This window comes from Chitinimonas koreensis, assembly GCF_014353015.1.
Taxonomy (GTDB): Bacteria; Pseudomonadota; Gammaproteobacteria; order Burkholderiales; family Chitinimonadaceae; genus Chitinimonas; species Chitinimonas koreensis.
The window spans coordinates 4167057-4397742 of record NZ_CP060704.1; the positions used below are offsets into that span (position 1 = coordinate 4167057).

164 protein-coding genes, 2 tRNA genes, 3 rRNA genes and 8 pseudogenes (1 of these 177 running past the window's edge) are annotated in these 230686 nt (G+C 67.9%); 84 read left to right on the forward strand and 93 right to left on the reverse strand.

Features of this window, described 5'->3' with window-relative positions; genetic code table 11:
* On the forward strand, positions 1 to 946 hold the 3' portion of the coding sequence (locus H9L41_RS17550) for a DegV family protein (protein ID WP_028445255.1). Its footprint begins 2 nt before the window's first position; 946 of the gene's 948 nt are visible here — the last part of the coding sequence; only part of the start codon is in view: it crosses the left edge, with 1 base visible at position 1; the stop codon is at positions 944 to 946.
* Between the two features lie 107 nt (positions 947 to 1053).
* A complete protein-coding gene (locus H9L41_RS17555) occupies positions 1054 to 2577 on the forward strand; it encodes a fumarate hydratase (protein ID WP_028445256.1) in 1524 nt (507 codons plus the stop codon).
* Between the two features lie 363 nt (positions 2578 to 2940).
* Here H9L41_RS17555 and H9L41_RS17560 read toward each other — a convergent pair whose 3' ends face one another.
* From H9L41_RS17560 to H9L41_RS17580, 5 genes are all read right to left on the reverse strand, one after another.
* Positions 2941 to 3588, reverse strand: coding sequence for an alanyl-tRNA editing protein (locus tag H9L41_RS17560; protein ID WP_028445258.1), 648 nt, complete (start codon positions 3586 to 3588; stop codon positions 2941 to 2943).
* A 3-nt stretch (positions 3589 to 3591) separates the two neighbouring features.
* Positions 3592 to 3918 (reverse strand): AzlD domain-containing protein, encoded by a 327-nt coding sequence (locus H9L41_RS17565; protein WP_028445259.1) that lies wholly within the window; start codon positions 3916 to 3918, stop codon positions 3592 to 3594.
* Positions 3915 to 4661 (reverse strand): AzlC family ABC transporter permease, encoded by a 747-nt coding sequence (locus H9L41_RS17570; RefSeq protein ID WP_051318807.1) that lies wholly within the window; start codon positions 4659 to 4661, stop codon positions 3915 to 3917. The genes H9L41_RS17565 and H9L41_RS17570 overlap by 4 nt, the downstream gene beginning before the upstream one ends.
* Positions 4662 to 4896: 235 nt before the next feature.
* Positions 4897 to 5481: a hypothetical protein gene (locus H9L41_RS17575; protein ID WP_028445261.1), complete on the reverse strand. Its 585-nt coding sequence runs from the start codon at positions 5479 to 5481 to the stop codon at positions 4897 to 4899.
* 114 nt (positions 5482 to 5595) lie between these two features.
* On the reverse strand, positions 5596 to 6438 hold the full coding sequence (locus H9L41_RS17580; RefSeq protein WP_028445262.1) for an AraC family transcriptional regulator: 843 nt from the start codon (positions 6436 to 6438) through the stop codon (positions 5596 to 5598).
* Between the two features lie 93 nt (positions 6439 to 6531).
* Here H9L41_RS17580 and H9L41_RS17585 point away from each other — a divergent pair, with 93 nt between their 5' ends.
* The 3 genes from H9L41_RS17585 (at position 6532) to ubiA (ending at position 8804) form a co-directional block, all read left to right on the forward strand.
* The gene (locus tag H9L41_RS17585) at positions 6532 to 7218 is read left to right on the forward strand and encodes a substrate-binding periplasmic protein (protein ID WP_187523511.1); all 687 of its coding nucleotides are present in this window, start codon (positions 6532 to 6534) and stop codon (positions 7216 to 7218) included.
* 111 nt (positions 7219 to 7329) lie between these two features.
* Entirely contained in the window at positions 7330 to 7926 is a 597-nt protein-coding gene (locus H9L41_RS17590) for a chorismate--pyruvate lyase family protein (RefSeq protein WP_028445263.1), read from the forward strand.
* The gene (gene ubiA / locus H9L41_RS17595; protein WP_028445264.1) at positions 7923 to 8804 is read left to right on the forward strand and encodes a 4-hydroxybenzoate octaprenyltransferase; all 882 of its coding nucleotides are present in this window, start codon (positions 7923 to 7925) and stop codon (positions 8802 to 8804) included. The genes H9L41_RS17590 and ubiA overlap by 4 nt, the downstream gene beginning before the upstream one ends.
* Before the next feature lie 232 nt (positions 8805 to 9036).
* On the opposite strand, the gene cueR is transcribed toward ubiA, so the two are convergent.
* From cueR to pnuC, 4 genes are all read right to left on the reverse strand, one after another.
* Positions 9037 to 9429 carry a Cu(I)-responsive transcriptional regulator gene (gene cueR, locus H9L41_RS17600; RefSeq protein ID WP_028445265.1) on the reverse strand — a complete coding sequence of 131 codons (393 nt, stop codon included), beginning with the start codon at positions 9427 to 9429 and terminating at the stop codon, positions 9037 to 9039.
* The gene (locus tag H9L41_RS17605; RefSeq protein ID WP_028445266.1) at positions 9426 to 11903 is read right to left on the reverse strand and encodes a heavy metal translocating P-type ATPase; all 2478 of its coding nucleotides are present in this window, start codon (positions 11901 to 11903) and stop codon (positions 9426 to 9428) included. Before H9L41_RS17605 ends, cueR begins: the two co-directional genes overlap by 4 nt.
* A 274-nt stretch (positions 11904 to 12177) precedes the next feature.
* Entirely contained in the window at positions 12178 to 12360 is a 183-nt protein-coding gene (locus tag H9L41_RS17610; RefSeq protein ID WP_028445267.1) for a hypothetical protein, read from the reverse strand.
* Between the two features lie 209 nt (positions 12361 to 12569).
* Entirely contained in the window at positions 12570 to 13124 is a 555-nt protein-coding gene (gene pnuC / locus H9L41_RS17615; protein ID WP_028445268.1) for a nicotinamide riboside transporter PnuC, read from the reverse strand.
* A 274-nt stretch (positions 13125 to 13398) separates the two neighbouring features.
* Between pnuC and H9L41_RS17620 the strand changes: the two are divergent.
* Positions 13399 to 13904 (forward strand): annotated as a pseudogene (locus H9L41_RS17620) (O-acetyl-ADP-ribose deacetylase).
* A 27-nt stretch (positions 13905 to 13931) separates the two neighbouring features.
* On the opposite strand, the gene H9L41_RS17625 reads toward H9L41_RS17620, so the two are convergent.
* From H9L41_RS17625 to H9L41_RS17650, 6 genes are all read right to left on the reverse strand, one after another.
* Positions 13932 to 14594, reverse strand: coding sequence for a hypothetical protein (locus tag H9L41_RS17625; RefSeq protein WP_157461889.1), 663 nt, complete (start codon positions 14592 to 14594; stop codon positions 13932 to 13934).
* Between the two features lie 154 nt (positions 14595 to 14748).
* Positions 14749 to 16302, reverse strand: coding sequence for a DHA2 family efflux MFS transporter permease subunit (locus tag H9L41_RS17630; protein WP_028445270.1), 1554 nt, complete (start codon positions 16300 to 16302; stop codon positions 14749 to 14751).
* A 287-nt stretch (positions 16303 to 16589) separates the two neighbouring features.
* Positions 16590 to 17756, reverse strand: coding sequence for an HlyD family secretion protein (locus H9L41_RS17635; protein ID WP_051318809.1), 1167 nt, complete (start codon positions 17754 to 17756; stop codon positions 16590 to 16592).
* A gap of 32 nt (positions 17757 to 17788) precedes the next feature.
* Positions 17789 to 19255 (reverse strand): efflux transporter outer membrane subunit, encoded by a 1467-nt coding sequence (locus H9L41_RS17640; RefSeq protein WP_028445271.1) that lies wholly within the window; start codon positions 19253 to 19255, stop codon positions 17789 to 17791.
* Between the two features lie 127 nt (positions 19256 to 19382).
* The gene (locus H9L41_RS17645; protein WP_028445272.1) at positions 19383 to 19859 is read right to left on the reverse strand and encodes a MarR family winged helix-turn-helix transcriptional regulator; all 477 of its coding nucleotides are present in this window, start codon (positions 19857 to 19859) and stop codon (positions 19383 to 19385) included.
* Between the two features lie 358 nt (positions 19860 to 20217).
* Positions 20218 to 20730 carry a hypothetical protein gene (locus tag H9L41_RS17650; protein ID WP_034606349.1) on the reverse strand — a complete coding sequence of 171 codons (513 nt, stop codon included), beginning with the start codon at positions 20728 to 20730 and terminating at the stop codon, positions 20218 to 20220.
* 142 nt (positions 20731 to 20872) lie between these two features.
* Between H9L41_RS17650 and H9L41_RS17655 the strand changes: the two genes are divergently transcribed.
* From H9L41_RS17655 to H9L41_RS17665, 3 genes are all read left to right on the forward strand, one after another.
* Positions 20873 to 21409: a DUF4142 domain-containing protein gene (locus H9L41_RS17655; RefSeq protein ID WP_028445274.1), complete on the forward strand. Its 537-nt coding sequence runs from the start codon at positions 20873 to 20875 to the stop codon at positions 21407 to 21409.
* A gap of 443 nt (positions 21410 to 21852) precedes the next feature.
* Complete coding sequence (locus H9L41_RS17660) at positions 21853 to 22305, forward strand: PA2169 family four-helix-bundle protein (protein ID WP_028445275.1); 453 nt, start codon at positions 21853 to 21855, stop codon at positions 22303 to 22305.
* Positions 22306 to 22401: 96 nt separating this feature from the next.
* On the forward strand, positions 22402 to 22656 hold the full coding sequence (locus H9L41_RS17665; RefSeq protein WP_028445276.1) for a hypothetical protein: 255 nt from the start codon (positions 22402 to 22404) through the stop codon (positions 22654 to 22656).
* 262 nt (positions 22657 to 22918) lie between these two features.
* Here H9L41_RS17665 and H9L41_RS17670 read toward each other — a convergent pair whose 3' ends face one another.
* The 4 genes from H9L41_RS17670 to H9L41_RS17685 form a co-directional block, all read right to left on the reverse strand.
* A complete protein-coding gene (locus H9L41_RS17670; protein ID WP_084299950.1) occupies positions 22919 to 24355 on the reverse strand; it encodes a TAXI family TRAP transporter solute-binding subunit in 1437 nt (478 codons plus the stop codon).
* A gap of 281 nt (positions 24356 to 24636) precedes the next feature.
* A complete protein-coding gene (locus tag H9L41_RS17675) occupies positions 24637 to 25350 on the reverse strand; it encodes a LuxR family transcriptional regulator (RefSeq protein ID WP_028445278.1) in 714 nt (237 codons plus the stop codon).
* Positions 25351 to 25588: 238 nt separating this feature from the next.
* Positions 25589 to 26710, reverse strand: a complete 1122-nt coding sequence (locus H9L41_RS17680; RefSeq protein WP_028445279.1) for an Hpt domain-containing protein — start codon at positions 26708 to 26710, stop codon at positions 25589 to 25591.
* A 196-nt stretch (positions 26711 to 26906) separates the two neighbouring features.
* Positions 26907 to 27905, reverse strand: coding sequence for an alpha/beta hydrolase (locus tag H9L41_RS17685; protein ID WP_051318810.1), 999 nt, complete (start codon positions 27903 to 27905; stop codon positions 26907 to 26909).
* Positions 27906 to 28079: 174 nt separating this feature from the next.
* Between H9L41_RS17685 and H9L41_RS17690 the strand changes: the two genes are divergently transcribed.
* The 4 genes from H9L41_RS17690 to H9L41_RS17705 all read left to right on the forward strand — a co-directional run bounded on the left by H9L41_RS17690 (position 28080) and on the right by H9L41_RS17705 (position 32798).
* Complete coding sequence (locus H9L41_RS17690) at positions 28080 to 30230, forward strand: multicopper oxidase family protein (protein ID WP_084299954.1); 2151 nt, start codon at positions 28080 to 28082, stop codon at positions 30228 to 30230.
* A gap of 344 nt (positions 30231 to 30574) precedes the next feature.
* Positions 30575 to 30790 (forward strand): hypothetical protein, encoded by a 216-nt coding sequence (locus H9L41_RS17695; protein WP_187523512.1) that lies wholly within the window; start codon positions 30575 to 30577, stop codon positions 30788 to 30790.
* A gap of 80 nt (positions 30791 to 30870) precedes the next feature.
* Positions 30871 to 32505, forward strand: a complete 1635-nt coding sequence (locus H9L41_RS17700; protein ID WP_187523513.1) for an RCC1 domain-containing protein — start codon at positions 30871 to 30873, stop codon at positions 32503 to 32505.
* Between the two features lie 98 nt (positions 32506 to 32603).
* Complete coding sequence (locus tag H9L41_RS17705) at positions 32604 to 32798, forward strand: hypothetical protein (RefSeq protein ID WP_028445282.1); 195 nt, start codon at positions 32604 to 32606, stop codon at positions 32796 to 32798.
* Between the two features lie 43 nt (positions 32799 to 32841).
* Here the strand turns inward: H9L41_RS17705 and H9L41_RS17710 are convergent, their stop codons facing one another.
* From H9L41_RS17710 to H9L41_RS17720, 3 genes are read right to left on the reverse strand one after another with little or no spacing between them, the layout of a single operon-like run.
* Complete coding sequence (locus tag H9L41_RS17710; RefSeq protein ID WP_084299956.1) at positions 32842 to 34845, reverse strand: ATP-binding protein; 2004 nt, start codon at positions 34843 to 34845, stop codon at positions 32842 to 32844.
* A gap of 52 nt (positions 34846 to 34897) precedes the next feature.
* Positions 34898 to 35764: an HDOD domain-containing protein gene (locus H9L41_RS17715; protein WP_028445283.1), complete on the reverse strand. Its 867-nt coding sequence runs from the start codon at positions 35762 to 35764 to the stop codon at positions 34898 to 34900.
* Positions 35761 to 36579 (reverse strand): response regulator, encoded by an 819-nt coding sequence (locus H9L41_RS17720; protein ID WP_157461890.1) that lies wholly within the window; start codon positions 36577 to 36579, stop codon positions 35761 to 35763. Before H9L41_RS17720 ends, H9L41_RS17715 begins: the two co-directional genes overlap by 4 nt.
* A gap of 439 nt (positions 36580 to 37018) precedes the next feature.
* Here H9L41_RS17720 and H9L41_RS17725 point away from each other — a divergent pair, with 439 nt between their 5' ends.
* Positions 37019 to 38419 carry an FAD-binding oxidoreductase gene (locus H9L41_RS17725; RefSeq protein ID WP_028445284.1) on the forward strand — a complete coding sequence of 467 codons (1401 nt, stop codon included), beginning with the start codon at positions 37019 to 37021 and terminating at the stop codon, positions 38417 to 38419.
* 162 nt (positions 38420 to 38581) lie between these two features.
* Here the strand turns inward: H9L41_RS17725 and H9L41_RS17730 are convergent, their stop codons facing one another.
* Complete coding sequence (locus H9L41_RS17730) at positions 38582 to 39226, reverse strand: GNAT family N-acetyltransferase (RefSeq protein ID WP_084299958.1); 645 nt, start codon at positions 39224 to 39226, stop codon at positions 38582 to 38584.
* 101 nt (positions 39227 to 39327) lie between these two features.
* Here H9L41_RS17730 and H9L41_RS17735 point away from each other — a divergent pair, with 101 nt between their 5' ends.
* Together H9L41_RS17735 and H9L41_RS17740 are read left to right on the forward strand one after the other, a co-directional pair.
* A complete protein-coding gene (locus H9L41_RS17735) occupies positions 39328 to 40242 on the forward strand; it encodes a LysR family transcriptional regulator (protein WP_028445285.1) in 915 nt (304 codons plus the stop codon).
* A 465-nt stretch (positions 40243 to 40707) separates the two neighbouring features.
* Positions 40708 to 42347: pseudogene (locus H9L41_RS17740) on the forward strand (electron transfer flavoprotein-ubiquinone oxidoreductase).
* Positions 42348 to 42455: 108 nt separating this feature from the next.
* Here H9L41_RS17740 and H9L41_RS17745 read toward each other — a convergent pair.
* Together H9L41_RS17745 and H9L41_RS17750 are read right to left on the reverse strand one after the other, a co-directional pair.
* Positions 42456 to 43589, reverse strand: coding sequence for a beta propeller repeat protein (locus tag H9L41_RS17745; protein ID WP_051318812.1), 1134 nt, complete (start codon positions 43587 to 43589; stop codon positions 42456 to 42458).
* Positions 43590 to 44123: 534 nt separating this feature from the next.
* The gene (locus H9L41_RS17750) at positions 44124 to 46427 is read right to left on the reverse strand and encodes a glycogen debranching protein (RefSeq protein WP_028445287.1); all 2304 of its coding nucleotides are present in this window, start codon (positions 46425 to 46427) and stop codon (positions 44124 to 44126) included.
* Between the two features lie 326 nt (positions 46428 to 46753).
* Here H9L41_RS17750 and H9L41_RS17755 point away from each other — a divergent pair.
* Both H9L41_RS17755 and H9L41_RS17760 read left to right on the forward strand, forming a co-directional pair.
* Positions 46754 to 49038, forward strand: a pseudogene (locus H9L41_RS17755) (NADP-dependent malic enzyme).
* Positions 49039 to 49360: 322 nt separating this feature from the next.
* The gene (locus H9L41_RS17760; protein ID WP_028445289.1) at positions 49361 to 49615 is read left to right on the forward strand and encodes a PhaM family polyhydroxyalkanoate granule multifunctional regulatory protein; all 255 of its coding nucleotides are present in this window, start codon (positions 49361 to 49363) and stop codon (positions 49613 to 49615) included.
* 201 nt (positions 49616 to 49816) lie between these two features.
* Here the strand turns inward: H9L41_RS17760 and H9L41_RS17765 are convergent, their stop codons facing one another.
* The 16 genes from H9L41_RS17765 to putA all read right to left on the reverse strand — a co-directional run bounded on the left by H9L41_RS17765 (position 49817) and on the right by putA (position 87353).
* Positions 49817 to 51025 carry a multidrug effflux MFS transporter gene (locus tag H9L41_RS17765; RefSeq protein ID WP_169730149.1) on the reverse strand — a complete coding sequence of 403 codons (1209 nt, stop codon included), beginning with the start codon at positions 51023 to 51025 and terminating at the stop codon, positions 49817 to 49819.
* A gap of 212 nt (positions 51026 to 51237) precedes the next feature.
* Positions 51238 to 52212, reverse strand: a complete 975-nt coding sequence (locus tag H9L41_RS17770; protein ID WP_028445290.1) for a quinone oxidoreductase family protein — start codon at positions 52210 to 52212, stop codon at positions 51238 to 51240.
* 103 nt (positions 52213 to 52315) lie between these two features.
* Positions 52316 to 53710, reverse strand: coding sequence for a methyl-accepting chemotaxis protein (locus H9L41_RS17775; protein ID WP_051318814.1), 1395 nt, complete (start codon positions 53708 to 53710; stop codon positions 52316 to 52318).
* A 404-nt stretch (positions 53711 to 54114) separates the two neighbouring features.
* On the reverse strand, positions 54115 to 59208 hold the full coding sequence (locus H9L41_RS17780) for a calcium-binding protein (protein ID WP_187523514.1): 5094 nt from the start codon (positions 59206 to 59208) through the stop codon (positions 54115 to 54117).
* Positions 59181 to 64946, reverse strand: coding sequence for a Tle-like phospholipase domain-containing protein (locus H9L41_RS17785; protein ID WP_187523515.1), 5766 nt, complete (start codon positions 64944 to 64946; stop codon positions 59181 to 59183). Before H9L41_RS17785 ends, H9L41_RS17780 begins: the two co-directional genes overlap by 28 nt.
* Entirely contained in the window at positions 64946 to 65713 is a 768-nt protein-coding gene (locus H9L41_RS17790; RefSeq protein WP_157461893.1) for a hypothetical protein, read from the reverse strand. The genes H9L41_RS17785 and H9L41_RS17790 overlap by 1 nt, the downstream gene beginning before the upstream one ends.
* A 277-nt stretch (positions 65714 to 65990) precedes the next feature.
* Positions 65991 to 66860: a hypothetical protein gene (locus H9L41_RS17795; RefSeq protein WP_157461894.1), complete on the reverse strand. Its 870-nt coding sequence runs from the start codon at positions 66858 to 66860 to the stop codon at positions 65991 to 65993.
* A 465-nt stretch (positions 66861 to 67325) separates the two neighbouring features.
* A complete protein-coding gene (locus H9L41_RS17800; protein WP_034606351.1) occupies positions 67326 to 68519 on the reverse strand; it encodes a glycosyltransferase family 4 protein in 1194 nt (397 codons plus the stop codon).
* A gap of 169 nt (positions 68520 to 68688) precedes the next feature.
* On the reverse strand, positions 68689 to 70098 hold the full coding sequence (locus tag H9L41_RS17805; protein ID WP_028445291.1) for an HlyD family type I secretion periplasmic adaptor subunit: 1410 nt from the start codon (positions 70096 to 70098) through the stop codon (positions 68689 to 68691).
* A 5-nt stretch (positions 70099 to 70103) separates the two neighbouring features.
* Positions 70104 to 72191: a type I secretion system permease/ATPase gene (locus H9L41_RS17810; RefSeq protein ID WP_084299992.1), complete on the reverse strand. Its 2088-nt coding sequence runs from the start codon at positions 72189 to 72191 to the stop codon at positions 70104 to 70106.
* 159 nt (positions 72192 to 72350) lie between these two features.
* Entirely contained in the window at positions 72351 to 73688 is a 1338-nt protein-coding gene (locus H9L41_RS17815) for a calcium-binding protein (RefSeq protein WP_187523516.1), read from the reverse strand.
* 89 nt (positions 73689 to 73777) lie between these two features.
* A complete protein-coding gene (locus tag H9L41_RS17820; RefSeq protein WP_308419528.1) occupies positions 73778 to 76198 on the reverse strand; it encodes a beta strand repeat-containing protein in 2421 nt (806 codons plus the stop codon).
* Between the two features lie 14 nt (positions 76199 to 76212).
* Entirely contained in the window at positions 76213 to 76452 is a 240-nt protein-coding gene (locus tag H9L41_RS25105) for a hypothetical protein (protein WP_265584084.1), read from the reverse strand.
* Positions 76449 to 77387, reverse strand: a complete 939-nt coding sequence (locus H9L41_RS17825; RefSeq protein ID WP_187523518.1) for a calcium-binding protein — start codon at positions 77385 to 77387, stop codon at positions 76449 to 76451. The genes H9L41_RS25105 and H9L41_RS17825 overlap by 4 nt, the downstream gene beginning before the upstream one ends.
* 98 nt (positions 77388 to 77485) lie before the next feature.
* A complete protein-coding gene (locus tag H9L41_RS17830) occupies positions 77486 to 83842 on the reverse strand; it encodes a calcium-binding protein (protein WP_051318816.1) in 6357 nt (2118 codons plus the stop codon).
* 394 nt (positions 83843 to 84236) lie between these two features.
* Positions 84237 to 87353, reverse strand: coding sequence for a bifunctional proline dehydrogenase/L-glutamate gamma-semialdehyde dehydrogenase PutA (putA, locus tag H9L41_RS17835; RefSeq protein ID WP_028445294.1), 3117 nt, complete (start codon positions 87351 to 87353; stop codon positions 84237 to 84239).
* Positions 87354 to 87612: 259 nt separating this feature from the next.
* Here putA and H9L41_RS17840 point away from each other — a divergent pair, with 259 nt between their 5' ends.
* The 3 genes from H9L41_RS17840 to H9L41_RS17850 all read left to right on the forward strand — a co-directional run bounded on the left by H9L41_RS17840 (position 87613) and on the right by H9L41_RS17850 (position 90201).
* On the forward strand, positions 87613 to 88083 hold the full coding sequence (locus H9L41_RS17840) for an Lrp/AsnC ligand binding domain-containing protein (RefSeq protein ID WP_028445295.1): 471 nt from the start codon (positions 87613 to 87615) through the stop codon (positions 88081 to 88083).
* A gap of 266 nt (positions 88084 to 88349) precedes the next feature.
* The gene (locus H9L41_RS17845) at positions 88350 to 89921 is read left to right on the forward strand and encodes a methyl-accepting chemotaxis protein (RefSeq protein ID WP_051318817.1); all 1572 of its coding nucleotides are present in this window, start codon (positions 88350 to 88352) and stop codon (positions 89919 to 89921) included.
* Positions 89922 to 90006: 85 nt separating this feature from the next.
* Positions 90007 to 90201, forward strand: a complete 195-nt coding sequence (locus H9L41_RS17850; protein ID WP_028445296.1) for a hypothetical protein — start codon at positions 90007 to 90009, stop codon at positions 90199 to 90201.
* Positions 90202 to 90550: 349 nt separating this feature from the next.
* On the opposite strand, the gene H9L41_RS17855 is transcribed toward H9L41_RS17850, so the two are convergent.
* The 4 genes from H9L41_RS17855 to bioB form a co-directional block, all read right to left on the reverse strand.
* A complete protein-coding gene (locus H9L41_RS17855; RefSeq protein WP_084299966.1) occupies positions 90551 to 92146 on the reverse strand; it encodes a carbohydrate-binding module family 20 domain-containing protein in 1596 nt (531 codons plus the stop codon).
* Between the two features lie 332 nt (positions 92147 to 92478).
* Positions 92479 to 95586 (reverse strand): pullulanase-type alpha-1,6-glucosidase, encoded by a 3108-nt coding sequence (gene pulA / locus H9L41_RS17860; RefSeq protein ID WP_051318818.1) that lies wholly within the window; start codon positions 95584 to 95586, stop codon positions 92479 to 92481.
* 375 nt (positions 95587 to 95961) lie between these two features.
* Complete coding sequence (locus tag H9L41_RS17865; protein WP_187523519.1) at positions 95962 to 96732, reverse strand: BPSS1780 family membrane protein; 771 nt, start codon at positions 96730 to 96732, stop codon at positions 95962 to 95964.
* 335 nt (positions 96733 to 97067) lie between these two features.
* Positions 97068 to 98063, reverse strand: coding sequence for a biotin synthase BioB (bioB, locus tag H9L41_RS17870; RefSeq protein ID WP_051318820.1), 996 nt, complete (start codon positions 98061 to 98063; stop codon positions 97068 to 97070).
* Between the two features lie 496 nt (positions 98064 to 98559).
* Here bioB and H9L41_RS17875 point away from each other — a divergent pair, with 496 nt between their 5' ends.
* From H9L41_RS17875 to H9L41_RS17890, 4 genes are read left to right on the forward strand one after another with little or no spacing between them, the layout of a single operon-like run.
* A complete protein-coding gene (locus H9L41_RS17875) occupies positions 98560 to 99189 on the forward strand; it encodes a 2-dehydro-3-deoxy-6-phosphogalactonate aldolase (protein WP_028445299.1) in 630 nt (209 codons plus the stop codon).
* Complete coding sequence (gene dgoD / locus H9L41_RS17880; RefSeq protein WP_028445300.1) at positions 99186 to 100334, forward strand: galactonate dehydratase; 1149 nt, start codon at positions 99186 to 99188, stop codon at positions 100332 to 100334. The genes H9L41_RS17875 and dgoD overlap by 4 nt, the downstream gene beginning before the upstream one ends.
* 40 nt (positions 100335 to 100374) lie before the next feature.
* Positions 100375 to 101283: a 2-dehydro-3-deoxygalactonokinase gene (locus tag H9L41_RS17885; protein ID WP_028445301.1), complete on the forward strand. Its 909-nt coding sequence runs from the start codon at positions 100375 to 100377 to the stop codon at positions 101281 to 101283.
* 56 nt (positions 101284 to 101339) lie between these two features.
* A complete protein-coding gene (locus H9L41_RS17890; RefSeq protein WP_034606352.1) occupies positions 101340 to 102119 on the forward strand; it encodes an SDR family NAD(P)-dependent oxidoreductase in 780 nt (259 codons plus the stop codon).
* A gap of 118 nt (positions 102120 to 102237) precedes the next feature.
* Here H9L41_RS17890 and H9L41_RS17895 read toward each other — a convergent pair whose 3' ends face one another.
* From H9L41_RS17895 to H9L41_RS17935, 9 genes and pseudogenes are all read right to left on the reverse strand, one after another.
* Complete coding sequence (locus tag H9L41_RS17895; RefSeq protein ID WP_211236831.1) at positions 102238 to 104121, reverse strand: glycoside hydrolase family 35 protein; 1884 nt, start codon at positions 104119 to 104121, stop codon at positions 102238 to 102240.
* A 62-nt stretch (positions 104122 to 104183) separates the two neighbouring features.
* Positions 104184 to 106466 carry a beta-glucosidase gene (locus tag H9L41_RS17900; RefSeq protein ID WP_028445303.1) on the reverse strand — a complete coding sequence of 761 codons (2283 nt, stop codon included), beginning with the start codon at positions 106464 to 106466 and terminating at the stop codon, positions 104184 to 104186.
* A 13-nt stretch (positions 106467 to 106479) separates the two neighbouring features.
* Positions 106480 to 107847: a Gfo/Idh/MocA family protein gene (locus tag H9L41_RS17905; RefSeq protein WP_028445304.1), complete on the reverse strand. Its 1368-nt coding sequence runs from the start codon at positions 107845 to 107847 to the stop codon at positions 106480 to 106482.
* A 129-nt stretch (positions 107848 to 107976) separates the two neighbouring features.
* A complete protein-coding gene (locus H9L41_RS17910) occupies positions 107977 to 110979 on the reverse strand; it encodes a TonB-dependent receptor domain-containing protein (RefSeq protein ID WP_028445305.1) in 3003 nt (1000 codons plus the stop codon).
* A gap of 664 nt (positions 110980 to 111643) precedes the next feature.
* Entirely contained in the window at positions 111644 to 114697 is a 3054-nt protein-coding gene (locus H9L41_RS17915; protein ID WP_028445306.1) for a TonB-dependent receptor domain-containing protein, read from the reverse strand.
* A gap of 465 nt (positions 114698 to 115162) precedes the next feature.
* Positions 115163 to 116133: pseudogene (gene araH, locus H9L41_RS17920) on the reverse strand (L-arabinose ABC transporter permease AraH).
* Positions 116130 to 117659, reverse strand: a complete 1530-nt coding sequence (gene araG / locus H9L41_RS17925) for an L-arabinose ABC transporter ATP-binding protein AraG (RefSeq protein ID WP_308417301.1) — start codon at positions 117657 to 117659, stop codon at positions 116130 to 116132. Before araG ends, araH begins: the two are co-directional and overlap by 4 nt.
* Positions 117660 to 117865: 206 nt before the next feature.
* The gene (locus H9L41_RS17930) at positions 117866 to 118750 is read right to left on the reverse strand and encodes a substrate-binding domain-containing protein (RefSeq protein ID WP_308419531.1); all 885 of its coding nucleotides are present in this window, start codon (positions 118748 to 118750) and stop codon (positions 117866 to 117868) included.
* Between the two features lie 74 nt (positions 118751 to 118824).
* Positions 118825 to 122232: an NPCBM/NEW2 domain-containing protein gene (locus H9L41_RS17935; RefSeq protein WP_245589173.1), complete on the reverse strand. Its 3408-nt coding sequence runs from the start codon at positions 122230 to 122232 to the stop codon at positions 118825 to 118827.
* 419 nt (positions 122233 to 122651) lie between these two features.
* Here H9L41_RS17935 and H9L41_RS17940 point away from each other — a divergent pair, with 419 nt between their 5' ends.
* From H9L41_RS17940 to H9L41_RS26290, 11 genes and pseudogenes are all read left to right on the forward strand, one after another.
* Positions 122652 to 123863, forward strand: a complete 1212-nt coding sequence (locus H9L41_RS17940) for an SIS domain-containing protein (RefSeq protein WP_028445310.1) — start codon at positions 122652 to 122654, stop codon at positions 123861 to 123863.
* Positions 123850 to 124812, forward strand: coding sequence for an ROK family protein (locus H9L41_RS17945; RefSeq protein ID WP_028445311.1), 963 nt, complete (start codon positions 123850 to 123852; stop codon positions 124810 to 124812). The genes H9L41_RS17940 and H9L41_RS17945 overlap by 14 nt, the downstream gene beginning before the upstream one ends.
* A gap of 25 nt (positions 124813 to 124837) precedes the next feature.
* Positions 124838 to 126184, forward strand: a complete 1347-nt coding sequence (locus tag H9L41_RS17950; protein ID WP_028445312.1) for a D-tagatose-bisphosphate aldolase, class II, non-catalytic subunit — start codon at positions 124838 to 124840, stop codon at positions 126182 to 126184.
* A gap of 74 nt (positions 126185 to 126258) precedes the next feature.
* A complete protein-coding gene (locus H9L41_RS17955) occupies positions 126259 to 127026 on the forward strand; it encodes a DeoR family transcriptional regulator (protein WP_028445313.1) in 768 nt (255 codons plus the stop codon).
* Positions 127023 to 128156, forward strand: a complete 1134-nt coding sequence (locus H9L41_RS17960) for an N-acetylglucosamine-6-phosphate deacetylase (protein WP_028445314.1) — start codon at positions 127023 to 127025, stop codon at positions 128154 to 128156. The genes H9L41_RS17955 and H9L41_RS17960 overlap by 4 nt, the downstream gene beginning before the upstream one ends.
* Positions 128157 to 128283: 127 nt before the next feature.
* Complete coding sequence (locus H9L41_RS17965; protein WP_028445315.1) at positions 128284 to 129318, forward strand: histone deacetylase family protein; 1035 nt, start codon at positions 128284 to 128286, stop codon at positions 129316 to 129318.
* A gap of 12 nt (positions 129319 to 129330) precedes the next feature.
* Positions 129331 to 130452, forward strand: a complete 1122-nt coding sequence (locus H9L41_RS17970; RefSeq protein WP_028445316.1) for a polyamine ABC transporter substrate-binding protein — start codon at positions 129331 to 129333, stop codon at positions 130450 to 130452.
* A gap of 8 nt (positions 130453 to 130460) precedes the next feature.
* On the forward strand, positions 130461 to 131723 hold the full coding sequence (locus H9L41_RS17975; protein ID WP_051318822.1) for a M24 family metallopeptidase: 1263 nt from the start codon (positions 130461 to 130463) through the stop codon (positions 131721 to 131723).
* On the forward strand, positions 131720 to 133042 hold the full coding sequence (locus H9L41_RS17980) for a hypothetical protein (RefSeq protein WP_157461895.1): 1323 nt from the start codon (positions 131720 to 131722) through the stop codon (positions 133040 to 133042). Before H9L41_RS17975 ends, H9L41_RS17980 begins: the two co-directional genes overlap by 4 nt.
* Positions 133043 to 133082: 40 nt before the next feature.
* Positions 133083 to 133211: pseudogene (locus tag H9L41_RS26285) on the forward strand (double zinc ribbon domain-containing protein); the annotation flags it as partial.
* A 230-nt stretch (positions 133212 to 133441) separates the two neighbouring features.
* The gene (locus tag H9L41_RS26290) at positions 133442 to 133777 is read left to right on the forward strand and encodes a ComF family protein (protein ID WP_373282048.1); all 336 of its coding nucleotides are present in this window, start codon (positions 133442 to 133444) and stop codon (positions 133775 to 133777) included.
* A 182-nt stretch (positions 133778 to 133959) separates the two neighbouring features.
* Here H9L41_RS26290 and nadC read toward each other — a convergent pair whose 3' ends face one another.
* The 3 genes from nadC to H9L41_RS18000 all read right to left on the reverse strand — a co-directional run bounded on the left by nadC (position 133960) and on the right by H9L41_RS18000 (position 136789).
* Positions 133960 to 134805, reverse strand: coding sequence for a carboxylating nicotinate-nucleotide diphosphorylase (gene nadC, locus H9L41_RS17990; protein WP_028445319.1), 846 nt, complete (start codon positions 134803 to 134805; stop codon positions 133960 to 133962).
* Positions 134806 to 135239: 434 nt separating this feature from the next.
* Positions 135240 to 136274: a phosphate ABC transporter substrate-binding protein PstS gene (pstS, locus tag H9L41_RS17995; protein ID WP_169730151.1), complete on the reverse strand. Its 1035-nt coding sequence runs from the start codon at positions 136272 to 136274 to the stop codon at positions 135240 to 135242.
* Between the two features lie 146 nt (positions 136275 to 136420).
* Positions 136421 to 136789, reverse strand: coding sequence for an Mth938-like domain-containing protein (locus H9L41_RS18000; protein WP_028445321.1), 369 nt, complete (start codon positions 136787 to 136789; stop codon positions 136421 to 136423).
* A gap of 146 nt (positions 136790 to 136935) precedes the next feature.
* Between H9L41_RS18000 and H9L41_RS18005 the strand changes: the two are divergent.
* The 6 genes and pseudogenes from H9L41_RS18005 to H9L41_RS18030 all read left to right on the forward strand — a co-directional run bounded on the left by H9L41_RS18005 (position 136936) and on the right by H9L41_RS18030 (position 143047).
* Positions 136936 to 138161: pseudogene (locus tag H9L41_RS18005) on the forward strand (pyridoxal phosphate-dependent aminotransferase).
* A 105-nt stretch (positions 138162 to 138266) separates the two neighbouring features.
* Positions 138267 to 138632, forward strand: a complete 366-nt coding sequence (locus H9L41_RS18010) for a GNAT family N-acetyltransferase (RefSeq protein ID WP_265584067.1) — start codon at positions 138267 to 138269, stop codon at positions 138630 to 138632.
* Positions 138633 to 138642: 10 nt separating this feature from the next.
* Positions 138643 to 139968, forward strand: a complete 1326-nt coding sequence (locus tag H9L41_RS18015) for a homoserine dehydrogenase (protein ID WP_028445324.1) — start codon at positions 138643 to 138645, stop codon at positions 139966 to 139968.
* A 70-nt stretch (positions 139969 to 140038) separates the two neighbouring features.
* Complete coding sequence (locus tag H9L41_RS18020) at positions 140039 to 140587, forward strand: GNAT family N-acetyltransferase (protein WP_051318824.1); 549 nt, start codon at positions 140039 to 140041, stop codon at positions 140585 to 140587.
* Entirely contained in the window at positions 140584 to 141999 is a 1416-nt protein-coding gene (gene thrC / locus H9L41_RS18025) for a threonine synthase (protein WP_028445326.1), read from the forward strand. The genes H9L41_RS18020 and thrC overlap by 4 nt, the downstream gene beginning before the upstream one ends.
* Before the next feature lie 259 nt (positions 142000 to 142258).
* A complete protein-coding gene (locus H9L41_RS18030) occupies positions 142259 to 143047 on the forward strand; it encodes an SGNH/GDSL hydrolase family protein (protein WP_157461897.1) in 789 nt (262 codons plus the stop codon).
* Between the two features lie 335 nt (positions 143048 to 143382).
* Here H9L41_RS18030 and H9L41_RS18035 read toward each other — a convergent pair whose 3' ends face one another.
* The 3 genes from H9L41_RS18035 to H9L41_RS25110 are packed head-to-tail and all read right to left on the reverse strand — an operon-like array spanning position 143383 to position 147760.
* On the reverse strand, positions 143383 to 145578 hold the full coding sequence (locus tag H9L41_RS18035) for an FtsX-like permease family protein (RefSeq protein WP_187523520.1): 2196 nt from the start codon (positions 145576 to 145578) through the stop codon (positions 143383 to 143385).
* Positions 145557 to 145808, reverse strand: a complete 252-nt coding sequence (locus tag H9L41_RS18040) for a hypothetical protein (protein ID WP_187523521.1) — start codon at positions 145806 to 145808, stop codon at positions 145557 to 145559. The genes H9L41_RS18035 and H9L41_RS18040 overlap by 22 nt, the downstream gene beginning before the upstream one ends.
* Positions 145805 to 147760, reverse strand: coding sequence for an ATP-binding cassette domain-containing protein (locus H9L41_RS25110; protein WP_265583830.1), 1956 nt, complete (start codon positions 147758 to 147760; stop codon positions 145805 to 145807). The genes H9L41_RS18040 and H9L41_RS25110 overlap by 4 nt, the downstream gene beginning before the upstream one ends.
* 100 nt (positions 147761 to 147860) lie before the next feature.
* Here H9L41_RS25110 and H9L41_RS18055 point away from each other — a divergent pair, with 100 nt between their 5' ends.
* From H9L41_RS18055 to H9L41_RS18080, 6 genes are all read left to right on the forward strand, one after another.
* The gene (locus H9L41_RS18055; protein WP_169730152.1) at positions 147861 to 148427 is read left to right on the forward strand and encodes a response regulator; all 567 of its coding nucleotides are present in this window, start codon (positions 147861 to 147863) and stop codon (positions 148425 to 148427) included.
* A complete protein-coding gene (locus H9L41_RS18060; protein WP_028445331.1) occupies positions 148417 to 149589 on the forward strand; it encodes a sensor histidine kinase in 1173 nt (390 codons plus the stop codon). The genes H9L41_RS18055 and H9L41_RS18060 overlap by 11 nt, the downstream gene beginning before the upstream one ends.
* 516 nt (positions 149590 to 150105) lie before the next feature.
* Positions 150106 to 152217 (forward strand): TonB-dependent siderophore receptor, encoded by a 2112-nt coding sequence (locus tag H9L41_RS18065; RefSeq protein WP_028445332.1) that lies wholly within the window; start codon positions 150106 to 150108, stop codon positions 152215 to 152217.
* Between the two features lie 346 nt (positions 152218 to 152563).
* Positions 152564 to 152851: a hypothetical protein gene (locus H9L41_RS18070; RefSeq protein ID WP_034606355.1), complete on the forward strand. Its 288-nt coding sequence runs from the start codon at positions 152564 to 152566 to the stop codon at positions 152849 to 152851.
* A gap of 22 nt (positions 152852 to 152873) precedes the next feature.
* Positions 152874 to 154568 carry a PepSY-associated TM helix domain-containing protein gene (locus H9L41_RS18075; protein ID WP_028445334.1) on the forward strand — a complete coding sequence of 565 codons (1695 nt, stop codon included), beginning with the start codon at positions 152874 to 152876 and terminating at the stop codon, positions 154566 to 154568.
* Positions 154561 to 154899, forward strand: a complete 339-nt coding sequence (locus tag H9L41_RS18080; RefSeq protein ID WP_028445335.1) for a DUF3325 domain-containing protein — start codon at positions 154561 to 154563, stop codon at positions 154897 to 154899. Before H9L41_RS18075 ends, H9L41_RS18080 begins: the two co-directional genes overlap by 8 nt.
* A 93-nt stretch (positions 154900 to 154992) precedes the next feature.
* Here H9L41_RS18080 and H9L41_RS18085 read toward each other — a convergent pair whose 3' ends face one another.
* The 8 genes and pseudogenes from H9L41_RS18085 to ald all read right to left on the reverse strand — a co-directional run bounded on the left by H9L41_RS18085 (position 154993) and on the right by ald (position 164190).
* Positions 154993 to 155886: an ABC transporter permease subunit gene (locus H9L41_RS18085; RefSeq protein WP_051318826.1), complete on the reverse strand. Its 894-nt coding sequence runs from the start codon at positions 155884 to 155886 to the stop codon at positions 154993 to 154995.
* Positions 155883 to 156830: an ABC transporter permease subunit gene (locus H9L41_RS18090; protein ID WP_028445337.1), complete on the reverse strand. Its 948-nt coding sequence runs from the start codon at positions 156828 to 156830 to the stop codon at positions 155883 to 155885. The genes H9L41_RS18085 and H9L41_RS18090 overlap by 4 nt, the downstream gene beginning before the upstream one ends.
* On the reverse strand, positions 156827 to 157954 hold the full coding sequence (locus tag H9L41_RS18095; protein ID WP_051318827.1) for an ABC transporter ATP-binding protein: 1128 nt from the start codon (positions 157952 to 157954) through the stop codon (positions 156827 to 156829). The genes H9L41_RS18090 and H9L41_RS18095 overlap by 4 nt, the downstream gene beginning before the upstream one ends.
* Before the next feature lie 136 nt (positions 157955 to 158090).
* A complete protein-coding gene (locus tag H9L41_RS18100) occupies positions 158091 to 159185 on the reverse strand; it encodes a polyamine ABC transporter substrate-binding protein (protein WP_028445339.1) in 1095 nt (364 codons plus the stop codon).
* A gap of 120 nt (positions 159186 to 159305) precedes the next feature.
* Entirely contained in the window at positions 159306 to 160721 is a 1416-nt protein-coding gene (locus tag H9L41_RS18105; protein WP_028445340.1) for an aspartate aminotransferase family protein, read from the reverse strand.
* Positions 160722 to 160792: 71 nt separating this feature from the next.
* Positions 160793 to 162120 (reverse strand): annotated as a pseudogene (locus tag H9L41_RS18110) (glutamine synthetase family protein).
* Positions 162121 to 162269: 149 nt separating this feature from the next.
* The gene (locus H9L41_RS18115; protein ID WP_028445342.1) at positions 162270 to 163025 is read right to left on the reverse strand and encodes a gamma-glutamyl-gamma-aminobutyrate hydrolase family protein; all 756 of its coding nucleotides are present in this window, start codon (positions 163023 to 163025) and stop codon (positions 162270 to 162272) included.
* Between the two features lie 49 nt (positions 163026 to 163074).
* Entirely contained in the window at positions 163075 to 164190 is a 1116-nt protein-coding gene (gene ald, locus H9L41_RS18120) for an alanine dehydrogenase (RefSeq protein ID WP_028445343.1), read from the reverse strand.
* A gap of 305 nt (positions 164191 to 164495) precedes the next feature.
* Here ald and H9L41_RS18125 point away from each other — a divergent pair, with 305 nt between their 5' ends.
* Positions 164496 to 165065: a cupin domain-containing protein gene (locus H9L41_RS18125; protein WP_028445344.1), complete on the forward strand. Its 570-nt coding sequence runs from the start codon at positions 164496 to 164498 to the stop codon at positions 165063 to 165065.
* Positions 165066 to 165321: 256 nt separating this feature from the next.
* Entirely contained in the window at positions 165322 to 166812 is a 1491-nt protein-coding gene (locus H9L41_RS18130; protein ID WP_028445345.1) for an aldehyde dehydrogenase, read from the forward strand.
* Between the two features lie 127 nt (positions 166813 to 166939).
* Here H9L41_RS18130 and H9L41_RS18135 read toward each other — a convergent pair whose 3' ends face one another.
* On the reverse strand, positions 166940 to 168244 hold the full coding sequence (locus H9L41_RS18135; protein WP_157461898.1) for an erythromycin esterase family protein: 1305 nt from the start codon (positions 168242 to 168244) through the stop codon (positions 166940 to 166942).
* Positions 168245 to 168681: 437 nt separating this feature from the next.
* Here H9L41_RS18135 and H9L41_RS18140 point away from each other — a divergent pair, with 437 nt between their 5' ends.
* The 10 genes from H9L41_RS18140 (at position 168682) to eutC (ending at position 178987) form a co-directional block, all read left to right on the forward strand.
* A complete protein-coding gene (locus tag H9L41_RS18140; protein ID WP_187523523.1) occupies positions 168682 to 169554 on the forward strand; it encodes a helix-turn-helix transcriptional regulator in 873 nt (290 codons plus the stop codon).
* Between the two features lie 60 nt (positions 169555 to 169614).
* A complete protein-coding gene (locus tag H9L41_RS18145; protein ID WP_028445348.1) occupies positions 169615 to 171042 on the forward strand; it encodes a circularly permuted type 2 ATP-grasp protein in 1428 nt (475 codons plus the stop codon).
* Between the two features lie 2 nt (positions 171043 to 171044).
* Complete coding sequence (locus tag H9L41_RS18150) at positions 171045 to 171617, forward strand: GNAT family N-acetyltransferase (RefSeq protein ID WP_051318828.1); 573 nt, start codon at positions 171045 to 171047, stop codon at positions 171615 to 171617.
* Positions 171617 to 172558: an alpha-E domain-containing protein gene (locus H9L41_RS18155; protein WP_028445349.1), complete on the forward strand. Its 942-nt coding sequence runs from the start codon at positions 171617 to 171619 to the stop codon at positions 172556 to 172558. Before H9L41_RS18150 ends, H9L41_RS18155 begins: the two co-directional genes overlap by 1 nt.
* 19 nt (positions 172559 to 172577) lie before the next feature.
* Positions 172578 to 173093 carry an arsinothricin resistance N-acetyltransferase ArsN1 family B gene (locus H9L41_RS18160; protein ID WP_028445350.1) on the forward strand — a complete coding sequence of 172 codons (516 nt, stop codon included), beginning with the start codon at positions 172578 to 172580 and terminating at the stop codon, positions 173091 to 173093.
* Between the two features lie 350 nt (positions 173094 to 173443).
* The gene (locus tag H9L41_RS18165) at positions 173444 to 174238 is read left to right on the forward strand and encodes a transglutaminase family protein (protein WP_028445351.1); all 795 of its coding nucleotides are present in this window, start codon (positions 173444 to 173446) and stop codon (positions 174236 to 174238) included.
* Between the two features lie 106 nt (positions 174239 to 174344).
* Positions 174345 to 175190, forward strand: a complete 846-nt coding sequence (locus tag H9L41_RS18170; protein ID WP_265583831.1) for a proteasome-type protease — start codon at positions 174345 to 174347, stop codon at positions 175188 to 175190.
* A gap of 100 nt (positions 175191 to 175290) precedes the next feature.
* The gene (eat, locus tag H9L41_RS18175; protein ID WP_051318829.1) at positions 175291 to 176664 is read left to right on the forward strand and encodes an ethanolamine permease; all 1374 of its coding nucleotides are present in this window, start codon (positions 175291 to 175293) and stop codon (positions 176662 to 176664) included.
* Positions 176665 to 176819: 155 nt separating this feature from the next.
* Positions 176820 to 178217 carry an ethanolamine ammonia-lyase subunit EutB gene (locus H9L41_RS18180; RefSeq protein ID WP_028445353.1) on the forward strand — a complete coding sequence of 466 codons (1398 nt, stop codon included), beginning with the start codon at positions 176820 to 176822 and terminating at the stop codon, positions 178215 to 178217.
* The gene (eutC, locus tag H9L41_RS18185; protein WP_028445354.1) at positions 178211 to 178987 is read left to right on the forward strand and encodes an ethanolamine ammonia-lyase subunit EutC; all 777 of its coding nucleotides are present in this window, start codon (positions 178211 to 178213) and stop codon (positions 178985 to 178987) included. Before H9L41_RS18180 ends, eutC begins: the two co-directional genes overlap by 7 nt.
* A gap of 277 nt (positions 178988 to 179264) precedes the next feature.
* Here the strand turns inward: eutC and H9L41_RS18190 are convergent, their stop codons facing one another.
* From H9L41_RS18190 to tauA, 9 genes are all read right to left on the reverse strand, one after another.
* Entirely contained in the window at positions 179265 to 180023 is a 759-nt protein-coding gene (locus H9L41_RS18190) for a transporter substrate-binding domain-containing protein (protein ID WP_028445355.1), read from the reverse strand.
* 171 nt (positions 180024 to 180194) lie between these two features.
* Positions 180195 to 182282: a family 2A encapsulin nanocompartment cargo protein cysteine desulfurase gene (locus tag H9L41_RS18195; protein WP_187523525.1), complete on the reverse strand. Its 2088-nt coding sequence runs from the start codon at positions 182280 to 182282 to the stop codon at positions 180195 to 180197.
* Positions 182257 to 183186 carry a family 2A encapsulin nanocompartment shell protein gene (locus tag H9L41_RS18200; RefSeq protein WP_028445357.1) on the reverse strand — a complete coding sequence of 310 codons (930 nt, stop codon included), beginning with the start codon at positions 183184 to 183186 and terminating at the stop codon, positions 182257 to 182259. Before H9L41_RS18200 ends, H9L41_RS18195 begins: the two co-directional genes overlap by 26 nt.
* A gap of 63 nt (positions 183187 to 183249) precedes the next feature.
* Complete coding sequence (gene epsC, locus H9L41_RS18205; protein WP_084299974.1) at positions 183250 to 184248, reverse strand: serine O-acetyltransferase EpsC; 999 nt, start codon at positions 184246 to 184248, stop codon at positions 183250 to 183252.
* A gap of 109 nt (positions 184249 to 184357) precedes the next feature.
* Entirely contained in the window at positions 184358 to 184864 is a 507-nt protein-coding gene (locus H9L41_RS18210; protein WP_028445359.1) for a rhodanese-like domain-containing protein, read from the reverse strand.
* 295 nt (positions 184865 to 185159) lie between these two features.
* Positions 185160 to 185993: a taurine dioxygenase gene (gene tauD / locus H9L41_RS18215; RefSeq protein ID WP_034606358.1), complete on the reverse strand. Its 834-nt coding sequence runs from the start codon at positions 185991 to 185993 to the stop codon at positions 185160 to 185162.
* 453 nt (positions 185994 to 186446) lie between these two features.
* Positions 186447 to 187340 (reverse strand): taurine ABC transporter permease TauC, encoded by an 894-nt coding sequence (gene tauC, locus H9L41_RS18220; protein ID WP_084299976.1) that lies wholly within the window; start codon positions 187338 to 187340, stop codon positions 186447 to 186449.
* A gap of 39 nt (positions 187341 to 187379) precedes the next feature.
* A complete protein-coding gene (gene tauB / locus H9L41_RS18225) occupies positions 187380 to 188159 on the reverse strand; it encodes a taurine ABC transporter ATP-binding subunit (RefSeq protein WP_028445361.1) in 780 nt (259 codons plus the stop codon).
* Between the two features lie 19 nt (positions 188160 to 188178).
* Positions 188179 to 189168 carry a taurine ABC transporter substrate-binding protein gene (tauA, locus tag H9L41_RS18230; RefSeq protein WP_211236833.1) on the reverse strand — a complete coding sequence of 330 codons (990 nt, stop codon included), beginning with the start codon at positions 189166 to 189168 and terminating at the stop codon, positions 188179 to 188181.
* A gap of 401 nt (positions 189169 to 189569) precedes the next feature.
* Between tauA and H9L41_RS18235 the strand changes: the two genes are divergently transcribed.
* From H9L41_RS18235 to H9L41_RS18260, 6 genes are all read left to right on the forward strand, one after another.
* On the forward strand, positions 189570 to 191147 hold the full coding sequence (locus H9L41_RS18235; protein WP_034606360.1) for an ABC transporter substrate-binding protein: 1578 nt from the start codon (positions 189570 to 189572) through the stop codon (positions 191145 to 191147).
* A 193-nt stretch (positions 191148 to 191340) separates the two neighbouring features.
* Positions 191341 to 191847 (forward strand): hypothetical protein, encoded by a 507-nt coding sequence (locus H9L41_RS18240; protein ID WP_034606362.1) that lies wholly within the window; start codon positions 191341 to 191343, stop codon positions 191845 to 191847.
* Between the two features lie 134 nt (positions 191848 to 191981).
* Positions 191982 to 192173 (forward strand): antitoxin VbhA family protein, encoded by a 192-nt coding sequence (locus H9L41_RS18245; RefSeq protein ID WP_028445363.1) that lies wholly within the window; start codon positions 191982 to 191984, stop codon positions 192171 to 192173.
* Positions 192151 to 192753: a Fic/DOC family protein gene (locus H9L41_RS18250; RefSeq protein ID WP_028445364.1), complete on the forward strand. Its 603-nt coding sequence runs from the start codon at positions 192151 to 192153 to the stop codon at positions 192751 to 192753. The genes H9L41_RS18245 and H9L41_RS18250 overlap by 23 nt, the downstream gene beginning before the upstream one ends.
* 134 nt (positions 192754 to 192887) lie before the next feature.
* Complete coding sequence (locus H9L41_RS18255) at positions 192888 to 193343, forward strand: GNAT family N-acetyltransferase (RefSeq protein WP_028445365.1); 456 nt, start codon at positions 192888 to 192890, stop codon at positions 193341 to 193343.
* A gap of 184 nt (positions 193344 to 193527) precedes the next feature.
* A complete protein-coding gene (locus H9L41_RS18260) occupies positions 193528 to 193905 on the forward strand; it encodes a VOC family protein (protein WP_028445366.1) in 378 nt (125 codons plus the stop codon).
* Positions 193906 to 194280: 375 nt separating this feature from the next.
* Here H9L41_RS18260 and H9L41_RS18265 read toward each other — a convergent pair whose 3' ends face one another.
* From H9L41_RS18265 to H9L41_RS18275, 3 genes are all read right to left on the reverse strand, one after another.
* On the reverse strand, positions 194281 to 194829 hold the full coding sequence (locus tag H9L41_RS18265; protein ID WP_187523526.1) for a GNAT family N-acetyltransferase: 549 nt from the start codon (positions 194827 to 194829) through the stop codon (positions 194281 to 194283).
* A gap of 453 nt (positions 194830 to 195282) precedes the next feature.
* Positions 195283 to 195705, reverse strand: coding sequence for a hypothetical protein (locus H9L41_RS18270; protein ID WP_265583832.1), 423 nt, complete (start codon positions 195703 to 195705; stop codon positions 195283 to 195285).
* A 330-nt stretch (positions 195706 to 196035) separates the two neighbouring features.
* Entirely contained in the window at positions 196036 to 196818 is a 783-nt protein-coding gene (locus H9L41_RS18275; RefSeq protein ID WP_187523527.1) for a HEPN domain-containing protein, read from the reverse strand.
* 534 nt (positions 196819 to 197352) lie between these two features.
* Between H9L41_RS18275 and H9L41_RS18280 the strand changes: the two genes are divergently transcribed.
* Together H9L41_RS18280 and H9L41_RS18285 are read left to right on the forward strand one after the other, a co-directional pair.
* Complete coding sequence (locus H9L41_RS18280) at positions 197353 to 199485, forward strand: DEAD/DEAH box helicase (RefSeq protein WP_084300004.1); 2133 nt, start codon at positions 197353 to 197355, stop codon at positions 199483 to 199485.
* The gene (locus H9L41_RS18285) at positions 199482 to 200144 is read left to right on the forward strand and encodes a DUF2290 domain-containing protein (protein ID WP_084299984.1); all 663 of its coding nucleotides are present in this window, start codon (positions 199482 to 199484) and stop codon (positions 200142 to 200144) included. The genes H9L41_RS18280 and H9L41_RS18285 overlap by 4 nt, the downstream gene beginning before the upstream one ends.
* 270 nt (positions 200145 to 200414) lie before the next feature.
* Here H9L41_RS18285 and H9L41_RS18290 read toward each other — a convergent pair whose 3' ends face one another.
* Positions 200415 to 201881: an aminotransferase-like domain-containing protein gene (locus tag H9L41_RS18290; RefSeq protein ID WP_187523528.1), complete on the reverse strand. Its 1467-nt coding sequence runs from the start codon at positions 201879 to 201881 to the stop codon at positions 200415 to 200417.
* Positions 201882 to 202096: 215 nt separating this feature from the next.
* Here H9L41_RS18290 and H9L41_RS18295 point away from each other — a divergent pair, with 215 nt between their 5' ends.
* The 7 genes from H9L41_RS18295 to H9L41_RS18325 all read left to right on the forward strand — a co-directional run bounded on the left by H9L41_RS18295 (position 202097) and on the right by H9L41_RS18325 (position 209331).
* Positions 202097 to 202435 (forward strand): DUF2917 domain-containing protein, encoded by a 339-nt coding sequence (locus H9L41_RS18295; protein ID WP_028445368.1) that lies wholly within the window; start codon positions 202097 to 202099, stop codon positions 202433 to 202435.
* A 363-nt stretch (positions 202436 to 202798) separates the two neighbouring features.
* A complete protein-coding gene (locus H9L41_RS18300; RefSeq protein WP_028445369.1) occupies positions 202799 to 203482 on the forward strand; it encodes an RDD family protein in 684 nt (227 codons plus the stop codon).
* Positions 203479 to 204435: a stage II sporulation protein M gene (locus H9L41_RS18305; RefSeq protein ID WP_028445370.1), complete on the forward strand. Its 957-nt coding sequence runs from the start codon at positions 203479 to 203481 to the stop codon at positions 204433 to 204435. Before H9L41_RS18300 ends, H9L41_RS18305 begins: the two co-directional genes overlap by 4 nt.
* A complete protein-coding gene (locus tag H9L41_RS18310; protein ID WP_028445371.1) occupies positions 204425 to 205996 on the forward strand; it encodes a DUF4129 domain-containing protein in 1572 nt (523 codons plus the stop codon). Before H9L41_RS18305 ends, H9L41_RS18310 begins: the two co-directional genes overlap by 11 nt.
* Positions 205993 to 207135: a DUF4350 domain-containing protein gene (locus tag H9L41_RS18315; RefSeq protein WP_034606363.1), complete on the forward strand. Its 1143-nt coding sequence runs from the start codon at positions 205993 to 205995 to the stop codon at positions 207133 to 207135. Before H9L41_RS18310 ends, H9L41_RS18315 begins: the two co-directional genes overlap by 4 nt.
* Positions 207125 to 208108 carry an AAA family ATPase gene (locus H9L41_RS18320; RefSeq protein WP_028445372.1) on the forward strand — a complete coding sequence of 328 codons (984 nt, stop codon included), beginning with the start codon at positions 207125 to 207127 and terminating at the stop codon, positions 208106 to 208108. Before H9L41_RS18315 ends, H9L41_RS18320 begins: the two co-directional genes overlap by 11 nt.
* Positions 208105 to 209331 (forward strand): DUF58 domain-containing protein, encoded by a 1227-nt coding sequence (locus tag H9L41_RS18325; RefSeq protein WP_187523529.1) that lies wholly within the window; start codon positions 208105 to 208107, stop codon positions 209329 to 209331. The genes H9L41_RS18320 and H9L41_RS18325 overlap by 4 nt, the downstream gene beginning before the upstream one ends.
* 453 nt (positions 209332 to 209784) lie before the next feature.
* Here the strand turns inward: H9L41_RS18325 and H9L41_RS18330 are convergent, their stop codons facing one another.
* The 5 genes from H9L41_RS18330 to H9L41_RS18350 all read right to left on the reverse strand — a co-directional run bounded on the left by H9L41_RS18330 (position 209785) and on the right by H9L41_RS18350 (position 216206).
* The gene (locus H9L41_RS18330) at positions 209785 to 210477 is read right to left on the reverse strand and encodes a hypothetical protein (protein WP_157461900.1); all 693 of its coding nucleotides are present in this window, start codon (positions 210475 to 210477) and stop codon (positions 209785 to 209787) included.
* A gap of 5 nt (positions 210478 to 210482) precedes the next feature.
* A complete protein-coding gene (locus H9L41_RS18335; protein WP_028445374.1) occupies positions 210483 to 211232 on the reverse strand; it encodes a substrate-binding periplasmic protein in 750 nt (249 codons plus the stop codon).
* 139 nt (positions 211233 to 211371) lie between these two features.
* Positions 211372 to 212919: a SpoVR family protein gene (locus H9L41_RS18340; protein ID WP_187523908.1), complete on the reverse strand. Its 1548-nt coding sequence runs from the start codon at positions 212917 to 212919 to the stop codon at positions 211372 to 211374.
* Positions 212920 to 212926: 7 nt separating this feature from the next.
* Complete coding sequence (locus H9L41_RS18345) at positions 212927 to 214198, reverse strand: YeaH/YhbH family protein (protein WP_028445376.1); 1272 nt, start codon at positions 214196 to 214198, stop codon at positions 212927 to 212929.
* 85 nt (positions 214199 to 214283) lie between these two features.
* Positions 214284 to 216206, reverse strand: a complete 1923-nt coding sequence (locus H9L41_RS18350; RefSeq protein WP_028445377.1) for a PrkA family serine protein kinase — start codon at positions 216204 to 216206, stop codon at positions 214284 to 214286.
* A 231-nt stretch (positions 216207 to 216437) separates the two neighbouring features.
* On the opposite strand from H9L41_RS18350, the gene H9L41_RS18355 reads away from it, so the two are divergent.
* The gene (locus H9L41_RS18355; protein WP_265583833.1) at positions 216438 to 216995 is read left to right on the forward strand and encodes a LexA family protein; all 558 of its coding nucleotides are present in this window, start codon (positions 216438 to 216440) and stop codon (positions 216993 to 216995) included.
* A 392-nt stretch (positions 216996 to 217387) separates the two neighbouring features.
* Here the strand turns inward: H9L41_RS18355 and rrf are convergent.
* From rrf to H9L41_RS18385, 6 genes are all read right to left on the reverse strand, one after another.
* A 5S ribosomal RNA gene (gene rrf, locus H9L41_RS18360) occupies positions 217388 to 217501 on the reverse strand.
* A 145-nt stretch (positions 217502 to 217646) separates the two neighbouring features.
* Positions 217647 to 220525 (reverse strand): 23S ribosomal RNA (locus H9L41_RS18365).
* Between the two features lie 328 nt (positions 220526 to 220853).
* Positions 220854 to 220929, reverse strand: a tRNA-Ala gene (locus H9L41_RS18370).
* Positions 220930 to 220940: 11 nt separating this feature from the next.
* Positions 220941 to 221017, reverse strand: a tRNA-Ile gene (locus tag H9L41_RS18375).
* Between the two features lie 70 nt (positions 221018 to 221087).
* Positions 221088 to 222620 (reverse strand): 16S ribosomal RNA (locus tag H9L41_RS18380).
* Together the 16S, 23S and 5S rRNA genes with 2 tRNA genes alongside form the textbook arrangement of a ribosomal RNA operon.
* Before the next feature lie 422 nt (positions 222621 to 223042).
* Positions 223043 to 223234 (reverse strand): oxidoreductase-like domain-containing protein, encoded by a 192-nt coding sequence (locus H9L41_RS18385; RefSeq protein ID WP_028445176.1) that lies wholly within the window; start codon positions 223232 to 223234, stop codon positions 223043 to 223045.
* A 56-nt stretch (positions 223235 to 223290) separates the two neighbouring features.
* On the opposite strand from H9L41_RS18385, the gene dnaX reads away from it, so the two are divergent.
* The 8 genes and pseudogenes from dnaX (at position 223291) to H9L41_RS18425 (ending at position 230662) form a co-directional block, all read left to right on the forward strand.
* Positions 223291 to 225234 carry a DNA polymerase III subunit gamma/tau gene (dnaX, locus tag H9L41_RS18390; RefSeq protein ID WP_028445175.1) on the forward strand — a complete coding sequence of 648 codons (1944 nt, stop codon included), beginning with the start codon at positions 223291 to 223293 and terminating at the stop codon, positions 225232 to 225234.
* 34 nt (positions 225235 to 225268) lie between these two features.
* Positions 225269 to 225600: pseudogene (locus H9L41_RS18395) on the forward strand (YbaB/EbfC family nucleoid-associated protein).
* A gap of 172 nt (positions 225601 to 225772) precedes the next feature.
* Entirely contained in the window at positions 225773 to 226078 is a 306-nt protein-coding gene (locus H9L41_RS18400) for an Rv1443c family protein (protein ID WP_187523530.1), read from the forward strand.
* Positions 226075 to 226671: a recombination mediator RecR gene (recR, locus tag H9L41_RS18405; protein ID WP_028445172.1), complete on the forward strand. Its 597-nt coding sequence runs from the start codon at positions 226075 to 226077 to the stop codon at positions 226669 to 226671. The genes H9L41_RS18400 and recR overlap by 4 nt, the downstream gene beginning before the upstream one ends.
* Before the next feature lie 296 nt (positions 226672 to 226967).
* Positions 226968 to 227711, forward strand: a complete 744-nt coding sequence (gene minC / locus H9L41_RS18410; protein ID WP_028445171.1) for a septum site-determining protein MinC — start codon at positions 226968 to 226970, stop codon at positions 227709 to 227711.
* A gap of 29 nt (positions 227712 to 227740) precedes the next feature.
* Complete coding sequence (minD, locus tag H9L41_RS18415; protein ID WP_028445170.1) at positions 227741 to 228550, forward strand: septum site-determining protein MinD; 810 nt, start codon at positions 227741 to 227743, stop codon at positions 228548 to 228550.
* 3 nt (positions 228551 to 228553) lie between these two features.
* Positions 228554 to 228814 (forward strand): cell division topological specificity factor MinE, encoded by a 261-nt coding sequence (gene minE, locus H9L41_RS18420; protein ID WP_028445169.1) that lies wholly within the window; start codon positions 228554 to 228556, stop codon positions 228812 to 228814.
* A gap of 81 nt (positions 228815 to 228895) precedes the next feature.
* The gene (locus H9L41_RS18425) at positions 228896 to 230662 is read left to right on the forward strand and encodes a Sel1-like repeat-containing protein kinase family protein (RefSeq protein WP_051318783.1); all 1767 of its coding nucleotides are present in this window, start codon (positions 228896 to 228898) and stop codon (positions 230660 to 230662) included.
* Positions 230663 to 230686: the final 24 nt, after the last annotated feature.

The following is a 230686-nucleotide window of genomic DNA, read 5'->3' on the forward strand; positions in this document are numbered from 1 at the left end:
GCGCATCGGCATCGTCACCGACTCCAGCTGCGACTTGCCGCGCAGCTTCCTCGACCAGCATCGCATCGTCATCATGCCGATCGCGATCCAGGGCCCCGGCGGGGAATTCATCGACCGCCGCGATCCGGCCGCCACCCTGGCCTTCTATCAGGAAATCGACCAGAGCGGCGACGCCGACTTCACCTCGCGGCCGTTCAGCCCGGACGAGATCCGCGAGCTGTTCCTCGGCCGCCTGGTGCTCGAATTCGACTACGTGTTCTGCCTCACCACCATGAAGTCGCGCAGCCTGATCTTCGAGAACGCGACCCATGCCTCGCTGCGCATCCTCAACGACTACCGGCCGATCCGCGAGACCGCCGGCGTCAAGGCGCCGTTCTCGCTCAGGGTGTTCGACAGCAACCAGCTGTTCACCGGCCAGGGCCTGATCGTGTCCGAGGTCGCCCGCATGGTCGCGGCCGACTCGTCCTCGCTCGACATCATCCGCCAGATCGAGCGGCTGACCCTGCACACCCAGGCCTTCCTGGTGCCCTCGAGCCTGGCCCAGTTGCGCAAGCAGGCGCGCAAGCGCGGCGACAAGAGCGTCGGCTTCATGGCCTATGCGCTCGGCTCGGCGCTCGACATCAAGCCCATCATCCGCGCCTTCCGCGGCGACACCCATCCGGTCGGCAAGGTGCGCGGCTTCGAGGCCGGCTGCGAGCGGCTGTTCGCCGCCGCCATCCTGCAGATGCGCGAGGGGCGGCTCTTGGCCGATACCGTCTGCGTCAGCTACGGCGGCGACCCGGCCGTGGCCGAGCGCATGCCGGGCTACCAGGCGCTGCTGGCCGAGGCGGCGCAGCACGGCGTCACCGTCTACCTGTCGGAGATGGGCACCGCCGCCGGCGTCAACATCGGCATCGGCGGGCTGTCGGTGGCCTTCGCCTCCGAACACGAGACGGTGTTCGACTAGCGGCGGATCGCGCCGGGCTGGGGCGCGCCTGGCGGGCAGCGGTACGGCGGGGATCGTCCGGTATAATCGCCGATTCCCCCGATCGCACGCCCCGGAGCCTCGCCGCCATGACGACCCAGATCCGTCAGCAGGACTTCATCGACAGCATCGCCGATGCCCTGCAGTACATCTCCTACTACCACCCCAAGGACTACATCGACGCGCTGGGCCGCGCCTACGAGCGCGAGGAGAGCCCGGCCGCGCGCGACGCGATCGCGCAGATCCTGACCAACAGCCGCATGTGCGCCGAAGGCCACCGGCCGATCTGTCAGGACACCGGCATCGTCTGCGCCTTCGTCAAGGTCGGCATGGACGTGCGCTGGATGGATGCGACGATGGGCGTCGAGGACATGGTCCATGAAGGCACCCGCCGCGCCTACCTGCACCCCGACAACAAGCTGCGCGCCTCGGTGCTGGCCGACCCGGCCGGCGCCCGCAAGAACACCCGCGACAACACGCCGGCGGTGGTCCACTTCGAGCTGGTGCCCGGCAATACGGTCGAGGTGCATATCGCGGCCAAGGGCGGCGGCTCGGAGAACAAGTCCAAGTTCGTCATGCTCAACCCGTCCGACAGCATCGTCGACTGGGTGCTCAAGACCGTGCCGCTGATGGGCGCCGGCTGGTGCCCGCCCGGCATGCTCGGCATCGGCATCGGCGGCACCGCCGAGAAGGCCATGCTGCTGGCCAAGAAGTCGCTGATGGAGCCGATCGACATCCAGGAGCTGATCGCGCGCGGCCCGTCCAACCGCATCGAGGAACTGCGGCTCGAGCTGTACGACAAGGTCAACGCGCTCGGCATCGGCGCCCAGGGCCTCGGCGGCCTCGCCACCGTGCTCGACGTCAAGATCCTCGACTACCCGACCCACGCCGCCAGCCTGCCGGTGGCGATGATCCCCAACTGCGCCGCCACCCGCCACGTCCACTTCGAGCTCGACGGCTCGGGCCCGGCGCAGCTCGAGGCGCCCAAGCTGGAGGACTGGCCGGCCGTGACCTGGCAGGCCTCGCCGAGCGCGCGCCGGGTCGACCTGAACACGGTGACGCGCGAGGAAGTCGCCAGCTGGCAGCCGGGCGAGACGCTGCTGCTCAACGGCAAGCTGCTGACCGGCCGCGACGCCGCCCACAAGCGCATGGTCGACATGCTCAACAAGGGCGAGCCGCTGCCGGTCGATTTCAACGGGCGCTTCATCTACTACGTCGGCCCGGTCGATCCGGTGCGCGACGAGGTGGTCGGCCCGGCCGGCCCCACCACCGCCACCCGCATGGACAAGTTCACCGAGCAAGTGCTGGCCGCGACGGGCCTCCTGGGCATGGTCGGCAAGGCCGAGCGCGGCCCGGCCGGGCTCGACGCGATCAAGAAGCACCGGTCGGTCTACCTGATGGCGGTCGGCGGCGCGGCCTACCTGGTCTCGAAGGCGATCAAGGGTTCGAAGGTGGTCGGTTTCGCCGACCTGGGCATGGAAGCGATCTACGAGTTCGACGTGGTCGACATGCCGGTGACGGTGGCGGTCGATTCGGCCGGCACCTCGGTGCACAAGACCGGCCCGGCCGAATGGCAGGCGCGCATCGGCAAGATCCCGGTGGCGGCGCAGTAAGGCCGGCCTGCGCGATGCACGAAGGCCCCTCGTTCGAGGGGCCTTTTGCTTGGACGCAAAGGCTTGAACCACGAAGGGAAGGCATGCCGTGCTCGGGGCGGAGACCCTGTTTCACCGCGGAGGACGCCGAGGACGCGGAGGAAAGCCGCGGGATTCGAAACGGCACGGTCCTCGACGACCCGATGCGGGCCTTCCTCGGCGTCCTCCGCGTCCTCGGCGGTGAATCGCCTTCCGATTTGGCAACCCATGCGGCCGCGAGCGCAGGGGCCATGGCAGGAGCGGCTTCAGCCGCGAACGGTGGACGAATGATCGGCGCCATTCGCGGCTGAAGCCGCTCCTACGGCATTTGCAGCGGGCGGTACGTCAACCGGCCCCGGCCAGTGTCACCTCGATCCGCTCCTTGCCGCGCCCGACGTTGCGGCGGCGCAGGCCGATCGGGCCGATCTCGCCGGTGCGGCGCGGATGGGTGCCGCCGCACGGTACGCGGGCCAGGCCGGCGATCTCCCAGTAGCGGCGCTGCGCCGCCTCGTCGCTGAAATCGCAGGCGATCGCCAGGTCGGCCGCCACGATGGCGGCCACCTCGGCCTCGATGGCCGGGAACAGCGCGGCGACGTTCTCGTCCAGCGCGAAATCGATGCGCGCCTTGTCGGCCGCGATATGGGCGCCGATCTTCTCGACGCCGGGCCGCAGCCGGCACAGCAGCTCCAGCACCAGCTCGGCGGCGAAATGCAGCCGCATCAAGCGATAGCGGCGCGGCCAGTCGAGTTCCATGCGTACCGGCGGGCCCACCGCCAGGCCATGATCGGCCGGCAGCGTGTAGACGATGTCGTGGCCGTCCTTGCGCGCCTCGACGATCTCGAAGCCGGCCAGCGTGCCGCGATCGCTCTCCTGGCCGCCCGAGAAGGCGTAGCAGATCGTCTCGGCCACCCGCACCGCCGCGCCGTCGACCGCGACGACCCGCGTGTCGAGCGTGCGCTGGTAGGGATCGATCCAGAAGCGCTTGATCAACATCGCTCAGCCCACCAGCCAGCCCCAGGCGAAGAACACCGCGATGCCGCCGCCGATGGCGGCCAGCAGCTTGTTCCAGCGCCAGGCGATCAGCCCGCTGGCCAGCGCGCCGGCCAGCCAGGCGTTGCGCCAGTCGAGCTGCCAGTGCTGGCCGTCGGGCAGCAGCACCATCGGCACCGTGATGGCGGTGAGTACCGCCACCGGCACGTAGCGCAGCGCGCGCTTGACCAGCGGCGGGAAGCGCACCTTGTCGCCCAGGGCGAAGAAGGCGTAGCGGATGGTGAAGGTGACCGCGGTCATGCCGGCGATCACCGCGAGTTCGAACGCATTCATGCGGCGGCCTCCCCTTGCGCATCCCGATCGGCCGGCGCGGCCTGCCGGCCCTCGAGCCAGACGCCGACCACCACGCCGGCCAGCGCCGCCAGCATCAGGCCGAGCTTGTAGGGCAACCCGCGCGCGGCCAGCGCCACGGCAGCGGCGGCCAGCGCGGCGGCGACCATCGGCCGCTGCTTGAGCATCGGCACCACGATGCCGGTGAAGGTGGCCGCCATGGCGAATTCCAGGCCGAGCTGGTCGAGCCCCTCGACCGACCGGCCCAGCAGCACGCCGCCGAGCGTCCAGGCGAACCAGTTGAGGTACATGGCGAGGCAGGAACCGAGGTAGTACCAGTGCTTGAGCGGCGAGGCGTCGGGCTCGCCGTAGCGGTGCTGCACCACGGCGAAGGTCTCGTCGGTGAGCCAGAACGCCAGCGGCAGGCGCCAGCGCTGGCCGAGGTGGGCGACGTGCGGCAGCAGCGTGGCCGAGTACAGCGCGTGGCGCAGGTTGACCACGAAGGTGGTGAGCACGATCACCGCCAGGCCGGTGCCGCTGGCCAGCAGGGTGAGCGCGATGAACTGCGACGAGCCGGCGAACACGAACAGCGACATGGCCAGCGCGCCGAGCGGCGACAGGCCGCTGGGCGCCGCCAGCGTGCCGAAGATCAGGCCGAACGGCGCGGCGCCGACCAGCATCGGCAGCGAATCGCGCGCGCCGTGCCACAGCTCGCTGCGGCGGTCGGGTGGTGCGGATGGGGACATGGACTACCTCCTGGCCGCCATCATCGCGCCGGCGCGGCAGGAGGGTCTTGAACGTTCTTGCGGTGAATGCAGTGCGTACCTGGATGCAGACGCTGTGGACGACGCGTAGGCGCGGCTTCAGCCGCGAATGGCGGCAGTCATGCGTCCACCATTCGCGGCCGAAGCCGCGCCTACCTCGCCGGCCTGCGCCGTACCGCGTACCGGCCAGCGGGAGCGCCGCCCAGAGGCGCCGCGCTCAGCCGAAGCCGTGGCCGTCGCCGCCGTGCTTGGCGTTGAAGGAGTAGGTTTCGAAACGCAGGTTGAACGAGGAGTTCACGCCGCGGCGGTCGTCGAAGGCCAGGTTCTGGCCCGGCGTGGTCAGGTTGCCGAAGGTCGTCGTCAGCGCCAGGCGCTTGGCCTGGCCCTGGCCGGGGTAGTCCTTCTCCTTCTGCGCGACCCGGCGGTTGATGTAGTTCCTCGAGCCCTTCTGGTAGTACTCGGCGGCCGACAGCTTGTGGCCCAGCTGCACCTGGCGCACGTTGCGACCGCTGTTCTTGGTCTTGTAGGTGGCGCCGAGGTTGAGCCAGGTATGGCTGTTGGTGCCGGACTTGGCCTTGACCGACCAGTTCTTGACGTCGCGCAGCTCGGTCAGCGTCGGGTTGGGATGGAAGGCCCCCTGGTACTTGGCCTTGTTGTTGGCGGCGTAGCGCTTGAGCACGCCGCGCGCATGGCTGCTGGTGAAGCTCGATCCGTGCGAGGGGATCAGCGCGGCGCGGCGGCCGCCCGACGGGATCCACTCGGCGTCGTCCTTCTTGATCTTCTTCGATTGTCTGCTCGGCATACGTCTCCTCCTGGCACGGTGACCGGCTCCGGCGCCGGTCCGGTCATCCTAGACCAGCCCGTCCGATATGCCAGCGCCATGAGGTATCGCGTCGCCCGTCCCTGGGAGCAGCCGTCAGGCACCGCCGCCCGCCAGCCGGTATTGCCCCGGCGTGATGCCGAAGGCGCGCTTGAACTGGCGGCCGAAGTGGGCCTGGTCGGCGTAGCCGAGCTGGGCGGCGACCTCGGCCAGCGGCAGCCGGCCCGCCAGCAGATTCTTGGCGCGCGCCAGCCTGAGCTGGTTCTGGTAGGCATGCGGCGGCAGGCCGAGCCGCTCGCGGAACACCCGGTTCAGGTGCCAGGGACTGAGGCCGACCTCGGCCGCCAGCGCCTCCAGCCCGAGGTTGTCGGCATGGCGCTCGCGCAGGATGGCCTGGGCGCGGGCGACCGCGTCGCGGCCCTGCCAGCCGGCCTCCGGCCGCGCCAGGCCGCGCGCATGGCGGCGCAGCAGGAGGCCCATGGCGGCATACCAGCGGCTCTCGCGCTCGAGCAGGCTGGCGCTGCCGCTCAACGCCAGGTGCAGCTCGCGCAGCGGCTGCACCATGGCCGGGTCGTCCACCACCGCCTGCGGGAAATACGGCGTGCCGCCCTGCCAGCCGTCCATCGATTCGCAGATGCGGCGGATCAGCGCCTGGTCGGGATAGAACACCCGGTAGCGCCAGCCCTCGTCGGCGGCGCGGCTGCCGGTGTGGACCTCGTCGGGATTGACGATGGCCAGCGTGCCGACGCCGGCGCAATGCTCGGCGCCGCGGTAGCGGAAGCGCTCGGCGCCGGCCTCGATCAGCGCGATGCAATAGCCCTCGTGCACGTGCGGCGCGAATTCGTGGGCGTAGTAGTGCGCGTTCAAGAGCTCCAGCCCGGCGAACTCGGCCGGGCGGTGGTAGTGGACGAACTCGCGGATCGGGGCGGGCTGGGACATGGACCGTCGATTCTAGGCCCGGCCGGCCGACGCGCCCAGTGCGGGTAAACGCGCCGGTTTTGGCATCGCGGCGCGAGCGGTTATGCTGTTTGGATGACTGGCCGTTTCTTCTTCCCGTTCGCGCTGCTGCTGGCCGCGCTGGCCGCCTGGCCGGCACCGAACGCGGCCGGGACGCCGGCCGCCGGGACGCCGATCGTGATCGGCGCCGAGGACGACTGGTACCCGTACTCGGCACTGCGCGACGGCAAGCCGGTCGGGCTGGCGGTCGACCTGGTCGCGGCCGCCTTCCGCCGCGCCGGCGTGGCGGTCGAGCTGCGGCCGCTGCCCTACGCGCGCTGCATGCAGCTGGCGCGGCAGAGCAAGATCGCCGGCTGCTTCGACACCCTGCGCAATCCGCGGCTCGAGCCGCTCTATCGCTGGCACGCGGTACCGCTGTTCAGCGCGCGCATCCTGATCTACGCCAGCACCGACCGGCCGGCCGAGACGGTCGGCTACGAGACGCTGGTCGGCAAGCTGATCGCGGTGACCAACGGTTATGACTACGGCGAGCGCTTCGACGGCGACATGCGCATGCGGCGCGACCCCGGCCTGCGCGACATCGACGCGCTGCGCAAGCTGGCCGCCGGCCGGGTCGACTACGCGCTGGTCTACGAACAGGTGGCCAACGCGCTGCTGCGCGAAGACCCGGCGCTGGCCCGCCGCATCCGGCCGGTCGGCGTGCTGATCGCGCCCGACATCTACCTGTCGTTCGCGCCGGCCTACCCGGCATCGAGGCGCTGATCACCCGCTTCGACACCGGCCTCGCCGCGCTGCACCTGTCGGGCGAATACGGCCGCATCGAGGCACGCTGGCAGGGCTTCCGGCCGAGCCGGCGCGATTGACGCGCACGGCATGCCGGCCGCGCCGCTCTGGCATAATCGCGGCTTTTCCGCCCTGCCCGACCGCATGCCGCACATCGCCAGCCATCGCTGGGGCCAGCCTGCCTGCCGCGCACCGCGCGCGCTGCGGCCGTGGCTGACCCACACCGGGTCGCTCACCGCCAGGCTGATCGCACACTTTCCCCGCTTCCGCGTCCGCCTCCTGCGCCAGCGCTGGGGCCAGCCCAACCGCGACGAGTTGCGCGCGCTCGGCCTGCGCCGCAGCGAGCGCGCGGTGATCCGCGAGGTGGTGCTGATGAGCGGCGACACGCCCTTGGTGTTCGCCCACTCGGTGATGCCGCGCCGCGCGCTGTTCCACGGCTTCGGCCGCCTGCGCCGGCAGGGCACGCGCTCGCTCGGCGCCACGCTGTTCGCCGATCCGCGCATCCGCCGCAGCCGGCTGGCCTACCGCCGCGTCGACAAGCGCCACCCGCTGCATCCGCGCGCCGCGGTCGCCGTCGGCGCGCTGCCGCCGCGGCTGTGGGCGCGCCGCTCGCGCTTCGAGCTGGGCCGTTCGCGCATCCTGGTCACCGAGGTCTTCCTGCCCGCCGTCACCGAGTCCACGCCATGAACCTCGCCGCCCTCAAGGACAAGCTGAGCCAGTACGAGAAGCTGATGCGGCTGGACAAGCCGATCGGCATCCTGCTCTTGCTGTGGCCCACGCTGTGGGGACTGTGGATCGCCGGCTACGGCCGGCCGGACTGGCTGATCGTGTGGATCTTCGCGCTCGGCACGCTCTTGATGCGCTCGGCCGGCTGCGTGATCAACGACTACGCCGACCGCGACTTCGACGGCCACGTCGAGCGCACGCGCAACCGGCCGCTGGCGGCCGGCAAGGTGTCGGGCAAGGAGGCGCTGATCCTGGCCGCCGTGCTGGCGCTCGCCGCGCTGGCGCTGGCCTGGCCGCTCGACCGGCTGGCGCTGCAGATGTCGATCCCGGCCGTGCTGCTGGCGGCCAGCTACCCGTATACCAAGCGCTTCCTGCCGATCCCGCAGGCCTACCTGGGCCTGGCGTTCAGCTTCGGCATCCCGATGGCCTTCGCCGCGATCCAGGGCAAGGTGCCGGCGGTGGCCTGGTGGCTGGTGCTGTGCAACCTGTTCTGGGTGGTGGCCTACGACACCGAATACGCGATGGTCGACAAGCCGGACGACCTCAAGATCGGCATCAAGACCAGCGCGATCACCTTCGGCCGCTTCGACGCCGAGGCGGTGATGGTCTGCCACGCGGTGTTCGTGCTCGGCATGGGCGCGATCGGCTGGTCGCTGCGGCGCGGGCTGTGGTGGTACGCCGGCCTCCTGGTCGCCGCGATCCTGATGGCGCTGCAATACCGCCAGATCCGCGGCCGCGACCGGCAGAAATGCTTCCAGGCCTTTCTCGACAACAACTGGGTCGGGGCAGCGATGTTTGGCGCGGTGGTACTCGATTACCGGTTTCCGCTGAACCTGTAACGCGGCGGGCACGATGCCGCGGCGCCGTGGCAACGCAATGTAGGTCGGGCTTTATGCCCGACGGCGCCGCCGATCGAGATCGCTGTCGGGCATAAAGCCCGACCTACAACCCCATCCAGGCATGGCGCCCTGTAGGCGCGGCTTCAGCCGCGAATGCCGCTCGTTCCACCGTCGCCATTCGCGGCTGAAGCCGCTCCTACAACACCTCTCGGACCGAGGATCGCGGCGCCATCTATTCGCGCGCCGCCAGCTCGTCCAGGATCGGGCAATCGGGCCGCGCGTCGCCGCAGCAGCCGTCGGCCAGCGCCAGCAGCGTGTCGCGCATGCCGGTCAGCGCGCGGATCTTGCCGTCGAGCTCGGCGATATGCGCCTCGGCCAGCCGCTTGACGTCGGCGCTGGCGCGGCCGCGGTCCTGCCACAGCGACAGCAAGAGCGCGATCTGCTCGAGCGAGAAGCCGAGATCGCGCGCGCGGCGGATGAAACGCAACAGATGCACGTCGCGCTCGCCGTACTGGCGATAGCCGGCCGCGCTGCGTGCGCTCTCGGGCAACAGGCCGATGCCTTCGTAGTGGCGGATCATCTTGGCCGTCACGCCGCTGGCGGCCGCCACCTCTCCAATATTCATCTGCCCTTCCCTCCCGCCGGCCGCCAGCGCCGCAACAACAGCGCATTGCCCACCACGCTCACGCTCGACAGCGCCATCGCGGCGCCCGCCAGCACCGGGCTCAGCAGGCCGAAGGCGGCCAGCGGGATGCCGACCGCGTTGTAGACGAAGGCCCAGAACAGGTTCTGCCGGATCTTGTTCCAGGTCCGCCGCGACACCTCGAGCGCGTCGGCCACCCGGGCCGGATCGCCGTGCATCAGCGTGATGCCGGCCGCCTGCATCGCCACGTCGGTGCCGCCGCCCATGGCGATGCCGACGTCGGCCGCGGCCAGCGCCGGCGCGTCGTTGATGCCGTCGCCGACCATCGCCACGCAGCGCCCTTCGGCCCGCAGCGCGGCGACCCGCTCGGCCTTGCCGGCCGGCAGCACGCCGGCTTCGACCCGCGCCAGGCCCAGCTCGGCCGCCACCTTGGCGGCGGCGCCGGCGTTGTCGCCGGTCAGCAGGGCGACCTCGATGCCGGCCGCCGCGAGCCGCGCGACCGCGGCGCGCGCGCCGGGCTTCACCGCGTCGCCGAAGGCCAGCAGGCCCAGCAGCGCGCAGTCGCGTTCGCGCGCCAGCCAGGACACGGTGCGGCCGGCGGCCTCGAACGCCGCGGCGGCGGCCTGCAGGGCATCGAGCGCGATGCCCCGCTCGTGCATCAGCCGCGTATTGCCGAGCAGGTAGGCCTCGCCGTCGGCCTCGCCGCGCAGGCCGCGGCCCGGCAGCGCCTGCAAGGACTGCGCCGCGGCGGGCGCCAGGCCTAGCTCGGCGGCGGCCCGGCCGACCGCGCGCGCCAGCGCATGCTCGCTGCCGGCCTGCAGCCGCGCGGCCAGCGTCAGCGCCGGCAGGTCGAAAGCGGCTGCCGGAACGCCGGCCGCCGGAATCCCGGTTGCCGGGTTGCTTGCCCCGGCGTCACCGGCCGCCGGGCCGTTCGCCGCGGGATCGGCCGCGGCCGGGCCGGCCGGCGCGATGCAGGCCAGCAGCACCGGCTTGCCCTCGGTCAGCGTGCCGGTCTTGTCGAAGGCCACCGCGTCGACGCGATGCGCGCGCTCGAGCGCCTCGGCATCGCGGATCAGGATGCCGTGGCGCGCCGCCACGCCGGTGCCGACCATGATGGCGGTCGGCGTGGCCAGGCCCAGCGCGCAGGGACAGGCGATCACCAGCACCGCCACGGCGTGGATCACGGCGGCCTCGAAGCCGGCGCCGGCCAGCCACCAGCCGGCCAGCGTCGCCAGCGCGATCGCCAGCACCACCGGCACGAACACCGCGCTGACGCGGTCGACCAGCCGCTGGATCGGCGCCTTGGCGGCCTGGGCGTCGACCACCAGCCGGACGATGCGCGCCAGCACCGTCTCGGCGCCGACCGCGCTGCAGCGCAGCAGCAGGCGGCCGTCGCCGTTGACCGCGCCGCCGGTCGCGCGGTCGCCGACCTTGCGCGGCACCGGCACGCTCTCGCCGCTGAGCAGGCTCTCGTCGAGCGCGCTCTCGCCGTCCACGATCTCGCCGTCGACCGGCACCCGCTCGCCGGGCCGCACCACCACCAGGTCGCCGACGCGCACGGTCTCGATCGCCACCTCGCGCTCGGCGCCCTCTTGCAGCAGCCGCGCGGTGGCCGGCCGCAGCGCCTGCAGCGCCTCGATCGCCGCCGCGGTCTGCCGCTTGGCGCGCGTCTCCAGCCACTTGCCGAGCAGCACCAGCGTGATCACCGCCGCCGAGGCCTCGAAATACAGCGCACCGCCGCGCCACAGCGCATGCAGGCTCAGGCCGAAGGCGGCACTGGTACCGATCGCCACCAGCAGATCCATATTGCCGCTGCCGGCCCGCGCCGCCAGCCAGCCGGCGCGGTAGAAGCGGGCGCCGAGGACGAACTGCACCGGCGCGGCCAGCGCCAGCTGCAGCCAGCCCGGCAGCATCCAGTGGATGCCGAGCGGCATCAGCAGCATGGGCAGCACCAGCGGCAGCGACAGCACGGCGGCCAGCGCCACCGGCCACCACGGCGCGGCCGGCCGCGGCGCCGTGGTGGCCGCATCGGGCGGTCGCCGGGCGCTGTAGCCGGCCTTCTCGATCGCGGCCAGCACCGCATCGAGCGGCATCCCGCGCCACACGCGCAGGCTGGCGCGCTCGGTCGCCAGGTTCACCGCGACCGACTCGACGCCGGGCACCCGGCCGACCACCTTCTCGATGCGGGCCGCGCAGCTGGCGCAGGTCATGCCGCCGATCTCCAGCTCGACCGGCTCGGCCGGCACGCCGAAGCCGGCCTTCTCCACCGCGGCGCGCAGCTCGGCCGGCGCGAGCGGCTGCGCCAGCGTCACGGCGGCGGTCTCGGTGGCCAGGTTGACCTGCGCGGCAGCCACGCCGGGCAGGCGGCCGAGCACCTTCTCGATGCGCGTGGCGCAGCCGGCGCAGGTCATGCCCTCGATCGGGACGGTGAGCGTGGGGTGGGACGGGGCGTTCATGGCGGATTCCCGGTGAGGCGACGGCATCAGCTTGCACCTTGCCATGATGGGAAGGTCAAGCGCCAGCCGTTCGGGTCCAGCACCGACGCCAGGCCCTCGATGTAGGAGCGGCTTCAGCCGCGAACGGGTTCCCGCATCGCTGCAGTCCATTCGCGGCTGAAGCCGCTCCTGCACGGCGCGGTCCAAGGCCGGCGCCAGCATGCGCATCGGCAAGCATCCACCCACGAAAAAGGACCCGACTGGCGGGTCCCTTCTCGGCGGCATCGGCGTGCGATCACGCCTTGGCCGGCTTCACCTGCTTGTGGGCCTTGGCCTTGTGATGGACCTTGTGCGCGACCTTGTGGGCCGCCGGCTTGGCGGCGCCCGGCTGGGCGACCGGCGCCTCGCCGGCGAAGGCGGGCAGGCTCAGGCCGCAGGCGATCAGGGCGGCGGTGGCGAGGGTCTTGGCGGTATGCATGGAAAGCTCCTGGTGCGTGGTAAGCGGGCGGATTGCCCACACTGCCCATAACGCCGCCACCGGCGGGCGCGACGACAGGCCGGGCGGCGGAAAATCGTAACAATCTGCAACAGGGGGCCGGCCTGGCATCCACCACTGACCGGCCGTACACCGCGTCGAGACCGGGTGCGGCGCTGCATCAGGCGATGGCGGACCATCCGGAAACCGCACTATCGCAATTCGCGCCGCCAGCGCCGCAGCCCGTACCAGGCGTTGATCCAGTACGCCGCATAGAGCGCCGCCGTGAAGTAAAGCCCGCGCGAGAGATAGAGCGGCACGGCGATGGCGTCGACGACCAGCCAGGCGTACCAGGTCTCGATGCGGCGGTTCATCAGCAGCAGCTGGCCCAGCGCGCTGACCGCCAACACCGCCGAATCGACGAAGGGCGCGTAGGCATCGGTGAAGCGGTGCAGCAGCAGCCCATAGCCGGCCGTCACCGCCAGCGCGGCCAGCACAGCGGCCGCCAGCCACGGCCGCGGCGTACGGCGCACCGGCAATTGCGCCCCCTCCCCGCCGTGCAGCCATTGCCACCAGCCGATCAGGCTGGTGACGATGAAGAACAGCTGCAGCGTGGCGTCGGCATAGAGCTGCTTGCCGTAGAACACCCAGACGAACAGCACGCTGCCGATCAGGCCGACCCACCAGTTGTGCGGGCTGTTGCGGGCCGACAGCCAGACCGAGGTGGCGAAGATGGCGTTGGCGGCGATTTCGGCGGGGGAGGTCATCGGTTTGCGGCTCCTGGGTATTCGCGGCGCCGGCGCTGTACGGCCGGATCGCATGAAACGGCCTCGATGGCCGATCAGGATCCCGGCGGAGCTGGCAGGCAGTCGGACGCCGCAGTCCAGTCAGCCTGACTTGGCTCCGCGGAAGAACGCCACGGGCTCGAACCGGGCTGCCTGCTGCCGCTCCAAGACGAAAACCCGGCCGCGGCGGCGATCCGCCTGCCGGCCGCGACGCGGCGCCGATCGCGCAGCCACTTTTCTGGACTGGAAACCCGCCATGCAGTTGCACGCCGTCCAAGCCGACATCACCACGCTGGCCGTCGACGCCATCGTCAACGCCGCCAACCGCTCGCTGCTCGGCGGCGGCGGGTCGACGGCGCGATCCACCGCGCGGCCGGGCCTGAACTATTGGTGGCCTGCCGCGCGCTGAACGGCTGCAGGACCGGTCAGGTCAAGCTCACGCCGGGCTTCCGCCTGCCGGCCAAATACGTGATCCATGCCGTCGGGCCGGTGTGGCACGGTGGTGGCCAGGGCGAGGCGGCGCTGCTGGCAGATTGCTATCGCAACAGCGTCACGCTGGCGATGGCGCAGGGCTGCGCCAGTTTGGCTTTTCCGGCGATCAGTACCGGCGTCTATGGCTATCCGGTGGAGGCGGCGGCGGAAATCGCGATCGCGATCGTGCGCGCAGCCGCTATGGAACCGCTTGCCGAGGTGATCTTCTGCTGCTTCTCGGCGGCCGATCACATGCTTTATCAGCGGTTGCTCGGCAGATTGCCGCGCTGAGCGATTTCCTGGCCCGCTTCGAAGCACTCATTCGACGATCAATCTTGCTTTCCCCGCCCGCAATCCATTGCGAAACTTCTTGGCCCAGTCCGATGCGGGCTCGAGAGTCAGGTAATAATCGATCTGCTCGAGCGCCTTATCGTTCTGCCCTTGGTACAGATAGGCAAATACCAGGCCGCGCTCGACTTCGGAATTGACTTTCGGCTGAAAAATCAGTCGCAATCTCAGCAGGCTTTTCTCTCCAAGCGGGGCATATTTCGGATTGACCGAGAGATAGAAATACGAAGCGACGAAATGGCAGCTGACGGAATCCGGATATTTCGCCAGACACTGCTTGATCGTCGTGTCGGCAGCCTCCGCCGCACCCGCGACTTCAAGATTGTGGCCTTGCCGATATAGATCACCAAGCAATGCCAGGTTCTTTTCCGCAGCAGGCTCGGCCGCTTCCAATCGCCATGCGCTTTGCAGCGCATGACGCCATTCCCGATATATCCTTTCACGCTCTTCGTCCGACGAAAAGTGCGTAGGCCAGCTACCGATATGGCCATTCAGATTGAATATGCTTTTCTCAATTTCAGCGGCTGTTGCATCCGCTCCATCAGCAGCAGGCGTCGGCATCGGATAAGCCGCGGCGGCATGCATGCTGGCCGGAAGCAGAAAAATAGCGAAAAGCCCATTCATATATTTCATCATTTCGCCTGGAAAGGTGAATCCGGGCAGGAGTGTCGCATGCGTAAAAGCACCGACGCCATATGAAACCGGCCGAGCACCTCCGCAAGCGTAAAAGGCCACGCTCGGTGGCGTGGCCTTTCATATCGCATGCCGGGCTTGAGGTGTTGACCGATCAATGCGCCCCGCCCGCATCCGCCGCAGCCCCACCCGGCGCCTTGTTCGGCTTGGTCAGCCACAGCAACCCGATCAGCAACACGAACAAGCCGCCCGAAATCCAGAAGAAATCATCGGCCGCCAGCGTGAACGACTGCACCGTGATGGTCCGGTCCAGCGCCCCCAGCGCCTGCTGCGGATTCAACCCGGCGCCGGCCAGATTACCTAATGCCTGCTGCGCCGCCGGATCGAACGCCGTCACATGCTCGGTCAGCCGCGCATGATGATGCGCCGCGCGGTTTTCCCACACCGTGGTGGCCACCGAGGCACCGAAGGCGCCGAAGGTGATGCGCACGAAGTTGGCCAGGCCCGAGGCGGCCGGGATGCGGTCGGGGGTCAGGCCCGACAGCGTCAGCGCGGTCAGCGGCACGAAGAAGGTGGCCATCGCGGCGCCCTGCAAGAGCTGCGGGAACACGATCTGGCCCATGTCGCTGTCGGTGCTGAAGCCGGCGCGCAGGAAGCAGACCGCGGCGAATACCGCGAACGAGAAGCTCGCCACCCAGCGCACGTCGAGCCGGTGGATGTTCTTGCCGATCACCGGCGACATCAGCAGCGCCAGCACCCCGATCGGCGCGGTGACCAGGCCGGCCCAGGTGGCGGTGTAGCCCATGTACTGCTGCAGCCACAGCGGCATCAGCACCACGTTGGCGAAGAACAGGCCGTAGCCCAGCGACAGCGCGGTCACGCCGACGCTGAAGTTGGCGCGCGAGAACAGCTTGAGATCGACGATCGGGTGCTTCTCGGTCAGCTCCCATACCAGGAAGAAGGCGAAGGCGACCAGCGCCACCACGCCCAGCAGCACGATCTCGCCCGAAGCGAACCAGTCCAGTTCCTTGCCCTTGTCGAGCATGATCTGCAAGGCGCCGACCCACACCACCAAGAGGCCTAGGCCGACCTTGTCGATCGGCAGCCGGCGCGTCGGCGACTCGCGATGGCGCAGCAGCGTCCAGGTCAGCCAGGCGGCGAACAGGCCGGTCGGGATGTTGATGTAGAAGATCCACGGCCAGGACAGGTTGTCCGACAACCAGCCGCCGAGGATGGGACCGAGCACCGGCGCCACCATGGTGGTCATCGCCCACATCGCCAGCGCCAGGCCGGACTTGGCCTTGGGGTAGCTCGCCAGCAAGAGCGCCTGCGATAGCGGGATCATCGGCCCGGCCACCGCGCCCTGCATGACGCGGAAGGCGATCAGCATTTCGAGGCTGGTGGCCATGCCGCACAGCAGCGAGGACAACACGAACAAGAGGATCGAGGTGACGAACAGCTTGACCTGGCCGAAGCGCTGGGTGAGCCAGCCGGTCAGCGGCACCGAGATGGCATTGGCCACCGCGAACGAGGTGATGACCCAGGTGCCCTGCGAGGGGCTGACGCCGACGTCGCCGGCGATCGACGGGATCGACACGTTGGCGATGGTGGTGTCGAGCACGTTCATGAAGGTGGCCAGCGACAGGGCGATGGTGGCCCAGACGAGCTGGCTGCCCTTGAGGGGCGGGAGGGGTTGCGGGCTGCTCATGGCGGGCTCCGGTGTGGGGCTTTTTGAGTGACGGTGATGCGGTATGCGAAGACCGTGATGAACGTGGCCAGATGCCGCGGCGGCAGGCTTTCCCTTCTCCCGCCGCGCGGGAGAAGGTGGCCCGCAGGGCCGGATGAGGGCTGTTCTTCGTAGAACCAACCCTCACCCCCCAACCCCTCTCCCGCGCGCGGGAGAGGGGCTATCACACCACTCCGCATCGGCCTATGAGCCGCGCATGGGCAATGAGGGCTCTTTCAGACGCAATTGGCCAAACGCAGCACGTCGAACTACTGCCCCGCCTCCGCATTCAGCACCGCCGCCGCCTTGCCCGCGGCGGTCTTGATCAGCCCGTCGAACACCCGCGTCTCGGCCACCGGCGCGGTGCGGCGCACGCTGGCCAGCTGCGGGCCGCTCTTGTCGTGGGTCTCCACCTCGGCCCGCATCGACAGGCCGACCCGCAGCGGATGCTCGGCGATCTCCTTGGCGTCGAGCGCGATGCGCACCGGCAGGCGCTGCACCACCTTGATCCAGTTGCCGGTGGCGTTCTGCGCCGGCAGCAGCGAGAAGGCCGCGCCGGTGCCGGCGGCGAAGCCGGCCACCTTGCCGTGGTAGACCACCTCGTCGCCGTAGACGTCGGCGCGCAGCGTCACCGGCTGGCCCATGCGCATGTCGCGCAGCTGGCTTTCCTTGAAGTTGGCGTCGACCCACAGCTGGTCGAGCGGCACCACCGCCATCAAGGGCGCACCGACGCCGACGCGCTGGCCCGGCTGGGCCGCGCGGCGGGCGACGAAGCCCGACACCGGCGCCGGCACCGTGGTGCGCGACAGCGCCAGTTGCGCCTCCTTCACCTTGAGCGCGGCACGCTGCACGTTGGGGTGGCTCTTGGGCGTGGTGCGGGCGATCAGCGCCTGGTTGGCGGCCAGTTGCTCGCGTGCGGCCTGAACGCCGGCCTCGGCGGCCTTGAGCGCGTCGCGCGCATGCTGGATCTCCTCGCCCGCCACCGCGCCGGTGCCGGCCAGCGCCTGGCGCCGCTGCAAGTCTTGCTTCGCGCGGGCCAGGTCGGCCTCGCGCAGCGTCACGGTGGCGCGCAGGGTGCCGTCGTTGGCGTACAGCGTGCGCGTCTCGCGCACCGTCTGGCCGAGCTGGACCTCGGCGGTCTCCAGCGCCAGCTGGGCGTCGGCGGCGTCGAGCACCACCAGCGGCTGGCCGGCCTCGACGAAATCGGTGTCGTCGGCGGCGATGGCGACGATGGTGCCGGCAGTCTGCGGCGTCACCTGCACCACGTTGCCGGCGACGTAGGCGTTGTCGGTCTCGACGTAGTAGCGGCCGTGCGAATACCAGTAGACGCCGTAGGCGACGGCGGCGAGGCCGAAGGCGCCGGCCAGCGCCAGCAGCAGCGGTTTGCGGCGGCCGTTCTCGGCGGCCGGGGCTTGGGTCTGGGTGGGGGTGGTCATGTTGGTGCTCCCTGTGGGTTGCCCGGCGCCGCTCAGCGCGCCGCCGTCTTGTCTTGGATGTCGGAACGGGTGCGGTCGGATCGGGCCGTGAAGCCGCCGCCCAGCGCGCGGTTGAGGTCGACCCAGGCCAGCCGCTCGCGCGCGGCCAGCTCGACGCCGCTGCGCTGCTGGGCCAGCAGGCGGTCTTCCACCGCCAGCACCGCCAGCTGGTTGCCCAGGCCCTGGCCGTAGCGCGCCTCGGCGATGCCGTAGGCCTCGCGCAGGTCGGCTTCGGCGCGCTGCTGCTCGGCGCGCTGGCGGGCCACGCCCTGGCTGGCGGCGACCGCGTCGGCCACCTCGCGGAAGGCGTCGACCACCAGGCCGTTGTATTGCGCCGCGGCGGCGTCGAAGTCGGCCTGGCTCACCTTGAGGTTGGCGCGCAGCCGGCCGCCGTCGAAGATCGGCAGGCGCAGCGCCGGACCGATGCCGGCGATGCGGCTGCCGCCGTCGAACAGATTGCCCATGCCGAGCGACTGCAGGCCGACGAAGCCGACCAGGTTGACGTTGGGATAGAACAGCGTGCGGGCGGCGTCGATGTCGCGCAGCGAGGCCTCGATCCGCGCCTGCTGGGCGGCGATGTCGGGCCGCCGCGCCACCAGCTCGGCCGGCAGGCTGGCCGGCACGCCGACCGCGCCGGCCGGCGCCATCCGGGGCCGCGCCAGCGCCTCGCCGCGGGCGGGACCGGCGCCGGTCAGCGCGGCGATCTGGTTGCGCAGCAGCGCGATGCGCTCGCGGCTCGCCTCGATCTCCTGCCGCATGGTGGCGACGCCGGCGGTGGCGACCTTGGCGTCGCTCTGCGCGTCGAGCCCGGCCTTGACCCGGCGGGCGCTCAGCTCGGCCACCCGCTCGCGCTGGCGCAGCGTGGCGGTCAGCAGGTCCTGGCCGGCGTATTCGCGGTCGAGCTGCACCCAGGCGCGGGCCAGGCCGGTCGCCAGCGCCAGCCGCACCGCCTCGGCCTCGAAGCCGGCGGCGCGGCCGCGGCTCAGCGCGGCGTCGAGCTCGGCGCGGTGCTTGCCGAAGAAGTCGAGCTCCCAACTGCCGTCCAGCGCCAGCCGGCCGCTGTCGCGCACGCTGCCGGCCAGCGGCGCCGGCTGCATGTAGTTCTCGCTGAAGCGCTGGCGCGATACGTCGGCGCTCAGGCCGAGCTGCGGGCCGCCATTGGCCTCGCTCAGGCCGGCCAACGCCTGCGCGCGGGCGATGCGGGCCTGCGCGGCGGCGAGGCCCGGCGAGCCGGCCATCGCCTCGTCGACCAGGGCGTCGAGCGCCGGATCGCCGAGCGCCTGCCACCAGCGCGGCATCGGCCAGGCGGCGGCCGGCGCCTGGCCCAGCGTGGCACCGCCGGCCAGCGCCGCGGCGTCGATCGGTTTCCCCGTGGTCCGGCTGTCGCCCATGCTGGCGCAGGCGCTCAGCACGGCGGCCGCCACGAGCGGCAGGATCAGTTTGAGAGGTCGGTGGCGCATGGTGCGGGCTCCTGTATTAACCACACTGCTTATACTGTTACTGCCCTAGCACTAACTGCCTAGACAGCAATATAGATAAAATAATCGGGAACCTCGGGTTCCCGTCTAGCGGGCGCGCGGCGCCGGCTCAATCGGCCGGCGGTTGCTGCGGCGTGGTCGGCGTGTTGGCGATCATCCGGTGCAGCATGTCCTTGAGCTGGGCGAATTCCTCGGCGCTGAAGCCGTCGAGGAAGGTGTTGAGCACCTTGACCACCGCCGCGATCATGGCCGGCATCAGCGCGCGGCCGGCATCGGTCAGCTCGAGCTTCACCAGCCGGCGGTCCGCCTCGCTGCGCACCCGGCGCAGGAAGCCCTTTTCCTCGAGCCGATCGACCATCCGGGTGGTCGAGCCGGTGTCGGTCAGGTTGCAGCGGCTCAGGTCGGCGGCGGTCTCGGCCCGGCCGTGATAGACCAGCATCAGCGCCTTCCACTGCGGAAAGCTGATGCCGGTCGGCGCCAGCTCGGTGTTGAGCGTGTCGTGCAGCCGCACCTGGACCTGGTTGAGCAGAAACCCGAGGCTCTCGCCCGACGAGTAGGTGTCGACATGGTAGAAGGATGCGGCCAACGGAATCTCCCGGTTCAAATCACTGCCTGAGCAGCATTCTACATAAAATTCGCTGCCATGCCAGTGATTGATGCGGAAGGCGACGAGCGGCGGGTGAGGGGTGAGTGGAAGGCGTAACCCCATCCCCTCCCAACCTCCCCTTGAAGGGGAGGAGCGGGGCGCATCGGCCGGGACGATCAGCGATCGTTCAGTCGTCGCCGACCGACCCCCTCCCTTCAAGGGGAGGGCCGGGGTGGGGATGGGGTTACGCCTCACGCCTCACGCCTCACGCCTCACACCTCACACCTCACACCTCACACCTCACACCTCACACCTCACACCTCACACCTCACACCTCACACCTCACACCCCATCAGTCTCAGCGCCGCCCATCGTTCTCGCGCGATTTCTCGTTATTGACCTCGTCGTCGCGCAGCGCATGGCTGCTGACGCCGAAGAAATGCTCGGGCGCGACGCGGCTGTCGTCGGTGCGCAGCACCTTGTTCTCGATCAGCAGCCGGCCGTACTTCTGCACCAGCACCGCACCGTAGCGTTCGGCCACCTCGGCCACCGCCTCGGTCTGCGCCTCGGCCGGGGCGAACACCACCAGGAAGACGTGGCCGTCGCGCGCCAGCCGCGCATGCATTTCCACCTGGTCCAGCTCGGAACCGAAGGTCGCCATCAGGCCGCGGTTGGCTTCGGCCCGATCCATCGTGTCGAGCCATTCATCGGCTTCGAACGCGGTCAGGTCCTCGTCGCCGAAACCCTGGCCGGCCAGCACGTGCATGACCTGGTCGCGCGTGTCGGCGGCACGGAATGCCAGCACCAGGTGGCCCACCGGCTTGAATACGCCGAAACTGGTCGGAATATGGGTCTTGCTCATCTTCTGCATGATGTCCTCCATCGGGGAGCGGGGATGCCGCAAGGCTTTGACTCCCGCAACCCTGCAGGATTCAGGCCCGTTCGGCGCAGGAATGCCGCTTGCTCCTGTCGCGAGGCCACTCCACCAGCCCCATCAGCCGGGAAACCGCGCCATGCCCACCTCCGCCCTCGTCCGCGTCTTCCCCGCCCTGCTCGCCCTCGCGCTGGCGGCCGCTCCGCTCCAGGCCGGCGGCCTGCGGCTGCAACCCAACGACGAGGAATTCGTGCTGCGCGCCATCGAGCGCGGCGAAGCCGAGGCCGAAGCCAGCCGGCTGGCGCGGCAACGCACGCAGGATCCGGCGCTGCGGGCGCTGGCACGGCAGATCGAAACGGCCAGCGCCGAGCGCGTCCGCCGCCTGCGCCAGCTGGCGCGGCAGGAAGGCATGACGCTGCCGCGCCGCGCGCTGCCCAGGCCGCAGCTGGCCTCGCTGCGCGGCTTGCAGGACGGCGACTTCGACCGCGCCTACCTCGAGGCCATCGCGCTCGATTCGCAGCGCACCGAGCTCGACCGCCATCTGCAGCAGGCCGACAGCGGCGTGAACCCAGTCCTGCGCCGCCAGGCGCGCCGTGCCGTGCCGGTGCTGGAACGGCAGGTGGCCGAGGCGCAGCGGCTGGCCGAACAGGCGGCGCAACGCCAGGCGCGCGACTGAAACCGTCGGACCGGCCGCGGCCCGGTCCGCTGCTTCGCACCGGCGTGTAAAAGTTTCCCGCCCCGGTGAGATTTCTTACGCAACTGGCCGCGGCGACCAGCCCGGTTTTTCCATCCTCGCCGACCGGGCGCACTCAGCGGACTCGTATCAAGCAAATCGACCGCTACAGCCGCAGGCCGGGCTTCGGCCTGACTGCGCCGGCCATCGAACCCACCGCCGGGCCGGCACCCGCCCGACGGGCGCGGCACGACGCCGCAGAAACGATCGGGACAAAAGGAAACGGCCCCATGCATGGGGCCGTTTCGACGCTCGCCGGAGGGGGAAACGAGCGGGGCCGCGGGGCCCGGGATCAAGGTACGCACGGCGCATGCCAGGCCGGCTGGCCCGAAACCTGCTGAGCTCGGGTCCAGACCCACTCTCTTCACGAGGAAGGAAACGCCATGATGAACGACTCCGAAATCGTCGACACCCTCAACACCCTGCTCGAAACCAGCCGCGACGGCGAACTCGGCTTCGAGAACTGCGCGCGCTACGTCGAAGCCACCCAGCTCAAGACGCTGTTCTCGCAGCGCGCCACCGAGTGCCACAGCGCGGCCAGCGCGCTGGGCCAGCTGATCACCCAGTACGGCGGCAAGCCCGACGAGGACGGCACGCTGTCCGGCGCGCTGCATCGCGGCTGGGTGAACGTGCGCGGCGCGGTGACCGGCCAGGACGACGTCGCCATGCTCGAGGAATGCGAGCGCGGCGAGGACGTCGCCAAGGCGCGCTACCGCAAGGCGCTCGAACAGCCGCTGCCGGAGCCGGTGCGCGCCATCGTGCAGCAGCAGTACGACGGCGTGCTGCGCAATCACGACCAGGTGCGCAGCCTGCGCGAGCAGTACCGCGCCGCCAACTAGCGTCACCGGCCGCGACGCGGCGGGCGGCGCCACCGGGCACCCGCCGCGAGCGGCCCCGCGGCCGGCAGCGTTGCCGGCCGCCCCCGGGAGCCCGCCATGAAAAGAATCCACTTCCTGTTCCTGGCCGCCGGCGTCGTCACGCTCGGCGCCTGCGGCCCGCTCGACGGCCCCGATGCCGTGCTGCCGCCGGCCGCCCTGATGGCCGACGACCCCGAAGCCGCCGCGACCACCCTCGCCTACGGCCAGGCCCATCTCGCGCTGGCCGGGCCGCCCGAATCGTGGGCCGCGACCCGGCCCAAGCTGGCGGCGCGCCCGGTTCAAATCGCCGCCGCGGCGCCGCATGAGGATTGAACGCCGCGCCTGGAAGGGATTCCTGCCCTTTCAACGTCCCAGTACGAAAGGGCTTATCACTTGGCAAAAGATGCCTGATGCCAATAGCCCTCTTCCATGCACGGGAGAAGCGCCCGGCAGGGGATCAATGCCCTTAAGTCGAGCCGGGACATACCGCCGTAGGTCGGGTTTCATACCCGACAGCGACCTCGATCCGCGGCGCTGTCGGGCCGGCCTACCTCCCGCTGATGCTTCACGGCGGCCGCCGTCCGGCATGCCGCCCTCATTCGGTCACCGCGTCGACCTCGCTTCCGAGCCCGTCCAGCCGCCTGCGCACGAAGGCGATGTGCTCGCGCAGCACGTAGAGCTGGTCGACGAAGGCCAGCGGCACGTCGAGCCGGTTGACCGCCAGTTCGATCTCCTCCAGCCGCTCGCGCAGCCGTTCGGCGTCGGCCGGCGCCGGGCCTTCGAGCAGGCCGCGTTCGAGCGAGATCAGCGCGCCGTACCACGGGTAGATGCGCGAATGGATGCGCCAGCGGTACAGCCAGGGCAGCACCCGCAGCGCCGGGATCAGCAGCACCGCGATCGGCAGCAGCACGATCACGATGCGGTCGAACAGGCTGGCCATCCAGAACGGCAGCGTGCGATAGAAGAAACCCTTGCCGTACTTGTAGTAGCGCGCCGCGTCGTCGCTGAGCGGGAAGTCGCCGGCGCGCGCGACCGGGAATTCGCCGGCCTCCTGCAGTACGTTGCGGCGGCCGTGCACCTCGCGCGCCGCCTCGATCAGCAGGTCCGACAGCGCCGGGTGCAGGCTCTCGCGCGCCACCAGCTCGACGTTCGGCGCGATCAGCGTGGTATCAGCCTGCGGGATGTTCTGCGCCAGGTCGATGCTGCCCATCGGCAGCCGCAGGCGGTTGAGCGAAGGCAGCTTGCGGGTATAGGCCTCGGCCTGGGCCAGGTCGATCATATGGATGCCGGGCGCGAACAGCAGCCGGCGGATGGTCTCCGGCTTGGCCGAATCGCCCATCAGGAACACCGCATCGATCTCGCCGTCGAGCAGTTCCTGCACCGCGTCGTCGGCCTCCAGTCCGCGCAGCTGCGTGTCGTGGCCCGGCTCGATGCCGTTGGCCTTGAACAGCGCCAGCGCCAGCACCCGCGCGCCGCTGCCGATGCGGCCGATCGAGACGCGCTTGCCGGCCAGCTGCGCCAGCCGGGTGATCGGCTCGGTGCCGCGGTAGAACATGAACACCGGCTGGTGCGACACGCTGCCGAGCGAGACCAGGCTGCCGTCGGCCGGTTCGGCCGAGACGCCGTCGAGCACGAAGCCGACATCGACCTTGGCAGCCGGATCCCTGAGCCGGCTCAGGTTCTCCAGCGAGCCTTCCGACTCCAGCACCACCAGACGGATGCCCTCGCGCGCCAGGATCTGGCGATAGCGCTCGGCCTGCTTGTGGAAGGCGCTGCCCTCGGGACCGCTGCTGATGGTGAGCGTATTGGGCGGCGCCGGGTTGAGGAACCAGATCGCCACCGCAGCCAGCACGGCGAACAGCAGCACGAAGGGGCCGGCGGTCAGCGCCAGGTCGCGCCAGGACACCGCCGCGACGCGCGCGCGAAAGCGCTCGGGCAGCACGGCGCGCACGAACTTGCGGCCGCCGGGGCGCTTGCCGCCGGGCCGCTTGCCGCCGGAATGGGATGGGCGCGGGGCCTCGGGATTGGGCATGGGCATCTCCTCGCTGGGGTAGCGAGTTTGCCATGAAGCGCCTGGCGGCGCGGGCGCGGGCACGACCGAAAAAGGTACGGCACCGGCTTGAGCAAACCAGCGACGGCTGAACAGTCACGAACGAGCGCCAGCGAGGCCCCCTCGCGGCGGCGAGGGCGGGGGGAGGGGGATTGGATCAGGGTAGGAGCCTTGGTCGAGCACGCACGACACGTAAGCACCCGGCTTTGCCGGGTGCCGCTCTGCGGATTCCGCACGAACGATCGTCGAACTCGGCCCGGCTCCTACAGCAGCAGCCCCAGCGTCAGCGCCCGCACCACCGCCGCGGTGCGATTCGCCGCGCCGAGCTTGGCCACCACGTTGTTGATATGGAAATTCACCGTGCGCTCGGTCAGGCCGAGGATGTCGGCGATGTCGGCCGAGGTCTTGCCGTCGGCGGTCCAGCGCAGGATCTCGACTTCGCGGAAGGTGAGCTTGGCGCCGTTGTCGGGCGCCAGCTTCTCCTTCAGCGGCGCGCTGAGCACCGTGTGCGCCACCTGCGCCAGCCAGCTCATCTCGGGCGTCTTGCGCGCCAGCTCGGCCCGGCCGAGGTCGCCGTCGCTGCGCGCCAGCGTGAACATGCTGAGCGCGCCGGTGAAATCGCGCATCGACTGCGCCCAGCCGTGGCGCAGGCCGTGCTCGCGCGCCTCGTCCCACAGCGCCGGCGTGCTGGAGAACAGCGCCTCGGACCACACCACCGGCTGGACCGAACGGGTGCAGTGCCGCACGCTCGGGTCGACCGCCAGGTAGTTGCGCTCGAGGTAGCGCTTCTTCCAGTGTTCGGGATAGTTGTTGAGCAGCACCATGCGCGGCTGCGTCATCGAATTGGGCACGCGCAGGCCGAAAGCGCAGTAGTCGAAACCCAGCGAACGCGAGAATTCGACCACTTGCTCGAAGATCTTGTCCGGGTCCTTGGCGTCGGTCATCGCCAGAACCTGGTCGTACTGCCAGTTCTGCATTCTTCCTCCTCGGACAGGCCAGTCGGCCTGCTCACCGTCGAGGCCGCGGGTTCTTTGCCCCGTCGGCCGGCTGCGGATCGTCCGCATTCGATCCGTCTGTATTTTGAAAATCCCGTCGATTCAACTGCTTGATCGATTGGATTTGATATTTTATTCCAATGTCAATTGGGGATAAATCCCTGTCACTAGCGACAGTTGTGCAGCGCAGCAAAACAGGGGCGGCCCGCCAGGCGACCGATCAGCCGGCCGAGGCCGCCAGATCGCGCGCGATCGCGTCGAAAGCGTTGATCAGCATGGCGTCGAAGCGGGTGTCGAGGCCGCCGCCGATGTCGAACAGCGTGCGCAGCACGCCGCGCCGGTAGTCCTCGCCCGTGAGGCCCGCCACCCGCTCGTGGAACAGGTCGGCGCAGGCCAGCATCAGTGCGCCCTGGTGCGGCGGCAGCGGATGGTCGGGCGCGGCGATGCCCTTGCCGTTCACGCCCAGGTGATGCTGGCGGACGATGCGGGCCGCCTCGGTGCAGTCGGGCGCCACCGCCAGCAGCCAGGCCGCCGCGCGTTCCGGGTGGGCGGCATAGGCCGGCCAGCCGGCCGAGCCGGGCTGGGGGAAATCCAGCAGCAGCTCGTCGGGCAGCGCCAGCAGGCCGACGTCGTGCCAGCACACCGCGATCGACAATACGTCGTGATCGGTCGACCGCGGGTAGTGCCGGTTCAGCGCCAGCACCAGCGCGCGCTGCTGCGCCACCCGGTCGTGCCAGTCCGGCCGCCGCTCGGCCAGCGCCGCGGCCAGCCGTTCGCCCAGCGCCAGCGCGCGCGCCACGCTGGCGGCCGCCGGCGGCGGCTCCGGCGGCGGTTCGAGTTCGAAGGCGCCGAGCCCCTCGCCGTGGGCCGCCAACAGCACGTGGCGCGCCGCCTGGTCGGCCTCGGCCTGGTTGCCGGCCTGCGCCAACAGCTGGATCAGCCGCAGCTGGCCGCCGCGCGGGGTCTCGTCGAACTGGCGGGTGCGCGCCAGCGTCATCATCATGGTCGGCACCTGGTCCATGCTCTGCAGCAGCGCCTCGGCGACCAGCGCCGAGCACTGGAAGGTGCGGTCGCGCAGGCTCTGCAGCACGCCCTCGAGCTGGTGCACGAATTCCATGATCGGGGTGGCGCGGCAGTAGCCGAAGTCGCCCTTGATGGTGTGCATGTGGCGGAAGGCGCTCGACAGCAGCTCGGCCGAATCGGGGTATTGCACCAGCCGATGCAGGTCCTGCTCGAGCTGCGGCAGGTGCTCCTGCACCTCCGTGATCACGTCCGGCAGCAGCGAGAATTCGACGTCGTCGGCGTTCATCGCGCGGGCCCGGGCGGCAGCCTCGCCGGCCATGTCGCGGCCCGCCGCCGGCGGCCGGGAGCAGCGCCTCGATCGCCTCGGATTCGATTTCGGTCGAGCACACGCTCATGGTCGTTTCCAGGTCTGGGTGGGGAAAGGCCGGCGGCACCGCGCGGCACGGCCACGGCCATTATAGAGAGCGGAACGGCGCCGGGCATGCCGGCGGCATCGGCCGCCGGCAGATCGCCGCTCAGTGCGGCGCGGCGGCCACGGCCAGCGCGCGGGCGAGCGCGGGATCGAGCGAGGCCATGAAGCCCTCCACCGCCGCCGTGTAGGCGCCCGGCAGGCCCAGTTGCAGATTGATGTCGCGGTGGGTCAGATCCTGCGGCAGCACGGCGGCGCGCATGCCCAGCCCGGTGGCCTTGTCGACGTAGCGGCGCGCATGCGGGCAGGCCGCCTCGCGCCGGCTCGAACAGACCGCCAGGACCGGCGGCGCCGGCCGGGCCAGCGCCCGGTAGGGCGAGGCCGCGCGCCAGAAGGCCGGATCCTGGCCGAAGGCGCGGTCGTAGAGGCCGAGGTGGCGCATGTTCATAATCGCTTCGACGTCGAGCGCCGCGCTGTCGAGCAGCACGCTGCCGAGCCAGGGGCCAGCCCCGGCCGCCAGCGCCGGATCGCTGCCGACCAGCGCGATCAGGTGGGCGCCGGCCGAATGGCCCATCAGCACGAAGCGGCGCGGATCGCCGCCCCACTCGGCCGCCCTCGCCTGCGCCGCGGCCAGCGCGCGGGCCACGTCGCGCGCCTGCTCGACCGGGTCGGCCTCGGGCAGCATGCGGTAGTCGATCGACACCAGCGCCATGCCGGCCGGCACCCAGCGCGCCGCCTTGTTCTCCACCACCGCGGCCATCGCCTTGCCGCCGATCGCCCAGGCGCCGCCGTGCACCATGAAGATCACCGGCATACCGCCGGCCTGCGCGCGGGCTTCGGCCGGCAGGTAGACGTCGAAGCGCTGGCGCCGGTCGGGGCCGTAGGCGATGTCGCGCAACACCCGCACGCCGGCCGGCAGCTCGGCGCGGCGGCCGGCCTCATCGCCGTCGAGCTCGTCGCCCTGGCGCTGGGTTTGGCGCTCGGCCAAGCGGGCAGCGATCCGTTCCCGCAGCGTTTCGGCCCCGACCGGCTGCGGCGCCGCGAGGCAGACCGGCAGCGCCAGGACCAGGGCGCGCCAGGCGCCCGGCAGTTTCGACCACGACATACGCGTTTCCCTTTCGCATTGATTGTTACTCCGGCTGTAACGCAGCGGCACCCGGTCCGGACGACAGGCGGGCTCGGCCTTCGGCTATAACGCAGAGGCTCCGGCCTGCGTGCCGGACGGACCGCTGCACCGCCGGACCGGCGGACCAGACGATAACTGACATGGGAGGATGCGATGTTGAAAGACCGGAACGATTCACCGAGCCGACGCTGCGCACTGTTGCTGGCCAGCCTCGGCGCCGCCGGCTTCGGCCTGGCGCCGGCCGCGCTGCACGCCGCCGACGCCAAACCGGACCAGATCCCCAACCCGCCGGTGCTGCGCGCTACCGCCGCCCCACCGGCCGGCGCGACGCTGCTCAAGGCCGGCAAGCCGGCGCCGCGGCTCAACCTGATGGCCATGCCCAAGACCCGCGAGCTCGAGCCTGGCGTGCAGCGCGAAGTGGCCTTCAACCTCGACATCCAGTACCTCAACGGCTGGATCCGCAATCCCTCGGTCGAGGCGCCGGGCCAGATCGCCTACGACAAGGTCCAGCTGCGCAGCTACGTGCCGGGCAGCGGCGAGCCGGCCCACTCGATCGAGCCGTCGACGCAATGGGGACCGCCGGGCCAGACCTCCTACGTCGCGCCGCTGATCGAGGCCTACCCGGGCCAGACGGTGCGCGTGCAGCTCAACAACAACCTGCCGGCCGACCCCACCTGCGGCGAGCAGGGCGGCAGCGGCAACACCCCGCACTGCTTCAACGGCACCAACCTGCATTCGCACGGGCTGTGGATCAACCCGGCCGGCAACAGCGACAACGTGCTGGTGTCGATCAACCCCGGCGTCGGCTTCCAGTACGAATACAACATCCCGCCGACCCACCCGGCCGGCACCTTCTGGTACCACACCCACCGCCACGGCTCGACCGCGCTGCAGGTCTCCAGCGGCATGGCCGGCGCGCTGATCGTGCGCGGCACGCGCACCCCGACCGCGACCGAGAATGGCGACCTCGACACGCTGATCAAGCCGACCGCCGCCGCGCCCTTCCCCGAGCGCACCCTGGTGTTCCAGCAGATCCAGTACGCCTGCCGCTTCAAGGGCGGGCCGCTCGACGGCCAGATCAAGACCTACGGCAACGATCCGGAGCCGGGCCAGCAGCCCAATCCCAAGGACCAGCGCTACAAGTGCGATCCGGGCGACGTCGGCGAGATCAGCGGCTACGACCAGTTCGGCCCCGGCACCTGGAGCGACTCGGGCCGCTACACCAGCATCAACGGCGTGGTGCTCGGCCAACTGACCGGCGCGGTGGCCGGCCGGGTCGAGCGCTGGCGCATGATCCACGCCGGCGTGCGCGACACGCTGGCGGTCAAGGTGCGCCTGCGCGACCGCAACGCGCCGGGCGTCGGCGGGCTCAAGGCCGAGGACACCGACGACTACGTGAAGAAATACTGCACCGGTCCCGAGCTGACCGTGCCGCTGGTGGCCGCCGACGGGCTGACGCTGGCCGGCGTGATGAACAAGAAGGCCGTGGTGTTCCAGCCGGGCTACCGCTGGGACGCGCTGATGACCTTCCCCGACGCCGGCGACTACTGCCTGATCAACGACGTCAAGGTCGCCGCCACCATCGACCGCTCGGCGCCGTCGGCCCGCCTGCTCGGCGTGATCGCGGTGCAGGCCGGCACCCAGGTGCAGGGCGACACGACCACCTACCTGAAGAACCAGCTGGTGGCCGCCGCCCGGGTGAACATGCCGGCCGGCGTGCAGCAGAAGGTGATCGGCGAGCTGCAGGACGGGCTCAAGCTGACCAGCTTCGTGCCGCACAAGACCATCGACGCGGGCGAAGTGACCGGCACCCAGACGCTGGTCTTCAACATCGACACCTCGCTGCCCAACACCGCGCTGTTCGAGGTGGACGGCCGGCCGTACGACGGCTCGCGCATCGACCGGGTGCTCAAGCTCGGCGGCGTCGACGAATGGACGCTGACCTCGGACTTCGTCAGCCATCCGTTCCACATCCACGTCAACCCGTTCCAGATCGTCAAGATCACCGCGCCCGACGGCCGCGACGTGAGCGAGCCGGACGCGGTCGACGGCGACGACGCGCAATACCCGGGCCTCAAGGGGGTGTGGAAGGACACGCTGTGGATCAAGAACCTGTTCCCCGGCGGCGCGCCCGACGCGCAGAAGGGCATGTACAAAGTGGTGGTGCGCACCCGCTACGAGCGCTACATCGGCGACTTCGTGCTGCATTGCCACATCCTCGACCACGAGGACCAGGGGATGATGCAGAACATCCGCATCGCCCTGCCCGACGGCAAGGGCGGTACGGCGCAGGGGCACCACTGAGGCCGTGAAACGTGAAAGGTGAAGTGTGAGGTGGCCGCTGCGCGGCCGGACGGGCGTGCACCGTTCGTCCGGCCTCGTGGTGTGTTCGACCGATCCAGCCTAGAAACCAAGCCGTGACAGTCCAGGCCGGGCGGCGGCCGCCGAAGGTCCGTCGCCTCCCTCGCAGGCGCGGGTTTTCGCCGCCGCCCGGCCTGGCCAACCCCGCCGGAATCCATCCCGGCACAGCGGCAAACTGCAGCACCCATACCTAAAAGCAGCAGCGGCGGCACGATCCGGGCGCTTGCGGAACCGGTTCGGCGCCCCTCGCCAGCGGCTCCGCTTCGACAACCCAGGAGGAAACCGCCATGACCGATTTCAAGACCGTCCCCGTCGTCTTCCCGCAGGCCGCACGCAAACCCGTGACCGGCAGCCCGGCCGAACACTGGCTCAACAACGCCGACGTGATCCGCAGCGTGACCGCCACGCTGGCGCTCACATCGGCCAACCATCCCACGACGACATCACGCTGGCCTGGACCGACGCGCTCGGCAGCGAACAGGACCTGGGCGAGTGCTCGCTGAGCAGCCAGGATCTGCAGAACGGCACCGCCTTCTTCGAAATCCCGGCCGCCGAATTCACGCTGGCCGACGGCCGCTACCAGGTGAAGGCCGAGATCTGCTTCGTCAACGGCAAGCAGGCCGAGACCCAGCCGGCCGTCATCCGCGTCAAGCGCAACTTCCCCGCCGTGCTGGCCGCCGCCCAGCTGCCGCCGGGCATCGCCGGCGGCATCTCTGCGAACGATATCGCCCAGGGCATCAGCCTGGTGGTACCGGCCTACGCCGGCATGGCCGAGCTCGACCTGATCACCGTGCGCTGGGGCGCCGCCGCCGACCATGCCAGCCACCGCGTCGCCGCGGCCGAGGTCGGCAAGCCGGTCGCCATCGCCATCCCGCCGGCCATCCTGGCCCAGGCCGAGGCCGCCAGCGGCGCCGCGCCGTTCGAAGTCGGCTACGTGGTGCAGGACGACGCCCGCAACCCGCCGGCCAGTGCGCCGACCGTGCAGGCGCATTACGGCAATTCGTCCGGCGACTCGGGCGGCAACTCGACCGGCGGCTCGACCGGCGGGCCGGACAGCGGCGGCGGCAACGGCCCGAACGGCGCCAATCCCGCCGTCGGCGAGGCCTATGGCCGCGGCTACGGCTACTACTACGACTTCGGCAACGACAGCCAGGGCAACCTGACCGACCTGGCCCTGCTGGCCTCCGAGCACCGCTGGAAAATGCTGTCGAGCCGCAACCACCACGCGATCGGCATCCTCGACAGCGGTCACCTGATGGGTTGGGGCCTGAACGACCGCGGCCAGGTCGGCAGCGGCAGCAGCGACAGCCGCCAGCAGGTGCCGCAGGCGATCGCCGGCGACGTCAAGTTCCGCTACGCCGCCGCCGGCTACGCCCACACGCTGGCCATCGACACCCGGAACCGTCTATGGGTGGCCGGCACGCGCGACGACCAGGCGCTGGGCCTCGGCGCGCTCGGCGACGACGTGCGCCGGCTGCAACTGGTCGACGACGGCAGCAGCTGGCTGATGGTGGACGCCGCCAACAACGTCAGCATCGGCATCCGCAGCGACGGCACGCTATGGGCCTGGGGCCGCAACGACTACGGCCAGCTGGCGCAGGGCAACACCTCGGGCCCGCTCGCGCCGCAGCGGATCGGCAGCGCGAGCGACTGGAAATATGCCGCCATCGGCCAATACAACGGCGCGGCGATCGACGCGCAGGGCCATCTCTACGTCTGGGGCTACAACGGCTACGGCGTGCTGGGCACCGACGCGCCGCCGCACAACACCACCGCGACCACCCCGTTCCGGCCGCCGGCCACGCAGGACCACAACTGGGTGCAGGTCGCCGTCGGCCCGCAGCACATCGTCGCACTGACCGACGACGGCCAGGTCTGGGCCTGGGGCAACAACGACTACGGCAAGACCGGCACCATCCGCGCCGACGGCTACGGCCCCGGCAACTACACGCGCACGCCGCACCAGGTCGGCACCGCCGCCGACTGGGTGTCGATCGCGGCCGGCGCCTACGGCTCGGGCGGCATCCGCCGGAGCGGCGGCAAGCGCCGGCTCTACCTGTGGGGCGGCAACCAGTACCGCGAAATCTTGGCCGAAACGGTCGACCGCTTCTACGACCCGGTGCTGGTGGGCAGCGAGAACGACGGCACCGAAGAGGGATGGCAGTCGGTGTGCATCGCCGAGTACCACATGCTGGGGTTGAAGCGGGAGAGCGATTGAGGCCGGCGAGAATCGGCTCGAAATGAGCTGAAATCGATACGTTCCCTGCATGTCCCCGGCTGCGCCGGGGCATTGCTGATCGGTAATGCTGATGGGCATTGCTGATCGTAGGTCGGGTTTCATACCCGACCTACGATCAGCGCAACCGCATCGCCTACACGCTCGACGTGACAGGCCAGCGCTCCCGCGGGGAGATCCAGGACAGCGGCAGCCTCGCCGCGCTGATCGCCCGGATCGACGCCGGACGCACCGTCCTGGCCCTGCCGCAACTGCCGAATGCGAGCCGACCATGAACCTGCGTGCCCTCCTGATCGCGGCCTTGCTGGCCGCCGCCCTTCAAGCCGCCTCCGGCTGCTCGATCGGCAAAGCCACCCGGAAAGTCGTCCCGCGCCCCACCTCGCTCTGCACCGTGATCGTCCCGTTGTGCTTCTTGATGATGCCGTAGGAGATCGACAGCCCGAGCCCGGTGCCCTTGCCGATCGGCTTGGTGGTGAAGAAGGGATCGAAAATCTTGTTGATGATCTCGGGCTCGATGCCGCGCCCGTTGTCGGAAATCTCCACCCACACCATGCGCTCGTCGTTGCCGGTGCGCACCGTCACCGTGCCGCGCGCGCCGTCGATCGCGTGGCCGGCGTTCACCAGCAGGTTCAGGAAAACCTGGTTCAGCTGCGACGGCAGGCAGGTCACCTCGGGGATCGCGCTGTACTGGCGCACCAGGTCGGCCTTGTACTTGAGCTCGTTGTTGACGATGTTCAGCGTGCTCTCGAGGCAGGCCACCAGGTCGGCCTTCTGCCAGGTGTCCTCGCCGTCGATGCGCGAGAAGTCCTTGAGGTCCTGCACGATCTTCTTCACCCGCAGCAGGCCCTCGTGCGACTGGGTCAGCAGGTCGTCGACGTCGTCGCGCAGGAACGGCAGGTCGATGCGGTTCTTGACCGCCTCGACCGTCTGCTGCGCCTCGCTCGGCAGCTTGGCCTCGACCACCTCGTACTGCGCGATCAGCGACAGGAAGTCCTTCACGTAGGTCGACAACGAGCCGAGGTTGGACGAGACGTAGCCGACCGGGTTGTTGATCTCGTGCGCCACGCCGGCCGCCAGCTGGCCGATCGAGGCCAGCTTCTCCGATTGCAGCAGCTGGCTCTGGGCGGCCTGCAGCTCGGCGTTGAGCTGGGCCAGCGCCTCGTTCTGCTGCTGCAGCGCCGAGGTGCGCTCCGACACCAGCGTCTCGAGCCCGCGCCGGTAGGCGTCGAGTTCGAATTCCACCGTCTTGCGCACGTCGATGTTCTGCAGATAACCCTGGTACAGCGCCTGCCCGGCCGGCCCCTGCTTGCGCGCGCCCTGCAGATGGATCCAGCACTCGTCGCCGTCGGCGCGCACGAAGCGGCATTCCATCTCGAACTGGCCGTCGGGCGCCGCGGCCACCCGCTCCAGCAGCCGCGGACGGTCGTCGGGATGGATATGCTCGAGCAGCGAGGAGCCGCCGATCCAGGCCGCGGTATCCATGCCCAGCCGCGCATCGGCCTGCGGGCCGATGAAGGTGAGCCGCCAGTCGCCGGCCTCGGCGATCCACGGCACCACGTTGCTCGATGCCATCAGGCTGCTGTTCTGCGCCTCGCTCTCGGACAGCGCCTCCTTGGTCCGCTCGAGCGCCTGCACCTCGCCGCGCAGCGTCAGCCGCATCTGGTTCATCGCGCGCACCAGCACGTTGAGCTCGTCGTCCTCGGCGGCGCCGCGGCGTTCGAGCGACCATTCCCGGTCGAGCTGGTGGATGGTGGTGTGGCGCGCCTGCCGCGCCAACCGGGCCAAGGGCTGGCTGACCAGGCGGTTGAAGATCAGCAGGACGAAGACCGAGGCGAACAGCAGCGTCACCGTCTGGGTCAGCAGGATGACCATGGCGTGGCCGGCAACCTGGGCATAGACGTCGCGCAGCGAGGCGTGCACGCGCAGCTCGCCCAGATTGGTGCCGTCATGGATCAGCGGAATCCGGTGCAGGGTGGTCTTGTCGAGCTCGATGCCCTCGCCCGCCTCGCCGACCAGGCTGCCGCGGTTGTCGACCACGCTGGCGTATTCCACGTTCGGCAATTGCAGCAACCCGCGCAACTGGGCGTCGATCTGGGTGCGGTCGAAGTTCCACAGCGCCGAGGCGATGCTGGCTGCGTTGACGCGCTGGTATTCCTCGATCCGGCCGTCGACCTGGCCGGTCTCGTAGTGGTAGTCGACGACCAGCTGGATGGCCGACAGCACCAGCGCCATCGCCGCGTTGAACGCCACGATGTGGACCAGCACCTTCCAGCCGAGCGGACTTTCCCGCTTGTACGCCGCCAGCTTCCTGAATAGCTCCATCCTGATCCTCCAGCAGAGGTCGCCGGCGGGGCGGCTGAGCCGCCGCGCCGGCTCAGCCGCCCGGCCGGCCGGCGCGGTTCATGGCGAACATCAGCGACAGCTCGGCGTCGACCCGCTCCTCGAGCCAGGCCAGCCGGGCCGGGTCGATCGCCAGCTCGTCGAGCCGCGCCTGTGCCGTGGCCGGATCCTGCGCACCGCGGCGGGCGATCAGGTGGTCGGCCACCCGGTTGGCGGCGAATACCGTGCGCTCCAGCGGCGTCACGCACAGCTCGCGGTGATGGTGGCGCCGTACTGCCTGCACCATCGGCTCGGGCAGCGCCCAGTGATCGAGCAGGCAGGCGCCGAGTTCGGCGTGGTCGAAGCCGAACAGCGCGATCTCGTCCTCGAACGAATCGTCGTCGCCGGTCGACTCGCCGGCGTAGATGCGTTCGACCAGCGAGCGGGCGTAGATCACCATCAGGAGCTTGCCGGCGTCGTGCAGGATGCCGGCGATCAGCGCCACGTCCTGCGCCACGCCGGCTTCGGCGGCCAGCAGGCGCGCGGCGACGCCGGTGACGATGCAGTGCATGACGAAATCGTTGGCCAGCACGTCGTCGTCGGCCGCGCCGAAGGTGTCGAGCAGGTAGCCGCGGATCAGCATGCTGCGCGCCGCGGCGAGGCCGATCACGGTCAGCGCGCCCTGGATGGTGTCGACCTGCTTGCTGAGCCCGAAGAACGGCGAATTGGCCACTCGCAAGAGCCGCACCACGCTGCCCGGATCGGCCGCCACCACCCGTTCGAGCACCTGGATGTCGCCGTGCTCCCACGACACCTGGCCGACCAGGCTGGCGAAGGCCGGGTTGAATTGCGGCAGCTTGTCGCCGTAGCGCAGAAGCCAGTCGCGCGCGGCCGGCGGGTAATCGAAATCGCTGCCGCTCATGGGGCGGTCTCCGCGCCGGCGCCGCCCGGCGCCGGCACCAGGGTGAGGATATGGCCCAGCGTGGCCTGCCCGGCCAGCAGCGGGCTCAGCTGGAACACCTGCTCGCTGCCGTCGTCGGCGCGGTAGCGGCCGGCGGCGTGGCCGGTATCGAGCAGCGCCAGCAACGCCGCCGGCAGCGCCTGGCGCAGCGCCGAGCCGGCGCACAGCGCGGGGAACAGCGTGGTCGCCAGCCGGTTGCACACCGCCACCGTGCCGTCCGGCGCGAAGCCGACGATCGCCACCGGCGCCTGGTGCAGCACCTGCTGGGTCACGCTCAGCACCGACATGCCGAAGTCGCGCTCGCTGCGCACCTCGGCCAGCGCCGCCTCGAGCTGGCGGCGGATGTCCTCCAGCGCAGCGTTCTTCTGCACCAGCTCGTCCGACAGACGGGCGCAGTTCATCTTGAGTTCGTAGTGGCCGAAGGCGTCGCGCACCTGCTCGCGCAGCAGCTCGTCCTCCCACGGCTTGGTGAGGAAGCGGAACACCGAGCCGCGGTTGATCGCATCGGTGACCGAGTTGAGCTCGGTGTAGCCCGACAGCACGATGCGCACGCTCTCGGGCTGCAGGATCTTGGCTTCGCTGAGGAATTCGGTGCCGGTCATGCCGGGCATGCGCTGATCGGAGATGATCACGCCGACCGGGTTGGCGCGCAGCACCTCGAGCCCGTCCCGGCCCGATCCGGCCGACAGGATGCGGTAGCCGTCGCGGCGGAACAGCCGGGTCAGCGCCGACAGGATGTTGGCCTCGTCGTCGACGAGGAGCAGGGTGCGGTCCATGCGCTCGTCCATCACGCCGCGTCGCAAATCCGGCCGAGCGGCCGGCGCGGTGCGGCAGGCCCGATGCCGGCCGGGCGCGGCCCCGTTCCGCCGGGCAACGGTCTGTCGGGAGGCGGTCCGCCAGGCTGCGGGCTGCGCTGCGCATCCATCCGATTCTCCTCGGAGGCCGGCCGCATGGCTGCAGCCGGCACTGCCCGCTTCGACGCCGGGCTCTCGTGTTCATCGCCCGCCGTGGCTGCGGCGTGCCTGCCCGTGCCGCGGCCGGGGCGCGCGGACAGGCTATTCGAGACTAGAACACTTTGCCCCAGTTACAAGCGGGGCGCGGCATGCGCGGCCGTTTTACCCACCGCGCTGGCGGCCGGCGCCGGCAGCGGCCATGATGCAGCATCCGGCCGCCCGCGCGGGGCCGCGGCCCAACCGCTTCCCACCCTGGCCCCGCATGAGCGACTTCCTCGACACCCTGCGCAGCCGACTGCCCGCCGCTGCCGTCTGTACCGATCCCGAGCGGCTGGCGCCGCGGCTGGCCGACCCGCTGGGACGCCTGCACGGCCGCGCCCAGGCGCTGCTGCTGCCGGCCAGCGCGGCCGAGGCGGCGATCGCCGTCCGGCTGTGCGCGGTACACGGCGTGCCGATCGTGCCGCAGGCGGGCAATACCGGCCTGGTCGGCGGCCAGACGCCCGACGCGGGCGGTCGCGCCGTGCTGCTCGGCTGCGACCGGCTGAACCGGATCCGCGCCGTCGACGCCGTCGGCCATGCGCTGGTGGCCGAGGCCGGCTGCACGCTGGTCGCGCTGCGCGAGGCGGCCGAGCAGGCCGGCCGGCTGTTCCCGCTGTGGCTGGCCTCGGCCGGCTCGGCCATGCTCGGCGGCCTGGTCGGCAGCAATGCCGGCGGTACCCAGGTGCTGCGCTACGGCACCATGCGCGAGCTGGTGCTCGGCATCGAGGCGGTGCTGCCCGACGGCGAGATCTACGAAGGCCTGCACAGCCTGCGCAAGCGCAACGTCGGCTACGACCTCAAGCAGCTGTTCATCGGCGGCGAGGGCACGCTCGGTTTCGTCACCGCGGCCAGCCTGCGGCTATGGCCCCGGCCGCGCGGGCAGGCCTGCGCGCTGGTGGCATTGGCCGATGCCCAGGCCGCGACAGCGCTGTTCGCCCGCGCCCAGGACGGCGCCGGCGACGTGCTGACCGCCTTCGAGCTGATCAACCGCGCCGCGCTCGAGCTGGTGATGCGGCAGCATCCCGAGCTGGCCTCGCCGTTCGGCACGGCGCCGGCCTGGACGGTGCTGATCGAGCTGGCCGGCAGCGAGGACGACGCGGTGCTGCAGCAGCGCCTGTTCGACCTGCTGGCGGCCGCCGCCGACGCCGCGGTGGCGCAGGACCTGGCGCAGCGTGCGCGCTTCTGGGCGTTGCGCGAGCACATCCCGTCGGCGCAGAAGCGCGCCGGCCCGGCGATCAAGCACGACCTGTCGCTGCCGATCGCCGCCCTGCCCGGCTTCCTGGCCGAGGCCGAGCGGCGGCTGGCCACGGCGCTGCCGGATGCGCAGCCGATCGTGTTCGGCCACGTCGGCGACGGCAACCTGCACTACAACCTGCAATTGCCAGCCGCGGCGGCGGCGCAGCTCGCGGCCTGCGAGCAGGCCGCCAATGCCACGCTGTACACGCTGGCGCGCGGCTACGGCGGCGATTTCTCGGCCGAGCACGGCATCGGCCGGTTGCGGCTGGCGGCGGCCGAGCAGTATCACGATCCGGTCGAGCGGCGGCTGATGCAGAGGATCAAGTCGGCGCTCGATCCGGCCGATCTGTTCAATCCAGGGGCGATGTTGCGGCGGGCCGGACGCTGACGGCGATGCGATGCGCACGATGAAGGGCGGACGGTGATCAGCACCGACTGCTGAATGGGATATGCGGGCCGAAACCGCTACGGAAGTCGAAAGCGACGAACCCATCCAGCGTATCGCGAAGGATGGGTTCGTCGTGGCGGGCGGATCGCCCGCACCGGGCGATCAAGCGGCCAGCACAGTCTTGCCGCGCGTCCGCTCGGGCCGGCCGGCCGTACGCAGGCCGGCATCGGCCCGCGCATGCAGCGGCGCCGATGCCAACGGGTGGCCGGCCTGGCAATCGAGCCCCAGCCGGTAGACCAGGCTGGCCGGCAGCCAGGGGAAGTCGCTGAGTTCGCCGACGCCGCGCAGGCCGAGCTTCTCCAGCACACGGCGCGACGCCAGGTTGTCGGGGCGCACCAGCGCATGGACCTCGTCCTGTCCCAGTTCGCCGAAAGCCAGCGCCAGCGCGGCCTGGCCCAGTTCGGTCGCCAGCCCCTGGCCCCAGGCGGCCGGTCGCAGGCGGAAGCCGAGATTGAGCCGCTGCTCGCCGCCATAGTCGCGCCACGACAGGCCGCCGAAGCCCAGCACCTGCTCGGGCGCCTCGCGGCGGCACACCACCCACATGCCGAAGCCGTGCCGTGCCCAATGCAGCTGCCAGCGCCATAGCAGGTGGCCGGCCGCCTCGCGGCTTTCCAGCGGGCCGGCCGGGTTGTGGCGCTGGGTGGCCGGGTCGGAGAACACGGCGAACACCGCGTCGAGGTCGGCATCGGTCGGTGCCCGCAGCAGCAGGCGGTCGGTTTCGAGGTCGGCGAGTCGGGTCGGGCGCATGCTTGGGTCCCCGCGGGGCGTGAATCGGATGGCCGCATTGTGTGGCAGCGCCTGCCATACCGGAATACGATGGAGGCTTATAGTTGTTATAAGCATCGATTATGTCTTTGATGATCAGCGATCTCGAACTGCTGGCCGACGTGGCCGAGCGCGGCAGCTTCAGCCAGGCCGCCGCCGCGCGCGGCTGGTCGCAGCCGCAGGTGAGCCAGCGCATCGCCCAGCTCGAGGCGGCGCTCGGCACCCAGCTGTTCCAGCGCCACCGCCGCGGCGCGGTGGCGACGCCGGCCTGCCTGACCTACCTCGAATCGGTGCGGCGCGCGCTGGCCGAGCTCGACGGCGGCCGCCGCGCGATCCAGGGCGCGCCGGCGCTGCCCGAAGCCCGGGTGGGCTGCCCGCCGTCGCTGGCCTCGCTGGTGTTCAGCCCGCTGGTGGCGGCGCTGGCCGAGGCGCCGGTCGAATTGTTCTGCCATACCGACCACTCGCCCGAGCTGATGGAGCGCGTGCTCAGCGGCCGGCTCAAGCTGGCCTTCGTGCTCAACCGCCCCACCATCACCGGCATCCAGCTCGAGGCGTTGGCGCGCTCGCCGATCGTCGCGCTGGTGGCGGCCGACCATCCGCTGGCGCAGGCCGGCCCGCTCGAGCTGGCGCAGATCGCCGATGCGCGCATCTCGCCGCAGTGGTGGGGCAGCGACGCCGAGGAGCTGGTGCGGCTGATCCGCCAGCACCGCCGCGCACCGTTGCCGCTGCACAGCAACCAGCCGGCCACCACCGCGCGCGAGCTGGCGCTGGAGCACGGCTTCATCGTGTTCATGCCGGCCATCGCGGTGCTGGCCGAGCTGGCGGCCGGCACGCTGGTGCCGCTGGCGATCGCCGACCTGCCCCAGTGGCACTGGGAGGTGATGATGGCCTACCGCGGCGGCAAGCGGCCCGACGCCGCGCGCGAGCAGGTGCTCGGCGCGGCGCGGCGGATCGGCCAGCGCTGGCGCGACGCGCTGGCCGGGCTAGGATGGGAATGAAGCGGCCCTCCACGCGCGCCTTCGCGGAACAGGACTGTGTAGGAGCGGCTTCAGCCGCGAATGGCCCCGGTAGTACGGCAACTGAAGCCGCCGTCCACGCGCATATCGCGGACCAGGACCGTGCTGTAGGAGCGGCTTCAGCCGCGAATGGCGCCGGCGGTGCGGCAACGATTCGCGGCTGAAGCCGCTCCTACGGGCGACGTAGTCGCCCGCCGTTCGGCGGCCTCTCCGTCCATCCAATCATCGATACGCCTGGCGGTCGGGGATGCGGGCAGCAGCAGGCCTACACCGTTCGATCAGGCCGGGCAGGTCGGCCAGTCAAGCAATGCCGGCATATCGATCAAGCGCTTGGTTTTTTGACGTTAACGGCAACCGTCCCGCATCATTAGGCGATTCATCTTCCCGTGGCGCTCCCGATCGCGCCAATAACGACAGCGAGGAAACAACCCCGTGGAACGCGAATTCATGGAATACGACGTGGTGATCGTCGGCGCCGGCCCTGCCGGATTGAGCGCCGCGATCCGCCTCAAGCAGCTGGCGGCCGAGAAAGGCTCCGAGGTCAGCGTCTGCGTGCTGGAAAAAGGCTCGGAGGTCGGCGCCCACATCCTGTCGGGCGCGGTGATCGACCCGATCGCCATGAACGAACTGTTCCCCGACTGGAAGGAACGCGGCGCGCCGCTCAACGTGCCGGTCAGCGAAGACCGCTTCCTGGTGCTCGAGGAAGACGAGAGCTACCGCATTCCCAATTTCCTCTTGCCGCCCCTGATGAACAACCACGGCAACTACGTGGTCAGCCTGGGCAACGTCTGCCGCTGGCTGGCCAGCCAGGCCGAGGAGCTGGGCGTCGAGATCTATCCCGGCTTCGCCGCTGCCGAAGTGCTGTACCACGACGACGGCTCGGTCAAGGGCGTGGCGACCGGCGACATGGGCATCGCCAAGGACGGCAGCCACAAGCCCGAATACGCGCGCGGCATGGAGCTGCACGCCAAGTACACGCTGATCGCCGAGGGCGTGCGCGGCTCGCTGGCCAAGGAGCTCCAGGCCCGATTCGACCTGCGCGACGGCGTCGATCCGCAGAAATTCGGCATCGGCATCAAGGAGCTGTGGAAGGTCGACCCGAGCCGCCACCAGCCGGGCCTGGTGATGCACTCGCAGGGCTGGCCGCTGGGCAGCGCCACCGGCGGCGGCTCCTTCCTCTACCACCTCGACGACAACCAGGTGGTGGTCGGCTTCGTGGTGCACCTCAATTACGAGAACCCGCACCTGAGCCCGTTCGACGAATTCCAGCGCTTCAAGACCCATCCGGCCATCCGCGGCGTCTTCGAGGGCGGCAAGCGCATCGCCTACGGTGCCCGTGCGATCAACGAGGGCGGCCTGCAGTCGATCCCCAAGCTGGTCTTCCCGGGCGGCGCGCTGATCGGCTGCTCGGCCGGCTTCGTCAACGTGCCGCGCATCAAGGGCAGCCACAACGCCATGAAGAGCGGCATGCTGGCGGCCGAGGCGACGTTCGACGCGCTGGCCGGCGGCGCCGCCGGCCATGACGAGCTGGTCGCCTATCCGCAGAAGCTGCGCTCGTCGTGGGTGTGGGACGACCTGGACAAGGTGCGCAACGTCAAGCCGGCGCTGAGCAAGTTCGGCCTGTGGGCGGCACCATCTACGGCGGCTTCGACATGTGGTGCCATTCGCTCGGCATCCGCCTGCCGTGGACCTTCCGCCACGGCAAGACCGACCACGCCAGCCTCAAGCCGGCCGCCGACTGCCCGCCGATCGACTATCCGAAGCCGGACGGCAAGATCAGCTTCGACAAGCTCTCCTCGGTGTTCATCTCCAACACCAACCACGAGGAAGACCAGCCGAGCCACCTCAGGCTCAAGGACGCGAGCGTGCCGGTGGCGGTGAACTGGAACGTCTACGCCGGCCCCGAGCAGCGCTTCTGCCCGGCCGGCGTGTACGAGTTCGTCGGTGTCGAGGAAAACCAGCCGCGGCTGCAGATCAACGCGCAGAACTGCGTGCACTGCAAGACCTGCGACATCAAGGACCCGACCCAGAACATCAACTGGGTGGTGCCCGAAGGTGGCGGCGGGCCGAATTATCCGAACATGTAGTCCGGCAGCGGCCAAAGAAAAACACCGGGTATGTCCCGGTGTTTTTTTGCGTCCGAGTCCGGCTCTCAGAGCCGGACGGGCTCACAGAGCCGGACGTGATCGATCGGATCAGATCGACGAGGCGTTGCTGCCCGCCGCACCGACCGCGACGATGGCGGCGCCGGCGCGGACCAGGTCGTACACCGTGGCGGTGCTGCCGGCCGAGGTGACGGTCCAGCCGCCCGGGGCACCGTAGAGCAGCGTGCCGGCCGCGCCGGCCACCACGAACTGCGAGCCGGCGACCACGGTGTTGAGGTCCTGCTGGGTCACTGCGGTGGCCACCGTCCAGGCGGTGCCGTCGCTGCTGGTCAGCATGGTGCCGGCCGCGCCGACCACGAGATAGGTGGTGCCGTTGAAGGCCAGGTCGCGCAGATCGGCGGTGGTGTTGCTGGTCTGCACGGTCCAGGTCACCGCATCGGTGCTCGACAGCAGCGTGCCGGCGGCGCCGGCGACGCGGAACGCCGTGCCGTCGTAGATCACCTTGGCCAGGTTCTGGGTGGTGCCCGAGGTACGGGCGGTCCAGGCCTTGGCGTCGGTGCTGGTGAAGATCGCGCCGCCGTCGCCGACCGCCACGAACTGGGCGCCGGCGAAGGTCACGCTGTTGAGCTTCACCGAGCTGCCGACGCTGCCGGCGGTCCAGGTCTTGGCATCGCTGCTGGTCAGCACCACGCCGCTTTCGCCGACGGCGGTCAGGGTCGCGCCGTTGTAGTTGATGTCGTAGAGCGCGGCGCCGGTGCCCGAGGTGCCGGCGGTCCAGGTCTTGCCGTCGGCGCTGGTGTAGAAGGCGCCGCCGAGACCGACCGCCAGATAACCGCCGGCATAGGTCACCGCGCGCAGGTCGGCGCTGCCGGCCGCCGTGCCCGGGGTCCAGCTGGTGCCGTTCGGACGCGGCTTGACCGCGATCGACGGCGCGGCCGGGCCGGCACCGCTGCCCTTGTTGGTGGCGTTCATGGTGAAGGCGTAGGTGGTGCCGTTGGTCAGGCCGGTGTAGACCAGCGGCGAATGCACCGGCCACAGCACGCGGGCCTGCGGGAAGTTCTTGTAGTTGTCGGGCGTGATGCTGTCGGCCGCGGCGCTGAACACCCAGTAGGTCAGGCTCGGGTCCTCGCTCCAGGTGATCGTCACCTGGCCGTCGCCGGCCACCACCTGGAAGTTCGGCGGCGCGGAGGACGGCTCCTTGTCGCTCAGGCAGGCCGCCAGCATCAACAGGGGGCGAGCATCAATGCGCGCAGCGCGCTGGCGGGAAGACGCGGAAGCACCGGGAAATTCCTTTTCGTGGACATATTCAGAAACCGGAGGGTTGGCAGGTGGACGCAGGCAGCGGACGGCCGCCGTGCGGAATGGACATAAATGGTAACAGACCATCGACAGACCGGGCGTCGCCGAGCAAGTTGCAGGAGCGGCCGGCCCGGGTACCCGATCCGTTCCGGCCGCTTGCGCGCATTGCGGTGAACGGCGGGCCGGATTCCAGGACGGCAGCGGCATGACGGCCGTCGCTGTCGGACTGAAGTCCGACCTGCAGTCCAACCTGCGTTCAGCCGTGGGATGGGCGGAATCGCAGCGTTCGCCAGCCCGGACGACGCGTATTGCGCACTCGACGTAGGTCGGGCTTTACGCCCGACAGTGGCCTTTGGCGGCGCTGTCGGGCGTAAAGCCCGACCTATGAAAAGCCCATCCACGATGGGCCGGCGGGAAGACGGCAGCCGGCCCGGCCGCCCTCTCCCGCGCGACGATGCCCTACTTGGCGATCAGCACCAGCGCGCCGCGCCCGCACACCCCATAGCTGGTCCACTCGCCGCCCACCGCGTCCTCGCTGCCCGGCGTGCGCACCTGGCCGGCGCCCTCGGCCCAGTTGCAGGTATCGGTCACCCGGTACCAGCTCTTGCCGGCGCCGGGCCAGGGCAGGCTGAAGTTCACGCTGCCGCTCCAGCCGTTGTAGGCGACGTAGATCGCCGAAGCGCTGTCGCCGAACTCGCTGCCGTCGATGCGCCAGGCGATCGCGTGATTGTTGGCGTCATTGAAGTAGGCCGCGTCGGGCACCGTGCCGTCCGGCTTGAACCAGCGCAGCTGCTCCATCACGTTGCCGTTGTTGTCGACCGCCGAGTAGAAGCCGGCCGGCCTGAGCGCCGGATGCGCCTTGCGGAAGGCGATCAGGCCGCGGACGAAGGCGTTGAAGTTGGTCTGGTCGCCGCTCCAGCTCCACGACAGCCAGTTGGCGCTCGAATCGAGGTTGTACGGGTTGTTGTTGCAGTTGAGCGTGCGCAGGTATTCGTCGCCGCCGACCACCATCGGCACGCCGGCCGACAGCAGCATCAGCGCCGCGCCGTTGCGCGCGGCACGGCGCTGCTCGGCCGCCACCCCGCCCTGGTCCCAGCTGTTGTTGTTGTCCTCGCCGCCGTCGGACGGGCCGAGCGGCCAGGCCTGGCTGTTGTTCTTGCCGTTGCAGCCGTACAGGTCCTTGAGGGTGAAGCCGTCGTGGGCGGTGATGAAGTTGACCGAGTGCCACGGCTTGCGGCCGTCGTCCTGGTACAGGTCGCTCGAGCCGGCGAAGCGGCTGGCGAGCTGGCCCGGCGTCACCGCCTCGCTGCCGAGCTTGTTCTGGTCCTTGCGCACCACGTCGCGGAAGGCGCCGTTCCATTCGGCCCAGCCGGCCGGGAAGCCGCCGACCTGGTAGGAGTTGCCGCCGATCGCCCACGGTTCGGCAATCAGGTCGACGCCGCTGCCGCCGGCGGCCGGCCGCGGCGGCAGCTCGGCCACGATGCGGTTGAGCGCGTTGCCCGAATCCATCTTGTCGAAGTTGAAGCAGCCGTGCTGGCAGGTGTTGCCGAGCACCGAGGCGAGGTCGAAGCGGTAGCCGTCGAGGCCCAGCGTGTCGCGCCAGTAGGCCAGCGAATCGACGATCAGGTTCTGCGCCACGGTGTTGCGGCTGTTGTAGTTGCCGCCGACGCCGGTGTTGTCCCAGGACGACTGCAGGTCGCCGGTCAAGGTGTAGTAGGTCGGGTTGTCCAGGCCGCGGTAGCTGTAGAGGTTGTAGGTGCCGGTATCGGACGGGTTCCAGGCGCCGCCCTCGCCGGTGTGGTTGTAGACCACGTCGGCGTAGACCTTGATGCCCTGGTCGTGGAAGGCCTTGACCATCTCCTTGAACTCGCGCGTCGGGCCGCCGGCGCTCTTGTCGTAGGCGTAGCGGCGATCGGGCGCGAAGTAGTTCAGCGTCATGTAGCCCCAGTAGTTGTCGTCGGTGGTGGTCGTGGGGCTGACGTCGTTGGTGTCGTTCTGGGTCTCCTGCACCGGCAGGAATTCGATGGCGGTGACGCCGAGGCTGGCCAGGTAGGCGGCCTTGAGGCCGGCGCCCTTGTAGGTGCCGCGGTAGGCGGCGGCGATGCTGCCGTCGCTCATGGTCAACCCGCGCACGTGGGCCTCGTAGACGATGTCGTCCTTGAAGGCGCGGGTCGGCTTGGTGCCGATCGACTGGGTATCGGGCTTGAGCACGATGCCCTTGGGCGCCACCGCGCCGCTGTCGAGATTGCGGTAGAGCGCGCCGCTGGCATAGACCGTGCCGTTGGTCATGCTGGCGGTGGTCGGATCGTGGCTCAGCTCGAGCGCGTACGGGTCGCTCAGCAGCTTGTTGGGGTTGAAGCGGTTGCCCTGGGCGTCGACATCGCTGACGAAGCCGGTCGAGGAGCCCTTGGTCCAGCCGCTGCTGTAGGTCCAGTTCGGCCCCCAGGCGCGGTAGCCGTAGTAAATCGGGCCGGTGATGCCGTGGGTATTGACCAGCGTGCTGACCGGCAGCACGCCGCTCCAGATGTCGCCGGCGCCCTTGGTCAGCGTGTAGCGCGCGACTTCCTGCGCGCCGCTCGGGCTCTGGTACAGCCACAGCTCGATGCGGGTGGCGCGCGAGGAATAGACCTTGAAGGTGACGTTGGTCTGGCCGGCGTCGTAGCGCGCGCCGAGCTGGTTCGGGTTGATCGCGGCGAAAGCGGGCTGCGCGGCGGCGAGCGCGCAGCCGAGGGCGGCCGCGAGCAGCGGATGGCGAAGTTGCATGATGTTGTCTCCGTTATTGTCTGGCTGCGGCGATGCGGCCGGGTCGGATGGCCGGTCGTCTCGCCGCCTCACTCCAGCCCGCGGCATGGGCCGCGGACAGCGCATCCTGAAACCGCTTTGGAATGTAATCCAGTAGTGCCGGACTACGGCAGGTAACGGTGCCACGGGCCCAAAGAGCCTCCAGCCGATTCAATGACTTGGCGCGCAAGGACGGCTCGCCGGGCCTGCCTGCAGGCCATGTTCTGGGGCTTTCCACAGTGTCCCGCCCCGCGCCGCGCATATAATCCCGAGACCTACCAAAAAACAGCCGATGTTGGAGCCCAACGATGGATGAAGAACTGCGCCGTGCCGCCCTCGAATATCACCAGAACCCGCGCCCCGGCAAGATTCAGGTCGCCCCGACCAAGCCGCTGTCGAGCCAGCGCGACCTGGCGCTGGCCTATTCGCCCGGCGTGGCCGCAGCCTGCGACGCCATCGTGGAGGACCCGCTCAACGCCTACAAGTACACCGCCCGCGGCAACCTGGTCGCGGTGATCTCCAACGGCACCGCCGTGCTGGGCCTGGGCAACATCGGCCCGCTGGCCGGCAAGCCGGTGATGGAGGGCAAGGGCGTGCTGTTCAAGAAGTTCGCCGGCATCGACGTGTTCGACATCGAGGTGAACGAGAACGACCCGGACAAGCTGGTCGACATCATCTGCTCGCTCGAGCCGACCTTCGGCGGCATCAACCTCGAGGACATCAAGGCGCCCGAGTGCTTCTACATCGAGAAGAAGTGCCGCGAGCGCATGCAGATCCCGGTGTTCCACGACGACCAGCACGGCACCGCCATCATCACCGCCTCGGCCGTGCTCAACGGCCTGCGCATCGTCGACAAGGACATCGGCCGCGTGCGGCTGGTGGTGTCGGGCGCCGGCGCCGCCGCGATCGCCTGCCTCAACCTCTTGGTGCAGCTGGGCATGAACCCGGCCAACATCATCGCCTGCGACTCCAAGGGCGTGGTGCACACCGAGCGCGAGGACTGGGACCGGCTCGACGAATCGAAGAAGCGCTATGCGCAGAAGACCGAGTTCCGCACGCTGAAGGACGCCATGGTCGGCGCCGACGTGTTCCTCGGCCTGTCCGGCCCCAAGCTGGTGTCGCAGGACATGGTGCGCAGCATGGCCGCCCACCCGCTGATCCTGGCGCTGGCCAATCCCGATCCCGAGATCCTGCCGCCGCTGGCCAAGGAAGCGCGGCCCGACGCCATCATCTGCACCGGCCGCTCGGACTTCCCGAACCAGGTCAACAACGTCCTGTGCTTCCCCTTCATCTTCCGCGGCGCGCTCGACGTCGGCGCGACCACCATCAACGACGAGATGAAGCTCGCCTGCGTGCGCGCGATCGCCGACCTCGCCATGGCCGAGCAGAGCGACATCGTGGCCGACGCCTACATGGGCCAGTCGCTGACCTTCGGTCCCGACTACATCATCCCCAAGCCGTTCGACCCGCGCCTGATCGTCAAGATCGCGCCGGCGGTGGCCAAGGCGGCGATGGATTCCGGCGTCGCCACCCGGCCGATCGAGGACATGGCGGCCTACCACGAATCGCTGCTGCAGTTCGTCTACAAGTCCAACCTGTTCATGAAGCCGGTGTTCTCGGCCGCCAAGAAGGCCAAGCAGCGCGTGGTCTACGCCGAGGGCGAGGACCAGCGCGTGCTGCACGCGGTGCAGGAGATCGTCGACCAGGGCCTGGCCCATCCGATCCTGATCGGCCGGCCGGCGGTGATCGACATGCGCATCGAGAAGCTCGGCCTGCGCATCCGCCCGGGCGTCGATTTCGAGCTGGTCAACAACGAGAACGACCCGCGCTACCGCGAATACTGGAACGAGTACTACCAGCTGATGAAGCGGCGCGGCGTGAGCCAGGAATTCGCCAAGCGCGAAGTGCGCCGCAAGACCACGCTGATCGGCGCGCTGATGATGCGCCGCGGCGAGGCCGACGCGATGATCTGCGGCACCTACGGCCACTACCACTCACACCTCGACTTCGTCTGCCAGGTGATCGGCCGCAAGCCCGAGACGCACACCTACGCCGCCATGAACGCGCTGATCCTGCCCAAGGGCAATGTGTTCATCACCGACACCTATGTGAACCAGGATCCGAACGCCGAGCAGATCGCCGAGATCGCACTGATGGCGGCGCAGACGGTGCGCAACTTCGGCATCGCCCCAAGGTAGCGCTGCTGAGCCACTCGAGCTTCGGCTCGGTCGATTCGCCGACCTCGATCAAGATGCGCTCGGCGCTGGAGCTGATCCGCGCCCGCGCGCCCGAACTCGAGGTCGACGGCGAGATGCACGGCGACGCCGCGCTGTCGGGCCTGATCCGCGCGATGGTGATGCCCGACTCGACGCTCAAGGGCGAGGCCAACGTGCTGGTGATGCCGACGCTCGACGCCGCCAACATCTCGTTCAACCTGCTCAAGGTCAGCGCGGCCGACGGCGTGACCATCGGCCCGATCCTGCTCGGCGTGGACAAGCCGGTCCACATCCTGACCCCGACCGCCTCGGTGCGCCGCATCGTCAACATGACGGCGCTGGCGGCGGTGGAAGCGGCACAGCAGCAGCAAGGCTGATGCGGCTGTCAGCAGGTTCGATGAAGACGCCCCGCGATGCGGGGCGTTTTCTTTTTCACCGCGGAGGACGCCGAGGACGCGGGGGAAACCGCTTTCCCTAGCCCGGCCTCTGGGCCCTCTGCATCCTCCGCGTCCTCCGCGGTAAAGGCCGTAGCGCGCATGTGGGAGCGGCTTCAGCCGCGAATGCGACCGTTCACGCTCCATTCGCGGCTGAAGCCGCTCCTACAGTCGGGCCGCCGCCGCGCGCCGATGGATCGAGGCCAAGCCGCAGCGTGGGCCGCACCGGCTCTGCCATAATGGTCTCATCCACCACGGAGGCCCCATGAGCGACACCAGCGGCAACGATCCCTTCGCCTTTTTCAGGCAGTTCTTCAAGCCGATGGAGGGCATGCAGCCCTTCATGCCGCCGCTGACCGAGGAAGAATGCGCACGCAAGATCGCCGAGTTGCGCACGGTGGAACAGTGGCTGTCGATGCAGGTGGGCATGCTGCAGATGACGATCCGCACGCTGGAATTGCAGCAGGCGAGCCTGGCGGCGTTGAAGCCCAGGGAGAAGCCGCCGGCCGGTGAGGCGTGAGGCGTGAGGCGTGAGGCGTGAGGCGTGAGGCGTGAGGCGTGTTCAGCGTGGAAGCCGGCGGCTCACCGAGCGCAAGTGCTTGCCTTACCCGTAGCGTGAAATCGAACCACAGGCTCGTCAGCCCGCGCTGTCGTCCCCTCTTCCGGAGCGCGAAGGTAAGACAGCGCGGCCCGGCGGGCGCAGCTTCTCACACGCCGCAGCTCACACCGCCCCTACCCCACGCTTCGCATAAGCCCGCCATGCGCCCCACCCCAGCACCGTCGCGCCCACCGAACCGAGCGCCAGCGTGACCGGCTGCGGCGCCAGCCACGGCGACAGCAATCCCGCCACCACCGAGCTGATCATCAGCTGCAAGAATGCCTGCAGCGACGACGCCGTGCCGCGTTCATGCGGGTACAGGTCGAGCAGCAGCAGCGTCAGCGTCGGGAAGGCCAGCGAGATGCCGGCGCCGGCCACCAGCACCGGTAGCACCGCCCAGGGCCACGAGACGCTCGGCGCCAACGCGCAGTAGGCGACGTTGACCACGCCGGCCACCAGCATCACCCGGTAGGCCAGTTTCACCGTGCTGGCCGGCGCATGGCGGCCGGCGCGGCGGCCCGACAGCCAGGCGCCGCTCATCATCCCCATGATGGCCGGCACGAAGAAATAGCCGAAGTCGGTCGGCCCGAGCCGCAGGTGGGTGAGCACGAACACCGGCGCCGAGGCGATGTAGATGAACAGTGCGGCGAAATTGAAGGCGCCCGACAAGGCCAGCCAGACGAAGGCCGGATTGCGCAGCAGCTCGAAGTAGCGGCCGAACAGCGGCAGCGGATCGAGCGGCAGCCGGTTCTCGCGCGGATGGGTTTCGGGCAGCCAACGCCAGCAGCAGGCCAGCAGGGTCAGTGCGAACAGCGCCAGGAACCAGAAGATCGCCTCCCAGCCGAAGCGCGTGCCGATCAGGCCGCCGATGATCGGCGCGATGGCCGGCGCCACGCCGAACACCATGGTGATGCGCGACATCACCCGCTGCGCCGAAGCGCCCTCGAAACGGTCGCGGATGATGGCGCGGCCGACGATCAGCCCCGAGCCGGCCGAGACGCCCTGCAATGCGCGGAACAGCAGCAGCTGCCACAGCGAGGTCGACAGCGCGCAGCCGACCGAAGCCGCCACGAACACCGCCACGCCGCCGAGGATCACCACCCGCCGTCCCAGCGCATCGGACAGCGGGCCGTGCAGCAGCGCCATCAGCGCGTAGGCCAGCAGGTAGACGCTGATGGTCTGCTGCATCTGCACCGCGTTGATGCCGAGCGCCCGCTCCATGTCCGGGAACATCGGGAAGATGGTGTCGATGCTGAACGGGCCGAACATGGCGAGGCCGGCCAGCAGGACGACGAAGCCGGCCGGCGAGGGCTCGGTGTGCTTGGAAAGCATGGGCATGCCGGGGGAATGGGGAAGAGGCCGGCAGTGTACCGGCAGTGGGCCGGGACGGCCCGGCACAGTTGCGCCAGGAAGACCGGAACGACGCGGGACGGCACCGCCGTCTCCGTAGGAGCGGCTTCAGCCGCGAATGGTGGTGCGTGCACGGTCAGCCATTCGCGGCTGAAGCCGCTCCTACGGATATCCGACGCGCCGAGCCGGCCGAACTACGGCAGCAAGATGGTCGACCCGACCGTCTTGCGCGCCTCGAGGTCGCGATGGGCCTGGGCCGCCTCGGCCAGCGGATAGCGCTGGGCCACGTCTATCCTGACCGCGCCGCTCGCCACCACCTCGAACAGCGCCGCGGCCGCGGCCGCCAGCTCGGCGCGGGTGGCGACGTAGTGGCCCAGCGTCGGCCGGGTCAGGAACAGCGAACCCTTCTGCGACAGCAGCAGCGGCGAGATGTCCGGCACCGGCCCCGAGGCATTGCCATAGGTGACCAGCGTGCCGCGCGGCGCCAGGCAGTCGAGCGAGCCCATGAAGGTGTCGCGGCCGACGCCGTCGTAGACCACCCGCACGCCGCGCCCTTCCGTCGCCGCCCGGGTCGCCGCGACGAAATCGTCGGCGCGGTAATCGATCGCCACGTCGCAGCCGAGCGAGCGCGCCAGCGCCACCTTGGCCTCGCCGCCGGCGGTGCCGATCACGTAGGCGCCGAGCGCCTTGGCCCACTGCACCGCGATCTGCCCTACCCCGCCGGCCGCGGCATGGATCAGTACCGCGTCGCCCGGCGCGAACGGCGCGCAGCGGCGCAGCAGGTATTCGGCGGTCAGGCCCTGCAGCATCATCGCCGCGGCGGTGTCGAAACCGATCGACTCGGGCAGCCGCACCAGCTTGTCGGCCGGGATCAGCCGGACCTCGGCATAGGCGCCGAGCGGCCCGCCGGCATAGGCCACCCGGTCGCCCGGCGCGACCCAGTCGACGCCCTCGCCGACCGCTTCGACCACGCCGGCCGCCTCCATGCCCAGGCCCGACGGCAGGGTCTGCGGATACAGGCCCGAGCGGTGGTAGGTGTCGATGAAATTGAGGCCGATGGCGTGATGGCGCACGCGCGCCTGGCCCGGGCCGGGCTCGCCGGCCTCGATGGATTCGATCTGCAGGACTTCGGGACCGCCGGTGCGGTGGAAACGGACGATTCGGTTCATGGCAGCGCTCGCGCAAGGCCGCGGCCCGGCGGGATGCGCGCGGGCCGCGAATGGATCGGGGGAACGGGAACTGGGACCGCGCCAGCCGCCGCCGGTTCGCGCTTCAGCTGCGGAAGTAGGCCACCATCTCGCGCAGCTCGGCCGCCTGGTCGGTCATCGCCGTCGCGGTGGCCGACAGCTCCTCGGCCGCCGCGGCGTTGGACTGCATCGACAGGCTGATCTGGGCGATGCCCGAGTGGATCTGGCCGATGCCGTTGGTCTGGTCGCTCGAAGCCCCGGCGATCTCCTGCACCAGCTCGGCGGTGCGGCGGATCGACGGCACCATCACGTCGAACAGCTGGCCGGCCTGGTTGGCCAGGCCCACGCTCTCGTTGGCCAGCTCGCCGATCTCGCGCGCGGCGCTCTGGCTGCGCTCGGCCAGCTTGCGCACCTCCTGCGCCACCACCGCGAAACCCTTGCCGTGCACGCCGGCGCGCGCCGCCTCGATGGCGGCGTTGAGCGCCAGCATATTGGTCTGGTAGGCGATGTCGTCGACGATGCCGATCTTCTGCGCGATCTGGTTCATCGCGGCCACCGTCTGCCGCACCGCATCGCCGCCGGCCTCGGCCTGCTCGACGTTGCGCATGGCGATCTCGTCGGTGGCATGGGCGTTCTGGGTGTTCTGCAGCACCGAGGAGGTGATCTGCTCCATCGAGGCGCTGGTCTCCTCGACGCTGGCGGCCTGGCTGCTGCTCGAGGCCGACAGCGACATGGCGGCGCCGCTGATCTGGGCCGCGGCGTCGCTGAGCGTCTCGGTCGACACCCGCGCCTTGCCGATCACCGTCGACAGCGTCTCGCCCATGCTGCGCACCGCGTCGGCCAGCTGGCCGATCTCGTCGCGGCTGCGGAACGGCACATCGACCACCAGGTCGCCCTGGGCGATCGCGCCGAGCGCGGTATTGACATGCTGCAGGGGCTTGATGACCAGGCCGCGCATGGCCAGCGACAGCGCCACCACCAGCACCACGTCGAGCAGCAGGATCTGGCCGACGATCAAGGCCAGGTGGCGCTTGAGCTCTTCCTCGATGTCGCGGTTGCTGACGAACAGCTCGATCCGGCCCACCGTGCGCGCCGCGCCGTTGGCGGCGTAGCGCAGCTCGCCGCGCCGCTGCACCTCGGCCTCGTCGGCGCGCGGCACGCCCTGGGTCACCTTGCCGCCGTCGCTGCGCAAGCCGAGGAACAGCTTGTCCTCGGCATACAGCGCGATGCCGAGGATGAAGTCGCGCTTGATCTCGGAGCGCACGATGCTGTCGGCCTGGGTCGCGTCGAAATTCCATACCGCGACCGGCAGCGACAGCGACAGCCGGCCCATGATCTGGTCGACCGAAGCGGCGCGCTCGGCCAGGAGGCGCTTCTGGGTGTCGAGGTAGTTGTAGGTGCCGAAGCCGGCCAGCACCAGCGTGACCACGGCGACGAACAACAGGTTGAGCTTGAGGCGGATGCTTTTGAAATCGAACACGGGCCGGCCTGGTTGTCTGTTTATTGTGCGATGCGAGGATGGCTTCATCCTAGACCAACTGCGGCCGGCGCCAAATATAAGATGTCGCTTACCTGCGGCGGGGCGAATCTTTGTCCGGCCCGGGCAACGACAGATCGTCGAGCCGGTCCCCGCCGCAGTGCACGGAGCCCACTCCATCGCGGATATCGTCATTGCCGTCGACCGGTACGAGGCCCGAAAGCGAGACCGGACTCCAGTCCGACAAGGCCGTCGATCGCGGATCGCTGTCGAACTGGCGCCCGGCCCGAGGCGGCCTGCGGAGCCGCCCGGGCGAGGCGGCGCCGCCGCGAAACGGTGGATATGCCCCCGTTACCGTTGGCGGCTGGAGCCATCGGACCGGAGACCGCAGGCCCGTCGCGGTACGCTCAGTGCCAGTTCGCCGCCAGTACCGGGCCGAGCGCCTGCTGCTGACTGGCTGCCAGCGTCAGTTGGCCCAGCGGCGGCGGCGTGAAGCCCGCCATCGCCTGCACCAGCGCCTCCACCTGGCTGTCCAGCAGCACCTTGCCGTCGGCCGTCTGGAAGCGCTCGACGTGATAGGCGGCGCCGCCATACCAGTTCTGCACCACCAGCTTGTCCGCCGTGCCGATCACGCTCACCTCGAGATTGCTGCCGACGTGGCGGAACCACAGCTGGTCGATCGCGATGCCGGCCGAGAAGCGCGCCAGATCCTGGTTGCCTGCGGTGGCATCGTTCTCGACCACCGTGTCGACACCCGAACCGCGGCCGAGCAGATAGCTGTCGCTGCCGGCCCCGCCGGTCAGCGTGTCGGCCCCGGCGCCCCCATCGAGCGTGTCGTTGCCGGTGCCGCCACCCAGGCTGTTGGCCGCGCCGTTGCCGGTCAGCACATTGTTCAACGTGTTGCCGGTGCCGTTGACGGCCGCCGTGCCGGTCAGCGCCAGGTTCTCCAGGTTGGCGCCCAGGGTCCAGGTCACTGCCGACTGCACGGTATCGCTGCCTTCGCCGGCGTTCTCCGTCACCGCGTCGCCCGTCGCGTCGACGCGATAGACATCGTCGCCGGCACCGCCCAGCAGCCTGTCGTTGCCGGCGCCGCCGTCGAGCGTGTCGTTGCCGGCGGCGCCGGTCAGCGTGTTGGCGGCGCCGTTGCCGGTCAACGCATTGTGCAGCGTGTTGCCGGTGCCGTTGATGGCGGCCGTACCGGTCAGCGCCAAGTTCTCCAGGTTGTTGCCCAGGGTCCAGGTCACGGTCGATTGCACGGTGTCGCTACCTTCACTGGCGTTTTCGGTCACCACGTCGGCCGCGGCGTCGACGCGATAGACGTCGTCGCCGACACCGCCGAGCAGGCTGTCGTTGCCGGCGCCGCCATCGAGCGTGTCGTTGCCGGCATCGCCGGTCAGCTTGTTGGCCATGCCGTTGCCGACCAGCAGATTGGCGAGCGCATTGCCGGTCCCGTTGACCGCGGCCGTACCGGTCAGCGCCAGGTTCTCCAGGTTGGCGCCGAGCGTCCAGGCCAGCGCGGACCTGACCGTGTCGGTGCCCTCGCCGGCGTTCTCGGTCACCACGTCGGCCGCGGCATCGACCAGGTAGACGTCATCGCCGGCACCGCCGATCAGCGTGTCGCTGCCCGTGCCGCCGTCGAGCGTGTTGGCGGCCGCGTTGCCGGTCAGCTTGTTGGACAGCGTGTTGCCGGTGCCGTTGATCGCCGCCATACCGGTGAGCACCAGGTTCTCCAGGTTGGCGCCGAGCGTCCAGGCTACGCCGGACTGCACCGTGTCGGCCCCCTCGCCGGCGTTCTCGGTCACCACGTCACCGGCGGCGTCGACGCGGTAGACGTCGTCGCCGGCCCCGCCGAGCAGACTGTCGTTGCCCGCACCGCCATCGAGCGTGTCGTTGCCGGCCGCGCCGGTCAGCGTGTTGACGGCGCCATTGCCGGTCAGCACGTTGTTCAGCGTATTGCCGGTGCCGTTGACGGCCGTCGTGCCGCTGAGGGTGAGGTTTTCCAGGTTGGCGCCCAGGATCCAGGTCACGGTCGACTGCACCGTATCGGTCCCTTCGCTCGCGTTCTCGGTCACCACGTCGGTCGCGGCATCGACCCGGTAAATGTCGTCGCCTGCGCCGCCGATCAGCGTGTCGTTGCCCGTGCCGCCGTCGAGCGTGTTGGCCGCTGCGTTGCCGGTCAGCTTGTTGGCCAGCGTGTTGCCGGTGGCGTTGATCGCCGCCGTGCCGGTGAGCGTGAGGTTTTCCAGGTTGGCGCCCAAGGTCCAGGCCACGGTCGACTGCACGGTATCGGTCCCTTCGCTCGCGTTCTCGGTCACCACGTCGGTCGCCACGTCGACGACGTAGACATCGTCGCCCGCACCGCCGAGCAGGCTGTCGTTGCCGACACCGCCGTCCAGCGTGTTGGCCGCCGCATTGCCGGTCAGCACATTGTTGAGCGTATTGCCGGCCGCATTGATCGCAGCTGCGCCGGTCAGGACCAGGTTTTCCAGGTTGGCGGCCAGGGTGTACGCCACCGTGGATTTGACGGTGTCCGTGCCTTCTCCGGCATTCTCGGTGACCACGTCGCCGGCGGCATCGATCAGGTAAACGTCGTCGCCGACGCCACCGATCAGCGTGTCGCTGCCGGCGCTGCCGTCGAGCGTGTTGGCCGCTGCGTTGCCGGTCAGCTTGTTGGCCAGCGTGTTGCCGGTGGCGTTGATCGCCGCCGTGCCGGTGAGCGTGAGGTTTTCCAGGTTGGCGCCCAGGGTCCAGGCCACCGCCGACTGCACGGTGTCGGTTCCTTCGCCGGCGTTCTCCGTCAACAAGTCGGCCGTGGCATCGACCAGGTAAACGTCGTCGCCCGCGCCGCCGAGCAGCGTGTCGCTGCCGGCGCCGCCGTCGAGCGTATTGGCCACGGCGTTGCCGGTCAGCTTGTTGGCCAGCGTGTTGCCGGTGCCGTTGATCGCCACCGTGCCGGTGAGCGTGAGGTTTTCCAGGTTGACGCCCAAGATCCAGGCCACCGCCGACTGCACGGTATCGGTTCCTTCGCTGGCGTTCTCCGTCACCACGTCGGCCGCGGCATCGACCAGATATATGTCGTCGCCCGCGCCACCGATCAGCGTGTCGTTGCCCGTGCCGCCGTCGAGCGTGTTGGCCGCCGCATTGCCGGTCAGCACGTTGTTGAGCGTGTTGCCGGCGGCATTGATCGCGGCCGTGCCGGTCAGCGCCAGGTTTTCCAGATTGGCGCCCAGGGTGTACGCCACCGTGGATTTGACGGTGTCCGTGCCTTCTCCGGCATTCTCGGTGACCACGTCGCCGGCGGCATCGACCAGGTAAACGTCGTCGCCGACGCCGCCGATCAGCGTGTCGTTGCCGGCGCCGCCGTCGAGCGTATTGGCCGCCGCATTGCCGGTCAGCGCGTTGTCGAGCGTGTTGCCCGTGGCATTGATCGCCGCCGTCCCGATCAGGATCAGTTTTTCCAGGTTGGCCCCGAGCGTCCAGGCGACGGCGGACTGGACCGTATCGGTGCCTTCGCTTGCGTTTTCAGTCACCACATCGCCGGACGCATCGACGCGGTAGACGTCGTCGCCCGCGCCGCCGATCAGCGTGTCGTTGCCGGCGCCACCGTCGAGTGCATTGGCCGCCGCGTTGCCGGTCAGCGTGTTGGCCAGGCCATTGCCGGTGCCGTCGATGGCCGCGCTGCCTGCAAGGATCAGCTTTTCGACGTTCGACCCGAGCGCCAGGCCGACCGAGGCCCGGATCGTATCGCTGCCTTCGTTCGCATTCTCGGTGACGACATCGCCCAGGCTGTCCACCACATAGCTGTCGTCGCCCGCCCCACCGGCCAGCGTGTCGTTGCCGGCGCCGCCATCGAGCGTATTGGCCGCCGTGTTGCCGCTCAGCACGTTGTCGAGCGCATTGCCGCTGCCGTTGATCGCGGCCGTACCGGTCAGGACCAGGTTCTCGAGGTTGGCGCCGAGCATCCAGGCCACCGCCGACTTGACCGTATCGCGGCCTTCGCCGGCATTCTCGGTCACCGCGTCGCCGGCAGCGTCGACCAGGTAGACATCGTCGCCGGTGCCGCCGGCGAGCGTATCGTTGCCGGCCTTGCCGTCGAGCGTGTCGCCGCCGCCACCGCCGTCGAGGCGATTGCCCGCGCCGTTGCCGTTCAGGATGTTCGCGGCTTCGTTGCCGCCGCCGTTGATGGCCGCGCTGCCGGTCAGCGTCAGGTTTTCCAGGTTCGCAACCAGGGTATAGCTGACCGAGGACTGCACCAGGTCGGTCCCCTCGCCCGCATTTTCGGTCGCCTGGTCGTTCACATTGTCGACGACATAGGTATCGTCGCCGCCCCCTCCGACCAGGGTGTCGATACCACCGGCGCCGTTCAGCACGTTATTGCCCGAATTGCCGGTAATCCGGTTGGCCAGGCCATTGCCGGTGCCGTTGATTGCCGCCGTGCCGGTGAGCACCAGCTGTTCCGTGTAGCTGGCCAAGGTATATGCGATACCGCTGCGGACGGTGTCGTATCCGCCCGCGCTGCTGGTCTCCTGGACCAGGTCGCCGGCATTGTCGACGACGTAGACGTCGTCGCCGTCGCCGCCCTGCATGGTGTCCGCGCCGCTGCCGCCGTCGAGCAGGTCGGCGCTGCTGCTCGCCAGCAGGAAGTCGTTGCCGGCCAGGCCGTAGATCTGGTCGTCGGACATCGTGCCTTCGAGGTAGTCGTCCCCGTCGGTGCCGTCGATGCGATGCGCCCGGCGATGGATCTCCTCCGCGCCGATTTCGGTGCCGTCGGCAAAACGGATGCCCTTCAGCGACGACTCGAAGTTGGAGAAATAGATCGCGTCGCTGCCGCCGGCAAACCGGATGAGCAGCCCCTGGGTGCCATACAGGGCGAGCTGCAGATCCGCGGCGCGCAATCCGGCCGAGAATTCGATCCAGTCGTCGACCGCGGAGGCCACGTCGGCCGGGCCTTCCACCATATCGACGCCGAAGCCGGCAGCGAAGCGGTAGACGTTCGCCCCGGCCAGGCCGCTGAGATTGTCGTCGCCGCTGCCGCCGATCAGCGTGTCGTCGCCCGTTCCGCCATACAGCCAATCGTTGCCGGCGCCGCCGTCCAGCAGGTCGGCCCCTTCTTCGTCCGGCGATTCGCCATAGCCCTTCAGGTAATCGTTGCCGTCGCCGCCGAGCAAGGTATCGGAACCGCGTCCACCGGAGAGATCGTCGTGTCCTTCGCCGGCCGCGAGGAGGTCGTTCCCTTCGCCGCCGAACAGGCCGTCGTTGCCGCTGCCGCCGTCCAGGCTGTCGTCGTCGGCCTCGCCCTCCAGGCGATCGTCGCCCAGGCCGCCGACCAAGGTGTCGTCTTCGCCCTGGCCCACCAGCCAGTCGTCGCCGGCCAGGCCATCGAGCTGGTCGGCGCCGCTGCCGCCGACCAGCGTATCGTTCCCGCTGCTCGGCAAGGCGCCGCCCCGCACCAGGATGTCGATCTGGCCGGCATTCAGCTCCAGGCCGTCGGCAAACCGCAATTTGCCGACCCCGTACGAAGCATGGCCATCGGCCCGGGCCGCGAAATTGCCGCGGACCGTGATCCGATCCGCCCCCTGGCCGAGAGCGAATGCCGAGAACGGCTCGCCGCCCCGTCCAGTTCGACGATCAAGTCGTCGCCCTCGCGCGTGACCGTCAGGTCGTCCAGCTCGATGCCCGCGCCCAGTTCGATCGTGCCGTGCTCCCCTTCGCCCGGATGGATGCCTTCGATCAGGTCGGCCCCGTCCCCGCGGCCGAAGCGCAGGGTCCAGCTGCCGTCGGTCGCGCTGCCGTCCAGGGTGTCGTCGCCCTGCCCGCCCGCCAGCGTGTCGAACTGCCCCGCGATCAGCAGATCGTTGCCCTCGCCGCCGTCCAGCACGTCCCGGCCCATGCCGCTGCCGCCCAGCAGCGTGTCGTCGCCGCCGCCACCGATTACCGTGCAGCCCCAATCGCGTCCGACCAGCTGATTGGCGCCGTCGTTGCCGATCAGGGCGGACCCGTCGTGGCTGTCCCCCAGCACGGCATTCTCGACGTGGGCCAGCTTGCTCAGATCGGCCTCGCTGCCCGCCTCGAAGCGCACCACGTCGTTGCCGCCGCCGGCCTCTTCCTCGATCACGTCGCCCGTGCCGACGATGTAGAGATCGTCGCCGTCCAGCCCGACCAGCCGATTGGCGGTCGAGTTGGTCTGGGCGCCGTAGACGTAAGCGTCGTAGAACCGATCGCCAGTGTAGCCATCCAGCACATTGCGCGCCGCGTTGCCGATCCCCTCGATCGCCATGCCGCGCAGCACGAGGTTCTCCAGGCCGTCGGCCAGGCGGTAGTCGCAGGAACTGGCGACGGTATCGCGCTCGTCCCCGCCCCGCTCCACGATCACGTCGCCGTCCTGATCGATCAGGTAGAAGTCCCGCTCCGCGCCGCCGATCAGCGTATCGGACCCCGCGCCGCCATCGAGCACGGCCTCCGGAATATTGACGGCGACGACTTCGATGACGTTGTCCAGCCCGTTGCCGCGCCCGATGCGCGCATAGCTCGAATAGGCCGTGTCGACGATCTTCAGGTTCTCAACGTTCGCGCCCAGCGTCTGGTCGTAGTTGTAGGCCACGACCGTGTCGTTCCCCTCCCCGGCCCGCTCGACGATCTCGTCGGGGTTGTAGATCAGGTTGGGACAATCCGGGTAATAGCCGGCATCGCCGACCCAGTAGGTATCGTCGCCCGCGCCGCCGATCAGCGTGTCGTTGCCCAGCCGGCCGCTCAGCACATTGGCGCCGGCATTGCCGCGGATCAGGTTGTCCAGGCCGTTGCCGTAGCCGTCGATATTCAGCACACCCGTCAATTCGAGCGTCTCGACCTGGTCCGCCAGCACGTAGTCGACCGTGCTGCGCACCACGTCGCGGCCGCCGTCCTTCGCCTCGATCACCTGGTCCGCCGCATTGTCGACCACGAAGACGTCGTCGCCCGCCGAGCCGGTCAGCGTGTCGGCCGGCCCCGTCACCACGATCGCGCGCGCCTCGATCTCGGCCGCCGAATAGACCGTGCCGTCGCCGAACGCCACCTGCTCGATCGCGTGCCCGCCCGCCGCGAACTGCCGGTCGACGAACAGCTGGGCACCGTCGTCCAGCGCCAGCACCAAGTGGTCGCCGCTGCGGTAGAACGCCACCGACCCCGCCCCCACGTCCGCATCCAGCACGATCCGGTCCTCGCCGCCGGCGTCCCACACCACGTCGCTGCCCTGGCCGCGGCCCCACAGGAAGCGGTCGTCGCCGTCGCCGCCGTCGAGCCCGTCGGTACCGGCCCCGCCCCTGAGCGTGTCGTTGCCCGCATCGCCCTGCAGCAGGTTGTCGCCCTCGCCGCCATCGAGTGCGTCATCGCCGTCGCCGCCGCTCAGCGAATCGTTGCCCTCGCCGCCGGACAGCACGTCCTGGCCGCCGTCGCCGTGCAGCAGGTCGTTGCCGCCGTCGCCCGACAGCATGTCCTGCCCCTCGTCGCCGACCAGTTCGTCGACGCCGTCGCCGCCGAGCAAGCGGTCGTCGCCGTCCTTGCCCAGCAGCACGTCCTGGCCGGCGCCGCCGTCCAGGCTGTCGTTCCCCGCGTCGCCGCGCAGGCCGTCGTCGCCCGCGCCGCCCTCGAGCGTGTCGTCGCCCGCGTCGCCGTGCAGCTTGTCCAGGCCGGCATCGCCCTGCAGCAAATCGTTGCCGTCGCCACCGTCCAGCGCATCGATGCCGTCGCCGCCGGCGAGGACGTCGTCGCCCGCCATGCCCAGCAGGCTGTCGTCGCCCCCGCCGCCGTCCAGGCTGTCGGCACCGCCGTCGCCTTGCAGCAGATCCTGGTCGTCGCCGCCCGCGAGCAGGTCGTCGCCGTCGCGGCCCAGCAGGCTGTCCGCGCCGCTGCCGCCGAGCAGGCTATCGTTACCAGAATCGCCGCGCAGACGATCGTTGCCGCCGCCACCGTCGAGGAAGTTGTCGCCGCCCATGCCGGGTGCGAGCGCGCCGACGGTCGCCAGCAGCACGTCGTTGCCCTCGCCGCCCAGCAACACGTCGCTGCCGCCGTCGCCGATCAGCACATCGGCGCCCAGGCCGCCGTTCAGCGTGTCGCGGTCGGCCGTGCCGTCGATATCCGCCAGGTCGCCGCCGACCAGGTAGTCGTCGCCGTCGCCGCCCGACAGGTCGTCCGAGCCGTTGCCGCCGAACAGCGTGTCGTTGCCCTGGTCGCCCGCGACGAAGTCGCCGTCGTCGCCGCCCTGCAGCAGGTCGGCGCCGTCGCCGCCCGACACCACGTCCCGGCCCTGGCCGGCGCTGATCTCGTCGTCGTCGCCGCCGCCTTCGAGCTGGTCGTTGCCGCTGTTGCCCCACAGCGTGTCGTTGCCGATGCCGCCCGCGGCGTAGTCGTCGCCGGCATCGCCGATCACGAAGTCATCGCCCTGGCCGCCCAGCAGCGTGTCGTTGCCGGCCGCGGCCGAGATCCAGTCGTTGCCGATGCCGCCGTCGGCGAAGAAGCCGGTCAGGTTGCGGCTGGAATCGCCGCTGACGTTGAAAAGGGCCGAGCTCATGTCTGCATCGCCCGGCTGGCGCGGCGTGAGCTTGAAGGTATCCGCCGCAGCGACGGTGCCGGAGATGGACGCGGCCTGGCTGGTATCTGCCGCGGCCATCATGGTGGCTGCTGCCGGCTGCTCACCGAAGGCCCAGGTCAATGACCAGTCGTCCCGACGGCTGACCTCGCCCTTGATCGACCAGTTCTGGTAATCCGCCTGCCAATCGGCCCCATCGCCGCCCGCAGGGCTGATGACGATACGACCAGTCAGGTAATCGTTGCCGGCGCCACCGTAGACCATCTTCTTGCCCTCGCCGGCGAAGACGAAGTCGTTGCCTTCGCCGCCGTTGAGCGTGCCGGTGCCGGCCGAGGCCAGGATCAGGTCGTTGCCGCCGCCGCCGTTGAAGTTCGCAGAGGCGTGCAGATAGTCGTTCGCCGCATTGCCCGCGTTGTCGGGAGCCGGCGCCGTGCCGGTCGAATCCAGATGGATGCCGAGCTGGTCGTTGCGGAACTGCTGGATCACCAGGCGCTGGCCGGTGGCGACCACCGTGACCAGCAGATCGCCCACGCCCTGCTCGTTCGGCGTCCAGCTGTAGCGGTAACCCTGGTCGGCGCTGAGGTAGGCGCCGTATTCCAGCGTCCGCTGGCCGCCGGCCAACGCCATGCCTGCGAGCACAACGCCGCCTACGCCGTCGGCGTCGACGACCACGTCGTCGCCGTGGCCGCTCTCGACGAAATAGGTATCGAAGTCCTCGCCTCCTTCGAGCCAGTCATTGCCCATTCCGCCATTGAGCTGATCGGCACCATCGTCACCGTAGAGCGCGTCGTTGGCGTCTTCGCCAAACAACTGGTCGATACCGGCACCACCGCGCAGCGTGTCTCGCGCGTCGCCACCATACAGCCGGTCGTTGCCCTGACCTCCGGCCAGCGAGTCTTCATCGCCATCGCCTTGCAGCACGTCGTCGTCAGCCAAACCCAGCAGCGTGTCGCGGCCGGCGCCCCCTTCGAGCTGGTCGTTGCCGGCACTACCTTCGAGGTAGTCTGCGCCGGCTTCTCCCTGAAGGGTATCGTTACCATTCATGCCGTAGAGATAATCGGTCGCAGCCCTGCCCGTCAGAATCTCGTCCATGCTTCCGCCAAAGCCGACCACGTGCGTCGTGCTCGAAGCCGTACCGAGCGGACTGACCATGAGCGAAGTCGCGCTGGATGCATCCTGGAACAGCCAGTTTTCCTTCACGGTCGCGAGATCGATGAACTGCGTGCCGCCGAGCGGCGCCACATCGTGCGCATCGGCATAACCGATCCAGCCCACCAGCTTGGCCCGGTCGGCAACCCACTGGCTGGTCAGTGCACCCTGCTCGGAGGCCGGATCATAGAGTGCCAGACGCGCGTCGGCATCCGCCCCGCCGAGCAAAGCCACTGGGCTCAGCGACAGCAACGCCAGGCGCAGATCGCGGCCCAACGCGTCATTGCGCAAGGCATCGCGCTGTACCTGCGCGGTGTCCCTCAGCGACAGTACGGTCAACGTCCGCCCCGCCATATGGGCTTCGGCTTGCGCCTCATCCAGGCCCAGAACCTTGAGGTAGCTTGCGAACCACTTGCCAGCCACCTTGTCGCCGATCTCGTCGGTCTGCCTCAACACGTCGTCGGCATGGAACACCAGCCGGCCCCCGCTGACGGTCCAGAATTCACGGTCGAACGCCGTGTCCTCCTTCTGCCAATAGGCTTGCAGCGTCAGTCCGATCATCTGGCTGCGCAAGGCATCCGGCCAAGCCGCCACGCCTGCATCGACGAGCTTTTGCACGTCGTTGGTGAAATGAGTAAGCAGATAATTACCGACGAATTCATCCGCACCGAATTGATGGCGAACCAAGTGTTCGAGAAAGCCCCGGTCTTGAGAGTCCCCTTGGTAGCCGTAGTAATCGCCATCCAGCATCAGCCTGACGATATCTGGCAGTTGGAAACTGAGCGTGCGCAAGCGGTCGTCGGCCAGGAAAGCAATCAACAGGGCCTGCGAATGCAATCCGATGCCATTCGCCAAATCGGGTGCACCATGTTTCAGTATATCGATGTCGTCATAAAGCCGGTTGGGGTTCGTGACCATGTTGGTCAGGAATTCGCTTTCCACTGCGACGGCATGGATATTTCCTTCGCCGCGAATCGGCGTCAGCGGCCCCACATCATTGGGCAAATCCAGTGTCCAGTAGCTGTCCAGGTCCGCATCGGCCGGGTAGCCGGCATTCGACAGTGCAGCCTGCAACTGCCACATATTGGTCAGCCGCGCGGCTTCGCGAAATGGCGCAGGGTCGAAGGTAACAGCCGGCTTATTGAAAAAAACGGCCATCAGCGCAGCCAATCCTCCACCAAGGGAATGCCCGGTGAAACTAATACTGGCACCGGGATAAGCCGCTTTCACCTTCTGGTAGAACAAGGCGGCCTCGATCAATTGAGCATGCACTGTCCCCACGCCTATTACCAAGTCGGCGCCACCATCGCCGGCAAAATCTTTGGGATAGGTACCCGCGTAACTAATCACCACTTCATTGCCACGTATCAAAGCCACTGCTTCGAAGCCGCTACCATAATTACCACCGACAGCAATGGCTTGCTGCCAACCAGTTGGAAGAGGAAAGCGGTTATATGGTTTGCGCGTTTCTACGGAATAATAGGAACGCCCCGCCATCAGGGAATATTCAAGCACTTGAATACTCATCATTTACTCCTCGAATCAATAACCAAATTCGAAATAAGTGTCTTGGGCCGACATAAACGATTCGGCTCAGCCACCAAACCATGATAGGTAAAGCTCAGGGACTGATCACGCTCTTTTTTGCGCCGCACAGTGATAAATCCCTCCTTCTTTATAACCTCTGCATTGCGTTTTGGGCCAATCAACATATTAGCCACAGGAGCCTGAATGGTTTTGTCTTGGAAATTTTTCACACTAACAGTCCTCCACTTCTGATCAAGAAATCGATCAAAATTCGACAATTCCCAACTGGGCTTTGGTTTGGCAGAATCGTAGATCTGCAATGTATAGCTATGGATGTTATAGTTTGGGCATTCAAATCGCCGATCCATTAAATCGGACGAAACCAGATATATCACTCCATTCCGCACCTGTAGGATCAACGGCTCCTGCCGTCCGACATCATCCCACTGCACGATTTCCCCCGGTCGATCAGGGTTAGGAATCCGCAATTGTTCTTCCCGCTCAAGCCTGCCTTGCCCCGGTTCTCCATAACCATGGAATTTCTTGCTGCGCTCGATCACAATTACCCGGCCGTCGTCCAATTGGACTTCTTCTTTCCATGCCAAGGTCTCGGTCCCAGGCCAGCCGCCGAATAGCAGACGAACGTATAGGGCATACGCACCTACCGCCGCCCCGGCCATCACACCCAGCAGCGCGAGCAAAGCAAGAACGATACGGATCAGATCATATCGTGGCCGGTTTCCAGAAGCTTTAATTGGTTCTTTCATTCGATCCTCATTCTGTGAACTATTTTTTTCAATCAAGGCATACTCCCAATTTAATCTCTACAAACTTGGGATCTCTCACGTTTCAATCTCTTCTCTTCGCCTCATGACCCAAGTACGCCATTCTATACCGACCAATCCGTGTCTGATTTCAGCTCAATCACAAGCAGTCGATCTGATGGATCAAACAGTATCGATCCAAAATACTCCAGCATACTGTCATAATACCTGTTGCATTCTACAGTTTCACCAACCATACAGTCAGCGAAGAGGGAAAGTATCATTCATCTCGTTTGGCAGCCTTGTCGAAATTATTCGTAGGAAATAGGCATTTATTATTTTTAGATTTTGATCGGCAAGTCACCCATGAACGAAATTCTTCAATTTTCTTCCGAAAGTATTCGGCCTGACAACTCAACGCCCACACATACGGCCAACTTCCGGCTCCGTTCCCAGCCTCACGCCTAACACAAAATGATCGTGTTGCCGCCGCGAAACTCGCCGGATTAAACTGCATTCTCAAATTCGGCAGCTGTCCAGCGGGCAAATATACATATGCCCCATAAGCCTCTTGGGCAAGAATCTTGTATTCGCGTGCATTTTCGATTTCCATACAGGCCGCCGCCCCCATGCCACTCCCAGAATCGCATGGGTCATAACGCTCTTTATTCCAGGCAGAAAAAGAAAGCACTGGCTTATCCTGTTCCGACAGGTAAACCTTGAATTCGCCATATCCCGCACTTGCGGAATAGTCAGTATAAGCCTCGACCTCCAACCGCAACATAGTGTCAAACGCCGACCGACAAATAGGATCTATATGAATTGGCTGCAATACCAATACTGAACGATGTCGTCGCCGACCATTTATATCTACGGACACTTCCTGATTTGCGACCGTCGAATTGAACTCGCCGCAAGTTGGAATTTCAACCTTGTCATTATCAATGACAATACGTTCACCAACGGCACCAAATGATTGACTATGACTGATTTCCCACATACCACAGTGTGGGCACGTCGGCGCCGACACTTCTTGCGCATTGACACATATAGAAAGGACGAGAAGGAATCCCCAATAGATAAATTGATTCGATTTGCATTTCATGAGTGAGAACTTTCTTATTTCAACCCTACTCCTGTTTTTCTTCATCCTCATCTCCATCGAATACAGGTCAATTCAAAAGTTATCGTTAACTTTATGCATCACATATACTGCTATCGATACAAGCCAAGCGATAGAACACATCAGCCTGCTGCTCTACCGTCGCTCCAGGCTCCGCCTTGCATGCAAGACGAAACGGTGATTTTATATTCTTCAGACGCGCGGATACCCTGCCGCCGGTCGGCGTGCATTTCGAGTATCAACGTCACCAAACCCTGTATACGGACTGCGCCCAAGCCACCACATCACATGGCGGAGGCCGCCATTACAAGAAGTATTTATAATATGCACAAATAGTCCTGCGCAAGTGCCAGGCGTGTAAACCCGAGCCAGAATGGTGCCCACATTAGATCCATTCATGGCGAAAGCCGCTTCCACACCAGGTTTGCGTTGCACGCAGCAGGTCGCCACCAATCCAGCCATCACGCATCTGCAACAATGGCCCACACAGCTTCACCCGACCCCGATCAACTCCAACCAAGCCGCATTCCCCCGCTCGATGCCGTAAGCCAAGCAACGCTCCCGCGCCGCCCGCCGCAACGCAGCCGTATCCTGCTCGAGCGCCTGCCCGATCCGCGCCAGCAGGCCGTCCTGATCGAAGAAATCCACCAACCAGCCCTCCTCCCCATCGCGGATCACCTCCTGCACCGGCGCGGTATCCGAGCCGATCACGCAACAGCCGGCCGCCATCGCTTCGAGCAGCGACCACGACAGCACGAAGGGATAGGTCAGGTAGACGTGCGCGCTGGAGACCTGCAGTACCTTGAGGTAGTCCAGATAAGGCAGCTTGCCGACGAAGTGGCAGCGCGCCGGGTCGAGCTGCACCTCGGCCAGCATCTTCTCGCGCCAGTTGGCCGCATCTTTCGGCTTGCTGCCGTAGCTGACCTCGTCGCCGCCCACGATCAGCGCATGCACGTCGCCGCGCTCGGCCTGCAGCTGCGCCAAGGCACGGATGAACTGCGGAAAGCCGCGGTAGGGTTCGAGATTGCGCGCGACGTAGGTGACCACCTTGTCCTGCCGCGTCAGCACCCGGCCGTCCGGCAGCGTGAAGCGCACGTCCGGGTTCGGCGCGGCCAGCACGGTGTCGATGCCTTCGTGGATCACGCGGATCTTGTCGTGGTAGATCGGCGGGTGCAGCGACTTCTGCCAGGCCGTCGGCGCCACCGCCACGTCGCATTGCTCGAGGTTGAGCAGATGCAGCGCATTGCGCGTGCGAATGCGGGCGCGGTCGTCCAGCGTGAGCGGGAAGGCCGGGTCGAAGCCGGCATCGGCGCCCTCGGCGTGGTAGTAGTACTCGCAGAAATGGATCAGCCGCGCAGCCGGGTAGACGTCCTTGACGTAGAGCGCCTCGCCCCAACCCGGGTGGGCGACGATCACGTCCGGCACGAAGCCCTGGCGCTTGAGCGACAGCAGGGTCTCGATCACCGCCTGGCCGGCCAGCACCGCGCGTTCCATGCCGTGCAGGTAGCGATGGGTCGACTTGGCCGGATCGCGCTTGGGCCGGTAGCGGACGAACTCGACGCCGGGCAGCCCCGGCGCCTGCGGCTGGCCGAGCGCGACGAGGCGGTGGCGGCCTTGCGCGGCCAGCGCCGCGACGAGATGGCGGAACTGGCCGGGGAAATTCTGGTGGAGGAACAGGATTTGCAAGGTATGGCCCTGGTCTGGTGCGGCCGGTGTACGAAACGGCCGCCTGGGTACGGTCGGCCCGGCAGGAATCGATGAGCCGGCCTCATCCGTCGATGCTGCGGATCGGGCGCGGGACAGGACAGCGAGCCGGCCTCGGCCGGCGCCTGCCGGAGCACACGCGCCGCCGGCCTCAGCGCTCGCGCAGGCTGTCGTGCAGATGCTCGGTCAAGGGGCTGAGGAAGTACTCGATCACCCGCCGCCGGCCGATCTTGATCTCGGCCGTCACCGCCATGCCGGCACCCAGCTTCACGCGCTTGTTCTCGACCAGCACGTCGGCGCGCGCCAGCTCCACCCGCGCCGGGTAGACCAGGCCCTGCTTCTCGTCCTGCACCGCATCGGTCGACACCGTCAGCACCTTGCCCGGCAGCGTGCCGTAGCGCGTGAAGTTGAAGGTCTCGACCTTGATCTCGGCCGGCTGGTCGGGATTCACGAAGCCGATGTCCTTGTTCTCGATCATGGCCTCGACCACCAGCCGGTCGTTGCGCGGCACCACCTGCAGGATCGGATCGGCCTCCTTGAGCACGCCGCCCACGGTGTGCACCGCCAGTTGCTGCACCACGCCGTCGACCGGCGCGGTCAGCGTCAGCAGATGCCTGCGCTGCTCGGCCTTGACCAGCTCCTGCCGCAGCGAACTGGCCTTGTCGCGCGCCTGGTTGAACTGGTCGAGCGCGTTGCGCCTGGACTCGGCCAGCAGGCTGGCGCGCTGGCGCTGGTTCTGCGCGATGGCGTGGCCCAGCTCGCGCTGGCGGCTCTGCTGGCCGGCCAGGTCGCGCTGGGTCTCCAGCAGCGCCTGCTCCTTCTCGAGCAGCGCATGTTTGGCCACGAAATTCTTCTCCGACAGGCCGCGATAGTCCTCGGCACGCTGGCGCACGATCGGCAGCGTCTCGCTCAGCTTGGCGACCATCTGGTCGGCGGTCTCGAGCTCGGCGCGGCGGCGCGCGGTTTCCTCGTCGAGCGTGGCCAGCCTGGCCTGCAGTTCGAGGTATTCGCTGCTCAACAGCCGCTGCTCGTCGGCCAGCCCCTCGCCCGCGTTCGCCAGCACGATGCGCGGCGGCCGGCCCTGCTCGAGCGCCACCACCATGGCCTGCGCGCGTGCCGCCGCCAGCTCGGCGGTGGCCAGCTCGCTGCGCACGCGGTCGCGATCGGCGCCGGCGCTGGTGGCGTCGAGCTCGACCAGGACGTCGCCGGCCTTGACCACCTGGCCGTCGCGCACGTGGATCCGGTGCACCACGGCCAGCTCGGGCGACTGGATCAGCTTGGTGCGGTCGTCGGGGATGATCTTGCCGTGCGCGACCGCCACCACATCGATGCGACCGAGGATGCTCCACAGGAACGCGATCAGCAGCAGCGCGATCAGCGCCCACAGCGTCAGCCGCGGGATCGGCGAGGGCGGGGTTTCCTGCAGCTCGAGCGCGGCCGGCAGGAACTGCGCTTCGTAATCCAGCCGCGGCTTGGCGTCGAGCTGGTGGCGGATGGCCCAGGCGGCGCGCCAGACCGCGAAGTAGCGCTGCAATAGCGCCTTGCTTGCTTGGAAGATCATGGCGCTTACCCTTGTTGCAGGCTGTGGAGATGGGCGTAGTAACCACCCGGCTTACCGACCAGCTCCGCGTGGCTGCCTTCCTCGACGATCTGGCCGCGATCGATGGCGACGATGCGGTCGGCCATGCGCACGGTGGACAGCCGGTGGGCGATCACGATCACGGTCCGGCCGCGGCAGATGGCGCGCATATTGTCGCGGATCACGCGTTCGGACTCGTAGTCGAGCGCACTGGTGGCTTCGTCGAGGATCAGGATGCGCGGGCGGGTGGCCAGCGCGCGGGCGATCGCCACGCGCTGGCGCTGCCCGCCCGACAGACCGGTGCCGTGCTCGCCGATCATGGTGTCGTAGCCTTCGGGCAGCTCCACGATGAACTCGTGCGCGCCGGCCAGCTTGGCCGCCTCGATCACCGCCTCCATCGGCAGGCCCGGGTCGACCAGCGCGATGTTGTCGCGGATCGAACGGTTGAACAGCAGGTTCTCCTGCAGCACCACGCCGACCTGGCGGCGCAGCCAGACCGGATCGGCCAGCGCCAGGTCGACGCCGTCGACCAGCACGCGGCCGCGCTCGGGCACGTAGAGCCGCTGCAACAGCTTGGTCAGCGTGCTCTTGCCCGAACCGGAACGGCCGACGATGCCGAGGATCTCGCCGGGCCGCACCTGCAGCGAGACGCCGCGCAGGATCTCGGGACCGTCGGGACGGTAGCGGAACACCACCTGGTCGAACTCGATGGCGCCTTCGATGGCCGGCAGCGCGGCGCGGCTGGCCTGGGCGACCTCGGTGCGGGTGTTGAGGATGTCGCCGAGCCGTTCCATCGAGATGCCGACCTGCTGGAAGTCCTGCCACAACTGGGCCAGCCGCATGATCGGGCCGGCCACCCGGCCGGCCAGCATGTTGAAGGCGATCAGCTGGCCGACCGTGAGCTCGCCGTCGATCACCAGCCGCGCGCCGAGCCACAGCGTGCCGACGGTGACCAGCTTGCCGATCAGCGACACCACCTGGCTCGCCACGTTGCCGAGCTGGCCGACGCGGAAGCTGGCCGCCACGTAGGCGGCGAGCTGGCGGTCCCAGCGTTCGATCACGCGCGGCTCGACCGCCATCGCCTTGATGGTCTCGACGCCGTTGACCGCCTCGACCAGGAAGGCCTGGTTCTCGGCGCCGCGGGCGAACTTCTGGTCGAGCCGCGCGCGCAGGATCGGATTGACGAAGAAGGACAGCAGGCCGTAGAGCGGCAGGCTGACCAGCACGATCAGGGTGAGCCAGCCGCTGTAGTAGAGCATCACGGCCAGGAAGACCACCGAGAACACCAGGTCCATCACCAGCGTGATCGCATTGCCGGTGAGGAACTGGCGGATGTTCTCGAGTTCGCGCACGCGCGCCACCGAATCGCCGACGCGGCGGGCCTCGAAATAGGCCAACGGCAGGTTGAGCAGGTGGCGGAACAGCCGCGCGCCGAGCTCGACGTCGATGCGGTTGGTGGTATGGGAGAACAGCCAGGTGCGCAGGCCGGTGAGCACCACCTCGAACACCGAGACGACCAGCAGGCCGACCGCGATCACGTCGAGCGTGGAAAAGCCGCGATGGACCAGCACCTTGTCCATCACCACCTGGAAAAACAATGGCGTGAGCAGGGCCAAGAGTTGCAGCATGAAGGAGACGAACAGCACCTCGCCCAGCAGCTTGCGGTACTTGACCACGGCCGGGATGAACCAGCTGAAGTCGAAACGGGCAAGCTGGCCGGCCAGTGAAGCGCGCGAAGCGAACAGCAGCACCCGGCCGCTGCAGCGTTCGGCGAAAGCGGCACGGTCGAGCATCTCGGGCCGGCCGACGCGCGGGTCCTGGATCAGCACCTGGTCGGGACCGAGCTGGGCCAGGATGAAGTAGCCGCCGCGCCGGTCCTCGACCAGCGCCGGCAGGGGCAGGGTCTCAAGCCGGTCGAGCCGAGCATCGACCGCGCGGGCCTTGAGGCCGAGCTTGCGGGCAGCGAGCAGGATGCGGGTTTCGTCGAACGGCTGGCCGCCGCTGAATTCATGGGCCAGTTGGGCCGGTTCGGCGGCGATGGCGTGGAAGCGGGCCAGCAGGACCAGGCCGAGCAGGCCGCTGTCGAGCGGTGGCGTGGTTTCAGGGCGGTCGAGGGAAGAAGGAGTACGGGCGTTCGTCACGAAATCGGATGTCTATGAAGGTATAAAAAAGTAACGCGGCCCGCCTCGACGGCGAACCGCGCCATACACCAAAGATTATATTCTACCGGGGCATCAGCGTGGATTCACCGCCAGCCAGGGAATCGGCGTACGCCCCTGGGAATCGTCGGACGAGATCAGCAGACCCGTTGGACTCGGCGCGAAGCTGGCCATGGCCTGGACCATCTGCAGCAACTGGCTGTCGGTCAGCACGTCGCCGTTGCTGAAGCGGAACTGTTCGGCGTGATAAGGCAGGCCGCCATAGAAGTTCTGCAGGATCAGCTTGTCACCGGTGCCGGTGATGCCGATCTCGAGGTTGCTGCCGACGTGCTGGACGCTCAATTGCTCCTTGGTCACCCCGCTGGCGAATTCCACCACGTCGATATTGCCCGCGGTGTTGTCGGCCTCGATGATCGTGTCGACGCCGCCGCTGAAGCGGTAGACATCGTTGCCGGTGCCGCCGACCAGGGTATCGTTGCCGGCACCGCCGGCCAGCGTATCGTTGCCCGCGCCGCCGGTCAGCCGGTTGGCGCCGCTGTTGCCGATCAGCAAGTCGTTGCCGCTGCCGCCGATCAGGCCTTCGATATTGACCAGCGTATCGCTGCCGGCACCCAGCGTGTTCTGGGCGCCGGTCAGCGCCAAGCTGACCGTCACCGCCGCCAGGCTGTCGGCGTAGCTGGCGGTGTCACCCATGCCGCTGCCGCCATCGAGGATGTCGTCGCCCAGCCCGCCGAGCAGCGTATCGTCGCCGAGGCCGCCATTGAAAATGTTGTTGGCCGCGTTGCCGGTCAGCAGATTCGACAGCGCGTTGCCGCTGCCGGTCTTGGCTGGGCCTTCCAGCGTCAGGTTCTCCAGGTTGACGCCGAGCGTGTAGCCGCTGATGCGTGCGACGACGGTGTCGATCTCGGTGGCGCTGGCGGATTCCTCCACGATCACGTCACCGGCGTTGTCGATCACATAGGTATCGTTGCCCGCCAGGCCGATCAGCGTATCGCTGCCCAGGCCGCCATCGAGGCGGTTGGCGTACTCGGCGCCAGTCAGCTCGTCGTTGCCGCTGCCGCCGATCGCATTGGCGAAATTCCGCAGCATGTCGTTCCCGCTCGCACCGGTCTCTTGGGCGACCGTGACTCTGAGATCGATCGTCACCGCCGAAATGCAGTCGGCGTAGCTGACCGTATTGTTCCCGTTCAAGCCATCGAGCGTATCGTTGCCGAGCCCGCCCACGATGGTGTCGTTGCCGTTGCCGCCGGACAGGAGGTTGTTGCTGGCGTTGCCGACGATCAGGTTGTCGAGGTCGTTGCCGTGGCCCCGCTCGGCCGTGCCGGTCAGGTACAGATTCTCGACATTCGCAGCCAAAACAACATCGCCGTAGAAGTTGAGGTTGGTGTAGAGCGTGTCGATCCCGCCCTCCAAGCCCGCACCTTCCTGGATTTTGTAATTGCTGAGGTAGATGCCGGAGGTGCTGGGAGTGATGACATAGACGTCATCGCCGGCACCGCCAATCATGAGTCCCCGAGGCTCAGGGTGTCGTTGCCCACCCCGCCGATCAGCAGGCTGCCACCCGACAGGCTGTCGTCGCCCAGGCCGCCGACCAGGGTATCGGCCCCGCCGCTGCCGCCGGACAAGGTGTCGTTCCCGTCCGAGCCGCGGATCATGTTGGACCGCGCATTGCCGACCCCGACCCGTGCCGAGCCGGTCAGGTACAGGTTCTCCACGTTGGCGGCCAAGGTGTAGTCGACCGAAGAAATCACCGTGTCGATGTCGGCGTCGATGGCCGCTTCCACGATCACGTCGCCAGCGTTGTCCACGACATAAGTATCGTTGCCGCCGCCGCCGGTCAGCGTGTCCTGGCCGGCGCCGCCGGCCAGGCGGTTGTCCAACGCATTGCCGGTCAGCGCGTCGTTGCCGCTGCCGCCGATCAGGTTCTCGATGTTCGCCAGCGTGTCGCTGCCGGCCCCGCCGGTGTTCTGCGCGCTAGTCACCGCCAGGCTCACCATCACGGCCGCGGTGGCGTCTTCGTAGCTCGCCGTGTCGCCCCAGCCGCTGCCGCCGTCGAGGATGTCGTTGCCCATGCCGCCCAGCAGCGTGTCGTCGCCGTTGCCGCCGTTGAAGATGTTGTTGCCGGCGTTGCCGATCAGCCGGTTGGCCAGCGCGTTGCCGCTGCCGGTCAGCGCCGCGCCCTCCAGCCGCAGGTTCTCCAGGTTGGCGCCGAGCGTGTAGCCGCTGAACTGCACTGCCACGGTGTCGATGCCGGCGTCGGCTTCTTCGCTCATCACGTCGCTTGCATTGTCGACTCCGTAGACGTCGTCGCCGAAGCCGCCGATCAGGGTATCGATGCCGGCTCCGCCGGTCAGCGTATCGCTGCCCGTGCCGCCCTCGAGCCTGTTGGCCAGTGCGTTGCCGGTCAGCGCGTCGTGGTTGAAGCCGCCGATCAGGTTCTCGATGTCGGTCAGCGTATCGGTGCCGGCCCCACCGGTGTTCTGCGCCGTCGTGACCGCCAGGCTCACCGTCACCGCGGCCACGCTGTCGGCGTAGCTGGCGGTGTCGCCGGTGCCGGCCCCGCCGGCCAGGACGTCGTTGCCCAGGCCCCCGATCAGCGTGTCGTCACCGCCGCCGCCGTTCAGGGTGTTGTTGCCGGCGGTGCCTACCAGCAGGTTGGCCAGCGCGTTGCCCGTGCCCGCCAGCGCCGGCCCCTGCAGCAGCAGGTTCTCGACGTTGGCGCTCAAGGTATAGCCGTCGACATGGGCGTTCACGGTGTCGATCTCGCCCGCGTCGGTCGAGGTTTCCACCACCACGTCGCCGGCGTTGTCGACGAAGTAGGTGTCGTTGCCCGTACCGCCGGTCAGAGTGTCGGCGCCCTGGCCGCCGGCCAGCCGATTGGCCGCCGAGTTACCGGTGAAGGCGTCGTTGCCGGAACCGCCGATCAGGTTCTCGATGCCGATCAGCGTGTCGAGGCCGGCACCGGTGTTCTGCATGGTCGAGACGGACAGGTTGATGGTCAGCGCGGCAGTCTGGTCCGCATAGTTGGCGGTGTCCTGCCCGTCGCCGCCATCGAGCCGGTCGTCGCCCAGGCCGCCGGTCAGCGTGTCGTCGCCGAGCCCGCCGGTCAGCGCGTTGTTGCCGCCGTTGCCGGTCAGCACGTCGTTGCCGCTGCCGCCGAGCAGATTCTCGATATCGATCAGCCGGTCGATGCCCGCCCCGCCGGTGGCCTGGGCCGACGAAATCGCCAGCGTCACGGTCACCGCCGCAGTGCTCGACGCATAGCTGGCGGTATCCGAGCCGGCACCGCCGAGCAGCGTATCGTTGCCCAGGCCGCCCTCCAGCCGGTTGTCGAGTGCATTGCCGGCCAGCGCATCGTTGCCCGAGCCGCCGATCAGGTGCTCGACGTTGAGCAGCTTGTCGACGCCGGCTCCGCCGGTGTTCTGCGTACCGGTGACCGCCAGGTTGGCGGTGATGCCGGCGGTGCTGCCGGCATAGCTGACGGTGTCGCCGCTGCCGTTGCCGCCGTCGAGCACGTCGTTGCCCAGGCCGCCGATCAGTGTGTCGTCGGCGTCGCCGCCGTTGAGCGAGTTGTTGCCGCCGTCGCCGGTCAGCAGATTGGCCAGGGCGTTGCCGTTGCCGACCTGCACGCCGTCCAGCACCAGGTTCTCGACGTTGGCCGCCAGCGTATGGCCGCTGACCCGCGCGATCACGGTGTCGGCTTCGCCGGCACCGCTGCCCTCCACCACCGAGTCGCCGGCGTTGTCCACCACGTAGACGTCGTTGCCGGCGCCGCCGGCCAGCGTATCGCTGCCGGCGCCGCCGTCGAGCCGGTTGGCCTGCGCGTTGCCGGTCAGCGCGTCGTTGCCGCTGCCGCCGAGCAGGTTCTCGATGTTGCTCAGCGTATCGGTGCCGGCGCCGCCGGTATTCTGCGCGATCGTCACCGCCAGGCTCACCGTCACCGCGGCGCTGCCGGAATAGCTCGCCGTGTCGATGCCGTCGCCGCCGTCGAGCGTGTCGTTGCCGAGCCGCCGACCAGCACATCGTCGCCGCCGCCACCGGCCAGCGCGTTGTCGGCCGCGTTGCCGGTCAGGGTGTCGTTGCCGCTGCCACCTTGCAGATTCTCGATATTGCTCAGGGTATCGGTGCCGGCGCCACCGGTGTTCTGCGCGGTGGTCAGCGCCAGGCTGACGTTCACCGCAGCGTTGCTGCCCGCGTAGCTCGCGGTGTCGACCCGGCGGCACCGTCGATGACATCGTTGCCCAGTCCGCCCTCGATCACGTTGGCCAGCGTGCTGCCGGTCAGCGTGTCGTTGCCGCTGCCGCCGATCAGGTTCTCGATGTGCAGCAGGGTGTCGTAGCTCGCGCCCTGATTGAACTGCTGGGTGACTACGGCCAGGCTGATCTGCACCGCGCTGGTCATGCCGGCATAGCTCACGGTATCGATGCCGCTGCTGCCTTCCAGTACATCGTTGGTATAGCCGCCGATCAGCGTGTCGTCGCCTGCGCCGCCATTGAGGCTGGAGCCCATGCTGTTACTTGGATCCGCCGTGATCACGTTGGCAAGGTCATTGCCATAGCCGGTGCCGAACTTGACGACCATGTTCTCCACATTGGCCGCCAAGGTGTAGCCACTAACCGAGACGATTATCGTATCGACCCCGCCGCTGGCGCTGCTCTCCACCACGACGTCGCCCACCTGATTCACGACGTATACGTCATCACCACCGCCGCCAGTCATGGTGTCGTTGCCGTCGCCGCCATCGAGCCGGTTAGCTTGGGCATTGCCGGTCAGCGTGTCGTGCTGTACGCCACCGATCACGTTCTCGATGCTGATCAGGGTGTCGTAACCCGCACCACCCGATGCTTGACCGGTCGCCAGATCAACGATCACCTGGGCGGTACCGGCATAGCTCACGGTATCGACTCCGTCGCCGCCATTCATCGTGTCGTTGCCCAGGCCGCCGATCAGCGTGTCGTCGCCGGCCAGGCCCAGCAGCAGGTCGTTCCCGCTTCGGCCATCGATGACGTCGGCGTCGGCGCTACCCAGCAACAGGTCGGGTCCGTCACTGCCGCGCAAAGGTGACTCGCCCGGCTCGGCGGTGATGGGAAAGGGCGAAGTCAGGTCATCCATGGCGCACTCCAATCGAATCGGAAACAACACCGGATGCGGGCCAGAAGAACTGGCCCGGGATCCGCTCATACATCCAAGAAGCTTAGTTCACTCACCGCTCAGTAGCCGCCGGCCGCAATGATCGCGACCAACGGCGACGGCTGTTCCGGCACCTGTCCTGCCAGCGTTCCCGGCGTCGATGCAAAGCCGGCCATGGCGCTGACCAGCGCCTGGATCTGGCTGTCGAGCAGGACTTCGCCGTTGCTGAAGCGGAATTGCTCGACGTGGCGCGCGGTACCGAGATACCAGTCGGCCAAGACCAGCTTGTCGGCCGTGCCGGCGATGCCGATCTCGAGGCTATCCACCGATCGCTTGAAGGTGAGCTGGTCGCGCATGATCGTGCCGCCGAACTCGACCATGTCGGTATTGCCGGCCGTGGCGTCGTTCTCGACGATGGTGTCGATGCCGCCGCCGAAGCGGTAGACGTCATTGCCGGCGCCCCCCTGCAGCAGGTCGTTACCAAGCCCGCCGGCAAGCGTGTCGTTGCCGCTGCCCGCACGCAGCTGATTGTTCCTGGCATTGCCGGCCAAGTTGTTGTGCCCGACGAGCGAACCGACGAGATTCTCGATATCGATCAGGGTATCGATGCCGGCGCCCTTGGTGTCCTGTGCGGTCACGATCGACAGATCGACCGACACGCCCTTCGATGCGCCGGCGGAATAATCGACGGTATCGCTGCCGCCACCACCGTCGATGGAATCGTTGCCCATCCCGACGGCAATGACCTCGTCTCCGCCGGCACCATAGACAGTTTCGTTGCCGGCCTGATCCTTCAATCGATATGTCGTGTTTGCTACCGCCACGCCTGAGCTGTTGAAACGCCGCTGGTAGATACCGTCCTTGCCCAGGCCGTCCGACTCCCCTTCCATCTGCCCCCAACTGATGATCCAACCACCATCAGCGGTGGCAGCGAGACTCGGATTGAGCAAGAAGGAGACCGTGCCGATATCGGACAACGATGCCTCACCTACCAGCTGTCCCGACCCGCTGTAGCGCCGGGTATGCATTTCCCATTTTCCGGCAGAACCGAGCATGGACCAGGCAACGATCCATCCGCCGTCTTTCAATGCCGTGACGGCAGGTGAAGACTCATCACCCGAAATACGGCCATCCGTTGGGCCAATCTTCTGCTCCTCGGCCAAAGGCATACCTTGCGCGCTGTAGCGGCGCATATAGACACCGGTTTTGCCATTGGTAGCACCGTTTTCGACCCAGGTGAGCACCCACCCGCCATCCGGCAGGGCGGCAATCGCCGGGGACATCTGATCTCCTTCGATCCGGGCATGGGCAAATTGCGCATTCCCGATCGGCTGGCCGTCACGCCCATAGCGGCGCTGCTTGATGCCGCCACTGCTTCCATCCGAGCATTTCCACGCGACCAGCCACCCGCCATCCGCAAGCCCCGTCACCTGGGAATCGGTTTCTGACCAATCCTTGAGATTGATATCGCCGACGATCACCTCGGCCCCGACAAGAGACCCGTCCTTATCGAAGCGCTGTTGCCGAATATTACGTGACATCATGGAAATGGCCGCCGTCCAGGTCACCACCCAGCCGCCATCCGACAGCAGAGCAACGGAATGCTCGGACTGCCCCTGCTGGGGATCGGTACCCACGCTCAGCCAGGGCATCGAAGCCTGCCCATTGGAATTGAATCTTTGCTGGTATGCGTATCCACCTGCCCGGGCCGTCGTCAACCAGCCCCCATCAGGCAAGGCGATGACCATAGGCACCGACATGTTCACCGTATCGATCCCCAGAACAATGCGCTCGCCTAATTCGCGCCCATCTTTGCCATATCGTTGCTGATAGGATTTCAATTCGTCGTAGCCATAAGTGTCCGGGTCGACCTTGCGCATCTCCTGCCAAGTCACCACCCGATCTCCATTGGCCAGAACGGTCATCGACGTCTTGAGCGCGTTTGGAAAATCCAGGGCCGGCACCTTCGATACGGTGCTGATCCGGTTATCACCGCTCTTTTGTACGCCGACCGTCATCGTGTAGTCGCCGAATACCAGCTTTTCGATGCCAGTCAGCACGTCCAGACCTGTATTGCCATTCAACGGGTCGATATCTTCCACCACCAGCCGATCGTTCGCGTCGACACTCAGCCGGTACCCGGATTTAGGGCCTGCAAACAAAGCGGTGTCCTCCCCGCCGTCGCCCGATAGCAAGTCATTCCCGAATCCTCCGGACAACACGTCGTCACCCTCATCGCCCTCGAGCGTGTCGTCGCCGGCTCCGCCGTCAAGCGTATCCAGGCCGCCGCCGCCGGCCAGCCGATTGGCCGCGCCGTTGCCGACAATGGCGTTGTTCAGCGCATTGCCGGTCCCTACGGCAGCCGTGCCGTTCAGGATCAGGCTTTCGAGCCGATCGCCCAGGGTCCACGATACGGCGGCGACGACGGTGTCGATCTCGGTCGCCGATGCCGTGGTCTCCACGATCGTATCGAGCTGATCCACCTGGTAGGTATCGTTGCCGAGGCCTCCGACCAGCGTATCGGCGCCCGTGCCGCCGTCGAGCGTATCGTTCCCGCCCGCCCCGTCGATCAGGTTGGCTTGGGCATTGCCAGTCAGCACATCGGCGCCGACTGCGCTCCCTACCAGGTTCTCGATACCGATCAGCAGGTCGGCACCAGCCACGCCGGTATCCTGCGGCCCCAGGATCGCGAGGTTGACGACGACGCCGGCACCGGTGTCGAGATAGCTCGCCGTATCGATGCCACTGCCGCCGTCCAACGTGTCGGCGCCCCCCCCTCCCTGCAGTCGGTCGTCGCCGTTGCCGCCCTGCAGCCGATTGTTCTCGGCGTTGCCGACCAGGACGTTATTGCGGTCGTTGCCGGTGCCGTCGATCACACCGATGCCGACCAGCGTCAGGTTCTCCAGCGTCGAGGCCAGCATCCAGCTCACGGTCGAGAGGACGGTGTCGATTTCGTCAGCCGCGGTCGACACCTCCTCGATCACGTCGTCGACACGATCGACCAGATAGGTGTCGTTGCCGATTCCGCCGGCCAGGGTGTCGAGACCGGCGCCACCATCAAGCGTGTCGTTGCCGCCCAGGCCGCCCAGCCAGTTTGCCGCTGCGTTGCCGCGCAACATGTCGTTGCCGCTTTGCGAGCCTTCGAGGTTCTCGATGCCGGACAGTTGATCCCAACCGGCGTTCACGCCGATGTATTGATAGCCCAGGTTGGCGAGATCGGCCTGGACGGCACTCGTCTCGATCCGGTAGCTCGCCAGGTCGATGCCGTTGCCACCCGCCAGCAGGTCAGAGCCGCCGCCACCTACCAGCGTATCGTTGCCCTCGCCCCCGGCCAGCGAATTGTCGGCCGCATTGCCGATCAAGCTGTCATTGCCCGCACCACCGACGATATTCTCGATACCGATCAGCTGGTCGGCCCCGGCCCCGGTGTTCTGAACCGCAGAAATCCGCAGATCGATCGTCAGCGCGCCGCCGAGGCCGGAATAGTCGGCAGTATCCCGACCACCCTGGCCGGGATCGGTCGTCGGCTGGCCGCTGCCGTTACCGTCGAGCACGTCATCGCCGAGCCCGCCGAACAAGGTGTCGTCGCCGAGCCCGCCCAGTAGGACGTTATTGCCCGCGTTGCCGCGCAATACGTTGGCCAGCTCGTTGCCGCTGCCGGCCAGTGCCTCGACCTCCAGCGTCAGGTTCTCGACGTTGCTGCTCAGCGTATAACCGCTGATCCGGGCGATCACGGTGTCGATCTCTGTGGCCAGCGCGGACGTCTCCACCACCACGTCGCCGGCGGCATCCACTAGGTAGGTATCGTTGCCGGCACCGCCACTCAGCGTGTCGCTGCCCATGCCGCCGTCGAGCCGATTGGCCAGCGCGTTGCCCGTCAGCCTGTCGTTGCCGCCGCCGCCGACCAGGTTCTCGATGCTGGTCAGCGTGTCAATGCCGGCCCCACCGGTGTCCTGCGCCGTCGTGATGGCCAGGCTCGCCGTCACTGCCGTCGTGTTGTCGGCGTAGCTCGCCGTATCGTTGCCGGCGCCGCCGTCGAGGATGTCGTTGCCCAGGCCGCCGAGCAGCGTGTCGTCGCCCGCGCCGGCATTGAAGATGTTGTTGCCGACGTTGCCGGTCAGCAGGTTGTTCAGCGCATTGCCGCTGCCGGTCAGCGCCGCGCCGTCCAAGGTCAGGTTCTCGACGTTGGCGCCCAGCGTGTAGCCGCCGATCCGGGCGATCACGGTGTCGACTTCGGTCGCAAGCGTCGAGGTCTCGTTCACCACGTCGCCCGCGCTGTCGATCACATAGCTGTCGTTGCCCCCGCCACCGATCAGCGTGTCGTTGCCGCTGCCGCCGTCCAGCCGGTTGGCCAGTGCGTTGCCCGTCAGGCTGTCGTTGCCGCTGCCACCGACCAGGTTCTCGATATTGCTCAGCGTGTCGCTGCCGGCCGCACCGGTGTTCTGCGCCGTCGTCACCGCCAGGCTCACCGTCACCGCCGCGGTGGCGTCGGCATAGCTCGCCGTGTCGCTGCCCGCGCCGCCGTCGAGGATGTCGTTCCCCAGGCCGCCGAGCAGCGTGTCGTCGCCTGCGGCCGCGTTGAAGATGTTGTTGCCGGCATTGCCGGTCAGCAGGTTGTTCAGCGCGTTGCCGCTGCCGGTCAGCCCGCCGTCCAGCACCAGGTTCTCGACGTTGGCCGCCAGCGTGTAGCCGCTGATCCTGGCCACCACCGTGTCGATTTCGCTCGCCAGCGCCGAGGTCTCGATCACCACGTCGCCAGCCGCATCCACCACATAGGTATCGTTGCCCGCGCCGCCGGTCAGCGTGTCGCTGCCCTTGCCGCCGTCGAGCCGGTTGGCCTGCGCATTGCCGCTCAGGCTGTCGTTGCCGCTGCCGCCCAGCAGGTTCTCGATATTGCTCAGTGTGTCGCTGCCGGCCGCACCGGTGTCCTGCGCCGTCGTGATGGCCAGGCTTACCGTCACCGCGGCCGTGCTGTCGGCGTAGCTCGCCGTATCGCTGCCGGCACCGCCGTCGAGGATGTCGTTGCCCAGCCCGCCGATCAGCGTGTCGTCGCCCGCTGCAGCGTTGAAGATGTTGTTGCCCGCATTGCCGGTCAGCAGGTTGTTCAGCGCGTTGCCGCTGCCGGTCAGCCCGCCGTCCAGCACCAGGTTCTCGACGTTGGCGGCCAGCGTATAGCCACTGATCTTCGCCACCACCGTGTCGATCTCGCTCGCCAGCATCGAGGTCTCGACCACCATGTCGCCGGCCGCATCCACCACGTAGGTGTCGTTGCCCGCGCCGCCGGTCAGCGTGTCGCTGCCCTTGCCGCCATCGAGCCGGTTGGCCAGCGCGTTACCCGTCAGGCTGTCGTTGCCGCTGCCGCCGATCAGGTTCTCGATATTGGTCAGCGTGTCGCTGCCGGCCGCACCGGTGTCCTGTGCCGTGGTGACGGCCAGATTGACGGTGAGTGCCGCCGTGCTGTCGGCGTAGCTCGCCGTGTCGCTGCCGGCACCGCCGTCGAGGATGTCGTTGCCCAGCCCGCCGATCAGCGTGTCGTCGCCCGCTGCGGCATTGAAGATGTTGTTGCCGGCTGTGCCGGTCAGCACGTTGTTCAGCGCGTTGCCGCTGCCGGTCAGCGCCGCACCGTCCAGCACCAGGTTCTCGACGTTGGCGCCCAGCGTATAACCGCTGATGCGGGCCACCACGGTGTCGATCTCGCTCGCCAGCGTCGAGCTCTCGACTACCACGTCGCCGACGTTGTCCACCACATAGGTATCGTTGCCCGCGCCGCCGGTCAGCGTGTCGCTGCCCTTGCCGCCGTCCAGCCGGTTGGCCTGCGCATTGCCGCTCAGGCTGTCGTTGCCGCTGCCGCCGATCAGGTTCTCGATATTGCTCAGCGTGTCGATGCCGGCCGCGCCGGTGTCCTGCGCCGTGGTGACGGCCAAGCTCACCGTCACCGCCGCCGTGCTGTCGGCATAGCTGGCCGTGTCGTTGCCGGCACCGCCGTCGAGGATGTCGTTGCCCAGGCCGCCGATCAGCGTGTCGTCGCCCGCGCCGCCGTTGAAGATGTTGTTGCCGGCCGTGCCGGTCAGCACATTGTTCAACGCGTTGCCGCTGCCGGTCAGCGCCGCGCCGTCCAGCACCAGGTTCTCGACGTTGGCCGCCAGCGTGTAGCCGCTGATCCTCACCACCGCCGTGTCAATTTCCGTCGCCAGCGTCGAAGTCTCCGTCACCACGTCGCCGACGCTGTCGATCACATAGCTGTCGTTCCCCGCGCCGCCGATCAGCGTGTCGTTGCCCTTGCCACCGTCGAGCAGGTCATTGCCCTCGCCGCCGTCGATCGAATCGTTGCCGTCCTGCCCATACAGACTGTCGTCGCCCATCAAACCCATGATCGTATCGGCGCCGCTGCCGCCGTAAATTTCTTCGGGTTCATTGCTTCCGTTATAAATCGGCATGGGATTATTCCTTTGGAATACCTGGCTTGTTAATTTGGTGTAAGGCTGCAATACGGTTCGATATATGGGCCATGGCCGGCAACGGGCCACGGTCAAAGCGTATCGGGAATTTGGGAGAGAAGGCTGAAAGAGCGCAACGGCCGGCAAATACCCGCGGCGGGGATTGCGGCGAAATCAGGACATTGCGCCAAACAGGCCTGAAGTATGCCGACCAGGCAATGCGATCAGCATAATTGCACTCGCCTCTGAGTGCCGCGCGAAGATATCCAAGGAGCAGGAAGATTTCAACCTCGACGCGCCCACCAATTGATTGTCATCAATGCCCCTGCCCGCATGAAAAAACCCGCCATACGGCGGGTTTTCCATTTCTTATATGTAGTGCTGCTTGGGTACTTCAGGCGCGTTCGGCTTCCCCTCCTGCCATCAGCTTCACATTGCCGCCCACGGCCGCCGTATTGATGGTGACCGTGCGCTCGCAGGCGAAGCGCAGCAGGTAGTGCGGGCCGCCGGCCTTGAAGCCGGTGCCGGAGAGGCCCTCGCCGCCGAATGGCTGCGAGCCCACCACGGCGCCGATCTGGTTGCGGTTGACGTAGAGGTTGCCGACCTTGGCCAGCTTGCGCACCGTCTCCACCGTGCTGTCCAGCCGCGTGTGCACGCCCATGGTCAGGCCGAAGCCGAGCTTGTTGACGCGATGGACCGCGTCCTCCAGGCCGTCGCTCTTGAAGCGGGCGATGTGCAGCACCGGACCGAAGGTCTCGGTCGTCGGCAGCGCGTCGAGCGAAACCTCGAAGGCGTGCGGGGCGAAGAAGCAGCCGTGCTCGAGGCCGGCCGGCACCGGCGTGGTGCCGATCAGGCGCGCGCTCTGGGCCAGCTTGTCGCAATAGGACTGCAGGTCGCGCTGCGACAGCGTGTCGATGGTCGGGCCGACGTCGGTCGCCAGCTGCAGCGGGTCGCCCAGCCGCAGTTCCTTCATGGCCTGGCCGATGCGCTCGATCACCGCGTCGGCGATGTCGTCCTGCACCAGCAGGATGCGCAGCGCCGAGCAGCGCTGGCCGGCCGAGTTGAAGGCGCTCATCAGCACGTCGATGATCAGTTGCTCAACGTGGGCCGAGCTGTCGGCGATCATGGCGTTGAGGCCGCCGGTCTCGGCGATCAGGCTGGCGATGCTCGAATCGCGCGCGGCCAGCGTGCGGTTGATCTTCCAGGCCGCGCCGGTCGAGCCGGTGAAGGCCACGCCGGCCACCCGGCCGTCGCCCAAGAGCTTGTCCGACAGGCCGCCCGATTCGCCCGGCAGGTAGTGCAGCACGTCGCCGGGGATGCCGGCTTCGAGCAGCGCCTCGATGGCGCGCATGCCGATCAGCGGGGTGCGGCGCGAGGGCTTGGCGATCACGGTGTTGCCGGCGGCCAGCGCGGCGGTGATCTGGCCCAGGAAGATGGCCAGCGGGAAATTCCACGGCGCGATGGCGACGAAGGGGCCTCGGCCGGTCAGGCGCAGCTCGTTCGATTCGCCGGTGACGCCCGGCAGCGCGATCGGGCTGCCCATCAGGCGGCGCGCCTCGTGGGCGTAGAAGCGGCAGTAGTCGACCGCCTCGCGCAATTCGCCCAGCGCATCGGGCAGCGTCTTGCCGGCTTCGCGGCTCAGCAGCCAGAGGAATTCGGCCTGGCGTGCCTCGAGCAGGTCGGCGGCCTTGTCCAGCAGCGCGGCGCGGTCTTCGGCGCGGCGGTCGGCCCAGCCGTCCTGGGCGGCGTCGGCCAGGTTCAGCGCGGCCTCGATCGCGGCGGCATCGCTGGCGACCAGGGTGCCGAGCTGGCGACGCGAATCGATCGGGCTGGTGCGCGGCTGGGCAGTGCCGCTGCGGCGCTGGCCGCCGACGATCGGGGCGGCGTGGAACTGCTGGCTTTCCAGCGCTTCGAGCTGGCGGCGCAGCGGGTCGAGCACGAGGGTGTCGGTCATGGCGAATCCTTGGCTGTTGCGGCGCGGCGCGAACACTTCGCTCGGGGCGATCACGCCGGGGGTGACGGGTTGGCGGGCGATGCGTTCGGCCGGGTTGTCGGCGATCGCTTCGAGCGGCACGCGGGTATCGGCCAGTTGGTGGACGAAGGACGAATTGGCGCCGTTTTCCAGCAGGCGCCGCACCAGGTAGGGCAGCAGCGCATGGAAGCGGCCGACCGGCGCGTAGACGCGGCTGGCAATGCCTTCGCGCTGGTTGATCAGCGCGTGCAGCGTCTCGCCCATGCCGTGCAGGCGCTGGATCTCGAACTGCTTGTCGGTGTGCTTGGTGGCCTCGACCAGCCAGGCCAGCGTCTGGGCGTTGTGGCTGGCGAACTGCGGATAGAACACGCCGGCGCCGTAGTCGATCATCTTGCGCGCGCAGGCCATGTAGGCGATGTCGGTATGCGCCTTGCGGGTGTAGACCGGGTAGCCGGCCAGGCCGTTCTGCTGGGCGCGCTTGATCTCGCTGTCCCAGTAGGCGCCCTTGACCAGGCGGATCGGCAGCACGCGGCCGGTGTCGCGGGCCAGGTCGGCCAGCCAGTCGAGCACGAACGGCGCGCGCTTCTGGTAGGCCTGCACCACCAGCCCGAGGCCGCGCCAGTCCTTCAGGCTCGGCTCGCGCAGCAGGCGCTCGTACAGCCACAGCGAGATCTCGAGCCGCTCGCTCTCCTCGGCGTCGATGCTGAACACCAGGTCCGCCTTGGCAGCGGCCTGGGCCAGGTCGAGCAGGCGGCCGTACAGCTCGCTCTGCACGCGGTCGATCTGGCCGAATTCATAGCGCGGGTGGATGGCGGACAGCTTGACCGAGATCGACTGGCGGGCGAAGCCGGTGTTGTTGTCGGTGCGGCGGCCCAGCGCGGCGATCGCCTCGTGGTAGGCGGCGAAGTAAGCCTCGGCGTCGCTATTGGTCAGCGCCGCCTCGCCCAGCATGTCGTAGGAGTAGCGCCAGCGCTTGTCGGCGTTGTCCAGCGCCTGCTCGATGGTCTCGCCGACCACGAAGTTGTTGGCCATCACCTTCATGCCGGCCTTCATGGCGGTACGCAGCACCGGCTCGCCCATCTTGCGCAGCAGGCGGTCGAACCAGTGGCGGCCTTCGCTGGCCTCGATCCAGCCGTCGGTGAACAAGAGCGCGCGGCTGGCGGCGCTGACCAGCCAGGTGGCGGCCTGCGAGCGGCGCCAGTCCTTGTTCTCCAGCAGGTCGCGGATCAGCCGGTCCTGGCAGTCGGTATCGGGGATGCGCAAGAGCGCTTCGGCCAGCGCCATCAGCGCCAGGCCTTCCTCGGTGCCGAGGCCGTAGCTCTGCAGGAAGGCTTCGAAGTGATTCTTGCCGGCGGCCTGGCGCACGCCCTGCGCCAGCGACAGCGCGCGGACGTGGACGGCCTTCTCGGCCGCGTCGCCCAGCCGCGCCTGCGGCAGCAGCGCGTTGACCGCCTCGGCCTCGTCGCGGAACAGGTTGTCGCGGATCGCGGCGAAGCTCGGCAGGCTGGTCGGGAGATCGGGGTAGAGCGGTGTGGTCATCTGTACCTACCTAAGAAATACCCGCCCCCGGATCACGGGTGGCGGGCTCTGGAACAGCCGGCGCCAGGGCGCCTGCCGCGCGTTCCCGCATCTGCGGCTGGCGTGGCGCTTGTGGCGGCCCCGCCCTGCCGCAGCCGCCGGTAGACGGTTGCTGGAACGGGGCGAATCCTACCGGCCTCGCTGCCGAATGTGCTGCTGTTTTGAACCCCCGTAACGGGATAAAATCCGGCCCATCCGAAATCGACCGCATCTTCATCCAGTGAACGACACGATAGACCGAATCGACCGCAAGATCCTGCGCGAGCTGCAGGAAGACGGCCGCATAGCCAATGTAGACCTTGCCCGGCGAATCGGCCTGTCGCCGACCGCCTGCCTCGAGCGGGTCAAGCGGCTGACGCGCGACGGCTACATCCTCGGCTACGGCGCGCGGCTCAATCCGGAGAAGCTCGACGCCGGCCTGCTGGTGTTCGTCGAAGTGCTGCTCGACCGCACCACGGCCGATGTATTCGAACGCTTCAAGCTTGCCGTGCTCGACCGCAGCGAGGTGCAGGAATGCCACATGGTGGCCGGCGGCTTCGACTACCTGGTCAAGGCACGGGTGCGCGACATGAAGGCCTATCGCGACTTCCTCGGCCATACCCTGCTGAGCCTGCCGGGCGTGCGCGAGACGCATACCTACGCGGTGATGGAGGAAGTGAAGGAATCGGGCGCGATCCATATCGCGCCCTGAACGCCAAGCGACCTGGTCAATACCGGTCAGTCAATCGCGTTTGGCCGTAGGAGCGGCTTTAGCCGCGAATGGTCGAGCCTCCGCCCTAGGCGGCCAAAGCCGCTCCTACGGCTGGATACCCGGTGCCGATCGAAGGTACGGGCAACGTCAGCCCACCCTATGCGGGCTCAACGGCTAGGCATGGCGGATGCCTGCTGTCCGGCCGCCTTGCCTTGACCCGGTGGTTTGCCAGACTGAAGCAGCCAAACCCCGACGCCGAGCGAGCCATGCAAACCCCTTCCCTGCGCCGCCGCCTGTTGCTGGCCGGACTCTGCGTCGCGGCGCTGTCGTTCGGCCTGGTCCTGCTCGCCACCTGGCAGATCCGCCAACTGGCCGAGCGGGTCGACGCCAGCCTGGCGCGCGCGCAGCGCGAGACCGAGCAGTTGCTGCTGCTCGAGAATGCCCACGTCCATTTCAAGATCCAGGTGCAGGAGTGGAAGAACATCCTGCTGCGCGGCCACGATCCGGCCGCCTTCGCCCGCTATCGCCGCCAGCTCGACCTCGAGGGCGGCCAGGTGCGCAGCCTCTTGGGCGGCCTGCTCGGGCAGTGGCAGCGCGACGGCCGCGCCACCGCGCCGCTGCAGCAACTGCTCGACGAGCAGGCGCGGGTCGAACAGGCCTACCGCGCGGCGCTGGCGGCGGTGACGCCGGGCGACGCGCAGGCCGGCCAGGCGCTCGATGCGCGCGTCGCCGGCGTCGACCGCGCGCTGACGCAGGCCTTCATCCAGCAGGTGGCGGCCGAGGAGCGGCGCTACGACGCCTCGCAGTCGCGCACCCGCCAGGTCATCGCGCGCGAAGCCGGCGAGGCTTGGCGCGGCTACCTGGCGACGGCGCTCGCGGGCGCCGTGGCCGCCGTCGCGCTGCTGGTCTGGATCGGCCGCTGGCTGATGCGGCTGCTCGGCGGCGAACCGGCCTACGCGGTGGCGGTGGCGCACGCGATCGCCGGCGGCGACCTGAGCCGGCCGGTGGGCCGGCCCGGCCAGCGCCTGGGCCACAGCCTGCTGGGCGCGATGCAGGACATGCAGACCTCGCTGGCCGACCTGCTGCAGGAAATCCGCGGGGCGGCCGACCAGGTGGCCGGGGCGGCCAGCCAGGTCGGCGCGGCCGCTTCGGCGGTCGGCAGCGCCACCGTCGAGCAGGCCGCCAGCCTGGAAGAGACCGGCTCGGCGGTGGCCCAGATCGGCGCCTCGGCCGAGCACAGCGACGATCAGGCCCAGCGCGCCGCGCGCTTCGGCCAGCACACCGCCGAGGTGGCCCAGACCAGCGGCGAGGCGGTGCGCGAAACCACCCAGGCGATCCGCGCGATCGCCGACCACGTCCACGCGATCGACGAGATCGCCTACCAGACCAATATGCTGGCGCTCAACGCCACCATCGAGGCGGCCCGCGCCGGCCAGGCCGGCAAGGGCTTCGCGGTGGTGGCCGGCGAGGTGCGCCGGCTGGCCGAGCACAGCCAGCGCGCGGCGCACGAGATCGGCGGCCTGGCCGAGGAAAGCGTGGCCCATGCCACCCATGCCGGCCAGGTGCTGGCGCGCCTGGTGCCGGAGAGCCACGAGACCGCCGGCCTGATCCGCAGCATCGCCGAGGACACCCGCGAGCAGCGCAACAGCCTGGGCGAGACCCGGGTCGCGCTCGAACAGCTGTCGCAGGGCGCGCAGCAGAACGCCGCCGCCTCCGAGGAGCTGGCCTCGATCGCGCAGCAGCTGACGGCGCGGGCCGAAGACCTGCGCGGCCTGCTGCTGCGCTTCCGGCTCGGGTCCGACGGCGCCGGCGGGCCGCATCCCGGCCGCGGCCGCTGAGCCCGTCGCGGAACCCGGCCGCCGCATCGGCACTCGCACAGGGAGAGGACGGCCGTCCGCCGCCCGCCCGACGAGGAGCGCCATCATGACCGACCCCACCCGCCCCGATCCCGCCCGGCCGACCGGCCTGCCGCCGCACGTGCCCGTGCAGCCGGACAAGAACGACGGCGTCACCGACACGCTCGAGGAGGTCGGCGACGATGCGATCAATTCGGTCGAGGAAAGCGTCGAGGAGCTGTTCGGCGTGGACCGGCCGCCGAAGCCACCGGGCAAGGTCTGAGCATCACGCAGCGCCAAGTGCAGGTAGCCCCTCTCCCGCGCGCGGGAGAGGGGTTGGGGGCGCCCTGCGTAGGGTAAGGATTGGTTCTACGAAGAACACAGCCTGTGAGGCCTGGTTCATCAAACCACAGCCCTCATCCGGCCCTCCGGGCCACCTTCTCCCGTGCACGGGAGAAGGGAACGGCCGCACGCCGCAGTTCAATTCGAAGCCTCGTGGCCTCCCGCATGCGACGGATAAGGCCGAGGCAGTCATCAGCGCCAAGAAAAAACCCCGCGACGGAAACCGCCGCAGGGCCAAGATGCAGAACCGGTTGGCAGGAACCGGAGGGCGCCAGGCCCGCCAGCGCCGTTCAGAACTTGAAGTTGCCGCCGTTCAGCGTGCTGCTGGAACCGCAGGCCGCCGTGGTCGCCTCGCGGTTGCCGCTGGCGGTGGCCTGGTTGCTCTCCCACACGGCCGTGCTGCCGTTCCACTTGACGAACTTGTACTGGATCGCGGTCGACGGCGGCAGGTTGGCGCTGCCGCTCCAGGTGGCGTTGGCGCCCGAGCCCTGGATGGTCAGCGCGAAGCCGCTGGCCGGCGTCCAGTTGCCCAGCGCGGTCTGGTTGCCGACCACGTAGAGGTTCTGGCCCGAGGTGGTCGCCGCGTTGGCGATGCTGAACGTGACCGGCACCGTGCTGCAGCCGCCGCCGGCATTCTTGGTCCAGACCGCGTACTGGTCGCCCGAGGTGCGCAGGGTCCAGCCGCTGCCCGGGTTCCAGTCGGTCGGGCCGATCTTCATCGCCACCTTGCCGTCGACGATGGCGGCGTAGAGGCCGTTCTCGGCGCGCTGGATCGCCACCGCCGAGGTCGAGGTCAGGCCCTGCTCGCGGCGCACGTCGATCAGCGCCTTGATCGGCGCGCGCAGGCTCCAGTCGTAGACGTGCGGGTAGTAGACGCTCGGCACGCCCGGATGGGTCAGCACGTAGGCATAGCCCTGCATCACCTTGCCGCACGGCACCGGCCAGTGGTTCTGGCCCACGCCGCAGCTCTGCGACGGGCCGGTGTCGTGGTTGTCGACGAAGGTCACCATCTTCTGCGCCCACCAGCCGATGCCGCCGGCCGGCTTGCCGCTGCCGTCGCGCAGCCGGCCGTATTCGTTGGCGGAGAGCGCCTGGTTGAGCAGGCCCTTGGTGGTGAAGTCGAAGGCCGCGCACTTGCCGCCGGTGCCGTCGACGTAGTTCATCAGCAGCTGGCGGTGGGCGTCGACGTTGTTGAAGTCGAGGTTGGTCCAGATCTCGCCGACGCAGAAGCCGGGGTTCATCGCATCGTGGTAGAGGCCGGCGTAGCTCGGCGCATAGCCCTTCGAATAGTCGAAGCGGATGCCGCGGAAGCCGACGCCGTAGAGGCGCGACGACAGCCAGGTCTTGATGTCGTTCTGCACCGTGGCCTGGCTGTGGTCGAGGTCGCGCGCGGCGGCATAGCCGTCGCCCGAGTCGGCGTTGCCGCAGCGGCCGCTCCACTCGTCGCCGCTGGTCACCGCCTGGCAGCCCCAGGTCGGGTTGGTGAAATCGGCCCAGTTGGTGCTGCCGACGCGATGGTTGATCACCACGTCGGCCACGCTCTGGATGCCCTGCGCGCTCAGCGCCGAGATCGCGGCGGTCAGTTGGGCTTCGCTGCCGTAGCTCGAATCGAGCTTGTTCAGCTGGCGCGGCAGGTAGCCCTCGGTCGAGGCGGCGTCGGACGGCGGCGGGAACCAGACGTGGGTGATGCCGAGGTCCTTCAGATCGGCGGCGCGGCCTTGCAGCGTGCCGTACCAGCCGCCGGCGGCGGCCGAATTCCAGTGGAAGCCCTGGAACAGGATGGCCGTGCTGGCCTTGGACTGTTCGGTGGCGGCGAGGCCGGGCTGGGCCGCCAGGGCGAGCGAGAGGGCGAGCGCGCAGGCGCTCGGCGTGTGCTTCAGGGTCATGTCGTCACTCCGTAATATGCTTTTTGTGTGTTGCTGGGCTGCTGATGGGGTCGTGCGGTATGCGGCGATCCGGTGATGGCCTCCTTTCAAGGATTCGCAAGTCTTCGATCGAAAATGCGGGAATGAATGCAGGAACGGATCAGCCATGAACATCGGGCCGGGCTGCACTGCAACTCCCTCTCCCCCGGGAGAGGGCCGGGGTGAGGGAGCGGCCGTGGAGCATGCGATGCACTGCATTTCATCCTGAACCGTCGCTCCCTCACCCCAACCCCTCTCCCGGGGGAGAGGGGCTAAAACCACGGCCGCGACTGGCTCCGCGACCCACTGCCGGCTCAAGGCTCCACGAACACCGCCGTGGTCCGCGCCGGCACGCTGAAGCTGCCGGCCCCCGAGTTGTACGCCGCGGTCTTCACCACCGCGTCCGAACCGGCCAGCTGCACCGGATGCAGCGCGAAGGCCTTGCCGCCGGCACCGGCCACGCTGGCCGTATGGGCGACCTTGTCGGCGTTGAACAGCACCACCACCGTCTTGTAGACGCCGCCGGCGTAGCCGTTGCCGTCGAGCTTCATCACGATCAGCCCCGGCGCCTGGCCGGTGCCCGCGTCGGGGAAGCCGACCCGCGCGATGACGTCGGCCGCGGTGCGCAGGCGGAACAGCGGCGTGCTCTTGCGGATCTTCAACAGATCCTGGAAGCCGCTGCGGCTGGCCGCGATGTCGCCCGCCGCCGGCTTGAGCGCGGCGTCGGCCAGCAGCGGCTTCATCACCGCCCAGTTGTCGCCGTTCTTGTCCTGCAGCGGCAGGCCGACCGCCCAGTTGTTGCTCATCCCGCTCCAGTCGATCCGGTTGAACCAGTCGCCCGAGTTGTAGGAATCGCGATCGAGCGACTTGGAGCGCAGCAGGTCGTCGCCGGCATGGAAGAACGGCACGCCCTGCCCCAGCGCCACCAGGCTCAGCCCGACCACCTGCGCGCGAGCGCGGTCGGCGGTGCTGGTGCCGTGCGGCAGCCGGTACTGGCCGATGTCGAACAGCGTCTGGTTGTCGTGCTTGCTGACGTAGCTGATCAGCTCCTGCGGATCGGCGGTGTAGCCCGCCGGCTGGCCGTTGTAGTCGATCTGGCTGCCCTTCTTGCTGGCGCCGCTGTAGTCGGTCAGCACGTAGTCCTTCAGGTTGCCAGCCAAGCCGAGGCGGATCAGGTCCTGCGCCTTGAAGGCCGCCGTGCGCTCGTCGGCCGAGCAGGCGCTGCCGTCGTTCTTGTCGACGCACTGGCCGTTGACGAAGCCCTGGTTCTTCACCAGCGCGTCGCCGCCGTCGAAGGCGCTGCCGCCGCGCGCGGCATCGCGCAGGCGGTCGCTGAACGAGCCGATGCCGCTGCCGGCCAGGTTCAGCTGGGTGGCCTGCTTGAAGCGCGCGTCGTTCTGCACCTCGCCGAAGTTCCAGCCCTCGCCGTACAGGTAGATCTCGCGGCCGGCCGCGGCGTTGACCGCGGTCTGCAGGCGCTGCATCACCGCCAGCGGCTGGTGGCCCATCAGGTCGAAGCGGAAGGCGTCGACACGGTACTGGCTGGCCCACATCGACACCGAGTCGATCATCAGCTTGGCCATCATCGCGTTCTCGGTCGCGGTGTTGGAGCAGCAGGTCGAGTTGGCCACGTTACCGGCGTCGTCGAGCCGCTGGTAGTAGCCGGGCACGATGCGGTCGAGCACCGATTTCGGGTCCTGGCCCGAAGCCGGCGTGTGGTTGTAGACCACGTCCATCACCACCCGCAGGCCCGCCTCGTGCAGCGATTTCACCGCCGAGCGCATCTCCACCGTGCGCACCAGGCCGTCCGGATCGGTGGCGTAGCTGCCCTCGGGCACGCTGTAGTGCAGCGGGTCGTAGCCCCAGTTGAAGGCATCCTGGTCGCGCACCGCGGCGACCGCGGCCTGCTGGCTTTCGGCGTCACCGGCGGCCGAGCCGTCGATGGTCGGCGCCTGCTGCTCGGCGGCGCGCTCGGGGATGGTCGAGATGTCGTTCACCGGCAGCCAGTGCACGTGGGTCAGCCCGGCGGTCTGCAAGGCCTTCAGATGGCTCATGCCGTTGCTGGCGCCGTCGGTGAAGGCCAGGAACTTGCCGCGATGGCCGGCCGGCACGGTGGCGTCGGTGGCCGAGAAGTCGCGCAGGTGCAGCTCGTAGATCGAGATGTCCTCGGGCGCGGCCAGCGCCGGCACCGCGTGCGCGTCCCAGCCGGCCGGCTTGGCGGCCGCGGCGGCGAGGTCGGTCACCAGCGTGCGCGTGCTGTTGGCGGCCAGGCCCAGCGAGTACGGGTCGGTGACCAGGTTGGTCTCGACCTTGTTGCTGGCGCGGGTGAACACCTTGACGCGGTACTGGTAGTACTTGGCGTTGATCCAGCCGGCCTGGCCGGCGGCGCTCCACACGCCGCTGGCGGCGTCCTCGGTCAGCGCCAGCGTGCTGCTCTCGGCGCCGCTCGGGCCGTCGTAGACCAGCAGCTCGACCGACTGCGCGGTCGGCGCCCACAGCCGGAACACCGGCTTGCCGGCCTCGACCGGGCTGCCGAGCACGACGGCGTCGGCGCTGGCGGCGTAGAGGTCGTCGAGCACGCCGGCGGTCTGCACCTGGGTACCGTCGACCACCTGGCCGTTCAGCGTCTGGCTGATCACCAGCTGGCCCTTGAGCAGCGACTTGGCGTTGACGCCGGCCGGCAGCTTGAGCGCGGTGGCGCTCGCGAGCTGCGGGAAGCGCGCCTTGACCGCGTCCGACAGGCCCGAGGTGAGGCTCAGGTCGACCGAGCCGTCGGCGCCAGTAACACCACTGGTGCCGATTTTCATGCCGCCGGCAGCGGCGTAATGCAGCTTGTAGGTAGCATTCGCAGCAGCACCGCGCCAAGCCAACGTGTCGGCCGCTAACCAATAGGCTTTGGCCGAGCTGAGACTCGACAAGCTCTTGTCCGGCTCCGTTGTGTAGATGTTGTCGCAGTCGCCTTCCTTGAGCCAGATCTGCTGACCGCGGCTAGCGATGTCGGCAGCGAAGGTGACGGCCTGGTCCTTGCCGCAGTTCTTGATTGCGTCCTTGCCATCAGCGGTCGGCACGCTGACCAAGAAGTCCATCTTGGCCTTGGCCGGATCGATCTCGATATCGGTGTAGCCGCCGTAGCCGTCGTTCTTGTCGAACAGGAAACGGTTGCCGGGCCAGCCGGTGGACGGCACCTTGGGACCGGACCAGGCATAGACGCCCCAGTCCTTGTAGACGCCGTCCTTGCGCCACAGGTGCACGCGCAGGAAACCGGCCTTGAGATCGCTGGCGGGCGGGGTGCCGCCACCGCCGCCACCGCTGTCGCCACCGCCGCAGGCGGCGAGCAGCAGGCCGGCCATGGCCGCCGCGGCCGCCGCGCGGATGCGCGGGCGCAGCCGAGCCCAGCGGCTCGTGTCGCTATTGGATTTCATCGGTCTTCACTCCGTTGTTGGCCCGCTTGGGAGCCGGATTGTTTTGTGCGACGCAATATGACATTGGGTAGCCGAGGTACCGGAACTACGCGATGCTGGACTGCGTTCAAACATTTGTGACGGAGTGCACCGACGCGGTCAACCGGGCGCTCGAAAATTCCGCGGTCAACCCGGGGGAACCCTAGTGTGGCAGCGCCCGGCGCGCAGGGCGGACCGCTGCGGCGCCGGCCCGAAAGCAAACCGCCGCCCCTCGGGGCGGCGGTTTGGCGACGTAGGAATAATACCGGTACTACGTCATATCGTGCCGCAGCGCAGCACGAAAGCGGCCGGATCAGGCCAGGTAGATGTCGCGGTAGCCGGCGTAGATCGAGGCGATCACCACCGGGACCAGCACCAGCCAGCCGAGGAACAGGGGATGGAGGCGACGATGGCCAGCACGAAGTAGACGATGCCGTAGACCAGGAAGGGCACGATGTTCTTCAGGCAGCCGCGGAAGCTGGACTTCATCGCTTCGACCGGGGTCAGGCCGTGGAACACCACCAGGGCCGGCGCGAACCACAGCGCCATCGCCAGCGGGATCGACAGCGCGACCGCGACCAGCACTACCAGCAAGAGGCCGAAACCCAGCCCGGCGCCGAACACCGCGCCGGCCTGGTTGCCGCCGAGCAGCGCGCCCATGCCGGCGCTGCCGACCACCGCCACGCCGAGGATGCCGGCCACCACCACGATGCCGATCATGCCGATCAGGTAGAACACGCCGACCATCAGCAGCGGGCCGAACTTGTCCTTGAAGCCGGCGAACAGGTGTTCGATCTCGAGATCCTCATCGCTGGCCACCGCGTGGCAGCCGATCATCAGGCCGCCGCCGAACACCGGGTACAAGAGGCTGGTCGCCAGGTTGCCGAGGAAGGGCACCAGGCCGATCACGACCATGATCAGGAACAGGATGATCACGCTGACCACCCAGATGCCGGGCGAACGCTTGAACAGCTCGAAACCGCGACCGAACCAGGACACCGCCTGGCCGACGTCGATCGACTTGCCCTCCGGCACCAGCGTGCCGTCGGCATGGACCGGGTCCTTGTCGAGGGTCGCGAACGGGGACGAATAGGGATTGCCGCCCGCGGGCGTCTGCTCATTGCTCATCGAGATTCTCCGAAATTGATACCAGTTATCTGTCTGGACCCACTCGGGGCAGCGGCAGGCAGGCCGCGGCCCAGGCGGATCGTCCGGCCGCGCGGTGTGCCGCGCGGCGCTGCGCGTATCTTAGGCGAGTCTGGCGCAAAGCAGGTGCCAAATATGCACAGCGCATAGCTCGGCGGCTACGATCGAGGCACGGCGCGGCCGCGCGATGTGGAAAAGCCGGGCGGAACAAGGCGCGAAGGCCCGCGCAGGATGGAGGTGGATCGCCTGGCGATCCCGCCTCTTCCTGCGCGGGCCTTCGCTGCCTGGCGGCCGGAGCGGCCGCCGGGGAGAGCGACCTACAGCGGCCGGATGTCGAGCTTGTCGAACAGCGCGCGGTCGCGGTCGGCTTCCGGATTGCCGGTGGTCAACAGCTTGTCGCCGTAGAAGATCGAGTTGGCGCCGGCCAGGAAGCACAGCGCCTGCACCGCCTCGGGCATCTGCTGGCGGCCGGCCGACAGCCGCACGAAGCTCTTCGGCGCCACGATGCGCGCCACCGCGATGGTGCGGACGAACTCGCTCCAGTCGATGCCCTCGACGTCGGCCAGCGGCGTGCCCTCGACCTTGACCAGGTTGTTGATCGGCACCGATTCGGGCTGCGGATCGAGATTGGCCAGCTGGACCAACAGGCCGGCGCGCTCCTCGCGGCTCTCGCCCATGCCGACGATGCCGCCGCAGCAGACGTTGACGCCGGCCTCGCGCACCTGGCGCAGCGTGTCGAGCCGGTCGTCGTAGCCGCGCGTGCCGACGATGTCGTCGTACTTCTCCGGCGCGGTGTCGAGGTTATGGTTGTAGTAGTCGAGGCCGGCGTCCTTGAGCTGGCCGGCCATGCCTTCCTTGAGCATGCCGAGCGTGGCGCAGGTCTCGAGCCCGAGCGCCTTCACGCCGGCGATCATCTGCTTGACCTGGTCCAGATCGCGCTGCTTGGGGCCGCGCCAGGCGGCGCCCATGCAGAAGCGCGAGGCGCCGGCGGCGCGGGCGGCCTCGGCGGCGGCCAGCACCTCCTCGAGCGGCATCAGTTCCTGGCTGGTCACGCCGGTGTCGTAGCGCACCGACTGCGGGCAATAGCCGCAATCCTCGGGGCAGCCGCCGGTCTTGACCGACAGCAGCGTCGACAGCTGCACCCGGCTCGGGTCGAAGTGCTCGCGGTGCACGGTCTGGGCGCGGAACAGCAGGTCGTTGAACGGCAGCGCGAACAGCGCCTCGACTTCGTCCTGGCTCCAGCGCGCCACCTCGGCGTGCGGCTTGAGCGGCTTGTGGAAAGTGAGGGCGTGCGGGGCGACGGGCTGGTTCATGACGGGCTCGGGGATTTGGAATCTTGTAATGGGCCGAATTCTTCCGGCCACGCCGGGCGCTGTCAAATTCAGGCAATCCCATATTTCGACTGTTGCGCAAATGATGAGCACATCAAAGCGACCGGCCCCGGTGCCGCCCTGCCTGCGCGGGCGGACCTCCGCCCGGGTCTGAAAAAACGATCGTGGCGCGCATGTCGCGCCAACCGGCGACGTCGTCGGCGCGCATCACGGCGTGGCGATGCGCGCCGGCGCGAGATACCTGGCAGCAGGCGGGTATGCGGCCACGACCTATGGCCGCCGCAGCAGGTCCGGCGAGTCTGCGCAGTCTTGAACGTTCGCGGCGAAACTTTCGAAATCAATTCCTTTACTTTTCATATTTCTAAAATTAATGTTTCTAAATCTCATAAATCTTCCGAAAACAAAAATTAACCCTCCTCTACCGCTTCGTTTTGCTACATTTCAACGAACTATCTGGCGTGGAAGGTTTCGAGCACGCATGAACTGGCCTACCCGACTCCCGCTGGTCGCGATCCTGCGCGGCATCCACCTGCACGAAGCGATTACCCATGCGCAGGCCCTGGTCGATGCCGGCTTCGACACGATCGAGATTCCGCTGAATTCGCCCGGTTGGCAGGCCAGCGTCGCCGCTGTCGCCGCCCATTGCGGTGCGCAGGCCCTGATCGGCGGCGGCACGGTGCTGCACGAGGACGACGTCGATGCGCTCGTCGAAGCCGGCGGGCAACTGGCCGTCACCCCGAACACGCGGCCGGCGCTGATCGCGCACGCGGTAGGCCGCGGCCTGCACGTCGCGGCGGGCTTCGCCACGGCCTCCGAAGCCTTCGCCGCGCTCGAGGCCGGTGCCCAGGCGCTGAAGCTGTTTCCGGCCGCCAGCTACGGACCGGGCCACGTGAAAGCGCTGCGCGCGGTGCTGCCGCCGGTGCCGCTGCTCGCGGTCGGCGGCATCACGCCGGCCAACCTGGCCGAGTATCTGCGGGCAGGCTGCACGGGGGCCGGCCTCGGCAGCGATCTCTACCAGCCGGGCCAGGGCGCCGCGCAGACCGCGGCCCGGGCACGCGCCTTCATCGATGCCTTTCTACGGGCACAACGATCGGAACCCGCCGCATGAAGATCACCCGGCTGTCCACCTACCGCGTCGCGCCGCGCTGGATGTTCCTGAAGGTCGAGACCGACGAGGGCATCGTCGGCTGGGGCGAGCCCGTCATCGAGGGGCGGGCCCGCACCGTCGAGGCGGCCGTGCACGAGTTCGCCGACACGCTGGTCGGCCGGGACCCGATGCGCATCAACGACCTGTGGCAGACCATGTACCGCGGCCACTTCTATCGCGGCGGCCCGATCCTGATGAGCGCGATCGCCGGCATCGACCAGGCGCTGTGGGACATCAAGGGCAAGGCGCTCGGCGTGCCGGTCCACGAGCTGCTCGGCGGCAGGGTGCGCGACCGGGTGAAGGTCTATAGCTGGGTCGGCGGCGATCGGCCGGCGGACGTCATCCGCGACATCCGGGCACGCCTGGAACGGGGTTTCGACACGTTCAAGCTGAACGGCTGCGAAGAGCTGGCGATCGTCGACAGCCACCGCGCCATCGATGCCGCGGTGGCCCGCGTCGCCGATATCCGCGCCGAATTCGGCGCCTGGATCGACTTCGGCCTCGACTTCCATGGCCGCGTCAGCGTGCCGATGGCAGCGACATTGCTGCGCGAGCTCGAACCCTACCGTCCGCTGTTCGTCGAGGAGCCGGTGCTGGCCGAGCAGGCCGAGCACTACCCCAGGCTGGCCGCCAAGAGCCATATCCCGCTGGCGGCCGGTGAGCGCATGTATTCGCGCTTCGAATTCAAGCGCGTGCTCGAGGCCGGCGGGCTGGCCATCCTGCAGCCCGACCTGTCGCACGCCGGCGGCATCACCGAGTGCCACAAGATCGCTGCGATGGCCGAGGCCTACGACGTGGCGCTCGCCCCGCACTGCCCGCTCGGGCCGGTCGCGCTGGCCGCCTGCCTGCAGGTGGACCTGGTGAGCTGGAACGCGTTCATCCAGGAGCAGAGCATCGGCATTCACTACAACCGCGGCGGCGAGGTCCTGGACTACGTGCTCAACAAGGACGACTTCGCCATCGAGGACAGTTTCATGGCGCCGCTGCCCAAGCCGGGGCTGGGCGTCGAAATCGACGAGGAGCGCGTGATCCACGAGAGCCGCAAGGCACCCGACTGGCACAACCCGGCCTGGCGGCACATCGACGGCAGCGTCGCCGAGTGGTGATGGATATCGACATGCCGGACATTTCACGCGAGCACGTCCGATGATCGCCGTGGACTGGGGAACGAGCAGTTTTCGGGCTTACCGGCTCGACGAATCCGGTGCGGTGCGCGAGCAGCGTAGCGCCGCCGCCGGGCTGCTGGCCTGCCGGGGCGGCTTCGAGGCGGTGCTCGCGCAGCAGCTCGCCGGCTGGGACGATGCCGGCGTCGTGATGGCCGGCATGATCGGCAGCCGCGGCGGCTGGCTCGAAGTACCGTACCTGGCCTGCCCGGCGGGGGCGCCGGAGATCGCCGCCGGCATGCGCGAGGTGGTCGCGCCGTCGCTGTCCGGGCGTCGCGTCTGGATCGTGCCGGGGCTCGCGCACCAGCCGGCCGCCGCGCCACCCGAAGTGATGCGCGGCGAGGAAACGCAGGTCCTGGGCCTGCTCGGCGATCTGGCCGGCACCGGTCCGCATTGGCTGTGCCTGCCGGGCACGCACGGCAAGTGGGTCTGCGTCGAGGACGGGCGCATCGTCTCGCTGCGCACGGCGATGACCGGTGAGCTGTACGCGTTGCTGCGCCGGCACAGCCTGCTCGCGGCGCTGATGCCGGCGTCCGGTGGCCCGGACGATGCGGACGGCGACGACCCCGCCGCATTCGAGCGCGGCGTCGCGGCGAGCAAGGCCCCCGGCGGACTGGCGCATCAGTTGTTCGGCGTCCGCAGCCAGGGCCTGCTCGGCACGCTGGCCGCCGAGCAAGCGCCGTCCTACCTGTCGGGCCTCTTGATCGGCCACGAGCTGCGCGGCCTGCTGCCGGCGGGAACACGCAGCGTCCAGCTGATCGGCGGCGCGGACCTCGTGCGCCGCTACGCGCTCGCGCTCGCGCTGCTCGGCGTAGCCGCCACCCCGCATGGCGAGGCGCTCGGCGCGCGCGGGCTGCACCTGCTCGCTCGCCTGCGCGGCATCGCGGCCTGACCCCCGATCGCGGCTCGATACCCCGATCGCCCCACTCCCTGCTCCAGCGAGTCCCCATGCCCAATACCGCCTGCTACCCCAGCCTGCAGGGCCGCACCGTCTTCATCAGCGGCGGCGCCAGCGGCATCGGCGCCAGCTTCGTCGAGCAGTTCCATGCGCAGGGCGCGCAGGTCGGCTTCGTCGACCTCGATGCCGACGCGGCCGCCGCATTGCTGGCGAGGATCGCCGCCGGCCCGCACACGGCGGGCGCGCCGGTGCCACTGTTCTCGCGCTGCGACGTGACCGACGTCGAGGCGCTGCGCGCCGCGATCGAGGGGACGCGCGAAGCGTTCGGGCCGGTCGCGGTACTGGTGAACAACGCGGCGAACGACCGGCGCCACCGCGTCGAGGAGGTCACGCCCGAGTCCTGGGACCGTTGCCTCAACGTCAACCTGCGCCACCAGTTCTTCGCGGCGCAGGCGGTGGTCGACGACATGGCCGCGCTCGGCGGCGGTTCCATCGTCAACCTCGGTTCGACGAGCTGGATGATCAAGGGCGCCGGCTATCCGGCCTACGCAGCGACCAAGGCGGCGGTCCTGGGCCTCACGCGCGCGCTGGCCCGCGATCTGGGCCCGCGCAATATCCGTGTCAACGCGCTCGTGCCCGGCTGGGTGATGACCGAACGGCAACTGAAGCAATGGATCACGCCGGAAGCCGAGCAGGCGATCGATGCGAACCAGTGCCTGCCGGGCCGGCTACAGCCGGCGGACATCGCGGCGATGGCGCTCTTCCTCGCCGCCGACGACTCGCGCATGTGCACCGCGCAAAGCTTCATCGTCGACGCGGGCTGGGCCTGAGCATGGCGGCCGCAATGCAGCTCGCCTGGGATCGGCGGCATGCACTGGAATTACCAGGGCAGGCCGAAGCCGCGCTCCGGCCTGCCTTGAGCGCCCGCCCAGGGCAAAAGCAACCGGATCAGTCGTTCATCCGTTCGAAACCGGCCACCGCGCCGCTGGCGGTCTCGCGCAGGTCCAGCACCACCACCTCGTTGCGGCCGCGGCGCAGCCACGGCGCCGGCAGGTAGAGCCGCTGCTGCGGCCCGATGTTCCAGTAGCGGCCGAGATTGTGGCCGTTGACCCAGACCATGCCCTTGCCGAAGGCGGACAGGTCGAGGAAGGTGTCGGCCGGCTCGCGGCCGATGTCGAAATGGGCGCGGAAGAAGCGGCCGGGCCGCGGGTCCAGCGCGGCTTCCGGCGTGGCCGGCAGCTTCCGCACCCAGTCCTCCTTCAGCGCCAGCGGGAACATCTCCCAGTTCATCAGCGTCATGCCAGCCAGCGTCACGTGGCCGGTGATGCCCTTGCGGTCGATCAGACGGTCGGCGAAGTTGATGCGGCCCATCGCCTCGACCATGACCTCCAGCAGCGGCGGCTCGCCGCTGCCGTCGCCGGCCGGCAGTTCGATGCTGTTCTCGCCGAGCCGGCGGTCGAGGTGTCCGATCAAGCGGCCGTCCAGGTAGACGCTGGCCAGGTCGTGCAGCCCGTTCAGCACCAACTTGCCGCCGCGCGCGCCGGCCAGCCGGGTGCGGTACAGCATCAGGCCCTGCTCGTGGCCCAGCGCGTCGAAGCTCTTCGGATGCGCTGAACGGACCGGCTTCGGCAGTCGTTGCCACAGCGAGGCGTAGGGCTCCAGCTTCACCGGCGGCAGCGTCGTCACCGGCACCGGCGGCGGCAGCTCGGGCAGCGGCTGGCCGGCATGGCGCCCGATCAGCTCGCGCAGCTTGAAGAACTTCGGCGTCGGCCGGCCCTGCTCGTCGATCGGCGCGTCGTAGTCGTAGCTGGTCACGTCCGGCTCGTAGCCCTTGCCGCCCGAGTTGGCGCCGGCAGTGAAGCCGAAGTTGGTGCCGCCGTGGGCCACGTAGAAGCTGAACGAGCGGCCGCCGTCCAGCAGGTAGCCGACCTCCTTGAGCACCTCGTCGACCGGAACCTGTGCCCACTTTTCGCCCCAGTGCGTCAGCCAGCCCGGATAGGTCTCGCTGCTGAATACCGGTACGCCCGGGTTGATCTTGCGGGCCAGCTCGAAGTGCGCGTCCTCGCTGCCCGAGTCGAGCCCAACCGCGGCGCCGGGCAAGGTGCCGGCCGACAGCATGGAGACGCTGGGTCCATCGGCGGTATAGAACGGTACCGTGATGCCGTGGCGGCGCCACAGCGCGGCCAGCCGCGCCAGGTAGGCCCGGTCGTTGGCATAGCTGCCGTATTCGTTCTCGATCTGCAGCATCGCGATCGGGCCGCCACGGTCGATCTGCAGCGGCGCGAATTCGGCCGCCACCGCGGCGACGTAGCGCTCGACCGCCTTCATGTAGCGCGGGTCCATGCCGCGCACGCCGATGTCGGGCGTGCGCAGCAGGTAGGGCGGCAGGCCGCCGAAGTCCCACTCGGCGCAGACGTAGGGGCCGGGCCGCAGCAGCACCAGCAGGCCTTCCTGCTGCGCCAGGCGGACGAACTGCGCGATGTTGCGGCTGCCGCTGCGGAAATCGAACTTGCCGGGCTCGGCCTCGTGATGGTTCCAGAACATATAGATAGGCACCGTGTTGCAGCCCATGGCGCGGACCATGCGCAGCCGGTGGCGCCAGTACTCGGGCGGGATGCGCGCCGGGTGCAGCTCGCAGCCGATCACCCGGTAGGGCTGGCCGTCGAGCAGGAAATCGTCGCGGCCGAGCGCGAAACGGCTCGGCTTGGCGGGAGGTGCGGCGGCCTGGGTGGCGGCATCGACCGGCGTCGCGACCAGCGGCAACGCGGCGGTGCAGGCCATTGCGAGCGCGAAGCCGGCGACGCGGCGAACGATGGAATGGCGATTCGTCATGGCTGTTCGGTACCGATGGTTGAAGGCACAGGTCGACGCAGGTGCGTCCGGGGGATTGGAACTCATGGCTGATCGAACCCGACCGTGGCGCGCACGTCCTGCGACGAGGCAGCCACTTCGAGCGTCCAGGCACCGGGCCAGGAGCGCCAGCCGCGGCGCGCGTCGCTCCAGGTCGCCAGGTCGGCAGCGCGGAACGGCAGCGTGACGACCCTGGACTCGCCCGGCTCGAGCCGCACCTTGGCAAAGCCCACCAGGCCGCGCAGCGGCCGGTCGTTCTCCGGCACCGTCGCCGCGGTGCCGGGCGGCCGCGCATAAAGCTGCACCACCTCGGCGCCGGCGCGCGGGCCGGCGTTGCGCAGGGTGAAGGTGACGGCGCCGCCGTCGGCGCTCAGCCGCGCGTCCGAATAGTCGAAGCGGGTGTAGCTCAGGCCGTGGCCGAAGGCGAAGTCGGGCGCGATGCCGTCGAGCTCGAAGCCGCGGTAGCCGAGCGCCGGCCCTTCCAGGTAGGCCACCCGCACGTCGCCGCGGAAGTATTGCGAGCGGGTCAGGTCGGGCTGCTTGCGGGCGGGCTTGCCGTCCTTGCCGAACAAGAGGCCCGGATAGGCCGCGGCGCCGAGCCGGTGCACGCGCCAGTCGGCCAGGCGTTTGCCGAGCGTGAACGGCAGCTTGCCCGAGGGCGACACGTCGCCGAACAGCAGGTCGGCCAGCGCGCGGCCGCCCTCCTGGCCCGGATACCACTGCAGCAGCAGCGCCGGCGCCGCCGCGGCCAGTTCGCCCAGCGCCATCGGCGAGCCGCCGGCCAGCACGGCCACGGTGCGCGGATTGGCCGCGGCCAGCAGCTTCACCACCTCGGCCTGCGGGCCGGGCAGCGCCAGCGTGGTCTTGTCGGGCCGTTCGCCGCTGTTGCCCTCGTGGTCGAAGCTGAAATCGATGCCGCCGACGAACACCACCGCGTCGACCGCCCGCGCGGCCAGCGCCAGGCCGTCGCGGTCCAGCTTGCCGCCGGCCAGTTGCCACGGGTAGCCGATCACCTGGGCGCCGAGCCGTTCGCGCAGGCCGGCCAGCGCGGTGATCTCCTGCACCGGGAAGGTGGCGCCGCTGCCGCCGAGCTTGAGCAGTTCGTCGCCGCCCTGCGCCATGGTGAAGCGGCGGTCGGCGTTCGGTCCGAGCACCAGCACGCGCTTCACCCGGGCGGGGTCGAACGGCAGCGTGGCGCCGTCGTTCTTGAGCAGCACCGCGCCCTCGAGCGCCGCCTGGCGCGCCAGCGCGGCGTTGCCGGCGGCATGGCGCGGCGGCACCGCGCCGGCCGGGTCGAACGCGCCGACGCGGAACAGCAGGCGCAGGTTGCGGCGCACCGCCTCGTCCAGCGTCGGTTGGGCGACCTGGCCGCGCCGCACCAGCTCGAGCAGGCCGCGGTCGTACTTCGCATCGGCGTCGAAGGGCATGCGCAGCGTGGTGCCGCCGTTCAGCGCGGCGGCGTCGGCGCCGTCGTCCCAGGCGCCCCAGTCCGAGACGAAGGCCGCGTCGGAGCCGGCCGCCTCGCGCATCAGCGTGCGGTTGACATGGGCGTTGTCGACCGCGGCGACGCCACGCACCCGGTTGTAGCCAGGCATCACCGCCCAGGGGCCGGCCTCGCGCACCGCGATCTCGAACGGCCGCAGGTGGAATTCGCGCAGGGTACGCTCGTCGAGTTCGGACGAAGCCGCCAGCCGGGCGCTTTCCTGGTCGTTGGCCACCAGGTGCTTGATGCAGGCGGCCACGCCCTCGGACTGCACGCCGCGGATATAGCCGGCGGCGATCTTGCCGGCCAGCAGCGGGTCTTCGCCGAAGTATTCGAAGTTGCGGCCGTTCAGCGGCGTGCGCGCCAGGTTCACGCCGGGGCCGAGCAGCACGCGGTGGCCGGTCGCCTTGGCATCGCGGCCCAGCAGCGCGCCGTAGCGCTCGGCCAGGCCGGTGTTCCACGAGGCCGCCAGCGCGATGCCCGAGGGCAGCGCGGTGGTCGGCACCTCGGCGCGTACGCCCTGCGGCCCGTCGGTCATCACGATCCGCGGCAGGCCGATGCGGCCGATGCCGCCGTAGTCGGCGAAGCCGCCGCTGCCGTGCAGCAGGCTGGCCTTCTCCTGCGGCGTCAGCCGGGCCAGCAGGTCGTCGACCCGCACCTCGAGCGGCCGCGCCGGATCGAGGTAGGGTGCGCCGACCAGCGCCGGATCGGTCGGCACGCCGACGCCGGCCAGCGGCGGCAGCGCGGCGCTTTCGGCGAACTGCCCGGCCCGGACCGGTCCCTGCAGCAGCAGCGGGACGATCAGGCCGAGTGCCCAATGGCGGGCCGGTTGCTGCAGACGCATGGCGGCTCCCGGCTCAGTAGCGGTCGTTGAAGGCGAAGATCGGCTTGCGCGTCTGCCAGGCGCCGGCGGTGAAGTCCGGGAAGTCCAGGGTCTGGAAGCCGGCGGCGATCGACTGCTCGGACAGCGGCGTGATCGCGCTCCAGGCGACCGCGTCGTAGATGTCGATCGGCATCGGCGCGGCGGCCTTCAGCGCCTCGACGAAGGCGTGCACCACGAAGAAGTCCATGCCGCCGTGGCCGGCTCCCTCGGCCTCCTTCTCGTATTTCTTCCACAGCGGATGGTCGTAGCGGTCGAGCCAGGGCTGCACCGGCTCCCACTCGTCCTCCTGCTTGGCCTGGCCCTCGATGTAGATCGACTCGTTGACGTCCATCCAGATCCCTTGCGTGCCCTGCACCCGGAAGCCGAGCGAATACGGCCGCGGCAGCGAGGTGTCGTGCTGCAGCAGGATGGTCTCGCCGTTGGCGCAGGCCAGCGTGGTGGTGACCACGTCGCCGAGGCTGAACCGGACCTTGGCATTGGGGTGATCGGCGCCGCCGGTCCTCACCACGTAGTCGTGCAGGCCGCGCGCCTTGGTGGCGAAGCTGTTGATGCGGGTGAAGCGGTTGCCGCGGTTGATGTTGGCGTACATCGCGCACGGGCCGATGCCGTGGCTCGGGTAGAGCTCGCCGTTGCGGCGGACCGAATGCTCGGTGCGCCAGCGCGCCTCCGACCAGCCCTTGGGGCCGAACTCGACGCCGCCGCCGTAGGGCTTGGCCGGGTCGCCCGAGTTGAACTTCACCGCGCGCAGATCGTGCTGGTAGCCGCCCTGCAGGTGCACCAGCTCGCCGAACACGCCGCTGCGCACCATCTGCAGCACCGCCATCACGTCGCGGCGGAAGCAGACGTTCTCCAGCAGCATGTAGGGCGTGCCGGTCCGGAGCTGGGTGTTCAGCACGTCCCAGTGATCCTGCAGCGTGATGCCGGCCACCACCTCGCAGGCCACCGCCACCTTGGCGTTCATCGCGTCGATCGCCATCGGCGCGTGCCATTCCCACGGCGTGGCGATGACCACGCCGTCGAGGCCCTTCTGTTCGAGCAGCTCGCGGTAGGCGTGCTGGTCGCCGTTCTCGCCATAGGTCTTCGGCTTGGGCTTGCCGGCCTTGGCGATCATGTCGAGCGCGCGGTTCAGCATGATCGGCTCGATGTCGCACAGCGCGACGACCTCGACGTCGTCGCGCCGCACCAGCTCGCGCAGCAGCACGCGGCCGCGCATGCCGGTGCCGATCAGGCCCAGCCGCAGCCGGCTCTTGCCGGCGGCCCGCGCCGTCAGCGGCAGGGCGCCGCTCAGCGCGGCGGCGGCGCCGAGCTTGGCACCCATCGAAAGGAAATCTCTGCGTTGCATGGTCGTTCTTCTCACGATTGAGGCACCCGGCGGCCGGGTGCACGGATTGCTGTCCAAGGGTGGCGCCTGCCGGCCGCGCCGGTGCAGGACGTGAAACGCGGGCGGCCCGTCCGCCGCCCGGCTGCGCCGTCAATACTTGTAGTTCATCGAGACGCTGTAGCTGCGGCCATACGGATTGGTGTGATCGGCGATGCCGATCCAGTTGGCCGGATCGTAATAAGGCAGCCGGTTGAACAGGTTCTTGACCGTGACGCCGACCCGCAGGTCCTTGACCGGCGTCCAGGACACGCCCAGGTTGGCCGTCCACCAGGACGGCACGCCGCGGCACAGCTCGTCGGGCAGTTGCAGCCAGCCGCCGGTGCAGTTGGCCGGCACGTTGTCCGTGTCGGTCTGGTCGTAGGCCCACTTGGTCCGGCCGACGTAGTTGATGTGCAGGCTGGTGGTCCAGGCGCCGGAGCTCCAGTCGGCGTTCAGCGAGGCGCGCAGCTTCGGGTTGTTCCAGTAGCCGACCGTATTGCCGTAGTACCAGCCCGACTCCTCGTCGAAGTAGTACATGTTGCGGCGGGCGATCGTGGCAGTCAGGCCCAGGTTCAGGCGGCCCCATTCGTTCAGCGAGAAGCGGCTCTTGGCGTCGATGTCGAAGCCGTCGACCAGCGTGGCGCCGTAGTTCTTGTACTGGCCGATGACGCTGGCCACGTTGCCCACGCTATAGGTCGGCAAGGTGCCGGGACAGGTCACGCCGCTGGCCGGATCGGCGCACATGTTCTGCAGGGCGGCCAGGTTGGCGCGGTCGTTGTCGGTGATGCCGTAGCGCGTCAGGCCGACGATGTCGCGCTCGTCGCCGTAGTCGGGCTGGGCGATCTCGTTGCGCCGGTACAGGAACCAGTAGTCGGCCGACAGCGACAGCCACTTGGTCGGCTCGAACACCAGCCCGACCGTGGCGATCTTGGCCTTCTCGGGTTTGAGATCCTTGTTGGGCTGGGTCATGCGCGCCACCGTGCGGCTGCAGTCGGCATCCTGCAGCGATTGGCCCAGCAGCACGTCGCCCTCGCGCTGCGACTGCTGCAGCAGATCGGCGATCGCGTTGGTCTCTTTGCAGCGGGTCCCGTCGCGGTAGCCGCCGAGCTGGGCGAAGATGCCGCCGGTGCCGGATTCCGCCAGGTTGGGTGCCCGGAAGCCCTCCGAATAGGTGCCGCGCAGCAGCAGCTCGGGCATGGCGCGGTACTTCACGCCGAGCTTGGGCGCGAGGTTGGCTGCGAAGTTGGGATACTTGTCCAGCCGCAAGGCCGCGTCGATCTCGATGTCCTTGGTGATCGGCGCGACCGCCTCGGCGAACAGCGCGCCGACCGTGCGCTTGCCGTCGAACCACGAGCCGCCCTGCTGGGTGATGCGGCCGTTGGCCGCGTCGGTATTGCCCGGCGTGAAGAACGACTCGCGCATCAGGTTGGCGCCGAACGCCGTGCGCACTTCGCCGGCCGGCAGCTCGAACAGCGTGCCTTCGACCTTGGCATCCAGCGTGGTGAGCCGGGTCCACGACTGGATGTCGAAGGTCGGGTAGGCCTCGCGCAGCAGCGCCGCGTTCGCCTCGCTGATCACGCCGAACTGGTAGGCCGGGTTGTCGGCCATCAGCGTGCGGCCGGTGGCCGGGTCGATGGTGAACGGGCCGAAGGCCTTGGCGAAGCCGTCCAGGTTGACGTTGATGGTCTGGTAGGTGACCGAGTGGGTACCGGCGGTGGTCAGGGCGGCGTCCCAGTCCCATTCGCCGAAGCTGCCGCGCAGGCCGGCCATCACGCGATAGCTCTGGTCGGTGTTGCGCTGGCCGAAGTGGCTGTCGCCGACGTCCTGCAGCAGGTAGTTCAGGCCGACCACGCCGCCCATCAGGGCCTTCAGCTCCGGGCTGGCCTTGTTGTAGACGTTGTTCGGACCCATGAACGGGTAGCTGAAGGTATTGACCTGGCCGCCGGTGTTGCGCGCGAACCAGCTGGTGGTGCCTTTGCCGCTGTTGAACGTACGCGGCGTGCCGCCGTTGGCCTTCAGATCGATGTCGGTGTAGGTCGCCTCGGCGAAGCCTTCCAGCGAATCGCCCAGCCGCATGCGGCCGCTCAGGTAGCCGGTGACGCGGTCCGAGCGGGCACCGCCGTCGATCTCGTCGTTCATCCAGGTCTGCCAGATGCAGCGCGGGCCGGCCGTCTCGGTGGTCAGGACATTGGGGCAGCCGGGCGCCGCCTGCTGCACGAGGGCGCCGTCCGGGCCGAAGGCGAAGTAGCTGCCGGGGTTGAATACGCCGGGCGCGCTGCCGGTGCCGAGGCGGAAGTTGGTGAGGTAGGTCGGTTCGTTGATGTAGTGCTGGGCCGGCTTCTTGTCGTACAGGTCGCCCAGCGTGATCGGGTCGCGGCGGTAGAAATTGAGCGAGCCATAGACGTTGTAGTTGTCCTCGCCGAGATTGCCGAAGCCGCCGGTGATGCTGGCCTCGTGCTCGCCGTAGGCATCGATGCGCGACGACCAGTCGCTGGTCAGGCTGAGCTCGGCGCCCTGGAACGTGCGCTTGGTGATGACGTTGATCACGCCGGCCACCGCGTCGGTGCCGTAGACGGCCGAGGCGCCGTCGGTCAGCACCTCCATGCGCTCGATCGCCGCGGCGGGGATCGCGTCGATATTGACGAACTGGGTCTGGAAGCCCGCCGGCGCGCCGTAGTACGACAGCCGGCGGCCGTTCAGCAGCACCAGCGTGCCCTGGGCGCCGAGGCCGCGCAGATTGGCCTGCGAGGCGCCGTCGGAACCGGTGAACAGCGACCAGTTGTCGCGCTGCGCCGGGCGCATCGCCGGCAGGTTATCCAGCACCTGCAGCAGGGTGCGGGCGCCCATGCTCTCGATTTCCTTCTTGGTGACGATCTGCAGCGGCGAGGCGGTCTCGGCGTTGATCCGCTTGATGTTCGAACCGGTGACGACGATGCGCTCGGCCGGCTTGGCGCCTCCGGCCGGTTTCGCCGGCGGCGCGGCGGTCTCGTCGTCCGGCTGCCGGACCGGGTTCCCGTCCGGGCCGGTCGTCGTTTCCTGCGGGGCGTCGGCAGCGTAGGCGCCGCCGATCATGCCTGCAGCCAGCAGGGCTGCAATGAGTCGCGTCGGTTTCATGATGTCTCCTGTGGCGCTATGGGTGGATGTGCCGCGAGCCTCCGGCGGCCACGGCCGGGGCTCGTTCTGCGATTCGCGTAGCGGGCGGCGCTGCGGGCCCGAGGCGCGGCGTTCTCAGGTACGCCCTCCATTCGAAAGTTTCATATGACTTTCTATTTCTTTCATTTACTCATGTTTGCATTGATTAAATTTCGATTCAATTGCTAATGGCAAGATGTTGCATCGATGGCACAGCCACTCGTCGCAGGAAAATGAAAGCGCCCGCAAGGCTGCGGGCGGCAGCGCCGGGCGCGAGCGCGGCGTGGGAGAGAGGAAGCGGAAGAAGAAGAAGAAGCCAGACCGCAGCGCAGTCCGCCGGAATGGATGCCCCCTCGGCTGCGCCGGCATCGGGGAACAAGCTCGGACGAGCGGCAATACCCGCCGCCCGCTTGGCATTGCCGGGCATTGGCCATCGTGCCCCGCTTGTGACCACGCATGCCGGCGCCGACCTGCTCCAGTCGCGAGCAGCGCTTGCCGGCGGATCTTCGCCTCCGACGAAAGTCCTCGTCCCGGCGTCGAGCCGGCATTCATCGACAGGACATCCCCGGGGCGGCGGCATCTCGCCGCGTCGGTCCTCAGTCCGGCCTGCGGCCAGCCGGCGGTGGCCGCAGGCGCGGACGGCTTGCTAGAACTTGTAGTTGCCGGCCAGGCTGACCACGCGGCCGAAGCGGTAGGCGTCTTCGTAGAAGTTCACCCCTTCGCCGCCTTCGGGGTCGTAACGCGGCGTCCGGCCGAACAAGTTCCGCACGTTGAGATCCAGGCGCAGCTGCTTGTTCGGCGTCCAGCCTGCGTTGAGCGTCCAGTAGGTACTGGAGCCGACGCCGAGATCGCAGTGCGATGCCGATCGGTTGTAGTCGTAGGCGTAGCAACTGCCGTCGTTTTCGCCGAGGTAGGACACCCAGCCGTAGCCGCGCTGGAGCGACTGACGGCCGGTGTAATTGCCGGTCAGTGCCACGTCGTATACGCCGCGCCTCCACTTGGCGGTTAGCACGCTGGTCACGCGCGGCACCAGGTAGCTGCCCACGGTGTTGGACGACCAGCCGTCGGTGGTCTGGTTCTTGATGCGGCGCTTGATCGTGCTCTGCCACGACAGGTCGACCTTGCCGTAGCTGGACAGGTCCAGATGCGCGTTGGCCGAAAGGTCGAAGCCGTCGAGCAGCGTGCGGCTCTGGTTGATCCAGCTGGTCATGAAACCGGCGATGGTGCCGACGGTGTACACCGGCATGCCGTTCGGGCAGGCGCTCGGGTTGGCGCGGCAGACCCGGGCGGCGCTGTCCTGGTCGAGGATGTCATCGCTGTTGATCGCGCCGCGCTCGAATACCCCTGGCACCTTGGCGACGTTGGGACCGAACTGCTCGATGGCGCGGGCGACGCGCTCGTTGGCGCTCTCCTGGACGATCTCGTTCCTGCGGCTGATGAAGAAGTAGTCGGCCGAGACATCGAACAGCTTGCTCGGGTTGAACACGAAGCCCACGGTGCCGATGTTGGCGGTTTCGGGCTTCAGGTTGGGGTTGGGCGTACGGACCCGGCCGGCGTACTGCTGGCCGCACTGCCCGTTCCGCAGATCTTCGGCCCGGTAGCGATCGGCTTGGAGAGACGATTCATCGAGCACCGCGGCGATCGCCGAAGCCTGTTCGCAGCGCACCGGATCGTAGACGTCGCCCAGCGCATAGGTGCCGCCGGTACCCTGCTCGATCAGGCTCGGCGCCCGGAAACCCTGCGACACGGTGCCGCGCAGCAGCAGCATATCGGCCAGTTGCGACTTGGCGCCGAACTTGAACACCACGTGGTTCTTGAAGCCGGGATACTTGTCGTCGCGCAGGGCGAAGTTCAGTTCGAGCTTCTCGTGCACCGGGGCCAGGATTTCGCCGTACAGCGCCTTGGTGGTACGGCTGCCCTTGTACCAGGTGCCGCCCTGCCAGACGATGTCGCCGGCCGCGGCCTGGGTGCTGCCCGGATCGTCGTAGCTCTCGCGGTTGACATTGGCGCCGACCGCGTACATCAGGTCGCCGCCGGCCAGTTCGCCGAGCTTGCTGGTGATCTTGCCGTCCCAGTTGACGATCTTGTCGTGCTTGACGCTGCCCCAGCGCGGGAACATCTGGTGCAGCAGCTCACGATTGCGCGCATTGGTGGTGCCGAACTGATAGGCCGGCGTGTCGCTCATCACGTTCTCGCCGTAGTCGTCCTGGGTATAAGGACCGAACGCGGCCTCGAAGCCGCTCGGGCTGGCATTGAGACCCTGGCTGAACTGGCTGGTCCTGGTACCGGCCAGCGTCAGCGCGCTCTCCCAGGTCAGGTCGCCATGCTCGCCGCGCAGGCCGGTGACGATGCGGTATTGCCGGTCGTCGGTCATCTCCCGAGCGTAGTCCGGGTCGTCGAGGAAGCGATAGTCCAGGCCGGCCTCCTGGCCCTCGTGCCCCGGTTGCCGCGCAATCACGTTGTACGGATTGGTCGGCGACAGCCACGGATAGATCAGCTGCTGCACCTCGCCCGGCTTGGTGCTGCGTGCGAACCAGCCGCCCCAGCTGCCGCCGCTCGCGATGGCCTGCGGCCCGGTCTTGCCACGGAACTTGATGCTGGAAGCGGAGACTTCGGTGAAGCCTTCGAGCGCATCGCTCAGCACGACGCGGCCGCTCAGCAGCAGGTTGACGCGCTTGGACGAAGGAATGGCGTCGTCGAGCAACCTGCCGCGATCGACCGCGCAGTTGAAGCCGCCGCCGGCCCGGACCGGCGTGGTGCAGCCCGCCGCCGGCACGCGGATGCGCATCAGCCCGCCTTCGCCATCGTCGACGTCGGCGAATACGGTGCCGGGGTTGATGGTGCCGGGCGGACTGCCGACGCCGATATAGAGATTGCGGCGATAGTTGGGGTTGTAGCGCAGCCAGTCGGGCTGCTTGGTGTCGGGGTCGAGCATGTCGGTGCCCGTCACCGTATCGCGCTGGTAGAAGCTCAGCGAGCCGAACAGGTTGTAGCGGTCGGCCGCCAGGTCGCCGGTGCCGAAGCTGACGCTGCCGTGGTACTCGCGCTGCGCGTGCAGCTTCGAAGCGATGCTGGCATCGCCGGAAACTTCGAGCCCGCGATAGCTGCGCTTGGTGATGATGTTGACGACGCCGGCGATGGCGTCCGAGCCGTAGATCGCCGAAGCGCCATCGGCCAGTACCTCGATGCGCTCGATCGCGTCGGCCGGGATGGCATCGAGGTTCACGAACTGGTACTGGTCGTCCACGGTGCCGCCGAAGCTCGACAGGCGGCGACCGTTCAGGAGCGTCAGCGTAGCCTGCGGCCCCAGGCCGCGCAGATTGGCGCCCGAGCCGCCGGAATTGCTGGACCAGCGCGACTGGGAGTCGGCCAGCCAGTAGGCGCTCTTGGAGGTATTGGCGGTGATGTGATCCAGCACCTCGACCATCGTATTGGCGCCCATGTCGGCGATATCCTGCCGAGTGATGATGGTCACCGGGGCCGCGGTTTCCTTGCTGATGCGCTTGATGCTGGAGCCGGTGACCTCGATGCGCTCGACCGGCTTGCCGTCGGCACGGTCGGCGTCCGCGGCCTTCGCCGGCGGCGTCGCGTTGCCGTCGAGCGGCGCTGGGGTATCCGCCGGTTCGTCGGGGGTCGCGGCGTAGGCGCCACCGACCAGGCCTGCCGCCAGCAGGGCCGTAAAAAGTCGCTTCGGTTTCATGATGTCTCCTGTGGCGCCAGAGGTTTGGGTGTGCTGCGAGCTTCCGGTGGCCACGCCCGGGCTCGACTTCATCCGATGCAGGGAACCGGCAGAGTCGGCCAGGGCTTGCGATATCCATCGATCGCCTTGGCCGATCCCGAGCAGATTCCTTTCTACTTACTTACATGATCTTTACATTTGCCTTTCGATACTTCAATAGAAAATATATTGATTGGTATAAATAAGACAAAGAAAAGATTTTGTGGGAGAAATAATCAAAAACGAAAGAAATGACGAGGTCGGCCGTGAGCGGCGGATGGCCGCACGGCGGAGGCGTGGAGGAAGGAGGATCGGGAGAGTCGGCCGGCAGCGCGGAACGGCATCGGCCGCCTGCGGCCCGGGCCAGGACGGCCCGCGCCGGTCAGAACGGAGGCGAGCGCCGGCCGGCGGTGGCGCAGCGCATCGCCGGCACGGCTGAACGGGACGTCAGCGGCTGCCGCGGCCCTTGAACTGGTCGAACAGCACGGCCGCCAGCAGGATCAGGCCGCGCATCAGGTACTGGTAGAAGGCGTCGACGTTGAGCAGATTCATCACGTTCTCGACCGTGCCCATGATCAGCACGCCGACCACCACCCCGAACATGCGCGCGCGGCCGCCGTGCAGCGAGACGCCACCGAGCACGCAGGCCGAGATCACGTCGAGCTCGAAGCCCTGGGCGGCGTTGGGCTGGCCGCTGGTGATGCGCGAGGCCAGGATCAGGCCGGCCAGCGCCGTCACCGCCCCTGCAGCAGAAAGATGCCGACGCGCAGCCGCTCGACCTGGACGCCGGCCAACCGCGCCGCTTCCGGATTGCCGCCGATCGCCAGGGTGTTGCGGCCGAACACCGTGTGGTTCAGCAGCACGCCGAACACCAGGAAACAGCTGGCCGTCACCAGCACCGGCAGCGGCAGGCCGAACAGCCGCGCGTCGCCGAAGGCGATATAGCCCTCGTCGGCGATGCCGACCGCCTCGCCGCCCGAGACGATGAAGGCCAGGCCGCGCACCATCAGCATGGTGGCCAGGGTGGCGATCAGCGCGTTGACGCGCAGGTAGGCGATCAGCACGCCGTTGCAGGCGCCGATCAGCGCGCCGGCGCCGAGCCCGGCGGCCACCGCGAGGCCGGCATTGCCGCTCTTCTGCAGCACGATGGCGCCGAGCACGCCGGCGAAGGCGATGGTCGAGCCGACCGACAGGTCGAAATCGCGCGAGGCCAGGCACAGCATCATGGTGCAGGCCACCATGCCGATCTGGGCCACCGACAGCAAGAGGCCGACGATATTGGCGGCCGAGAAGAAGTTTTCCACGCTGAACGACAGCACCGCGAACAGCACCGCATAGGCGAGCGGCATGCTGTACTCGAACGGCCGCTTGCGGCCGGCCGGGCGCGGGAGGGAAGCGGTGGTCTGGAGACTGGTCATGAGGACATCCGGGGACAAGGGTTGAGGTCGGCGCCGGCCGCGTCCGGCAGCGCCAGCCGCAGCACGGCGGCTTCGCTGGCGTCGGCGCGGTCCAGCTCGCCGCTGATGCGGCCGTCGCGCATCACCACGATGCGGTCGGCGATGCCCAGCACCTCGGGCAGTTCGCTCGACACGACGATCACGCAGACGCCGCGCGCGGCGACGTCCTGGACGATGCGGTAGATCTCCTGCTTGGCGCCGATGTCGATGCCGCGGGTCGGCTCGTCGAGGATCAGCACGCGCAGCCGCGGCTCGGCCAGCCAGCGCGCCAGGATCACCTTCTGCTGGTTGCCGCCCGACAGCAGGCGGATCTCCTGGTGCCGGTCCGGCGTCTTGATGCGCAGCCGCTCGATGAAATCGTCGGCGCGCCGCGCCTCGACGCGATGGCGCAGGAACAGGCCGGCCAGCAACTCATGGCGGCGACAGCTGACGTTGATGTTCTCGGCCACCGAGGCTTCGGCCAGGATGCCCTGCTCCTTGCGGTCCTCGGGGCAGAGCACCATGCCGGCGCGGATCGCACCGGCCGGGCCGCGGTTCGGCAGCGGCTCGCCGTCGAGCCGGACCGAGCCGCCGCTGCGCCGGTCGGCGCCGTACAGGAGCCGCATCAGCTCGCTGCGGCCGGCGCCGACCAGGCCGAAGAAGCCGAGCACTTCGCCGCCGCGCACGCCGAAGCTGGCCGGGCCGGCCAGCGCGGGGCCGGCCAGGCCCTCGACCACCAGCCGCGGCGTGGTCAGCTCACGCACCCGATAGGGATAGATGTCGCGGATCTCGCGGCCGACCATGTCGTGGATCAGCGTGTCGCGCGGCACCTCGGCCATCGCCGGATGGGTGGCGACCTTGCGGCCGTCGCGGAAGATGGTGCAGGCGTCGCACAGCCGGTACAGCTCCTCCAGCCGGTGCGAGATGTAGATCAGCGTATGGCCGCGCGCGCGCAGGTCGCCGACCAGGCGGAACAGCACCTCGCTCTCGCGGTGCGACAGGCTGCTGGTCGGCTCGTCGAAGGCGATGATGCGGGCGTCCTGCAGCACCGCCTTGCAGATCTCGACCATCTGGCGCTGGGCGATCGACAGCTCGGCCAGCCGCGCGTCGAGATCGAGCTCGACGCCGATGGCGGCCAGCTTGTCGGCCACCAGCCGCCGCGCCCGGCTGCGGTCGACCAAGCCGAAGCGGCGCGGCAGCCGGCCCAGCAGCACGTTCTCGACCACCGTCAGCTCGGGCACGTACTGCAGTTCCTGGTGGATCACGGCGATGCCGGCGGCGATCGAATCGGCCGCCGAATGGAAATGGCACTCGCGCCCCTCGACCAGCAGGCGGCCGCCGTCGGGCCGGTACTGGCCGCCGAGGATCTTCAGCAGCGTCGACTTGCCGGCGCCGTTCTCGCCCAGGAGGCCGTGCACGCTGCCGGCGTGGACCTCGAAGCTGACGCCGTCGAGCGCCTTGACGCCGGGAAAGTGCTTGGAAACCTGGTCGAACTGCAGTGAAGCCATCATCGTCGTCGACAACCGGGATCGAATTGAAAAGCCGCGCCGCCCACTCGGCGCGGGAACGGGCCGCCGCCGGCGGCCTCGGACCTGCGGGGTCTACAGCCCCATCTTGGCGCGCACTTCGGCCTGGTTCTGCCGCGTCATCAGCATGCCGGTGGTCAGCGTCAGCAGCGGCGGCTGGCGGTTCTCGGTGATCCAGCGGTACATGTTCAGCGAGGTCTCGTAGCCGTGGCGCTTGGGCTGATCAGCACGCTGGCGTGGAAGCCGGTCGGCTGCGCCTTGGCGAACTCGATCGAGGCCGTCTTGCTGCCGCCGATGCCGATGCCGATCACCGAGGCGGCCGGGAAGCCGCGGCCTTCGGAGGCGCGCACGCCGCCCATCACCGCCTCGTCGTTCGAGCCGAAGATGATCCAGTGCTTGAAGCGCGCCTGCTTGGTGAACACGATGTTGGCGGCGTTGAAGGCGTTCTCGGTATCGGGCTTGGCTTCCGGCGCGTCGAAGATGTTGGCCACCGGGAAGCCGGCGGCGAGCAGCGCCTCGACCGTGCCCATGGTGCGCTCGCGCGCGGTCGGCAACTGGTCGTAGGCCACCCGGATCGCGCCGACGTCGGCCAGCGCCCAGCCGCGCGCCTTGATCTCGTCGAGCAGGCCGCGGCCCACCTGCTTGCCGATCTCGGCCGCCGAGATGCCCATGTGCGGCACCTCGGCCAGCGGCTTGCCGGCGCCGTCGAGCAGGCGGTCGTCGACCGACATCACCTTCAGGTTGCCGCGCTTGGCCGCGCGTACCACGGCGGTGCCGAGCTTGACGTCGGGCGCGCAGATGACGAAGCCCTGGGCCTGCTGCGCCGCCAGGTTGTCGATGGCGTTGACCATCTTCTCGCCGTTGGGCACCGCGATCTTGATCAGCGTGAAGTTCTGTTCCTTGGCCGCCTGCTCGGCATAGCGCCATTCGTCCTGGAACCACGGCTCCTCGGCCTGCTTGACCAGGAAGCCGATCTTGACCGGATCGGCCGCGGCCGCGCCGGCGCCCAGCGCGGCCAGGCCCAGGCCGACCAGCATGTTGATGACGGCGCGTCGGTTGAAGGGAAGGTTCATGGCTTGTCTCCTTGTGACGGGCCCGCCGCAGCCGACGGCGGGCCTGGTTTGCATTCGATCGGCCGGCCTGCGGCTCAGTGCGTTCCGCCCGCGTCGCGGTCGTCGCCGACCCGGTCGCCGGCCAGTCCGACCAGCAGCGGGTTGGCCCAGTTCGCGCACAGCCGCGCCGGCCGGCGGCCGGTCGCGCCCGTGGTGCGAAGGCTCAGCGTGCCGATGCCGCGGATGTCCAGCTCCGGCTTGACCACCGCCGGCGCCTCGATCCGGCCGCTGTCGAACAGCAGCCGACCGTCGCCCCAGACCTGGAAGTGCAAGCCGCCGTCGCCGCGGCAGCGATCGTCGATACCGACGTCGGCGCGGAAGCGCTGCCAGTCGCCGCGCAGGCGGAAGTCGATCCGGCTGCTGCCGCCGACGCCCAGGCCGCGGCGGAACTGCAGCCCGTTCATGCGCATCGGCGAGGCCGCGCCGGCGGCGCGATCGCGCGCCACCGCGCCAAGCGAGCTGTCGGCGCGCAGCCAGCGCGCCTCCGACAGGTAGCGCTGTTGCTCGGGCCGTGCGGCCGGCCGGTGCTCGAGCAGGCGGAAGGTCGACAGCGTGATCGGCGCGACCTTGTCCGGCTGCAGCGCGTCGTAGGCCGCCGGCACCGCCGCCGGCACCGGATCGGCGGGCTTGCCGCCGTCCGCCTCGTCCAGCTCGGCCTCGGCGTCGTAGGTGCTGATCACGCGAAAGCGCAGCAAGCGGCCGATGCGCGGCGCGAAGTCCACCGTCTGCACGCCCTGCCGCCGCGCGAGCCGGCCGCGCACCGCCGGGCTGCCCCAGTCGCCGTTGCGGTCGGCCAGGTAGAGCTCGAAATCCTTCACCAGGCCGTATTTCCAGTGCTCGTCGGTGCGCGGCGCGATCTCGAAGCCGTCGAGCAGGCGGCGTTCGCCCAGGCTCAGCACGAATTCGTGCGGCCCGACGGCGGCCGCGTCGCGCTTGCTCTTGAACCAGGTCGCGGCTTGGTCGTCCAGCGCGTTCTCCAGCGGATGGCCGGCTTCCTCGGGCGGGCGGCCGACCACTGCGAGGCTGTCGGCCGGCAGCGCGCGGCCGAGCTCGGGCGCGGCCGGGTAGCCGGCGGTCGCCGCCAGGCCGGCAGCCGGGTCGGCACGCACTGCGAAGGCGAGCGGATCGCGGATCGACACCGGTGCGGTCTTCACCAGCAGCGTGCCGTAGCGGTCGGCGGCGTCGAAGAACCAGCCTTGCGCGGCGGCCTCGAAGGCTTCCCGGCTGGCTTGCTGCGGCAGCGCGCCGCCCTGCAGCGAGACCGCCAGCGGCCGGGCGCGGCTATGGATCTGCAGCCGGTAGGCACGGCGCGCCTCCTGCCCCCGATAATCGCCCTGCACCGCGCCGAGCGCGATCGCGATATCGCCGGCGCCGTCGGCCGGCGCGCTCATCGCGACGGTCTGGCTGCTGAAGCGGCCATCGCGGTACTGCCGCGTCTCGCCGTCGTCCTCGTACAGCGTGTAGCTCGAGCGGCCCTGCGGGTACAGGTCCCAGGTCAGCGCGTCCTTGGCCACCTGGCCGTCGTACAGCGCCGCCGGGTACATCGGCACGATGGCGCCGGCGCGCACGAACACCGGCAGGGTCTCGAGCGTCACCGCGTAGTCGAGCAGCCGGCCTTCGCTGCCGGCATCGACCACCCGGCCGTCGCGGTAGTCGATCCAGCGCCCCTCGGGCAGGTAGACGCCGCGGCGCCAGCCGCCGCTGGCGGCCTGGCTGCGGAACACCGGCGCGACCAGGAAATCGCGGCCGAGGAAGAACTGCTGCTTGTAGTCCTCGCCGAAAGCGTGCGGATCGGCCGGGTGGTCCCACATCAGGCCGCGCACCATCGGCGCGCCGGTCTGCTCGGTCTCGCGCGCCAGGGTGTAGAGATAGGGCATCAGCCGCATGCGCAGCTTGAGCGCGTCGCGGTTGAGGCTGCGGTAGGGCTCGTCGAACCACCACGGATGCTTGCGCACCGCGGCCGACCAGCCGGACATGCCCATCAGCACCGGCGTGAAGGCCTTCCATTGCAGGTCGCGGGTATAGGTTTCGGGGCTGCCGCCGAAGATGCCGTCGACGTCGCCGGTGGCGTAGGCCATGCCGGACAGGCCCGAGCCGACCAGGGTCGGGATGTGCCAGCGGATGAAGTCCCAGCTGCCGCTCTGGTCGCCGGTCCAGGCCACCGCGTGGCGCTGGATGCCGGCCCAACCCATCACGGTCCAGACGAAGGGGCGCGAATCGGAGTTCTGCAGGATGCCGTCGGCCGCCGACTGGTTGGCGTCCATGGCGAACTGATAGCCCTGGCCTGTCCAGGCCACGTCGAGCTTCTGCACCCGGGTGCCGGCCTGGCCGACTTCCCAGGCGATCTTGCCGACGCCGTCCTCGGTCCACAGCCCGGTGCGGAAACCGAGCCGGCGCAGGCCCTGCACCACCTGCGGCAGGTCGGTGTAGCCGCAGCCGTAGCCGTCGTTCGGCAGGATCCAGCCACCGGGCATGTCGTGGCGGCGGTACTGCTCGGCGACCGAGGCGATCACGTCCGGCGTGGTGCCGGTCGGCCCGTCGCTCCAGCCGGCCGGCACGGTGCCGGGCTTCTTGCCGTTGTCGCCGTCGTTGTAGCAATCGGCGTCGCCGTATTCGTAGCCCCAGCGCGGCAGCAGGCGGGCGCGGCCGGTCAGCTCGGTATAGCGGTCGAGCGCCTCGCGCAGGGTCGGACCGACGAAGTAATAGGCATCGAAGCGCTCCTCGCGGTGCTGCAGCAGGGCCCGGTCGGGTTGGCGCAGGTCGTAGCCGCCGTCGCTCCAGGTGTTGCGCAGCATGCCCCAGCCGCGCGAGCTCAGCAGGAAGGGCGCGGGATTGGGCCGGTCGCCTTCGTCCCAGCCGCCCGAATACGACACCTCGAGCTGGCGGCCCTTGAATTCGAAGCGGCCGTTCTGCTGGCCGCCGCCGAAGAAGCGCTCGCCGGCATCGCTCGACAGCGTCTGCACGCTGGCGTCGCGGCCGAGCTCCAGCGGCTGCAGCTCGCGCCACAACGGCTGCAGCGCGCCATCGGCCGCCACCCGGTCGAGCTCGAAACGCAGCGGCTTGCGGTAGATGCGCAGCGCCAGCGCCGCCGTGCGGATCTGCAGCCGGTCGGCCTGCTCGTCGAGCTGGTAGGGCACCGCCGCCCGCGCCGCCGGCAACACGATGGGCGCAGCCTTGTCGCCCGGCGGCTGCAACCGGTCGCGCACGCCGGCTTCGATGCGGACCACGTCGGCGCGCAGCAGGCTGATCCGCACGCGCATGCCGGCATCGGTGCGCAGCACCCAGGCGGTCGGCGCCTCGGTGCCCGCCTCCGCCGCCGTCAGCGCCTGGAACTGGCGCAGATTGCCGAGCGGAACCGCGCCGGCCTGACCGGGCAGCAGCGCCAGGGCGACCAGCGCCGCGATCCCGGGCCCGCCTGCGATTCCGATTCCGTGCATAGCCATGCGACCCATCGTTTATATATTCCAAATATCGAAACTCGAATCTAGACGGTGGTCGCAGCACAAGTCAAGAAATCGAAAGAAGAAAAGCAAGAAATGGAAAATTCAGGCGCAAAATGACAACACTCGGCTGGACCCGCATGCGCTCCCGTCCGTCCGAGGCCCGCCTCCGGCGTGGGTTCGTGCTGTCGTTTCTTTCCAAGAAAAGCACATGAAACGGTATGCGCTTGCCCGCTCCGGATGTGCCTTCCGGCTCCAAGCTCTTGTTATTTACCTTTTATATCAATGAATTGTATCTGAACGACAGCCCGGTGTCGCGGCTATCCAGTCGACACGATCCAACATGACTTTTCATTTTTGACCTTTCGTTGACAAATCGAAGGATAAAAACTATCGTTTGCTCATCCCAGGAACTTTCGAACATGAATCGACCCTCGCCACCACCGCTCCTCCTGCAACGCGACCCGTCCGCCTGGCTCCAGCTCGGCGGCCTCGATACCGCCCGCGAGATCGCCCAGCAGCCCGCCGTCTGGCGCGCGCTGGCCGATACGCTGGCGGCGCAGCAGGCTCGCATCGAGGGCTTCCTGGGCGATTGGCTGGCGCAACCCGGCCACCGCGTGATCCTGACCGGCGCCGGCAGCTCGGCCTACATCGGCCAGATTGCGGCCGACAGCCAGGCCGGCGCCTGGCCGGCGCAGGTGCGTGCGATCGCCAGCACCAGCCTGCTGACCCATCCCGAGTGCTACCTGACGCGCGAGCAGCCCACCTTGCTGGTGTCCTTCGCCCGCAGCGGCAACAGCCCGGAAAGCCTGGCGGCGGTGGCGTTGCTGCGCCAGCGCGTCGCGTCGGTGCGCTTCCTCAACATCACCTGCAACCCCGACGGCGCCCTGCTGCGCGACAACGCGGAGCGCGACGACAGCCTGAATCTGCTGATGCCGGCCGGAAGCTGCGACCGCGGCTTCGCCATGACCAGCAGCTTCAGTGCGATGCTGCTGGCGGCGCTGGCGGTGCTGGAACGCGCGCCGTGGCGCGAACGGCTGGAACGGATCCGGCAACTGGCCGGCCAGGCCGAGTCGGCGCTGGCCGACTGGTCGCCGGCCGTCGCGCAACTGGCGTGGAAGCCGTACGAGCGGGTCGTCTACCTCGGCAGCGGTCCGCTGGAGGCGCTGGCGCGCGAGGCGGCGCTGAAGGTGCTGGAGCTGACCGGCGGGCGCGCGCTGGCGATCGCCGATACGCCGCTGGGCTTCCGCCACGGCCCCAAGTCGATGCTGAATCCCGCTACCGTGGTGCTGATGTTCCGCAGCGTCTCGGCCGTCGCGCAGCGCTACGAGCAGGACCTGCTGGACGAATTGCGGCGTGACCGGGTCGCTGCGGCCGTGCTGTCGATCGGCCCCGGCGAGGCGGCCGCCTTCGCCGCGCCGGCCGTTGCCGCGCCGGCCGTCGCTGCGGCTGCCGGCGCCGGGCCGGTCGGATGCTCCGACGGCTGGTTGGCGCCGCTGTGGCTGCTGGTGGCCCAGCAGTTCGCCCTGCACCAGTCGGTGGTGCAGGGCCTGACGCCCGACAACCCTTTCCCCGACGGCACGGTCAACCGCGTCGTCCAGGGCGTGACCATCCATTCCCATGACCTCGACTGAGCGCTACCACTACGGCATCGACATCGGCGGCAGCAAGATCGAGCTGGTCGCCTGCGACGCCGCGCTGGATGTCTGCCACCGCCAGCGCATCGCCACGCCGGCGCAGGATTTCGACGCCTTCGTCGCCGCCGTGGCCGGCCTGGTCGAAGCGGCCGACCGGGCGCTCGGCGTGCCCGACGGGGCCGCGCCGGTACCGGTCGGCCTCGGCATGCCCGGCATCGTCGACGCGGCCAGCGGCGGCCAGCTGAGCTCCAACGTGCCGGCGCTGAACGGCCGCCAGGTGGCGCCGGCGCTGGCGGCCCGGCTGGCGCGGCCGGTGCGGATGGGAAACGACTGCCAGTGCTTCGCGCTGTCCGAGGCCAATGGCGGCGCGGCCCAGGAATTCGACAGCATGTTCGGCGTCATCCTCGGCACCGGCGCCGGCGGCGGCTACTGCCTCGGCGGCCGGCTGGTGGCCGGCTACAACGGCCTGGCCGGCGAGTGGGGCCACTGGTCGATTCCGGCCAGCCTGCTGGCCCGCCACCGGCTGCCGCTGCTCGACTGTCCCTGCGGCCTGCGCGGCTGCCTCGAGCGCTACGTATCCGGCAGCGGGCTGGCCATGCTGTACCGCCATGTCGATCGGCAAGCCGAGCTGCGGCCGGGCTGCGACGCGCCCGAGATCGCCGAGCGCGCCGGCCGCGGCGAGGCGCTGGCGCAGCAGGCGCTGGCGATCCATCTCGACCTGCTGGCCCACGGCCTGGCCGGCCTGGTGCTGGCGCTGGACCCGCATGTGTTCGTGCTCGGCGGCGGGCTGTCCAGGCTCGGCCACCTCTACCGCGATCTGCCCGCTGCGGTGGCGCGCCATCTGTTCAAGGGGGCGCGCGTGCCGCCCATCGTGCCGCCGGCCTTCGGCGACGCCGGCGGCGCGCGCGGTGCGGCGCTGCTGGCGCGCCAGCACGACCGAGCCTGATCCGCCCTTCATGCCAGGAATGCCCATGTCCATCGTCCCGAGCCGCGCCGCGGCCTCTCCCGTCCAGGCCCTGGTCGCCGCCCACCGGCGCGGCGAGCCGGTCGGGCTGTACAGCGTCTGCTGCAGCAACGAGCAGGTGCTGCGCGCCGCGATGCAGGTGGCGCAGCGCTACGGCACGCCGCTGCTGATCGAGGCGACCTCCAACCAGGTCGACCAGTTCGGCGGCTACACCGGCATGACGCCGCCGCAGTTCCGCGACTTCGTGCTGCGGCTGGCGGCCGAACAGGGCTTTGCGGCCGAACGCATCGTGCTCGGCGGCGACCACCTCGGCCCCAACGCCTGGCAACAGCTGCCGGCCGAGACCGCGATGGCGCGCGCCTGCACCTTGATCGCCGCCTACGTCGAGGCCGGCTTCCACAAGATCCACCTCGATTGCAGCATGGCCTGCGCCGACGACCCGGCGCGGCTGTCCGACGACCTGGTGGCCGCGCGCTCGGCCCGGCTGGCCGCGGTCGCCGAGGCCAGCGCCGCCCGCGCCGGGCTGGCGCCGCCGGTCTACGTGATCGGCACCGAGGTGCCGGTGCCCGGCGGCGAGGCCTCGCTCGGCGCCGGCGTGGCGGTGACCCGGCCCGAGGCGGCGGCGCAGACGCTGGACGCGCACCGCCAGGCCTTCGCCGCCGCCGGGCTGGACGCCGCCTGGCAGCGGGTGGTGGCGCTGGTGGTGCAGCCCGGCGTCGATTTCGACCACAGCCGCATCCAGCACTACGACCCGGCCGCCGCCGCTGCGCTGTCGGCCTTCGTCGCCGGCCAGCCCGGTCTGGTCTACGAGGCCCATTCGACCGACTACCAGACCGAAACCGCGCTGCATGCGCTGGTACGCGACCATTTCGCCATCCTCAAGGTCGGCCCGGCGGCGACCTATGCGCTGCGCGAGGCGCTGTTCGCGCTGGCCGCGATCGAACGCGAGCTGCTGCCCGTCGAGCAGCGCTCGCACCTGGTCGAGGTGCTCGAACGCTGCATGCTCGAGCGGCCCGGCCACTGGCAGAAACACTATCCCGGCAAGCCGGACGAGCAGCGCCTGCTGCGCCGCTTCGCGCTCAGCGACCGCTGCCGCTACTACTGGGGCGAACCGGCCGTGCGGCAGGCGGTGGCGCGGCTGTTCGCCGGCCTGGAGCAGACGGCGCTGCCGCCGACGCTGCTGAGCCAGTTCCTGCCGGAGCAGTACGAGGAGGTGCTGCTGGGCAGGCTGGCCGCGACGCCCTCGGCGCTGGCGCAGCACAAGGTCGCCCAGGTGCTGGCCCGCTATGCGCGCGCCTGCGCGCGCAACGAAGCCGCCACGGCGCCGAAAATCGAAAGACAGGGCGCGAAATGACTTTCGAACCATCGATCGCAAGCAGTAAGCTTTCGCCTTCGCAACCCATATCACCGCGAAGGAAAGCATCAGCCATGCGAAACACCAGTCAACGCCGCGAGCGGATACTCCAGCAGCTGGTCGCCCAGGGCGGCGTCCAGGTTTCCGAGCTGGTCGCGCAGCTGGGCGTCTCGGCGGTCACCATCCGCACCGACCTGGCCCAGCTCGAAAGCCAGGGCCTGGCCACCCGCAACCACGGCGGCGCCACGCTGAACCGCACCCCGCCGCAGGAGCACAGCGTGCGGCAGAAGGACAGCCTCAACAGCGCCCAGAAGGAAGCGATCGGCGCCTGCGCCGCGCGCCTGGTGCAGCCCGGCGACAACATCATCATCGACTCCGGCACCACCACCATGCCGCTGGCGCGCCACCTGCACGACCTGAGCGGGGTCACGGTGATGACCAACGGCCTCAATATCGCCTGGGAGCTGGCCAATGCCAGCAGCGTCGAGCTGATGCTGACCGGCGGCCTCCTGCGCCGCCAGGCGCTGTCGATCCAGGGCGCGCAGGCCGAGGCCTGCCTCGGCGCCTACAACTTCGACAAGCTGTTCCTCGGCGTGGACGGGCTGGACCTGCAGTTCGGCCTGACCACCCACCACGAGGCCGAGGCGAGCCTCAACCACAAGATGGTCGAGCGCGCACGCAAGGTCATCGTGCTGACCGACTCGTCCAAGTTCGGCCGCGTCAGCCTGCACCGCATCGCGCTGCTCGACCGCGTGCACACCGTCATCACCGATGCCGGCATCGGCGCCGAGTACCGCGAAGGATTGCAGCGGCTCGGCATCGAACTGATCGTGGCCGAATGAAGCCCCAGGCGCTGCACGGCCGCATCCTGACGCCCGCGGGCTGGCTGCAGGGCCGCATCGACTTCGCCGAGCGGGTGCTGGGCCTGAGCGAGGCCGACGCCGCGGCGGCCGATGCCGCGGCGGCCGGTGCCGAGCCGCAGTGCCTGATCCTGCCCGGCTTCGTCGACCTGCACGTGCACGGCGGCGCCGGCATCGACGTGATGATGGGCGGCGACAGCGCCGCCGCGGTGGCCCGGCTGCACGCGCGCCACGGCACCACCGCGCTGCTGGCCACCACCATGACCGCGTCGGAAGACGACATCGTGCGGGCGCTGCAGGGCATCGCCCGGAACATCGCCGCACAGCCGGCCGACGGCGCGCGCATCCTCGGCGTCCACCTCGAAGGCCCCTACCTGAGCCTGCTCCGGCTCGGCGCCCAGCCGCCGCTGGTGGTGCCGGCCACGCTCGAGCAAGTGCGCCGGCTGCACGCGCTGGCGCCGATCAAGGTGCTGACCATGGCGCCCGAGATTCCCGGCCAACTCGAACTGATCGGGCCGATCAGCGCGCTGGGCATCCGCGTCCAGGTCGGCCACAGCGCCGGCAGCTACGACGACGGCGTGGCGGCGCTCGCGGCCGGCGCGGCCGGTTTCACCCACCTGTTCAACGGCATGACCGCGCTCGACCACTACGAGCCCGGCATCGCCGCCGCCGCGCTGGCGCACGCCGAGTACGCCGAGATCATCCCCGACCTGCAGCACGTCCACCCCGGCGCCTTGCGGTCCGCGCTGCGCGCCATTCCCAAGCTGTACGGCATCACCGACGCCACCGCCGCCACCGGCATGCCCGACGGCGAATACGCGCTGGGCCCGCAGCGCGTATACAAATGCATGGGCTGCGTGCGGCTGGCGTCCGGCGGCTCGCTGGCCGGCAGCGCGCTGACCATGGATCAGGCGCTGCGCAACCTGGTGTCGATCGGCCTGGACCTGGCCGACGCCTCGCAGCGGCTGTCGCGCTTCCCGGCCGACTACCTGGGCCTGACCGACCGCGGCCGGCTGCAGCCGGGCGCCTGGGCCGACCTGGTGGTGCTCGACGCGCAATTGCAGGTGCGGCAGGTGTTCGTCGAAGGCCGGGCGATTCCGCTGGCCGGCTGATCGGCGCCGGACATCCGGGCACCTGCCGTGAGGGCCGGACGCCGGCACGTCCGCGCTGCCCGCGCCGGCATCGGCGAGCGCCTTCCGGCCCTAGACAACGTCAACGACACCCAGCAAGGAACGCCCGATGCTCACCGTCTACTCCGACCAGCACCGCCTGCACGCGCCCGCCTTCGAGATCCTCGACGGCGAACTGACCCCGGTATTCGAAAAGCCCGAACGCGCCGACCTGGTGCTGGCGCGCGTGCGGGAACGGCAACTCGGGCCGGTGGCCCTGCCGTCCTCCTACGGCCTGGCGGCCGCTCGGCGGGTGCACCGCGACGACTACCTCGACTATCTCGCCGGCGCGCACGCCGAATGGCTGGCGGCCGGCCACAAGGGCGACGTGCTGCCCTATGTCTACCCGGTGCGCAGCCTGCGCCAGCTGGCGCCGCGCCATATCGACGGCAAGGCCGGCTATTACGCGATGGACGCCAGCGCGCCGATCTGTGCCGGCACCTGGCAGGCGGCGCAGGCTTCGCTCGACTGCGCGCTGACCGGGCTGGATGCGCTGCTGGCCGGCGCGCGCGGCGCCTTCGCGCTGTGCCGGCCGCCCGGCCACCACGCCGGGACCGATTTCGCCGGCGGCTATTGCTACCTGAACAACGCCGCCATCGCCGCCCAGGCCTGGCGCGACGCCGGCGCCGCCAAGGTGGCGCTGCTGGACGTCGACTACCACCACGGCAACGGCAGCCAGGCGATCTTCTACCGCCGCGCCGACGTGGTGTTCGCCTCGATCCACGGCCATCCGGCCGACGAGTACCCGTTCTTCCTCGGCTATGCCGACGAGCGCGGCGAAGGCGACGGGCTGGGCAGCAACTTCAACTATCCCCTGCCGCTGGGCAGCGGCTTCGCGCTGTGGCGCGCCGCGCTGGACGACGCCTGCGCGCAGATCGCCCGCAGCGGCGCCACGGCGCTGGTGGTGTCGCTGGGCGTGGACACCTTCAAGGACGACCCGATCTCGCAGTTCAAGCTGGACAGCGACGACTACCTGCGCATCGGCGAGCGGATCGCAGCGCTGGGCGTGCCGACGCTGTTCGTGCTCGAAGGCGGCTACGCGGTGGCCGACATCGGCGTCAACGCGGTGAACGTGCTGGAAGGCTTCGAAAGCGCCCAGCGGTAGCGAATCCACGCCATGACCAAGACAAGCGAGTACAAGCCGATGGTTAAGCCATACCTGGACATCCTCGCGGCGGGCGCCGTGGCGACCCTGTCGCTGACGGCCCAGGCCGCCGGCCAGCTGAACATCTACAACTGGAACGATTACGTCGGCGCGCAGACCGTGCCCAGCTTCGAGCGGGCCAACGGCGTCAAGGTCAACTACGACGTCTACGACAGCAACGAGACGCTGCAGGCCAAGCTGCTGACCGGCAAGTCGGGCTACGACATCGTGGTGCCCTCGCTCGAATTCGCCGCCAGGCAGATCCAGGCGGGCGTCTACCTGCCGCTGGACAAGTCCAGGATTCCCAACTGGGGCAACCTCAACCCCGAGATCCTGAAGAAGGCCGAAATGGCCGACCCGGGCAACAAGTTCCTGGTGCCCTATATGTGGGGCACCACCGCCTTCGGCATCAACGTCGACAAGGTGAAGAAGGTGCTCGGCGCCGAGCCGCTGCCGGCCGACGAGTGGGAGCTGATCTTCAATCCGAAGTACACCCGCAAGCTCAAGTCCTGCGGCATCTCCTTCCTGGACATCGGCAGCGACGTCTATTCGATGGTCAACATCTACCTCGGCCGCGACGCCAACGACTACAGCGAGGCCCGGCTCAAGGCCGCCAACGAGGTGCTCAAGCAGGTGCGCGCCGACGTGCGGGTGTTCAACAGCTCGCCGATCGACCTGCTGGCCGGCGGCGACGTCTGCGTGGCGATGGCCTTCAACGGCGACACCTACATGGCCAAGGACCGCGCCGAGAAGGCCGGGAACGGGCAGAAGATCGAATACGTGGTGCCGAAGAAGGGAACCGTGATGTCGATCGAAAGCATGGCGATCCCGAAGGACGCCCGGAACGTCGACAACGCCCACAAATGGATCGCGCACGTCCTCGAGCCCAAGGTGGCGGCCGAGATCTCCAACACCGTCAATTACGCCAATCCCAATCTCAAGTCGGCGCCGTTCGTGGACAAGAAGATCGCCGGCGATCCCAAGATCTTCCTGACCCAGGAAGCGCTCGCCAGGCTGACGGCCAGGCAGCCGATAGCGCCGGCGGCGCAGAAGCTGATCGGCCGCTATTTCAACCTGTTCAAGACCGCCAGGTAGGGATCGCCATGGCCTTCACGCCGGAAGAACTGCAGCAGCTGCAGGACCTGGTCGACGAGCGGGTCGAGGCACGCCGCGCCCCGTTCTCCGGCGAGGAATACCGCGCGCGCCTGGCGAGGCTTCGGGCCGCGATGACGGCGGCCGGGGTCGACCTGGTGCTGCTGTCCTCGCCGGAATCGCAGTGCTGGCTGCATGGCTACCAGGCGCGCTGGTACCGCACCGGTTCGAGCACGGCCTGGCCCCCGGTCAACTTCACGGCCGTCCACCGCGATCACGACCGCCTGATCGTGTTCGACACCCAGGACCATGCCCACCTGATCGCCTTCACCTCGATCGCCACCGACCTCCGGCACCCCGCAGGCGGCGACCCGGACCTGGACGGCGCGCATGCCTACGTGCTGGAGGCGCTCGCTGCCGAAACGCCGTCCTGGCTGAGCGGAACGGTGGGGATCGAAAAATGGTCGCCGCGGCAGAACGCGGCCACCACCGACAACCTGGCGACGCAGTTGCAGCGCCGCGATCTGGCGGTGCGGGACGTCTCGGTCATGCTGCGCGCGCTGCAAAGCATCAAGTCCGACGAGGAGATCGCGCTGATCCGCGCGGCCTCGCTGATCCTCGACCGGGCCTATGCCAGGCTGGAACAGGTCCTGAAGCCCGGCATGACCGAGCGCCAGGTGTGGGCCCTGATGGAAACCTACATGGCCGACGAAGGCGGCGAAACCAGTGCCTTGCACAACACCGTTTCGCGTACCCGCAACTACTGCCACGCGCTGTCCGGCGACCGGCCGATCGGCCAGGGCCAGTTGCTGCTCGACCCGTGCGCGGTGCTGCACCGCTACCACGCCAATACCGCGCGCCAGTTCTTCCTGGGGAAGGCGGTGCCGGACGCGCTGCAGCGGGCCAGCAGCGTCGCGGCCGGCGCGCTCGAAGTGCTGCTGGAGTTCGGCAAGGTCGGGGCGGCGTTCAGCAAGGTGAGCGACGAGCTGCAGCGGTATTACGAGCGCGAAGGGCTGTGGGGTATCCGCGACTGGATCGGCGGCTACCAGCTCGGCATCGCCTTCCCGCCCGACTGGGTGGGCGAGTTCACCTGGAGCGTCGAAGAGGACAGCGCCGACACGCGGATCATCGAGCACGGCCTGGTCACCAACTTCGAGAGCTTCGTCGGCGGCGCCGGCTTCATCGACACCATCGTCTTCCTCGACGAGGCGCGCGGCGGCACCCAGGTGCTGTCGGGCCGCCAGCGCGTGATCTGCCTGATCGACAACGAGTGACCCGACCGGCCGCGGCCGATGCGCTCGGCGTCGGCGCGGCGAAGGTGCCGGCGCTTTCACCGGCGCCTCGCCCGTCGGCCGCCGCCCGGCCGAATCCATCGTTTCTCCACGTTTGCTTCTTTATCATGCCGCACTGGCCGGCCAGGCCGGCGAAGAAGCCAAGATCAACACGCGGGACGGAGGACGCAATGAACAGGCAACGATCGAAGACCATGGGTTCGCTGATGGTCATGGGCGGCTCGGGCGGCCGCAAGCCGAACGGCGGCGGCGACGGACCGATGGGCCACTACGCGCCGATCGCCTCGGGTCGGGTCGATATCGGCCTGAGCAAGGCGCAGATGGCGTCCTCGCAGCCGGTGCAGCTCTGGCGCAGCCAGGCCCGCAAGAAGGCCGCGATGATGGCCGACGTGCATCAGCAGTTGCAGCCGGTCGCCCAGCGATCGATGACCGCGGCCCGCCAGCGGCAGAGCGAGGCCGCCAGCATGCAGCAGAGCCTGGCCGGCAAGAGCGCCTTGCTCGGCAAGCTCAGGGAAAAGACCGCGCTGAAGAAGCTGGATCTCGACCGGCGGCACGGCGAGATGCTCGAGCGGATGGGCCGCGAAGCCAGCCACAGCAACTACGACGAGCGCGACACCTATCTCTATCGCGAGCATTCGCTGCCCTACCTCGAAACCATGATGGTGCACCGCAGGGCCGGCAACGAGATGGGCGCGGCCTATCGCGCGAACGACCTCAGCAAGCCCTACAGCTTGGCGGTGCAGCACGGCCACGCCCACGGCAACAACCGCAACGCTCCGAATACGGTCGACTTCCAGGAGCTGCGCCGGACCAACGATGCCGACGAAATGCAGGGCATGGTGGTCACCCACAACCACCCGAGCAGCCAGCCGCTGTCCGATCCGGACGTGCTCACCAGCATGAGGTACGACCTCGCCCAGGTCCGCGCAGTCGGCAACAAGGGCGTCTTTTCCCTGAAGCGGCCGCAAAACGGCTGGAACTATGTAGCCCCCTTCGGCAACGGAACCAGCAGCCAGGCCCGGCTCGGCAGTCATATGGATGCGGCGACCCAACAGGACTTGCAGTCATCGCAGCGCAAGGAGGTCGAGAGGAAGCTGCGCCATCAGGTCGAACCGAAAAGCGACGATCCCAAGATCGACAACCTTCTGCGCCTGCGACAGCATCACCAGGTCCGTCGTTTCGCCGCCGATATCGGCGCCACCTACACCGCACCCCAACGCTACGTCGACGAGATGACTGCGCAGCTCGGCGTGGACTACCCGCTCAAGCAGGCGAATCAGCGCAGCAAGATCAACAAGTAAGGCCGTCGTGCGGTTGCCGAGCGTGGCGATGCCGGAAATCATGAATCGATCGAAGCGCGCCCGCCTGCTCGACCTTCTGCTGCCGCAAGCCTGCCTGCTGTGCGCGGCCGACGCGGCGGCGGACGGCTGGTGCGCCGGCTGCCGCGCCGAGCTGCCCTGGCTGACCACCTCGCGCTGCCCGGTCTGCGCGCTGCCGACGCCGCAGGGCGAACGCTGCGGCGCCTGCCTGCGATCGCCGCCGGCCTATGCCGCCACCGTCGCGGCCTGGGCCTACCGCTGGCCGCTCGACCGGCTGATCCCGCCTTCAAGTATGGCCACGACCTGGCCCTCGCCCATCCGCTGGCCGATGGCCTGGCCCGGGCCGCCGCCACGGCCGAACGGCCCGAGCTGCTGGTCGCCATGCCGCTGCATCCGGCCCGGCTGCGCGAGCGCGGCTTCAATCAATCGCAGTTGCTGGCGCAGCGGCTGGCGACCGCGCTGGGCTTGCCGCTGGATCGGCATGCCGTACGCCGGATCAAGGACACGCCGCCGCAGGCCAGCCTGCCGTGGGACGAACGCCGCCGCAGCATCCGCGGCGCCTTCGCAGTGGCGGACGGGCTGGCCGGCCGCCATGTCGCGCTGGTCGACGACGTGATGACCACCGGCGCCAGCCTCGACGAGCTGGCGCGCAGCCTGCTCGCGGCCGGCGCCGTGCGGGTCGACTGCTGGGTGGCCGCACGGGCGCTACGCGACTGAGCGCCGGCCGCATCGGCTGCGCCGCCATCACGACGGCAAGCGCGCAAGCGCGGCTTCAGCCGCGAAAGCCATGGCGGCAAGGTCGCTTTCGAGGCTGAAGCCGCAACTACATGGATCTGTCGAGGCCGGGCGCCATATCGTTCGGGCAGGCGCCCGCTCAAGCAGCCGGCCACCGCCCGAGCTCAATCGAAGGCGAAGCGCATCGACAGGTCGATCGCCTGCACGTCCTTGGTCAGCCGGCCGATCGAGATGCGGTCCACCCCGGTCTCGGCGATCGCGCGCACGGTCGCCAGCTCCACCCCGCCGCTCGCCTCGAGCTCGGCGCGGCCGGCGCTGCGGCGCACCGCCTCGCGCATGTCGTCGTGGCTCATGTTGTCGAGCAGGATCGCCGTGGCGCCGGCGGCCAGCGCCTGGTCGAGCTCGGCCAGGCTCTCCACCTCGATCTGGATGCTCACCCCGCTCGGCGCCAGCGCGCGCGCGGCCGCCATCACCGGGGCAATGCCGCCGGCCGCGGCGATGTGGTTCTCCTTGATCAGGATGCCGTCGTACAGCCCCATGCGCTGGTTCTGGCCGCCGCCGACGCGCACCGCGTACTTCAGCGCCAGCCGCAGGCCCGGCAGGGTCTTGCGGGTGTCGTGGACGCGGGCCGAGGTGCCCTCGACCGCCTCGACGTAGCGCCGGGTGGTGGTGGCGACCGCCGACAGCGTCTGCAGAAAGTTGAGCGCGCCGCGCTCGCCGGTCAGCAGCGCGCGCGCCAGGCCTTCGATGCCGCACAGCACGGTGCCGGCCGCCACGGTTTCGCCCTCGGCCACGCGCCAGTCGACGCGCACCGCCGGATCGACCTGGCGGAAGCATTCGTCGAACCAGGCCTGGCCGCACACCACCGCCGCTTCGCGCGCGATCACGGTCGCGTGGCCGGGACGGTCGGCCGGGATCAGGCGGGCGCTCCAGTCGACGGCGCCGATGTCCTCGGCGAGCGAGGCGGCGACTTGCTGGGCGATCAGGTGGGCGGGCGGCAGCGGGATCATGGCGGGCGTCTCGTTGTTTTCGGGGGAGCCGCGATTGTACCGCGCAATAAAAAGCGCCGATCCGGGGGATCGGCGCGCGAGTCAACTGTTGTTCTGGGGAGAGCAAAGTTGTGGGCGCAGCATGCCCGCGGCGCCGGCCGGCTGCCGCTGCCATGCGACGAATGCCCGGCCGGACGGCCCGAATCGCGGCGAAACGCGATGAAATGCGCGGCGCGCGGCCTGTCATTAAGTGCTCACTGGCGTTGTAGCCTCGAGCGAAGCGAGGCTCGCTCTGGCCCACCCCACGAAGTCTCCGACTTCATGGGGACCCCGGCACGGCGAGGGCGGGGGAGTAGGAATAAATCAGGGAAGGCCGGTGGTCGAGCTTGCATTGATCGCAAGCGCCCGGCTCCGCCGGGCGTTTCACCTCAGACCGAGCCGCAGCTCCGGGTGATTCAAGCGCCGGCCTTGAAGCCGTACTGGCGACTCCACGCCTTGCGCACACCGATCTTCATCGACTCCGGCAGCGCCACGTAGCCGAGCTCGCGCAGCGCAGCGTCGCCGTTGCGATAGCCCCATAACAGGAAGTCCAGCGTCTTCAGCGCCTCCTTGCCGCGCGGCAGCAGCGCGAAGGTCGCGGTCGCCATCGGCCAGCCGGCGTAGGTGTCGCTGTCGGCCAGCACCAGGTAGAAATCCGGGTCGCCGGCGTACAGCAGCTTTTCCGCCTCGAACTGCGCCGCGGCCTGGATCGAGGCCGCGCTGGCCTTGACGAAGGTGCCGACGCGATTGGGCAGTTGCGCCACGTTGAGCTTGTCCTTCAGCGCGCGGCCGAATTCGACGTAACCGATCGAGCCCGGCACCGCCCTGACCCGCTCGACCACCCCGCCGCTGCCCTGGCCGCCGCTGCCGGCGAGCCCCGCCAGCTGCTTGCCCACGCCCGGCCCCTTCTTCCAGTCGGCCGAGCGCGCGGACAGGTAATAGCTGAACACGAAGGTCGAGCCCGAGGCGTCGGAGCGGAACACCGGCTTCACCGGCAGGTCCGGGATCTTCGGCGCGATCTCGTCGTTGAGGTTGAGGATGGCGGCGTCGGTCCAGCGCTTGATGCGGCCGGTGTAGATGCCGGCCAGGACGTCGGCGTTGAGCTTGAGCGCGCCGTCCGGCACGCCGGGCAGGTTCACCGCCGGCACGATCGCGCCCATCGCCACCGGGAACTGGCGCAGGCCCTTCTCGTCGAGCTCGGCGCGTTTGAGCGGCTCGTCCGAGCCGCCGAAGTCGACCTGCTTGGCCGCGATGCGCTTGACGCCCTCGCCCGAGCCCACGCCGGCGTAAGCCACCTCGGCGCCGCCCTGCTGGCGGTAGAGCTCGCCCCAGCGCTGGTACAGCGGTTCGGCGAAGGTCGAGCCGGCGCCGCTGAGCGAGGCCGCCAGCAGGCTCGGCGCCAGCATCGCAGCCAAGGCGGCCAGCACGGGCCGGCGGAGAATATATTGCAATGCAACAAACGACGGCCGCGACGCGGCGGAATGGCAATTCATCGCGTTGGATTCCTGGTTCGTTCCGGAATGATTTGAAGTAAAGACGGCTTGCCGCCCCGGCAGCGTGCAGGGCGACGACCGGATCGACGCGGAAGCGGCCGGCCTCAGCCGAACAGCACCGCGGCGACCACCCGGCGGTCTTCCGCCACCAGGATGTTGAAGGTGCGGCACAGCGCCGACAGGTCCATCGCGTCGACGCCGACGTGGGCCGCCATCAGCGCGCGGGTCAGGCGCGGATGCGGGAACTGCAGCCTGCTGCCGGTGCCGAGCAGCACCACCTCGGGCTGCAGCGCCAGCAGCGCGGCGAAGTCGTCCTCGCTCAGCTCGGCGAAGCTGGCCGGCCGCCACGGCTCGATCGAGGTCGGCGCCACGATCAGGCTGCCCTCGTGGCGCTGCTGGTTGATCGAGACGTGATCGGCGCCGTAGCCGGTGAAGACATTGAGGTGGGTCGGCGCGTGGGCGTGCAGTTTCATGAGGTGGGTGACTGGGGCGACAAGGGGTCGAAGCCGCCATTTTACCCGCCGCGGCAGGGAATAAAGCCGTGTCCCAAAGCGAATATTGCGGTGCAAGAAACTTTGCTACCATCGTCCGCTCCCCTCGACACCCCCGATTGCCCACGATGCGCGCCGTCAAGAAAAGCCAGAAGCTCGACAAGGTCTGCTACGAGATCCGCGGTCCGGCCCTGGCCCGCGCCAAGCAGATGGAAGAAGACGGCCAGCGCATCATCAAGCTCAATATCGGCAACCTGGCGGTGTTCGGCTTCGAGCCGCCCGAGGAGATCGTCCACGACGTGATCCTCAACCTGCCGCACGCCGGCGGCTACGCCGATTCCAAGGGCCTGTTCTCGGCGCGCAAGGCGGTGATGCACTACGCCCAGCAGAAGGGCATCAAGGGCGTCGGCATCGAGGACATCTACATCGGCAACGGCGTGTCCGAGCTGATCCTCTTGAGCATGAACGCGCTCCTGGACAACGGCGACGAGGTGCTGGTGCCGGCGCCGGACTACCCGCTGTGGACCGCCGCCATCTCGCTGTCGGGCGGCACCGCGCGCCACTACCTGTGCGACGAAGCCAACGGCTGGCTGCCCGACCTCGACGACATCCGCTCCAAGATCACCGAGCGCACCCGCGCCATCGTGGTGATCAACCCGAACAACCCGACCGGCGCGCTCTACCCCGACGACCTCTTGCGCGGCATCCTGCAGATCGCCCGCGAGCACGAGCTGATCGTCTACGCCGACGAGATCTACGACAAGACGCTGTACGACGGCCACAGCCACACCAGCCTCGCCTCGCTGGCCGAGGACGTGTTCTGCGTCACCTTCAACGGCCTGTCGAAGAACTACCGCGCCTGCGGCTACCGCGCCGGCTGGATGGTCCTCTCGGGTGACAAGCGCCATGCCCAGGACTACATCGACGGCCTCAACATCGTCGCCTCGATGCGGCTGTGCGCCAACGTGCCGAGCCAGCACGCGATCCAGACCGCGCTCGGCGGCTACCAGAGCATCGCCGAGCTGGTGGCGCCCAACGGCCGGCTGACGCGCCAGCGCGACCTGGCCTGGGCGCGGCTGACCGCCATCCCCGGCGTCAGCTGCGTCAAGCCCAAGGGCGCGCTCTACCTGTTCCCGCGGCTCGATCCGAAGATCTACCCGATCGCCGACGACCAGGCCTTCATCACCGAGCTGCTCGAAGAAGAAAAAGTGCTGCTGGTCCAGGGCACCGGCTTCAACTGGCCGACGCCGGACCACCTGCGCGTGGTGTTCCTGCCCATCTCGACGAGCTCGAGGAAGCGCTGGACCGGATCGAGCGCTTCCTGGCCGGTTACCGCAAACGCCACGCGGTCTGACCGCCCCGCGCCGAGGCCCTCATGCAGAACGAAATCCAGATCATCCGTCTCAGCGACGACCAGGGCCAGGCGATCCACGCCGAATGGCTGGCGCGCGCCGAGGCCGTGCACCGCGAGCTGCGGCCGCAGATCCAGCCCGACTACGCCGGCCAGCTGGCCGGCATCTTCGCCGACGGCGGCCGCCTGGTGATCGCGGCCGACGGCGAGGACGTGCTCGGCGTGGCGCTCTACCGCTGCTACCGCGATACCTTTTCCGGCACCAAGTTCTACGTGGACGATCTGGTGACCACCTCCAGCCGGCGCTCACGAGGCGTCGGCCGCACCCTGCTCGACTGGCTCCAACAGGAAGCGCGGCGGCTCGGCGCACGCAACTTCATCCTCGATTCCGGCACCCAGCGCACCGACGCGCACCGCTTCTACTTCCGCGAGGGGCTGGTGGTCGAGTGTTTCAATTTCCGAAAATCCCTGTAGGCACAAGCGCATGAAACCCATTCAGGTAGGTTTGCTGGGCTTCGGCACGGTCGGCTCGGGCGTGGCCAAGGTATTGGCCCGCAACGCCGAGGAAATCGGCCGCCGCGCCGGCCGCGCCATCGAAGTGAAACGCGTCGCGGTCCGCAACGTCGAGAAGGCCCGCGCGGTGGCGCCGGCCGCGGTGGTCGAGGGCCTGGCCTTCGGCACCGATTTCCACGCGGTGGTCGACGACCCCGAGATCAGCATCGTCTGCGAGCTGATCGGCGGCACCGCGCTGGCCAAGGACCTGGTGCTGCGCGCCATCGCCAACGGCAAGCACGTGGTCACCGCCAACAAGGCGCTCTTGGCCATCCACGGCAACGAGATCTTCGCCGCGGCGCAGGCGCGCGGCGTCACCGTCGCCTTCGAGGCCGCGGTGGCCGGCGGCATCCCGATCATCAAGGCGGTGCGCGAAGGCCTGACCGCCAACCGCATCGAGTGGATCGCCGGCATCATCAACGGCACCTCGAACTTCATCCTGACCGAGATGCGCGACAAGGGCGCCGCCTTCGCCGACGTGCTGGCCGAGGCGCAGCGCCTGGGCTATGCCGAAGCCGACCCGACCTTCGACATCGAGGGCCACGACGCGGCCCACAAGCTGACCATCCTGTCCGCGCTGGCCTTCGGCATCCCGATGCAGTTCGACAAGGCCTACCTCGAGGGCATCTCCAAGCTGACGCGCGAGGACATCGGCTACGCCGAGCAGCTGGGCTACCGCATCAAGCTGCTGGGTATCACCCGCCGCCGCGCCAACGGCATCGAGCTGCGCGTGCACCCGACGCTGATCCCGGCCAAGCGCATCATCGCCAACGTCGACGGCGTGATGAACGCGGTGGTGGTGCAGGGCGACGCGGTCGGCCAGACGCTGTATTCGGGCCGCGGCGCCGGCTCCGAGCCGACCGCCTCGGCGGTGGTGGCCGACCTGGTCGACACCACCCGGCTCTTGACCGCCGACCCCGAGCACCGCGTGCCCCACCTGGCCTTCCAGCCCGACCGGCTGTCCGACCTGCCGATCCTGCCGATCGAGGAGGTCGAGACCTGCTACTACCTGCGCCTGCGCGCGCACGACCGCCCGGGCGTGATGGCCGACATCACCCGCATCCTGGCCGACCTCGGCATCTCGATCGACGCGATGATGCAGAAGGAGCCGGCCGAGGGCGAACAGATCGTCGACATCATCATCCTGACCCACCAGGCGGTGGAGCGCAGCGTCGACACGGCCATCCAGCTGATCGAGAGCCTGCCGACCATTTCCGGCAGCATCACCAAGCTGCGGCTGGAAAACCTCGACAAGTGAGCGCGGCCGGGGCGCGGGCCGGCGATCCGCCGGCCGCCCTGCCCCGCGCCGTCCCGAATCATCCGATCCCATGCCTACCGTACCCGCGCTCGAATTCCTGCCCGCCCGCCGCAGCGATCTCGCCGAGATCGTCCGCATCTACAACAGCACCGTGGCCTCGCGCCAGGTGACCGCCGACCTCGAACCGGTCAGCGTCGAATCGCGCCAGGCCTGGTTCGACGCCCACCAGGAGGACCGCCGCCACCCGCTGTGGCTGATCCGGTCGGCATCCGGCGAGCTGCTGGGCTGGATGAGCCTGTCGGCCTTCTACGGCCGGCCGGCCTACGGCGCCACCGCCGAGATCAGCGTCTACCTCGACGAGGCCGCACGCGGCCGCGGCGTCGGCCGCGGCGCGGTCGAATTCGCGATCGCGACCGCCCCGCGGCTCGGCATCAAGACCTTGCTCGGCTTCATCTTCGCCCACAACGCACCGAGCATGCGGCTGTTCGAATCGCTGGGTTTCGGCCAGTGGGCGCTGCTGCCCGACGTGGCCGAGCTCGACGGCGTCGAGCGCTCGCTGGCCATCCTCGGCCTGCGGCTGGATGCCAGGGATCAAACGAACCCGGAGGGTTCCGCATGAACTACATCAGCACCCGCGGCGGCATGGCCCCGCAGACCTTCACCGACATCCTGCTCGGCGGCCTCGCGCCCGACGGCGGCCTGGTGGTGCCCGACACCTATCCGCGCATCGAGCCGGCGCTGCTCGAAGCCTGGAGCGCGCTGAGCTACGCCGAGCTGGCCTTCGAGATCGTGTCGCGCTTCGCCACCGACATCCCGGCCGCCGACGTGAAAAGGCTGGTCGAGGCGGCCTACACGCCGGAAGCCTTCGGCCACGCCGACATCACCCCGCTGACCGAGCTCGAACCCGGCCTGCACCTGCTGCACCTGTCCAACGGCCCGACGCTGGCCTTCAAGGACATCGCCATGCAGTTGCTGGGCCAGCTGTTCGAATACGTGCTGGACCAGCGCGGCGAGACCATCAACATCGTCGGCGCCACCTCGGGCGACACCGGCTCGGCCGCCGAGTACGCGATGCGCGGCAAGCGCGGCGTCAACGTGTTCATGCTGAGCCCGCACGGCCGCATGAGTCCGTTCCAGCGCGCCCAGATGTTCAGCCTGCCGGACGCCAACATCCACAACCTGGCGGTCGAGGGCACCTTCGACGACTGCCAGGACATCGTCAAGGCGATCAACAACGACGCCGGCTTCAAGGCGAAGTACAAGATCGGCGCGGTCAACTCGATCAACTGGGGCCGGGTGGTGGCCCAGGTGGTCTACTACTTCCGCGCCTACCTGGCGGTCGCGCCGCGCATCGGCGCGCCGGTCGACTTCGTGGTGCCGTCGGGCAACTTCGGCAATATCTGCGCCGGCCATATCGCGCGCCAGATGGGCCTGCCGGTCGGCCGCCTGATCGTGGCGACCAACGAGAACGACGTACTCGACGAGTTCTTCCGCACCGGCCTCTACCGCGTGCGCGGCTCGGCCGACACCCATGCGACCTCGAGCCCGTCGATGGACATCTCCAAGGCCTCCAACCTCGAGCGCTTCGTGTTCGACCTGATCGACCGCGACGGCGCCGAGCTGGCGCGGCTGTGGCAGGAGGTCGACAGCACCGGCGGCTTCGACCTCGGCAAGACCCGGTATTTCGCCCGCATGGTCGGCGAATTCGGCTTCGCCTCGGGCAAGAGCACCCACGCCGACCGCATCGCCACCATCCGCGCCGCGCATGCGCGCTGGGGCGTGGTGATCGACCCGCACACCGCCGACGGCGTGAAGGTGGCGCTGGAGACGCGCCGCGACGGCGTGCCGATGGTGACGCTGGAAACCGCGCTGCCGGCCAAGTTCGAGGCGACCATCGTCGAGGCGCTCGGCAGCACGCCGCCGCGCCCGGCCGAACTGGCCGACCTCGAGCAGCGGCCGCAGCGCAGCACGGTGATGGCGAACGACGCCGCCCTGGTGAAGGCCTTCATCCAGCAGGCGCTGGACCGCTGAAGCGGCCCATTCCACCGCATGCGGAAACGGCGTCGTCGGACGCCGTTTTTCATTGGCGGCACAGCGATTCCATGCACACCGGCCGAATGTCGGCAGCGCCCGCCGGCCCGGACCATCGGCCGCCCCACGGCGCCTCGGCCCGGACCGATCGGCGTAGCATGGCTGCACGGGCCTGCCGCGGCAGGCCCGCCATCGCTCCGGCATGCATCGCAGCGAGCGCGGCCGGGCTCGACCAAGACCACGGCAAGGAGGACGCATCATGGCTGGCAGAGTGTATTGGGGTACCCAGGCCTGGCAGGCCGACACCGACAACCCGCCGGAACCGACGCTGCTGCTGATCGGCGATTCCTGGTTCTGGTATCCGTTCAACAACCTGGCCGGCGAGATCGCCGCCCAGCTCAAGGACAGCCACTGCCTGCTGGTGATCGGCAGGAACGGCGCCGAGGCGCAGCAATGGTCGGCCGGCCGGCTGCGGCGCGACATCGATGAGGCCTTCGGCTGGTTCGGCGCCGGCGCCCGTGCACTGCTGCTCAGCGGCGGCGGCAACGACATCGCCGGGCTGGACGACTTCGGCGAGATCCTGGCCGACGACTGCCGGGCGGCCCAGACGATCGCCGACTGCTATACGCCGGGCCAGCCGGACGCCACGCTGTGCAAGGTGCAGGCCGCCTACCGCGAGGTGATCGCCCGCTTCCGCCGCTACAACGCGGAAGCGCCGGTGCTGTGCCACAACTACGAGAACGCCTGGCCGACCGGCCAGGGCCTGTTCGGCCCGTCCAAATGGCTCAAGGCGCCGATGGACCAGGCCGGCGTGCCCGACACGCTGCGCCGGCCCGTCTTCGCCGACCTGATCGCCCGCCTGCACCAATTGCAGCAGGAGCTGGCCGACGACCCGCAGACCGGCGCCATCGTGCCGATCCGGAGCGCGGGGACGCTGCCCGACCAATTGGACGTCTGGGCCAACGAGCTGCATCTCACGCCCGCGGCCTTCGACAAGATGGTCAAGGATGCGTGGATGCCGGCGCTGAAGAAGCTGGGTATCCGCTAGCGCAGCCGCGAGGCGCACGGCGAGGCGCACGGCAGCCAGGAAAAAGCACGCCCGCCGGCGCGATGCCATTAAGTTAAGCCGGAATACACGGCCGTAGGTCGGGTTTCATACCCGACAGCGACCTCGATCAGCGGCGCTGTCGGGTATAAAACCCGACCTGCCGCTCCTCATACCCGTCAGTTAAGCCCCTATGGCCTGATTTAGAGGACCGTCCAACGCAAAAAGGAGCGCTGAATGCGCTCCTTTTTGCATCACTCGGCGGATTGGCCACTCTTAACTGACTTGACTGGCATTGCTCCCGCCGGCGTGCTTTTTTCATTCCGGCCGCGCCGCGTTCAATCCAGCGCCTCGATCGGTTGCAAGGCCAGCGCCAGCCGCAGGTGGCGCAGCGCCGCCAGCGTGACCACCGCCACGGTCGCCGCGCTCGCCACGGCCAGCGGGACGACCAGGCCGTCGACCGGGTCGACGCGCTCGACGAAGTCCGCCAGGTAGAGCCGGCCCAGCCAGGCGGCCAGCGGCAGGCCGGCCACGGCGGCCAGCAGCAGCGGCCAGGCGAACTCGGCCGCGACCTGGCCGGCGATGGCGCCGGGGCCGGCGCCGTGCAGCCGGTGCAGCACCAGCTCGGTGCGGCGGCGGCGCAAGGTGTCGGCCACCAGCGCATAGGCGCCCAGCATCGACACCGCGACCGCCAGCAGCGCGACGAAGGCCAGCACCGCGGTCAGCAGCGCCTCCTGCTCGTAGAGGAAGGAACGCAGCTCGTCGGCGGTCCAGACCTTGTGCAGCAGCTGCGGGCCGTGCGCCTGCCACAGCTGGTCGAGCGCCAGCCGCAGCGCCTCCGGGTCCGGCCCGTAGACGGTCAGGTCCCACTGCGGCTGGTCGCTGACCAGGAAGCCCTGCGGCATGGCCGCCTCGCGCGCCGACTCCTGCTTCACGTCGCCGATCACCGCCACCACCCGCCGCAGCGCGCTGCCTTCCTGCAGGTAGTCGCCGCCGCCGGTCAGCGTGGCGCCGATGGCCGCCTGCGGGCTGGCGAAGCCCAGCGCGCGCGCCGCCTTGGCGTCGAGCACCAGCCGGCCCTCGCCGCTGCCGGCCCAGGGATCGCCGGCCAGCAGCTTCATGCCGTAGGTCTCGAAGTAGCCGGCGGTGACCGTGGTCAGGCGCAGCAGCTGCTTGTGCCGGTCGGCGCTCACGTGCAGCTCGGTCGGCCCGCTGGTGTCCAGCATCGGCCGGGCGTTGCTGAAGCCCCAGTGCCGGACGGCGGGATGCTGCTTCAACGCCGTCACGAAGGCGCCGAGATCGGGCAGCGTGTCGTCCTGCACGATGGCCGAGAGGATCAGCCGGTCGCGCGTCTGGAAGCCGCGGTCGGCCTCCAGCAGGTACTGGTGCTGGGCCGACATCACGCCGGTCAGCGACAGCAGCAGCAGGGCGCCGCCGAGCTGCAGCGCCAAGAGGCCCTGGCGCAGCCGCCGGCCCCACGGCCCCTCGCTGGCGGTGCGGCCCTGCAGCGCCGGCGCCGGTGCGCGCCGCAGCGCCAGCCAGGCCGGCAGGCCCAGCAGCAGCGGCAGCAGCGCCAGCACCACCGCGGCGAGGCCGGCCAGCGCCTGCCACGGCAAGGGATCGGCGATCGGCTGCTCGGGCGGCAGGCCGACCGCGCCGCCGAGCAGCGGCGCCAGCCACCAGGCCAGCAGCAACGCGCCGCCCGCGCTGAGCAGCAATTGCAGCAGCGCCTCCGCCGTCCACAGCTGCAGCAGCTGGCGGTTGTCGGCGCCGAGCGCGCGGCGCAGCGCGGTCTCGCGCTGGCGCTGCAGCAGGCCGGCGGCCTGCAGGTTCATGGTGTTGAACGCCGCCAGGATCAGCAGCAGCACGCTGGCCGCGCCGAGCGCCCCCAGCAGTTGCCAGCGCACCGCGTTGTCGGGGCCTTCGAACGGGAATCGGTCGAGCGGGATACCGCGGAAGAAGGCGGCTTCGCGGCCGGTGCGCCATTCGGCCGGCAGCTCGGCGTACTTCGGGCTGGCCAGGAAGGCCGCGCGCATCCAGCCGCCGACCTGGTCGGCCGAGGCGCCGGGCCGCAGCCGGCCGTAGACGCGGCCGCTGGCCAGGTAGATCGCGTCCAGCGCCGCCTCGTCGCGGACGTTGTTGCGCAGCTCGCGGCCGACCAGCTCGAAGCTGGCCATCGCGTCGTGCGGGCCGAGCGGGCTGCGCGGGTCGATCGGCGGGATCACCGCGGTGACCAGGTAGGACTTGCCGCGGCTCTCGACGCTGCGGCCGAGCGCCTGCGCCGGCGGAAGCTCGCCCCACAGCTTGCGCACCAGCGCCGGCGTGACCGCGATGGCGTCGACGCGGCCTAGCGTGGCCTTCAGGTCGCCGTGCAGCGCCCGGATGCCCAGCAGCGCCGGCAGGTCCGGGTCGGCGGCCAGCACCGGCACCCGCTGCAGCACGCCCTGCATGCGCACGTCCAGCGCCTCGCTGCTGCTGCGGCTGATCAGGTCCAGCGGCGCCTGGCGCGCCTTCAGCAGCGGGCCGAAGACCACCGGCGCGGCGATGAACCAGTCGCTCGGCCGGCCCGGCGGGTTGCCCTGAAATCCAGCAGCACCACCCGCTCGGGCTCGGCCACCGCCGGGTCGGTGCCGGCCAGCGCAAGGGCCAGCAGCGCCACCAGCAGGGCCACCGTCATCGCCAGCATCAATCCGCCGACCGCCACCGCGGTGGCCGTGCCGCGGCTGCGCAGGCCGCGTACCGCTTCGCTCAGCAGCGCCCTCATGCCCAGTGCTCCGCCTGGGCGTCGACCAGGATGCGGCCGTCCAGCAGCCGCACGCTGCGCGCCGCCTGCGCCGCGTGCTCGGCGCTGTGGGTCACCATCACCAGGGTGGTGCCCTCGTCGTTCAGCTCGCGCAGCAGCTGCATCACCTCGCGGCCGTGGGCGCTGTCGAGGTTGCCGGTCGGCTCGTCGGCCAGCAGCAGCGCCGGCCGCGCCGCGATGGCGCGGGCGATCGCCACGCGCTGCTGCTGGCCGCCGCTGAGCTGGCTCGGGTGGTGGCCGGCGCGGTGGGCCAGGCCCAGCCGGTCGAGCACCTCGGCCACGCGGGCGCGCTGCTGTCTGTCGGAGCCGTTGCCGTAGCGCAGCGCCAGCTTCACGTTGTCCTGCACGGTCATCTCGTCGACCAGGTTGAAGCTCTGGAACACGAAGCCGATGCGGCCGCGGCGGATCGCCGCCAGTTCGCGGTCGCTCTTGCGGGCGACGTCCTCGCCCTGCAGCAGGTAGCGGCCGCCGCTGGGCCGGTCGAGCAGGCCCAGGAGGCCCAGCAGGGTGGACTTGCCGCAGCCCGAGGGCCGGTGATGGCGACGTATTCGCCGGCTTCGATCTGCAGGTCGATCGCGTCCAGGGCCGTGGTTTCCACGGTACCGGCGCGATGGCGTTTGCTCAGTTGCTTCAGTTCGATCATGGCAGGGCAAGCCTTTCGGCGTCGGAGGGGGTTGGGAGAGCAGGACCTGCTCGCCGGCCGCCAGGCCGCCGAGCACTTCCACCTGGCCGGCGGCGCGCCGGCCCAGCCGCACCGCGCGGCGCCGCAGCTCGCGGCCGTGCAGCACGTACAGCCGGGTCTGCACGCCGGGGCCGTCGGGCAGCAGCAGCGCCGGCGCCGGCCGGCTCAGTTGCAGGCGCAGCTCGACCGCCTGGCCCGGCTGCAGCGCGGGCGGCGGGCCGCTCCAGCGCAGCAGCACGCGGACCTTGCCGCCCTGCACCTGCGGCAGGGTCTGCACCAGGCTCAGCGGGCCGTCGGCGCTGGTGGCGAGCTGGCCGGCGCGCAGCCGCGGCAGGTAGTACTCGTCGACCTCGGCCGCCAGCTGCATGCCGCCGGCCGGGTCGTCGATGCGGCCGAGCCGGTCGCCCGGCCGCACGCTGGCGCCGACCTGCAGGGTGAAGCCGCTGAGCTGGCCGGCGATCGGCGCGGTCTGCTGCAGCCGCGCGCGCGCCTCCTGCAACAGGCGCAGGCCGTGCTGCAGGCCGTCGACCGCGCGCGCCATCTCGGCCAGCGACTGGGCGTGGATGTCGGCTTCGATGCGCTGGTCCTGCCGCGCCTGTTCCAGCAGCTGCGTGGCCAGCGCCTGCTGGCGCCGCGCCTGCTCGAGCGCGGCGGCCGAAACGAAGCCGGCCGCCGCCAGCGGCGCCAGCCGGCCGTAGTCGGCCTCGGCCTGCTGCTGCTCGGCTTGCAGCCGCGCCAGCTCGCGCCGGTTCTGCGCCAGGCTGGTCGCCTGGGCACTGCGCTGGGCCGAGACGTTGGCCATCTGCTGCGCCACTTCGGCGCCGCGCTGCATCAGCAGCTGTTCCTGCTCCGGGCTGCGCAGCCGGTACAGCGGCGCGCCGACCTCGACCCGGTCGCCGTCGCGCGCCTGCACGCTTTCCACCAGGCCGGCCTCGACCGCGTCGAGCTGAACCGAGCGGATCGGCTCGGCCCGCGCCCGCAACGGCAGCTCGTCGCGGAACAGGCCGGCCCGTACCGGCGCCAGCTGGGCCGCACGCACCGTCTGCAACTGCGGCTGGCGCTGCCAGGCCAGCAGCAGCGCCAGACCGAACACGGCCGCCGTCGCCAGCGCGGCCAGCATCGGCGTGCGCCGCCAGCGCGGCGGCGGCAGCGCGCGGTCCATGGCGGTGCCGCGCTGGACGGTATCCGCGGCGGCGCCGGCGATCGGATCGGGCAGGGTCGGCGAGTTCATGCCGTGCAGATTCGGGCCCGCCGCCGCCGCGGCCAAGCCCCCTGTCCGCTTCCGGACAGCCGGCTGGCGCAGCGCCGGGCCGGCTGCGAAGATGCGGACCGTGACCGATTCCCCGCTCCTCCTCCTCGACGACGATCCCGGCGTGGGCCTGGCGGCGCAGCTGCTGCTGCAGCGCCGGGTCGCGCCGATCACCTGCCTGCGCCGGCCGGCCGAGCTCGCCGCGGCGCTCGATCGGCTGAACCCGGCGGTGCTGCTCTTGGACCTGAACTTCGGCCCCGGCCGCACCGACGGCGCCCAGGGCCTGCGGCTGCTGGCCGAGGTGCAGGCGCGGCCGCAGCCGCCGGTGGTGGTGGTGATGACCGCCTATGCCGATATCGAACTGGCCGTACAAGCGCTCAAGCGCGGCGCCTTCGATTTCATCACCAAGCCGTGGGACAACGTGCGGCTGATCGCCACCTGCCGCGAGGCGCTCGAACGCGCCCGGCCCTCGCCCGGCCAGGCGCCGGCGGCGGGTGCAGCCGAGCCGACGCGCTCGCTGGCCGCGCAGGAGCGCGCCGCAGTGCTGGCGGCGATGGCCGAGGCGCAGGGCAACCTGAGCGCGGCCGCGCGGCTGCTCGGGCTGTCGCGCGCGGCACTGTACCGGCGGCTGGAAAAGCATGGCCTCTGAAGCGCTGCGCCTCGCCGCCGCCGCGCTGCTGTGGGCGCTGGCCGGCGCGCTGGCCCAGGCCGCCGGCCACTCCGCCCGCAGCGGGCTGGCGGCCGCCGCGCTGGCGCTGGCCGGCTTGGCGGCGGCCTGGCCACTGGCACGCCGCCGCCCTGCCCCGCCGCCGGCCGCCGAACCGCCGCCGCCTCCGCCCGACCGGCGGCTGCTGACGCTGCTGCAGGCCCAGCTCGAACACCTGCCGGTGGCGGCCTGGGTGCAGCTCGACGAAACCACGCTGCAACCGCTGAGCAACCGCGCCCGCCGGCTGGCGGCGCCCGGCGCGGTGCGCGACAAGGAAGCGCTGTACCGGCTGCTGCGCACCGCAACGGCCAGCGGCCCGCTGCTGCTCGACACCGAGCGCGGCGGCGAGCGCTGGCAGCTGCAGCGCCAGCCGCTGTCGCTCGACGGCCAGGCGCAGGTGCTGCTGGCGCTGGTGCCGCTGGAGAACGAACTGGAATCGGAATCGCTGCTGGCCTGGCAGCAGCTGGTGCAGGTGCTGACGCACGAGATCATGAACTCGCTGACGCCGATCAAGAGCCTGAGCCAGACCGCGCTGATGCTGCTGGACGAGCCGGACGCCGGCGAGGAACTGCGCACCGCGCTCGACGCGATCGCCCACCGCGCCGACGGGCTGTCGCGCTTCGTCCACACCTATCGCCGGGTCAGCCAGTGGCCGGCGCCGATCATGGCGCCGGTCGACCTGCGCGATTTTTTCCTGCGCCTGCAGCAGGCGGTCGCGCCGGCCTGGGCGGCGCGCGGCGGCGAGGCGAGCTTCGAGCTGGCCTCGCCCAGCCTGCGGCTGCAGGCCGACGAGGGCCAGCTGGAGCAGGCGCTGTTGGCGCTGCTGCAGAACGCCGAGCAGGCCACCGCCGGCCAGGCCGCGCCGCGGCTATGGGTGCAGGCGCGCCAGGGCCGCGGCGGCCGGCTGCAGATCAGCGTGCGCGACAATGGCCCGGGCGTGCCGGCCGGGCTCGAGCGCAAGATCTTCCTGCCCTTCTTCTGCGCCCGCGAGGGCGGCCAGGGCATCGGCCTGACCGTGGTGCGCCAGCTGGTGCACGGCATGGGCGGCCGGGTGCGCCACGTCCGGCCGCTCGAGGGCGGCGCAGCCTTCGTGCTGAGCTTCTGAGCGGCGCACCGGCAACCGATCTCCCCGCATGCATCGGCGCGTCCGCGGACGAAGCCGTTCCGCACGACCATCGGCCCTGACCGGCATGCAACGGCATTTCCAGGCCAAACCGTTTATGTGCAGCGCCACTGCAAAAAGTTTCGATTCTCATTTACAATCAATATCAATTCTCATTCAGATTTGAATGTGCATTGCCGATCGCAGGGTACCGCCCTGCGGCGTACCCCCTGTCCGGGCGCACCTCTGCCGAGGTTTCTCTCTGCGCGATGAAGACCCTTGGCGGCAACGACCGCCGTCGCTTGCAGAGTCGGCGGCATCGTCGCCCGGCAATGGTCCGGATCGTCGGTCGATCCCGCTTTTCCCGGCAGCGAGGCCCTCCTTCCAGCCGGCTGCCAAACCGCTTTCGTGAACCTCCCAGGAGTCCCCGCCATGTCCCGCCGCCGCAGCGCCGCCCCGTACGCCGAGCGCCTCCGACAACTCGCGCAGGCCATGTCCGCCGCCCGCTTGCCGAGCCCCATGCTGCGCCCCGCCATGCAGCTGGCGCCGGCCGGCGCGCTGCTCGCCGCCGCCCTGTGGGCGCCGAACGCGCAGGCCGAGACGGAGCCGGCGGCGGCAGCCTCGGCCCAGGAGAGCGAAAAGGTGGTGATCACCGGCAAGCGCAAGCACCGCGTATCCAAGGGCGCGACCAACCTGAAGCTGGAGATCAAGGACACGCCGCAGACGATCAGCACCATCGACCAGGAGACCCTGCGGGACTTCGGCGCCACCGGCAGCAACGACGCGCTGCGTTTCGGCACCGGCATCGTCGTCGACGAGTGGGAAACCAACCGCACCAGCTTCCAGGCGCGCGGCTTCGACGTGATGCTCACCCAGGTCGACGGCCTGGGCATGACCAACGACTGGGGCCTGGTCGAGAGCCAGAAGGACACCTACCTGTTCGAGCGCATCGAGCTGGTCCGCGGCGCCAACGGGCTGCTGACCGGCGTCGGCAACGCCTCGGGCACCATCAACTACGTGCGCAAGCGTCCGGGCAACAGCGACGGCGGCGAGGTGATCGCCAGCGCCGGCTCGCACCATCTCAAGCGCCTCGCGCTCGACTACAACAAGGTGCTCACCCCGGACGGCGAATGGGCCGGCCGCCTGGTCGTCGCGCACGAGGACAAGGACTCGTACATCCGTGCCCTGCACAACCAGCGCAGCACGATCTACGGCGTGGTCGACGGCCAGATCGGCGACAACGGCGTGCTGACCGTCGGTTTCACCTACCAGGACGCCAAGCAGCGCTCGCCGATGTGGGGTTCGCTGACGCTGCCGCGCGCCGACGGCACGCTGGCCGAGTTCGACGTGTCGGCTTCCACCTCGCAGGACTGGACGCGCTGGAACAACCGTTCGCTCGACGCCTTCGTCGAGTACACCCACGCGCTGTCGAGCAACTGGGAAGGCAAGCTGACCTACAACCGCAACAAGGGCGAGAACGCGAGCAAGCTGTTCTACGCCTACACCCTCACCGGCGCGCTGGAAAACGACAACACCGGGCTGTACGGCTGGCCCTACCGCAGCGAGGGCGACACCCGCGCCGACGTGATCGACGCCAACCTCAACGGGCGGTTCGGCGCCTTCGGCCGCCAGCACGAGGTCGTCGTCGGCCTGAGCCACTCGAGGCAGAAGAACAAGGCGGTCGGCTACGACGCCACCGGCTACATCGGGCTGCCGCTGCCGGCCTTCCCGTATGCCGGCAACGTCTATCCCGAACCGGCCTGGGGCGCGACCTCCGTCGCGGCGGACGGCAAGCAGCAGATCACCCGCCTGTACGCCGCGGCCCGGCTGGCGCTGACCGAACGCCTGAAGGGCATCGCCGGCGTCAACGCGATCAGCCTGAAGCGCAACGGCACCTCGATCTACGGCGGCGGCGTCGCGCTCGACAACGAGAAGACCGACAAGGTCAGCCCCTATCTCGGTACGACCTACGACATCACGCCGGACGTGCTGGCCTACGCCTCGTATTCGGACATCTTCCAGGCCCAGGACCAGCGCGACGTCCACGGCGCCTTCCTCGCGCCGATGAAGGGTATCAACGCCGAAACGGGCGTGAAGGCCGAATGGCTCGACCGCAAGCTGCTGACCACCTTCGCCGTGTTCAGCGCGAAGCAGAAGGGCCTGGCGACCGAGGCCGGCTTCGATCCGGTGTCGCAGCAGTCCTATTACGAGCCCAAGGACGTGAAGTCGCGCGGCTTCGAGATCGAGGCCAGCGGCCGGCTCGATGCCGATACCAAGGTCTCGGTCGGCTATACCCAGCTCAAGCTGACCGGCCCGGACGGCAAGGACATCTACGAATGGGTGCCGCGGCGCACGCTGAAGCTGCTGGTCGAGACCCGCCTGGCCGCCCTCCCCGCCATGCGGCTCGGCGCCGCGACCCGCTGGCAGTCCGATGCCGACAAGATCGGCGGCGCGCGCCAGGACGCCTACCTGCTCGCCAACGTCTTCGGCGCCTACGATCTGACCAAGGACGCGACGGTACGGCTGAACGTCGACAACCTGTTCGACAAGAAATACCTGCGCACGGTGCAGTTCGGCGCGATCTACGGCTCGCCGCGCACGGCGTCGGTGTCGCTCGAATACAAGCTCTGAGCGAGGTTGGCGAGAAGATAGCCAAGCACCCGACTCCGTGATCCGCCCTGCAAAGCCGGGCGCTTTGGCGCATGCGAAGATCGACGAGTGATTGCGGTTTTATTCCACTCCCCCACCCTCGCCGCCGCGAGGGCGCCTCGCTAGCGCGAGATTCGCGCCTTTCTCGACTGCTTGCAGGAAACAGGGGCGGACCGCGGTCCGCCCCATCCACCCGATCCTGGCCGTGCGCCGGGCGGCGTGGTGAAGGAGAAAGTGGCGTCCGCTTCCGGGCGCCGCTTTTCGCGTTTTAGCCGGCCGGTTTCGGCCGGCGACGAATTTGTCGGAGCATCCGTCCTTGTCCGAAAGCATGACGAACCGCCTGCTCGTGCTGGCCCGCATCGCCGCCGCGCTGCTGGGCGGCTACCTGTTCACCTGGGGGCTGGCCGCCTGCGCGATCGCAGCCCTGGTCGCCGCCGGCACCGATTTCCACGAAGCCGAGCATGCGGTGATGCTGCTGGCCTTCATCGTCTTCCTGCTCGCCTTCCTGTGGTCGTTCGCGGGCCGCAGCCTGGCGCTGATCTGGGCCGTGCTGGCCGGCGGCGGCGCGACGATGACGCTGGCCGCCTGGCTTCTGCAACGCAGCCTGCTGCACTGAATCCGCGACAGGAATCACCACGATGTTCCAAAGCTTCCGCCATTCGATGACCTGGCTGCACACCTGGTTCGGCCTGACGCTGGGCTATGTGCTGATGGTGTGCTTCTTCTTCGGCTCGCTCTCGGTGTTCGACCGCGAGATCGACCGCTGGGCGCTGCCCGATACGCGCTTCCCGGCGCAACCCGCGCCGTCGTTCGACCAGGTGCTCAAGCCGATCTACGCCAAACTCAAGCCGCACCCGGTGGACCTGGCGGCCACCCGGGCGCGGGTGATCGGCGAGCTGCCCGATCCCGCCACCCTGCCGATGTCCTCGCTGTACTACTACACCACCCACCGCGACCCGGTGCTGGCCATCGGCGCGGAATTCGACGTGCCCAACAAGCCCAGGGACGCCGCCGACGAGCATCAGCACGTGCACGGCTGGGCCACGCTGGACCCGCGCACCGGCGCCTTCCTGTCCGAGGGGCAGCTCAAGCTGGGCAGCGAGTTCTTCTACCCGATGCACTACAGCCTGCACCTGAACTGGCAGAACCTGGGCTATTGGGTGGTCGGCCTGGCCGCGCTGGTCATGCTGGCCGCGCTGGTCAGCGGCGTGGTCTTGCACAAGAAGATCTTCCGCGAGTTCTTCACCTTCCGCCCCTGGAAGCGCACCCAGCGCAGCAGCCTGGACCTGCACAACCTGAGCGGGATCGCCGGCCTGCCGTTCCACTTCTTCTTCGCCTTCACCGGCCTGGTGATCTTCGCCAGCATCTACCTGCCGCTGGCCGAGACCCTGCTCGCCCCCCTGCACAAGCAGCATGAAGCGATGGAGGCCGCACGCACCGGCCTGGCCCACGAGGCGGCCGGCGTACCGGCGCCGCTGGCCTCGGTGGACGCCATGGTGGCCGAGGCCAAGCGCCGCTGGGCCGCGCGCAACATGCCGGGCGAGGTCGGTTACCTCTACATCAACCACCTGGGCGACAAGAACGGCTACGTCAGCATCTTCCGCGCCGGCAACGACCAGGTGGCCCTGGTCGGCCAGGGCGTGCACTTCGAAGCCAGCAGCGGCCGCGTCATCCGCGAAGACCCCCCGCCCTCGGCCGTCATGAGCGTCAACGAATTCCTGACCGGCCTGCACCTGCAGCACTTCCGCCACTGGCTGCTGCGCTGGCTGTACGTGCTGGGCGGCCTGCTGGGCTGCGTGTGCATCGCCACCGGCTTCATCTTCTTCGTCGAGAAGCGCAAGGCGCAGCACGCCAAGCGCGGCAGCATGGGGAGCCGCGCGGTCGATGCGCTGGCGGTCGCCGCGGTCACCGGCATGGTGATCGCAGCCGTCGCGATGCTCGCCGCCAACCGTGCGCTGCCGGCCGACCTGGCGGGCAAGGGCGGCTGGGAGGAGAAGGTGTTCTGGGGCGCCTGGCTGCTGAGCTTCATCCATGCCGCGGCGCGCAGCGGCCCGGTGGCGCAGGGGCGCATCAATCCGGCCTGGCGCGAACAATGCTGGGCGCTGGCGGCGCTGGCCGTCGCGGCGGTGGTGCTGAACTGGATCGGCACCGGCGACCACCTGGTCAAGACCCTGTTCACCTCTACCTATTGGCCCGTGGCCGGCCTGGACCTGAGCCTGCTGGCCGCCGCGGCGATCGCCGTCTTCGCCGGCCGCAAGCTGGCCCGGCATGAACGCCACGCCCGGCCGTCGACCCACGCAGCACCGAATATCAGCGAGGCGCTTCATGGCTGAACCGATCTGGCTGTACCAGGCAGGCGCCGCAGCGGCCAGCGTCGTCGGCTTCGCCTGGCTGTCGCTGGCGATGGATGCGCACTGGCACCAGGTGCACGGCGGCACCACGCCCGCGCGCGCCGTGCGGGCCACGCTGCGCGCGCTGGGCACGGCGAGCCTGCTCGCCTCGGCCCTGCTGTGCTTCGCCGCCGACCGGCCGTCCATGGCGGTCCTGGTCTGGCTGATGCTGCTGGCCGGCTCCGCCCCGCTGATCGCGCTGACGCTGGCCTTCCGGCCGCGCCTGCTGCGGGCGGCCTGGCCGTGGGGCGACCGTATCGCAAGGGGTCGGTGAAGACCTCGGCGAAATGTAAAAAGGCCCGGCAGATGCCGGGCCTTCGTCTTCCAGGACCTTGAGTCCTTTTCCATTGCCGCACAGCGGCCGGCGCTATTCGGTCTTGCCCGAGAACGCCGCCTGCATCGCCCGCTCGCGCTTGGCCTGGGCCGACAGCATCAGCCGGTTCGACACGATCACGAACACCGTCACCACCACGATCACGATGGTCGCCAGCGCATTGATCTCCGGCGTGAGGCCGAGGCGGATCGAGGAGAAGATCCACTGCGGCATGGTGGTCGAGCCGGGGCCGGACAGGAAGGCGGTCAGCACGTAGTCGTCGAGCGACAGCGTGAAACTCAACAGCCAGCCGGCCACCAGCGCCTGCGAGATCACCGGCAGGGTGATGACGAAGAACACCTTGAACGGATGGCAGCCGAGATCCATCGCGGCATCCTCGAGCGAACGGTCGAGCTCCTTCAGCCGCGACTGCACCAGCACCGCCACGTAGGCCATGCACAGCGTGGTATGGCCGATCCAGATGGTGACCATGCCGCGCTCGCCGAAGGCCCAGCAGCCGAAGCGGCTCAAGAGGCCGCTCGGCGGCGGCTCGGCGCCGCAGCCCAGGCCCGATTGCAGTGCGACGAACAGCAGCAGCATCGACAGGCCGACGATCACCTCCGGCATCACCATCGGCGCGGTGACCAGGCCGGCGAACAGCGACTGGCCGCGGAAACGACCGAACCGCGCCAGCACGAAGCCGGCCACCGTGCCCAGCACCACGGCCAGCGTGGCCGACATGAAGGCGATCTTGAAGCTCAGGCCGGCCGCGTGCAGCAGCTCGTCGTCGTTGACCAGCACCTGGTACCACTTGAGCGAGAAGCCGCCCCAGACGGTGACCAGCCGCGATTCGTTGAACGAATACAGGATCAGGCTGGCGATCGGCGCATACAGGAAGAAGAAGCCCAGCACCATGTAGAGCCGGTTGGCGAAAGGCATGCGGTTCATTTGCCGGCCTCCTGCTGTTTCTGCTCGAAGCGGTGGAACCAGACGATCGGTGCGATCAGCAGCGCGAGCATGATGACCGCCACCGCCGAGGCCTGCGGCCAGTCGAGGTTGGCGCCGAAGTCGTCCATCAGCTTGTTGCCGATGAACACCACGTCGCCGCCGCCCAAGAGCGCCGGGATCACGTACTCGCCGACGGCCGGGATGAACACCATCATCGAGCCGGCGATGATGCCGGCCTTGGACAGCGGCAGCGTGATGCGGATGAAGGTGGTCAGCGGCTTGGCGCCGAGGTCGGCGGCGGCTTCGAACAGCCGGCCGTCGAGCTTCACCAGGTGGGCGTAGAGCGGCAGGATCATGAACGGCAGGTAGTTGTAGACCATCCCCAGCAGCACCGAGAACGGCGTGTACAGGAGCTGCAGCGGCGCGTCGATCAGGCCCAGGCCCAGCAGGATGTTGTTGATCACCCCGTTGTCCTTGAGGATGCCGATCCAGGCGTAGACCCGCAGCAGGAAGGACGTCCAGAACGGGATCATCACCATCATCAGCAGCGTGTTGCGCGTCGCCTCGTTGGCCCGGGCGATGTTGTAGGCCAGCGGGTAGCCGATCAGCAGCGTCAGCAGCATGGTCAGGAAGGCGAGCTTGATCGCGTTCCAATAGGCGATGACGTACTGGCTCTCCTCGCGCGCTTCCTGCAACGGCTTCTCGACGAAGGCGTCGACCTCGTCGAACACCGTCTGGTACTTGGTGGTGTCGAGCGCGATGGTGGTCTTGTTGTCCTCCTGCTTGAGCAGCGGCGTGTACGGCGGCTGGGCGATGTCGGGCTCGGCGAAGCTGATCTTGAGCACGAAGAAGAAGGGCAAGAGGAAGAACACCAGTAGCCAGACGTAGGGGACCGCGATCACCCCGGTCCGGCCGCTGGGCAGGCGGGCTAGGAGCTTTTTCATGATGTCAGCACCACGCCTTCACGGTCGGACCACTTGACCACGATCGGGTCGCCCCAGGTGGCCGGCTTGTCGTCGCCCCAGTGGCTGGAGGGCACGTTGGCGATCACGATGCGGCCGGAGGCGAGCTTGACGTGGTAGACCGAGTGCGAGCCGAGGTAGGCGATATCGTGCACCGTGCCCTCGGCCCAGTTGTACTGCGCCTCGGGCTTGTTGCGGCACAGCGTGACGTCCTCGGGCCGCACCGAGTACCACACGGTCATGCCCTTGGGCCCGGTGATGCCGTGGTCGACGTAGATGCCGCGCGGCAATTCGGCGCTGTCGATCACCACGTGGTCGGGCTCGTCGACGCTGAGCTTGCCCTCGAAGATATTGGTGGTGCCGATGAATTCGGCGGTGAAGCGGCAGTTCGGGTATTCGTAGATCTCGCGCGGGCCGCCGACCTGCTTCAACTTGCCCTCGCTCATGATGGCGATGCGGCCGGCCATGGTCATGGCCTCTTCCTGGTCGTGCGTCACCATGATGCAGGTCACGCCGACGGTCTCGATCACGTTGACCAGTTCGAGCTGGGTTTCCATCCGCAGCTTCTTGTCGAGCGCGCCGAGCGGCTCGTCCAAGAGCAGCAATTTGGGGCGCTTGGCCAGCGAACGCGCCAAGGCGGTGCGCTGCTGCTGGCCGCCGGACAGCTGGTGCGGCTTGCGGCGGGCCAGCTTCTTCATCTGCACCAGCTCGAGCATCTTGCTGACGCGGTCGGCGATCTGATCGCGGGGCAGCTTGTCCTGCTTGAGGCCGAAGGCGATGTTCTGCTCGACCGTCATGTGCGGGAACAGCGCATAGGACTGGAACATCATGTTGACCGGCCGGATGTAGGGCGGCATGTCGGTGATGTCCTGGCCGTCGAGGATGATGCGGCCCTCGGTCGGCGTCTCCATGCCGGCCAGCATGCGCAGGAGCGTGGATTTGCCTGAGCCGGAGCTGCCGAGCAGCGCGAAGATCTCGTTCTTCGGGATCACGAGGTCGACGTCGTCGACCGCGTAGAAGTCCCCGAACTTCTTCGTCACGCCCTTGATTTCGAGATAGTTCTGCTTGCCGTCGCCCTGGGCGAGTTCGGTCGGTGTTACCGCCACGATGAAAGCTCCGTACTGGGTGCGGTTGGCGCTGTCGATATCCGGCTCACCCGATCCGGCGAGCGGGATGTCGGCAGCACCATGCCGTTAAAAAGGCCGGCATTTTAAATAAATGCCGGCCCCGCTGTGACTGCGATTATTTCGCAGCCTTGAACTGGTTGAAATACTTGGTGATCAGCTTCTGCTCGGCCGGTGCGATCGGCTTTTTGGCCTGCAGCTTGGTCATGGCTTCCTGGCTCATGAAGATCTTGGGATCGCTGGCGATCTTCTTGTCCACGAACGGCGCCGACTTGAGGTTGGGGTTGGCGTAATTGACGAAATTGGAAATCTCGGCCGCCACCTTGGGCTCGAGGATGTAGTTGATCCACTTGTGGGCGTTGTCGGCGTTCTTGGCGTCCTTGGGGATCGCCATATTGTCGATCCAGGCCACCGTGCCCTTCTGCGGCACCACGTATTCGATCTTCTGCTTGTTCTTGGCCTTCTCGGCGCGGTCCTTGGCGATATAGGTGTCGCCGTTGAAGGACATCGCCACGCAGACGTCGCCATTGGCCAAGAGGTCGATCGGCGAGCTGTTGAACAGCCGCACGTCGGGTCGCACCTTCTTCAGCACCTCGGTGGCGGCCTTGAGCTGGGCTTCGCTGTGGTCGTTGGCGTCCTTGCCCAGGTAGATGTTGACCATCGAGTAGACGTCGCTGCCGGTGTCCATGAAGGAGATGCCGCAGGACTTGAGCTTGTTGGTGTACTTCGGATTGAACAGCAGTTCCCACTCGTCCGCCGGCATCGGCTCGGCGCCGAGCGCCTTCTTCACCTTGTCGACGTTGATGCCGAAGGCGGTGGTGCCCCACATGTACGGCACCAGGAACTTGTTGCCCGGGTCGGCCATCTCGGCCATTTTCAGGATTTCGGGGTTGAGGTTGGCCCAGTTCGGGAGCTTGGTCTTGTCCAGCGGCAGGTAGACGCCCGACTGGATCTGCTTGGCGGCGAATTCCAGCGAAGGCACCACGATGTCGTAGCCCGACTTGCCGGTCAGCAGCTTGGCCTGCAGCGTCTCGTTGCTGTCGTAGACGTCGTACTTGATCTTGACGCCGTTGGCCTTCTCGAAATTCGGCACGGTCTGCTCGCCGACGTAATCGTTCCAGTTGTAGATGTTCAACTGGCCGGCGGCTTGGGCCGTCAGGGACAGTGCCGCCACGGCGGCGGCCGCCATGGTGATCGCGAATTGCTTAGCCATCGAGTTGCGCTCCTTGGAATGGGGTCGGGTGTCGAGTGTTGCCAAGAAAACTGCAGGACTTCGGGGTTGCCGCGGCGGCCCCCGACTGCCGCGGCATCAAGCATCAACTATTCCAGCACATCACGCCATGCCGAGATCGCGCGCGGTCAGGCCGATGCAATGCGCGGCCTTTTCGACCAGTTCGTCGATCTCGCCGCGGGTCATCACCAGCGGCGGGCTCAGCAGCATGCGGTCGGCGGTGGCGCGCATGATCAGGTTGTTGCGGAAGCAATGGTCGCGGCACTGGTTGCCCAGGCCCCACGGATCGTCGAAGCGCTGGCGGGTGGCCTTGTCCTTCGTCAGCTGGATGCCGGCGACCAGGCCCGCGCCATGCACCTCGCCGACCAGCGGCGAGCCGGCCAGCGCCTCGCGCAGGCTGTTCTGGAAGTAGGGCCCGGTATCGGTGCGCACCTGGTCGACGATGCCGTCGTCGCGCAGCATGCGGATGTTGGCGACCGCGACCGCGGCGGCGACCGGATGGCCCGAGTAGGTCAGGCCGTGGTTGAAGTCGCCGGCCGACATCAGCACGTCGGCGACGCGGCGGTGCAGGCCGACCGCGCCGATCGGCACGTAGCCCGACGACAGGCCCTTGGCCATGGTGATCAGGTCCGGCTCGAAGCCGAAGTGCTGGTGGGCGAACCACTGGCCGGTGCGGCCGAAGCCGCCGATCACTTCGTCGGCGCACAGCAGGATGTCGTACTTGCGGCAGATGCGCTGGATCTCGGGCCAGTAGGTGTCGGCCGGGAAGATCACGCCGCCGGCGCCCTGGAACGGCTCGCCGATGAAGGCCGCGACGTTGTCGGCGCCGATCTCGAGGATCTTGGCCTCGAGTTCCTGCGCGCGCGCCAGCGCGAACTGCTCGGGCGTCTGGTCGCCGCCGTCGGCATACCAGTAGGGCTGGTTGATGTGGGCGATATTGGGCACCTGGCTCGGCATCTGCTCGTGCATGTAGCCCATGCCGCCGAGCGAGGCGCCGGCGATGGTCGAACCGTGGTAGCCGTTGTGGCGCGAGATGAAGTAGCGCTTCTGCGGCTTGCCCTGCGCCGCCCAGAACTTGTGCACGATGCGGATGACCGTGTCGTTGCCTTCCGAGCCCGAGTTGCAATAGAAGAAGTGCTCGAAGCCGGCCGGCGCCACTTCGGACAGCAGCTGCGACAGCTCGATCACCGGCGGGTGGGTGGTCTTGAAGAAGGTGTTGTAGTACGGCAGCTCGAGGATCTGCTTGTAGGCGACGTCGGCCAGCTCCTTGCGGCCGTAGCCGACGTTGACGCACCACAGCCCGGCCATGCCGTCGATGATCTTGTTGCCCTCGCTGTCCCACAGGTAGACGCCCTGCGCATGGGTGATCACCCGGCTGCCGATCTTGTTCAGCGCGCCCATGTCGCTGAACGGATGCAGGTGGTGGGCGGCGTCCATCTGCTGCCATTCGCGCGTGGTGCGGGCAGGCTTGCGGGCCTCGGCGTGGATGGCGGGACGGGTTTCGAACGGGTTGGTCATCGCGGTTCTCCATGGCGGCCGCTCCTGGCGGCCGCCTGATTTCGGTGTGGCTGGGGGTAAAACGGTGGTGCTTACACGTTGAGCAGCAGGTGGCTGCGCTCCCACGAGCTGATCACGCGGAAGAAGGTGTCGTATTCCTTCTCCTTCACCGCGCAATAGGCGTTGACGAAGTTGGCGCCGAACACCTCGGCGATGTCGGCCGAGTCGCGCATCAGCTCGACGGCGTCCTCGAGGTGGCGCGGCAGCTCGTAGTCCAGATCGTAGCCGCTGGTGATCATCGGGTCGGACGGCTTGAGGCCCTTGACCATGCCGAGGTAGCCGCAGGCCAGCGTGGCGGCCATGGCGAGGTAGGGGTTCACGTCGACGCCCGGCACGCGGTTCTCGACCCGGCGCGCCTCGGGCCCGAGTTGGGCACGCGGATGCCGACGGTGCGGTTGTCGTAGCCCCACTGCAGGTTGATCGGCGCGGCGGTGAAGCGCGACAGCCGGCGGTAGCTGTTGACGAAGGGCGCCATGATCGGCATCACCGACGGCATGTAGCGCTGCAGGCCGGCGATATAGCTGAGGAACAGGTCGGACGGGCCGCCGTCGGCGTTGGAGAAGACGTTGCGGCCGTCCTTGTCGACGATGCTCTGGTGCACGTGCATCGCGCTGCCCGGCTCCTCCTGCATCGGCTTGGCCATGAAGGTGGCGTAGATGTTGTGGCGCAGCGCGGTCTCGCGCACCACCCGCTTGAACAGGAACACCCGGTCGGCCAGGTCGAGCGCGTCGCCGTGGACGAAGTTGATCTCCATCTGGCCGGCGCCGACTTCATGGATCAGCGTGTCGACGTCGAGCCGCATCACGTCGCTGTACTCGTAGACGTCCTCGAAATAGGGGTCGAATTCGTTCACCGCGTCGATGCTGTAGCTCATGCGGCCGGTCTCGGCGCGGCCGGTGCGGCCGACCGGCGGCTTGAGCGGGATGTCGGGATCGATATTGCGCTCGACCAGGTAGAACTCCAGCTCGGGCGCCACCACCGGCTGCCAGCCGCGCTGCTTGTACAGGTCGAGCACCTTGCGCAGCACGTAGCGCGGCGAGATGTCGACCGGCGTGCCGTCGAAGTGCACGCAGTCGTGGATCACCAGCGCGGTCGGCTCGGGCGCCCAGGGCACCAGCCGCACCGTGTTGAAGTCGGGCACGCAGACCACGTCCGGATCGGTCGGCCCGGTGATGCTGTCGTCGTCGGGCCAGTCGCCGGTCACGGTCTGGATCAGCACCGCCTTGGGCAGCCGCATATTGGCCGAGTTGAACTGGCTCTTGGGCAGGATCTTGCCGCGGGCCACGCCGGTCATGTCGGGCACCACGCACTCGACTTCGGTGATGCCGTGCTCGCGGAAGAAGTCTTGGAACTGGTTCATGCTGTTTTTCGCCGCTGGATGCGGACGAACCTCCGGTTGTTTGTCATCCGGGCGACGTTGGAAAGCGCGGCGGGCGCGGCGCGAAGCCGGCCCGTCGCTTTCCAATGGCGCTTGACGACGGGTGTTCCGCCCGGGGCGGACTAGGCGGCCTAGCTGCGGCTCGCCAGATGGCGCCGGCAATCGTCGCCGAAAGCCTTGAACAGCTTCACGGACAACGGGTTGTCGGCGTACTTCCACTCGGGGTGCCATTGCACCGCGAGCGTGAAACCTTGCGCATCGCGCACCGAGAAGGCCTCGATCAGGCCGTCCGGCGCCACCGCCTCGGCGCGCAGGCCCTCGCCGAGCCGTTGCACGCCCTGGTTGTGGATCGAATTGACGCGCGCTTCCTTCATGCCGCTGATGCGGTGGATCAGCCCGTCGGCCGTGAAGCTGACCGGGTGGGCCGGGCCGTACTGCACGGCGAGATCGGCGGCCGCGTCCTCGCGGTGGTCCATCATGCCCGGCGTCTCGTGCACCTTCTGGTGCAGCGTGCCGCCGAACACCACGTTCATCTCCTGGAAGCCGCGGCAGATCGCGAACACCGGGATGCCGCGCGCGACCGCCGCCTTCATCAGCGGCATCGCGGTCTCGTCGCGCGCGGTATCGAGGAACTGGCCCTCGGGCAGTTCCGGCCCGCTGTAGCGCCGGGGGTCGACCATCGACACGCTGCCGGTGAACATGAAGCCGTCCACCAGCTCCAGCAGCGAATCGAAGTCCTGCCGCTCGCCGAGCGCCGGGATCAGCATGGCGAGGCAGCCGGCGCCGTCGACCACCGCGTCGATGTACTTCTCGCCGACGCAATGGAAGGGGTGATGACCGAGCATCTTGCGGTCGGCCACCAGGGCGACCAGGGGTTTGCGTTTCATGTTCTCCACCATTCGGTTGCGGGCCGCGCGCGGGCGGCACGGCCGGGGTTCAGTTCAGCAGCGAGTCGGCCGGCACGTATTCGTAGGCCAGATCGCGCGCCACGGCCGCGTAGGTGATCTTGCCCTCGCATACGTTGAGGCCGTTCCTCAGGTGGACATCGTCGCGCAGCGCGCGTTTCCAGCCCTTGTTGGCGATCGCCACCGCGTGCACCAGCGTGGCGTTGGTCAGGGCGATGGTCGAGGTGCGCGCCACGCCGCCCGGCATGTTGGCCACGCAGTAGTGGGTCACGCCGTCGACCACGTAGGTCGGCTCCTGGTGGGTGGTCGCGCGCGAGGTCTCAAAGCAGCCGCCCTGGTCGATCGCCACGTCCACCAGCACCGAGCCCGGCTTCATCAGTTTTAGCATGTCGCGCGTCACCAGCTTGGGTGCCGCGGCGCCGGGGATCAGCACCGCGCCGATCACCGCGTCGGCCGCCTTCAGTTCACTCTCGATCGCGTCCTGAGTCGAGTACAGCGTCTTGATGCGGCCGCCGAACGCTTCGTCGATTTCCTTCAGGCGCGGCAGCGAGCGGTCGAGGATGGTCACGTCGGCGCCGAGGCCGGCCGCCATGCGTGCCGCGTGGACGCCGACCACGCCGCCGCCGATCACCGTGACGTGGCCGGGGGCCACGCCGGGCACGCCGCCGAGCAGCACGCCCGAGCCGCCCTGCGATTTCTCCAGCGCGCGCGCCGCGGCCTGGATGGCCATGCGGCCGGCGACCTCGGACATCGGCGCCAGCAGCGGCAGGCCGCCGCGGCCGTCGGTCACCGTCTCGTAGGCGATCGCCACGGCGCCGGACTTGACCAGCGCGGCGGTCTGCTCGGGATCCGGCGCCAGGTGCAGATAGGTATAGAGGATCTGGCCGGGCCGCAGCATCGCGCACTCGACCGGCTGCGGCTCCTTCACCTTGATGATCATCTCGGCGCGCTTGAAGATTTCCTCGGCGCTCTGCACGATCTGGGCCCCTGCGTCGAGATACTGCTCGTCGGGGAAGCCGATGGCGGTGCCGGCATGGGCCTGCACCAGCACGTCGTGGCCGTTGCGCTTCAGTTCCTTGACCCCGGCGGGCGTCAGGCCCACGCGGTATTCATGGTTTTTGATTTCCTTCGGTACGCCGATCAGCATTTGGTGTTGTCTCCGTTTTTGAGGTCTGGAACGGGCCGCGCTCGTGGCATGGTCCGCAGGACGCGTTCACCGGCCTGGTGCGTCAAACATTCTCAACGCACCGGCCCTGTGCGATGTCAAACTTATTAAACACCAGCCCTCAAACGGCGCACAAGAAACATCGGTTGTGCAGCGCAATAAACGAAATATCAAGGACTTTACCGCTTGCGCACGCTTGCAACGGCGCAGAAGCCCGTATAATTTCCCATGACGAGGCGTTCATCATATTGAACACTCGGGACGCCTAGAAAAGCAAGGAAGATGCCATGTCGATGGAAGTCAGCACCCGGCTCAAGCTGGTGCGCGAGAAGCACGCGCTGTCGCAGCGCGAGCTGGCCAAGCGCGCCGGAGTGACCAACAGCACCATTTCGCTGATCGAGCAGAACCGGGTGAGCCCCTCCATCTCTTCTCTGAAGAAGGTGCTGGACGGCGTGCCGATGAGCCTCGCCGAATTCTTCACCTTCGATATAGAAGAGCCGGCCAAGCCCTCGCCATTCTTCGACGCCGAGACCATGCCCGACATCGGCGGCGAGGGCGTCGCGCTCTACCTGGTCGGCCATGGCGTGCAGAACCGCCACATCACCATGCTGCGCGAGATCTACGCCGGCGGCGCCGACACCGGCGCCGAGATGCTGAGCCACGCCGGCCAGGAGGTCGGCATGGTGGTCAAGGGCGAGATCGAGCTCACGGTCGACAAGCAGACCCGCGTGCTCAAGCCCGGCGAAGGCTATTACTTCGATTCGAGCCTGCCGCACCGCTTCCGCAATCCGGGCCGCGACGAGGCCGAACTGGTCAGCGCCAGCCTGGTCAGCCCGAATGCGGCGCCGAGCTTCTGAGAGCCTGGCATGCGTGACGACCTTCGCGACAGAACGATCCGCAGTGCAGGCACCCGGCACAGCCGGGCGCATGCGGTCGGCACGTACTCGACCCATCGGCTCTCCCCTGATTCACCCCTGCTCCCCCGCCCTCGCCGCCGCGAGGGGGCCTCGCTTCGCTCGAGCGCATCGATCTCGACGATGCGTTGCATTTGATCGATTTTCGGGAGCCACGAAGCAGCGGCCGCTCCCCATCACCCAGTTCACGGAGATCACGATGACCGACAAGAATTTCGACTACTGGCAAGGCCGCGCCGCCGACCTGCGCATCGAGGGCCGCGCCTTCATCGACGGCGTCTACGTCGACGCCGCCGACGGCGGCACCTTCGACTGCGTCAGCCCGATCGACGGCCGGACCATCGCCAGGATCGCCGACAGCGGCGAAGCCGAGGTCGAGGCCGCGGTCGCCGCCGCCCGCCGCAGCTTCGAGGCCGGCGTCTGGGCCAACCTCAATCCGCGCCAGCGCAAGAAGACCATGCTGAAGTTCGGCGCGCTGATCCGCCAGCACGCCGACGAACTGTCGCTGCTCGAGACGCTCGACGCCGGCAAGCCGATCGGCGACACCACCACGGTCGACATCCCCGGCGCCGCCTACTGCGTCGAGTGGTTCGGCGAGGCGATCGACAAGATCGGCGGCGAAGTGGCGCCGGCCGACCATCACCTGGTCGGCCTGGTCACGCGCGAGGCGATCGGCGTGGTGGCGGCGGTGGTGCCGTGGAACTTCCCGATCCTGATGGCGGCCTGGAAATTCGCCCCGGCGCTGGCCGCCGGCAACTCGGTGATCCTCAAGCCGTCGGAGAAGTCGCCTCTGACCGCGATCCGCGTCGCCCAGCTGGCGCTCGAGGCCGGCATCCCGGCCGGCGTGTTCAACGTGCTGCCCGGCGCCGGCAACGTCGGCCGCCTGCTGGCCCAGCACATGGACATCGACTGCATCGCCTTCACCGGCTCGACCGCGGTCGGCAAGCTGATCATGCAGTACGCCGGCCAGAGCAACCTCAAGCGCACCTGGCTCGAGCTCGGCGGCAAGTCGCCCAACATCGTGCTGCCCGACTGCCCCGACCTCGACCGCGCCGCCGCCTCGGCCGCCGGCGCGATCTTCTACAACATGGGCGAGATGTGCACCGCCGGCTCGCGCCTCCTGGTCCACCGCGACATCAAGGACGACTTCATTGCCCGCGTGCTCGAGCAGGCCAAGAAATGGGTGCCGGGCCATCCGCTCGACCCGGCCACCGGCATGGGCGCCATCGTCGACCAGATCCAGCTCGAACGCGTGCTCGGCTACGTCGAGGCCGGCCGCGCCGAATCGACGCTCTTGTGCGGCGGCGACCGGGTCGAGCCGATCGCCGGCGGCTACTACCTGCAGCCGACCATCTTCGAGGTGAAGCCGACCGACCGCGTGGCGCGCGAGGAGATCTTCGGCCCGGTGCTGTCGGTGATCGTGTTCGACACGATCGACGAGGCGGTGCAGATCGCCAACGACAGCGACTACGGCCTGGCCGCCGCGGTCTGGACCGGCAACCTGACCACCGCCCACGACGTGGCCCGCAAGCTGCGCGCCGGCACGGTATGGGTGAACTGCTACGACGAGGGCGGCGACATGAACTTCCCGTTCGGCGGCTTCAAGCAGTCGGGCAACGGCCGCGACAAGAGCCTGCATGCGCTGGAGAAGTACACCGAGCTGAAGTCGACCTTGGTCAGGCTGCGCTGATCGCTCGCATCGCTCCGCGAAAGCCCGGCACTTGCCGGGCTTTTGCTTTGCCGGCCGCCGGCGCAAGCAAGGCGGAGGTTCCTGTAGGTCGGGCTTTATGCCCGACCTACGACGGCGTGCGACCCCGTCAGCCAGGGAAGCGGAAGCCCGCCTCCATCTCCGCCGGCTCGATCCGGTCAACGTAGAACAGCCCGTCGACGTAATCGCCGAGCGGCCCTTCATAGCAGCCGCCGTCGGCGTAGTAGGACAGGCCGACCGTGGTCGCCGGCGAATCCAGCCAGTGCGCGCCGTCGGCCGTGGCGCGGGCGCCGCGCAGGTCGAGAAAGCCCATCGGCTGGCCGCCGGCATGCCAGGCCGCCTCGAGCGAGCAGGCGCGTGAAGCGTCGACGTGGAGCAGGCTGCCGTCGGTGAACTCGCGGTGGCGGCCGGCATGGCCGGCGACGGCGACCTTGTAGTACGCGTCGCCGTAGCGGCGCTGCAGCGCCTCGCCCATGCTGCGGGCGCCGCCGCCGTCGCCATCGGCCCGCGCGGCGTGGACGGCCAGGTCCAGCGCATGCCCGGTCATGGCCCAGACGATCACCTTCCTGCCGGCGTAATAGCGGTCGGCCAGGTATTCGACGTTGCGCGCCATCTGCACGTCGCGCGCATAGGGCCGGGCCGGATCCCACATCGTGGCGCCCTGGGCGGCGATGCTGTCGATCTGCCGGCGCCAGAATCCGGACGAATCGGGAAATGCGTAGGCATCGGCCACGCCGGCCAGCGCCGCGTCGAGCCGGGCCGCGGCGCGCTCGAAGGCGGCAAGTTCGGCGGCCGCCGGCGGCTCGGCACGCATGGCGAGCACGGCTTCGGCGACGCGGGTGAAATCGTTCCAGCCGCCGCCGGTCGCCAGCGCACCGAGGCCCTTGCCGCGCAGGAAGCCGGCCAGCCCCGGCAGCAGGCCGGCCTGCGAGCGCGCCCCGCCGTGCGGCGTGTCCATCGCGGTCAGCACCAAGGGCCTGGGGTCGTGCTTGTGTCGGTCGACGTAGTCGTACAGCGCACGCATCTCGACGCTGCGGTTGTACATGTAGAACAAGCTGCCGAACGAGGCCTGGCGCGCGGCCGCGCCGGCCTGCACCTCGTGCCACAGCGACTGGCCGTCGTACATGCCGCTTTCCAGCAGCAACACCTCGAAGCCCTTGCGCTCGTGCAGGTAGCGAACCAGCCGCGACTTGAGCAGGAAGGTGTTGGATTCGCCGTGGCTGACCTCGCCCAGCGCCACGATGCGCGCCTCGCCGACCGCGCGGCCGAAGGCGGCCAGGTCGGCGTCGTCCGGCGCGGCCGGGTCGACGCTGGCGAGCGGTACAACCTGGCCGGCCAGCCAGCGCGCCAGCTCGGCCGGCGCCTCCTCGCCCCGGGCGCCGAGCGACAGCGCGCAGGCGAGGACGAAACCCATGATCGATTGCCGGCGCGCCATGACGCTGCCTCCCTGTGAGCGAATGCCGCCGACTATAGGCAGCGGCGGGCATCACTGGAATGTCGCGAGCCATCGTCTAATTTGTCTGTATCCAACGTTGGAATGAGCAAGTGGGTGAGGGGTGAGGGGTGAGGGGTGAGGTGTAACCCCATCCCCACCCCAGCCCTCCCCTTGAAGGGGAGGGAGTCCGTGCAGTGAAAGCACGCAAGCCTGTGAAGATCGCTAACGGTGGAGGCTGTCGCGCCCTGCTCCTCCCCTTCAAGGGGGAGGTTGGGAGGGGGATGGGGTTACACCTCACCCCTCACCCCTCACACCTCACTCCCCCAAACCATGCCCCTCATCTACCAGGAACGCCTCGACATCTCCCCGCCTGCCGCCAGTCCTTCATCGGCGGCCAGCCCTTCCACCGGCCGCACGTGCCGACGCTGTTCGATCACGGCATCCTGATGATGGGCATCACCGAGGCGCGCGAGCGCTACGAGGTCGAGCGCATCGGGGTGAGCTGGCATGTGGCGGCGATCGGCCTCGAGGGTGAAGGCGAGGTGTTCGACGAGGCGGGTAGCCGGCCGTTGCGGCCGGGCCAGCTGGCGGTGCTGCCGGCGCTGGGCCGCGCCGGCCTGCGCCTGGTCGGCGCATGCTGGCGCTTCGCCTGGCTGCTGCCCTACGACCGCCCGCGCTGGGCCGGCCTGCATGGCGCGCTGCCGACCATCGCGCCGGCCGTCGGTGCCGAATCGCTGTACCACGCCATCGCACTGGCCTGCGGCGAGGCCGCGCTGGCCGAACAGGGCCAGGCGACGGCGGCCATCGGGCTGGCGGTGACGCTGTTCGAGCGCGCCCTCGGCCAGCCGCGGCCGGCCGACGCCACGGCGCAGCGGCTGGCCGCGCTGTTCGGCCGGGTCGAGGCGGCGCCGGCCGAGGACTGGCGGACCGAGCAGCTGGCCGCGCTGCACGGCGTGTCGCCGACCCATTTCCACCGCCTGTGCCGCCAGCACCTGGGCCGCAGCCCGCGCACGCTGCTGCTGGAGGCGCGCATGGCGCGCGCGCAGGCCCTGATCCTGGCCGGCCAGGACAGCGTGACCGAGCTGGCGCTGGCGGTCGGCTACCGCGAGATCGCCAGCTTCTCGCGCCGCTTCGCCCAGCACTTCGGCACCCCGCCGAGCGCGGCGATCCGGCAGGCGCGCGAACCGGCCGCGGCGGCCATTCCGGCGCACCAAAGCGGTTCGGAGCACCACCATGGTGCATCCTTACATGCCACCGCTGCGGCCATGCCGGGCAAGCCGTTGATCTGACAGGACATCTCCGCTCGGCACGGCGCTTGCATTGAGCCAGCAAATTCCAAGGGAGCCGACATGCACGCCCTCACCCTCCCCGCTCCGTCGCACTACGACGAGATGCTGCTCGCCTCCGGCGCGGTCCGCTCGCACTACCAGCCGTTCGCCGACTGGCTGCACGCCCAGACGCCCGACGCGCTGGCCAAGAAGCGGGCCGAAGCCGACCTGCTGTTCCACCGCGTCGGCATCACCTTCGCGGTCTACGGCGACGAGGCCGGCGCCGAGCGGCTGATCCCGTTCGACACCGTGCCGCGCATCGTGCCGGCGGCCGAGTGGACCATGCTGCAGGCCGGCCTCAAGCAGCGCGTCACCGCGCTGAACCGCTTCCTGTGGGACATCTACCACGACCACGAGATCATCAAGGCCGGCCTGGTGCCGGCCGAACAGGTGTTCGCCAACGCGCAGTACCAGCCGGCCATGCAGGGGCTGGACCTGCCGCACGGCATCTATGCCCACATCACCGGCGTCGACCTGATCCGCCATTCGGACGGCGGCTACTACGTGCTGGAGGACAACCTGCGCGTCCCCTCGGGCGTGAGCTACATGCTCGAGAACCGCAAGATGATGATGCGGCTGTTCCCCGAGCTGTTCGCCCGCTACCCGGTGGCGCCGGTGGCGCACTACCCGACGCTGCTGCTCAACACGCTGCGCCACGCCAGCACGGTCGACAACCCGACCGTCGTGGTGCTGACGCCGGGGCCGTACAACTCGGCCTATTTCGAGCACGCCTTCCTGGCCCAGCAGATGGGCGTCGAGCTGGTCGAGGGGCAGGACCTGTTCGTCAAGGACGACTACCTCTACATGCGCACCACGGTCGGCCCGCAGCGCGTCGACGTGATCTACCGCCGCATCGACGACGCCTTCCTCGATCCGCTGGCGTTCCGGCCCGACTCGATGCTCGGCGTGCCGGGCCTCTTGTCGGTCTACAAGCAGGGCAACCTGATCCTGGCCAACGCGATCGGCACCGGCGTGGCCGACGACAAGTCGATCTACCCCTACGTGCCGGACATGATCCGCTTCTACCTCGGCGAGGAGCCGATCCTCTACAACGTGCCGACCTGGCAGTGCCGCAAGCCCGAGGACCTCGACCACGTGCTGAACCACCTGGCCGAGCTGGTGGTGAAGGAGGTCCACGGCGCCGGCGGCTACGGCATGCTGGTCGGCCCGGCCGCCAGCCGCGCCGAGATCGCCGACTTCCGCGAGCGGGTGCTGGCCAATCCGTCCAACTACATCGCCCAGCCGACGCTGTGCCTGTCGAGCTGCCCCACCTTCGTGCAGAGCGGCATCGCGCCGCGCCACATCGACCTGCGCCCCTTCGTGCTCAGCGGCCGCGAGACCCACATGGTCGCCGGCGGGCTGACCCGGGTGGCGCTCAAGGCCGGCTCGCTGGTGGTCAATTCGTCGCAGGGCGGCGGGACCAAGGACACCTGGGTGCTGGAGGAATGACCATGACCGAGCCCGTGCACATCTCCGAGGTGCCCTACGCCGAGGCGGCGCCGCTGCTCGACGGCCTGTGCGCGCTGCTGGCCGATTCGGTCGACGGCGGCGCCAGCATCGGCTTCCTCGCCCCGCTGGGCTGGCAGGAGGCGCGGCGCTACTGGCTCGACGTGTTCGACCAGTTGCGCGGCGGCGGCCTCATGCTGTGGGTGGCCCGGCGCGACGGGGTGGTGGTCGGCACCGTCCAGCTGTCGCCGGCCGGCCGCGCCAACGGCCGCAACCGCGCCGAAGTGCAGAAGCTGATGGTGTCGCCGCGCTGGCGCGGCCAGGGCATCGCCCGGCTGCTGATGCTGGCGCTGGAAGCGCGCGCGCAGGGGCTCGGCCGGGGCATGCTGCATCTCGACACCGAGGCCGGTTCCGGCGCCGAAGGCTTCTATGCCGCGCTGGGCTACCGCCGCGTCGGCGAGATCCCCGATTTCGCCGCCAGCCCCGACGGCACCCTGCGCCCGACCGCGATCTACTACAAGCTGCTGATCGACCGCAGCGTCGAACCTGCGACCGCCGTTGCGGTCGAGGAGGAATGATGCTTTCGCGTACCGCTGCCCAGCTCTACTGGATGAGCCGCTACCTGGAGCGCGCCGAAAACCTGGTGCGCATGCTCGACGTCGCCCACTCGCTGTCGCTCTTGCCGCAGTCGCACGGCGCCTCGGCCGAACTGGCCGCGCCGCTGGCCGTCACCGGCACGCTCGACGCGTTCGGCGGCCGCCACGCCAAGCTCGACGGCGACCGGCTGCTGACCTTCATGGCGCTCGATCTCGACAATCCGGCCTCGGTGCTCAGCTGCCTCAAGTTCGCCCGCGAGAACGCCCACGCGGTGCGCGGCCAGATCACCGCCGAGATGTGGGAGGCGATCAACGCCACCTGGCTCGAGGCGCGCACGCTGCCGCAGCGCGGCATCTCCAGCGTGAGCGGCTTCTTCGACTGGGTGAAGGAGCGCTCGCACCTGTTCCGCGGCGCCACCTACGGCACGCTGCAGCGCAACGACGCCTACTGCTTCATCCGGCTCGGCACCTTCGCCGAGCGCGCCGACAACACCGCGCGCCTGCTGGACGTGAAGGCCCACCTGATCGTGCCGAGCCACAGCGAATCGGCGCCCCACTTCTACGCCTGGAGCGCGCTCTTGCGCTCGCTGTCGGCGTTCGAGGCCTACCACGCCGCCTACCGCGACAGCCTGGACGGCCGCCGGGTGGCCGAACTGCTGATCCTGCGCCCGGACGTGCCGCGCAGCCTGCGCGCCTGCTGCGACGAGATCCGCAGCATCCTGCCGCAGATCGAGGCGGTGCTCGGCGCCGCCGATGCCGGCCGCCACGTGAAGCGGCTGGCCGGCAAGCTGGCGATCAAGCTCGAATACGGCGCCATCGACGAAATCCTCGAGATGGACCTGCATGCCTGGCTGACCGATTTCCTGGCCGATTCGGCGGTGCTCAGCGAGGCGATCCGCGCCGCCTATTTCGAGGCGGCCTGAAATCCCCGACATGACCCCGATGAGCACCGACACCGACGGCAGCACGCTTACCCTGCGCCCGGCCAGCGCCGCCGACGCGGCCGCCATGGCCGCGCTGTACAACCCCTACATCCTCGACAGCACGATCAGCTTCGAGACCGAACCGATCGACGCGGCCGAGATGGCGGCGCGGCTGGCCAACGTCGAGGCCGCCGGCCTGCCCTGGCTGGTGGCCGAGGTCGACGGCGTGCTGGCCGGCTACGCCTACGCCGCCAGGTGGCGCGTGCGGGCGGCCTACCGCCATGCGGTCGAGACCAGCGTCTACCTGGCCGCCGGCCACGGCCGCCGCGGGCTCGGCACCCGGCTCTACCAGGCGCTGCTGGCGCGGCTGCGCGACGGCGGCCTGCATACCGCGATCGGCGGCATCGCGCTGCCCAATGCGGCCAGCGTGGCGCTGCACGAGAAGCTCGGCTACCGGCGGGTGGCGCTGTTCGAGGAGGTGGGGTTCAAGTTCGGGCGAAGGATCGACGTGGGGTATTGGCAGTTGATGCTGTAGGGTTGGCCATTCCTGCTGTCGGCATAGGGATGTGGGTTAATTGAACGAGCGCCGGCTCTTAGCCCCTCTCCCCCGGGAGAAGCACCCGTTCCTGCGATGCAGGAACGGGGAGGTGAGGGAGCGACGGTTCGGCCGTCTACTGACGTTGATCCAAACCACGCAACGACAGCCATCCAAGCTACGCCCCGACGGGCAGCAATGACTCCACCGGCGCGCCCTCACCCTGCCCTCTCCCGGAGGGAGAGGGTTGGCCGCGCCAACTCCATACCGTAGCCGCAGTTCGAGCCTCGTCAGCGGAATTCGCTGCCCATCCCTCCTATCCCCACAACAACAACGCCCAGGAGACCCCCATGCGCCTCGCCATCGAACACGAAACCGTCTACCGCTACGACACCCCGGTCGCGCGCAGCACCCAGTACCTGCGACTCACCCCGAAGAGCGCCGGCCGGCTGCGGGTGATCGACTGGCAGCTCGAGCTGCCCGCCCCGGCCAGCCGCGGCATCGACGCCTACGGCAACGTGCTGCACGTGCTCACGCTCGACATGCCGCACAGCGAGATCCGCTTGCGCGCGGCCGGCACGGTCGAGACCGACGACACGCCGCCGCAGCCCGAGGCCGACGACGGCCTGCCGCCGGCGGTGTTCCTGCGCGACTCGCCGCTGACGCTGGCCGACGCCACGCTGATCGGCTTCGTGCAGGATTTCGCCGCCGCGGTGGCGGCCGACCGCCAGGCCGGCCTGGCCGCGCTGATGCAGGCGCTGGCCGAGCGCATGCCCTACACGCCGGGCCACACCGACGTCGCCACCTCGGCCAGCGAAGCCTTCGCCAGCGGTCGCGGCGTCTGCCAGGACCATGCCCACGTCCTGGTCGCCTGCGCGCGCCTGCTCGGCGTGCCGGCGCGCTACGTCAGCGGCTACCTGGCGACCGACCACGACCACGTCGCCAGCCATGCCTGGGCCGAAGCCTGGCTGGGCACGGGCTGGCTCGGCTACGACGTGAGCAACCGCTGCCTGGCCGGCGGCCAGCACGTCAAACTGGCGGTCGGCATGGACTACCTCGACGCCTGCCCGGTCCGCGGCGTGCGCGTCGGCGGCGGCGGCGAGGCGATGCACGCGGTGGCGAAGGTGAGCGCGGCCGACCAGTGACGCCGGCAGCGGACATGCAATCCGGCGCCCATGAGCGGATGCCAGGCTCTAAACTGGAACTCTTCCCAACCGTAACCGCCGTACCGCTATGACTTATTGCGTCGCCATGCGCCTCGAGGCCGGCCTGCTGTTCGCCTCCGATTCCCGTACCAATGCCGGTGTCGACCACATCGCCACCTTCCGCAAGATGACCGTGTTCGAGCAGGCCGAGGAACGCCTGATCGTGCTGCTGAGCTCGGGCAACCTCGCCACCACCCAGAGCGTGGTCAGCCTGCTGCAGCAGCGGCTGCACCACGACGGCATGCACCTGCTGAACGCGCGCTCGATGTACGACGCCGCCGAGCTGGTCGGTCAGACCATCCGCGAGGTGCTGGCGCGCGACGCCCACGACATCCAGCAGGCGCAGGGCATCGACTTCGGCGGCAACTTCCTGGTCGGCGGCCAGATCCGCGGCGAGGCGCCGCGGCTGTTCCATGTCTATCCGCAGGGCAATTTCATCGAGGCCTGCGAAGACACGCCCTACTTCCAGATCGGCGAATCGAAGTACGGCAAGCCGATCATCGACCGGGTGGTCGACTTCCGCACCACGCTGGCCGAAGCGGCCAAGTGCACGCTGATCTCGTTCGATTCGACCGTGCGCAGCAACCTGTCGGTCGGCCTGCCGATCGACATGCTGCTGTACCGCGGCGACTCGTTCGCGCCGGCCAGGCCGCACCGCATCGACCGCGAGGACCGCTACTTCATGCGCCTTCGGCGCGGCTGGGCGAGGGCCTGCGCCGGGTGTTCGCGCGGCTGCCCGACGCCGAGTGGTTCGAGACGCCCGACGAGCCCAAGCGCTGAGCGCCGGCGGCGACCCAAGGCCGGGCGACGCGATGCTGCGCCGCACCACGGCGATGCAGCGAAGGGCGGCTGCCTTGCCCTCATGCTGCGCCGCAACGCAGCAAGCGCTTGAATCGACAGGGCCGGTGGCACGGCAGGCGCCGGCCGGGAGCGCTTGGCACGGCTCCTGCTGAAGGTGCTGCGCGGCATGTGCCGCGAGCGGGAGGACGACGATGGACAATGGGCTCAAACGGACGCTGGGCGCCTGGCAGCTGTGGGGGATCGCGGTCGGGCTGGTGATCTCGGGCGAATATTTCGGCTGGAGCTACGGCTGGGCCCAGGCCGGCACGCTGGGCTTCATGGTCACCGCGCTGTTCGTCGCGGCGATGTACGCCGCCTTCATCTTCAGCTACACCGAGCTGACCTGCGCGATTCCGCATGCCGGCGGGCCGTTCGCCTACGCCCGGCGGGCCTTCGGACCGGCCGGCGGCTTCCTGGCCGGTATCGCCACGCTGATCGAATTCGTCTTCGCGCCGCCGGCCATCGCACTGGCCATCGGCGCCTATCTCAACGTCCAGTTCCCCGGCATCGATCCGAAGGTCGCGGCGGTCGGCGCCTACCTGGTGTTCATGGCGCTCAACATCGTCGGGGTCGGCATCGCCGCGGCCTTCGAGCTGTTCGTCACCGTGGTGGCGATCGGCGAATTGCTGGTGTTCATGGGCGTGGTGGCGCCCGGCTTCAGCCTGGCCAACTTCGTGCGCGGCGGCTGGAGCGGCCAGGACGAATTCGGCCTCGCCGCCTGGAGCGGCATGTTCGCCGCCATCCCGTTCGCGATCTGGTTCTTCCTCGCCATCGAGGGCGCCGCCATGGCGGCCGAGGAAGCGCACGAACCGCGCCGCACCATTCCGCGCGCCTACATCGGCGGCATCCTCACCCTGCTGGTGCTGGCGGTCGGCGTGATGGTGTTCGCCGGCGGCGCCGGCGACTGGCGCGCGCTGTCCAACATCAACGACCCGCTGCCGCAGGCGATGAAGATGATCGTCGGCGCCGAGAGCGGCTGGCTGCACATGCTGGTCTGGATCGGCCTGTTCGGCCTGGTGGCCAGCTTCCACGGCATCATCCTGGGCTACTCGCGGCAGATCTTCGCGCTCGGCCGCGCCGGCTACCTGCCGCGCGCGCTGGCCGCCGTGCACCCGCGCTTCCGCACGCCGCACCGCGCCATCCTGGCCGGCGGCGCGGTCGGCATCGCCGCCATCTTCAGCGACAGCGTGCTGACCATCGGCGGCCAGCCGCTGACCGCCAACATCGTCACGCTGTCGGTGTTCGGCGCGATCGTGATGTACATCGTCTCGATGGCCAGCCTGTTCAAGCTGCGGCTGAGCGAGCCCGGCCTCGAGCGCAGCTTCCGCGCGCCGGGCTACCCCTGGCTGCCGGGCTTCGCGCTGTTCGCCGCCTGCATCTGCCTGGCCGCGCTGATCTACTACAACCTGATGCTGTCGCTGATCTTCGCCGGCTTCCTGGCGGTCGCCTTCGGCTACTTCCTGCTCACCGGCGCGCAGCGCGCCGAGGCGCCGGCCGATGCGCTGCTGGATGGACCGATGACCTGAGGCGGCTTGCGTAGGTCGGAATTGACTTCCGGCGGCGATCTGAAATACGGGCGCTGTCGGAAGCCCTGAATTCCGACCTACACGCCCGCACGCAATCCGCGGCCACGCCCGCCAGACCGAATCCAACCGCATCCACCGGCAGAAGACCGTCCACCATGCCCTTCGCCTGCACCCTCGGCGCCACGCGCCACGTCTTCGCCGATCTCAAGGACCTGCTGGCCAAGGCCAGCCCGGCGCGCTCGGGCGATGCGCTGGCCGGCGTGGCGGCCCACAGCGCCGAGCAGCGCATGGCGGCGCGCTGGGCGCTGGCCGACCTGCCGCTGCGCCATTTCCTCGCCGAGACGCCGATCCCCTACGAAAGCGACGAGGTGACCCGGCTGATCGTCGACGGCCACGACGCCGCCGCCTTCGCGCCGCTGGCCGCGCTCACCGTCGGCGAGTTCCGCGAATGGCTGCTGCACGAGGACACCGACAGCGCGGTGCTGGCCGCCGTCGCGCCCGGCATCACGCCCGAGATGGCGGCCGGCGTGAGCAAGCTGATGCGCAACCAGGACCTGATCGCGGTGGCGCGCAAATGCCGGGTGGTCACCGCCTTCCGCGACACCATCGGCCTGCCGGGCCGGCTGTCGGTGCGGCTGCAGCCCAACCATCCGACCGACGACGCGCGCGGCATCGCCGCCTCGATGCTCGACGGCCTGATGTACGGCGTCGGCGACGCGGTGATCGGCATCAACCCGGCCTCCGACAGCGTGCCGGCGCTGACCGCGCTGTGGCGCCTGCTCGACGAGGTGATCGCCCGCCACGCGATCCCGACCCAGAGCTGCGTGCTGACCCACGTGACCCAGCAGATCCGCGCCATCGAGGCCGGCGCGCCGGTCGACCTGGTGTTTCAGTCGGTGGCCGGCACCGAGGCGGCCAACGCCGGCTTCGGCATCAGCCTCGCGCTGCTCGACGAGGCACGGCAGGCGGCGCTGTCGCTCGGCCGCGGCACGGTCGGCGACAACGTGATGTATTTCGAGACCGGCCAAGGCAGCGCGCTGTCGGCCGGCGCCCACCACGGCGTCGACCAGCAGACCTGCGAGGCGCGCGCCTACGCGGTGGCGCGCCATTTCGAGCCGCTGCTGGTGAACACCGTGGTCGGCTTCATCGGGCCCGAGTACCTGTACGACGGCAAGCAGATCATCCGCGCCGGGCTGGAGGACCACTTCTGCGGCAAGCTGATGGGCGTGCCGATGGGTTGCGACGTCTGCTACACCAACCATGCCGAGGCCGACCAGGACGACATGGACAACCTGCTGGTGCTGCTCGGCGCGGCCGGCGTCAATTTCGTGATGGGCGTGCCCGGCGCCGACGACATCATGCTCAACTACCAGAGCACCTCGTTCCACGACCAGCTGTTCGTGCGCGAGGTGCTCGGCCTGCGGCGCGCGCCCGAATTCGAGGCCTGGCTGGCCGACCTGCAACTGGCCGACGCGCGCGGGCGCCTGCTGCCGGCGCGCGGCGACCACCGGCTGCTGGCCGCCTTCGATGGCAACGGAGAAACGCCATGCTGACGCCCAAGGACCCGTGGCAGGCGCTGGCCGGCCACACCCAGGCGCGCATCGCGCTGGGCCGCGCCGGCAACGGCCTGCCGACCCGCGAAGTGCTGCAGTTCGGCCTGGCCCACGCCCAGGCGCGCGACGCGGTGCACCTGCCGCTCGACACGGCGGCGCTGATGGCCGAGCTCGGCGCGCGGGGACTCGACGTGCTGGCGGTCGCCAGCCAGGCGGCCGACCGGCGCGACTACCTGCAGCGGCCCGACCTGGGCCGCCGGCTCGACGCGGACGGCCGGGCGCTGCTGGCGGCACGCGGCGGCGCGGGCTGCACCCTGGCGATCGTGATCGGCGACGGCCTGTCGGCGCTGGCGGTGCAGCGCCAGGCCGCCGCCACGGTGGCCGCGCTGCTGCCGCTGCTGGGCGGGCTGCAACTGGGCCCGCTGGTGGTGGCGCGGCAGGCGCGGGTGGCGCTGGCCGACGAGGTCGGCGAGCTGCTCGGCGCGCGGCTGGCGCTGATGCTGCTGGGCGAGCGGCCGGGTCTCTCCTCGCCCGACAGCCTGGGCGCCTACCTGACCTTCGCGCCGCGCGTGGGCCGGCTGGATGCGGAGCGCAACTGCGTCTCCAACATCCGCCCCGAGGGCCTGCCGCCGCTCCAGGCCGCGCGCAAGCTGGCCTGGCTGATCCAGGCGGCGCTGGCGCGGCAGCTGACCGGGGTGGGATTGAAGGACGACAGCGACGCGGCGCTGCCCATGGCAGGCGGCACGCCCGGCTTGCTGGCCGAAAGCTGATCGCCGCCACGCGGCCTGTCCCTGTAGGAGCAGCTTCAGCCGCGAATCGGCGAGCGTTCACCTGCGGCCATTCGCGGCTGAAGCCGCTCCTACACATGCGTTGTGGCCACGCGGCCATGGCGACATCCCCGCTCCGGCCGCAACTGCTACTGCAGCTCCGACGTAGGTCGGGCTTTACGCCCGACAGCGACCTCCACACGCGGCGCCGTCGGGCGTAAAGCCCGACCTGCCGGACGATCGCAGCAAGCTTGCGTCGCGCCGACGGCGCCGAACCGGCTCAATTGCCGTGGAAGCGCTTGCCGATCTCGCCCAGCTTGCCGTTCTCCTTGTTCTTCGCCACCCAGCCGTCGAGCCATTCCTTCAGCTTCGGCTCGCCCTTGCGCAGGCCGATGCCGAGCGGCGACTTCATCATCACGAACTTCACCTCCAGGCCGGCCTTGGGCGCCTTGTCGTTGATCAGCCGCACGGTGGCCGGCGAAGTGGCGACCACCTCCTCCTTGCCGGCGACGGCCGCGGCGATCAGCGCATCGTTGTCGTCGTAGCGGACGATCTGGGCGCCGCCGGCCCGCTCGCTCGCGTACTTCTCGTTGGTGGTGCCCTTGACCGCCGCTACCCGCTTGCCGGCGAGGTCGGGGAAGCCGGCGATGGCGGTGCCCTTGGGCGCGCCGATCACCGAGCCGATGTAGCCGTAGGGCGCCGAGAAATCGATCAGCTTCTCGCGCTCGGGCGTGATCGACAGCGAGGAGATCACCAGGTCGGCCTTCCTGGCCTGCAGGTCGGGAATGCGGTTGGGGCCGCTGGTGTCGACGATCTCGAGCGCGACCTCGAGATCCTTGGCCAGCAGCTGCGCGGCCTCGACGTCGGAGCCGGCCGGCTTCTGGCCGGCGTCGCGGCTGCCGAACGGCGGCGAATTGAGGTCGATGGCGATGCGGATCTTCTTGGCCTTGCGGATGTCGTCGAGCTGGTCGGCTTGCGCCTGCGCGGCGGCGAGGCCGGCCAGGGCAATGAGGAGGGGCAGGAGGCGGCGGGCGGGCATGGCGGTTCCTTGAGCGTGGATGAGGAGCGAGGTGAATATTAAATATATTCAACTTTAAGCCGCGATGAAGGCCGCTTGCCACGGCGCCGTGAAAACGGCCCGGCGATTGCCGGGCCGTCGTCTTGAAGCGCTGTAGGAACGGCTTCAGCCGCGAAGGGTCGAGTGGACACTTCAGCCATTCGCGGCTGAAGCCCCTCCTACGGGCATTGCCCTGCGCAGCGCAGGGGATGAGGTCGATGGCGAACCGACCCCATCCCCCTGGCCCTCCCCTTGAAGGGCGGGGAATGCGTGCGCCCCGCGGCTCGGTCCATGCCGCTTAGTGCGCCCCCACCGATCCCCTCCCCGCGCCAGCCGGTTCACCACCGCCAGCAGCGCGTCGATCTCGCCGCAGGTGTTGTAGAAGGCCAGCGAAGGCCGCACCGTCGCCTCCAGCCCGAAGCGGCGCAAGATCGGCTGGGCGCAGTGGTGGCCCGAGCGCACCGCGATGCCCTCGCGGCTCAGCGCGCTGCCGACCTCGGCCGTGCTGTAGCCGGCAAGCACGAACGATGCCACGCTGGTTTTCTGCGCCGCCGTGCCGATCAGCCGCACGCCCGGAATCCGCTGCAGGCCGTAGGTCGCGTAACTCAGCAGGTCGTGCTCGTAGCGCGCCACGTTCTCCAGCCCCAATCGCTCGAGGTAGTCGAGCGCAGCGCCGAGCCCGACCGCGTCGGCGATGTTGCCGGTGCCGGCCTCGAAGCGCGCCGGCGCCTTCTGGTACAGCGTCTTGTCGAAGGCCACGTCGGCGATCATGTTGCCGCCGCCCTGCCACGGCGGCAGCGCGTCGAGCAGCTCGGCCTTGCCGTACAGCACGCCGATGCCGGTCGGGCCGAAGATCTTGTGGCCCGAGAACACGAAGAAATCGGCATCGAGCGTGCGCACGTCGACGCGCAGGTGCGATACCGACTGCGCGCCGTCGACCAGCACCCGTGCGCCGGCGGCATGGGCCAGCGCGACGATCTCGGCCACCGGGGTGATGGTGCCGAGCGCGTTGGAGACCTGGGTGACGGCCACCAGCCGGGTGCGCGGGTTCAGGAGTTTGCGATACTCGTCGAGCAGGATCTGGCCGCTGTCGTCGACCGGGATCACCCGGATCTTCGCCCCGGTGGCCGCCGCCAGCTGCTGCCAGGGCACGATGTTGGCGTGGTGCTCCAAGAGCGACACCACGATCTCGTCGCCCTCGCCGATGTATTGGCGGCCGAAGGTGTTGGCCACCAGGTTGATCGCCTCGGTGGCGCCGCGCACGAACACGATCTCCTCGGCCGAACGGGCGCCGATGAAGCGCGCCACCTTGCCGCGCGCGCCCTCGTAGGCGTCGGTCGCGCGCGCCGCCAGCTCGTGCGCGGCGCGGTGGATGTTGGAGTTCTCGTGCGCGTAGAACCAGGCCAGCCGGTCGATCACCGCCTGCGGCTTCTGGGTGGTGGCAGCGTTGTCGAGCCAGACCAGCGGTTTGCCGCCGACGCGTTCGGCCAGGATCGGGAAATCGCGCCGCACCGCCTCGACGTCGAAGGCGCCGTGGCTGCGCACCTGCGGCGCACCGTCGGGCAGGCGCTCGATGCGCGGCGCCGCACCAGCGTCGAGGAAGTAGAACTGCCCCGCCGCCGGGCCGGCCGACGGCCGCTGCGCCTGCAAGGGCGGCACGTGGCTGGCGTCGAGCGAGCCGGCCAGGTCGGCCGTGCCGGGCAGGTCGTAGGGCTGCGGCTGGACGCGGTTTTCGGCCACCGCGGGCGCGGCCGCCGGCGAAGCGGCCGGCGCGATCGACGAGTGGTAGGCGCTCGACTCGCCGACGAAGTAATACGGCGAAGCGGGCGCACCGGCCGGCTGGCCGCTCGATTGCAGCGGCGCCGCGCGCTCGGGCAGCGGCAGCGCAGCCTCGAAGCCGGCCGGCAGCGCCGGCGCCAGCGAACGGCCGAACTGCGGCGACACGGCCGCCGGCGCCGGCGGGACCGCGGCGCCGAACTGCGCCGGTTCGATCGCAGGCGCGAAGACCGGTGCGCCGCCGCCGAATCCCGCCGGCTCGCCGCGCGACGCCGCGGCACCGGTCGGCGAGCCCGCGCCGGCCAGGTCCGGCCCGGCCGACCGCGGCCCGTCCAGCTCGGGCGTCTCGCCCGGCAGGCTGGCGAAGAAGGCGTTGGCCAGCTGCGACAGCGTCGCCACGTCGGGCAAACCCGGCGGCGCGAGGCCGGCGATGCCGGGATTACTTATAGGTGTCTGAATAGTCATGGTACTTGCCGATCTCCACGTCATCGAGCACGGCCAGTGCGTCTTCCGTCAGCACGGCCAGCGAGCAGTACAGCGAAATCAGGTAGGAGGCGATGGCGTTGCGGTTGATGCCCATGAAGCGCACCGACAGCCCCGGGCTCTGCTCGCCGGCGAGGCCCGGCTGGTACAGGCCGATCACGCCCTGGCGCTTCTCGCCGACGCGCAGCAGCAGGATCTTGGTCTTGCCATCCTCGTCGATCGGCACCTTGTCCGACGGGATCAGCGGCAGGCCACGCCAGGTCAGGAACTGAGAACCGAACAGGCTCACCGTCGGCGGCGGCACGCCGCGGCGCGTGCATTCGCGGCCGAAGGCGGCGATGGTCAGCGGGTGCAGCAGGAAGAAGGCCGGCTCCTTCCACACCTTGGTGATCAGCTCGTCGAGGTCGTCCGGCGTCGGCGCGCCGGTCAGCGTCGAGATGCGCTGGGTCGGGTCGACGTTGGCCAAGAGGCCATACTCGGGATTGTTGATCAGCTCGTTTTCCTGTCGCTCCTTGATCGTCTCGATGGTCAGCCGCAACTGCTCGCGGATCTGGTCGTGCGGGCTGCTGTAGAGATCGGACACGCGGGTATGCACGTCGAGCACGGTGCTGACCGCGTTGAGGATGTACTCGCGCGGCGCCTCCTCGTAGTCGACGAAGGTCTGCGGCAGCTCGGCCTCGTCGCGCTGCGAGCAGGCCACGCGCACGTCGCGCGGGTTCTTCACCCGGTTGAGGCGGTAGATGCCGGCCTCGACCGGGTTCCACTGCAGCAGGTGGACCAGCCAGCGCGGGGTGATGGTGGAAAGCTGCGGTACGGTCTTGGTTGCGTTGGCCAACTGGCGTGCGGCGTGATCGCCGAGCGCCTGGCGGGCGTCCTGGTCTGCCATATGAAGCTCCCTGGGTTCTTGTCGGGTACTGCGGGAAGGCGCGCCCGGAGCGGGCGCGGGGGATCAGGCGGACGCCCCTTCGCGCGGGCCTGCGGGCAGGTCCTCGCTCTGGACGTTCGCCTGGGTGATGTGGCTGCCCGGCGCCACGCTGCGCGTGAGCCAGACGTTGCCGCCGATGACCGCGCCGCGGCCCAGCGTGATGCGGCCGAGGATGGTGGCGCCGGCGTAGATGACCACGTCGTCCTCGACGATCGGGTGGCGCGGCAGGCCCTTGTGCAGATGGCCCTCGTCGTCGGCCGGGAAGCGCTTGGCGCCGAGCGTGACCGCCTGGTAGACGCGCACGCGCTCGCCGATCACCGCGGTCTCGCCGATCACCACGCCGGTGCCGTGGTCGATGAAGAAGCCGCTGCCGATCTGCGCGCCCGGATGGATGTCGATGCCGGTCTGCGAATGGGCGGTCTCGGCGATGATCCGCGCCACCAGCGGCAGGCCGGCGCGGTACAGGTGGTGGGCGATGCGGTGGTGGATGATGGCCAGGATGCCGGGGTAGCAGATCAGCACCTCGTCGACGCTGCCGGCGGCCGGATCGCCGCGGAAGGCGGCCAGCACGTCGCTGTCGAGCAGGCTTCGGAGGCCCGGCAGCGCGGCGGCGAATTCGCGCACGATGCGCAGCGCCTCGGCCTCGATGCCGTCGACAGGCAGCCGGCGCTGGCGGGCGGCGAAGCGCAGCTCGAGCCGCACCTGGGCCAGCAGCGCGTTGAGCGCGCTGTCGAGCGTGTGGCCGACGTAGTAGTCCTCGCTCTCCTCGCGCAGGTCGACCGGGCCCAGCCGCAACGGGAACAGCGCGCCGCTGAGCGCGTTAACGATATCGCGCAGCGCTTCGCGCGAAGGCAGCTCGCGCACGGCCAGCTCGCGCCGGCCGTGTTCGGCGCGCCAGTGGGCGCGGGCGGCGCGCAGCTCGGCGACCACGCGGTCGAGCCGCCAGTTGACCGCGTCAGCCGGAGCCGGGGTGGCCAACGCGGCGGCGCCCACGGCGGATTCGAGGACGGCGGCATCAGACATGATCGCCTACGCACTGCGACGGCCCGGCTTGGGCTTGCGACTGATCCATGCGGTTCTCCCTGTGTTCTTTTGATCGAGCGGATCGGTTCGGGTGGCGCGGCGGGCGGCGTCAGTCCTGCACCCAGGGCAGGCCCCAGTGACGCCAGCCGCCGGTCTCGCCGCGGCGCTGCTGCGGATCCAGCTCGCCCTCGAAGCCCTCAAGCACGTTGAACACCTGGCCGAAGCCGGCCGCCGCCGCCGCCTCGGCCGCCGCCGCCGAGCGCTTGCCGCTGCGGCACAGCAGCAGCACCACGCGGTCGCGGCCGACCTTGTTCTCCAGCTCGCGCAGGAAGCGCGGGTTCTTGATCATGGCCGGGCCGGTCTGCCAGGCGACGTGCAGGGTGTCGGGCACGTGGCCGACGTACTTGCGCTCCTCGGCAGTGCGCACGTCGACCAGCACCGCCGCGCCGCTGCGCGCCAGCGCCCAGGCCTCGGGCGGATACAGCCCGCCGGCGTAGCGCAGGCCGGCCTCGGCGGCACGGGCACGCGCGCGGGCCAGCAGTTCGTCGGGCGAGGCATCGAGCGCGGCCTGGATGGCCGGCTTGGGCGGCAGGGCGAGGGTGGATGCGGTGGCCATGTTCGACTCCTGAGAATGGGTGGCAGGTGTCCAATGTAGGCTGCACAGAATATTTCCAAAACAAATTTAGAATTTCTGTTTTATTCCAAATATGAATATACAAAACAGGCCGGTTGGAGCAGTGCAGATACGCCTTTAGCCCCTCTCCCGTGCACGGGAGAGGGGTTGGGGTGAGGGCTGTGGTTTGATGAACCAGCCCTCATCCGGTCCTTCGGACCACCTTCTCCCGCGCGCGGGAGAAGGGGCGATGAGCCCGCATCAGTGCTCGTATATCGCCGCCATGCGGGCCCCACCGTCAAACCGGCCGATCGCCCAGGATCGTCGCCCGGTGCATCACCCGCCGATGCGGCAGGTAGTCGGCCACCGCGAAATGCTGGGTCACCCGGTTGTCCCAGAACGCCACGTCGTCGACCTGCCAGCGCCAGCGCAGCGTGAATTCAGGCCGCGCCGCGTGGGCGAACAGGAAGGCCAGCAGCGCCTCGCTCTCGCGCGGCGGCAGGTCGACGATGCGGGTGGTGAAGCCCTCGTTGACGAACAGCGCCCTGCGGCCGCTGACCGGATGGGTGCGGATCACCGGGTGCAGCAGCGGCGGATGCCGGCGCCGCGTCTCCTCCCATTGCGCCGCTGCGGCCGGCGTCAGCGTGTGGCGCGAGGCCGGGAAGGACTTCACGAAATCGTGCTCGGCCTGCAGGCCGTCGAGCAGCGCGCGCAGCCGCGGCGACAGCGCCTCGTAGGCGGCGATGCCGCTGGACCACAGCGTGTCGCCGCCGGTCGGCGGCAGCAGCTTGGCGGCCAGCACCGCGCCGAGCGGCGGGGTGGCGATGAAGGTGACGTCGGTGTGCCAGTTGTCGTTGTCGGGCAGGTTGTCGGCATCGGTGTCGAGCACCATGATCTGCGGCTGCTCGGGCACGTTGGGGTAGATCGGGTGCACGTGCAGATCGCCGAACTGCGCGGCGAAATCGCGCTGCTGGCGCGGGGTGAGCGGCTGCCGGCGGAAGAACAGCACCTGGTGGCGCAGCAGCGCGTGTTCGATCGCGGCCTGCTGGGCGGGCGCAAGCGGCTCGGCCAGCGAGACGCCGTCGACCTGGGCGCCGATGGCGGCGGTAAGCGGGGTGATGGTCAGGGTCATGGCGATGAGGCTCGTGAGAATCGTGAAGAAGGAAACCGGTGCTGCGATGCCGCAGCGTCGACCACTGCCTTGCGTGGCTCCGGTTGCCGCACTGGCGCACCGACGCATCGACGCATCGACGCATCGGCGCGGCGTTGTAGGCCGGGCTTTACGCCCGACAGCGCTGCGAATCGGCGTCGCTGTCGGGCATAAAGCCCGACCTACAGACCAAGTGCAGTTGACCCCGCAAGCGGCCGTGCCGGCCGGGCCACCGAGCCAGGTCGGACTTCAGTCCGACAGCGGCGTCGATTCGCAGCGCCGTCGAACCGATCGCAGTGCTGGCGGACTGAAGTTCGACCTACGGGTCGGTGCAGCAGCCAAGCGCCGTAGGAGCGGCTTCATCCGCGAACGGGTGGAGATGCCACGACCGCCATTCGCGGCTGAAGCCGCTCCTACATGCGCATCGGCGCAGCCTCATGCGCGCCCATGCCACGGCACGAAGCGCCGCTGCAGCGCACGCAGCCCCAGCTCCAGCGCGAAGGCCACCAGCGCGATCACCGCGATGCCGAGCAGCACCACGTCGGTGACCAGGAACTGCGCAGCCGACTGCACCATGAAGCCCAGCCCGCGCGTGGCCGCCACCAGCTCGGCCGCGACCAGGGTCGACCAGCCGGCGCCGAGGCCGATGCGGATGCCGGTGAGGATGTCGGGCAGCGCGCTCGGCAGCACCACGCGCCAGACCAGTTGGGCGCGGCTGGCGCCGAGCGAGCGGGCGGCGCGCAACCGGCCTTGATCGACCGCGCGCACCGCGGCCGCGGTGGCCACCGCGATCGGCGCGAAGATGGCGAGGTAGATCAGCAGCACCTTGGCCGGCTCGCCGATGCCGAACCAGATCACGATCAGCGGCAGGTAGGCCAGCGGCGGCACCGGCCGGTACAGCTCGATCAGCGGGTCGAAGATGCCGCGCGCAACCCGGCTCAGACCGATCGCCAGCCCGGCCGGCACGCCGAGCAGCACGGCCGCCAGCAGCGCCGCGCCGATGCGGCCGAGGCTGGCGCCGAGGTGCTGGCCCAGCGTGGCGTCCATGAAGCCGTCGCGGCCCACCGTCCAGGCCTTGAGCAGCACCGCCTGCGGCGGCGGCAAGAACAGCGGCGCGATCCAGCCCTGCCAGGTGACCAGCCACCAGGCGAACAGCAGCGCCAGTACGGTGGCGAGGCTCAGCGGCAGGCTGCCGTAGCGGCCGGCGTCGGGCCGCGCGTCGGTCGCTTCGGCTATCGCGGCATTGGCCGGTGTGGCAGCGGCCGCCGCGGCGCCGGATCGGAGCAGCGCGCTGCGTTCGAACAGCGCGGCGAGCGTGGGGTCGTGCATGCGATTCTCCGCTTCGGGTAGCCGGGTCGAATGGATGGTTCAGGCCGACAGCTCGGCCGGCGTCAGCACCCGCGCCAGCACTGCCTCGCGCACTGCGATGAAGGCCGGGTCGGACTTGATGCTGCGCACCGGCTCGCCGGCCGCGTGGCGGCGGCCGAAGTCGAGCGTCAGCCGGTCGAGCACCCGGCCGGGCCGGCTGCCGAGCAGGATCAGCTCGGTGGCGAGAAAGACCGCCTCCTCGATGTCGTGGGTGATCAGGAACACCCGCTTGCCGGTGGCGCGCCAGACCCGCAGCAGCAGCGCCTGCATCTGCTCGCGGTTGAGCGCGTCGAGCGCGCCGAACGGCTCGTCCAAGAGCAGCACACGCGGATCGGCCGTCAGCGCGCGAGCGAGGCCGACCCGCTGGCGCTGGCCACCCGACAACTGCCAAGTGCGCTGCCGCTCGAAACCGGTCAGGTCGACCAGCTTCAGCGTCTCGCGCGCCCTCGCCTCGCGCTCGTCCCGCGGCACGCCGCGCAGCGCCAGGCCGAAGCCGACGTTGCCGAGCACGTCGAGCCAGGGCAGCAGCGCGTCGTCCTGGAACACCACGCCGCGCTCGGCGCCGGGACCGGCGACCGGCTCGCCGTCGAGCGTGACGCGGCCGCGGTCGGGCCGGATAAAGCCGGCCATCAGGTTGAGCAGCGTGGTCTTGCCGCAGCCCGAGGGGCCGAGCGCCACCACCAGCTCGCCGTCGCGCACCTCGAGCGAGACGGCGTCGAGCACCGGCCGGCGCGGCTCGCCGTAGCCGACGGTGACGGATTCCAGTCGCAGGGCGCTCATCGCGGTGCGTCCGATCCGCTTACTTGGCCGCCGCCAGCTGGGCGAACTTCGGCTCGACGTAGCTAGCGTAGCTCGGCTGCAGCGTGTCGACCTTGCCCTGCTCCTTGAGGAAGGCCGAGGTCGCTGCCACCGCCTGCACCGTCGGTGCGCCGAGCAGCGCGGCCTGCTCCTTCAGCAGCGGGTAGTGGTTGCCGGCCAGGAGCTCGGCCACCTCGGCCGGCTTGGAGCCGGTGATGCGGGCGATCTTCTCGACGTTGGCCGCGTCGCCGGCGAAGGCCTTCGGATTGGCGGCATAGCGCGCATAGGCCTCGCCGGTGACGCGGGCGAAGCGGGCGACGAAGTCGGGATTCCTGTCGGCGAAGTCCTTGCGCACGATCCAGGCGTCGAAGGTCGGCGCGCCCCACTTGGCCACGTCGGCCGAGCTGGCCAGCACGCGGCCATTGGCCTTGGCGGCGCCGAGCGCCGGATCCCACACATAGGCGGCGTCGATGTCGCCGCGCTGCCAGGCCGCCGCGATCTCGGTCGGCCGCAGATTGAGGATCTGCACCTTGGTCGGATCGATCCTCCAGTGCTTGAGCGCGGCCAAGAGGCTGTAGTGGGTGGTCGAGACGAAGGGCACCGCCACCTTCTTGCCGACCAGGTCCTGCGGCTTCTGGATGCCGCTGCCGTTGCGCACCACCAGCGCCTCGGCGCCGCCGATCTGCGCCGCGATCAGGAAGGTCTGCACCGGCAGGCCGCGGCTGGCGGCGGCCGCCAGCGGGCTGGAGCCGACATAGCCGATCTGCACGTCGCCCGAGGCCACCGCAGCGATCACCTCGGCGCCGCTCTCGAACTTGCGCCAGGCGATCGGCGCGCCGGTGGCCTTTTCGTAGGCGCCGTCGGCCTGCGCCACCTTGGCCGGCTCGACCGTGGTCTGGTAGGCGACGGTGACACCGTCGGCGGCCTGGGCGGCGAGGCCGGCGGCGGCCAGCGCGGCGGTGAGGACGAGTTGCGTGAGCTGCTTCAACATGGCGGTTCTCCTTGGATGGACGGGCTCACCGGGCGGCGCACCGTCGGGCGGCCGTGTGCCGCTGTCGAAGCCACTCTAGCAATCGCCACATAGACTCAATAATTATTTATTCTTAGTTTTTAATAACAATTAGAAATAAAATACCGACATACACTACGGCCTCGGTTGGCCCTTGACGTGATGCGACGTCACCAGCCTCCTGCGGGCATAAGCCCCCTATCCCGCGCGCGGGACAGGAGTTGGGGAGGGCTGCTTCTACGAAGAGCAAGCCCTCCGGGGCACCTTCTCGCACACGAGAGAAGGATCGTGAGCCTCGCCACGCTCAAGGAAGCCCACCGCAATGCAGATTTTTCCCGCCCAACACCCCTAAGATGGCGAACCCAAGCCGCCCGGAGCCCCGCATGCGTACCCTGCCCCTCGCCCTGCTCGCCTTCGCCAGCGCCGCCGCGCTGGCCGCCAAGCCGCTGGTGATCTGCGCCGATGCCGACCCGGACGGCTTCGACCCGGCCCAGAGCGCCAACGACGCCACCCACAAGGCCTCGGCCGCCAAGCTCTACAACAACCTGATCGAATACCTGCCCGGCCCGTTCGCCTTCACGCCGAGCCTGGCCGAAAAATGGGAGGTGTCGCCCGACGGCCTCGCCTACACGCTGCACCTGCGCCGCGGCGTGAAATGGCAGACCACCGACTGGTTCAAGCCGACCCGCGAGTTCGACGCCGACGACGTGCTGTGGACGCTGGAGCGCCAGATCGATCCCAACCACCCAGGCGCCAAGGCCGCGCCGGGCGGCTTCCCCTACGCCAACTCGGGCGACTGGAAGAACCTGTTCAAGTCGATCGAGAAGCTCGACGCCCACACCGTGCGGCTGACCCTCAGCAAGCCCTACGCGCCGCTGCTGGAGCGGCTGGCCCACCCGGCGCTGGCCATCGTCTCGGCCGAGTACGGCCGCCAGCTAGAACGCGCCGGCACGCCGGGCCAGGTCGCCAGCCAGCCGGTCGGCACTGGCCCCTACCTGCTCAAGCGCTTCGACAAGGGCGCCCAGGCGCGCTACGAGGCCAACCCGGCCTACTGGCGCAAGAAGCCGGCGATCGACAAGCTGATCCTCGCCACCGTGCCCGACCCGGCGGTGCGCGCGCAGAAGCTGCTGGCCGGCGAATGCCAGCTGGCCGACACCATCAAGCCGCAGGACCTGCCCAAGTTCGACGGCAGCGAGCGCTTCGCCACCGTGCCGCTGCGCATCCAGTCGAGCAGCCAGCTGTTCTTCAACGTCACCAAGAAGCCGTTCGACGACAAGCGCGTGCGGCAGGCGCTGGCGCTGTCGATCGACCGCGCCGCGATCGTGAAAAGCGTCTACGACAACCGCGCCGAAGCGGCCGCCACGCCCTACTCGGCGCGCAGCCTGTGGGGCGTCGAGGCGACCAAGGCCGCCGCGCCCGACATCGCGCGCGCCAAGAAGCTGCTGGCCGAGGCCGGCTACCCGAACGGATTCGAAGCCGAGATGTGGGTGCGGCCCGGCGGCTCGGGCACCAACCCCAACTTCCGCCTGACCGCCGAACTGATCCAGGCCGACTGGGCCAAGCTCGGCGTGAAGCTGAACCTGGTCGGCGTCGAATGGGTGGAGCTGGTGAAGAAGGCGCGCGCCGGCGAGGCGCCGAGCCTGCTCAGCGGCTGGAGCGGCGCGCTCGACCCGGATGGCTTCTACAGCAACCTGGCCAGCTGCGACGCGGCCAGGAACGGCTACAACTTCGCCCAGTGGTGCAACGCGCAGGCCGACGCCGCGCTCGACGCCGGCCGCGTCGCCACCAGCCAGGCGGCGCGCGCCAAGCGCTACGTCGAGGTGCAGAAGATCCTGGCCGACGAGGCGCCGTTCACCACGCTGGCCTACCCGCTGCCGGTGGTGGTGTTCGACCGCAAGCTGGCCGGCGTGGAGCCGACCGCCAACGACAGCTTCAAGGTCGAGCAACTGCGCTGGCGCTGAGCGCCCTGGCGCGCGGATGCGGGTGGCCGGTACGATTGGCCGCTCGCGAGCCGGCGGCGAAGGCTGCATGACCGATCACGGTGATCGATGGCCGCATGACCCGCGGTGCCCGCCGCCCAGCCGGCCCGGTATCTGCCGCGCCCCCGCCGGCGCCGCGCCGTGCGCGGCTCGACCGTCTTCAAAGGAATCCCGCATGCGCATCTTGACGCTCTGCCTCGTCGCCCTGCTGGCCGGTTGCGCCAGCACCAGCACCACCCAGCAATCGCTGCAAGGCTCGGCCACCACGCCGCTGAACGACCTCAACCTGGTCAGCGTTCCCATCCCCGAGGTGCTGGCCGAAGCGCGCAAGGCGCCCTACGTGCTGGTCGAGCCGGTCTCCTGCGCCGACCTCGCCGCCGCCGTGCAGGCGCTGGACGCCGTGCTGAGCCCGGACCTCGACGCCCCGCCCAGCAAGGACCCGAACCTGGCCGAACAGGGCGAGAAACTCGCGCTGGGCGCGATCCAGAACGCGGCCGAAGGCCTGATTCCTTATCGCGGCTGGGTCCGCAAGCTCACCGGCGCCGAACGCCATTCGAAGCAGGTGACGGCCGCCATCGTCGCCGGCAGCGCGCGGCGCGCCTTCCTCAAGGGGGTGATCCGGGGGCGTGGTTGCCCGGCGCCGGCGGCGCAGCCAGCGGCACCTGCCACGCCGGCCGCGTGACGATACCGGCCCGCGCCGCAGTTCGAGCCTCACTCGATTAGCTGAGCAGCATCGACAGGCAAGTAGCACGATAATGAACACTGGCGTGCCGGCGGCTTCAGCCACGCAAGCGCCGCCCTGGGAAAGGTAGATGTATGAAGACAATCACCAAGCAGGCCGCTTACGACAAGGCGGTCGGCAATGTGCTCGCCACCTTGCGGATCGAGCAATTGAAGCCGAGCAAGTCGGTCGAGCGCAGGCTGAACGACTGCGTCGAGGGTAAAGACACGACCCAGCAAGTGCTCGAACAGGTGATCCAGCACCATGTCGCGCTACGAAGGGTCTGACCGCTACGTCCAGCCCGACACAGGCGTCCTGATCAACAAGGCCGGCATCCTGCAGCAAGACGCACTGGATGCATTCGAAGCGGATGCCACGGCGGTGCGTCTGCTCGAACTGATCGAACGCCCGATCACCGGCCGGTTCTATCTCGATCACCTGCGGGCGATCCATCGGCATATTTTCCAGGACGTCTACGATTGGGCCGGCGAGTTGCGCACGGTGGACATCCGCAAGGGCAACAGCCATTTCGGCAATTGGGCACGCATCGGCGCCTACCTCGAGACCGAATTGAGCGGCATTGCACGCGCCAGCTTTCTCCGCGGGCTGACACCCGAAGCATTCATTGCCCGACTGGCGCACTACATGTCGGAAATCAACGCCGCGCATCCGTTCCGGGAAGGCAATGGCCGCGCACAACGAGCGTTCTGCGCCCAGTTGGCGGCCGAAGCTGGCTATTTCATCGATTTCAGCCAAGTCGAACCGAACGAAATGATCGAGGCCATGATCGCCAGCTTCCATGGCAATGAGGCGCCGCTCTCGGTACTACTGACGCGGATCACCGCCATCGTCGAGCAAGGTGAGTAATCTACGGATTCACTGAAGGGCGCCAGCGCCCCAGGCCGGCGTCGAAGGGAAGCCATCTTGCCGGCATCGAGGCTTCGATACTCATGCCGTACCTCTTTCGAAACACAGATCCAATCCCGACTCGAAGACCATTCATGCATGTCGCCCTCGAATCCCCGAAGCAAGCCGAAGTCATCGAACTCATCGCCGACCTGGACGCCTACCAGGCCACGCTCTACCCGCCTGAGGCGTGCTACGCGCTCGACCTGGACGCCCTGGCGCAGCCCGGCGTCCTGTTCGCCGTCGCTCGCGACGGTGCCGGCGCCGCCGTCGGCTGCGGCGCGATCGTGCTGAACGAGGCCTACGGCGAGCTCAAGCGCATGTACGTCCGCCCGCTGGCGCGCGGCCAGGGCACGGCGCGGCGGATCGTCGAACTGCTGGAAGCGGCCGCCCGCGAACGCGGCTGCAATGCGCTCATGCTCGAAACCGGCCCCTACCAGACCGAGGCGCTGGCCTTCTATGCCAAGCACGGCTACGACCGCTGCGGCCCGTACGGCGATTACCCGGACCACCCGCTGAGCGTTTTCATGCGCAAGCAGCTGGCCCAATAGTTACCGGCCCTGGCGGCAGCCAGGCTTCCGCCCCGTCGCCGGCATCCCGGCCGCAAACGGACGAAACCGGGCTGAGCCATCGAGCGGGAACCGGGCGTGGCCGCCCGCCCTCTACGCCAGGCAACGACACCGACAGCCCCATCACGCGAGGCCTCGCGCAGGCCAGCACACTTCAGGAGACCCCATGTTCGACCACGTCAAATTCGGCGTCAGCGACTATGCCGCGAGCAAAGCGTTCTACCTCAAGGCCCTCGAACCGCTCGGCGTAGAGATCGTCGGGGAAGGCGTGCCGACCTACGGGATCGAGCTGTGCCGCCCGGACGGCACGGTTTCGCTGTGCCTGTTCCAGACCGAGGAAAAACCGGCGCATCTGCACCTGGCCTTCGTGGCGGAGAGCCGCGAGCAGGTCGACGCCTTCCACCGCGCAGCGCTGGCGGCCGGCGGCAAGGACCACGGCGCGCCAGGCCTGCGGCCGAACTATCACGCGAATTACTACGCGGCATTCGTGCTCGATCCGGATGGGCACAATATCGAGGCGGTTTGCCACGCGGCCGAGGCCTGACTTTCGATCAAACGCAGCTACCCGGCGAATGCCGCGGCCACATAGCCGCGGCGGCAATACCATCTGCAGCGAGCAACGCCTTTTTCTGACTTTCGTATCCGTAGTGGCAATGTTGGATCGTTGCGCCAACAAGCAATCAACTCATTCCAAATGTTGCACGACCGAAAGCTCTAGCCGAGGGCGAGATCCGTGTTGCGCCCTGCGAGTTGCAAGGCGACTTCATTCTTCGTCGATATCGGAAGGAAGCGGCTTGGGGCACGCAGGCAGCGAGTGCATGAGAATGCCCTCTAACGTTGGAAGTAACCCGCCGCCGGAATGCCGCAGGCAAGGCAGGAACCCGAGGCTTAGCTTTGGGCGGCCAGGTTGACTGAAAGGTCAGAGCCCATATGCCATTGCCAGTACGTTTGCATTGCTTTCGCCTTCGATATCGGCAAAGCCAAGGGCTCTGTATACGGCAACAGCAGAAAGATTATCTCTGCGAACCCGTAGAAAAACATGGGCAATGTTGGGTATGCGAAGTGCTTCCGCAAGCAATAACGAGCATAGACTTTTACCGAACCCTCTTCCTCGCATTGCAGGATCGACAATGATACGAACCAAATTCGCTTTTCCATTTGGGGAGAGCCAGATCTGCCCAAACCCTAGAACAGAAGATTCTTCTTCGCTCATGGCAAAGCTGAGGTGTCCCGGAAGAGTAAGAATTTTCGGAAAATCCTCATGCGTGAGTACTTCACCTTTGACCAAGCCCGGCCAATTTTCTTTCATTGCCCAAGCGCACACAATTTTGTGCTCTTCTACATGGAGTTCGCGAAGCTTTGTGCTCATAGGCTCTAACGTTGGAAGTAACTTGCTGCAGGCGTTGCGCAGCAACGGAGGGAACCCAAAGCGCAGCTTTGGGTAGTCAGCTGACTGAAAGGCCAGCACCGAGATTCTTATGAAATGCTGAAATATTGGCGCTCATGACATTCCTGCCCCGATAGCTTGCCGGACCGGAATTCCGGCCAAATCGAAGTCATGAAGGCAAAAGACATTTACGCCGAAATTGTCAGGCGTGACGCGCTTCCTGTGGAATGGATCAATGCCACAAGTCTTGCAGAAGAAGTGGCGCGCAGTTTTTTGTAGTGAATTGATATTCAGCAAGAGATTCTTCGCCCGAAAGCAGTTGGAACTTGCTTTCATGAACCTTAACTATCCGTGCGTTCTCGCGCCGGCAAATTGAGCAATCACACATAAGTAAGGCGCCGGTTGCGCGTAAGCACAAATGCTCCCCTTGACGGAGGGCTTAGGCGCCTGCTTCACGGCGCTACTTACGCGTATACAGGCCGTCGAAGGCGACTTCCCACTGGCCGTTCGCGTTAGTCGATTCCCACAACTGCCTCACGCTTCCGTTTGCATTCGGCGTCCAGGTAATCCTGTGCATTGTGACGGTTTGGTCGGTTCCGGTGGTTTGGCCTTCCAGGACCATGCTTCCGTTGCGCAGGCCCCCTCGAGAAGGAGCAAGGTGCCGGAAGTATCGACCCAAGTCTGGTGCCAGACTTTTCTACCGGCGTCGTATGAATTCAAGCTTTCGCCGCTAAAGCCGCGACCCGTGTCGTAGCGCTCGTGAAGGACACAGCCGTTGTATTCGCTTGAAATGCGATTTGTCCCGGCAAGTTTACCGTCCGGTGTGTGGACTTGCCATTCGCCGAGCCAGAAATCGAATGCTCGATGAGCTGATGAGTCACAGGGCGACGCGGCCATGGCAATTGACATCGAAGAAGCAATGATTGCAAGGATACCGAACCGGCTGCCAGTTTTCATTGCGTGCTCCCCTGACGATTAACGTTTGAGCCAAGCTGCCCACGGCGGCATGCGCTGTAAGCCCGGACTGAGACGATAGTACAACTGGCTCAGGCCGGGCCGACAACGCATGTGGTAGCAGGTCAGCTTGAGCGAGGGGGAAGGTCAGACCACGGCGCGCCAGGCCTGCGGCCGAACTACCACGCGAATTACTATGCGGCATTCGTGCTCGATCCGGATGGGCACAATATCGAGGCGGTTTGCCACGCGGCCGAGGCCTGACTTTCGATCACACGCGACTACCCGGCGAATGCCGCGGCCACATAGCCGCGGCGGCAATATCCTTTGCCGTCAGTCGACGAAGCCGGCGATCGTTTCCGGGCAATAGCACTGCGCCAGCTCGCGCAACATCTGCACACGCTCGGCCAGCCAAGCCAGTTCTTCGACCGTGATCCGGTAGTTGGCGTCGTAGCGGCCGTCGACATAGGCGTCGCGCAGCAATTCGAAGCGGCGCACGTCCTCGGGCAGGCCGGTCGGGAAGACCGGCAGATAGCGCGAATCGATCGCGTGGACCATGGCGCCGAGGTCTTCCAGGTCGTGGGTGCGCGGCTTGTAGTGGGTGCAGACCAGCAGGATGCAGCAGTAGAGGCGTTCGCAGCTTTGGTGCAGTTGGAAGGCAGCGGTCGCCAATCGCCCTCGGCCGAACGAGAACTCATAGTTATCGAAGAAATCCTGGGCCGCGGCCATGTACTGGTCGTAAGCCTCCTGGGCCAGCACGCGCCGCTCGGCCGGCGTCAGCTCCTTCGGCTTATCGAGCGTCAGCTTGCCGTTGTCGTGGAGGACGATGCCCTCCTTGTAGATATCGACGTAGAAATAGCGCGCCTTGGCGAGGCAGGCGTTGACGTGCTGGATGTGCTCGTAGATCACGCTGACCGGCGTTCCCACCTTTTCGCGCAGCTCCTTGCGCAGCGACTCCTTGCGCCGCATCCGCCGCACCTCGTGCTCGTTACGCACCACCAGCATCAGGTCGAAATCGCTCTGGTAGCGGTAGAACGACGTGCCGGGCTCGATCTCCTCCACCCAGTCGCCGCGCGCATAGCTGCCGAACAAGATGATCAGGTCGGGCCGGACCATCTCGTAGATGATCTCGGCGGCGGTCTGCAGTTGCCTGAGCTTGTGGTCGGGATGTGGTCGAGGGTGGTTTTCATGAGGTCATAGCATAGTAAAGTAGTGCCCTAGCACAGACGTAGTAAGGACACATTGATGTATATAGTAAAATTGTTTCGCCGTTCACTGTCACTCGCACCTCAGCTGATTACACCCGGAACGAATGACTTCGATCGTTACGAAAAATTGCAGGCGATTAAGCTTGATCAAAATTAGACGTTAGCATCAACTTTCAAAGCACCCTCAAAGAGACACCGTTAGTAATTTTGCCACTGAGATCTTATATAGCAGCAAGGCTCCCTACGTTCCGACGTAGGAATTATACACTTATTTTCACAGCACTCACTTTAAGCAATGGCATGCATAAAATTATCGTAACAGTTTCAAGCCACTCATCAAACCTCACTTTGTGCTTTACCTATAGCGCCACTCGTGCCATGCATGTAAAATCGCAGACTGTTCATAAATTGCCTACCAACGTTGGCTCGACGGGGAAGCAGCATGATTAACGTTATTTGGGGCTCGGCAAGAGAGAAGCCTGAGTCCTCTAAGTCGCTGGCGGATAAGCTATCTTCCATTAAGGCTCTCAGTGGTTACCTATACCTTGGCTACCCGGTTATAGGCTCCCCAACTGGACCGATGAAGTTCGACGCACTACTCGTATCAGAAACCGCCGGCCTGGTCGGCTTCGACTTGGTCGAGGGGGTAGAGTTAGGTGATTTTAAAAGTCGGCAGGATGATATAGCATCAATGCTGGACGTTCGTCTAAAGCCATACGCCGGGCTAAAAGATCGGCGCAACTTGAAGTTTGATATTCACGTAGTTACCTACGCCCCAGCAAAGCCATCTGTTCCTGTAGTTGAAGAGCCCTATTTCATAGCAAATAAAGACTCGCTCATAAGCATAATCAACCAATTTGACTGGCCGTGCGATAACGGCGTATTCAAGCAACTATTGGCAGCAGTCCAAGTTGTCACCTCAATTCGAGCAGGAAAACTTAAACGGGAGCCACAAAAGCCCAATTCACGTGGAGCGAAGCTTAAGCGTGTAGAAGAATCCATAGCCAACCTTGACCAACACCAGTCTCAGGCAGTGATTGAGACAGTCGAGGGTGTACAGCGGATTCGCGGTCTAGCCGGATCAGGCAAAACAATTGTCCTAGCATTAAAAGTGGCTTACCTCCATGCGCAGAATCCAGACTGGAAGATTGCAGTAACGTTTAATACGCGCTCTTTGAAAGACCAATTTAAGCGCCTAATTAATGCTTTCACAATTGAACAAACAGGAGCAGAGCCTGACTGGGAGAATATTGACATCCTGAATGCATGGGGAGCACCTGGAGATAGAGAGAGGGATGGAATTTATTATAAGTACTGCCGTACACAGGAAATCAATTTCTTTGATTTCAATGGCGCCAAACGAACTTTCGGCGAGGGAAAAGAGTTTGCAGGAGCGTGTAATGCAGCACTTAAAGCAAAGCTTGACCCAATACCTTACTATGATCTATTGCTAGTAGATGAAGCACAAGATTTACCGCCTGAATTCTTGCGACTTTGCTTCCATTTCCTAAAGGAGCCGAAGCGGCTAGTGTACGCCTATGATGAATTACAGTCCCTCACAGGCTCATCCGTATTGCCTCCCGAAGAATTGTTTGGCTCTGACACAGAAGGCAATCCACTTGTGTTACTAAATACAGAAGAAGGCACAACACCAAAACAAGACATTATTTTGGAAAAGTGCTACAGAAACTCCCGACCACTGCTAGCAACAGCCCACGCATTAGGTTTTGGCATTTATAGAGAAAAGGGGCTGGTCCAATTCTTCGATCAAGATAATCTTTGGATAGATGTTGGGTATGTAGTTGATGACGGTGCACTTCGCGGAGGCGAAACCGTAACGCTTACAAGAACCGCCGATAGCTCGCCGGCATTCTTGGAAGATCACTCCCCTTTAAGTGATTTAATTCAATTTCATCGCTTCAATGATGCCTCCGAGCAAACGGATTTCCTAGTTCAATCAATCATCCAAAATATTCGCGAAGATGAATTAAAACCAGAAGACATTGTTGTAATCAACCCAAATCCGCTAACCACGCAACGAGAGGTTGGGCCTGCGAGGCAACAGCTTTTCTCAGAAGCAATTAATAGTGAGCTAGCAGGTGTAAGTACGTCAGCTGATATCTTCACCAAATCGGGCAGCGTCACATTTACTGGAGTGTTTAGAGCAAAAGGGAATGAAGCTGGCATGGTATATATTATCAATGCTCAAGATTCTTTTTCCAGCTGGAGCAAGAGTACAACCGCCTTAGTGCGCAACAGGTTATTCACCGCAATAACCAGAGCTAAGGCATGGGTTCGGGTATTGGGAATTGGACCAGGAATGGATGGCTTGATTCAAGAATGGAACACCCTCCAAAAAAACGAATATAAGCTCAAATTCCGCTATCCAACCTCAGAGGAAAAACAAGAGCTGCGGCTCATAAATAGGGAACTATCCAGCACCAAGCGAACCAAGTACAGCAAGCTTAAAATACAACGAGACCTCTTACTTCAAGCGGCTGAACGTGGGGATATTGACGTTGACGACATGATTAATGAACTTCAAAAACTGAAGAAGCCACACTCAAAAAAATGACACCACAAGATATTCGCCAGCAGCTAAACGATGTTTACGCTCGACTGATCTCCACCAATCTATCTGTCAAACAGTTCTACCCCAAGGAACAATTGCTTCCAGGTGGAGGAGTTAGCATTGGAAACCTCCCTGTCAGTTCAATCTCTCTACGAGACATTTCATATGAAGAAATTTATACCGAGGTCGAATCCAATGATGGATATCACATTAAATTACCCGATGGTGGCCTGTTAATCTTTCAATATACATTCAACGGAACCACAACTCTCACCAAACATCGCCTATGCTATTTCCCTTCATTTGAGCTTCCAATATACGACAAAGCACCGAATTTGTATGAAAATGATGAGCTCTACGGGGACGTCATATTAAATAAGCTTGTAAGATTTCCAATTCGATTCGACTATGACCCCAACGCTCACAAAGATGTTGAGCACCCCATATCCCACCTAACACTTGGACAGTATGACAATTGCCGAATTCCTGTAGGCGCAGCCGTCAGCCCAAATGAATTTGCAATGTTCATACTGCGTAATTTTTATTCCCGCTCATACAAAAAAAACAAGAATGCACTTGACAAGAAACCACATCACATCCCTCAGATCCAAACAATAACAGAGGCAGAACGCAGAATCACCCACTTCATTAATGGCCGCTAACCATCAATCTCGATTCATATAAATCCGACATCGGATTCAAACTCACAAGCTGGAAACTTGCACATAGTGCAGGCCATCATTATTAACAATAATAATCACACCAGATCAAATTGGGCCACTAGCATATAAATGCTGCAGTGCGATTTCTGCAATCAGCAGATATCTTTAAAATATCTTATTGAGCTCGGTGCAATTAATCAGTAAATCTGCCGTTACCCCTAGCAGACCTTCCATATACCTAGCAGGCGCATTGCTATCTAACCCTCTCTCTCACCCCAGCAACAACACCGGCGCAGAAGCCGCCCCACCCGCCGTCCCCCATCCAAATCCCGCTGCACCAGCTCCCCAGCCGCCGCAACTTCGCCTCCACCGCCGCCGACCAAGGCTCCCCGCAGCACAGCCGCAAGTAATTGCGATAAGCATCCCGCGCCGAGAACAACGGCCCCGGCGCGAAGCTGATGCCGTCCTGTACCGAGCTTTGCAGGATGCGCGTCGCGTCGGCGCCGGCCGGTAGCTCCACCCAGCACATATAGCCGCCGTGCGGCCGGGTCCAGCGCGTGCCGGCCGGGAAGTAGCGCGCCAGGCCATCGTTGAGCCGCGCCAGTTGGTCGCTGCACAGCCGCCGCAATCGCCGCATGTGCTGGTCGTAGCCGCCGCTCTCCAAAAAGCGCGCCAGCGTGGCCTGGGTGATGGCCGGGTCGAGAAGGTGTTGATGTACTTGAGGATCTCGACCCGCGCGCGATAGCGGCCCGGGGCGATCCAGCCGACCCGCATGCCCGGCGCCACCACCTTGGTGTAGCTGGCCACGTAGAGCACGTTGCCGGTCTCGTCGAAGGCCTTGGCCGGCCGCGGCCGCTCGCGGCCCTGGTGGAAATCGCCGTAGATGTCGTCCTCGATCAGCGGCACGCCGCGCTCGGCCAACAGGCGCACCAGCTGCTGCTTGGCCTCGTCGCTCATCAGGCTGCCGGTCGGGTTGCTGAAGTTGGGCATCAGCACGCAGGCGGCCACCGCGTCGTCGCGGGTGGCCAGCTCCAGCGCGGCCAGCGAGATACCGTGCTCGGGGTCGGTCGGGATCTCGAGCGCCTTCAGGCCCATCGATTCGAACAGCTGCAGCAGGCCGAAGTAGGTCGGCGATTCGACCGCCACCACGTCGCCGGGCTGGGTCACCGCACGCAGCGCCAAATTCAGCGCCTCGATGCCGCCGGCGGTGATCTGCACATCGTCGGCCGTCAGCCGGCCGCCCCATTCCATCGCGTGGCGCGCCACCTGGCGCCGCAGCACTTCGAGCCCGCGCGTGCCGCCGTACTCCGACAAGAGGTTGGGCGATTCGCGCAGCGCCTCGTTCATCAGCCGCTGCAATTGCGCGTTGGGGAAGCACTCGGGCGCCAGCACCGCGTAGCAGAAGCCGTGCTGGCGGCCGCGGGTGAGCTGCAGGTAGTCCCACAGCCGGCGGTTGACGGTGACCGCGGCCGGCTCCTGCGAGGGCCGCGACGGCGGCGGCGGCTCCACCGGCCGGCGGCGCACATAGAAGCCCGACTGCGGCCGCGCCTCGATCAGGCCGCGGTCTTCCAGCAGGTGGAAGGCCTCGGTGACGGTGGAGAGGCTGACGCCGCGCTTGTCGCGCAATTCGCGCAGGCTCGGCAGCCGGTCGCCGGGCCGCAATGTGCCGGCCGCGATCAACGCGGCGATGTCGTCGGCGAGCGAGGCATACAGCGTGTTGGCGCGTTCGGTTCTCATGGCGGGCGTCCTGCGGGCGGGGGATCGGGGCAGATAGGTGCGCTTGATCTTGCGCCGCAGCATGGAGCCGGCAAAGAAACAGTTGGCCCCGAAAACGACCGTGACAGTTCCGGTCGGCGGCCGACTGTCCCGTACCGGACAGTGACAGTCTGGGTCTGAACCGCTCGCTGTCCGGCGCGTAATCTGGCCCCATCCCACCACCGCCGGAGGCCGCCATGAAACGCACCCATCACTCCCTGCAACGCGACGCCCTGCTGACCCTGCCGGTGCCGGCCGGCGCCGTGATCCGGGTCGAGCACGGCGCGATCTGGTTCACCATCGGCGGTAACGCCGACGGTGGGAACGCCGTCTTCGGCCTGGCCGCCGATGCCGAGCACGGCGCTGCCGACGTGGTGCTCGGCCGCGGCCAGCAGTATCGGCTGCTGGCCGCCGATACCCTGCTGCTGCAGGCGCTGGCGCCCTGCCGCTTCGAGATCGTCGAGCCGGCTGCCGGCCGGGCCGAATGGCCGCTGAGGCTGCGCCGCTTCAGCGCGCAGTTGTTCGGCCTGGCCTGAGCATCGGGTACGTCGTACCGTTGAAGCAGACCCCATCCCCACCCCAGCCCTCCCCTTGAAGGGGAGGGAGCAAATCGCGGTTGCTTGAACGATCGCAGACGGCCGCGCCGTCGCTGCATGGCTCCTCCCCCTTCAAGGGGGAGGCCGGGTGGGGGATGGGGTTACGCATAGGACCTAACCCGTCCCGACCGACTGCCCAAGCCCTTCCCACTCTGGCTAGAATGGCGCCTTTGCATCCGTCCGGACGGATGCGGACCGCCATGGCCAGGGAGGGCTGCGCGCGATGTTCCACACCTCCGCGGCCGCTCGCGCTGCGATCACCTCGCCGTTCCCCTTGCCGTCGACCCGGGGCGCCGCCGCCTGATGCTCGACGGCCGCCTGTCCCTGCTCACTCCCGAAGGCGTCAGCCTGGCCCTGGTGCCGGCCGGCCCGGCGCGCCGCGCGCTGGCCTGGGCCATCGATTTCGTCATCTGGCTGATCGCGCTGTTCGTCTTCGCCATCGCCCTGCGCTTCGCCATCGGCAGCGGCGGCCTCAACGAGGGCATCTTCCTGGTCGGCCTGTTCGTCAGCTACTGGGGCTACCCGGTGCTGTGCGAGGTCTATTTCGGCGGCCGCACGCTGGGCAAGCGCTGGCTCGGCCTCGAAGTGGTGCGCGCCGACGGCCTGCCGGTCGGTTGGCGCGAATCGGCCACCCGCAACCTCTTGCTGGCCGCCGACTTCCTGCCGCTGTGCTACGCCGCCGGCCTGGTCTCGATGCTCACCGATCCGCAGTTCCGCCGCCTAGGCGACCTGGTGGCCGGCACGCTGGTGGTCTACTCGGCCAAGCCGCGGCCGCGCCAGGCCGCGCTCGACGCGGCGCCGATGCCGCTGCCCTTCCCGCTCGATCCCGAACAGCAGCGCGCGCTGATCGACCTGATCGAGCGCGCCGAACGGCTGCCGCTGTCGCGCCGGCTCGAGCTGGCCGACCTGGCCGAGCCGCTCACCGGCCTGCGCGGCGAGGCTTCGCTGGAGCGGCTGCGCGCCTACGCCGCGGGGCTGACGCGATGAAACAGGCCCAGTTCGAAGCCCAGCACGCCGCGCTGTGGGACGAGGTCGCCGTCCTGGTCAAGGGCAGGCAGGGCGATCCGCGCCGGCTGCCGGCGCTGTACCGCCAGCTGTGCCAGAGCCTGGCGCTGGCGCGCCAGCGCGGCTACTCGCCCTTGCTCACCGAACACCTGCACGGCCTGGTGCTGGCCGCCCACCGCCGGCTCTACGGCACCCAGCCGGAGCGGCCGCTCACGCTGCGGCGCTGGCTCGGCGTCGAGCTGCCGCGCCGGGTGCGCGAGGAATGGCGCCTGCTGCTCTTGGCCTGCATCGCCTTCTGGGGCGTGGCGCTGGCGGTCGGCTTCCTGGTCTGGTACCAGCCGCACTGGGCCTACAGCTGGATGGACTGGCAGCAGCTCAACGAATACCGCCAGATGTACGACCCCGGCCACGACCGCGTCGGCCGCAGCGGCACCGGCGACGACGTGAAGATGTTCGGCTTCTATATCTGGAACAACGTCTCGATCTGCTTCCGCACCTTCGCCGGCGGCCTGTTCGGCGGCGTGCCGGCGCTGGTGAGCCTGGTCTACAACGGCATGCACGGCGGCGTGGTGGCGGCCTGGCTGTCGCGCGACGCGTCCACCGCCACGGTGTTCTGGTCCTTCGTGGTCACTCATTCGAGCTTCGAGATCACTGGCCTGATCCTGTCCGGCGTGGCCGGCATGCGGCTGGGCCTCTCGCTGATCCGGCCCGGCCGCTTCGGCCGCCGCCACTCGCTGGAGGCCGCCAGCCGGCGCATGTTCCCGGTGCTGGTCGGCGCCGCGCTGCTGACCGTGCTGGCCGCCTTCTTCGAGGGCTTCTGGTCGGCCGCCGGCGCCATCCCGCCGGCCGCCAAGTTCACCGTCGGCGGCCTGTGCTGGGCGCTGGTGATCGGCTTCTTCGCCTTCGCCGGCAGACGGGGCCGCCATGCAGCTTGAACGCCTGCAGCTCGATCTGCGGCCGCGGCCGCACTGGCAGGCGATCGACCTGGGCCTGGCGCTGCTGCGCCGCTCGGCCGGCACCGCCTATGCCGCCTGGCTGGCGCTGTGGCTGCCGCTGCTGGCGCTGACCGCGCTGCTCGGCTGGTTCTTTCCCGAGGAGGCCGGCTGGCTGTGGCTGCCGGCCTGGTGGCTGCGGCCACTGCTGGAGCGGGTGGTGATCTACGTGCTATCGCGCGCGGTGTTCGACCAGCAGGTGAGCTGGCGCGAGGCGCTACGCGCCTGGCCGCGCCAGCTCGGCGGCGGCTGGTTCCGCCTGCTCACCTGGTGGCGGCCCTTCATGCCCGGCCGCGGCCTGTACCAGCCGATCTGGCAGCTCGAGCAGGCGCGCGGCAAGTTCGCCGCCGACCGCCGCCGGGTGCTCGGCCGCGACGGCACCGGCGCCGCCGCCTACTGGTTCGGCCTGGTCTGCGCGCATTTCGAGGTGGTGCTGCAACTGGGGCTGATCTCGCTGATCGGGGTGTTCACCTCCTCGCCCGAGGCGGTCAACCCGCTGTGGATGTTCTTCGACAACGAGGCGGCCCAGTCGCCCTGGCTGGTCCAGCTCGGCGTGCTCAGCTACGGCGTCTCGATCGCGGTGATCGGGCCGATCTACACCGCCTGCTGCTTCACGCTCTACCTGAACCGCCGCGCCGCGCTCGAAGCCTGGGACATCGAACTGATGCTGCGCCGGCTGGCCGCCCAGCCGAAATCCCAGCCGAAGTCGGCCGCGCGTGCCCCGCGCCAGGCCGGCTGGCTGCTGCCGCTGCTGCTCGGCCTCACGCTGCTGCAGCCCGAGCCGGCACGGGCCGCCGAAGGCCAGTGCGAGCCGCCGGAAGAGTCCGTCGCCTACCTCAAGGAACGCAAGCCGCCGCATGACGTGGCGCAGCAGCAGCTGCGCGCGCGGCTCGACCGGGTCTATGCCGACGACGACCTGCGCGGCTACCGCTGCCAGGAGACCTGGGTCCTGAAGAACAAGGGCGAGGAGAAGAAGCCCGAGGACAAGCGCCGATCGCAGGTACAGGCCCCGCCCTGGCTGGCCGAACTGGTCCGGGTGCTGCTGATCGCGCTGGCGGTCGGCCTGGTCGGCTGGCTGCTCTACCGCTATCGCGACCAGTTGGCCGAGCTGTTGCCGCGCCGCGGCGGCAAGCCGCTGCCGGCCGAGATCGCCGGGCTCGACATCCGGCCCGAATCGCTGCCGGACGACGTGCCCGGCCAGGTGCTGCAGCTGTGGCGGGCGGACGAGCGCCGCGCCGCGCTGGCCCTGCTCTACCGCGCCACGCTGTCGCGGCTGGCGCATCGCCACGGCGTCGAGCTCGCCCGCGGCGCCACCGAAGGCGACTGCCTGCGCCAGGCCGAGCGCGCGCACGGCAGCCAGCGCATCGACGCCGCCGTGCTCGCGCTGGTGCGCAGCGTCACCCGCCAATGGCTGGACGGCGCCTACGCGCTGCGCTGGCCGGCGGACGAAGCGGTCGAGGCCGCCTGCGCCGCCTGGCGCGATGCCTTCGGAGCCGCGCCATGAGGCTGAATGCAAGCACCGTGCTGACGCTGCTGGCCTTGATCGCGGCCGGCCTCGGCGGCTGGTGGTGGTCGCAGAATATGGAACGCGCCTGGCGGGCCGAGCCCTACCTGTCGGAGGCGGCCGGCGCCGATCCGATGCTGGCGGCGGCGCGCTTCCTGCGCGGCGAAGGCCTGGCCGTGGCCAGCCACGACAACCTCGACACCGCGCTGCGCCAGCCGCTCGATGCCGGCGCGCTGTTGATCGCCAACAACGCCAACGTGATGACGCCCGAGCAGGCCGACCGCCTGCTGCGCTGGGTGGCGGCCGGCGGCGTGCTGATCAATACCGCCGACACCGAGATCGAGGACGGGAACGACGAAGACCCGGACGAGGTAGCGCCGCTGAGCCACCGCTTCCGCACCTGGCTCGACTTCCGCCGCGAAAAGAACACCGAGCCGGTGCCGGTGCGCCTGCCCGGCACCGCCTACCCGCTGCTGATCGACCGCGGCTCCGCCTGGCTGAAAGCCGAGAAGGACGCACCGGTAGCGACCGGCGGCGACGCGGCCGGCGAGTTCGTCCGCGTCTATCGCCACGGCGCCGGCCACCTGGTGCTGCTGAGCGCCATGCCGTTCGACAACGACACGCTGCACCGGCGCGATCACGCCGAGCTGCTGCGCACGCTGGTGCGGCTCGGCCCGGCCAGGCCGGTCTGGATCGTGCAGGGCCTCGACATGCCGCCGTGGTACGAGGCGCTGTGGCACCGCTTCCCGCTCGGCATCGTCGCGCTCGGCCTCACCCTGCTGATCCTGCTGTGGCGCGCGCTGCCGCGCTTCGGCCCGCTGCTGCCGGCGCCGGCCGGCGAGCGCCGCGCGCTGCTCGAGCACATCGACGCCAGCGCGCGCTGGCTGTGGCGCGCCAAGGGCGGCCGCGAGCTGCTGCTCGGCGCGCTGCGCCGCAGCGTGATCGCCCGGCTGGGCCGCCGCTCGCCCGAGCTGGCGCGGCTGTCGCCGGCCGAGCTGGCCTACCGGCTGGCCCACCGCCATCAACTCCCTCAGCGCCTGCTCGAGCAGGCGCTGCTGCAGCCGGCCGCATCCCAGCCGGCCGAATTCGTCCGCCAGATCCAGACCCTCCAGTTACTGAGAAACCGCCATGAGCGATAACGCCGCCGTCGATAACCGTTTCAGCCAAGCCGTCGAGATCGTCCGCCGCCTGCGCGAGGAGATCGGCCGCGCCGTGGTCGGCCAGGCGCCGGTGGTCGATCAGGTGCTGGCCTGCTTCCTGGCCGGCGGCCACGTGCTGCTCGAGGGCGTGCCCGGCCTGGGCAAGACGCTGCTGGTGCGCGCGCTGGCCAAGACCTTCGCCGGCGAGTTCTCGCGCATCCAGTTCACGCCCGACCTGATGCCGGCCGACGTGATGGGCCACGCGGTGTTCGACCTGAAGAACCAGAGCTTCACCATCCGCCGCGGCCCGGTGTTCACCAACCTCTTGCTGGCCGACGAGATCAACCGCGCGCCGGCCAAGACCCAGTCGGCGCTGCTCGAAGTGATGCAGGAACGGCAGGTCACCATCGAGGGCGAATCGCAGACGCTGGCCGCGCCCTTCATGGTGCTGGCGACGCAGAACCCGCTCGAGCAGGAAGGCACCTACCCGCTGCCCGAGGCCCAGCTCGACCGCTTCCTGGTCAAGGTGCTGATCGACTACCCGAGCGCCGCCGAGGAGCTGGCCATGCTGCGCATGGTGACCCAGGGCCGCATCGGCGACGGCCTCGAGGTGGCCGGTGTGGCCACGCTGATCAAGCCGGAGACGGTGAACGCGCTGCAGCAGCTGGTCGCCCAGGTGCGCGTCGACGACGCGGTGGCCGACTACGCCGTGCGGCTGGTGCGCGCCACCCGCGACTGGCCCGGCATCGCCATCGGCGCCGGCCCGCGCGGCAGCATCGCGCTGGTGCGCGTGGCCCGCGCGATGGCGCTGCTGGCCGGCCGCGACTACGCCACGCCGGACGACATCAAGGCCGCCGCCCTGCCGGTGCTGCGCCACCGCATCGCGCCGGCGCCCGAGAGCGAGCTCGAGGGCCTGGGCGCCGACGCGCTGCTGGCCGCCCTGCTCGAGCAGACCGCCGCCCCGCGCGCATGACGCCGTCGCGCCTGCTCCTCTGGCTGCTGTCCGGCTGGGCCGCGCTCGGCTTCGCCGCCGGCCTGCTGGCGCCGCTCGCCACGCTGTGGTGGGCGCTCGGCGCCGTGCTGCTGCTGGCCATGGCGGTGGACGCCGCGCTCGGCTGGCGGCTGCCCCAGCTGCGGCTCGAACGCCAGCTGGCCGGCGTCTGGCCGGTCGGGCTGTGGGGCGACGTGACGCTGACGCTGCACCACGAAGGCGGCCGGCGCATCGAGCTGGCGCTGTTCGACGACTACCCGACCGACTGGGAGCTCGAAGGCCTGCCGCATGCGACCGCCCTGCGCAGCGGCCGCTACGTCCGTTTCGTCTACCGGCTGCGGCCGCCGGCGCGCGGCGATGCGCGCTTCGGCGCGGCCCACCTGCGCGTCGGCTCGCCGCTGGGGCTGTGGCTGCGCCACGGCCGGCTCGGCGAGGCGAGCGAGGTCAAGGTCTTCCCCGATTTCTCCAAGATCCTCGGCCATACGCTGACCGCCACCGACCAGCGCGTGCCGCAGCTCGGCAGCGTGCGCAAGCGGCGGCGCGGCGAGGGCACCGATTTCCGCCAGCTGCGCGAATACCGCGTCGGCGACAGCCTGCGCGCGATCGACTGGAAGGCCACCGCGCGCCAGCTCAAGCCGATCAGCCGCGAGTACCAGGAGGAACGCGACCAGCAGGTGGTGTTCCTGCTCGACTGCGGCCGCCGCATGCTGGCGCGCGACGGCGACACCTCGCACTTCGACCATGCGCTCAACGCCATGCTGACGCTGGCCTGGGTGGCGCAGAAGCAGGGCGACGCGGTCGGCGTGATGAGCTTCGGCGGCGAGCCGCGCTGGCTGCCGCCGCAGAAGGGCCGCGTCGGTCTCGACCGGCTGTTGACCGGCGTCTACGACCTGCAGGCCGTCGAGGCCGCGCCCGACTACCTGCTGGCGGCCGAAGCGCTGCTGAACCGCCTGCGCAAGCGCGCCTTCGTGGTGCTGATCACCAATCTGCGCGACGAGGACGACATGGCGATGCGGCAAGCGCAGCGGCTGCTGTCGGGCAAGCACCTGGTGCTGTGCGCCAGCCTGCGCGAATCGGCGCTGGACGAGGCGCAGGCGGCGCAGGTGAACGATTTCGGGGGGCGTTGCGGTTGGCGGCGACCGAGCATTACCTGGCGGAGCGGCAGGAAGCGATCCGGCGGCTGGGGATGCCGGCGCATAGCTTGATCGATGTGACGCCGCAGAAGCTGACGGGGGCGTTGGTGGATCGGTATTTGGAGATTAAGGAGAGTGGGCAGCTGTAGAGCTATTTGCCCGCGGCGGTCAATTAATCGAAGTCGGCATTAAACTTACCCAAGCTACCGAATGGGGGCCAATAGAATCTTCATCAGAATAAGCCACCATGGTATTTCGGCACCTCCTCCCCACCAATACCACCCCACGAAACATGTCACACAGGCAATAAATATCAGCACCTCTTTCTTGATCAAGCTCTTAAACCAATACAACATATGAATTCAGAGAACCTCGATTATGCTACGCTGGAAACAACCACTCGGAAACCAACAGGCAGGGCAAGTTCGTAGCTTGGGCTGAGCACCACGAAGCCCAACAATTGCGCGGTAAACGTCGAGCTTCATTTCATTTAGCTCAATACATGCCCTTCACTCAGCCCCATCCTTACGGCGCAATCATTACAAATGGCAATGATTCAGCCCGCACCTCAATACAGAGATATTTGAAAGCACCATAACTTTTCACATTGACTGATGTATAAGATCGCCACTGCAGAGCATAAGCACCAGAAATAGTGATTTCAGCTTCGCGCCCCGGATATGTAGAAGAGACATCCTCTCCCCAAGCGAGAGAAGTGGGCACTTGTCGACCGTCGTTCATTGCAAATGCAGCATATTTACACAATGAATTGACTGGAGCCTTCCAATATGCACTGTCATTCGTAAGAAAGAGGGCATATCCAATACGCCGCGGGCCTCCCGCAACGAAAGTCTCGATTCGGCTGATGTCCTTATAAAAATCGTAGCGACCAATGTTTTGCCCTGCCTGATTCACAAGAATGAATTCTTCCTCCCTGATCGTGCATTGTAATGCACGAGTTTTATACTTGAGCTCAATACCGAAGTGCATTGAGTTTGACCTAGCCAGCAAGTCCAAGTATGTACTCCCAACAGGTGTACGAAGAGGTACCTCAAGGCGAATATCAAACTCAGAAGCCATCATCTGCAACTCCCATGCGAAGGCGTGTTGCAGGTCCGCTTCGGAATGGAAGATTGGCCGATATTTTGCCAGTCTAAGCATAACCTGTTCAGGTATTGAATCGACCAACGAACTCTCAAGCACGATGTGATTTGGCATTCTTATCATTTATATCGGTCCAAAATCCTCTGATAAGTCCCATTCTTCCTGATCACCTCCATCGCCCCCCGCCACTGCTTGATCTCGATCTGCGACACATCGGGCGACCCCGCCAGAAACAGGTCCTGATCCAGCAACGCCGCCCCATACCGCAACTCGCGCGGATCGTAACCAACCCGGCGATACACCACCGGCGCCACGATGCTGGTCGCCACCCAGATATCGATGCGCCCGGTCGCCAGCTTGCGCGCATTGGTGTCCTCGTCGACGCCGGCCTCGACGTTCAAGAGGCCGTTGCGCTTGAGGATCGGCTCGGCCGGGCTGCCGCGCAGCACGCCGACGCGCTTGTCGGCCACCTGGACGAAGTTCGAGATGTCGATGCCGGGTCGCGCGATCAGCACGATCTGCGACTGCATCACCGACACCAGCCAGGTGAACTGCTTCTCGCGCTCCGGCGTGCGGCTGACCGGGAAGATGCCGAAGTTGGAGCCGGTCTTGGCATCCTCGATCGCCCGCTTCCACGGCCGGAATTCGAACTGCGGCGAACGCTTCATCACCTGGCACATGGCCGCGATGATCTCCAGCCCGACGCCGGTCTGGCGGCCGTCGATCTCGGTGATGATCGGCGGGATGTCGCCGCCGATCAGCTTCACCGCGCCGCCGTCGGCCCGCAGCGGCAGGGCGCCGGCGAGCAGGACGAGGGCGAAGGCGAGGCTGGTGCGGAGGACGGCGCTGCGGCGGAAGCGATGGAGCATGGCGGATGCCTGTGGAGGAGGTGTTTCGAACGGATTCCGGCCCGACGGATCGCGGCCGGCGCGCACCAGGCGCAACGGATGTGATTATTTTATATACCGTACGACAGGCACGGTTCAAGCACACCGGCGGGCGCCGCGTTCAACCGTGCCTTTTTTCCATCTTGCATTCGTAGGTCAGGATCACCCGGCCGTCCGGATCGCAGCTTTCGAGCTTGACCGAGAAGCCCCACAGCCGCGCGATGTGCTTGAGCACCTCGTGCACCGTGTTGGCCAGCGGCCGCCGGTTCTGTTGGGTGTGGCGCAGCGTGAGCGAGCGGTCGCCGCGCGTCTGCACGTCCCAGACCTGGATGTTCGGCTCGCGACTGGACAGGTTGTACTGCTCGGCCAGCTTGCGGCGGATGTCGCGGTAGCCGGCCTCGTCGTGGATCGCGCTCACTTCGAGCTTGGACTCGTGGTCGTCGTCCTTCACCGCGAACAGGCGGAAATCGCGGATCAGCTTGGGCGACAGGTACTGCGCGATGAAGCTCTCGTCCTTGAAGTTCTTCATCGCGAATTCGAGCGCCGGCCGCCACGGCGTGCCGGCCAGGTCGGGGAACCACTGCCGGTCCTCCTCGGTGGGCACCTCGCAGATGCGCTTGATGTCGCTGTACATGGCGAAGCCGAGCGCATACGGGTTGATGCCCGAGTACCAGCGGCTGCTCACCGGCGGCTGGTAGACCACATTGGTGTGCGAATGCAGGAACTCCATGATCGCGCCATCGGTGATCAGGCCCTCGTCGTACAGCCGGTTCATGATGGTGTAGTGCCAGAACGTGGCCCAGCCCTCGTTCATCACCTGGGTCTGCCGCTGCGGGTAGAAGTACTGCGCGATCTTGCGCACGATGCGCACCAGCTCGCGCTGCCACGGCTCGAGCAGCGGCGCGAACTTCTCGATGAAGTACAGCAGGTTCTCCTGCGGCTCGGAGGGGAAGCGCTTGCGCTCGACCTTCTCCTCTTCCTCCTGCCGCCGCGGCAGCGTGCGCCACAGCTCGTTCACCTGGCTCTGCAGATAGGCTTCGCGGTCGGCCTGGCGCGCCTGCTCCTCGGCCACCGAGAGCTTGGGCGGCCGCTTGTAGCGGTCCACGCCGTAGTTCATCAGCGCATGGCAGCTGTCGAGCAGCTCCTCGACCGCGTCGATGCCGTAGCGCTCCTCGCACTGGCGGATGTAGTGCCGGGCGAACACCAGGTAGTCGATGATCGCGCTGGCGTCGGTCCAGGTGCGGAACAGGTAGTTGCCCTTGAAGAAGCTGTTGTGGCCGAAGGCGGCGTGGGCGATCACCAGCGCCTGCATGGTGATCGAGTTCTCCTCCATCAGGTAGGCGATGCAGGGGTTGGAATTGATGACGATCTCGTAGGCGAGGCCCATCTGGCCGCGCTTGTAGCCCTTCTCGGTCTGCAGGAAGTGCTTGCCGTAGCTCCAGTGGTGGTACATCACCGGCATGCCGACCGAGGCGTAGGCATCCATCATCTGCTCGGCGGTGATCACTTCGAGCTGGTTGGGATAGGTGTCGAGCTCGAAGTCGGCCGCGATCCGCGAGATCTCGCCGTAATAGCGGTCGATCAGCTCGAAGGTCCATTCCGAGCCGGTCGACAGCGGCCCCTTGCTCTTCTGGGGCGCTTGCGCTTGGCGCTGGTAGGCATCACCGATGGATGGTTCATGCGTGGGCCGCCGCTTTCTTGAACAGGTCGCGAAACACCGGGTAGATATCGGCCGGATTGGCGATCTTGCGCATCGCGAAGTGCGCGCAGGCCGCCTTCACCTGTTCGTACTCCATCCACAGGTTCTGCGGCTCGCCCTCGGTGATCTCGATATAGGCGTAGTACTGCGTCAGCGGCAGGATGTCGCCGAGCAGGATCTCCTTGCAGGTCACCGAATCGCTGTCCCAGTTGTCGCCGTCCGAGGCCTGCGCCACGTAGATGTTCCAGTCCTGGGTCGGGAAGCGCTCGGCGATGATCTTGTGCACCAGCTTGAGGGCCGAGCTGACCACCGTGCCGCCGGTATCGCGGGCATGGAAGAAATCGTGCTCGTTCACCTCGGCGGCCTGGGTGTGGTGGCGCACGAACACCACGTCGATCTTCTCGTAGGCGCGCGTCAGGAACAGGTAGAGCAGGATGAAGAAGCGCTTGGCGGTGTCCTTCTTCTGCTCGTCCATCGAGCCCGACACGTCCATCACGCAGAACATCACCGCCTGGGTGTGCGGCCGTGGCACCTTCACGCGGTTGCTGTAGCGCAGGTCGAACGGATCGATGTAGGGAATGCCGAGGATGCGGGTCTTGAGCGACTTGATCTCGTCGCGCAGCGCGTCGACCTCGGGGTCGCCCTCCTCGCGCGTCTCGAGCAGCACGTCGAGCTCCTCGCGCGCCTCGTTGAGCCGCGCCATCGGCCCGGCCGTCAGCGCGATGCGGCGGCCCAGCGCGCCCTTGAGCGAACGCACCACGTCGATGTTGGACGGCGTGCCGTCGGTGCTGTAGCCGGCGCGGATGTTCTTGAACGCCTGGGTCGCGGTCAGCTGGGTCTTGACCAGGTTGGGCAGCTCGAGGTCGTCGAAGAAGAAGTTGAGGAATTCCTCGCGGCTGAGCTCGAACACGAAGTCGTCCTCGCCCTCGCCGTCCTGCGAGGCCTTGCCCGAACCGCTGCCGCCGCCGCCCTCCTCGGGCCGGTCGATGCGGTCGCCGCGCGAATATTCCTTGTTGCCGGGGTGCACGCTCTCCCACACCCCGCCGCGGGCATGGCCGAACACCGGTTCGGACACGTCCTTGACCGGGATCGACACCTTCTCGCCGGTATCGATGTCGGTGATCGAGCGGCCTTTCACGGCGCGCGCCACCGCTTCCTTGATCTGTCCCTTGAAGCGGCGCAGGAAGCGTTCGCGATTGATCGCGGACTTGTTCTTGCCGTTGAGCCGGCGGTCGATGAGGTGAGCCATTGCAAGCCTTGTGCAGACCGCGCCCCGAGCGGGCGAAAGGCGGAACCCGGGCTCTTACGCGCGCAGGCCCCGCGCCGTCATGTCCTTAGGACGACTTCCTCACCCGCAGGTACCAGTCGCACAACAGGCGCACCTGCTTGGCGGTGTAGCCCTTGGCGACCATGCGGTTGACGAAGTCCTCGTGCTTCTTGGCATCTTCCTGACTGCCCTTGGCGTTGAAGGAAATCACCGGCAACAGTTCTTCGGTATTGCTGAACATCTTCTTCTCGATCACCGCCCGCAGCTTTTCGTAGCTGGTCCACAACGGATTCTTGCCGCCGTTGTTGGCGCGCGCGCGCAGCACGAAGTTGACGATCTCGTTGCGGAAGTCCTTCGGATTGCTGATGCCGGCCGGCTTCTCGATCTTCTCCAGCTCGTTGTTCAGCGCATTGCGGTCGAAGCTCTCGCCGGTGTCCGGGTCGCGGTATTCCTGGTCCTGGATCCAGAAGTCGGCGAAGGTCACGTAGCGGTCGAAGATGTTCTGGCCGTATTCCGAATAACTCTCCAGGTAGGCGGTCTGGATTTCCTTGCCGATGAACTCGACGTAGCGGCCGGCCAGGTATTCCTTGATGTAGGCCAGGTAGCGCTGCTCGGTCTCGGGCGCGTACTGCTCGCGCTCGACCTGCTGCTCGAGCACGTACAGGAGGTGCACCGGGTTGGCCGCCACCTCGCTATGGTCGAAGTTGAACACCTTGGACAGGATCTTGAACGCCCAGCGCGTCGACAGCCCGTCCATGCCCTCGTCGACGCCGGCGAAGTCGCGGTACTCCTGGATCGACTTGGCCTTCGGATCGGTGTCCTTGAGGTTGTCGCCGTCGTAGACCTGCATCTTCGAATAGATGCTGGAGTTCTCCGGCTCCTTGAGCCGCGACAGCACCGAGAACTGCGACATCATCTTCAGCGTGCCTGGGGCGCACGGCGAATTGGCCAGCGAGGAGTTGCGGATCAGCTTCTCGTAGATCTTCACCTCCTCGGATACGCGCAGGCAGTACGGCACCTTCACGATGTAGATCCGGTCGAGGAAGGCCTCGTTGTTCTTGTTGTTCTTGAACTGCTTCCACTCGGACTCGTTCGAGTGGGCCAGCACGACGCCGTCGAACGGGATCGCGCCGAAGCCCTCGGTGCCCTTGAAGTTGCCTTCCTGCGTGGCGGTCAGCAGCGGGTGCAGCACCTTGATCGGCGCCTTGAACATCTCGACGAACTCGAGCAGGCCCTGGTTGGCCAGGCACAGGCCGCCCGAATAGCTGTAGGCGTCCGGATCGTCCTGGGCGTATTTCTCGAGCTTGCGGATGTCGACCTTGCCGGTCAGCGAGGAGATGTCCTGGTTGTTCTCGTCGCCCGGCTCGGTCTTGGAAACGGCGATCTGCTTGAGCACCGACGGATAGCGCCGCACCACGCGGAACTGGTCGATGTCGCCGTTGAATTCCGACAGCCGCTTCACCGCCCACGGGCTGGGGATGCACTTGATGTAGCGGCGCGGGATGCCGTATTCCTCTTCGAGGATCGGCCCATCTTCGGCATCGTTGAACAAGCCGAGCGGCGACTCGTTCACCGGGCTGCCCTTGATGCAGTAGAACGGCACCTTCTCCATCAATTCCTTGAGCTTCTCGGCGATCGAGGACTTGCCGCCGCCGACCGGGCCGAGCAGGTAGAGGATCTGCTTCTTCTCCTCCAGCCCTTGCGCCGCGTGGCGGAAGTAGGCCACCACCTGCTCGATGACCTCCTCCATCCCGTAGAACTCGCGGAAGGCCGGGTAGACGCGGATCAGCTTGTTGGCGAACACCCGCGACAGCCGCGGCTCGTTGCGCGTGTCGACCATCTCGGGCTCGCCGATCGCCATCAGCATGCGTTCGGCCGCGGTGGCGTAGGCAGCCGGATCGCGCTTGCACAGATCCAGGTACTCGCGGAGGCTCATTTCCTCCTCGCGGGTACGGTCGTAGCGGCTGCTGAAGTTGGCGAAGATATCCATGGCAATCCCTCTCGGCAGATGTCGCAACAGCGGACTCAAGGTTTGGAACCGTGCGCAGGCAAAAGTTCGCGCGAGGAAGTAGGTGGGAGGCTGTTCTGGCTATGCGCTGCAATTCCGGTATAGCGCACCGGTCGGCCGGTCGCCATCACGCATTGGCCCGACGATCCAAAACTTGCCAAGAGAACGTGCGTTCACTACAGTAGTGAACAAACGTTCACCCGATGCAAATCCATGAATGAATTCGAAAAAGATCTCGACTACCTGGGCCGGCTGCAGGACTACTATGCCGACAACCGCTGCCTGCCGTCCTACGCCCGGCTGATGAGTCTGTGCGGTTTCGCCAGCAAATCGGCGGTCTCCAAGCTGCTGACGCGGCTGCAGCTGCAGGGCTTCGTCTCGCGTAGCCGCGACGGCGACTGGGTGCCGAACGACCGCTTCTTCGAGCGCACGCTGTCGACCCAGCCGGTGCCGGCCGGCATGCCGGTCTCGGCGCGCGACGTCGGCAACGACAGCTTCGCCATCGACCATTACCTGATCAACCGGCCCTCGGAGACCATGCTGATCCCGGTCAAGGGCGATTCGATGATCGACGCCGGCATCCATCCGGGCGACCTGGCCGTGGTCGAACGCCGTGCAGCCGCCAACGTCGGCGACATCGTGGTCGCGATCGTCGACGACGAATTCACCCTCAAGACGCTGGCGCGCGAAGCCGGCCAGTTCGTGCTGCAGCCGGCCAACCCGGCCTACCCGGTCATCCGCCCCGCGGCGCGCTCGAGATCTTCGGGGTGATGGTGGGGCTGGTGCGTAAATACCGGCACTGAGGCTTAGTCCGGTCGTCCCGCATTCCAGCTCGTAGAAACGATCAAGCCCCGCACGAACCGTGCGGGGCTTTCTTATTGCAGGTGTAATTCGATCTATTGAAGCTTCGATCTATTGAAGCGCAGGGATTCGTCCCTTTGCACAGAGCGCCGGATAAGCTTGGGGTGAGGGCTGGCTCATCAAATCACAGCACTCGAGACCATCCTGAAGCATTACCTGCTGCGCTTCATTGCGACTTGCGCCCCAGCCAATCCGAAGCAGCGCTCAATCCGGATACTCAGTGCGCATCAATCAAGCCAATCCGAGCCGCAAAGCTACAAAGCAAAACGCCCCGAACATCAGTTCGGGGCGTTCTAGAGGGAGCCTGGCGATGACCTACTTTCACACGGGTATACCGCACTATCATCGGCGCGACGTCGTTTCACGGTCCTGTTCGAGATGGGAAGGCGTGGGTCCAACGTGCTATGGTCGCCAAGCATTAACTTGGGAGCCCGATCAACTCTCTGATCAGCACTCATATTCGTTCGGCCGGTATCTCACCAGCCTCACATGGAAGAAGTAACTCTTTAGGTTGACCGACTCGACCTCGCAAACCCTGCCCTCTCAGGCATCTTGGGTTATAGGATCAAGCCTCACGGGCAATTAGTATCGGTTAGCTTAACGCATTACTGCGCTTCCACACCCGACCTATCAACGTCCTGGTCTCGAACGACCCTTCAGGGGGATCAAGTCCCCAGGGAAGTCTCATCTTAAGGCAAGTTTCGCGCTTAGATGCTTTCAGCGCTTATCTCTTCCGAACTTAGCTACCCGGCGATACGACTGGCGTCATAACCGGTACACCAGAGGTTCGTCCACTCCGGTCCTCTCGTACTAGGAGCAGCCCCCTTCAAACTTCCAACGCCCACTGCAGATAGGGACCAAACTGTCTCACGACGTTTTAAACCCAGCTCACGTACCACTTTAAATGGCGAACAGCCATACCCTTGGGACCGGCTACAGCCCCAGGATGTGATGAGCCGACATCGAGGTGCCAAACTCCCCCGTCGATGTGAACTCTTGGGAGGAATCAGCCTGTTATCCCCGGCGTACCTTTTATCCGTTGAGCGATGGCCCTTCCATACAGAACCACCGGATCACTATGTCCTGCTTTCGCACCTGCTCGACTTGTCAGTCTCGCAGTCAAGCATCCTTATGCCATTGCACTATCAGTACGATTTCCGACCGTACCTAGGATACCTTCGAGCTCCTCCGTTACACTTTGGGAGGAGACCGCCCCAGTCAAACTGCCTACCATGCACGGTCCCCGATCCGGATGACGGACCTAGGTTAGAACCTCAAACACACCAGGCTGGTATTTCAACGTCGGCTCCACGAGAACTAGCGTCCCCGCTTCAAAGCCTCCCAGCTATCCTACACAAGTCTGTTCAAAGTCCAATGCAAAGCTACAGTAAAGGTGCACGGGTCTTTCCGTCTAGCAGCGGGGAGATTGCATCTTCACAAACATTTCAACTTCGCTGAGTCTCGGGTGGAGACAGTGTGGCCATCGTTACGCCATTCGTGCGGGTCGGAACTTACCCGACAAGGAATTTCGCTACCTTAGGACCGTTATAGTTACGGCCGCCGTTTACTGGGGCTTCGATCAAGAGCTTGCACCCCATCACTTAACCTTCCAGCACCGGGCAGGCGTCACACCCTATACGTCCACTTTCGTGTTAGCAGAGTGCTGTGTTTTTAATAAACAGTCGCAGCCACCTTTTCACTGCAACCCCATCGGCCTTCGCCTGTACAGGCTACAACCTACCGGGGCACACCTTCTCCCGAAGTTACGGTGTCAATTTGCCGAGTTCCTTCACCCGAGTTCTCTCAAGCGCCTTAGAATTCTCATCCTACCCACCTGTGTCGGTTTGCGGTACGGTCAATCTGTAACTGAAGCTTAGCGGCTTTTCCTGGAAGCAGAGCATCAACCACTTCGTCTGCAAGCAGACTCGTCATCACGCCTCAGCTTAGTCTCGCGGATTTGCCTACGAGACACGCCTACACGCTTAAACCGGGACTTCCAACACCCGGCTGGCCTAGCTTTCTCCGTCCCCACATCGCATTACAGATTGGTACGGGAATATTAACCCGTTTCCCATCGACTACGCATTTCTGCCTCGCCTTAGGGGCCGACTCACCCTGCGCCGATGAACGTTGCGCAGGAAACCTTGGGTTTTCGGCGACAGGGACTTTCACCCTGTTTATCGCTACTCATGTCAGCATTCGCACTTCCGATACCTCCAGCAGACTTCACAATCCACCTTCGCAGGCCTACGGAACGCTCCTCTACCATATGCCTTACGGCATATCCCTAGCTTCGGTTCATAGTTTGAGCCCCGTTACATCTTCCGCGCAGGACGACTCGACCAGTGAGCTATTACGCTTTCTTTAAATGATGGCTGCTTCTAAGCCAACATCCTGGCTGTCTATGCCTTCCCACCTCGTTTTCCACTTAACTATGCATTTGGGACCTTAGCTGAGGGTCTGGGTTGTTTCCCTTTCGACACCGGACGTTAGCACCCGATGTCTGTCTCCCACGCTCGCACTTTCCGGTATTCAGAGTTTGCCATGGTTTGGTAAGTCGCGATGACCCCCTAGCCATAACAGTGCTTTACCCCCGGAAGTGATACGTGAGGCACTACCTAAATAGTTTTCGAGGAGAACCAGCTATTTCCAGATTTGTTTAGCCTTTCACCCCTATCCACAGCTCATCCCCTAGTTTTGCAACACTAGTGGGTTCGGTCCTCCAGTGGGTGTTACCCCACCTTCAACCTGGCCATGGATAGATCATCTGGTTTCGGGTCTACACCCAGCAACTGAACGCCCTATTCGGACTCGCTTTCGCTACGCCTCCCCTACTCGGTTAAGCTCGCTACTGAATGTAAGTCGCTGACCCATTATACAAAAGGTACGCAGTCACCCTTACGAGGCTCCCACTGTTTGTATGCATCCGGTTTCAGGTTCTATTTCACTCCGCTCCCGCGGTTCTTTTCGCCTTTCCCTCACGGTACTGGTTCACTATCGGTCGATCACGAGTATTTAGCCTTGGAGGATGGTCCCCCCATCTTCAGACAGGATTTCACGTGTCCCGCCCTACTTCTCGTACGCTCAGTACCACCGATCGCTTTTCACATACGGGGCTATCACCCACTATGGCCGGACTTTCCATTCCGTTCTGTTAAGCGTTCGACTATCACGTACAGGCTCTTCCCCTTTCGCTCGCCACTACTGGGGAATCTCGGTTGATTTCTTTTCCTGCAGCTACTTAGATGTTTCAGTTCACTGCGTTCGCCTCTCATACCCTATGGATTCAGGTATGGATACCCTTGCGGGTGGGTTTCCCCATTCGGACATGCCCGGATCAAAGCTTCATTGCCAGCTCCCCGAGCCTTTTCGCAGGCTTGCGCGTCCTTCATCGCCTGTGATCGCCAAGGCATCCACCAGATGCACTTATTCGCTTGACCCTATAACCTAAAATGCCTAAGCATCGATTACAGGTGTTTGCGATGCCAGATCCATTCTTTCGAACGATCCAGCTGTCGATACAATCAACCCATTGCAGTCCTTTACAACTCCCCAGGCAACTTTCATCGCCCAGTTCGTCATTGAACTACATTGGTTACTTCTTCCATTTTTTTAAAGATCAAGTACAGACTTTCGTCCATTCGGCCAAGAAGCCAAACAATAAAATACTCCGCCATGCGACTCTCGTCGCAACGCTCAATATTCTCTTGTCTGGACTCTCGTTCCTGTCCACATCCTCCCGTTCCGCTTTCCAGCCCGGCAACGATGTGGTGGAGGCAGACGGGATCGAACCGACGACCCCCTGCTTGCAAAGCAGGTGCTCTCCCAGCTGAGCTATGCCCCCAATCGAGTTACTGGTGGGTCAGATAGGAATCGAACCTATGACCCCCGCCTTATCAAGACGGTGCTCTAACCGACTGAGCTACTGACCCAGCTCCCGTACTTCTCTAACTACTACAACCGATAAGTGTAGACACTTGGCTACAGCGCCATTTTCTCTAGAAAGGAGGTGATCCAGCCGCAGGTTCCCCTACGGCTACCTTGTTACGACTTCACCCCAGTCATGAATCCTACCGTGGTAACCGGCCTCCCTAAGGTTAGCCTAGCTACTTCTGGTAGAACCCACTCCCATGGTGTGACGGGCGGTGTGTACAAGGCCCGGGAACGTATTCACCGCAGCATGCTGATCTGCGATTACTAGCGATTCCGACTTCATGCAGTCGAGTTGCAGACTGCAATCCGGACTACGATCGGCTTTCTGGGATTGGCTCCACCTCGCGGCTTGGCAACCCTCTGTACCGACCATTGTATGACGTGTGAAGCCCTACCCATAAGGGCCATGAGGACTTGACGTCATCCCCACCTTCCTCCGGTTTGTCACCGGCAGTCTCCTTAAAGTGCTCAACTGAATGGTAGCAACTAAGGACAAGGGTTGCGCTCGTTGCGGGACTTAACCCAACATCTCACGACACGAGCTGACGACAGCCATGCAGCACCTGTGTCCAGGTTCCCTTTCGGGCACCGCCAAATCTCTTCGGCATTCCTGGCATGTCAAGGGTAGGTAAGGTTTTTCGCGTTGCATCGAATTAATCCACATCATCCACCGCTTGTGCGGGCCCCCGTCAATTCCTTTGAGTTTTAATCTTGCGACCGTACTCCCCAGGCGGTCTACTTCACGCGTTAGCTGCGTTACTAAGGTATTGCTACCCCAACAACTAGTAGACATCGTTTAGGGCGTGGACTACCAGGGTATCTAATCCTGTTTGCTCCCCACGCTTTCGTGCATGAGTGTCAGTGCTATCCCAGGGGGCTGCCTTCGCCATCGGTGTTCCTCCACATCTCTACGCATTTCACTGCTACACGTGGAATTCCACCCCCCTCTGACGCACTCTAGCCACGCAGTCCTCAATGCAGTTCCCAGGTTAAGCCCGGGGATTTCACATCAAGCTTACGTAACCACCTGCGCACGCTTTACGCCCAGTAATTCCGATTAACGCTCGCACCCTACGTATTACCGCGGCTGCTGGCACGTAGTTAGCCGGTGCTTATTCTTCCGGTACTCTCAGTTGCATGGGTATTAACCACGCAGATTTGCTCCCGGACAAAAGAGCTTTACAACCCGAAGGCCTTCTTCACTCACGCGGCATGGCTGGATCAGGCTTGCGCCCATTGTCCAAAATTCCCCACTGCTGCCTCCCGTAGGAGTCTGGGCCGTGTCTCAGTCCCAGTGTGGCGGATCATCCTCTCAGACCCGCTACGGATCGTCGCCTTGGTGAGCCTTTACCCCACCAACTAGCTAATCCGACATCGGCCGCTCATATAGCGCAAGGTCTTGCGATCCCCTGCTTTCATCCGTAGATCTCATGCGGTATTAGCGTAACTTTCGCTACGTTATCCCCCACTACACGGTACGTTCCGATGCATTACTCACCCGTTCGCCACTAACCTGGGAGCAAGCCCCCAAGTCCGTTCGACTTGCATGTGTAAAGCATGCCGCCAGCGTTCAATCTGAGCCAGGATCAAACTCTTGAGTTCAATCTCTGTTTAAATTGCTTCATTTGGCGTATTGCAAAATCAAAACCGTCGAAACGATTTCAATTCAACGTAAGCCTTGGCATCCTTCGCCAAGCGCCTACGCTTATCGGTTGTATCTTGTTAAAGAGCGTTTGCTTTCGCACTCAAACTCGGCTAGACTCGTTCGTTTTCGCTTCGTTTTCGTCTGCGTCAGCAGCAGAGATGCGAACTATACGGATCGCCGCCACACCCGTCAACACCTCTCGCGAAGATTTTTGAAGAATCGTACGAACACCAATGCAAGTCATTGATTCTTCAATATCGCACGCCTCAAAAATTTGAGGCCCCAATCTCTTGGTCAGGCGTTCAAGCCAAATCCAGAGAACTCCATTCAGTGCCACGAGCCCGCCGCGCAGTGCGAATGCACGGCAAATCACATATATCTATTTAGTGCCGCCCTCACCGGCCCGCTCCTGTTGCCGCCGCTCCCATTCGAGCAACTGCCGGCGATACAGCTGCAGTTCTTCCGCATAGAAATCGAAGATGCACGGCGAGCAGCCGCTGTTGCAGCAGGCCTCCGGTTCCGGCTCGATCGGCGGCAAGGGTTTGGGATCGTGGGTTGGGTCGTGCTGCATTGCGCTGCTTTCTCCTGTCACCGGTCGTACAAGGCGCTTCTGCTAGAATCGCCGGCATGACTTATCAAGTTCTCGCTCGTAAATGGCGGCCCCGCTCCTTTGCCACGCTTGTGGGCCAGGAGCACGTGATCAAGGCGCTGAGCAATGCGCTGGAGAACCAGCGCCTGCATCACGCCTACCTGCTCACCGGTACGCGTGGGGTCGGCAAGACCACCATCGCGCGCATCCTGGCCAAGTCGCTCAATTGCGAGACGGGGATCACCGCGTCGCCCTGCGGCGAATGCGCGGCCTGCCGGCAGATCGATGCCGGCCGCTTCGTCGACCTGCTTGAGATCGACGCCGCTTCCAACACCGGCATCGACAATATCCGCGAAGTGCTGGACAACGCCCAGTACGCGCCGACCCAGGGCCGCTTCAAGGTCTATATCATCGATGAAGTGCACATGCTCTCCAAGAGCGCCTTCAACGCGATGCTGAAGACGCTGGAGGAACCGCCCGGGCATGTGAAGTTCATCCTGGCCACCACCGATCCGCAGAAAGTGCCGGTCACCGTGCTGTCGCGCTGCCTGCAGTTCTCGCTGCGCCAGATGCTGCCGCAGCAGGTCAGCGGCCATCTGCAGCACGTGCTGGAAGCCGAATCGATCCCGTTCGAACCCGGTGCGCTCGGCCTCCTGGGCCACGCCGCAGCAGGCAGCATGCGCGATGCGTTGTCGCTGCTCGACCAGGCGATCGCCTATGGCGCCGGCCGGGTCGAGGAAGCCGGCGTGCGCGCCATGCTGGGCGCGGTCGATCAATCCTATCTGTATGAATTGCTCGAACGGCTCAGCGCGCGCGACGGCAACGGCCTGATCGCCGCGGCGGAGAATCTGAGCACGCGCGGCGTCGGCGCCGACTCAGCCTTGCAGGAGCTTGCCTCCCTGCTGCACCGGCTGGCCCTGATGCAAGCCACGCCCGCCGCAGTGGCGACCGACCATCCGCAGTACGCCGCCCTTGCTGCATTGGCCGGCGCATTCACGCCGGAAGACGTCCAGCTCTATTACCAGATCGCGCTGCATGGCCGCCGCGACCTCGCGCTGGCGCCCGATGAATTCGCCGGCCTGAGCATGACCCTGCTGCGCATGCTGGCCTTTTCGCCTACGCGGCAGCAGGTGGCCGGCGACTTGCCGGCCATCGTCCGGCCCGCCGCCATGCCGGTCGCCGCCCCTGCCGCGAGCCCCGCTCCGGCAGCAGCCCCGCAGAATCCTGCTCCGGTCGCAATGGCGCCGGCGCCCGCACCTGTGCCCGCCCCGGCTCCTGTACCCGTACCGGCCCCCACTCCGGCTCCTACTCCCACGCCGATACCCGCGCCGACACCCGCACCGGTTGCCGAACCCGCTCCGGCCCCGGTCGCCAAGCCTGCCGTACAGGAAGCGCCGCCCTGGGAAGAGATCCGCAGCGAATCCGAGTACGAGCCTTTGCCGCCCGACATGCCGCCGCCGGCACCGTGGGAAGCGATGCTGGAAATCGAGCCGGCCCATGCAGCACCGGCAGCCACGGAATCGCGCGACGGCGACATCCGCGCCGATAGCTACACGCCCGACGTCGCCGAAGCACCGGCGGAACCGCGCAGCTTCGACGGCGACTGGGCCGCGCTGATCATCCAGCTCAAGCTCGGCGGCCAGGCCGGCATGCTGGCGCAACACGCCGAATTGACCGCTTATGACGGCCTGCATTTCGAGTTGGCGGTGCCGGATGCGCACAAATTCGTCGCCGGCCCGGAATACCGCGACAAGCTCGAGCAGGCGCTGAGCCAGTATTTCGGCGCGACGGCCAAGGTCCAGCTCACGGTCGGCGGCGTTGCCGACGCCACGCCGGCCGCCGTGCTGCAGCGCGAACGCCAGGCGCGCCTGGCCGATGCCGTCGCGGCGATCAACAGCGATCCCTTCGTGCAGACCCTGATCGCTGAATTCGGCGCGACGGTAGTGCCCAATTCCATCCAGCCGCGCACGGACGCCGTCTGAGCGCAGTCGTTTTCCCCATCCAAGGAGTATCCCCATGTTCAACAAGGGCGGCCTGGGCAACCTGATGAAGCAGGCCCAGCAGATGCAGGACAATATGAAGAAGGCGCAGGAGCAGCTCGGCGAAGTCGAGGTCGAGGCCAGTCCGGCGCCGGCATGGTCAAGATCGTGATGACCTGCCACCACGTGGTGCGCCGCGTGGCCATCGATCCGAGCGTGATCGACGGCGACGACAAGGAGATGCTCGAAGACCTGGTGGCCGCCGCGTTCAACGACGCGCTGCGCCGCGCCGAACAGACCTCGCAGGAGAAGATGGCCGGCCTGACGGCCGGACTGAACCTGCCGCCCGGCTTCAAGCTGCCGTTCTGACCGGACCGATGGCGCGCTACCAGCTCGCGTTCAGCTCCACGCTGGCCACCGGCGCGGAACAGGTGCGCGCCGTGGCGTTCACGCCGGCCGGGGTGAACGCCGAGCTGTGGCCCTGGCTGCGCATGCGCTTCCCGGGGCGCCGTTCACGTCGCTGCAGCAGGTGCCGGTCGGCGTGACGCTCGGCCGCTGCTGGCTGCTGCTGTTCGGCGTGTTGCCGGCCGACTACGACGACCTGTGCTTCGAGCGGATCGAGCCGCAAGGCTTCGTCGAGACTTCGCAGCTGCTCAGCCAGCGGGTCTGGCGCCATGAGCGGCAGATCGTCGGCGCAGCCGGCTCGCCGCAATGCACCGTGCACGATCGCGTCTCGTTCACCCCGCGCCTCGGCGTACCGGGCTTTCTAAGCCGGCTCCTGATCGGCCGGCTGTTCGCCTGGCGCCACTACCGCCTGCGCCGACGCTTCGGCCACGCGATGCCATGAAGACACCTTCTCCCCTCAACCGATTGATCGAAGCGCTGCGGGTGCTGCCCGGCGTCGGGCCGAAATCCGCCCAGCGCATGGCCTACCACCTGCTGCAACGCGACCAGTCCGGTGCAGCCGGCCTGGCCCAGGCGTTGGCCGAGGCGCTGACCCGGCTGCGCCACTGCGCGCGCTGCAACACCTTCACCGAACACGAGCTGTGCGAACTGTGCGCCGACGGCTCGCGCAACGATCGCCAGCTCTGCGTGGTCGAGATGCCGGCCGACCTGTTGCGCATGGAGCAGACGCTGGCCTTCAAGGGCCGCTACTTCGTGCTGATGGGCCGGCTGTCGCCGCTCGACGGGATCGGGCCGGGCGACATCCATTTCGACAAGCTGGTGGCGCGCGCCCAGGACGGCCAGGTGGAAGAGGTGATCCTGTCGACCAATTTCACCGTCGAGGGCGAGGCCACCGCGCACTATCTGGCCGAGCTGCTGCGCGCCCAGGGCCTCAAGGTCAGCCGCATCGCGCGTGGTCTGCCGGTCGGCGGCGAGCTCGAACACGTCGACAGCGGTACGCTGGCACAGGCGCTGATCGAACGGCGCATGCTGTAGTCCGTCGAATCGTCAAGTACTTATCCACCGCAGCGGATCGAGTCCACAACAGGCTTGCAGCCCGCATTCGCAGCTACAACGCGAAGCAGATCGCCCAAGCGGTTGATTCGATGGGGAAAACGTCAGCGGCAACATTACAGCAGCTTGACAAGCGCTACATTCGGGCTCATCGCGCCGCGTTCGCGCGGTTTTCTCCACAAAGTTATCCACAGATTGTTCCGATTGAAGCGCCTGCGGCGAAGCGGGTAAACTCGGCGGCAATTTTCCAATCCACACGCCGCCGCCGAGCGCCCTCGATGACCGCTTCCGTCAAGCCGGCCACCTCCCGCAGTGCTCCCGCCTTCGAACTCAAGAGCGCCGCACTCAACCTGATCGCCTTCGCGCCCAAGACCGCCAACCTCGCCGAACTCGAAGCCGCCCTGGAACAGAAACTCGGCGGCCGCGCCGATTTCTTCGGCGGCGATGCAGCCGTCATCGATCTGACCGACTGGCCGCTGGAGGCGACCCCGCTCGATCTGTCCGGCCTGGTCACGCTGCTGCGCCGTGCCGGCCTGCAGCCGGTCGCCGCGCGCGGCGGCCAGGCGGCGACGCGCGAATCGGCCCATTCGGCCGGCCTGGTCCTGCTGCCCGAAGCGGCCGCGCCGCGCGAGACGCCGGCCGAGCGGCCTGCCGAAGCGAAGCCCGCGGCGATCGTGGCGCCGAGCCCTGCGCTGATCGTCGACCGCCCGGTGCGCAGCGGCCAGCAGGTCTATGCGCGCGGCGGCGACCTGATCGTGCTGGCCCTGGTCAGCCATGGCGCCGAGCTGATCGCCGACGGCAACATCCACGTCTATTCGCCGCTGCGCGGCCGCGCCCTCGCCGGCGCGCGCGGCGACAGCGGCGCACGCATCTTCACCCATTGCATGGAGGCCGAGCTGCTGTCGGTCGCCGGCGTCTACCGCGCGATCGACGAGCCGCTGCCGCAGAGCATCCGCGGCCGTGCGGCGCAGGTCCGCCTCGACGGCAACAAGCTGGTCATCGAAGCAATGTCGCTCGATTGAACCCCATTCAAATTCCAAGGGAAACCACCGTGGCAAAAATCATTGTCGTCACTTCGGGCAAGGGCGGCGTCGGCAAGACGACCACCAGCGCCAGCTTCGCCTCGGGCCTGGCCCTGCGCGGCAACAAGGTGGCCGTGATCGATTTCGACGTCGGCCTGCGCAACCTCGACCTGATCATGGGCTGCGAGCGCCGCGTGGTGTACGACTTCGTCAACGTGATCCAGGGCGAGGCCAGCCTCAAGCAGGCCCTGATCAAGGACAAGCATTGCGACAAGCTGCACATCCTGCCGGCCTCGCAGACCCGCGATAAGGAAGCGCTGACCAAGGAAGGCGTCGAGCGCGTGCTGAAGGAGCTGGCCGACGACGGTTTCGACTACATCGTCTGCGACTCGCCGGCCGGCATCGAGACCGGCGCGCTGCTGGCGCTGTATTACGCCGACGAGGCGCTGGTGGTGACCAATCCCGAGGTCTCGTCGGTGCGCGATTCGGACCGCATCCTCGGCATCCTCGACGCCAAGTCCAAGAAGGCCGAGGAGGGCAAGAGCATCAAGGCCCACCTCTTGATCACCCGCTATTCGCCCAAGCGCGTCGACGCCGGCGAGATGCTGTCGCTCGACGACATCAAGCACCTGCTGCGCATCCCGCTGATCGGCGTGATCCCCGAGTCCGAATCGGTGCTGCAGGCGTCCAACAGCGGCACGCCGGCGGTGCACCTCGAGGGTTCCGACGTGGCGGAGGCCTACAAGGACGTGGTGGCCCGCTTCCTCGGCGAGGACAAGCCGCTGCGTTTCATCGAGGCGCCCAAGCAAGGCTGGCTCAAGCGCCTGTTCGGAGGGTAAGCGATGTCCTTCCTCGACTATCTGCTCGGCAACAAGAAGAAATCGGCCTCGGTCGCACGCGAGCGGCTGCAGATCATCCTGGCGCACGAGCGCGCCGGCCGCGGCGGCCCGGACTACCTGCCGGCGCTGCAGCAGGAGCTGATCGCGGTGATCTCGAAATACGTCTCGGTCGGCCAGGACGACATCAAGGTCTCGCTCGACCGGCAGGACGACTACGACGTGCTCGAAGTGAACATCGTGCTGCCCGAGGCAGCCAAGCGCTGAACCATGCCAGCCGGGCTTCGTCCCGGCTTTTTGCCGCACAACCGCCGCCGAACCGGCCCAGCGCCCGTCATTCATCACGCCATGACCGATTCCGCCGAAGCCATCGCCCCGCCCGAGCCGGCCGTCCAGCTCGACAAGTTCATCAGCCAGCGCGATACCGAGCGCTGGTGCAAGCGCCTGTCGGCCGACTACCCGGCCGCCGACTACTGGCTGTGCCACGAGGCGCGCATCCTGCAGGGCTTCCAGCGCGATCCGCGCTACGCCGCCCGCTTCGTCGCGGTCGACCTCGACCGCCGCATGCTGGTCTGCGAGGCCGACGGCCACCCGCTGACCCACTGGCTGTCCACCCGCGTCGGCGAGCTCGAGCATCCGTTCCAGCGCTCCAGCGACCTGCTGCGGCTGATCCTGGCCAGCCTGCGCGCGCTGGCCCACCTGAGCCGCGACGGCCTGGTCCACGGCGGCCTGAGGCCCGACACCCTGGTGCTCAAGCAGAACGACCGCGGCGAGATCGACTACGACAGCCTGACGCTGGTCGACTTCGCGGTCGCCCGCACCGGCCAGGAACGCATCGAGAAACCGCTGTTCATCGACCTGGCCAGCCCCGACGCGGCCTACCTCGCGCCGGCGCTGCGCGAAGCGGTGCTGCGCGACTGGCGCACCTACGCCAAGCTGGTCGGCGAGCCGGGCAAGAGCAGTTGGTACGAATTGTCCGACGCCGCGCGGCGGCAGTACGCCAGCGTGCTGATGCCCGACCTGTCGGTGAATACGCTCGACTGGCGCGTCGACCTGCATGCGCTCGGCCACTGGTTCCGCCAGATCTCGCTGCACCGGATCGACTACTTCAAGGATTCGCACCAGGAAGAACTGCCGGCGCTGATCAAGAAGATGCAGAAGTCGATGCTGCACGGCGGCTTCACCAGCCTCGACGCCTGCATCAAGGCATTCGAGGCGTTCGAGATGGACAAGCGCATGCTGGCCATCGCCGAACCGCCGCAGACCGCCAGCGTGGTCACCATGCAGCCGAGCCCGGTGCTGCACGCCAATTCGGCCGATGCCGCCCTGCCCGCCTCGCCGCGCCTCGACGACGACTTCTCGCCGCGGCCGGCCTACGCCGGGCAGCGCAGCACGGTCTCCTCCAGCTACAACCGCTGGGTCGGCATGGGTGCCGGCCTGCTGCTCGCACTGGTCGCCGGCGCCGCGCTGCTGCGCTCGCGCGAGGAACACGCGAGCGTGCCGGCGACGCCGCCGGTCGCCGAGCCGGCCGCCGCCACCGGCGCCGCGCCGGCACCGCAGCTGGAAACGGTCGCCCAGGTGGACAGCACCCAGCCCGCGCCGCCGCCGGTGCAGACCATCCCGGTCGCGCCGGTCGCCGAGAGCGCGCCGCCGCCGGCGGCCGACTACGCGAACCAGCCGATCGAGGCGCTACGCAGCGCGGCCGAAGGCGGCGACCCGGCCGCCCAGACCCAGCTCGGCCTGCGCTACCGCAAGGGCCAGGACGTGCCGGCCGACAACCAGAAGGCGGTCGAGTGGTACCGCCGCGCTGCCGAGCAGAACCATGCCGGCGGCCAGGCCTACCTCGGCTTCATGTACATGACCGGCCGCGGCGTCGACCGCAACGACGACGAGGCGGCGCGCTACTCGCGCCTGGCCGCCGACCAGGGCGACAGCACCGGCCAGTTCAACCTGGCCCTGCTCTACCTGGCCGGCCGCGGGGTACCGAAGGACAACGTGGCGGCCTACCGCTGGCTCAAGCGCGCCGCCGAGCGCGACGACGCGGCGCGCGCCCGGCTGGCCGCGCTGAAGCGCCAGCTCAACCCGGCCCAGCTGGCCGCGGCGGAGGCATCCTGAGCGCGGCCGGATTTGTCGCGTTGC

Coding starts and splice junctions, on each gene's coding strand:
- H9L41_RS17680 (WP_028445279.1), bottom strand. CDS start 26,710: ATGGCCGGCGAGGCTGCCGCCCGGGCCCGCGCGATGAACGCCGACGAC.
- H9L41_RS18135 (WP_157461898.1), bottom strand. CDS start 168,244: ATGGGTTTCGTCCTCGCCTGCGCGCTGTCGCTCGGCGCCCGGGGCGAG.
- H9L41_RS17725 (WP_028445284.1), top strand. CDS start 37,019: ATGAGCGACTTCCTCGACACCCTGCGCAGCCGACTGCCCGCCGCTGCC.
- H9L41_RS17575 (WP_028445261.1), bottom strand. CDS start 5,481: ATGCCGAGCAGACAATCGAAGAAGATCAAGAAGGACGACGCCGAGTGG.
- H9L41_RS17890 (WP_034606352.1), top strand. CDS start 101,340: ATGCCCAATACCGCCTGCTACCCCAGCCTGCAGGGCCGCACCGTCTTC.
- H9L41_RS18040 (WP_187523521.1), bottom strand. CDS start 145,808: ATGAGGGCGCTGCTGAGCGAAGCGGTACGCGGCCTGCGCAGCCGCGGC.
- H9L41_RS17965 (WP_028445315.1), top strand. CDS start 128,284: ATGCTCACCGTCTACTCCGACCAGCACCGCCTGCACGCGCCCGCCTTC.
- H9L41_RS18240 (WP_034606362.1), top strand. CDS start 191,341: ATGCGCATCTTGACGCTCTGCCTCGTCGCCCTGCTGGCCGGTTGCGCC.
- H9L41_RS17610 (WP_028445267.1), bottom strand. CDS start 12,360: ATGCATACCGCCAAGACCCTCGCCACCGCCGCCCTGATCGCCTGCGGC.
- H9L41_RS17690 (WP_084299954.1), top strand. CDS start 28,080: ATGTTGAAAGACCGGAACGATTCACCGAGCCGACGCTGCGCACTGTTG.
- dgoD (WP_028445300.1), top strand. CDS start 99,186: ATGAAGATCACCCGGCTGTCCACCTACCGCGTCGCGCCGCGCTGGATG.
- H9L41_RS18125 (WP_028445344.1), top strand. CDS start 164,496: ATGTCGATGGAAGTCAGCACCCGGCTCAAGCTGGTGCGCGAGAAGCAC.
- H9L41_RS18330 (WP_157461900.1), bottom strand. CDS start 210,477: ATGCCAAATCACATCGTGCTTGAGAGTTCGTTGGTCGATTCAATACCT.
- H9L41_RS17905 (WP_028445304.1), bottom strand. CDS start 107,847: ATGCAACGCAGAGATTTCCTTTCGATGGGTGCCAAGCTCGGCGCCGCC.
- H9L41_RS18155 (WP_028445349.1), top strand. CDS start 171,617: ATGCTTTCGCGTACCGCTGCCCAGCTCTACTGGATGAGCCGCTACCTG.
- H9L41_RS18295 (WP_028445368.1), top strand. CDS start 202,097: ATGAAACGCACCCATCACTCCCTGCAACGCGACGCCCTGCTGACCCTG.
- H9L41_RS18090 (WP_028445337.1), bottom strand. CDS start 156,830: ATGAAAAAGCTCCTAGCCCGCCTGCCCAGCGGCCGGACCGGGGTGATC.
- H9L41_RS18305 (WP_028445370.1), top strand. CDS start 203,479: ATGAAACAGGCCCAGTTCGAAGCCCAGCACGCCGCGCTGTGGGACGAG.
- pulA (WP_051318818.1), bottom strand. CDS start 95,586: ATGAAATCCAATAGCGACACGAGCCGCTGGGCTCGGCTGCGCCCGCGC.
- H9L41_RS18325 (WP_187523529.1), top strand. CDS start 208,105: ATGACGCCGTCGCGCCTGCTCCTCTGGCTGCTGTCCGGCTGGGCCGCG.
- H9L41_RS18355 (WP_265583833.1), top strand. CDS start 216,438: ATGAATGAATTCGAAAAAGATCTCGACTACCTGGGCCGGCTGCAGGAC.
- eutC (WP_028445354.1), top strand. CDS start 178,211: ATGCTGACGCCCAAGGACCCGTGGCAGGCGCTGGCCGGCCACACCCAG.
- H9L41_RS18290 (WP_187523528.1), bottom strand. CDS start 201,881: ATGAGAACCGAACGCGCCAACACGCTGTATGCCTCGCTCGCCGACGAC.
- H9L41_RS17915 (WP_028445306.1), bottom strand. CDS start 114,697: ATGAAACCGAAGCGACTTTTTACGGCCCTGCTGGCGGCAGGCCTGGTC.
- H9L41_RS17685 (WP_051318810.1), bottom strand. CDS start 27,905: ATGTCGTGGTCGAAACTGCCGGGCGCCTGGCGCGCCCTGGTCCTGGCG.
- H9L41_RS17875 (WP_028445299.1), top strand. CDS start 98,560: ATGAACTGGCCTACCCGACTCCCGCTGGTCGCGATCCTGCGCGGCATC.
- putA (WP_028445294.1), bottom strand. CDS start 87,353: ATGACCACACCGCTCTACCCCGATCTCCCGACCAGCCTGCCGAGCTTC.
- H9L41_RS17750 (WP_028445287.1), bottom strand. CDS start 46,427: ATGCAACTTCGCCATCCGCTGCTCGCGGCCGCCCTCGGCTGCGCGCTC.
- H9L41_RS17975 (WP_051318822.1), top strand. CDS start 130,461: ATGGCCTTCACGCCGGAAGAACTGCAGCAGCTGCAGGACCTGGTCGAC.
- H9L41_RS18315 (WP_034606363.1), top strand. CDS start 205,993: ATGAGGCTGAATGCAAGCACCGTGCTGACGCTGCTGGCCTTGATCGCG.
- H9L41_RS18145 (WP_028445348.1), top strand. CDS start 169,615: ATGCACGCCCTCACCCTCCCCGCTCCGTCGCACTACGACGAGATGCTG.
- H9L41_RS18180 (WP_028445353.1), top strand. CDS start 176,820: ATGCCCTTCGCCTGCACCCTCGGCGCCACGCGCCACGTCTTCGCCGAT.
- tauC (WP_084299976.1), bottom strand. CDS start 187,340: ATGCACGACCCCACGCTCGCCGCGCTGTTCGAACGCAGCGCGCTGCTC.
- H9L41_RS17720 (WP_157461890.1), bottom strand. CDS start 36,579: ATGGACCGCACCCTGCTCCTCGTCGACGACGAGGCCAACATCCTGTCG.
- H9L41_RS18320 (WP_028445372.1), top strand. CDS start 207,125: ATGAGCGATAACGCCGCCGTCGATAACCGTTTCAGCCAAGCCGTCGAG.
- H9L41_RS17885 (WP_028445301.1), top strand. CDS start 100,375: ATGATCGCCGTGGACTGGGGAACGAGCAGTTTTCGGGCTTACCGGCTC.
- H9L41_RS18270 (WP_265583832.1), bottom strand. CDS start 195,705: ATGAAAACTGGCAGCCGGTTCGGTATCCTTGCAATCATTGCTTCTTCG.
- pnuC (WP_028445268.1), bottom strand. CDS start 13,124: ATGACCTCCCCCGCCGAAATCGCCGCCAACGCCATCTTCGCCACCTCG.
- H9L41_RS18275 (WP_187523527.1), bottom strand. CDS start 196,818: ATGGTCCGGCCCGACCTGATCATCTTGTTCGGCAGCTATGCGCGCGGC.
- H9L41_RS17955 (WP_028445313.1), top strand. CDS start 126,259: ATGCGAAACACCAGTCAACGCCGCGAGCGGATACTCCAGCAGCTGGTC.
- H9L41_RS18000 (WP_028445321.1), bottom strand. CDS start 136,789: ATGAAACTGCACGCCCACGCGCCGACCCACCTCAATGTCTTCACCGGC.
- H9L41_RS18060 (WP_028445331.1), top strand. CDS start 148,417: ATGGCCTCTGAAGCGCTGCGCCTCGCCGCCGCCGCGCTGCTGTGGGCG.
- H9L41_RS17670 (WP_084299950.1), bottom strand. CDS start 24,355: ATGCCCAATCCCGAGGCCCCGCGCCCATCCCATTCCGGCGGCAAGCGG.
- H9L41_RS18190 (WP_028445355.1), bottom strand. CDS start 180,023: ATGCCCGCCCGCCGCCTCCTGCCCCTCCTCATTGCCCTGGCCGGCCTC.
- H9L41_RS17765 (WP_169730149.1), bottom strand. CDS start 51,025: ATGCTTTCCAAGCACACCGAGCCCTCGCCGGCCGGCTTCGTCGTCCTG.
- H9L41_RS17640 (WP_028445271.1), bottom strand. CDS start 19,255: ATGCGCCACCGACCTCTCAAACTGATCCTGCCGCTCGTGGCGGCCGCC.
- H9L41_RS18345 (WP_028445376.1), bottom strand. CDS start 214,198: ATGGCTCACCTCATCGACCGCCGGCTCAACGGCAAGAACAAGTCCGCG.
- tauB (WP_028445361.1), bottom strand. CDS start 188,159: ATGAGCGCCCTGCGACTGGAATCCGTCACCGTCGGCTACGGCGAGCCG.
- araG (WP_308417301.1), bottom strand. CDS start 117,659: ATGGCTTCACTGCAGTTCGACCAGGTTTCCAAGCACTTTCCCGGCGTC.
- H9L41_RS17900 (WP_028445303.1), bottom strand. CDS start 106,466: ATGCGTCTGCAGCAACCGGCCCGCCATTGGGCACTCGGCCTGATCGTC.
- H9L41_RS17625 (WP_157461889.1), bottom strand. CDS start 14,594: ATGAAATATATGAATGGGCTTTTCGCTATTTTTCTGCTTCCGGCCAGC.
- H9L41_RS18200 (WP_028445357.1), bottom strand. CDS start 183,186: ATGGCAGACCAGGACGCCCGCCAGGCGCTCGGCGATCACGCCGCACGC.
- H9L41_RS18385 (WP_028445176.1), bottom strand. CDS start 223,234: ATGCAGCACGACCCAACCCACGATCCCAAACCCTTGCCGCCGATCGAG.
- H9L41_RS17650 (WP_034606349.1), bottom strand. CDS start 20,730: ATGCAGAAGATGAGCAAGACCCATATTCCGACCAGTTTCGGCGTATTC.
- tauA (WP_211236833.1), bottom strand. CDS start 189,168: ATGTTGAAGCAGCTCACGCAACTCGTCCTCACCGCCGCGCTGGCCGCC.
- nadC (WP_028445319.1), bottom strand. CDS start 134,805: ATGATCCCGCTGCCGCCCGCCCACCTGATCGCCCAGCAAGTCGCCGCC.
- H9L41_RS17795 (WP_157461894.1), bottom strand. CDS start 66,860: ATGAAGAAAAACAGGAGTAGGGTTGAAATAAGAAAGTTCTCACTCATG.
- H9L41_RS18245 (WP_028445363.1), top strand. CDS start 191,982: ATGAAGACAATCACCAAGCAGGCCGCTTACGACAAGGCGGTCGGCAAT.
- H9L41_RS17745 (WP_051318812.1), bottom strand. CDS start 43,589: ATGCTGGCGGCCTGCCTGAGCGACAAGGAGCCGTCCTCCGCGCCGCCG.
- H9L41_RS17960 (WP_028445314.1), top strand. CDS start 127,023: ATGAAGCCCCAGGCGCTGCACGGCCGCATCCTGACGCCCGCGGGCTGG.
- H9L41_RS17825 (WP_187523518.1), bottom strand. CDS start 77,387: ATGGATGACCTGACTTCGCCCTTTCCCATCACCGCCGAGCCGGGCGAG.
- H9L41_RS17935 (WP_245589173.1), bottom strand. CDS start 122,232: ATGGCTATGCACGGAATCGGAATCGCAGGCGGGCCCGGGATCGCGGCG.
- H9L41_RS17770 (WP_028445290.1), bottom strand. CDS start 52,212: ATGAACCGAATCGTCCGTTTCCACCGCACCGGCGGTCCCGAAGTCCTG.
- H9L41_RS18085 (WP_051318826.1), bottom strand. CDS start 155,886: ATGAACCGCATGCCTTTCGCCAACCGGCTCTACATGGTGCTGGGCTTC.
- dnaX (WP_028445175.1), top strand. CDS start 223,291: ATGACTTATCAAGTTCTCGCTCGTAAATGGCGGCCCCGCTCCTTTGCC.
- H9L41_RS26290 (WP_373282048.1), top strand. CDS start 133,442: ATGCCGCTGCATCCGGCCCGGCTGCGCGAGCGCGGCTTCAATCAATCG.
- tauD (WP_034606358.1), bottom strand. CDS start 185,993: ATGACCCTGACCATCACCCCGCTTACCGCCGCCATCGGCGCCCAGGTC.
- H9L41_RS18335 (WP_028445374.1), bottom strand. CDS start 211,232: ATGCTCCATCGCTTCCGCCGCAGCGCCGTCCTCCGCACCAGCCTCGCC.
- H9L41_RS17555 (WP_028445256.1), top strand. CDS start 1,054: ATGACGACCCAGATCCGTCAGCAGGACTTCATCGACAGCATCGCCGAT.
- H9L41_RS18285 (WP_084299984.1), top strand. CDS start 199,482: ATGACACCACAAGATATTCGCCAGCAGCTAAACGATGTTTACGCTCGA.
- H9L41_RS17940 (WP_028445310.1), top strand. CDS start 122,652: ATGAATCGACCCTCGCCACCACCGCTCCTCCTGCAACGCGACCCGTCC.
- H9L41_RS17850 (WP_028445296.1), top strand. CDS start 90,007: ATGACCGACCCCACCCGCCCCGATCCCGCCCGGCCGACCGGCCTGCCG.
- H9L41_RS18020 (WP_051318824.1), top strand. CDS start 140,039: ATGCCTACCGTACCCGCGCTCGAATTCCTGCCCGCCCGCCGCAGCGAT.
- H9L41_RS17655 (WP_028445274.1), top strand. CDS start 20,873: ATGCCCACCTCCGCCCTCGTCCGCGTCTTCCCCGCCCTGCTCGCCCTC.
- H9L41_RS17710 (WP_084299956.1), bottom strand. CDS start 34,845: ATGGAGCTATTCAGGAAGCTGGCGGCGTACAAGCGGGAAAGTCCGCTC.
- minE (WP_028445169.1), top strand. CDS start 228,554: ATGTCCTTCCTCGACTATCTGCTCGGCAACAAGAAGAAATCGGCCTCG.
- H9L41_RS17560 (WP_028445258.1), bottom strand. CDS start 3,588: ATGTTGATCAAGCGCTTCTGGATCGATCCCTACCAGCGCACGCTCGAC.
- cueR (WP_028445265.1), bottom strand. CDS start 9,429: ATGAATATTGGAGAGGTGGCGGCCGCCAGCGGCGTGACGGCCAAGATG.
- H9L41_RS17855 (WP_084299966.1), bottom strand. CDS start 92,146: ATGACCCTGAAGCACACGCCGAGCGCCTGCGCGCTCGCCCTCTCGCTC.
- H9L41_RS17660 (WP_028445275.1), top strand. CDS start 21,853: ATGAACGACTCCGAAATCGTCGACACCCTCAACACCCTGCTCGAAACC.
- minC (WP_028445171.1), top strand. CDS start 226,968: ATGACCGCTTCCGTCAAGCCGGCCACCTCCCGCAGTGCTCCCGCCTTC.
- H9L41_RS18280 (WP_084300004.1), top strand. CDS start 197,353: ATGATTAACGTTATTTGGGGCTCGGCAAGAGAGAAGCCTGAGTCCTCT.
- H9L41_RS17635 (WP_051318809.1), bottom strand. CDS start 17,756: ATGACCACCCCCACCCAGACCCAAGCCCCGGCCGCCGAGAACGGCCGC.
- H9L41_RS18195 (WP_187523525.1), bottom strand. CDS start 182,282: ATGACTATTCAGACACCTATAAGTAATCCCGGCATCGCCGGCCTCGCG.
- H9L41_RS18235 (WP_034606360.1), top strand. CDS start 189,570: ATGCGTACCCTGCCCCTCGCCCTGCTCGCCTTCGCCAGCGCCGCCGCG.
- H9L41_RS17950 (WP_028445312.1), top strand. CDS start 124,838: ATGTCCATCGTCCCGAGCCGCGCCGCGGCCTCTCCCGTCCAGGCCCTG.
- H9L41_RS18100 (WP_028445339.1), bottom strand. CDS start 159,185: ATGGCTAAGCAATTCGCGATCACCATGGCGGCCGCCGCCGTGGCGGCA.
- eat (WP_051318829.1), top strand. CDS start 175,291: ATGGACAATGGGCTCAAACGGACGCTGGGCGCCTGGCAGCTGTGGGGG.
- H9L41_RS18015 (WP_028445324.1), top strand. CDS start 138,643: ATGAAACCCATTCAGGTAGGTTTGCTGGGCTTCGGCACGGTCGGCTCG.
- H9L41_RS17565 (WP_028445259.1), bottom strand. CDS start 3,918: ATGAATGCGTTCGAACTCGCGGTGATCGCCGGCATGACCGCGGTCACC.
- H9L41_RS18130 (WP_028445345.1), top strand. CDS start 165,322: ATGACCGACAAGAATTTCGACTACTGGCAAGGCCGCGCCGCCGACCTG.
- H9L41_RS18075 (WP_028445334.1), top strand. CDS start 152,874: ATGTTCCAAAGCTTCCGCCATTCGATGACCTGGCTGCACACCTGGTTC.
- H9L41_RS18070 (WP_034606355.1), top strand. CDS start 152,564: ATGACGAACCGCCTGCTCGTGCTGGCCCGCATCGCCGCCGCGCTGCTG.
- recR (WP_028445172.1), top strand. CDS start 226,075: ATGAAGACACCTTCTCCCCTCAACCGATTGATCGAAGCGCTGCGGGTG.
- H9L41_RS17785 (WP_187523515.1), bottom strand. CDS start 64,946: ATGAGTATTCAAGTGCTTGAATATTCCCTGATGGCGGGGCGTTCCTAT.
- H9L41_RS17630 (WP_028445270.1), bottom strand. CDS start 16,302: ATGAGCAGCCCGCAACCCCTCCCGCCCCTCAAGGGCAGCCAGCTCGTC.
- epsC (WP_084299974.1), bottom strand. CDS start 184,248: ATGTCTGATGCCGCCGTCCTCGAATCCGCCGTGGGCGCCGCCGCGTTG.
- H9L41_RS18080 (WP_028445335.1), top strand. CDS start 154,561: ATGGCTGAACCGATCTGGCTGTACCAGGCAGGCGCCGCAGCGGCCAGC.
- H9L41_RS18350 (WP_028445377.1), bottom strand. CDS start 216,206: ATGGATATCTTCGCCAACTTCAGCAGCCGCTACGACCGTACCCGCGAG.
- H9L41_RS18255 (WP_028445365.1), top strand. CDS start 192,888: ATGCATGTCGCCCTCGAATCCCCGAAGCAAGCCGAAGTCATCGAACTC.
- H9L41_RS17590 (WP_028445263.1), top strand. CDS start 7,330: ATGCCGGCCGCGCCGCTCTGGCATAATCGCGGCTTTTCCGCCCTGCCC.
- H9L41_RS17730 (WP_084299958.1), bottom strand. CDS start 39,226: ATGCGCCCGACCCGACTCGCCGACCTCGAAACCGACCGCCTGCTGCTG.
- H9L41_RS18310 (WP_028445371.1), top strand. CDS start 204,425: ATGCAGCTTGAACGCCTGCAGCTCGATCTGCGGCCGCGGCCGCACTGG.
- H9L41_RS18065 (WP_028445332.1), top strand. CDS start 150,106: ATGCTGCGCCCCGCCATGCAGCTGGCGCCGGCCGGCGCGCTGCTCGCC.
- H9L41_RS17570 (WP_051318807.1), bottom strand. CDS start 4,661: ATGTCCCCATCCGCACCACCCGACCGCCGCAGCGAGCTGTGGCACGGC.
- H9L41_RS17715 (WP_028445283.1), bottom strand. CDS start 35,764: ATGAGCGGCAGCGATTTCGATTACCCGCCGGCCGCGCGCGACTGGCTT.
- H9L41_RS17675 (WP_028445278.1), bottom strand. CDS start 25,350: ATGCAGAACTGGCAGTACGACCAGGTTCTGGCGATGACCGACGCCAAG.
- H9L41_RS25110 (WP_265583830.1), bottom strand. CDS start 147,760: ATGAACTCGCCGACCCTGCCCGATCCGATCGCCGGCGCCGCCGCGGAT.
- H9L41_RS18030 (WP_157461897.1), top strand. CDS start 142,259: ATGGCTGGCAGAGTGTATTGGGGTACCCAGGCCTGGCAGGCCGACACC.
- ubiA (WP_028445264.1), top strand. CDS start 7,923: ATGAACCTCGCCGCCCTCAAGGACAAGCTGAGCCAGTACGAGAAGCTG.
- H9L41_RS17865 (WP_187523519.1), bottom strand. CDS start 96,732: ATGAGCAATGAGCAGACGCCCGCGGGCGGCAATCCCTATTCGTCCCCG.
- H9L41_RS17830 (WP_051318816.1), bottom strand. CDS start 83,842: ATGCCGATTTATAACGGAAGCAATGAACCCGAAGAAATTTACGGCGGC.
- H9L41_RS17930 (WP_308419531.1), bottom strand. CDS start 118,750: ATGAACCTTCCCTTCAACCGACGCGCCGTCATCAACATGCTGGTCGGC.
- H9L41_RS17805 (WP_028445291.1), bottom strand. CDS start 70,098: ATGATCTTCCAAGCAAGCAAGGCGCTATTGCAGCGCTACTTCGCGGTC.
- H9L41_RS18300 (WP_028445369.1), top strand. CDS start 202,799: ATGCTCGACGGCCGCCTGTCCCTGCTCACTCCCGAAGGCGTCAGCCTG.
- H9L41_RS18115 (WP_028445342.1), bottom strand. CDS start 163,025: ATGAAACGCAAACCCCTGGTCGCCCTGGTGGCCGACCGCAAGATGCTC.
- H9L41_RS17910 (WP_028445305.1), bottom strand. CDS start 110,979: ATGAAACCGACGCGACTCATTGCAGCCCTGCTGGCTGCAGGCATGATC.
- H9L41_RS17790 (WP_157461893.1), bottom strand. CDS start 65,713: ATGAAAGAACCAATTAAAGCTTCTGGAAACCGGCCACGATATGATCTG.
- H9L41_RS18170 (WP_265583831.1), top strand. CDS start 174,345: ATGCGCCTCGAGGCCGGCCTGCTGTTCGCCTCCGATTCCCGTACCAAT.
- thrC (WP_028445326.1), top strand. CDS start 140,584: ATGAACTACATCAGCACCCGCGGCGGCATGGCCCCGCAGACCTTCACC.
- H9L41_RS17735 (WP_028445285.1), top strand. CDS start 39,328: ATGTCTTTGATGATCAGCGATCTCGAACTGCTGGCCGACGTGGCCGAG.
- H9L41_RS18260 (WP_028445366.1), top strand. CDS start 193,528: ATGTTCGACCACGTCAAATTCGGCGTCAGCGACTATGCCGCGAGCAAA.
- H9L41_RS17970 (WP_028445316.1), top strand. CDS start 129,331: ATGACCAAGACAAGCGAGTACAAGCCGATGGTTAAGCCATACCTGGAC.
- H9L41_RS18250 (WP_028445364.1), top strand. CDS start 192,151: ATGTCGCGCTACGAAGGGTCTGACCGCTACGTCCAGCCCGACACAGGC.
- H9L41_RS18160 (WP_028445350.1), top strand. CDS start 172,578: ATGAGCACCGACACCGACGGCAGCACGCTTACCCTGCGCCCGGCCAGC.
- H9L41_RS18210 (WP_028445359.1), bottom strand. CDS start 184,864: ATGGCCACCGCATCCACCCTCGCCCTGCCGCCCAAGCCGGCCATCCAG.
- H9L41_RS17585 (WP_187523511.1), top strand. CDS start 6,532: ATGACTGGCCGTTTCTTCTTCCCGTTCGCGCTGCTGCTGGCCGCGCTG.
- H9L41_RS17695 (WP_187523512.1), top strand. CDS start 30,575: ATGACCGATTTCAAGACCGTCCCCGTCGTCTTCCCGCAGGCCGCACGC.
- H9L41_RS18165 (WP_028445351.1), top strand. CDS start 173,444: ATGCGCCTCGCCATCGAACACGAAACCGTCTACCGCTACGACACCCCG.
- H9L41_RS17945 (WP_028445311.1), top strand. CDS start 123,850: ATGACCTCGACTGAGCGCTACCACTACGGCATCGACATCGGCGGCAGC.
- H9L41_RS17605 (WP_028445266.1), bottom strand. CDS start 11,903: ATGAACGCCCCGTCCCACCCCACGCTCACCGTCCCGATCGAGGGCATG.
- H9L41_RS17845 (WP_051318817.1), top strand. CDS start 88,350: ATGCAAACCCCTTCCCTGCGCCGCCGCCTGTTGCTGGCCGGACTCTGC.
- H9L41_RS17760 (WP_028445289.1), top strand. CDS start 49,361: ATGAGCGACACCAGCGGCAACGATCCCTTCGCCTTTTTCAGGCAGTTC.
- H9L41_RS18105 (WP_028445340.1), bottom strand. CDS start 160,721: ATGACCAACCCGTTCGAAACCCGTCCCGCCATCCACGCCGAGGCCCGC.
- H9L41_RS18150 (WP_051318828.1), top strand. CDS start 171,045: ATGACCGAGCCCGTGCACATCTCCGAGGTGCCCTACGCCGAGGCGGCG.
- H9L41_RS17895 (WP_211236831.1), bottom strand. CDS start 104,121: ATGACGAATCGCCATTCCATCGTTCGCCGCGTCGCCGGCTTCGCGCTC.
- H9L41_RS17665 (WP_028445276.1), top strand. CDS start 22,402: ATGAAAAGAATCCACTTCCTGTTCCTGGCCGCCGGCGTCGTCACGCTC.
- bioB (WP_051318820.1), bottom strand. CDS start 98,063: ATGAACCAGCCCGTCGCCCCGCACGCCCTCACTTTCCACAAGCCGCTC.
- H9L41_RS18425 (WP_051318783.1), top strand. CDS start 228,896: ATGACCGATTCCGCCGAAGCCATCGCCCCGCCCGAGCCGGCCGTCCAG.
- H9L41_RS17580 (WP_028445262.1), bottom strand. CDS start 6,438: ATGTCCCAGCCCGCCCCGATCCGCGAGTTCGTCCACTACCACCGCCCG.
- ald (WP_028445343.1), bottom strand. CDS start 164,190: ATGCTGATCGGCGTACCGAAGGAAATCAAAAACCATGAATACCGCGTG.